The organism is Saccharibacillus brassicae (assembly GCF_006542275.1).
GTDB lineage: Bacteria > Bacillota > Bacilli > Paenibacillales > Paenibacillaceae > Saccharibacillus > Saccharibacillus brassicae.
In genome coordinates this window covers 3,470,172-3,700,857 of sequence record NZ_CP041217.1, presented here as the reverse complement: position 1 = coordinate 3,700,857, position 230,686 = coordinate 3,470,172, and the positions used below count along the sequence as shown (strand labels likewise).

Here is a 230,686-nt window from a genome sequence, read left to right as displayed (position 1 = left end):
CCTCGAACTCGTGGCCCTGCCACGTGAAATCGTGGATGACCGACGCGCCGAGAAACGGCGTAAACGGATAATACCGGCGCGTCTCCTGCACGAACCACTGCCGGTATTTGCTTTCGTCCGCGGCCAGCTTCGCCCGGTAGGCCGGGTGCTCGTGCAGCGCGATCGCGCCGAACACGACGTAGCGCCCGATCGCCACGATCGGCCGCACGATGTTGATCAGTTCGATCGCCGCCATCCGGGCGTCCAGTTCGCGGTCCTGCAGATCGCGGTGGAACGCCATCGCATACGCGGCCGTATCTTCCGGCACTTTGAACTCGCCGGCGCGCAGGTCGAGGATATAACCTTCCAGCCAGTCTTCGATCCGTCTGCGCGCCCGGCGCCCCGCCGCATGCCGCGGACCGACCGCGCCGAACGCTTCGACCATATCGCCCATGTCGTCGGCACGCTGCCGGGCGGTCTCTTCTTCGACCGGCACGCCGGCCCAGCGGCACGCCGCGCGGTAGAGCAGCTCCTGCGACTCGCCGAACAGCTCCAGCTCTTCAAGGCGTTCCCATCTGCCGGCCGCCGCTTCCCATTCTTCCGCCAGCAGCTGCATGAACACGTCGAGCCGCTCGCGCGACATGAGCGACATGAACAGCATCTTGCGGTGGCGATGCGCGTCGCCGTCCAGCGTCTGGATCGCGTCTACGCCGAACAGCGATTTCTGGATGCGTTTCGGGATCGCGCCGGACCGTTTGAACTTCGTCGTATCGTAGAACAGCTCGGCCGCTTCCTTGCCCCCGATGCAGATCGCTTTTTGCCCGAGCAGCCGGGTCTGGAAAATATCCGTATCCATTTCCCGGCGCCGTTTGAAAATAAAATCGTACCCGTCTTTGAGCAGGGCCAGACTGTTGTCCAGCGTGTGCTCCTGCGGCGTTTGTTCGTTTTGCGTCATGGCGGTCTCTGCCTCCTTCGGCGTGAAGCTCGATTTTCAAGTCTTTTCCTGTATGTCATTACCTCGTTCGCCGCAAAAGAAAACGCGAAAAAAGTCTCGCGTTTTGCACAGAAGCAGTGAACCAAACCGCCGCCGCGGACGATAACATAGTTAGCTGACAGTTCGGCGCCTTCGTATTTTCACGTATTCAATCTCAACCAGAAAGAAGGGAAACCCGCTATATGCCGACCAAGTTCGAAAGACATTCTTCCACCCTCATCTTCTATACGCTGGAATCGCTGTTGATTTCGCTGTATCCGATTTTTGCGATTTTGTGGCTGACCGGACTCGTATCCCTCGCAAGCACGCTGACCGTGCTCGGCATCAATGTCCTGCTGATCGGCGGCTACTACGCCCTCTATCGGGGAACCGCCGGCAGGGAATGGGGCAAATACGCGCTCGTTCTGGGCTGTTTCGTAGTCGGCAACATCCTGTTCCTGTTCATTCCGAGCGGCGTGATCTGGGTCGCGATGTTCATCTACGTGACGCTGTCGCTCGTGTATCTGTCGAAGCCCGTCGTCGTGCTGGCGGCAATTGCCGGCGTACTCTCCCTGACGATCCAACTGCTGCTCAATCCTTACGTGCCGGCCTATTCCGCGTTCGATTATGCCGTGATATACATCGTCATGATCATGGTCGGCGCCTGCAGCTACGCGGTGTGCGTCATCGGGCGCAATATGCTGGACGAATCGGTTCGGCAAAAAAACGTCATCGAAGAACTGCTCGGCAAAGTGGAAAGTTCTTCGATCGAGCTTAAAACGTTCGGCGAAGCGGTCGCTTCCGGCGCGGGCGAGACGAGCCGGCTCGCGGAAGAAGCCGCCGGCAGCTTCTCGGAGATTTCCAAAGGCATCGAGATCCAGGCCGAGAACATTCAGGAAATCAACGAAGCGATGATCCAGTCGGGCGACAATATCGAGCGTATCCGACGCGAAACGGGCGAGATGAACGCATTGTCGCTTAGCACGACACGTCTGACCGAAGCGGGCAGCCTCAAAGCGGCCGAGCTGCGCGGCGACATGTCGCATATGCGCGGCAGCATGAGCGAGACGGCGGCGCAGGTCGGCCTGCTGAACCGGTATGCCGAAGAAGCGCAGGCGATCCTGACCGCCATTACCGAAATCGCCAACCAGACGAACCTGCTGTCGCTGAACGCAAGCATCGAAGCGGCCCGGGCGGGCGAACAGGGCCGCGGCTTCGCGGTCGTCGCCGGCGAGATCCGCAGTCTGTCCGGCAACGTGCAGACGTCCGCTGCGGACATCGCGGGGCTGCTGGAGCAGATCCGCAGCCAGACGGGCGTCGTGGCCGACTCGGTGCGCCTGAACGAATCGACGATCGAAGGGCTGGAGAGCCGGACATTCGAGACCGGCGAACTGTTCGGGCGCATTACGCAGGATGCCGCGAACGTGCTGGCCAAATCGGCCGAGATCAGCGAGAATATCGACAGCCTGCGGCAGTTCAACGGCGGCATCGCCGGCCAGGTGTCCGACTTCTCGGCGATCAGCCAGCAGACGTCCGCTTCGGTCGAACTGGCCGCGAGCGGCGTCTACCGCCAGCGCGATTCCGTGCGGCAGATAGCCGACAGCGTCACGCAGCTCGACGGCATGATCGAAGCGCTGCGCGGATTGACCCTGCTGCAGGGCGACGAACCGGACAGCGAGAAAATCTCCTAAAAAGTTCTTTTTTATAAAAATATTTTCTCCCTGCACAACTTTTATCCGGGTTGCCTCGTCCGAACAGGAAGAGGTGATGACATGCGCAGTATTTACGAACTTGTCCGCTCCAAAAAGAATCGAACCGAAGCTTCCAAATCCGAAGCATTCGAATCCAACACAGGCAAAGCCGGCGCAGACAGCTCCGCAGCCGGCCAACCGCAAAGAGTCAAGCCGCGAGTCTTCGCCTGGCTGCTTCCGCTTGCGCTGCTGGCCGGCTGCTCGATCGAAGCGAAGCCCGAGCCTCCGCAGCCCACTTCGGCAAACCCCGCTTCCGGACAGGACGCGGTGCCCCGGGAGCTGACCATTTCCAAAAATACCGTCAACAGCAGCCGGGATGAATGCAAAGGGACCCTCGACTACCTGGGCGCCTTGATGTTGAACGATAGCTACTACTTCCAGAACCGAACGACCGAACAAATTCCGCCCGGGCTAATCGGCGAGAAAATAACGGAAGTCGGTTACACCTTATCCGACGATGCCTGCCAGGATTACGTGATGCGAAACGGCGACGCTACTCTTGTTCCGACGGGAACTCCGATTTATAAGATGCACGGGTACCGTTCTTCGTTCCGCGTCATAGCCGGCGGGCAAATCTTTGAAGTCAACGACAACCCACAGGCCAGGACGATCGGCGACCTGTACGATATCGAAGGCAAAGTGCTGCGAATCAGCCGGGAGAGCGGGAATGACGGCAGCCATATGTGGGATTTCAGCGCAGCGGATACCGAAGCGTTCATCGCCGACATGCTGTCCCTGAACTACGTGGGCTTCGACGAGATCTACAAGAACAACCCGCCCGAGAATAATATCTTCCTGCGTATCCATCTGCGGGACGGCACTTCCATGAGGATCACGTACGGCCTCAACGCCAATACGCTGACGAGCGGGGCTTACGGGACCGAACGGATGCGCGAAATCGTGTTAAAACGTCCGTGATCCGCTGCCGGTGTCTCCCAGTTCCTGTGCCGGTGCCGTCGGAAGCTTCGGTTCGGACTCCGGACCGTACAGAACTTCCCTTACTGATAAAAAACAAAAAAAGCGGCAAGGACGCTTTCGCGTTCCTGCCGCTTTTTTGCCGTCCAATCTGCTACGACTTCTTGCCCACCTGCGCCAGATCGTCCAGCCGGATATGCCCGATCTCGTCGACGATCAGGTCCGCCTGCGTCAAGTCCTGGTTGCCGGAGTTCGGATTGACGTATCCGATACAGGCCATGCCGGCCGCTTTGGCGGCGGCGATGCCGTGCCGGGCGTCTTCGAGCACGACGCAGCGCGCCGGATCGGCGCCGAGCAGCTCGGCCGCGCGCAGGTACACGTCCGGCGACGGCTTGCCGCGCGGCACTTCTTCGCTGCTGACGACGAAATCGAATTCGCCCTGCAGCCCGAACTTGTCCAGCACCGCTTCGATGAAGACGCGGGGCGACGACGACGCGATCGCGCGCGGAATGCCGCCTCGCCGAAGTTCCGCGAGCAGCTCCCGAATACCGGGAATCGGCTCCATTTGCGCGGCGTGCAGCACGCCGAGCTTGATGCCGAGCTGATATTCGATAATCTCTTCCACCGTCTGGCTCATGCCGTATTCACCGCGCAGGATGCTCCAGAACTCCGGATTGGTCATGCCGACGTATCCTTCGAGCTGCTCCTGCGTAATCGAATGGCCGTAATATTCCAGCACCTGCCGGTCCACGTCGAAGTGCAGCGGCTCGCTGTCGATAATGACGCCGTCCATGTCGAAAATAAAAGCTTCGATCATCGTTTTTCTCCTCCTCGTATCGCGTATTCCTTTTCACCTTAACCGGAGCCGCTTTTTTTCGCAAATTCTTCATCGTTTCGACGATTGCCCCGGACCGCATAAGTACGTATAATATTTCACATAGGGTCATTCCTTTGAAAATACGTTATTCAAATTTGAAATCCGATCCGAAAGGACTTGAACACTCATGAGATTCTCTATCGGAATGCGGAATATCAAAACGGCCGTCGCCGTACTGCTCAGTATTCTGATCTCTTTCGCGCTCGATCTGGAATATCCGTTCTACGCGGCTATCGCTACCGTCATCGCCATGGAAAGTTCGATCGCAAGTTCCTACACCGCCGGCAAAAACCGCACGATGGGCACGCTCGTCGGCGCCGCTTTCGGCGGTTTGTTCGCTTTTATCGAGCCGCATAACGCTTATCTGTCCGCATTCGGCATCGTCTGCGTCATCGCGGTCTGCAATCTGCTGAAATGGAACAAATCCGTCTCGATCGCCTGCATCGTGTTTCTCGCGATCATGCTCAATCTGCGCGTCGGGGAACCGCCGTTTCTGTACGCGCTGCATCGGGTGCTCGATACGCTGCTCGGGATCGGCGTCGCCGTTCTCGTCAATTATTTCCTGATTCCGCCCAAGCACGACCGCAATCTGGAACGGTCGAGGCTGGCGGTGCGCCGGCATCTGACCTCGCTCGCCCACCAGCTGCTGCGGCAGGGCGGAGGCGTGCATATCAGTCCGCTCAAAAAAGATCTGGCGGCCCTGCAAAAAGCATGCGACACGTACAAGGAAGAATTCGATCCGGTCCGCAGCAAAAGCCAGGATCTCGTCTCGCGCATCGAGCAGGAACTCGACGTCTACCGCAACACGTATTCGCATATGCGCATGATCCGCCTGCTGACCGACCACGATCCCGAAGGCATCGCGAGCATCGGCAGCAGCCTGCTGCAGGACTCGAATCAACAAGCCGACGGCGCTTTGCCTGCCGATTCCCAGGCGGTCATCTACCGCTATCACGTCGCCTGCATCCTCGGCGAACTTCAGACGCTGGGCCTCCTCGTGCCGACGCATATCGCGTACCCGTTCGAAGCCGTCCCGGCCGGCGCAAGCTCCGGCGCAGCCCCGGGCCCCGCGCGGCGCGGCGGCGCTCCGGCCGCTCCCGCGCAGCCGGGCGGCGCTCCGGCTCGGCTGCCCGGACCCGCCTCCGGGCCCAAGCCGCATTCCGTGCCGGGCCGCTTCTGAACCAAAAAGCGTTCCGGGTACCCGGAACGCTTTTTGTGTGTCGCAAGGCCGAAACCGGCCCCGGCGCGGCGGATCGCGCCTGCGGATCGGGCCGGCTCTGTCCGCCAAGACCAGGCGCGCATTCCCCGGTGCCCGGTCGCCCCGCTTACCGGTACTGCCGCATGAACCGTTCCATCAGGTACGTGAACGGTTCGTTGTAGTAGCTCGGGAAGTACATATCGCTGCCGTGGGTGCCGAACGGCATCTCGACGAGCGCGACGGCGTCGTTCCCCGCTTCGCGGTAAGCCTGGACGAAATCGCGGGCGACCTGCACGCCCACGACGCCGTCGTTGACGCCCTGGTAGATCAGGGCGGGCGGACTGTCGGCGGTGACGAGCAGCGACGGATCGGACAAGCCGTCCGCTCCGCCGATGCCGAGGTCTTTCGCCAATCCGTTGGCCGGATAGAACGGAATGATCCCTTTGACCGTCATGCCGGGATCGAACAGCCCTTTGAATTCCGGGTTGGCCGGCGCAAGTCCCGCCGCGGCCGCGAGCTGTCCGCCCGCCGAACCGCCGGAGAAGAAGACGGACTGCGTATTCGCGCCGTACTCGTCCGCGTGTTCGACCATGTACGTCGTGAACAGCCCGATATGCCGCACCATGTCGCCGATATCGAAATCGCCGACGACCTGCTCCGGCACGACGGCCGATTTCACGAATTTCTCCTTGTTGCTCAGGCCGTACTGCACGTCGAACACGACGTAGCCCTGAGCGGCGAAATATTTGTTCATCTGGGCGTAGTTGCCCGCGCCCTTGTCCCCGATCGTCCAGCCGCCGCCGTGCACGCGGATGAGCACGGAGTTCTGCCCCGGCAGGTTCTGCGCGCCGGCCGGCGGCATGTACACGTCGAACGCCAGCTTCTTGCCGGCGTCTTTGCCTTCGGTTCCTTCATAGTAGACGATATCGGTCTTCACCCGGTAATCGCCCGTCTTGGCGCCGTAGAAGTAATCCGGCAGCAGAAAAGCGCTGCGCATCAACGCGGGATCTGCCACGCTCATCGGATCTTCGCCGAACGCTTTCGTATACGCGTCCTGCGCTTCGTTCACGATCTTCGGCGCGGAAGCGAGCGGCAGCGCGCAGCCGATCAGGATCAGCAGGCCGACCAGCCGCACGGCACCGCGGAACGTCGAGCGCCAGAATCCTTTTTTGAGGCCGTACATCTTGACCAGCAGCGCGGCCGCCCCGAGAAAGATCAGGCCGAAGAATAGCGCGTATTCCGGCACGATGACTTCCAGCAGGCCCGGATCGATGCCCGCCACCAGGACGGCGCATAGGTACAAGCCCACCGCCAGATTAAGCAGAAGCCAGACCGTCAGCAGCCCTTTGCCGATACGGCCGAGAACGCTGCCGCCTTTTTGGCCGTATGCCGAGTAGCCGCCGCTTCCGCGCGCGTCTTCCTTGTCCTCCGTGCCGGACTGCATACGCAGCCAGGCGATGACCGCGCCGAACGCAAGCAGCGCAAGCAGGATGATCGCCGTCGCCAGATTGCGCGAATCGTGATCCGACAGCGAAGACGACGCCATCGTATTGAGGATCGGCACCGCCGTCAGGCCCAGCCCGTGCAGCACCAGATACCCGTATTCCCAGCGGCGATTGACTCCCCGGCCCATCGCCAGATGCAGATTGCCGAGCAGCGTCAGCAGCAGCAGCACCCCGTACAGATTCCACCAGCCCGCCGGCTGGTCGGTCAGGACGTACCAAATGCCGAGCAGCAGCGACACGAGATTCGCCGCCAGCAGCATCAGCGTACCGAATGTGCGGACCCTGCCGCCGCGCCCTCCTCTTCCTCTAGAATCGTATCCTCCCATTGCGTACAAATCGTTCTCTCCTTTCGACTCTTCCGGTTCTTTTCGACTTCCTTCTATGTATCCTACTCTCCCCGGGCCTCTTTTGTCGAACGTACGCGGCCTGCTTTCTTGCGCCGACGTCGTTTCGAAGCCGCGGCGTTCCCTATTTCGTAAACCCGGCGTCAAAATTATTTTCCCATCGTAAATATTGCCTGTTCCTCTCTGCGATCGGCATCCGATAATGGTATGATCCGCTTAGACTTTCGACCATTTACGGAAAAGGGGATTGCCATGTCTCAGCTCGCCGCTTCCAAGCCGCCCCGCCGCAAACGCGGGAACGCCGGGTTGTTCCTGTCGCTTCCGGTTCTGTCCTGGGCGCTGTACGATTTCGCGAACACCATCTTCTCTTCGAACATCGTCACGATCTTTTTCCCGCTGTATTTGCAGCAGGTGCTCGGCGGGGACGCGCGCATGGACCAGATCGCCAGCACGTTTATCAGCTATGCCAACGCGGCCGCCGGGCTGCTGCTCGTCATCTTCACCCCGCTGCTTGGCGTCTGGATGGACCGGACCGGCCGCAAAAAAGCGCTGCTCGTCCCGTTCGCGCTCGCCGCGATCGCCTGCACGTTCCTGATGGGCTTCGCCGCATACACCGACAGCCCGTCGTCGCTGCTCGGCCTGCCGCTGTCGATCGTGGCGGTGCTGCTCTTTTTTACCGCGGCCAAGTTTTTCTACAATTCCAGCCAGCTGTTCTACGACAATATGCTGCCCGATCTCGCGACCGGTTCGCAGGTGCCGCTTATCTCCGGCTTCGGCGTAGCGGTCGGCTATGTCGGCACGCTGATGGGCCTCGTCGTCTACCTGATCGTGGGCAGCGGCGATTACCCGCTCGCGTTCGTCCTGACCGCCGCGCTGTTCCTGCTGTTCTCGCTGCCGATCATGACGCTGTACAAGGAAAAAGCGCCCGCTCCCGCGTTGAACGCGGCGAATGCGGCAAATGCGGCGAACAAGTCTTTTTTCAGCGGATACCGGGACATCTACGAGACGTTCAAGGAAGCGAGGCAGCACCGGGCCGTGTTCACGTTTATGATCGCCTATTTCTTTTTCAATGACGCCGTCGCCACCGCAATCGCCATGATGAGCATCTACGCTACGGCCGTCATGGGCTTCAGCGCCGGGCAGTTCATCCTGCTCTACCTCGTGGCGACCGTCTGGGCGATCATCGGCTCGTTCGCTTTCGGCCATATTACGCGCCGGCTGGGCGGCAAAACGGCGTCGGGCCTCGTAGCGCTCGTGCTGATCGCCGCGCTGATCCTGGCCGCCGCCGCGTTCTCCGACGCCGTCTTCTGGGCCGCGGCCTGCCTGTACGGCGTCGCGATGGGCTCGCTCTGGGTGACGTCGCGCACGATGATCGTCGAACTGTCTCCCCCGGACAAAAGAGGGCAGTTTTTCGGACTGTTCGCTTTTTCCGGCAAGCTGTCTTCCGTGCTCGGTCCGCTTGTGTACGGTTCCGTGACGTGGGCGCTGTCCGGGTACGGGACGCTTGCGAGCCGGGCGGCGCTGCTGTCGCTCGTCGTCATGGCCGTGATCGGACTGTTCGTGCTGCTGCGCGTACCGTACCGCAAACCGGCGGAAGAAGTCGGCCCCTGACTATCGGCTGCGCCGATTCCGCCCTGCCGAGACCTGCTCCGACCGGCGGACGGTTTCGGCTTTTTTGCGTCTCTTTTGCCGAAATTCGGGTTAGAGGCGTACGCAAAGGGTATTTTATAGATGGAGCCGCACGCGGGAACATCACGCATCGTGCGAGGCACAAAACGTTTCTTGATTTTACGCAACCTTTTCACACAACCATTTTACGCAACCGGATGGCTTATGCCGCTGCATGCGGCGCAGGTCCGATCCGTCGACGACGAGGAGGAGTTTGGAATGACGACGAGTTTAACCGCGAAAGTAAAGCTGAACAACGGCGTGGAAATGCCCTGGTTCGGTCTGGGCGTATGGCAGGTTGAAGACGGCGACGAAGCCAAAAATTCCGTCAAAGCGGCGATTAAAGCCGGTTATATCGGGATCGATACGGCAGCGGCATACAAGAACGAGAAAAGCGTAGGCGAAGCGATCCGGGAATCCGGCGCCAACCGCGACGATCTGTTCATCACGTCCAAAGTGTGGAACGGCGATCAGGGCTACGACGAGACGCTGGCCGCTTTCGACGCCACGATGGAGAAGCTCGGGCTCGACGTGCTCGACTTGTACCTGATCCACTGGCCGGTCAAAGGCAAATACAAAGACACCTGGCGCGCGATGGAAAAGCTGTACAAAGACGGACGCATCCGTTCGATCGGCGTCAGCAACTTCCAGCCGCATCATCTCGACGATCTGCTCGCGGACGCGGAAGTCGTGCCTGCGGTTAATCAGGTGGAATTCCACCCGCTGCTGACCCAGAACGAACTGCTGAACTACTGCGCGCAAAAAGGCATTCAGGTCGAAGCCTGGTCCCCGCTCGCGCGCGGCCTGCTGTTCGATAACGAAGTCGTTAAGGGCCTCGGCGACAAATACGGCAAATCCCCGGCGCAGATTCTGCTCCGCTGGGTGCTCGACAAAGGCGTGGTCGTGCTGACCCGCTCCGTCAAGGAAAGCCGCATCGTCGAAAATGCCGACCTGTTCGATTTCACGCTGACGCCGGAAGACGTAACCGCGCTCGAAGCGCTAAACAAAAACGAACGCACTGGCCCGGACCCGGACAACTTCAACTTCTGATCCGGTCCGAACCGATCGGAAGCCGGGCATACACAGAAAGTTGAACCGCCGTCTTCCTTCGGGAAGGCGGTTTTTTTGAAGCGGCGCCGGGCGCCCAAATCAACGATTTCCGGGGAGGTTCACATGTCCACATTGACCAAAGCCATTTCGATCGCCGCCCGCTGCCACGAAGGCCAGAGGGACAAAGGCGGCAGCCCTTACGTCTTCCATCCGCTGCGGCTGATGCTCAAAGCGCTCACCGAACAAGAACAGATCGTCGCCGTGCTGCACGACACGATCGAAGACAGCGACCTGACGCTTGACGATCTGCGCGGCGAAGGCTTCGCCGAAGAGATCGTCGAAGCCGTCGATCGCCTGTCGCGCCGGGAAGACGAGACCTATCACGAGTTCATTCTGCGCATCAAGGAGAACCGGCTGGCCTCGCGGGTGAAGATTCTCGACCTGCAGGACAATATGGACCTAACCCGCATCAAAAAGCCGTCCGAGAAAGACCGCAAGCGCCTGGAAAAATACAGCCGGGCGCTGGATACGCTGCTGTCGCACGACGGGTAAGGCGGGTAAGGGTCGGTAAGGCTGAAGGCTGACAAGGCCGGTAAGGCTGAAAAGGCCAACGCGGATACGGCTGGTAAGGCGGATCAGGCGGATCAGGCGGACTGCAAGCGCAGCAGAGGAGCGGACGAGGCAAAAGCAGATAAGGCGGACAAGGCCAAGGCAGATGAGGTCGATAAGGCTGAAGGCGGATACGGCCAAGGCCGATAAGGCTGAAAAGGCCAACGCGGATACGGCTGGTAAGGCCGATAAGGCGGATCAGGCGGACTGCAAGCGCAGCAGAGGAGCGGACGAGCGGACGAGCGGATGAAATTAAGGTCGCGTGCCCAACAAGAATCATCCCATACACAGGCGAATAGGGTTGGATGCTCCGGAATGAAGAACGAATCGACATGATGAAGGATACAAAAAAAGCCCCGTGAACTTGGCGATTACGCCAAAATTTACGGGGTTTTGGTTTTGGTTTTGGTTTTGGTTTTGGTTTTGGTTTTGGTTTTGGTGGGTAGAGGCTGTTTTGAAATCATTTAGACTGTGCCGTTCAAGCTGAACGGTCTCCCTGTTTTACTTCTGCCCACCCGTCGCTCGCCGAGACTCCGTCACGCAGGCGGCCAACAAGCAAAATCCGAAGCTCAAATCCCAGGCCGTCATCGTATAGACGGAGAGACGTTCGAACACGGCGGGGTGGCCGAATACCCGGGTGACCATCAGCGCCAACGCGGCCAGCCCCAAGCTGCCGAGCGCAATACCGAGCACGCTCAGCCGGGGAGCGAACCGCAGCAGGCGGCCCTCTGCGGCTCGGCCCCGTCCGTCGGTCTCGGCCGCACTTCGGCGCCGAAGCGACAAGCCGGCCAAGATCAGCGCCAGATTGCCGACGACGATCGCCAGGCCGGCTCCGACGACGTGCGGGCTCACGCCGTCATACGATTCGCCCGGAAAATAACCGACCATAAAGTTGCCAATGCCGTGGACGACGGCCGCCGCGCAGGCGAATCTGCCCCATTTGCCCCGGAGCAGCCGCAGCGCGAGCACATACCCGAGCACGAACAACAGGCCGTGCGCCTGAAACCCGAAGTTCATAACGGCCGCAAGCGGCGACAGAATCTCGCGGCCGTCGACGGTCAGCGACCGGGCAACGCCTAGATCGCTGATGTAATTGTAGGCGTAGTCGTACGGCGGATTGTGCCAGGCGGCAGCCGATACCGCTTCCGTCCCCACATAGATCAGGGCGGCCAGCATGAACGCGACGCCGCCCGCCGCAATCCGGCCCAAATGCCGATGATCCGTTTGTTTCCCCTGCTGCATCATAGGTTTGACTCCTCCGCTTCGGTCGAATAGGTACGAAGAAAGCTCGGCAGCGGCAGAAGCCGAGCCAAACGCCGCTGCCCCTGCCCGCTTGCTTCCCCGGCTTATTACCCGTATATGCGCCGAATGACCTCTTCGAATTCCGGCTCCCTCATCTCTACATCGTCGATCTCTCCCCAGCTTCCCAGCTCGCGCAGCACATCCATGGTCCGCGTCTCCTGCCGGTTCACCTCGACCGTCAGCGTGCGCTCGCCGCGCGCTACGATGCGCAGCGGCAGCAGCGTCCCGCCGACGGTCCCGAGAGCCGCGGATTGCGCCGCTCCCTGCCGCTCTCCGGGAACGGTGCAGCCGTCCCGATACGTCACTTTGATCTCTGTCGGCAGTCCGATCTCCCGCCGCAGGCCTTCCACCGTTCCGTCATAGGTCAGGCGTCCTCCCCCGATCACCATCACCCGGCGGCACAGCTGCTCGATATCGTCCATATCGTGCGTGGTGAGCAGGATCGTTTTGCCGAATTCTTCATTCAGCGTTTTCAAAAATCCCCGGATATTCCGCTTCGCGTTCACATCCAGCCCGATCGTCGGTTCGTCCAGAAACAGCAGCTCCGGATCATGCAGCATTGCCGCCGCGATATCTGCCCGCATTCGCTGTCCGAGCGACAGCTTGCGCACCGGCGTATCCCAGAACTCGTTCAAATCCAGCAGCTTCGCAAACTGATCCAGCCGCCTGTCCTTATCCGCGTCGCTCACTCCGTACATCCGGGCGAGAATATCGTACGAATCCTTGACCGGCAGATCCCACCACAACTGGCTTCGCTGACCGAATACGACGCCGATTCCCGATGCGCAGCGCGCCCGTTCGGCATGGGGATCGATACCCGCCAGTTTGACTTGTCCCGCAGACGGATGCAGAATACCGGCCAGCATCTTGATGGTCGTCGACTTGCCGGCCCCGTTGGGGCCGATATAACCGACGAATTCTCCTTTTTCCACCGTAAAGCCGATATCTTTCACCGCTTCTTTGATCCGGTACTCCCTGGCAAAAAGCGAGCGTACGCCGGCAAAGCGCCCCTGCGCCACGACCGGCGTTTTGAAACTTTTGCATAGTCCGAACGCTTCGATCGCCGCATCCGAATGACTGGATGAATTTTGCATACTCCGTCCCGCTCCTTTTACGAATCGTTTCGATGACCACACCGCTTTTTTTCAGCTTCCCGTACTCTGATACCTACTGATCCCGAACATCCAGAATCTCAGGGCAATCAGCAGCACCAGACAAGCGGCAGCGGCCAGCAGCAGAAATACCCAGATTCCGAGCTCGCCCCGCAGAATGTACAGCGCCGGCAGATAATTGACGAGCCCGACCGGAATCGCCGTCAGCAGCAGGCCGCCCATCCAGTCCGGATACAGCGTGAGCGGATAACGGGCCGCCGTCTGCGCCGCGTCTTCGGTCATATTTTGCAGCATCGAGATCCGCGTCGTCCAGAACCCGAATGTCGCCGTGGCCAGGCCGATCGCGAACAGCACCACCGCTCCGGTCAACACGGCAAAAACCGTCTGCGGAATCGCCCACCACGTCACCTGGCCGCTGCCCAGCATCGTGCCCAGCGCCCAGATCATAATCGCTCCGCCCTGGATCACTTCCCCGAACATCACCCGGAAACTGCGGGGCATCAGCGTCAGCAGCACGGGCAGGGGCTTGGTCAGCAGCTGATCCAACTCGCCTTCGACCAGATAGCGCTCCAGATGATGCACCTCGTCCCCGAAAGTGCGATAAATCGTTTTGGAAAAAGTCATCACGGCAAACAAATACCCGACTTCGTGTACGCTCCAGCCCTGGACCGAACCGAACTTCGCCAGCACGATCGCCACCATGAGGAATTCGGACAGCTGGATCAGCGCCGCCAGGATCGTTTCCAGCGCAAAATTGAACCGGTACTGCATCCGGCTACGGATACTGGTACGGATCAGCAGCCGATACAGCTTTATGTAACTTCGGACCGCGCGTAGTCGACTTGTCCGATCGTTCGCAATCTTCGTCATCCTCCCTGCACCTCCACCTTATGCCGCAGCAGACGCGTAGCGAGCAGACACAGCAAAGTCAGCACCGCGCACCAGGCCAGCGTGCCGAGCAACAGGACCGGTTCCCCTTTGCCCAGGTACAGCTGTGTCGGAGCATAGAGCATAAACGGATACGGAGACGCCCACGCGATATGCTGCAGCCAGAGCGGCAGCCATTGCAGCGGAATAAAAAAACCGGCCAGCAGATTCATCATCGCCTGATTGCCCCAGTAGAGCCAGGAGGATTCCGTCGTCCACAGCGAGCTGATCCCGATCAGATAATTCAGACAAAGCGACACATACGCCGCTCCCGCAAGCGCAAGCAGCGCGACCGGCAGCGTCCTCCCGTTCTCCGCCGGAGTCAGGCCAAGCGCCAGCAGCATGATGAGGTAGACAGGGATCGATTTGTACAGAAACTGATACGCGATCTGCCCCGCTTCCTTGGCGGCGAGATGCGTGAACAGATGGACCGGACGCATCAGGTCGAGCGCGATCTGCCCCGTGCGCACCGACTGCGGAATGCCGAGGCCGTTCGTCGTGAAGCTCGAGACCCACAGCGAAGCCTGGGTAAACGTGATGTAGTGCATCATGCCAAGCATGCCGTATTCGCCGAGCGAATGGTCGCGGCCGAGCCCGATCCAGATGCAGGCGTACAGATAGCCGAAGATCGCGCTCGCGAAATTATGCAGCAGATGCGAGCCCCGGTACTGGATATTGCGGGCGTAGGCTTTGGCGGCCAGCACCCGGTAAAGCCGGATATTGCCTGTAAACGAACTTGCCCTGAAAGAAATCATCTTACACCTCCGATAAGCTTTGGGTTGACGGTGAACGTCCACTTCAGACAAGGTGAAAAAAAGAGAAGGTCACTAATATAGCAGAGATTGGGAAAGGGATGCAAGCGTTTTTTTGGGGAAAAGAGGAAACAATCGGCGCGGCGGAGAGCTTGGAACAGAAGATTTGGCGCGGATAGCGGGCATTGGGTACGAATTACATGCACACGGACAATTATTTATCCCGCGCTCAGACGAGACTTCCAAATAAATGCGTGAGGGCAGCTATTTTGCCGAAAATCCTGCTTTTTACATTGAAATCGGGCAAATAAGTGTCCAGGCGCACTTATTCCTCCGAAAAGAGCTCAAAACAGGCTGTTAACTGCTCTTCTGCATCTAATTCCACAGAACCCGCAGGAACGTACGGTTTGCGGTTTTCGCCCTAAAAAAAGCCGCATCGCCCCCTGTTCGGCGCTGTGCGGCTCTCCCGAGTTCGGCTTGGTTCTTCGCAAATCGTTCCCGGGATTGGACGATTAGGCTTCACTCAGATTTCGTCGACGACGACATTCCCGTTTGCATCCAGCAGTGGAGTCAGGCCTCCGCTTGAGTTGGGCACGCTCCAGGTGTAGACGTAATTGACACCGGTCTCGCGGTCGACGAGAATGGTGATTTTGGTCACTCCGAGATCGGGCAGATAATCCGTCGACTTTTCGTAGAAGCGGTTTTCTTTGGGCGGGCGGATCAGCATGATGAATTCCTCCTTGGGTCTTTTGCGGGCTTTGGCTATCTTCCGGGTGCTTGCGATTCCCTTTGCGTACAAGAGCCTTCCCGCGCTGGGCACGGGAGCCTCCTGTCCTGTCAATCCCTGCTTATTCTCCGCCGATACTCCCGTTGGCATACGCGGCGGACACGCGGCTACACCTGCCCCGCCGAAGCTTCCAGGATCCGGCGGATTGTCCGCACCCGCTCGGGATCGATCGGCGCCGACGGATCGCCGCCGAAGCGGGCCGCGGACCCGATATGGATCCGGTCCGCGCCCGTCGCGTCCAGGAACGGACGCAGATTGTCCGCCGTCAGGCCCGCGCCGGCGAGAATGCGCGGCGGCCGCCCCGCGGAGCGGCGCAGCAGCTCCGCCAGCACCGCGGCCCCCTCGGGCGCGCCCGGCGCTCCGCCCGAGGTCAGCACGTCCGTCACCTGCGGGTAGACGGACAGCGTGTCCAGCGCGCGGCGGAGATCGACGGCCTCGTCGAACGCGCGGTGAAACGTGAACGCGAGGCCCGGCCCCGCGTTCAGCAGTCCCGCCAGCGCGGACTCGTCGACCGTCCCCTGCGGCGTCAATACGCCGGTCACGACGTCAAGTCCGCCTGCGGCGAGGATGCGGCGAATATCCCGCCGCATCTGCTCCCGTTCGTCTTCCGAGTAGACGAACCCGCCTCCCCGCGGCCGGACCATGACGCGGATCGGCACTTTCACGGCGCGGCGCATCTCCGCTGCGCGCGAAAGGTCCGGCGTCACGCCGCCGACCCCCGGATCGGCGATCCATTCGATCCGGTCCGCGCCGCCCGCTTCGGCGGCCGCGGCTTCCTCCGGCGTACAGGCAATAATTTCAAGCAGCATCTTCGCGTCCTCCTTCCGAATGGATGAATCCATGATAACGCAGGCTTCGCCGGCAAGTCACGCGCGGCCCCGTTCCGGTCTCGCCGGATCACGCCGCCTTGATCCCGGCCTCAGCCGCGGACGTCTTCGAGCGAACCGCTTAGATCACTCAGCTTGTTTGGCCTGCCTTATCGGGTAGGCACCATAGCGGCTGACGCTTGCGACCCAGGCATGGTTCGGCGCTGTTCGATGGTTTAGCTGGATTGGCATCGCTCCCGACGCTTACTCCGCGCTAAAGGATCGACATGAAGCTTAGCGCCCGGAATCGACAGTTTCCGCTTTTAACGGATCGAGGCGACGCTTAGACGCGAAAAAAGCGATTATTCGAGCTTCCCAGCCCCGTTTGGGCCGCCTAACGGACATACGATCCGTTAAGCCCCAGATCACGCCCAAAAAAGTTCTCTACCGCACATGCAACCCGTTAAAAAACCAACCCAAAACAAAAAAGAGAGGCGGCTCGCCTCTCCTTTTGGCTGCCTTACGGCTGCTCCGATCTTCGCTTGTCCACACAGTCTACGCTCACTCCACGCGGACTGCTTGCGGCCACCCGGCCCTCCACTCACTCCGAGCGGCCCACTTGCACTCGCCCTGCCCTCCGCTCACTCCGAGCGGCCCCACTTGCACTCGCCCTGCCCTCCGCTCACTCCGAGCGGCCCAACTTACACCCGCCCGATCATCCGCTTACTCCACGCGCAGCCTGCTCACAGCAGCCGGCCTTCTCCGCCTAGCGGAACTCCGGCGGCGTGCGGCGTGCCACGCCGGTGCGCAGCGCGGCTTTGACGACGGCGTCGCGGATACGGTCGACGACTTTGTCGTTGAACACGCTCGGGATGATATACTGCTCGTTCAGCTCGTCGTCTTCGACGACCGATGCGATCGCCTGCGCGGCGGCGACTTTCATCTCTTCGTTGATGACGCTCGCGCGGCAGTCCAGCGCGCCGCGGAACATGCCGGGGAAGCAGAGCACGTTGTTGATCTGGTTCGGGAAGTCGCTGCGGCCCGTCGCCATGACGCGTACATGTTCTTCCGCAAGTTCCGGATCGATCTCCGGATCGGGATTCGCCATGGCGAATACGATCGGATCGGGCGCCATCGACTTGATATGGTCCAGCGTCAGCAGGTTGGGACGCGATACGCCGATAAATACGTCCGCGCCGGCGATGACGTGTTCCAGCTGCCCGGTCTCTCCGTTCGGATTGCAGTTGTCCGCGATCCAGTCCCACGTCTCGTTGTCGTATTTTTCCGCTTTGTGCAGCGCGCCGCAGCGGTCGACGGCGATCAGATTGCGCGCGCCCGCCGACAGCAGCATTTTGACGCACGCCGAACCGGCGGCTCCGATGCCGAGCACGACGATCTTGGCGTCTTCGAGCTTTTTGCCGACGATGCTCAGCGCATTCAGCAGGCCGGCCAATACGACGACCGCCGTTCCGTGCTGATCGTCATGAAAGACCGGAATGTCCAATTCTTCGGTCAGGCGGCGCTCGATTTCGAAGCAGCGCGGCGAACCGATGTCTTCAAGATTGATGCCTCCAAAAGCCGGAGCGATCAGCTTGACGGTCCGGATGATCTCTTCGGTGTCTTTGGTATCGAGGCAGATCGGGAAAGCATCCACGCCGGCGAACTGCTTGAACAGCATCGCTTTGCCTTCCATGACGGGCATGGCCGCCCGGGGTCCGATATCGCCCAGGCCGAGCACCGCCGTGCCGTCCGATACGACCGCGATCGTGTTGCGCTTGATCGTCAGCGTGAACGCTTTTTGCGGATCTTCGTGGATCGCCATGCAGACTTTTGCGACGCCGGGGGTGTAGACGTGAGACAGGTCTTCGCGGTTTTTGACCGGCGATTTGGCCATGATCTCGATCTTGCCGCCTAGATGCGCGAGGAATGTCCGGTCCGATACGTTGACGACTTTGACGCCCGGCAGCGCTTCGACCGCCTGAAGCACGGCGTCGCGCATTTTTTCCGGCAGGTTGACCGTGAGATCCCGGATCGTATGCTCGGGACTGGCATGGATGACGTCGATCGCGACCACGTCTCCGCCTCCGTCGCCGATCGCGCCCGCCACTTCGCCGAACGTCACCTGTTTTTTGTCCATTTGCAGCCGTATGATCATGCTCGTTCCAAGGGCCATCGTCTACCTCCTGAGAATACGTTTTGGCGGCAGGCGCACAAGCTCGCCTGCTGACTGATAACGCTTACAATTCAAATTCGGACTTATTATAGCATAGTTCGCAAACAAAAGATTCCCCCGCGCTCCTCATGGTATAATAGGGAAGACAGAGATCCGGCACGGATCAACCCGCAAGCCGGTTAGACAGAGACCAGAAACCGTAATTAATCGCGCAGCGCCGCGGAATGTGCGCGGCCGACGCAAACGGAGGGAAACGCATCATGGAGAGAAGCATCATCTTTTTCGACCTGGACGGAACGCTGCTGAACGACGACAAACAGATCAACGACTCGACCCGCGAAGCGATCACCGCGCTCAAAGAGCAGGGGCACATCGTCGCGATCGCCACGGGACGCGCGCCTTTCTTTTTCGATCATATCCGGGAAGAACTGAATATCGACACCTATGTCAGCTATAACGGCTCTTATGTCGTGCTGGAAGGCCAGGTCCTGTTCACCAACCCGCTGAACGAGCCATCCCTGCAGACGCTGACCGACCTCGCTCTGAAGAACGAGCACGCCATCGTCTACATGGATCACGAAGACATGCGCGCCAACGTACCCGACAGCGAACGCGTGCTGGAGAGTATGGGCACGCTCAACGTGGGCATGATGCCGACGCACGATCCGCTGTATTACAAAGGCCGCTTTATCTACCAATCGCTGCTGTTCTGCGCCGAAGGCGAGGAAAAAGCGTACGAGGAGCAGCTCGAAGCGTTCGATTTCGTTCGCTGGCATCCGTTCTCGGTGGACGTTCTTCCGGCCGGCGGCAGCAAGTTCAAAGGCATCGGCAAAATCACCGACAAGCTCGGCATACCGCTGGAGCGCCAATACGCTTTCGGCGACGCGCTCAACGACCTGCAGATGCTCCGGGGCATTCCGAACAGCGTCGCGATGGGCAGCGGCCTGCAGGAAGCCAAAGACGCCGCCAAATGGGTCACGACTTCGAACAACGAAGACGGCATCGCCCACGGCCTCAAGCTGGCGGGTCTGCTGTAACGGAACGCCCGAAGCGCTATCCATCCCCACAAGAATCGGAGGTACACCATGGAACCAAGCATTATCTTTTTCGATATTGACGGCACGCTCGTGGACGAACGCAAGCAAGTTCCCCCGTCCGCCAAGGAAGCGGTGCTCGAACTGAAACGCCGGGGCCATATCGTCGCGATCGCGACCGGACGCCCGCAATTCATGTTCAAGGAAATCCGCGAAGAACTCGGCATCGACACCTACGTCAGCTACAGCGGGCAGTACGTCGTGCTGAACGGCCAGGTGCTGTACACGAACCCGATCGACACGCGCGCCGTAGAGCAGATGACGGAGATCGCCCTGAAGCACAACCATCCGGTCATCCTGATCGACGACGAACAGATGACGGCGACCGTGCCGGACGACGAATTCGTCGCGCAGGGCTTCGGCATGATGCTCAACTACATTTCGCTGTCGACGCCGGACCCGCACTTTTACAAGGAGCGGTTCGTCTATCAGGCTTCGCTGTTTTGCAGCGAGGCGGACGAAGCGCTGTACGACGCGATCTTCCCTTCCCTGTCTTTTATCCGCTGGAATCCGCTGTCGGCCGACGTGCTGCCCGCGGGCGGTAGCAAGCTCGAAGGCATTCGCAAAATCACGGACAAACTCGGCATCCCGCCCGAGCGCCAGTATGCGTTCGGTGACGCGCTGAACGACCTGGAGATGCTCGGCGGCATTCCGAACAGCGTCGCGATGGGCAACGGCCTGCCGGAAGTGAAAGCGGTCGCCAAGTGGATCACGAAGACGAACGAAGACGACGGCATCGCACACGGATTGAAAATGGTCGGCCTGCTGTAAAACAGGTCGGCTCCGCGGGCGGTGTCGGCTGCTGAGATCGAATCGCGGCGGCGGTGGCGTTATGCGGACAAACAGGACTCTGTTCACGTTAGGTGAACGGGGTTCTTTTTGGTGCATCCGCTCGCGCGGGGCGACGGGGCCTGCGCAGCAGGGCGAAGGGGCATGCGAAACAGAGCGACGGGGCAGGCGCAGCAGGGCGAAGGGGCAGGCGCAGCAGGGCGAAGGGGCCTGCGCAACAGAGCGACGGGGCAGGCGCGAGCGGATGCGCTTTTGCTGCGCGTTTTGGCGCCTTTGCTGCCGCTGTGACGCTACGCCGCCGTGCGATCGCTTGTCCGCCGAATGCCGCCGCTCCGCCCTTCCGCCCGACGAGATCTCTGCTCGGAGACGAGAGCTCAGCTCAGAGCGGAGAAATAACTGCCTGAGCACAACTAATTTCCCGTTTGACCGCTTCTTTTTCGAAATAAGTGCGATACGATCGTTATTTTGCCTAAAAAGAAGGTCAAGTCTCAAGAAGAGCCGAAATAAGTGTCGTGAGGACGTTATTTGTAAGGCGGGCTCGTCTGCGGGAAAATAAGTGTCGTCAGGACGTTATTTCGGAAAAAGAGCGCGGGGCAGGCTTTACCCCGGTGCAATTTTGATGCGGCCTGATGGGATGCGATGCAATAGGATTCAATGTGATGAGATGTGATCCTTTTTGATACGCCCTGATATGATGCCATTCTTTTTGATCCGATATGATTTTTTTAGATGCGTTCTGATGTGTTCTGGCATACTCTGACGCGTTCCGATTCTCCCGCCATCCATCCCGATCGGATCTCTTCGCGGTCCGCTTCGAATCGCCTCCGATTGCGTGTGCTATAATGAGAAACAGACTAATTCAATTTCCTGGAGGTTCAACCCGCATATGCTTACTTTTGAACAAAAAATCGCGATTCTGGATTCGTTTCCGGAACTGGAACGCAAAGACGTATCGCTCGGCCGGGTCAATTACCATTTTGAAGGCAGCGCGCACGAGAAAAAAACGGTCGGCTACCGCTTCCATCCGAACGGCAACGGCTACGTGTTCGCCGGGCTGATCGGCGGTTACGAGCCGGACGACAAAGGCTTCGTCAACGTCCGCGACTTCACGGAAGAACAGCTGCGCGAGATCATCGAAGCGTCGATCCGCTCGCTGGCTCCGGGCGCGGATTCCGCTGCCCGCAGCCCGAAGCCGGCCCAGGCGGCTGCGCTTCCGGCCGCTCCGGACGACGAGATCTGGACAGACGGCAGCGGACAGGAACTGATCCTGAAGCTGGAAGACGAGACCTATTTCATCTACTCGGGGGCCAGCCTGGAAATGGCGTTCGAGACGCTCGACGAAGCCAACGAGTATCTCGCCGAAGAAGGATTCTCGCGCAAGTAAGTACGCGCTCCGCCCGATCCACGGTGCTGCCTGGCGCAGCCGCCGCACCCAAAAACCGCCGCAGGCGCGTTCCGAGGAACGCCGCCTGCGGCGGTTTTCATATAGCCGTGTCTTGCCGGGATTCTACCGCCGTCCGGCTCTTTCCCGATCTCCCCGCTTCTTCCCGGGGAGTCCGTGCCTTCCGCGACCTTTCCCAGTCTTCCCGGACCTCCGCTTTCCGACCCTTCTCCCCTGACGCTCCTCCGCGTCCCGCTACGAAAATATCCTGCCGATCGCCGTCACCGCCGTCGTCCACGGCGAACGTTCGCGCAGAGCCGAGATGCCGTGAATGACGGCGACCCATTCGTATTCGCTGACGCCGCCGTTTTGGGTATCGTCTGTCTGGAGCCAGTATTCGTCGCTTTGGAGCCGGCGCCGCTTGAGATCGACAAAGGCGGCTTGGCCTGTGCCTTCGATCCGGTAGCCGCCGATGTCTTCCTCGATCAGATACGTGCCGCGTCCGCCGGCGTCGTATTCGAACCGCGTGTCGGAAAAAGCCGATTCCCGGCTCAGCGTGCCGGCGACTTCTTCTTTGGCGTTCCGGACCGTCCAGCGTTCGGACAATCGTTCCCGGTAGGTACGGTACAGCACGTAGTCGTCGCCGTCGAGTACGCAGAGGCCGTCCGCTCCTTTGAAGCGGTAATCGACCGATCCTTTGCGGCTGCCGCCGATCTGCCGGATGGTGCTTTTGCCGAACCTTTTTTTACCGCCAAAATACAGTTCCATGCCTGCCTCCCTTTCGATTCCCCGCCGCTGCGCCGCTTACGGCCCGCCTATGTCCAATCCGTGCCGATGCCCTGCGCGTCGTCCGGGTCCATGCCTTCGCCCTGCGCGTCGACCAGATCGGCCTGCATGTCTTCCGCGACCGACTGGATATCTTCGGGCGTGATCTGGATCAGCACATACCCTTCCTCGTCCCGCTTGCGGATCGCGTCTTCCCGGAAATAGCGCGGACTGCCCGGAGCGCCTTCGTCGTCGTACACGAGCAGCATGCCGTCGCTTTTGCGCAGCAGCAGCCCGTCCCGCGCCTTGAACTGCCACGGTCCGCTGTACGGCTCTTTGCTGACCAATCCGTAATAATCGACCTGCTTTTGCAGGTTCTGCCAGTATTCTTTTTTCTCGTCGCTCCACTTCTCGTCCATCCCCGCAAAAGCCGCCAGAATCGACAGCTTGAGCTGCGGGTAGTCTTGTTTCAATTCGATCACCGCTTCGCACGCCCACAGATCGACGCCGTATTGACCGGGAGTGAGAACCCATTCCAGCCCTTCCTCGATCAACGGAATCAGGCGCCGCTTGATCGCTTCGCGAATGAACGGAATGCCCGGATGCTTCTGGTTGAAAATGCCGAGTTCGTTCGCGCGGTAGCCGGTAACGAGCAAATTTTTCACGCTGGTACAGCCTCCCCGTAACCTTTTGCCTTCTATTTTACCATAAGCGCAAGGTCGTTTTCCCGTCTGCCCGCCAGCTGCGCCCGATCTGCCGCAATTCTAGGAGGACGAAGACTGCTGACGTTTGCGAATCGCGTTGACGCCCATGACGACCGCGACCAGTTCGTAATCGTCCAGCCGGGAACGGTTGCTCAGCACGTAGGCGTCGGTTCGCATCCAGCCGTTCGTTTTGGCAAAATTCGCGACTTCCGCGCCGTCTTGCGTAATCGAATAGTCTTTGGAAAAGTTCGGCGATTCGATCTCGTACACTCCACGCTCGCCGGCGTCGTATTCGAACTTTTTGCTGAGCAGCGTGAAGCGCGGACGCAGTTCGCCCTGCTCGTACTCTTGGGCGTCCAGCACGTTCCACCGGTTGAGCATCATACGAAATTTGCCGGTGTACCGCAGTTCGTTCTGCGGGCCGTAGATGTCCACAGCCGAGCCGAACGAGCTGCGAAGATCGAGCTGTCCGACCGCTTCGCCGGCTTCGTTCATGATGTCCACAGTTCCTGCGCTAAAAAATTTATCCGAAAAATACAAGTTCATCTCTGCGCCTCCTCGGTCTGTCCGGTTATATCTGCCCAAGCCTATTTACCCGTAAAAAGCCCCTGTCTCCCGCTTGGGTGCCAAACGACTCATTTGCTTGGCATCTTGTTTGAATACGGGAGTAACCCGGTTAATGGGTTCCAACCGACTTTACACCATGCGATACATCCTCCAGCTTTTTGTCGGTAAAAAAAGAACCGGAAGGATGAATAAAACGTTATGAAGAAAAAAGTTACGGCCGCTGTACTGACACTTGGATTGACGCTGAGCGCTTCCGCCGGCGTGTATGCAGGTTCGAACCTGCAGGAGATTCGCGCTTCGCTAAATAGCGGTCTCAGTCTGATCGTGAACGGAACAGCCTTTACCCCGACCGACGGAAATGGCAAAGCGCTTGCCCCTATCACCTATAAAGGCACGACGTATCTGCCGGTACGTTCGATCGGCGACGCGCTGGATACGTCCGTCACCTACGATGCGAAGAACAGCCGCGTCGTGATCGGCAGCACAGCGGCAACGCCGCCGACTACGACACCGGCACCTACGACGCCTCCACCTAAGACTCCGTCGACTACGACGCCTGCACCTACAACACCGTCGACTACGACGCCTGCACCTACGACACCGTCGACTACGACGCCTGCACCTACGACACCGTCGACTACGACACCTGCACCTACGACACCGTCGACTACGACGCCTGCACCGTCGACTACGTCCCAGCGTCCGCAGCATATCCCGGCCGATTTCCCTCTGCCGGCCGATGCCAAAATCTTCGACCTCGTCGAAGGCGTAGCCGGCGGCACGGGTACGCCTTCCGCGACGTTCCGCTACACGACGAAGCAGGATCTGCTGTCGCTCGGCAACCAATACAAGCAGTATTTCGTCCAAAAAGGCGCGACCAGCAAGTCCGAGCAGGTGAGCGCTTCGGCCTTCACTATCGTAAACGCGGGCAGCTCGTTCTCCGTTACGCTCGACGGCAAGCCTGGCACGGGCAACAACCAGGGCTTTAACGTGATCGACGTGGTCTGGAGCGGCAAATAAAGCGATTTTCGCTTGATTCGCGCCAAATTCCGATCGTCATTTGGTTAGCTGCTTAGCCTCAAAAAAAGCTTCGCTGCCCCGCAAAGGGGTGGCGAAGCTTTTTGGTGCGCGGTCGACTGCGGGCTATGCAGACGGCGCAGGCGCCTGCCTCCTCTCGCTTCCTTTTCCCGAATCATGCTATTCTAACCTAAAAGCCGCACAACGGGCAGCTGAAAGGAGCGAAAGCCGATGGAGCAGGAGCAGCCGCGCAAAAAGTACCGGGTCGGCGTCGAAGTGACGCTGGACGTGATCGGCGGAAAATGGAAAAGTCTTATTCTCTACCATCTGGTATCCGGCAAGAAAAGATTCAATGAACTCAGGCGCCTCATACCGGAGATCAGCCACAAGATGCTGGCCCAGCAGCTGCGGGAGCTTGAGCGGGACGGCGTGCTGCTGCGCTGCGATTACGAAGAAGTTCCGCCCAAAGTCGAATACGAATTAAGCGAATACGGAAGCGAATTCATCGGCGTGCTGGACTTTTTCTGCCACTGGGGCGAGGCCCATCTGGACCGGGTCTACGGGGACCGGCGCCTGATGCTCGAAGATCCGTTCGAACCGGAAGCCGACCTGCCGGACACCGCGGATTGACGGCCTTTGGGCGACCCGGGCGATTCGGCTGATTGGAGCGTTCGATGAGTGGAGCGTTCGCCGAGTGGAGCGGTTACCGAAAAGTGCGTACTTACGCAGATCTTCTCCGGCTTCTACAATGGGATCAAGAGGGATGCGAATCCACCCGTTCCGCCGGGATTCGCTCCCGCCCATTCGAACATCAGGAGGTCTGACCGATATGAAGAACACCTTGATCATTGCCGCCCATCCGACGTTGGCGTCTTCCCGCGTCAACCGCAAATGGCTGGAAGAAGCCGCGAAGCACCCCGAACAAGTTACGATCAGCTCCCTGCATGAAAAATACCCCGACGGCGTCATCGATATCGCTGCCGAGCAGGCACTGGTTGAAGCGCACGACCGGATCGTGCTGCAATTTCCGTTCTACTGGTTCAACTGCCCGCCGATGATCAAGCAGTGGCTGGACGAAGTGCTGCTGGAAGGCTGGGCTTACGGCAACGGCGTCGATCTGTTTCGCAGCAAAAGCATCGGTCTCGCCATTACCGCCGGAGGACGGGAAACCGATTACCGGCCGGGAGAAGCGTTCCGGTACGAGATCTCCGCGCTGCTGACTCCGTTCGAAGTGACGGCAGCCTATATCGAGGCGGCATACGAGACGCCTTTTGTATACTACGGCGTCAACTCGCGCACGAACGACGAAGAGATTCGGCGAAGCGCGGAACTGTACATGGACTATTTGCTGCAGCCGCGGGCCGTTTCCGTTCCGGCGGAGTAAAACGCTTTATGGCGTATCACTGCCCGTCGGTCAACAGCGCGCTGATTCCCATGACGACCGCGACCCACTCGTAAAGGTCGATTCGCGGGGAAGGCGCCCGCAGCACATACGCATGGGGACTAAACCACTTGTTCGTGTTGGCGAAAGAGGCGATCTCCTCGTCGTTTGCCGTGATCGAAAACTTTTCGAGCGAAAAAGGGGCCTGTATGCCGTATAACCCTCGCCGGCCCGCGTCGTATTCGAAAACCCGGCCGGCGAAGCTGAATTTCGATCGCAGTTCGCCCGCTTCTGCCCCGTTCGCGTCGTACACCATCCAGCGGCGGCGAAGATCGAACGTCTCCAGCTTGCCTGCGTAGAACAATTCGCCGGACCTGCCGTACACGTCGACCGAAGGGCTGAATACGCTTTTGAGATCCAGCCTGCCGATTTCCGTTCCGCTGTCGTCCATGATTTCCGTTACGCCGGTGCTTAGAAAATTGTCTTTAAAATACAGTTCCATGACGGCCTGGCCTCCTTTTGGGGTTCGCGGATCATATTGGCTCTCCTATTTTTACCCAAAAGCAAAAGACGGACTCCAAGGAGTCCGTCTTTGCGCGTATTTCACTGCACTTTCGTCTTCACCGACTGCGTCGTCACCCATTTGCCCTGCTTGTCGTAAGCCGCGACGTCGACAGTAATCGATTTGCCCCTGTATTTGGAAAAATCGAGCTCGGCCGTCCACGGAGGATTCGCAGCTGCGCCGACCTGCTTGCCGCCGATCTTGTAGACGACCCGGCCGAGCGTCGGCGACCACGTCTTGACGTAGCCGGACACGCTCAACTTGCGGGCCGGAACGGTCGCCGCGATCGGATTGTACGACAACGTCGTGTTCGCGCCGATCCCGCTGAGATAGAACGGATTCGCGATCGCTTTCCGGTACGCCGCCAGCATCTTGTCGTTGTTGGACAACCCGTAATATTTGACCCGGTCGGTCGTGCCCTGCGTGTCGACGTCGAACCAGAACGCCGCTTTGACTTTCGGGTATTTCATCGGCAGCGTCGCGTAGAGCTGCTGCGTCTGATAGACGGACCACTCGGTCACGTCGCGCATTTTCTCCGGGTACATGTACGAGACCGAACCTTCCGCGATCATGATCGGCTTCCGGTCGGCGTACCAGCCGTAGACCGCGTCCAGCTTGGCGATATGGCTGCTGCGGTCGATGCCCTGCTTCAGCGGGTCCGCGGACGGATTGTAGATCGAATAGAGGCTGACGCCGACCCAGTCGACGTACTTGTCGCCCGGATAATAACTGCGGAGATTGTCGATCGGATTGGCGCCGGGCGCCCATACCATCGCGACGCTGCCTGGCGCTTCTTCGTGGAAAACGTCCGCGACGAGCCGGAATTTCTCGATATACGTTTTGGGCGTGCTTTTCCACGGTGTCCAGTTGCCGTTCATCTCGTTCGCGAAACGCAGGAAGATCGGCACGCCGGAAGCCGCGGCGTCCCGGGCCAGCTGCCGCAAATACGCGTCATCCCGTACCTGTCCCATGCCCTGCAGCGGCTGTACGCCGAGTTCGATCGCCGTGCCGCTGCGCTTGGCCGCGTCGAGATGCGACCGGATCGTGGACAGCGGCGTGCCGTACGTGAAGTAGATCAAGTACCCCGCGTGCTTTTTGCCGGTAAATTTCGGATATTCGTTCGTATAGAATTTGCCGTTCGTCGCATGCACTTTCGGGTTCTGTTCCGCGTACGCGCCGAGCAGGATGCCGTTGGCCGGTTCGAGCGGAGCCAGACCGCGCTCGCGGCCCGCAAGCGCCGCTTCGGACAGCCCCGTTCCGTAATAGAGCTGCACCGAACTGCGCAGCGCATCCGCTTTGCGTTGGACGGCGATACTGTCCTGCACCAGATTCACCTTGGCATAATACGCCGATTCCAGATCCCAGCTGACGACGGCCCGGTCGTAGCGCTTGAGCTTCACGTAAGCTTCTCCCGCATTGCGGTACATCCGCCCGGCGTTGCCGTAATCGCGGCTGGCCGCCATCTCCCGGCCGGCCTGTTCGTATTTGGCGATCGCCTCGGCATACCGGCCCTGCTTGTCCAGCCGCATTGCTTCATTATAGACGTTCCAGACGCTGTAAGCGTGCGCCGTTTCGGGCCGCGCCGAAGCCGCCGTCCCCGTGATCAGCGCGGCCGCCAGCAGCAGGGCGCCCCCTTTTCCGAACCATTTGCCGGTCCCCCGAATCTCCAACCTGTTCATCCCCTTTATCTCTATGCGATCTCTCTGCGGCCTGCCGTTTCATGCTTTGTGCAGACCATCTTTTCCTATATCGGCCAAAAGACCCCTTCCTTGAAGGAAGAGGTCTTCTGCAAACTCGGTTTATAGCGTGAAGCGCGCAGCGAGCCGCTGAAGTTCATCGGCCATTTCCGACAGCGACGCCGCGCCTGCGGACATCTCCTGCATGGAAGCTGCCTGCTGCTCGGACACGGCCGAGACGTTCTGGATCTCTTCGGCGGTGTGCTCCATCCGGCTTCCGCCTTCCATGATGGAAGACGCGACCTTTTCGACGACCTGCACCATCTCGCCGGAAGCCTGCGCGGCCTGTTCGCTCTGGCGGCCTACCTGCTCGACCGTGCGGCGAATATCGCCGAACAGGTCGCCGGTCGCCCGAATCGCATCGCGTCCGGCAGAGACCTGCCCGGACGTTTGCGCGATGATCCGGCTGAGCTGCTGCGCGTCTTCGCGGACATTGTCGATCATGTCGATAATCTGCGAAGCCGACGCCGACGACTGCTCGGCCAATTTGCCGACTTCGCTTGCGACGACGGCAAAGCCTTTGCCGTGTTCGCCCGCGCGCGCCGCCTCGATCGAGGCGTTCAGCGCCAGCAGGTTGGTCTGCTTGGCGATATTCGTAATCAGCTTGACGATTTCGCCGATCTCCAGCGAACGCCGGTTAAGCGTGTCCACCGCCTCGGTCATGCCGTCCATGCCGACGACGGTCGCTTCCATCTGGCGCACGGCTTCGTGCACCACTTCGCCCCCCCGTTCGGAACTGCCGCTGGCCGTATGCGCCGATTCGGAAGTCTCCGACACGCGGTCACGGATGACGACGATCTTGTTCAGCATCTGCTGCATGAGTTCGCCGCCCGAACGCGAAGCGTTCAACTGCGACTCGCTCGTCTCGGCCATGCGCTGCATCGAATTCGCCGAATGTTCCGCGCCGTCCGCGCTTTCCTGCGCGACCGATTTGAACTCTTCGGCGGACGCGGAAAGCGCTCCGGCCGTCCGGCCCACTTCGAGCAGAATATCGCGCTGATTGCGGCCCATTTGCTGCAGCGAAGACGCCAACTGGCCGAGTTCGCCCTTCAGCCCGGTCGGCAGGTCGTCGATCTTGTCGAGTTCGCCGGCCGCCATATAATCGACCTGCCGGATCATCGAACCGAGCGGACGGGTAATGCTGCGCGAGATGAGCAGCGTCAGCAGCACGGCGAGCAGCACGGCGATGACGAGCGCCGAAACGGAAATGATCAGAATGCGGCCCGTGGCTTCGGTCTGCGCTTCGGCCGAAAGGTTCATCGCCGCCACTTTTTGGTCCAGCGTCCCGTGCAGCGCTTCCGTCATCTTCGTGACGAGCTCCTGCGTCTGACTTTGCAAAGCCGCGGCTTCGTCGTCGCGGTTCACTTCCGACAGATCCAAAATTTTCGTGACCGATTGTCCGTAACCGGCAGCGGCCTGCTGGAACTGCAAAGCGCCTTCGCGTTCTTCGTCCGAAGTCTGCTGCGCGGCGTACGCTTCGATTTGCTCGTTCATTTCGCGCATGGCCAGATCGATTCGTTCGCGGCTTCCGCCCATATCGGCATCGCTTGTCTCCAAAATGTTGCGCATCGTCAGCTGATCGATCGTCTTGAGGCGGTCATTGATCTCTTCAAGCATGACGACACTCGGAATATCGTGCGTTTTCAACTGCTCTGCCTGTTTCTGCAGCGTCTGTGTCCCCATATTGGTCAGACTGTTCAAGATAATGATCAATACAATCATCGTACCGAATCCACCGAATAACTTCTGCTTAATCGTAAGTTTCAACTGTCCGTCCTCTTCTCTGGTGTCTGTATAATTTACCTAAATTGAATTGCTCTCCATAGTATTTCGGCAGGCGGCTTGCTTTTGTTAAGGAAAATCCCATTTTTCGACAAAAAAAGACCAATCGGCGGCAGCCGATCGGTCCGACAGGTGTTGCGCTTGCCCGGCAGCGAGTCTTAGAACGCCGGATACGTGTCCGTGTACTCTTCTTCCAGAAACTTCACGACTTCCGGTCCGCGCATGCGCTCGGCGAGCTTCAGCAGCGCCGGATCGTTTTTGTTGTCTTCGCGCGCCATCAGCGTGATCGCGAACGCCTCCATGTCTTTTTCGACGATCAGGGCGTCTTTCTTCGCCGACAATCCGAGCGGTTTGGCGTAAGCCGGATACATCGTAACGAGGTCGGCGTCGTCCATCATGCGGTTGAGCGTGAGCAGGTCGACTTCTTTGAACTCCAGGTTTTTCGGATTCGAAGTGATATCCTGCAGGCCCGCCTTGATGCCCGCGCCTTCCTTGAGTTCGATCAGGTCGTTCTGTTCGAGCAGCAGCAGCGAGTGCGCGATGTTCGGCGGATCGTTCGGGATGACGACGATCGCGCCGTCCGGCAGTTCTTCGATCGATTTGTGCTTGCTGGAATAGCCCGCGTACAGCGCGTTATACACCGGCTGGATCGGCACGATCTTGCTGCCCCGGGCTTCGTTGTAAGCTTCGGCATAAGGAACGTGCTGGAAAAAGTTCGCGTCGACTTCCTTGTTCGCCAGCGCGTCGTTCGGTTGGATATTGTCGGACATCTCCACGATCTCCAGGTTGATGCCGTCTTCGACGAGCAGCGGCTTGACGAGCAGCAGGATCGCGTCCATCGGAGCCGGCAGCGAAGCGACTTTGATCGTCGTCATCTCCGTGCTCTTCTTCTCTTCCGGTGCGGCGGCGCCCGAAGCGTCCGAAGCGCTGCCGGACGTGTTGGACGAAGTCGAAGCGCTTTGGCCGCAGCCGGCCAGAACGAGCAGCAGCGCGGTCAGAATCAAAATCAGGGACTTTTTCATGGTAAGGGTATACCTCCGTTTATTTGGATAAAATAAGATGGTTCCAAGAGTGCCCGACCGTCCTTGTCCTTACCTTTTGTCGATCTTGCGCGACAGCGTGCTGCCGGCCACCTGAACGATCTGGACGAGCAGGACCATCAGCACGATCATGCAGATCGTCACGTCCATCTCGAAGCGCTGGTACCCGTAGCGGATCGCGAAATCGCCTACGCCCCCGCCGCCGACGATGCCGACGACCGTCGAATACGAGATGAAGCTGACGATGGACGTCGTCAGGCCGAGCACGAGGCCCGAACGCGCTTCCACGTACAGAAACTTCCAGACGATCTCCAGCCGGGAAGCGCCCATCGAACGGGCCGCTTCCACGACACCGCGCGGCACTTCCACAAGCGCCTGCTCGACGAGGCGCGAATACCCGGCGATCGCCACGATCGCAAGCGGAATCGTCGCCGCCGTCGTCCCGATCGTCGTCCCGACGATCGCCCGCGTGATCGGAAACATGAACACGACCAGCAGCAGAAACGGGAAAGAGCGAATAACGTTCACGAGCGTATTCACGAACACGGACACGCTCCGGTTGGCCAGCATCTCGCCCGGCCGGGTCAAATAGATAAGCGTTCCAAGCGGAATGCCCAGAATTATAGCCGCGACGGTGGACATGCCGACCATGTAGAACGTCTGTCCGATCGCTTCCCAGATCTGCTCGTGATACTGCGCCCAGATCTCCATGATTCGATCGAGGCTCATGGCGTCTCCTCCTCGCGCACCGTGCCGAGAATTTGCTCCCGATACGTCAGCTTCGGACGAATGCCTTCGTCCGCGCGCTTGGGCAGCGCGAACGTATCGACGACTTCGCCCATCTCCATGACGGAGACGCTCGTGCAAATCTGCCTGACCACTTCCATCTCATGCGTCACGACGACGATCGTCACGCCGAGCGTCCGGTTGATATGCAGCAGGACGTTCAGCAGGTCTTCCGTCGTCTGCGGATCGAGCGCCGAAGTCGGCTCGTCGCACAGCAGCAGCCTGGGGCTGCTGGCCAGCGCCCGCGCAATACCGACGCGCTGTTTCTGGCCGCCGCTGAGCCGCGCCGGATACTGCCCGGCCTTGTCTTGCAGTCCGACGAATTCCAGCACTTCGCCGATCCGGCGCTCGCGGTCGCGCTTGGGCGTTCGCGCAAGTTCCAGCGCCGAAGCGACATTGCCGTGCACGGTGCGGTTATGCACCAGATTGAACTGCTGGAAAATCATCCCGATCGAGCGCCGCGCTTCCCGCAGCTCCCGTTCGCCCATAGCCGTCAGGTCGCGTCCTTCGAACAGCACCTTGCCCGTATCGGGCCGCTCCAGCAGGTTCATCAATCGCAGCAGCGTCGATTTGCCCGCGCCGCTCGTGCCGATGATCCCGTGGATGCCGCCCGTCTCGATCTCCATGCTGACCGGAAGGACGGCCCGAAACGTTTGTCCCTGTGCCGTGTACGTCTTGCTGACTTCCTGCAGGGATAGAATGGCCGATCCCTCCTTGTACCACTACTTTTTTGTTCTGTTATATTCTTTAATCGACTAAATTATAAGGTAATCGAAGCTCTGTGTCACCATTTTTAAAAAGAATTTTAATATTCTCTTTACAATCGGCGCAGCGGCGGGCATGCTTGTTTGCGCAAGAAAGGGATCCCCGCTGCCGCAAAAACGTTTCGATCGTTTCTTTACCCGAAAACCGATTTTTTGCGACGCTACATACGCCGCCTCGGACGCTGCGCGAGCAGGACCGCCCGAAGCAGCAGGCCCGACGCGGCGCCGTACAGCAGATGCGCCGCCAGCCACCAGGCCCACGCCGGCAGGCTGTCGATCGGCGGCGTGCCTCCGGCAGACAGCAGCGTCGTCGGATAGAGCAGCAGCCCGACGACGCCGCCGATCAGCGCCGTAACGCCGATCATCGACGCCGTGGACGGCATGCGGCGATCCGCTCTTTTTTGCCAAATCCACCCCAAAATCAGGCACAGCGCGGCGGAAATGAACAGATGTATGACGAATTCCGTTACCTCGGTCAACCGAAATTGTTTGAGTACCGGCACATAGTCCGCGTTCAGCAGCAGGCGGTAGACACGGTGTCCGCTCAAGTCCTGCGCCGCTTTGAGCGTCAAGCCGAGCAGCGTGCCGGAAGCCAGGCCGGCTGCCGCAAAAGCAAGCAGAAACGCGGCCGATCGTTTGGGGTTCAAGCCGTTCATGCGTATCCTCCATCCTCTCCGTGGGCCGCTTGTGGCGGTCAGCCGCCGCGGTCTCTATTCTTTATAACCCGGGAAGCGGACATCGGATCACAAAAAGGGACGGCCGTTTCCGGCCGTCCCTTCACATGCGCTTCCGTCCTGCCGCTGCCGGCCACCCGAGAGTCTGCTTACAAGCCCAGATACTCGGTAATGCCGCGGGCGATCGCTTCCGCCACGCGGTCCTGCCAGACCGGATCGGTAATCTTGTCGACGTCGCCTCCGACATACAGGAAGCCGGTCTCGACCAGCGCCGTCGGCATGCTCGATTCGCGGTCCACATGCAGATTCTGGTACTTCGCCTTGCGGTCCGGCAGGCCGGTCGCGACGATCACGTATTTGTGAATCGTCTCGGCCAGCTTTTTGCTCTCCGGCTTCGTGTACAGCGTCTCGGTGCCGCTCGTCGGCTTCGTCCCTTTGGGCATGCTGTTCGCATGGATCGAGACCATGACGTCGGCGTCGACGCTTTCCGCGATATCGACCCGACCCTGCAGCGAGACGTCGGTATCGTCGCTGCGCGTCATGATGACGTCGAGGCCGTCCACCCGCTTGAGCAGCGCTTCGACTTTGAGCGCCATGCCCATATTGACTTCTTTTTCCGTGAGCGTCGGTCCTCCGCTGTAGATCGCGCCCGTCGCTTTGCCGCCGTGTCCGGCATCGATCACGACGACTTTCTTCCCGTCGTCGCCGATGCCCGGCGTCGAAGGCCCGCTCGGCTTGTTCAGATCGATAAAGATCAGGCTGCCTTCGCGGTACACTTCGTAGCCTTTGGCTTTGTTGAGATCAATGACGATCCGGACCCGCATCGGCGAATCGTCGTTGAGCGCGAAGCGGATTCCGGTCACGTCCGGCGAGCCGGATGCCGCGATCTGCCCCTGCTGGCCGATCAGCAGACCTTGTCCTTCCGCGAACAGCGGACTGAACGAAGTGTTCGGCAGATCGACGACGATCCGGTTCGGCGAAGCGATTGCGGACACTTTCGGTTCCGCGCTTCCGCTCACGCCGATCATAACCCGGTTCTCGCTGAAGCTGATCTGCTCGACCGACGACGAAGCCTGCGGGGTGCCTCCCGGAAGAGGCTTCGGCGGATCGACGTCGTCGTTCGGCCCCGATTGGTTCGGCGCTTCGAGCGGAGGCGGCGATTGCAAAAAGACCGTCTGCGCGCGGTTATCCCATTTGACCGTCAGTCCCATCTTCGTACCGACCAGGCGCAGCGGCACGTACGTCGTATTGCCCTGCGAAAAAGGAGCCTGTTCGAGCATGATCGTGCCTTCCGGCGCGATCGCCGCCGTGCTGCCGAGCGTAAGCGTGAGCTTGTCGCCCGGACTGCCTACGGTCACCTGCCGGCTGGCCGAATTCCAACCGACCGGATACCCGAGTTCTTCCGAGATGACCCGGATCGGAACCATTGTCGTGCCTTTCACGGTCAGTACGTCTCGGGCCCCGGTCACTTCCCTGTCATTCAGGACGATCTTCGTGCTTGAAGCCGCTTGAACGACCTGAATCGACAGGAAAAACACCGCCGCCAAAGCAAGCACCGTCGCGATCCACCTTTTTGCGTATCCCGTACGCCGAACTTTTGCCATCATCCTTTTTCCACCCCGTACCCTCTCCTTGTCGTTGAAATATTGAAAGCGCCAATCGGCTCATCACAGGTATAGACGCCTGCGCGGCGCGCAAAGTTTCCGTTTCGAGCTTTTTTTGTCAAAAACAAAAAAGAGTCCGGCGTTTCCCGAAGGAAACGCGGACTCCCGTGCAGATCCGGCCGGGAAACGGACCCCGGTTCAGCTCTCCTGCTTCTCCATCTCTTCGCCCAACCGGAGCAGGTAATCCGGCGCGTCCATGCCGTCGGATACCATCATCTCGATCAGGCACAGCTTGTCGCCGCGCTGCATTTCCGCTTCGCGGAACGCCCGCGCCAGCTCGCCGATCGTCCGGACGCGCTGCGCGTAAGCCCCGCCGCCGAACGCTTCGACCAGCTTGACGTAATCCCAGCCCGGAATCTCGTTGTACGTCTGTTCTTCGACCGGCACCCGGAAATTCAGCACCTTCTCGATCGTGTAGCCGCCGTTGTTGAGCACGAACACGATCGGCTTGCAGCCGTGATCCATCATCGTGCTCAGTTCCTGTACGGTCAGCTGCAGCGAACCGTCGCCGGTAAACAGCAGCACCCGGCGTTTGGGCGCCGCCACGCACGCGCCGAGCGCGGCCGGCGTCGCGTAGCCGATACTCTGCCAGCCGCCCTGCCCGATATAGGTCGCGCCCTGCGGCAGCTTGGTCTGCGACAAGCCGTAGGCAAACGTGCCGGTCTCGGCCACGATGACGTCTCCCGGCTGGAGCAGCCGCTGAATGAGCGGATAATAGTCGTCGGCCCGAAGCGGCTTGCTGCCGTCAAGCTGCGTGCCGCTGTTGTACGGATGTTCGGCCGCGGGAACCGGCAGCGCCGCCGTCAGTCCGAGCGCCGCAAGCTCGCGCAGCATGTCCGCGCCGAGCACGTCGGCATATTCCTGTCCGCCGATCACGACGGATTCCGGCTGGATCACGATCATCTTCTTCGGATTCAGCTCCGCCGTTCCGCCGCCCGTATTCGTATCCGAAGGCACGTAACCGGCCACGATCAGGCAGTCCGCGTTCTCCACGACTTCGCGTACTTTCTCGCTTCCGAGCGTTCCGCCGTACATGCCGATATGGTTCGGATGGCTTTCGTCGAAGCCGCCTTTGCCCATGATCGTCGACGCGGCCGGAATCTGCATAACCTCCGCGAGTTCCCGCACGAGCGGTTCCCATTTCCAGCTTTTCACTTTGGCGTCGCTCAGCAGCACGACCCGCTCCGAAGACTTGAGCAGTTTGCGCGCCTGCCGCGAAGCCGACTTCAAGGAAGACTCGCTTGTCTTCGGCTGTTCGATCTTCGCCGCCTTGGTCGCGAGCGGCTGGTCCACGAGGTCGATCGCGACGGACAGATAGACCGGCTTCTTGGTCCGCTTCGCGATCTCGATCGCTTTCGGGATCTCGGCCATCGCGTTGGCCGGCGTCAGCACGGCCGTGTACGCGGAGATCGGCTCGTACATGCGGCGGAACGCGTCATAATCGCCGTCCATCAGCGTATGGTGCATCAGCTTGTGCTGCTTTTGCTTCTCCGATTTCGGCGAACCGACGATATGGATCACCGGCACGTTCTCGCTGTAAGCGCCGGCCAGCGCGTTGGTCGCGCTCAGCTCGCCGACGCCGAACGTCGTAATGAGCGCCGCGAGCCCTTTGATCCGGGCATAGCCGTCGGCCGCGTACCCTCCGTTCAATTCGTTGCGGGTCGGCACCGCCGTGATGCCTTCGCGGCTCTCCAGCGTGTCGAACAACGTGAAGTTGTAGTCGCCGGGCACGCCGAACACTTCGGTCACGCCTTCTTTTTTCAGACAGTCGAACAGATAGGTCCCGAGCGTCGCCCGACCTTCTCCCTGCGTGTTCGAGCGAATTTTTCCCATAATCGATTTAGCCATAACACACACACCCTTTCCGTGATCGCGCGGCCGCCCCGGTAGGTCTTGGACCGGCCGGTCGGCCTCTATCCTATGATTACCCCGTAAAAGACCCTACAGGTCAGTAATTTTAAAAATCGCCGAATCCGCCAGTTGACGCCGGGCGGATCGCGGGTGTTCGCCGGCCTATTTCATACGGCGTTTCATGCGGCGTGTGACGCGGCGTTCGGTGCGGCATCCATCCGCCGGGATCAGCCCTTGATCTGCTCCAAAATCTGCGGGTCTTTGATCTGCCCGTCTTCCGCCAGCAGCACGATCTTCGACAAAATCTCCGCCGTGCGCGGATCTTCGTCGAGGAACGGCAGGAAGAAGCGGCCGCGCTGCCCGGCATGGACCGGGATGATATTGAGGGCGCCCGTCGCCTGCTTGTAGGCGATGCCGCTGCCCAGATGCACGGCGTATTCGCCGAGCGTCCCGTCGATTCGGGCGTAGCTGCCGTCGATCCGTACGTTATTCTTGCCGAGCAGAAGCAGCGATTCGCGTACGATCGCGGTGCGCAGCTCGATCGTCGTCAGGCTCGCTTCCGGATCGACGCCGCCGACATGGGCGACGCTGACGACGAGGTCGGCATCGCGCATAATTTCGGAGAACAGCACCGGCGGCACGTCGGCGAGCGGAATCGGCCGGTGCGTGCGGCGGTCGCTGAACCGGATCGTTTCCAGCGCCGGCGCTTCGGTATCCGCCGGCGAGAACCAGTCGGCCATCGCGTACAGCGTCGCGATCATATTGCGGCTGTAATCGACGCGCTGCAGCCCTTCTTCGTAGCTGACCGTCCAGCCGCGGCCGCGCAGCAGCGCGACCGTCTTGCCCGGCTGCACCTGATGTCCCGCATAGCGGGACGAGAACGCGCCCGAAGCCCGCTCGTCCGCGTTCGGCAGATACAATTCGCGGAAGATCTGCTTGAACGGCTGGCGCTGCGCCTGCGCGCGGCCTGCCGGCCCGTTCTGGCCGCCCTTGCCGTCCTGCCCATCGCGCAGACCCCGCTCGATCAAGTCCCGCTGGAACAGCGGCCACTGCCCGCTGGCGTGCAGATCGACCGGATGCGCGAGCACCAGCGCCGCTTCGCCGTCAAGCGGCAGGTTCCCGCCGCCGGCAATATCGAGCAGCGACGAATCGTCGGCCCGGAAATAGCCGACCCGGGGAAGTTCCGGCGATGTCTCCTCCAGACGGAACACAAGCGTGTCCAGCAGCGGCGACACGACCGGATTGCCGTGCAGCTTGAGCAGCTCGGACACGGAGAACGCGGCCGCCGTCTCCATGGAACGTTCCAGCTCGCGCACGAAGCGGCGATGCTGCTCGGTCAGGTCGGCCTTGATCTCTTTGAGCCGAACGACCCCCTCGTCCTTGTTCAGCCGGGACGGGATCGACTTGAGCGCTTTGCCGCCCTTCTCCACTTCGATCTCCGGCAGGCCCCGTTCGTCGATGACCAGCTTCATGCGCACGTCGCCGACTTCGGTCGGCTGCATATGGACGCGCAGATCGTCCATCTTGCCCGCTTCCATGTCCCACTGGAGGCGGATCGCATCCGCGTAACCCGCGCTGCGGGCCAGGTTGCCGAGCGCGATCTGGCCCGCAGCGCTTTCGCTGGCCCGCCGCTGGGCGCCGAACTGCCGGCTCTCTAGCAGGAACTTCCGGATATAGTCGTAGCGTTCGCGCAGATCTTTCTCCTTGCTGCGCGCAAGCGGGATCAGGCTGTAGGCGAGCAGTTGGTCTTTGCCGCGCTTGGCCGCGACCTGCGCGCGGACTTCGCCGAGCTTCAGCCTGCCGAGCACCGCGTCCGCGAACAGCTGCGAGCGGCGATGGTTGGAACCGCCCGAGATGTATTTGGCGCAGTCGTACAGCAGCTTGAAGCGTTCGGCGCCGAGCGCTTTGTACGCTTCTTCGAACCATTTGACGTCGAACGCGCCGTCGTTGAACTCCTGCGGCGTAATCGGCGAATAATGCGCGACGATCGTTTCTTTTTCCGCGGAGAAGCTCTCGTTGATATGGGCGTGGAAATACCACGCGGCGCTGCGCAGTCCCGGCCAGTCCAGATGCTCCGCCACGATCTCGATCCACTGCGGCGCGTACATGGACGCTTCGAGCAGCCGCCGCTCCGACAGACCGGTGCCCTGAAGTTTGACGGCAAGCGCGGCCGCGTCGTCGCCTTCCGCCGGATAGCAGTTTTTCAGCAGGGCGCTGAGCGATTCTTTTTTGGTCAGATTGTCGCCGTATCCGTAGATGTAGCCGCGCACGAACGTCTCGCCGCCGAGACTGACGAGAATGCGCAGCAGGACGTCCACGCCTTCGATCCGCTGCAGGGCGGACGTATAGGAAGTCGCTTCGGTCGCCAGATCGCCGCGCGCAAGCTCGATGTCGAGCAGCCGGTCGACGATTGTGCGCAGGATGCCCTGCAGCGCTTCGCTTCGCGTAAGCTCCTCCGGCGGATTCGACGTCAAAGTGCGCAGCAGATACGGGGCCTCTTCGCCGAGCAGCTGCTTGTAGATCTCGTTGTCGCCGAGCACGCCGAGCGTGTGCGCCTTGAACAGCAGGCGGATATCGAGCGACGACCCGCGCTGGCCGTTGAACGATCGGCGCGCCTTGTCATAGCGGTAGCCCAGCGAGATGCAGCGCTTGAACGAAGCGTCGTCGTACGCGCGCCGGCGCAGCAGGGCGTTCCAGTCCTGAGCCAGCACGAGCCAGATCGGACGGTCTTCTTCCGGCGCGTCTCCCGGGAATTGTGCAAACAGCCGTTCCAGCGCCGAAGCCGCCGCATCGAAAGAGATTTCGGGTGCGCTGTCTTCGAAAAAGGCACCCAGCAGCATGGCGACCGCCGCGGCGTAGCGGCAGTCTTCGAGCACCTGCCATCCCGCTCTCAACGACTCCAGCGGATACAATCCCTGCACGTATTCTTCGCGCCAATCCGCGAGCAGCGGCATGCGCTGCATTTTCTGATAATCGTAGTAAGGCGCGAATTCGCCGTAATGATCGCCGACCTTGCCGGACAGCCGCTTCGTGCTGGCTATCAGGTACAGCCCGAACAGCTCTTCGGGCCCGAAGCCGCTCTCTTGTACGTACTTCCGCCATTCGTCGGCCAGCGGATACCGGTCAAGCGCGGATTCCCGCTTGTAATCCGGTTCCAGCGCCGCGTTGTAAGAGCCGATCGCCCCGTAGGAAAACGGACGGAATTCCGCGCCGAGCAGCAGCTTTTCGGTGGCGCCCGCGTAATGCTCCACTTCGTATTCCGTATCGCGCAGCGTATGGATCAATTCGTCCAGGCCGCGGATAAACGCGCCGGCCCGTTCGGGATCGAGCGAGAAGAGGCGGTCGAAGTCGGCCTGCGGGCCGGACGCCTCCAGCAGCCACGGCTCGATCGCTTCGGGATCGCAGAGCCCGAAGCCTTTGGCGGCGGCCTGCTCGCTTCGCTGCGGCGCGTCCAGCTTTTGCAGCAGCTGCGACTCTTTGGGCGTCGGCTCCGCGACTTGCTGCGCGAGCGGCAGCAGCGCTTCGTAATCGCCGGCCCGCTCCGGGTCGGCCGACAGTTCGGTCAGCAGCTCCAGGCCCGCCAGGCGCTGCAGCTCCGCTTTGGCGCCGAGCAGCCGGTTCAGCGCGCTGGCCAGCGCTTCGCGCGGCTGGCCCAGCAGCAGGGCGATCGCGCTCTGGCGCAGCGAGCCGGTCTTGAGCTTCAGCATGCTCTCGACGCGCCGCAGCTCGTCGTCGCTCAGCTGGAGCATGACGGCCCGCTTGAGCGCCGTCTCGCGGTTGCGGATGTTTTTGTCCGCCAGCGTATCGAAGATGAACGCGCGCTGCTCCGCCGAATCCGGCCGCGTCAGGAAAAACTTCAACAAATCGTGGCGGCTGTCCGCGCTCATGGAACCGGACAGCCCGATCAGGCGTCCCACCCATTCGGGGTCCATGTCGTAGGCGGCCAGATACATCATTTTGCGCAGCACGTCGGCCGGCTCGTACGTATACGACAAAAATTCGAGCGCGCCGGAAATGCCGGTCACCGGCTTGGCAGGCCCGTCCCCGAGCAGCGAAGCGAACGCTTCGAACTGCCTGCGGCGCTCTGCCTTGTCGCTCAATTCCGGCGCTTCCCGCAGGTCCAGCTTGCTCGGCCCGCCTTCCAGCCACGGCATCGGCGGCCCGTCTTCGTCGGGCATCCCCCATTGTACGGCATATTCGTATGTATAATTGACGAGCATCCAGTGCAGCAGCTCCGGGTCGCGTTCGCCGCCGTGCAGAAGTTCGACCGCGGAAGCGTGCTTGAGCTCCGAGCGCTGGCTCATGGACAGGACGTATTGAGCCGCCACTTTGCGGTAATGCACGCTTCCGGCCATAATCCCGCGCACCTGCTCCGGCAGCTCCGCTTCCTCGATCCACGCCTGCGCGAACAGCGAAGCGTAGACTTCCTGCGCGTTGTCCGATTCGAGCCAGCCGGCTCGCGTCTTCGGATCGGACAGCGCCGCATGGAGCCGTTCCAGCATCTTCGCGGCGACCCGCGAATCGGACGCTTCGAACGGCAGCCCGGTCCAGACGCCCGCGGCGCGGACGACGGACGCGTAACGGACGAAGCCCTGGTCCAGAATCAGCTTCAGCAAATAGGAAAAAGCTTCCGGCGTCCCGAAGTCCATACTCTCCACGATCGACTGCCGCAGCCCTTCCTGCAGCCTCGCCGCGACGAGCAGGTCGCCGACCAACCCGTGCATGTCCGGCCGATGGCTCATCAGCATGCCGGCCAGCATCTCGCGGCTCAGCAGAGCCGTCTGGTTCTCGCCGAGCACGATGTCGCGCAGCGCCGATTCGACGCCGGCCTCGCGTTCGTCGAGCTTCTGCGCGATCAGGTCGGGCAGCGACTGGCTAATCCGGTAAAAAGACCGCGTGCGCCCGTTCGAGTTCGAATAGTCGCGCTGCGTCAGATAAAGATCCAGCGAAAAGTCCGACGCCTCCATCCACAGATGCCCGACGAGGTTCGTCAGGACGCGCGTCAGATGGGCCGACAGGTCCGCCGTACGGAACGGCCGCCGCATATAGCCGCTTGAATACGGATAATCGGCCGCCTGCTGCGCCATCCGCCGGACCCGCTGCGCGGCGGGTTCTCCCGCCAGCGCGGACATGACCTCTTCCAGCGGCCGCAGCAGGCTTCCCTTGTCGCCCTGCGCCCGCTCCAGAAGCAGCCGGCGCATATTCCGCACGCTCTCCTGATGTTCGCTCACGTAACCTTCTTCGACGATTTCGCACAGGCAGGCCGCGAGCTCGGCGTCCGGCCCGGCGAGCCGTCCCGCCGTTTTTTTGAACGTTTCAAAATACTGTTCTTCCTGCCGAAACTGCTCTTCTTCGTTCATGATTGGTGCCTCCTCGATCGGGTTGATGAGATCAGCGGTTCCAGAACCCGCCCGCCAGCATCGTAAAACGCATGAATATCACTTCGTCGCCGTCCGCGAGCGTCAGCGGAACGTCGAGCCCCGTTACTTCTTCCTGCCGCACGAATACCCGGTACAGCCCGTCTTCGAATCCCAGCACAGCCGCGGACACGGCTTGTTCGGCGTCCGGCGATTTCCCCCCGTAGACGGCGCCGAAGCCGACTTTGCCCCGTTGGGCGCCTTCTTCGACCTGCTGCTCCGTCAAATACGGCAGCAGATGGTCACCGGCCAATTTCTCTTCGAACTGCGCGACCATCAGCCGCACGGTCTGGTCGATCAGTTCGCGCAGCGTGCGCGGCATGCCCGGCAGATCGAATTCGCGGCCCGCCACGCCGCGTTTGCGCCCCGCGCTTTTTACGATTGCGGTCAGCTTCATGTGACTTCCTCCTCCATGGACAGACCGATCGAACGGCCTGAAAAAGCGAATGAACGTTCGTATATGTACAGATTCATTTTACCAGAATGCACGATAGAAAAAAACCAGCCGCAAGCACGAACGGGTCCTCTTCGTCTATCGGACAGATGCCGGACGCGGGCTTCGTGCGGACTTCTCCGCCGAAAAGCCCGGACCGGACGCCGATCATTCTTCCAGCGCGGTGCGCGCCAGCGTCTGAAGCACGGCGTCTTCCATCGGCGGATTGTGCAGGCCGGCCCGCACGTCGCGGTAATACCGCTCCAGCGGCAGGCTGCGCGACAAGCTTGCGCCGCCGACGATCTTCATCGCCTTGTCGACGACCTGCGCGGCGAGATGGGTCGCATTGTACTTGACCCAGCCGAATTCCGGCCGCATGGAAGACCGCTCCTCCGGCCGGGTATCCCAGCGGTCGGCAATGTCATACAGCGCCGTACGCGCCAGACGCAGCTCGCTGTCGATCTGCCCGATCCACTGCCGGATATGCGGCAGCGTCGCGATCGGTTCCTTGAGGCTGTTCGGCGTGTAATTTTTGGCGAAGTTCAGCGCGTAATCCCGCGCCGCGTACGCGATGCCGAGATAGCAGGCCGGAATATGCAGCATCCAGCCGTCTCCGTCGTCGATCCCGCCTTTGGGCTGCCCGGGCGCGTAGATGCCCATCACCTGTTCGTCGGGCACGAACACACGATCCAGCACGATGTCGTGACTGCCGGTGGCGCGCATGCCGAGCGTGTCCCATGTCTCCTCCAGCGTGACGCCCGCGGCTGCCCGCAGGTCGGCCGCGCGGCGCTCGGACGCTTCGGCGCGCCGCGCGATCTCGGCGAGATCGGGCAGCGCGGCGCCTCCGTCAGCAAACGGCGAAGACGCCGGTGCGTGCCGTTCGGGCTGAGATTCCGGCGCGACGGCTGCAGTGGCGGAGGCTGCGGCGTCAGAGGATGTGGCGGCTGTGGTGGCTGCGTCAGAGGCTGTGGTGGCTGTGGCGGCTGCGGCGTCGGCGGAGGAAGAGGAGGCGCTGCCGCTGCCGTTGTTTCGGCCCGGCGCGCCGAGCCGGATGATGAAATCGCCGACTTCCGGCGAATTCTCGATCCCGGCGCTGACGATATAGTCCGTCAGCAGCGGACTGAGCGTGCTGTACGTCTTGCGTCCGGTCAGCGTCCAGCCGCCTTCGACGCGCACCGCCGTCGTCTGCGGGCGTCCTCCGCGCGTCGGGCTGCCGGTCGCGCGCTCGCTCGCAAACTTGTTGATCATCGCGCCCGAAGACGCCACATCCCGGCAAAAGTCCGCATAGCTCGGCTCCGGCCAAATGTCCGTCTCGCGGTAATGCAGCATCATGCCTCCGTGCCAGCCCGCGCTGAGCGCGGTCGAACCGTCCCCGCGTGCGAGACGCTCCTGCACGAGCAGCCATTCGTACAACGACACGCCGTCGCCGCCCTGCTCTTCCGACAGCGTCAGCTTGGCATACCCGCCCGCTCTCAATTCCTCGAAGTTTTCGAACGGAAACGACCCTTCCCGATCATGCTTCGCGGCACGCTTCGCAAAACGTCCCGCCAATTCGTCCGCCCAGACCGCAAGCTTCTCTTCCCGTTCGTTTCTGACAAAGGCGTCGATCGCTTTTTTTCTCAATGCCGCTCATCCTTTCTGTCTGCCTGTTCCTGATTTCCTTCTATTATAAAGAAACCGAGAACGCGAAAGCAAAGCACCGGACTCGGAATTTCGGTAGACGGTCTGTTGGAAGGAAGGCGCGATGCCGGGGATGGGGGATATGTGCGGGCGCGGTGCAGGATGCGGAGTGCTGGGGGATACGCGGGGGCCGTGCGGGGTGCGGGGGGCAAGGTGCAGAATGCGAGGTGCTGCGGAATGTTTGGAGAGACCGGATGTGCGGTGCGTAGCGCTCGGGGATACGGGAAGCTTGACGTTCTCGATTCCTGAAGCCGCCAGATGCTTGGAGCATCAGTAGGCTTGTAGCTGCGGGAGGATTAAAGCGGCGGGAGGCTTGTAGCTGCGGGATTCCTCGAAATTCGGGATTTCGAAGAATCGTCAGCCTGACATTGGCGCTTGGACTCGTTTCTTCGCTTCTGCGCCGACCGTAACGAATCGTAGGCACGCTATTTTGGCTTTTAACGCGCTTTTTTCCAAACTAACGAATCGTGATAACGTTATTGGGCCTGAATCGCTTGAAATCGGCCTTTTTCGGGCCAATAAGGATACAGCGATTCGTTAGATTTAGAAAAAGGCCGAATATCGGCAAATAGCGATAGGAGGATTCGTTACGTACCGCGTGGGGCGTGATGGGGATGCGGATTGGATGTTGGCGAACGCACGACTGGATACAGGGAGGTACGCAGGTTGGATATTGGTGGGCGTACAGTTGGATGCGGCGGTCATTCAAGTTGGGTGTTGGCAGACGCACGATTGGGCACAGCGGGTACGCAGGTTGGATATTGGTGGGCGTACGGTTGGATGCGGTGGTCATTCAAATTGGATGTTGGCGAACGTACGGCTGGATACAGCAGGTACGCAGGTTGAATATTGGTGGGCCTACGGTTCGATGCGGCGGTCATTCGGACCGGGTATCGCCGGGCGCACGATTGGGCACAGTCGGCAAGCGGTTAGGCTAAAAAGAGTAGGCCGAACCCCCGGATTCGAATTCAGATTCGGCTAACCTCCGGAATCCAGACTCCGGAAGCCGCTATCGCACACATCCCGAATACGCCAAAAAACCCGAGTTTCCGTAGGGAAAGTCGGGTTTTCGGACACACTGAAATTGCCTTTACAGTCTTTTGGCCATTTTGTAATCGGTCACCTCGCAGCCGGCTTTGCGGTATACGTGCAGCGCGGTGGCATTATGTCCGAATACATGCAGCCCGATCGAGAACGCTCCGAGCGAGCGCGCCGTATCGTCGGGCGACCGCATGGCGGCCTGCCCGTACCCTTGATTGCGGCAGGGCTCGTCGATGAAAAATTCGTACACGAAAGCCTGCTTCCCTGCCGGCGCATCCGACAGGCCGATCGCTCTGCGAGACGTCTCCCCGCTTTCGCACCGCTTTCGCCCTGCCTTCCAATCCGCCGTCAAGCCCCGAATCTTTTGCGATATCCGCACTTGCGGCACAGCTCCTCCACCGCTTCGCGGCGGGAAAAACCGTAGACGAGATCGTTGGCGCGCTTGCTCTCGACGATCTCGGAAAATTCCTGCTCCAGCACGTTGCCGAGATTGATCACGCCTTCGCCGTCCAGGCAGCAGGGCACGACCGTGCCGTCGACCAGAATAGCCGCATGGCTGCGCAGCGCGTGGCAGAAGCCTTTGCCGTCGTCTTCGGGCGCGCTCAGGCTCGGCCATTGGAACTCGTGGTCCTGGTTCAGGTAGACGTTGCCCGATACTTTGAGCCCTTTGCCGCGCTCGAACCGCTCCTCGATCCGGTAATCCAGTGCGTATTCGCGCTCGATCAGCTCCAGCGTCTCGCGGTTGCGGCTGCGCGCGGCGTTGGTCATATTGTCTTCGGTCAGGTTCCACAGGCGGAACGAGAAGATCAGCTTGCCGGACACCTCATGCTGCGAAGCGTCGCGTACGAACGACAGGATATCGGCCAGATAGCCGTTGCGGTCGGTCGAACCGGCATGGCCGTCGAAGCTGTGCAGCGAAAAGTTCATCTGGCGCAGCGCCGGCTTGCCGAGCAGCTTGTCGCGGTTTTTGGCGATCAGCGTGCCGTTCGTCGTGATGTTGACGTTGAAGCCGCGCTCGTGCGCCAAATCGAGCAGGACGTCGATTTTGGGATGCAGCAGCGGTTCGCCTTTGACATGCAGGTAGATATGGTTGGTATGCGGATCGATTTTGTCCAAAATCTGCGCGAACGTCTCCGGCTTGATAAACTTCGCCTGACGCGCCGTCGGTGGACAGAAGTGGCAGGACAGATTGCAGACGCTCGTAATTTCGATATATACTTTTTTGAATGTTTTCAAAAGTTGACGCTCCATTTCCGGTGTAGGTTCTGTGTCTATTATGTGTTCCGGGGAGCAAAAGCTCAACCCCCGAAACGAACCATTCTCCCGAATCCGGCAGCAAAAGCCCGCCCCGCACGGGCAGGCGGTCAAATGAGCGCTTTGCGCATCCGCTGCAGCGACAGGCCGGGCAGCTCGTCGGTTACCCGGTAGCCGAGGCGCTCGTACAGCCGCCGGGCGTCCGGGTTGCCGAGGCTGACCGTCAGCGAGCAGGCGGTGAAGCGCTGGCGCAGTGCCTCTTCTTCGGCAAAAGCGATCAACTTCGAGCCGATTCCCAGTCCGCGTCCGTGCGGCATGGTCGCCAGCGCCGCGATATGGAATTCGTCGCTGAGCCCTTCCTTGAGACCGGTCAATGCCAGCAGTTGGCGCGGGTGAAGCAGATGGTAAGCAATCAGCGGAAGCTTGCGGTAAGCCAGCAGCCGGGTGAAAGTCGGCCAGGCCAACTGCTCCAACCGGGAAGCGGGGCAGCAGGTAACGACGCCCATCGTCTCGTCTGCGTGCTTGGCTTCGTACGCGTATTCGTAGCTGAAGCGGTTGCGATCCGCGCGCCACAGCTTGCGCATGACGCGTTCCACCGTCCGGACGTCGCGGCTGCCGATCAGCGCATGAGCCGTTTGACCCATGGCCATCATGAGCAGCTTGGCGCCGACCGTCGAACGGGGATCGGCTTTTACGATGTTCGGCATGTACGTACACTCTCCTTATGTCTGTCTAAAAAAGGTCAAATTCCTGGCTGCCTGTCCAAATGTCCTTCGCCGCGGTCGATCCGAAGCCCGATCAGATTCTCGACGACGATCGTCACCGTGCCGACCGCAAGTCCGGTTAGCGTCTCGATGCCCGTGCCGACATTGTACTTGAGCTGCCGGCACACTTCGGGAATGCGTGCGCCGAAGCGCACGTCGATCCGAAGCTCGACGTCGAGAAAGCGGTCGCGAAGATGCAGCGCGATACGGCCGCTTTTGGCGGCTGCGCGCAGCCGGTCCGAAGAGGCGGTTGAACCGTCTTGCTTCGGACTCTTTTTTTCAAGCGCGATCCCTTCGATCACGATCCCTTCCGTCTGCGCCAGCGCGCCGGCTACGATCTTGCGCAGCGCTTTCTCCGCTACCCGAATATGCCCGTAACCCGTCTCGATCTTCATGCTTCGTCCTCCTTGAGGGCCGCAGGCCCGAATAGGTTATCGACGTCTATCGGGCCCGAGTCCCCTGCACAGCGTATCCGCCACGAGGCTGACCGCCGCGCGGGGCGCGAGCACACCCGCCCGGATCTGTTCCCACGCCAGAAACAGCAGCGAATACGCCGTGCCCCACATCCATTCCGGCTGCAGTTCCGCCCGGAAGACGCCCCGCTCGCGCAGCCGCTCGAACGCTTCCATGACCGGCTGCCGCAGCTTCTCGTACGCTTGCTCGATCTCCGGATTTTCGTTGACCGAAGCGTCGTGCACGAGAAAATGTACTTTGTCGCCAAGCGGCACGAGCGCTTCGATCAAGTCGGTCACGTAACGTTCCGCCTGCTCCTCGTCGAACGCCACGCCCGCGATCGCGGTCCGAACGACTTCGATCGCCCGGAAGCCCAGCCGGACCATCAGCTGCTCTCGGCTCTCCACGTAACGGTGCAGCGTCGCGATGCCGATACCGGCCTGCTGCGCGATCTCGTTCAGCGAAGCGTTCGGCTTCTCGATCAGCAGTCCGGTCGCCGTGTCCAGAATATGATTCATGCGGATCTGATTCGGTTGAGCCGGCCGGGCCGGCACCGATGTTTTTCTCATGACGCCTCCTCCTTCTCGCATTCCACCGGGAGATACGACAAGCTATCTTTTGATAGTATAAACTATCACCTCTTCCCTCATTGTAACCGCTCCGTTCACCGAAATCAACTTCGCGTACGAGTCCTGTACCCTTAATGGTAGGCGCAAAAAAGCGGGCACTCTGCTGGAGAGTACCCGCTTCGAATAAAGAACAAGCCGAGGATGCGCATGCCACGCTGCCTTACGGAATCAATGCGACGCGGCCGTTCGGCCCGGAGCGCCTGCCTGCCCGGCAGCGGCCGGTGCCGGATTGTCCGGCTGCAGCCGGACGCGCAGCAGCGTAATCGCCCAGGTGACGAGCGCGATCAGCAGCAGATGCAGCATGAATGTGCCGGCTCCGTCCCCGTTGTAGATCAGGCGCATAAAGCCCTGAATACCGTTCGGCGCCGGCAGGAAGCTGCCCAGATGACGATAGAACGGCGCCAGCATATCGGCCGGGATGATATTGCCCGCCGTCATAAGCTGGATCGGCACGAGCGCGACATTGAACAGCGGAGCCGCGTTGCCCAGCAGCGCAAAGCTCATCTGCGTCAGGCAGGCGCTCGCCAGGAAGACGAGGCTCAGCAGCAACCACAGGCTCCACAGCGAAGAGGCCGGTTCGGCGAACAGCCGCGCCACAAGCACGATCACGAGCGGAGCGGCGACGCAGATCAGCAGAAGCAGCAGCTGACGGCTCCAGAAAATCGCCCATTTGCCGGTGCGGTGCTTCATGATCTGCGCGGTAATGTTGAACTGGATATTCATCGTCATCATCGCGATATACGGAATGAAGCCGAGGATCATCGGCAGCATCGTGACGGCAAAATTGCTCTGTTCGTGCGTTTTGACGATTTCGGCCCGGATCGGCGCAGCGGCCGCCCCGCCCGATACCGCCGCGTTCATGCCGTCGGTGATCTTCGTCGCGGCGCCTTCCATCATCGCGGCCGCCACTTGGGACGTGCCCTGGTTGATGTAGTAGGTCAATTCGGCCGAACCGCTGCGCAGGTCGGATGCGATACTCGCCGGGATGCGAATGACCATCGCGTAATCTCCGGCGTCCATCGCCGAGTTGGCCTGGTCGAGATCCGCGACGACGGTCGTGCCGAACGGAGCGGAATCGGCGAGGCTCTGCGAGATCGTCTCGCCGGCTGCGCCCGCTTCGTTGACGACGGCGGCCTGCAGACGGTCGATCCGCTGCGTCGCGCCGTCGTAGCCGGTCATCCAGAGCAGGACGAACAGCAGCGGTACGAACAGCGCGAAGACGATCCCGACCCGGGTCGTCGTAATGCTCATCATGGTCTTGAAAGCTTGTTTCATGAAAAAAATTCTCTCCTCTTGTAAGTCGTTCCTGCTTCGATTCATGCTTCGATTCATGCTTCACAGTGACTCAAATTTAAATGGTTGAATGTGCATCTATTTAGACAAAAAAAGTCACCCGGATACATTCCCGAAAATTCGGTTCAGTACCCGAATGAACAAATTCAACTCTTCTTCCGTCAATCCTTCGATCGCTTCCGCGTTGCTCGCTTCCATCAGCGGGGTCAGCAGCCGTTCGACGTCCCGACCTTTGTCTGTCAAATGCACGAGCACGCTGCGCCGGTCGGTCGGATTGCCGCGCCGCACGATCATCTCTTTGTGTTCGAGCTTGTCCAGCACTTTGCTGATCGACGTCTGATCGCGCGAGTGGATCGCGGCCAGCTTTTTCTGCGAAACGCCGTCGGCCAGCGTCAGCCTGTGCAGCACCCCGTACTGTTCGGGCGTCATGTCTGCCCCGGCGGTGATCTTGCCGGCCGCTTTGGCATACGCCAGATAAGTTCGCGACAGCAGGAAGCCAAGCGTATCGGCTTGATGGTCCATGCGCATTCTCCTCAGGCGTTCGAACGTTTCCGTCGTACGATCCGCCAATATAGTTGCATGTGCATTTATTGCACACGCTATTATATCGGGCAAATCGCCGGAAAGTCAACTTAAATTTCGGCCGGCCGGCGCAGGACAAGCCCGATCAGCTCCGTGCGGAGCGTCTGCATCGCGTCGCTCCGCTCCATCTGCATACCCCGGCTCAGTTCCGCAATATCCGGTTCGAGCAGCTCGACCACACGCATCAGCGCGCTGCGGTCTCCCGCTCTCGACCGCTCCAGCAGCTTCAGGAATTCAACGTTCGGCGCAGATGCTCCAGCGATTTGCGTTTCCATTTGCTCACCCCCTGCTGGCTGATCCGAAGGCTCTGCGCCGTCTCGGCTTCCGTTCTTCCTTCCAGAAACAGCGCTCGGATGACGTCCCTGCCTTTGTCAAAAGGAATCAGTCCGACGTATTCACGCGCCGAGCGTTCCGCTTCGAGGACACACGGTTCCGCCGCCCGGTTCCGTTCGCCCTCTTCGAGCCCGGATCTTTCGTTTCGTCCGCGAATCCTCTGCCTATAGCGGAAGCGCCAAGCGGCGCGCCGCAGTTCCATCCGGTAATGTTCGATCGTGTCTTCGGTCAAGGCGATCCCTCCTTTTGAATCAAATCAGAACAAACGTTCGCTCTTATCATAATATAAACTTTGCCATTTGGATAGAATCATTTTCCAAAAAGGCACAACGTTTGATCGGAAAAAACGTACATACCGATAGAGGGGTTTTTTTCGAGCCAAAAAAATTTTTTTTTCGCAGCCGGTTGTAAAAAGCGCCGAATTTCCTCCTTTCTTTGTGAAGGCGGAATTTTCCGTCGTACGGCGCAGAAGCCGAATCGAACCTAAAAGGAGATTTTACGATGAAAAAAGTAGTATACGTACCGCTGGACGACCGTCCGGCCAATCTCGACGACGTTATTTTGCAGGGCAAAGCGGCCGGCCTCGAAGTGCTGACACCGGAAGCGTCGGTCATCCGCAACCGGATGGACGACACGGGACAGATCGAAGGCACTGAAGTCGTCGGCACGAGCGGCGCGTCTTACGGCGATCCCGCCGGCGTGCAGCAGTTTCTGCGGCAGCATGCGGCGGCGGCCGACGGCTTTATCATCTCGACCGACATGCTCGTGTACGGCGGACTGATCGGCAGCCGGCGGCTGCGAGACGATGCCGGGGGCGAGTACCCGAATTACGATCCGGCCGTCGATTCGCTGCTGGACACGGTCGCCGGGCTGAAGCGCGATTACCCGAACAAGCCGGTCTTCCTGCTCGATACCGTCATGCGCCTCGCCACGACGACGATGGCGGAAGGGCTGAGCATCGAAGTGTATAACGAATCGCGGGCGCTGACGATGAAGCCGCGGCTTGCCCAGACTGACTTCGACGCCATTCTGGACGGGTACGACCTGAAGCCGGACGGTACGCCGTACGAAGACACGATCTACCTGAACAAAGAGCGGTATTACAACGCGCGCCGCCACAAGTTCAAAACGAACCGCCGCGTGCTGGAGACGCTCGTACGCGACGCGGGCATCGACTTCGCCGCGATCGGCGTGGACGACGCTTCCACGCAGGGCGTGCAGGCGAACGAGATCGACTGGATCGAAGCGCGTATCGACGAATGGCTCGGCGGCAGCGAAGGCCAGAACCCGGATCGCGCCGTGATTCTGCCGGACGCCGACGGACTGGGCCACGTGCTCATGGCACGAATGGCCGCCCACCTGCACGCAGCGCCCGCGAAGCCGGTCGTCGCCGTGCGTTACTTCGGCCGGGACGGAGCCGAGATCGTCAATCCGTACGAATATATGGACGTGCACCGCAATATTCTGCGGCATATCGATATCGCGGGCGGCACGTACGTCGGTGACGGACGTTCGCCGATCGCGCCGCCGGCCGGAGCGGCGGATACGCCGTTCGAGCTGGAACTGGTCGCGCTGACAGGCGAAGACGTGATCGGCGAAGCGGTCGCGCATCTCGAAGCGAACCGCGCGGCGCAGATTCCGACGCTTGTCGTCGACTTCACGCGCGGCGGCTCGGCCGGCCTCGTCGTGACGCCGGTGCTGCTGAATTCGCCGGCGACCGGCATCCTGCTCGGCTACAGCGCGTGGAACACGGCCGGCAACAAGATCGGCATGTCGCTCGGCATGGCGCTGTCCCGTTTCTTTTTCCTCAAAAAAGAAACCCAGGAACGCCCGCTCGGCCTCGCGCTCGACGCGCACGGCTCGCTGCTGTTCAAGCGTTTCCTCAAAGACTATTCGTACAAGTCGCTTGAGATCGGCGTGATCCGCACCGAATCGCGCGCCCGCACGCCGTACACGAACGTGACGGCCGACCAGAACATGCGCATCTTCAACACGCCGGAAGATTACGACTTCCTGACGCAGCTGCTGCGCACCGACATGCAGACGCGTACGCACGAACTGGCCGCCATGCCGGCTTTTGGCATCGGCACGAGCGCTCCCGCCTGCGCCATTCGCCGCTTCGGCGTTCCCGAAGGCGAAGCGGGCCCGAACTCCCGCGACTGGCGCTACGCGCAGTACGCCGCCGCGCTGCTGCCGGAGAACAACCCGAACTTCATCTGGTGGCGCGCGTTCGAGATCACGCTCGCCCCGGAGATCGACCTGGAGCGCACTTCGCAGGGCGCCTGCCAGTAAAGGCTGTACGCGGAAGCGGACGGGATTGCGCGAGCAGGCGGGAAACGCGATCAGGCGGGCTGGGCGATAACGCCGGGAGCGGGCTGGGCGATCGGGCCGGGAGCTGGCTTCGCGTTCGCGATCAGGCGGGCTGGGCGATCGGGCAAACTTCTCGCCCGGAAGCAGGCTGCGACAGCCGACAAGCTGCGCGGCGCGACAACTTTGGAACCGGACAAATCAAAACCTCGAATCCCGCTGTGGGATTCGAGGTTTTTTTGTTTCGCCTTTTTTTGCTGGAGAAGAAGATGGAGAATGAACGACGGAGAACGCAGATCGAAGGCCGGACTGGTATGAGAGAAGGAACAAGGAGCGGCGCGCGAGCCGTCATTTTGTTCGACCCGTCCGCGCCGGGGCGAAATAATTGCGAGAGAACAGCTATTCCCCTCCATCTGCCCTCTCTGCGTGAAATAATTGCGAGAGAACAGCTATTCCCCTCCATCTGTCCTTTCTGCGCAAAATAATTGCGAGAGAACAGTTATTTCCGCATTCAGCCGCCGAAAACGCCCGTTTTCCGCAAAATAAGTGTATTCTCGCAATTAGTGGTCTTCCCGTCGACTCTTCATGCAAAATAAGTGTATTCCCGCAACTAAGAGTCACTCCTACAACTTTTCATACCAAACAAGTGCATTCTCGCAGTGATTTGCCAGCCCGGCGGCTTTTCATGCAAAATAAGTGTCCGCCTGCCGTTCATTCGCCCAACGTTAATCTGGATTCCACAGCTGTATAGCCCTGAATCTCTACAGCCGCGGATCGATCTCTTTCTCCCCCGCCACTTCGAACAGCAGGTCCGAAGCGGCTTCGCGGTATTCCGCGTGCTCGGGCGAGATGTCGTCGATCGGGACGGACAGCATGCGCAGGCCGAGGCGGTGCTCCTCGATCGAGGTGCGCAGCTTGCGCTGGATGCTTTTCTGCTTGATCAGCTTGGCGTATTTGTGCGGAAAGCGGTAATCGTAGCCGTACACGATGCTCAGGTAATCGGCGTTGCGCACTTTCATGTTCGGCGCGACGCCGCCTTGCGGAAGCTCCGGCTTGATGACGACGCCTTCCATGCCGCGCTCGGACGTCAGCTCGCCGAAGAACGACGCGGCCCGTTCGTAAGCGTCGTCCGCCGCCAGATCGAGCGTCAGCAGGCTGTCGCCGGACAGGAACGCGTACAGGTCGGACTGCTTGCGCGTCAAGCCCGGCAGTTCTTCGCGGCCGTCGGCGTACACGATCTTGAGCAGGCCGAACGGCTTGTAAGCCGCTTCGCCCGCCTGCGCGTACAGCCCGAGCTGGCGCTCGTAGACGGCGCGCGCTTCTTCATGGACGTCCAGCGGCATGCGCGCCTGGAGGATGTCATGCACGTATTTGTACGTCTGGTACGTACCGCTGCCGTATTTCTCGCTTAGCTTCGCTTTGGACGAATGGATACGGTCGACGCCGAATCCGCTCTCTTCGTAGTCCGAAGTCAGGCGGTCCAGCGCCTGCTCGAAGCCCTGCTCGCGCAGGAAAGACAGTTCGCTCTTGAGCGCTTCGCCGATCGGGCGGAACTGCCGCTCGATCAGTCCTTCGCCGAGCGCGTGCCACGGCATCAATTCGCCGTCGAGGATCAGCAGCCTGATCCCGTGCTCCTCCATATAGGAGCCGAAGCGTTCGATCAGCGCCGCGTGGATCTGCGTCAGATCCACGCTCTTGATCTTGTAGCCGTTGCGGCTGACGGCGAAGCTCTCTTCCGGCGAGCGATGCAGATACAGATTGCAGCGCGAGCCCATGTATTTGGGCTGGAGCACCACTTCGCGGACGCCGTGGCCGCGGAAATAATCCAGCCCGCGCCGCAGCGATTCCAGTTCGCCGGCGCCCAGGTCTTTGTCGGACGGCGACATCGTGCCGGAGACGAAGTTGATCTTGTGGCGCGAGATATAGCGCAGGCGGCGCAGGTCTTCATCGCTCAGCTCGCGAGGCTGAATGCGGCGTTGATACGCGAACAGCGTGTGCAGTTCTTCGGAAATCGCGGCGTTCGCGGCTTTGTGCGATTTGAAGAACGGCTTGTAGCCCATGCTGACCGAAGTCAGCAGATTGCCGTGCACCGCGCCGGTATCGAGGTGCAGCTTGTTCTTGAGCCGGAACGCCTGCTTCGCGGCGACGTGGCCGAACAGATGATACGGGTGGTTGCCGACGGCGTCCCGCTGGAGAAAGGCCAGCTGTTCTTCCTTCGGCAGGTCGGGACGCAGCCGGAACGTGCGCTGATGGCGCTGCGCATAGGCGTCGAGCTTGCCGATGTATTTGTTCTCGCACGGCGCGTGCGTGACGTAGAAGGACGGCTGCCCTTCGCCGACGCCGATCCGGCGATAGAACGGCCGCGAAGCTTCGACCAGCTCGTCGAACTTGGCGCGCAGCGCTTCGTCTTCTTGCAGAACCGGGATCGAATCGAAGTAGCTGTCGAGCAGTTCGCCGTCCACGCCGGAAATTTCGCCGCGCAGATATTTGTACACGAAGTTCTCGTGGTTGCCTTTGACCAGCAGAAAATGCTTGCGGTTCGCATGCAGGAACTCGATCGTCTCGCGTGTCCGTTTGCCTTTGTCGATCCAGTCGCCGGCCAGAATAAAGTCCGTATGCGCCAGCTTCTCCGGCAGGATCAGCTGTCCGTCTTCGAACGTGCAGCCGTAATCGAGCAGCAGTCCCCGAAGCGCGTCCACGCTCTCGTGCACGTCGCCGATTACGATGGAACCGCGGCCCTGCGGCAGGATGCAGCCGACATAGGACTCCTCATTCTCGACGACAACGGTATACCCGGTCGACTCTTCCGAAGAGGCGGATACTCCCGAAGAAGCCGAACCGGCTTCTTCTCCTGCGCTCCCCGAAATTTCTGCTGCCCTTGTCGCCTCTGCCGCCGCTGCCGCTATCGGATCTGCCGGATCTGCCGGATCTGCCGTCTCCACCGTCCCCGTTCCTGCCGGTTCGGCAGCGCCGAAGTCTTTCGCTTTGACCCGGTGCACCGCGTCGTAGCCTTCTCTCGCCAGCGCCGGCAGCACGTCTTTTTTGAGCCGGTTGATATGGGTCGAGATCAGCCGCTTCGAGCGCTCCGACGCGTAATAATCGCTGCGTTTGCGGTAATCGAACACGACCGCTTCGACGTTGTAATGGTTCTCCTGCGCGATCGCCCGCACCTGCTGCCGAAAATCTTCGGACAGGCCGGTCGTATCGACAATCACGAATTCCGCGTTGATCGGAAACGTCGTCGCAAGTTTCAGCCGCTCGAACAGCAGCGCAAACGTCTGCTCGCTCGCTTCCAGCATGACCGAGTCGTATTTGTCGTACTCATAGCCGAGCATCTCCTGCCGAATCCGGTCGGAAGACAGCAGCTGCACGTTGCCGTGCAGGCCGCGCTCGGGGCTGTCCAGCTTGAGCTTCGGCAGCAGCACGCGTTCGGCGAACGTCGTCTTGCCGCATTCGGTCGGTCCGATCAGCATGAGGATGGTATGCACTTTCGTGCGGATTTCCAGCGTTTTAGGCATGAATTCATTCATCTGCCGCCCCTCCTTTTTCCGTCGCTTTTTCCATTGATTTTTCCGTTAATATATCGATTTCGGACTGCCGCCTGAACAGCACGCCCTGCGTCGTCGCGATTCCGTTGACCCGGTCGCCGATCTCCAGCCATTCCGCGTGCACCGCGTGCTTGGCCGCAAGTTCGCCGATCCAGGCCCGGAACTCCGTCTGCGGCATTTCCCAATCGTGGTCGTCGTGCCGCATGCCTTCAAGTTCGTAGAAGACGTTAAAGTCGGCGTTCGGCGTCGTGATCACGAAACGGTCGAAATTCACTTTTTTCAAAATAAGACGTACGAGCGCCGCCGCTTCCTCCGTGCCCATATGCTCGACCACTTCCGTGAGGATCACGTCGACCTGCTCGCCGTTGTACGAGTCCAGAAACTGCGCGAGCGAAGCGAACGGGATCAGATTATCCAGCTCTTTTTTCTCCGCTTTGCGCACCGTTTCTTCCAATACTTCGGCGTTCACGTCGATCGCGTAGTAACTGTAGTCGTCCTTGATCCGCGCGGCATAAGGAATCGCATAGAACCCTTCGCCGCAGCCGATATCCAGAATCGATTTGTCGAACGCCAGCCGCTGCGTGATCGCGCTGCGCCGCTGGAATGCCGTGCCGCCGAAGTCGAACCGAATATCATAGCGATCGGTGCGCTCCAGCTCGGCGGCGTATTTGCGGAACATCGCGCGCGAGCCGAGGAAATTGCGCACGAACAGGCTGCGGATATAGAACGGCGCGTCGATGATGTTCAGGCTGCGGATGTATTTTTCCACCACCGATTCGTTCAGATCGATAAACTCTTTGCCGAACATCGACAAGAACAGGAACAGGACGCTCGCGGCATGCAGCAGGACGTAGAGATTGCGGTTGGTCGTCATTTTGAGGCTGTAACTTTTGTGGGCCAGAAGCGTCGCTTCGAACGTAATATCCGGAAAATGCTTGGCAAAAAAGTCCAGGTACCGGTCGCGCTCGATATGCACCATATTGACGAACAACGCATGCGTATGCCCTTCCGTGTCGCGGTCGTCGGGCTTGAGCGGATGCGAGAAAAACTCGTTGATCGCGTTCAGCGGAAACAGCGGCGTGTTGTAGCGCGATACGTTGAGGTATTCGAATTCTTCGTGCTCGCTGCGTTTGTACGAAACTTCGTTGTCCGCGTCCTTGAAATACACGTTGAATGTCTGCGGATCGCCGTACCAGCCGTAGGCCAGCCCTTTGCGAATCGGACGGATCAGCATGCCGGTAGACGGGTTTTTGCGAATGAGAAAAGAGAAATCGGGATGCGTCGAGCTCAGTTGGACGATGGCCATGGGTGCTGCTCCTTCCAGGCGCCGCGCAGCACGGACACAAACAGCGGATCGAGCCGGTCGTCGACCGATTCGCCGGAGTCCGGCAGGTGCGGGGCTTGCTGCTCATAGTAGTGGATCTGTGTTTCCAGATATTGATTAATAACCTCAATCCGGGGTTCTTCCTTCAGTTCGATACCGGTTTTTTTGCGTTCCAGCAGCTGCTCGACCGCCGTCTTCAGTTCGCCGGGAGCAAGCAGCGTATCCTTGAGCGTGTCGAACGTCATCGGAGGCAGCTCGTTGTACCGTTCGATCCAGGCGCAGGCGAGCAGCGGACGCAGCACGTAGAAATATTTTTTGCTGCGGACGGTCTCGCCCTGCAGGTAATCCCGGTAATTGCCGCGGGCCATATGCAGGTAGTGGAACATGCAGGCTTTGGGCGAAAAAGACGGCCCGGCCAAGTCGCGAATCTGCGCCGCCGCTTCCGGCAGCTCGCGGTACACGATCGGCGATTGCAGCCATTCCAGCAGCGGCGGATTGCTTTTGCGGAACAGCCGCAGCGCTTTGCGCAGATCCCAACCGTTCACGTCAAGCCGATCGCTGATCGGACGCTCGATCACGTCGCGGCGCTCGAAAATCGACAAATACCAGTCCGGCTCGCGCACGTACAGAAAGCGCACGTCGTAATCGCTATCCTGCGAAGGGAACCCCCATGCGCGGCTGCCCGACTCGCAGGCGTACAGGATGCGGACCTTCTCTTCCCGTTCGATACGGGAGAGTTCGACCTGGATTTCGCGGCGGATGCCGGGATGAACATCGGAGCGGGGATCGGTGCAAGGATCGGGACGGATGTTGGAGGCCGCATTAGAGCGGGTGTCGGGAGCGGCATCAGAGCGGATGTCGGGATGAACATCGGGGCGGGTATCAGCTTGGTCCCGGGCCGGGCCGGAGCGCTCGGCAAAAGGGCGTCGTGTCATGGTCTTCTCCTCCTTCGGATTCGGCGGCTTCCGCAGCGGCGAATTCGCTCGCGCGGCGGAACGGACGGCGTCGGACTGTTCGTTTCGTTAAAGCTTATTGTCCCGGAAAAGGGGACCGGTAGGAAGGGCGTAAGTATGGCGATTAGAGAATCGCCTATATACTTCGCGCCTTGGCGTAAGTATGGCTCGCAGCAGGAGCGCGATTAGAGAATCGCCTATATACTTCGTGCCTTGGCGGAAGCATGGCTCGCAGCAGGAGCGCGATTAGAGAATCGCCTAGATACTTCGCGCCTTGGCGGAAGCATGGCTCGCGGCAGGAGCGCGATTAGAAAACCGCCTGAATACTTCGCGCCTTGGCAGAAGCATGGCTCGCGGAAGAGCCGCGATCGAGGCGAGTGCATCGGCGGCAAAAAGTCCCGAACCGTTAACGGTTCGGGACTTGAAGTGTCGAAAGCCTTTTATACCGGCTGAGTCGCATGACTCAGACCACCATGCGCAACCCTCAACCCTCATCCCTCAATCCTCAATCCTCAATCCTCAATCCTCATGGTCCCAAGCGCCGCTCAGCTGTCCAACGAATCGTCATATCGCTATTTGCTCTAAATTTCGCCTTTTTAATTATTTAACGAATCGTCATATCCTTATTTAGCGTTATGGAGCCGATTTTAGCGAGTTTCGGTCAAATAGCGTTATAGGGATTCGTTAAAACCGATAAAGGGGCTTTAGAAGGCAAATAGCGTGATAAGGATTCGTTAGCAGGTTGCAGCGGGAAGGATTCGTTAGCAGGTTGCAGCGGGAAAGATTCGCTAACAAGACCCCGTAGAAGGGTTCGTAGGTACACCCGGAGGCAGGGATTGCTTAGCCGCTCCAGTGGAAAGATTCATTAGCAGGACCCTATGGCAAGATTCGTTGGCACGTCGGAGCAAGGGGTAAATTAGCGGCTTCCGTAGGAAGATTTGTTAGCAGACCTCGTAATAGGATTCGTTGGCACGTCCGGAGGCAGGGATGGATTAGAGGCTCCGCACAATACCGATACCAAGGTACCGGAACGCTAAAATCCCGAACCGTAAACGGTTCGGGAGCACGAGCGCCGGGCGGTTCCGGCTGCATTTTGCAAAGATTATTCGGCTTTGACAGCCGTTTCGCCGGTGACTTTCGCGCCGTCTTCCATTTTGAAGGCGTCAAGTTGGGCCTGTGTGGAGAAATACAGATTGCCGTCCACGGTCGCGTCCACGACCTGGAAGCCGTCGGCGGTCACGTAGACGTCGCCTTTGAACGTGCCGCCTTGGATGCGCGCGTTTTCGCTGTTTACGGTCAGCTTCGGAGCGGTCAGCGTGTAGCGGGCCGTGACGTTGCGATCGGCATCCTGCGCGTACAGGGCGATTTTGCGGGCCGGTTCGCCTTTATTTTCGAATTGTCCGTCCAGAACGAGATCCTGATCGATGTTCAGGTCGTTCAGCGCGGCGATGATCCATGTGCCTTTGGCGCTGATCGCGTTCAGGAATCCGTCGTTGTCGTTTACGATCGAAGCGGTTGTCTGCGCATCGGTAGCCGCAGGCGTTTCCGTAGCGGCCGGCGTCTCGGTTGCAGCCGGTGTTTCGGTCTTGGCTGGTGTCTCGGTCGCCGTGGCCGGATTCTGCGTGCCTTCCGTCGTGGCCGTTGTCGCTTCATTGTTGCCGCAGCCTGCCAGCAGCGCGATTCCCAGTACCAGACCCAAGCTTACTACTTTTTTCATGTTAAATTCTCCCCTTGTGAATGATTTCTCTTTACTTTGTTCAATATATCACAAGGATACTCAAGATAAAGTAACATTTTTCACAAAGTTTTATCTATTTTTTAAACAACCTAAATTCACCAAATCAAGGCGATTATCCGGCACGGATATCGGTACGTCGGGTGCTCGCACGGGAACACCCACTCGAAGACAAAGTGCAGTATAAAGACAAAAAATGATCGGTACGTCGGGTGCTCGCGCAGGGACATCCGGCATTGGCATCCTTGTCTTCGTCAGCGTAGGGGATGCGGCGAATACGATTATAAGACTTCGAGCCCACATACGAAAAAAATCTGCCGGCACCCGCATGTCGTCGTGTTTCGGCGACAAGCCACCCCTTACTGCACCATGCGGAAAAAGAAACGCTCAACCCCCGCGCCTCCTATTCCCACGCCAACCTCCCCGATCCCCACGCCAAGCCGTTCTCTTCTCCTCCACGCGCCGCCACCCGCCGCCACGCACAAAACCCAAAAAGCGTATAAACGCCGGACACCGGCGTCTATACGCTCCCTTCTTCTCGTTCGCCGCACGAAAGCGGCGGCAAGTCCCGCTCCGCCGCCGTCAGCCAGCCGCTACCGGCCGGCCGCGCTACTCCCCGTGCAGCGCGCCGAGCAGGCCGCGCAGCTCCGCTGCGGCGAGCTGCCCCGGGGCGGACGCGTTTTTCGCCGCGCCGAAGGTCAGCGCGGAACCGAAGGTGCCGCCGGCGACGCGGCTGACCGCTCCGAGCAGGCCCATCGACATGGTGATGATCGGCCCCTCCTTGTCGGAGCTGACGGCGTACGTCGCTTGGAGCAGCGCCAGCACGTCGCCGGGATCGCGCGGCATGACCGCGATCTTGGGCACGTCGCCGCCAAGCTCCCGCATGCGGCGCAGCCGGGCCGCGAGTTCCTCCGCGGGGGGCGTCTTGTCGAAATCGTGATTCGACACGATCGAGACGGCGCCGAAGCGGCGCGCTTCGGCGGTGAGGCGGCGCACCGCCTCGTCTCCCGCGAACAGCTCGACGTCGATCGCGTCGGCGTCGCCCGAAGCGGCGGCGGCCGCGTTCAGGCCGATGTAGTCGTCGGCCGCAAGTTCGCGCTGTCCGCCTTCGCGCGCGCTGCGGAACGTGAAGATCAGCGGGACGGGGCCCAGCAGCAGGCGCAGCTCGGCCAGCATCTCCAGCACCTTTTCGGGCGAATCGACGCCTTCGAAAAAGTCGACCCGCCATTCCGCGAGATCCAGATCGATCGTGCGCAGCAGCGCCGCTTCCCCGCGCAGTTCTTCGCGCGTGCGGCCGGTCATCGACACGCAAATTTTCGGAGCGCCTTCGCCCAGGCGCACCTTCCTGATTTCCACTATCGCCTTCATTGCGCTTCGGCTCCCTTCGTTCGGTCTTTCCTTCTGCGATGACGCAGGCTTTCTTTTACGGTAACGCATATCCGCGTTAATTACCAGCGGGAGTTGCGACGCCCCGCCTCCCTTTCCGGCAGCACACAAAAAAAGCCGCCCGTTCCCCGAAGGAACAGGCGGCGGCTTCGCAGTCCGGCCATCGGCCGAACCAACGAACGCTTGAAGCGGATCGTAACGTCCCGCTTACTTGGGCGCGATCAACGATACGACGTTTTCGGTGCCGTACCATTTGACCGTGTAGCCCGACAGTTTGGAGACGTCGCGCAGCGGGATGTACAGTTTGTTGCCGACGAAACGGGAAGCCGTCATGTTGACCGCTTTGCCGTTCACTTTCGCCGTTTTGGCTTTGGCTTTGTGGACGATCGACTTGCCGCCGACTTTGGCCGTAACGGTCATCGTCTTGGCGTTCCAGTTAACCGTACCGCCCAGCATTTCGAAGCCTTCGCGCAGCGGCATGTACAGACGGGAATCGATCGTCATGATATCGTCGTCCATCGTGTTGAGCTTGCCGTTGACGAATACGCTGCCGGTGAACGTTCCGTTGCCGTTCAGCGAGTAGCCGTTGTTGGCGGCGATCTGCTCGAAGCTCAGGCTCGACGAAGTGATGACCGCGTACGTGCCTTTGTTGACCTGATCGAACAACCAGTGGATGTCGTCGGTGTGCATGCGAATGCAGCCGGCGCTCACGTATTTGCCGATCGAGTTCTCGTTGTTGTTGCCGTGGATCGCGTAAGTCGTGCCGTACGTGCTGCCGACTTCAAGCCCGATCCAGCGGTCGCCCAGCGGGTTCTTCGGATCGCCGCCCGGAATATTGTCTTTGTAGTAAGGACGGTTCTTGATCTTGTTGACGATCTTGAATTTGCCTTCCGGCGTCAGATCCTGCGTTTTGCCGGTCGCGACCGGGAACGTGGAATTCAGCTTGCCATTATCGAAAAAGGCCAATTGGTTCGTCTTTTTGTTGATGATGATCAGCTGTTCTCCGCTTCCTGCCGCCTGCGCAGACCCCGCAAAGGAAAAGCTTCCGATGAACAAAGCCACGAGCATGAGCGCGGCCGTCCATTTTTTCAAATTTTTCATGTTGGTTCCCCCTTCTTGATGCATCGTGCCTCCCGGCACTCTGTAGATGCTTCTTTTCATTAGACGTCAGCTATGCGGCATAAGTTGCACTTTTGGCCTCTTTTTGCTCCCAACGCCTGTCCGCCGAAAAGCGCTGCTGCTCTATTTTACCCTAAACTAAGCCGCCTGCTATAGATTTGCACAAAAGCGTCAAAACTGTATCTTTTTATACGTTTTTTTCATCGAAACCAACTCCTGAACCAGACTCCGAGCGGCTTCAGCACTTCGCGTCGGAGCCAGTCCAGCGGAGGATGCAGCAGCGTGCGCCACAGCCAACGCAGCGGACGAACGACGAGCGTCTGCCAGACGGCGGAGAGGACGGTCCCGATCCACAGCGCCGCGATACGGCAGGCGTTCAGCACAGGCCGCAAAATATGGACGTAGAAGCCCCGCAGCCCGTAGATCCACAGGAAGCGCAGCGGCATGTACACGACGTAATGCAGCAGCGGATAGAGCATATACAACCATATGAAGCGAAAAAGAGGGCGCAGCAGTGTCTTCCACAACCAGCGGGCGGGAAGCTCGAACACGTAACGCCACAGCGGTTCCAGCAGCGTGCGCCACACCCATGCGGCAAGCGGCAGGGCGACGCGCAGCATCAGCCACGAAAACGCCGGGTCCAGCACCCGGTTCCACAGCCAGCCGAACCCCATTTGCAGCACATAGATTGGAAAATAAAATACGAAGACAAAGCCTTTGAGCAGATTTTTCATCAGTTGTCCGGCGGTCATAAGCAGTCTCTCCTCTTGGGCAGTCGTTACTTTCCAGTATACGCGCTTTGTGCCCCGCCGTTGCAAGCTTCGCCCGCTTCCCTTGAAGACGGCACGCCGCACGCCGGCAGATCCCGGTTCGGCCACGTGAAAAAGCCCGAACGGCCTGTGACGGCCGTTCGGACTTGGCATGGCGGCGAAGCGATAAATCCCGATCAGAACCAGACCAGGTAGATGACAGCCGCGAGCACGATCCGGTAGATCGCGAACGGGATCAGCTTGATCCGGTTGATCAGCTTCAGGAAGAAGCGGATCGAGATGATGGCGAATACGAAAGCGCTGAGGAAGCCGACCACGAAGTAAGGCAGGGCGTCCAGCGTAAAGTATTCCCAGTTTTTGGCGAGCGACAGCAGACTGGCGCCGGCCATGATCGGAACGGCCATAATAAACGTGAAATCGGCTGCGGCCCGGTGGCTCATGCCGATCAGGACGCCGCCCGAGATGGTCGCGCCGGAACGCGAGAAGCCCGGCCAGAGCGAGACGCACTGGAACAGTCCCATGTAGAGCGCTTTTCCGTATGTAATCTCATCGACGCTTTCGATCGTTTTGCGCTTCGAATTGCGCATGACGAGGTCGGCCACGATCATCAGGATCGCCCCGATAACGAGCGCGCCGAGCACGGTCTCCAGCGAGAACAGATGCTCGTCGATGTAATCGTCGAACAGCAGGCCCAGTACGCCGGCCGGCAGCAGGCCGATAAAGACGTGCAGCAGGTTCAGCTTCGGCGTTCCCGCCGGAGCGCCCGAATGACGGCCTTTCAAGCCGAGCAGTTCGTAGAACTTTTTGCGGAACAGGATGACGACGGCCAGAATCGATCCCAACTGGATTACGATCTTGAACGTATTCGCCACATACTTCGAACCGAAGAACTCTTCCGACTTCAACCACAGGTCGTCGACGATGATCATATGGCCGGTAGAAGACACCGGCGCAAACTCGGTCATCCCTTCGACGAAGCCCAGAATCAGCGATTTAAACAATGAAAATAAATCCCAATCCACTCTCTCCCGCCTTTCCACTTATCCGTTATTCGATCCAAAGCATTTTCCATCTTATCATGGCGACGGCCGGGCAATCCAGCAAGGCCCGCGGCGATTAGTCCCGGGCGCTTCGCGGCACGCGGCGAAGAAGCTCCGGACGGTCAGAGCCCGTACCGGAGCAGCGCTTCGGCCGCGCGCACGCGCAGCTCGGGATCGTCGCCGCGCAGCGCTTCGCGCAGGGCGGCGACCGCTTCGCGCAGCGTCCCTTCGTCGACCAGTCGCGAAGGAGAAGCAGCGCCGGACGGCATCCCTTCGTCGACCAGTCGCGAAGGAGAAGCCGCGCCAGACGGCGTGCCTTCGTCGACCAGTCGCGAAGGGGCAGCCGCCTCGGCCGCCGCTGCACCAAGCCCGGGCAGCTGCCCGCCCGGCGCCTGCGCGGCGAAAGCTTCGAGCCCGGCCTGCTCCGCGGGCAGCGGATACCGCTCCGCGGCGCGGGCGGACTCGCCGCCTCCGGCCGGCAGCTCCCGCGCAAATTCGCGCAGCGCCGGGTTCAGCGCGGCGGCCGGCAGCACGCCGAGCCAGGTCACGCCCCGGCGGTGGCAGGTGTCCGCCTCCGGACGGTCGTAATCTTCGCGATAATAATAATCGCCCAGATCGCCCAGCCAGACGCGGCCGCTGTCCGCGACGAGCACGTAATCGCCGTCGTCCATGACGCGAACGAACGTATGCAGGTCTTCAAGCTTGCGTTCAAGCTCGTTCCCTTCATATCCATACACCCGATTGAGCCGCTTAGAAACCTCGGCCCGGTCGGCGTCTTCGAGATCCCCCAGGCCGGGATACCCGATACTGACGAAGCAGTCCCGCAAAAAGTCGTCCATGCGGCTTCGACCCCGCACAGCCGCGGACAGCCGGAACAGATTCATGCGCAGCCACCTCCGCTTCGGTTATTAGACGTTCGAGCCGGTCTTTTCCCTGCGCGATTCCTCGATTTTCCGGCCGACTTTTACGAGAATCTCGTCCAGCGAAGCCGGATCGTTCACGTCGTATTCATCGATGTTCAGGCGCAGCACCGGGCAGGCGTCGAATCCGTCGATCCACTGGGCGTAACGTCCGTGCATTTTTTCCCAATAGGTCACTTCGGTCTGGATCTCCATCTCGCGGCCGCGTTCGTTAATGCGTCCCAGAATGGACGGCAGGCTGCCTTCCAGATACACCAGCACGTCGGGATGCGGGAAAAACGGCGTCAGCACCATCGCGTCGAACAGGCTGGAGTACGTCTCGTAGTCGACAGCGGACATCGTGCCCTGGTCGGCGTGCATTTTGGCGAAAATGCCGGTGTCTTCGTAGATCGAACGATCCTGCACAAAGCCGCCGCCCGCTTCGAAGATCGCTTTCTGCTCTTTGAAGCGCTCGGCGAGGAAGTAGATTTGCAGATGGAAACTCCAGCGTTCGAAATCGTGGTAGAACTTTTCGAGATACGGGTTATGGTCGACTTTCTCAAGCGACGTCTTGAAGCCGAGACGCTGGGCAAGAGCGGCGGTCAGCGTCGATTTGCCGACGCCTACCGTGCCGGCTACCGTAATGAGGGCATCGGCGGGAATGGAAGACAGATGGGTTGGGTTCATGGTTGGGTCAAACTCCTTCTATTTAAATGGATAGGGAATGCGGTGTACGCGGCAGGTGGACATCCGCGCACGTCGAAGCGTTTAGCGAAGCGGATGTCCGGCGATCCGGGCTTTGACCCGGTCGGCGATCTCGGCGAACTGTTCGGGATTCGCCACGAAATCGGCCGCGTCTCCGTCGACCGTAATAATCGTCGTCTCCGGCTCGGTTACGGCCAGCGAAGCCATCGCGGCTTCGTAGTCTTCGATCAGCTGCTGGAGATAGGCGCGGTCCATGTCCTGCTCGAACGAACGGCCGCGCTTGTCGATCCGGGCCAGCAGCGTCTCCAGACTCGCTTTGATATAGACGATGGTGCTCGGCTTGGCCAGATCGTCCGTCAGCACGTGGTAGATCTGCCGGTATTTCTCCCGCTCGCGCCCTTTGAGGGTACGTTCGGAAAAAATCAGGTTTTTGTAAATATGGTAATCCGAGATAACGGGCGTGCCCTGGCGAATCAGCTGCGATTCCGTGTCGCCGAGCTGCTTGTACCGATTGCACAGGAAAAACATTTCGAGCTGGAAACTCCACTCGTCGATGTTTTGATAAAACTTGCCCAAAAACGGATTTTCCTCGACGATTTCTTTGAGCACGGGCATATTCAATTCCGCGGCCAGCATCGTCGCGAGCGTCGTCTTGCCGGCGCCGATCGGTCCTTCGACCGCGATATAGGGAACTTGGTTCACTGCGAATCCTCCTGCCTGCCTGTGCCGATTGTCCGGCGCAGGTCCAAAATAAACGGGCACGTCCGCAAACGCACCGTATGCCATTGTATCATAGCGGCCGATAAAACCGGACAGAAATCGCATGAAATTCCGTGAAAATCGTGCGACAAAAACAGCGCAGCAAAAAAAGACCCCGAAGGGTCTTTGCGCCTACGCTCCGTATTCCGCCGCCAGAATCTCTTTGATGCGCAGGGCGGCTTCTTCGGCCGTATCGGCTTCGATCAACGTGGTGTTCTCCGCTTTGAGCCGATCGGAGGAATAATCGTATTTGGGATCGTAATACGATTCCAGCAGCATCCGCACCGCGCCGGCATATTCGCCGAGCGTCATCAGCCGATGGATCTCGGCCGCGATCGGCTGATGGATATGCTCTTTGATACGGAGAAAAGACGCCATGCACGCTTCCGCGTTCTCTTCCGGGCGGTAATCCTCCAGAATGTGGCGGACCCGTTCTTCGATCGGCAGCGAGATTCGAAGCTGCAATCCCCGCTCTTTGGCGTCCATCAGAAAAGCGGGCACCTCGACGCGGCCGATCCGCTTGCTCTCGGCTTCGATCAGCAGGTAAGGCCCGCTGCCGACCTGCAGCAGCCTCTCCAGCAGCAGCGAATCGAAGCTTTTCTGGTTGCGGACTTCCACGCCGATACCGCCGAACACCGAACCGCGGTGGCCGGCCATGCCTTCCAGATCCACGACCGGATAGCCTTCTTGCAGCAGCCGGTGCAGGATGGCCGTCTTGCCGTTGCCGGTATTGCCGCCGAGCACGATCGCCCGGGCCTTCAGGTCGAAATGTTCCAACTGCTCGACGACCCACCTGCGGTAAGCCCGAAAGCCTCCGCTCAGCCGGTACGCGCGGATGCCCATCAGGTCCAGCACCGTCGCCGTGGTCCGGCTGCGCATTCCGCCGCGCCAGCAGAACACCGCTTTTTGCCCTTCGATTTCTTTGAACTGCCGAATGAATTCGGGCAGTTTGGCCGAAGCGATCTGCAAGCCGCGTTCTTTGGCTTCTTCGACGCCGACCTGCGTGTACAGCGTGCCGACTTCCGCCCGCTGCGCGTCGTCGAACAGCGGAATGTTCAGGCTGCCGGGAATAGACGCGCTGCGGTATTCCGACGGCGACCGGACGTCGATCGTCGCGATCTCTCCGCTGGCCCGTTTGGCCAGCAGTTCTTCTATCGTAATGTCCTGAAACAAATGTGTTCTCTCCTTAACATATCGGCTCAAAAGATTTTATCGGTTTCGCCCAGGCGGATCAGAGGACCGTGATGCGGCCGGCATTTTCTTCGGTCACTTCGCCGATCGCCGCAGCTTCGACTCCGGCCGCTTGCAGACGCTCAAGCAGCTCGTCCGCCTGCTGGGCGTCGATCGCGATCAGCAGACCGCCCGAAGTGACGGCGTCGCACAGAATGAAGCGGCCCGTCTGGTCCATCTCTTCCGGGAAATCCACGTCCGCTTCGATATGGTCGTAGTTGTTGCGCGTGCCGCCCGGCACCGAGCCGCCTTCGGCCAGTTCGCGTACCCGCGGCAGCAGAGGCACGTCGGCGGAGCGGACGATGATGCCCATCCCGCTGCCTTTGGCCATCTCGGTCGCGTGGCCCAGCAGGCCGAATCCCGTCACGTCCGTGCAGGCATGCACATCGTACGGCTCCATCGTCTCGGCGGCCGTCTTGTTCAGCGTCGCCATGACGTGCGTGACGCGCTTGATCTCTTCCGCGCTCAACAGATCTTTTTTGATCGAAGTGCTCAGAATGCCTACGCCGATCGGCTTGGTCAGAATCAGCTTGTCGCCCGGCTTCGCGCCGGCGTTCGTGCGCACCCGGTCCGGATGCACCGTGCCCGTGACGGCGAGGCCGAACTTCGGCTCTTTGTCGTCGATCGAGTGACCGCCGACCAGCGTCACACCGGCTTCGGCCATTTTGTCGCCCGCGCCGCGCAGAATATCGGTCAGGACCGATTTGTCCAGCGTATGGATCGGGAACGCGACGATATTGAGCGCCGTCAGAGGCCGGCCGCCCATCGCGTAAATATCGCTGATCGCGTTGGCCGCGGCCACCTGGCCGAAATCGTACGGATCGTCGACGATCGGCGTGAAGAAGTCGAGCGTCTGGACGAGCGCCAGGTCGTCGGACAGCCGGTAGACGCCGGCATCGTCGCTCGTGTCGAGCCCGACGAGCAGATTGGGATTGGCGGCCTGCGGAGGCAGGTTGCGCAGCACCTGCGCCAGGTCGGCGGGGCCGATTTTGCAGCCGCAGCCGCCTTTGGAGGAGAGCGAAGTCAGTTTGATCTTTTCGGGTGTGGACATGAACTCATCTTCCTTTCCGGATAGGCGTTTACTTGGATCGTCTGTTCATTCTACCACTTTTGCGGAGTCGACCGCGATCCCTGTTCAGCGGGAAGGCTGGCTGTTCGCGGCGTGCGCATTCGATGCCTTCTTCGACCGTTACGCATTCGAGCAGCTTGAGCTGCGGGAGCTTTTTCCTGAACAGATGACGCACGACAAGCATATTGCAAGAATCGTCCTCGATATACAACACTTCTTTTTTGCCAATATCCACCGTAATCCCTCCAAAAAAGCCGAAGAAGAGGCATGCGGATGCACGCCCTTCTTCGGCTCGAATGGTCAGCTCATCCCCACGGATGTCTGAATCGCTACCGTCTTATTCAACTGTTTATCGGACTGTCGGAACAGGCGCAGCCTATCCGTCGAACCGGCAGACGATGACGCTGTCGTCCCGATCGAAGTTCCAATCGATGTACAGATCCGTCATCGGTTTGCGTACCGTTTTTCCGATATGCGCTTCTTTCCACATTAACTCTTTTTCGAGCGAGCGTTTGGCCGTTTTAAGAACGTCCGTATAGCCGAGCGCGTTCAGCTCTTTTTCGAGAAGTATGGCGATACCCTTTCGAAAAACGAGCAGCGTCTTGGCATCCACCCACCACGAATCGATGTAATAAGGTTCGGCCTGCGTCTTCGTCAAAATATCGACAATCTGTGTATGAACCGATTCCCGACCTTCGTAATTTTGGTTCGCATCGGCTTCCGAATCGAGCAGCACCGTGATCATTCCCGAAGAATTGCCCGGATTCCAATCGTAATACAGGCTCATGAACCGCAGATGCAGATCTTCCCGCACGAACGTCTCCAATGCCGGCACAAGAGCTTTCATCATCAATTCCCGCGTATAACGGAACGTCTTCTCATCCTTCTTCGCGAGCAGCGCGTCTTCGATCGGAGTCATGAAATTTTTCAGATGAAGCACGATGCTCCGGTCATCCAGGGAAACGTTCAGGACTTCGGGCCCCTTGCCAAAATGGTTCCTGAGCAGCTTCCCTACATGACCCGCAATCCGGTCTACCGTTTCTTGTTTGTTCAAGTCCAAGTTCCCCGTTTTCACTTCCAGAAGGTATACTCCGCGTCCAGAGACTGGTTGTAGACGGCATAGCCAAGACCAAGATGCGGGTATTCCCTGCCAGTATACGCCGATCTTGTGCGAAAATCGACATTAAGGCAAAGAACCACTCCAACATTATGCCACACTTACTTTTCCCGGCTTTCGAGCTTGAGACTCTCCCGGATCAACCGAACGAGAGTGCCCATGCCGAGCGGCTTCTTCAAATACTGCTGAAAGCCCGCTTCGATCCCCCGCTGCACGTCGTCGTCAAGCGCGCTTGCGCTGACGGCCCATACCGGAATCAAGGATGTTTGGGGATCGGCATTCAGACGGGTTACGCCTTCGTAACCGTCCATGCCGGGCAGCTGAATATCCATCAGGATCAGGATCGGTCGGTGAATCCGGGCAAGTCTCATGCCTTCTTCCACGCTGCCGGCTTCCAGAAGCGTGAATTCGGGCAGTTTTTTGCGAAAGATATGCCGGATGAGCAGCATGCTGGAACGGTCGTCCTCGATGTAAAGCACATAGGCGGAATCTCTCTGCAATTCGACCATCCTTTCCCAATAAAATAGGCCGAAGAAGAGGTGGCATCACCTCTTCTTCGGCCCGATTGAACAGCGCGTCCCGAAGGCGTCTGAATCGTTACCGATCTCTATTCGTCCTATTCCTTGAATATGTAAATGACAATGCTGCGATCGCGGTCGAAATCCCAATCCGCGTACAGGTCCGTTAACGTTTTGTTCAAAATAGCGCCGGCATTGGCGTCCTGTTCCAGCATGCGCTTTTCCAGGCGGCGTTTGGCGGCCTTCAGAACTTCGGTGTAACCCAGTTCCACCATTTCTTTTTCCAGCAGTACGGTTATACCCTGTCTAAAGACGGCGAGCATCTTGGGAGTGACCCACCAGGAGTCGATGTGTTCGGGAACTTTCTGAATGGCGGCCGTCACGTTGATCACTTTCTCGTGCACGTCTTCCTTGCCCGGGTAAGCTTCCGTTTGGTCCAGGGAAGAACCGAAGACGCCGACGATCGCGCCCGAAGCGTTGTGTACGCCCCAATCATAGTAGAACTCGGTCACGCTCAAACCCGTATTTTCTTCCAAAAAAGCTTTGAGTTCCGGCAGCAGCGATTCCATCAGAAGTTCGCGCGTATACCGAAAAGCTTTTTCTTCTTCCTGCGTCAGCAGGAACTTCTCCACCGGTCCCATAAAATTGCGCAAATGGAACACGATGCATTGGTCGCACAAAAAAACGTTTACTGATTCGGGGCCCTTGCCAAACCGTGTTCTCAGCAACTTACCGACGTAACTCGTCACCAGGCTGATTGTTTCTTTTTCATTCATACTAACACCGGCCCAGTTATCAGGATATGCCCAGAATTCGGACACATCGGCTCTACGACCTAATCAGGCAGCCGAATATGAGCATTCCCAATTAGTATACTGTAACTTGTTTCAATATGCGATAGCAAAATGTGGAAAAATTAAAAAACGAAATTTTATTTCGGATTTTGGACAATCGGATATGTTATTATTTACGTTCACCTACACTTTCCGACAACAGGAGGCTCCACATGTCCGTATCCGCTTCACCCCATTCGGGTCTTCGTTCCAAACGCGGCAAAACGATAGCGCTTGCCGTCATCTTCATTCTTATCGCGATCGTCGGTCTGTCGTACGTCAAATGGTGGCCGTATTACCATAAAGCGATCAAAGCTGCGGCCGATCATTCGATCGGCGCTTCCATTCTGGGCGAAAGCGGCCCGCAAAGCGCTTCCTGGGCGACCGCCTGGGGATACGCCGTCGTCTATTTCAAAGCGGTCTGGAAAGCGGCGCTGCTCGGCATACTGCTCGGCTCGCTCGTGCAGGTGCTGCTTCCGGCCAAGTGGCTGCTGAGAACGCTCGGCAAAACGTCGTTCGGCAGCACGCTTGCCGGCGGGGCGGCCGGTCTGCCGGGCATGATGTGCTCGTGCTGCGCCGCGCCGATCGCTGTCGGCCTGCGCAAAAAGCAAGTGTCCGTCGGCGCCGCGCTCGCTTTTTGGTTGGGCAATCCGACGCTGAATCCGGCCACGCTCATCTTCATGGGCTTCGTGCTGTCGTGGAAGTTTGTGGCGCTGCGAATCGTATTCGGCGTCGTGCTCGTGTTCGGCGTCAGCTATTGGGCGAACCGCTTCGCCGCGGACGCCAAGCTTCCCGAAGGACTAAGCCCGGAGCCGGAAGGCACGCTGACGACCGCTTCGGCCGCGCCGGAACAGCCGCTGCTTCTGCGCTGGATCAAAAGCGTCGGCAGCATGACGCTGACGCTCGTACCGGCCTACTTCGCCGCCGTCCTGCTGCTGGGCGCGGCGCAGACGTGGCTGTTCCCGAGTTCGGGACTCGCAAGCGGCAACCACCTGCTTGCCATTGCCGGCTTCGCGATTGCCGGTATGCTGTTCGTGATTCCGACGGCGGCCGAAATTCCGATCGCGCAGTCGTTTATGGCGCTTGGCCTTGGCGCAGGACCGGCCGCGGCGCTGCTGTTCACGCTGCCGGCCGTCAGCCTGCCTTCCCTGCTGATGCTCTCGCGCTCTTTTCCCAAAAAAGTGCTGCTGTTCGTAGCCGCCGCCGTCGTCGTACTCGGCATTTTGTGCGGACTCGCAGGCCTGTGGCTGCTGTAACCGTTCCGCGCCGTACCGCCTGATTTACGTGCCCTGTCATCCATACCGAAGCCCAAAAACGGATTTGCGGTCCGTTCTTGGGCTTTTTGGCGTGAAATTTGAAATAAATGTCGATTCCGCGCCGTTTCGGGCAAAGAAAGTGTGGATTCGAATCGCCGACAGAATTAAAGTAGAAGGTATGAGAACCTTGATGCGTCACCCTTTCAAAAAAACGTTTCGACTTTCGCCGCAAGTTTCGATTTTTCTGCTGTTGATTCTTCTGCTGATCATTCTGTCGGGACTGCGGCTGGTGCTGACGAATCCGTACTCGCTCGCCCATCCGCCCCGTGCGCAGCAGGGCGTGCTCGATCTGCGCGGCACGCCGCTCGACAACTGGCATACGCTGCCGCTCGACGGCGAATGGGAATTTTACCCGGGGCGGCTGATCTTGTCCGAACCTTCGGGCGCAGTCCCTCCGGCTTATATCCAGGTGCCGGGCAGCTGGCAGGACGCGCTGGAGACGAAGCGGGATTCGGCCGACGGCTACGGCAGCTACCGGCTGCACGTGCTGATCGATCCGGCGCAGGAACATGCCTACAAATTGATGGTCAAAGACATCCAGACCGCGTACCGGCTGTACGCCAACGGACGGCTCGAATCGCAGCTCGGCCATCCGGCGTCGAACGCGGCCGACCATACGGCCGAAGTGAACACCGATACGTTCGGGCTGCCCGACGCGGCCGAGATCGAGCTGGTCGTCGAAGTGTCGAACTTCGAGAACGCCCGCAGAGGCGGCATCGCCCGCTCGATCAAGTTCGGTCCGACCAACGCGATCAATTCCGAACGCACGTACAACGTCGGCATGCAGCTGATTACGCTCGCGCTTCTGCTGCTGCACGCCCTGTATATCGGCATGATTTACCTGTTCAGCCGCAAAGACAAAATTTTCCTGCTGTTCACCCTGCTGCTGATCGCGGCCGTGTTCAGCATCTCGCTGGACGAAGACAAAGTGCTGCTCGCGATCTGGCCGTTCGATTACGCGATCGCCAAGAAGATCTCGCTGTTCGCGTACGCGGCGATGATGACGCTCATGCTCGCCCTGGCCGTCTCGTTCTGCCTCGAACCGATCCGCCGGCGCAAATACCGGTTCTACTTCGCGGCGGCGGCGCTGTACGGCGCCTTTATCGCGATCGCTCCGATCGAAGCGGTGCTCTACTCGACCAAGATCGGCGTGTTTACCGTCGCGACGCTGTTTCCGTCCCTCTGGGTGCCGGTTCTGTTGATCCGCTACATTCTTCAAAAAGACCGGAACGCCGTTTTCCTGCTCGTGGCCGCGGCCGGCATGACGTCCACCCTGATCTGGGGCGGATTCAAAAACGCGGGTTGGGTCGAACCGGGCTTCTACCCGTTCGATATTCTGCTCGCCTTTCTCGGCACGGTCGCTTACGCCGTCGGCCGCTATTTCCGCAATAACGCGGATCTCGCGGACCTGGCGCGGCGGCTCCAGCAGGCGGACCGGACCAAAGACGATTTCCTTGCCAATACGTCGCACGAGCTGCGCACGCCGCTGCACGGCATGATCCATATGGCCGACGGCGTGCTTGCCGCGGAAGGCGAAGTGCTGAGTGAACGGTCCCGGCGGGATTTGCAGCTGGTCAGCCAGGTCGGACGCCGCATGGGCCTGCTGCTCGGCGACCTGCTCGACGTCTCGCAGATTCGCGAGAATCGGCTGGCGATCCACCCGGAAGCGGTCAAAGTCCAATCGACGGCCGCCGGCGTGCTCGACATGCTGCGCTACATGACGGCGGGCAAAGCGCTGGAGCTGGAACTCGACATCCCCGACGATTTCCCTGCGGTCTACGCGGACGAGAAACGGCTGACACAGATCTTGTTCAACCTGATCCATAACGCGATCAAGTTTACCGATTCCGGCAAAGTGGTCGTTCGCGCGCGGCTGCTCGATGCTCGCGCCAAGCCGTCTGCGCCGGCCGGCTCGGCCGGAACGCCGCGGGCGGTCCTCTCGGTGTCCGATACCGGCACCGGCATCGGCGCGGCCGATCTGGCGCGGATCTTCGCGCCGTACGAGCAGGGCGACCCGCTGCATAACGCCGCGGGTATCGGCCTCGGCCTCGGGATCAGCCGCAGCCTGGCCGAACTGCACGGCGGAGAGCTGCAAGCGGAATCCGAGCCGGGCGTCGGCTCGGTTTTCTCGTTCTCGCTTCCGCTGGCCGAAGTGTCGGCCTGGGAAATCGGCCGTCCGGCTTCGCCTGCCGAAGACGGCGACCGGCGAAGCGCGGCCGAAGAGCCCGGCGCGGCCGGCCGGCTCTCCGAAGCCGCCGCGCAAGCCGCGGCGCAGCGCGGCCAGGCGCCGCTTCCGCCTTATGCGGCGGAAGAACGCCTGGCCGACGGCTCCGGCGAGAACGGAGCCAGGCCGCCGGGCAGCTTCGGCGGAGGCGATCCCCGGCCGCGGATTCTGGCCGTGGACGACGACCCGGTCAATCTGCGCGTTCTGCGCAGCCTCCTGCCGGAAGCGCGCTACCGGGTCACGTCCGCGCTCAGCGGCGCGGAAGCGCTGGAGCTGCTCGACGAGCAGAGCTGGGACCTCGTCGTCGCGGACGTCATGATGCCCAAGATGTCGGGCTACGAACTCTCCGCCCGGATACGCGAGCGCCATTCGCGCGCGGAACTGCCGATTCTGCTGCTGACGGCGCGCAGCCGTCCGGAAGACATCTATGCCGGCTTCGCGGCCGGCGCGAGCGACTACCTGGCCAAGCCGGCCGACGCGCTGGAGCTGAATTACCGCGTCAAGGCGCTGACCGATCTCAAGCGCGCGGTCAGCGAGCGCCTCGGTCTGGAAGCCGCCTACCTGCAGGCGCAGATTCAGCCGCACTTCCTGTTCAATGCGCTGAATTCGATTACGGCGCTGAGCGGGATCGATATCGACAAAATGAACGAAACGATCGAGGCTTTCGGTTCTTACCTGAAGATCAGCTTCGATTACTGGAGCGCCCGTCCGCTCGTGCCGCTGGAGCGCGAGCTGGAACTTGTGCGTTCCTATCTGTATATCGAGACGATGCGCTTCGAAGACCGGCTGCGCGTCGAAGTGAACATTCCCGAAGAGATCGACCCGGAGCTGATGCTTCCGCCGCTCTGCATCCAGCCGCTGGTGGAAAATGCGGTCCGGCACGGCGTGCTCAGCCGCTCCAAAGGCGGCTGCGTCTCGCTGGACGCGCAGCTTGTCGACGGAGACGTCGTCTTCACGGTAACCGACGACGGCGTCGGCATGGACGCCGACACGCTGGGCGGACTGCTCGTTCCCGTCAGCAGCGGCAGGCAGGGCATTGGCACGCTCAATACCGATCGCCGCCTCAAGCGCCTGTACGGCTCGGGCCTGTCGATTCGCAGCCGTCCCGGCGAAGGCACGACCGTGTCGTTCCGCGTTCCGTTAAACGGCGGCCGCCCTTCGCCGGGCGGACTCGCTTCGGATTGAGTCCGCCCGCTTTCGTTGTGGACATCCAGAAGAATATCGCTAAAGAGGTGAATCGAACATGATGAAGGCTCTGCTGATCGACGATGAGAAGCTGGCCGTGATGCATATGGAAAAGCTGCTGCGCGAACTGCCGGAATTCGACAGTATCGAGTCGTATACCGACCCGGCCGCAGCCGTGGAAGCGGCCCGTCTGAGCCAGCCCGACGTCATCTTTCTCGATATCGTCATGCCGGAGATCAACGGCATGCAGGCCGCCGAGATGATGCAGCAGGCAAGTCCCGGGTCCGACATCGTATTCGTGACCGGATACGACCGGTACGCGATCGAAGCGTTCGAGCTGAACGCGCTCGATTACGTGCTGAAGCCCGTGCAGCGGACGCGCCTGGCGAAGACGCTCACGCGCCTGAGCGGCCGGCGCCAGGAAGCCGAGGCTCCCGAAGTGCCGGCCGAAGAGACGATGGTCGGCTGCTTCAAAACGCTTCGTCCCTATGCCGTCCCGGGCAGCTCCGAAGTTCCGGCGTTCCGCTGGCGCACGACGCGCGCGCAGGAGCTGTTCGCGTACCTGCTTCATCACCGCGAACGTTTCGTCGCCAAAGAACGCCTGATCCAGCAGTTCTGGCCCGAGTCCCCGTTCAAGCGGGCTTCGACTTATCTGTATACGGCGATCTACCAGATCCGCCAATGCCTCAAGCAGAGCGGCATCCACGCGGAGATCGTCAATACGAGCGGCGGCGAAGGCTACACGCTGCACTTGGGCGGCGTCGTGCTGGACGTCGACCGGTTCGAGACCGGCATCCGTTCGCTCGGAGCGGTCACGGCCGCCACCTGCGCCCGGCATCTGCGCCTTTCGGAACTGTATATCGGCGACTATCTCGCCGATTACGATTACGAATGGGCGGAAGGCGAACGTCAACGGCTGCGCGCCCTGCAGCTGCATCACGCTTCCGGCCTCGCCTTGTTTTTGCTGGACAGCGGCCAGACGGCCGAAGCGGCCGCGCAGTACAAAAAGCTGACGCTGCTGCATCCGTATTCCGAATATGCGCATCTGGGCCTGCTGCAAGCTTACGCCATGCTGGGCGACCGGCTCGCGGTCGACGAATGCTACCGAACGGCGGAGACGCTGTTCGAACAGGAGCTTGACGTCGAGCTGCCCCTGATCTTGTCGCAGTGGTACACGAGCTGGAACGCCGGAGAGTTCGCCGGCGGCGGGAACGTCCCGATCGCCCTGCGCTCGGGCCCGAATTGAGACTGACCGGCGCATAGCGTGCCGGAACAGAGAAAAGCCGCTTCCGAAGTGTGAGTACACTTCGCGAAGCGGCTTTTTTTGTACGTTTAACGGATCAGGATCAATCCCGGTTCTCCAGTCCTTTTTTGCGCACGAGCAGGAATCCGAGCAGACCGAGCAGGATCAGGCCGAAGCCCAAAGCGCGGGTCGGAACCGTATCGAATTCGCCGGTCTGCGGCAGGACGCCGCCTTGAACTTCGACCGTTCCGCCCGGCGTCGGGCCGTCCGGCGACTCGATCGGAGCCGGTACGGGCTGAGGCTGCCCCGGTACCGGGTTCGCGTTCGGATTCGGGTCCGGATCGACGTCGAGTCCGCCCTGCGGCGTCTCGTCGACAATATCGATGCTGTCGTCCGGCTGAGGCACGGTCGGCGTCGGAGCGGCCGGTTCCGCGGGAACGGTCGGGGTCGGCGTCGGCGTCGGCGTCGGTTCCGGCGTCGCCGGATCGGGATCGACGTCCAGTCCACCCGCAGGCGGTCCGTCTTCCGGCACGACGATAAGCGGTGTCGGAAGCGGGAATTCCGGGAAGTACAGCCCCGGCGGTCTAGGCGTCGGTTCTTCCGTCGCCGGAATGACCGGCGGCGGGGTTACGGGCGCAGGCGTCTCCGGCGTCGGGATGACCGGCGGAGGTGTCTGCGGTACCGGAGGTTCCGGTGTCGGCGTGACCGGCGGGTTCACCGGAGGGCCCGGCGGCGTCACCGGGGGATCGACCGGAGGCGTCACAGGCGGATCGACCGGCGGGGTGACGGGCGGCGTCACCGGCGGGTCTACCGGAGGTGTCACAGGCGGTGTCACCGGTTCCGTCGGTTTTTGACTGTTCTTGACCGTAACGACGTTCGTGCCCGAAGCCTCGATCGTCACAGCCTGCCCGGCAGCGCCGAGGTTCAGTTCATAGCCTTCGGGAGCCTGCGTCTCCTGCAGGATATAGCTGCCGGAGAGCAGCTTCTCGAAGACCGCTTTGCCGTCGGCTCCGGTCGTTTGCGTGCCGATTCGAACGACGGTTCCGTTCGCCAGTTTGCGGTCAAGCGTGAAAGTCGCGCCTGCAAGCATTTTCGCGGCATCCTGCGCATCGACTTTGACGACGGTCAGTTGACCGCGAACTCCGCTGCCGGAGCCCGAACCGGACGATACGCCCACGGTCACTTCTTCGCTTGTCTGTTTGCTTACCGTCTCCACGTTTTTTCCCTGGAAAGCGACGGTATTGCCTACTTTTTCGCCGTTATTGGCGTTGATCAGCGACTGGTACTGCAAGATGTAAGCCGAAGAGATGTCCGAGTTGAAAGTCAGGGTAAAGAACTCTTTGCCCTGCGCGTCGCGTTCGATTTTGAGTAGGTACGCTTCGCCTTCCTTCAGTGGGTCTCCCGATTTCGTCAGCGTGCCGTTCGCGGCCGCTTCGGCTTTGTACAGCTTGAACGTGCTCGGCACAAGCGATTGATTCGCGCTTGGCGTATCGGTGATGGAGGCTTCGCTTACGTAAGATTGTCCGGCATTAATCACGATCTGCCAATCGATCATCTCGCCGCTTTGCGCGCCTTTTTTCGATACGTATTCGCCGCCGTTCGGAATCGATACCGATCCGGTCAGCGAAGCGGATACGGTCGGGCCGTTTTTCACGATTGCCGTGTTCTTGGCCGTGTTGTCGATCAATTTGCCTTCGAGGCTCGTGCGGAAAGTCAGGACGTAAGCGGAATCGATTTCTTCGTTAAAAGAAACGACGAGCTTGCGGCTGGCGGAATCATACTCCGCTTTGTAATCGGCCTGCGGCACCGCGCTGCCGATCGTCGGCGTTCCGTTCGAAGCGATCGTCATCTCGTGCAGGGCGACCGAACCGTCGACCAGCTTCTGATTGGCTTCCAGCGCGTCTTCGATCGAAGCGGTCGCAAGCTTGTCCCGGTTGTAGTTCAAGCCTACGTTCCACGTGATTTCTTTGGTCTTGGCATTGTACGTTCCGTTTTTGTACCCGTTGTTTTTGGTATAGCCGTTCGGGTCCAGCGTATCGGTGACGGTCAACGTGCGGTCCGTCGTCGTGATCGTGTCGATCCAGGCGATCACGGCTCTGTTCGGCATCGTCTTGCCGGTGCCTGTCAGGTCGTCCGTATCGAACGACGTTTGGTACGTGACCGTATATTTGTCGGACACCGTTCCGTTGAACTCCAGCGTGAAGCCGTTTTTGTAACTGCCCGGCGTGCCGTACGGTGCCAGCGTATAGTCCGCCGGAGCGACCGTGCCACCGGCCGAGTTCTTGACGCTCAGCGTACCCGGCACGAGCGTCAATCCGCCGTTCGTGAACGTATCGGTAAGTGTGAGCTTGTCCATCGGCGCTTTGTTCTCATTCAGCGTAATCGTCCACGTCGCGCGCTGCGTCGTGTAGTTCGTGCCGCTCAGCTTCTTCTCGCCGAACGCCTGCAGCACATTGCGGGTCGCTTCCTTCGTGATGCCGCCCGTCGTGACGCGGTTGACGACTTTGCCGTCCGTGTACACTTCGCCGGACGTCTCCGTTTGATACTCGATCAGGTAAGCGGAATCGATCGCCTGATCGAACGTCAACGTAAAGCCGGTTTTGCCGCCGGCCGCCGGTGTCGGCGTCACTTCATAGTCCAACGCGTCGACCAGGGCCCCTTTGACCGGAGTGCCTGTCGCAAGCGACACTTCGTACACTTTCACGTCGCCTTTGAGCCTGTGCGAGTCGTCGAAAGAGTCGGTCAGAACGGCGCTTGCGATGTTCTGTTCGCCGTAATTGTACTTGATCGCCCAATCGATCGTCTGGGTTTGTTTGTTATAGCCGGTCGTTTGCTTGTCCAGCAGCTGCCCGGACTTCACCGTGACCGTCGCGGACGCGTCGGCCCCGTCGATTCCGTCTCCGCCGAAGGTCGCTTTGTTTTCGAATCGGGCTTCGTCGTTGACGAATGCCGCATCCGCGGTCAGATCCGTCGCAAACTTGATTTGGTACGCGCTGCTGATCGGATTTTTAAAAGAAAGCGTAAAAGCTTCTCCGTTCGCCGTCTGGCCGATCGTATAATCGTTGGCGTCCAGAGCCGTTCCCTGAGCCGAAGCCGTGCCGTCCAGATTGAACGTCATCGGGTAGACCGCTACCGAACCGGCCTGCAGTGCCAACCCTTTCGGAAGCGGATCGGTCACGACCGCATTTTGCACGGTCTGTCCGGTACGGTTCACTTCGAGTGTCCAGTTGATACTTTTGGCATTCAGATTGCCATTTGGAGCGCCCGTTTTGCTCATCGCCGGCTTGATGTCCGCTTTGAACACCAGATCGACGACCTGTTCGCTGCCATTAATCGGGAATTTGATCTGCTGCTGGGTGGAACCCGTAATCTTCTGTTTGTCGAACTGGGTCTCCAGGCTGATCTTGCCCTGAACCGCGTCGTACTGCGCGATAAATTCGTTGAAGGTCATGACGACCTGACGCGTCTGGCGATTGACGGCGAACGTACCGACGCTCTCTCCGTCTTCCATGATCAGGTCGCCCGAGATGTCATTGAAAATGACGAACTTGTTCTCCGGAAGCAGGTCGAACGTGAACGTATCGCCCTGCACGTAATCGTGTCCGTCGGCGAGCGCCCAGTTGAAGTCGAGCTTCACTTTGGAGCCCTGCTCGTACACGGCATCCGTTACCGTGCTGCCTGCCGCATCGAACACGGTCAGGTTGACGGACGTAATCAGGTTCTCCGTCATCGCTTTCGGAGCCCGCGGCTCCTGCGCCAAAGCGGAAAGTTCCGTTTCGTCCGCCGTTTCCTTATCTTGCGGTTCCTCCGTTTGCGGTTCTTCCGCTTGCGGTTTCTCCGTTTGCGATTCTTCCGTTTGCGGTTCGTTCGTTTGTGATTCGTCGTCGACGATAACGTCTGCGCTTGGCTGCGCCGACGCTCCGTCGGTCGCCTCCGAGGCATACGTCGCCTCCGTCACGGTCTGCTGCGCGCTTGCGTTCGTCGCGAATCCGAATCCTTGCAGGATTTGCACGACGAGCAGCAGGCCGATGACCAGCAGGCTCATTCTCTTTCTCATCTGTTGTTGTCCTCCCTTTGCTGATATCAAAATGCTCGCTTGGCACTTGCCTGAGAAGAAGCATAAGGGAGGCACATATACAAAAAATGAACATGAGGCGGCGGACCCAAAAAAAGACCGACCAAAGCCCGCCTGACGCGGAGCTTGGTCGATCTTTTTGGGTGCTGCACGGAGACGCGCCGCATTATACTTCGCGCGGCCTAGAGCGCCTGCAAGTCCAGTTCGGCCTGCGCCAGCGCCCGGGCCGTCCCGCCCGCTTCGCGCAGCGCAGCTTCCTGCTTCGCGCGAATGCCCGAGCTGATCCGCATCAGCTCGGCCGGGCCGGCCGACAGCCGCCGTTCCAGTTCGCGCGTCCGGGCTTCGACCGCCCGTTCCACGGCGAGCACTTCCGCCTGCGGCACCCGGCCGAGCACCGGGTCGAACGCGAAGCGCCGTTCCAGGCGGTCGCGCCACGCCAGCAGCATGCGCGTATTGGCCGGACCGAAGCCGGGCACCCGCGCCAGACGCTGCGTCTCGACTTCCAGCGCCGTCTCGATGCCGAACAGCGCAAGCGTCGCCCGGCGGCCCGGGCCGATCCCGTCGAGCTGGGCCTGCTCGATCCGCTGCCGGCGCAGATACGCCTGAAGCTGCAGCGTGCGCTGCTTGTTCTCCAGGCGGCGCAGCTCTCCCGCCCGGAAGCTCTCCAGATCGAGGTACTCGCGCCTCGCCTGCTCCAGCTCCCGCAGCTTCCCGGCAAAAGCGCCGGAGCGCCCGGCGTCGCGGTACCGGCGCGACAGCTCTTCCCAGCGGCCTCTAAGCTGCTCGCGTTCATCCGACCGTGTCTCGCGCAGTCTGCGCCGCCCTCTGCCTGCCGCCAGCAGCAGCAGATTGAACCCGGCCCATCCGCCGACCGTCAATATCCAGAAGCCCGGCAGGAAGATCCAGATGCCCGCCGCCGCGGCCAGCGACAGCAGCGACAGGCCGCCCCGCCATTTGCGCCGCCGCAAATACGCGGCCACGGGCCCCGACAGCTGCGAAGACTGCGACGCCGGTTCCGGCAGCGTGCCGGCCTGCGGCGGCTGCGGCACGCGCTGGATCTGCATCCAGACGACCGGCAGCTGGAAGTTGGCCGCGGCGCCGGCAGAACCGCCCGCCTGCGCGGAGGCGCGGTCTCCCGCCGAGCCGTGCGGCGCGGCATGCGACGGGCGAAACAGCAGTCCGCCCGTCGCGGACTCCATCGCGCACCACGGACAGGAACCGACCTGCGACGGATACTGGTGCCCGGGGTTGCGCGCGCAGGAAGAGAGATGCCCGCCCATCTCCTGCAGCGCTTCGATCCACTCCTGCGCCTCGGGCCGGCGCGTCATCGATTCCTGCGCGAAAGCGCGCACGAACAGTGCCTGCACGGCCGGAGGAAGCACCTGCAGCGGCAGCGAGCCCGGAGGCGGCTGCATCTGCCGGGCCGCCGAAGCGGGACCGTACGCGAACCGGAATTCGCGGATTGCCCGCTCGATCGGCATGTCGCCCGTGCCGGAATATTTGCCCGCGAACGGATGGCGGCCCATAAACAGCAGCATGAAGATGAAGGCGGCCAAGCCGAAGTTGTCGTGGTTGCGCGTGCGCACGACGCCGCGAAAAGAAGTGACGCCCTGAAGTTCCGGCGGCATATACATCGGAATGCCGACGTCGCAGCCGAAGCGCGTGCCGCCGGACTGCACCTGGAAGCTGTCGCAGTCCAGCATCAGGATCGTCGCCTGGTCGGTGACGTAGAAATTGCTGTGGTTGATGTCTCCGACGACATGGCCGGCTTCATGCACGGCCGCGAAAGCGCGCGCCAGATTGGCCGCGGTATGTACGAGGAACGAATAGCCGGCCTGCGGAAATTCCGTCAGCCGGGTCTTGGGGCCGTATAGTTTGTGGATTTCTTTGCCGCTCAGGCACGGCATGAGGAAGCCGATGATCCGCCGGCCGGCGTCGCGCAGCACGTCGACGGGCCACACCGTAAACCGCAGCAGCCGTTCCGTCTTCAACCGGACCATCGCTTCGATCTTCTCCTGCTTGTCTTTGGGCAGCGGCTTGTGATACACCTTCGCCACCAGATCGGACTGCCCGACTAACTCGAACACCGATCCTTCCCCGCCGCGGCCGAGCTCCCGGCCGAAGACCACTTCCGCCCCGCTGCCGTTCACGATCCGATCGGCCCGTTTCATGGCGTGCCTTCCGGCGGCGCCAGCCGGCTCGCGAGAACGAGCGTCTTGTCGTCGTCCGTCCGCTCGTTTACCCGGCCCGAATCGAGAAAAGCGTGCAGCGAATCACCGTAGCGGCTCTGATCCGCCGCTTCCAGCCGTCTCAGCACGGAGAAAAAAGGACGGAAAAACGGCGCATGGGCGCTGCGGGTCTGGTAATGCAGCGCCAGACGCTGCAGGCCGTCGGTAAATACGGCGATCTCGCCGTACTGCCGGCCCGCGTGCAGGCTGTGCTGCAGCACTTTCTTGGCGCTGCTCTGCGTCGCGAAGTAAGTCATATTCTCGTATTCGCCCTGCTGCGGCCAAAATGCCCACATGTAGTCGTCCTCCTTCTCCGAAAATACGATCGCGCCGTCGCCGATCTGAATAAATACCGCCGTGTCCCCGCTCACGACCGCCGCCAGAAACGTACAGGCGAATTCGCGCGAGCGGCAGCCCGCTTTGGCCGCGCGGGCGCGTACGGCCCGCTGGAACCGGGACAGCCACGCTTCGCAAAATTCGCGCGTCAGCTGTTCGATCCGCCCGCCCCGGCCGAAATGCCGCTCAAGCGCGTCGGCGAACATCGTGCAGGCCAGCTCCGAGCCTTCTTCGGAACGCGAAGCGCTGCCCGCCCCGTCGGAAGCGGCCGCAAGCAGCACCTCTTGCGCGCCCGAAGCCGCAAACGTCCGGCACAGCGAAAAGTCCTGACAAGGCTTGTCCGTCTTGGCGTGCGACGTGCCGCGCACGGAAGCGTTCGCGTACTTCCACATCAGATCAGCGCCCATCCTTCCGGCGTAGCCGGATTTTCCAGCCGGATCTGGTCGCCCGGCGCCGAATGCGACACCGAATTCAGCGAATTCGACAGCCAGGAGAACAGGTCCGCGAAGCGCAGTCCTTTGAGCTTGAGCGGCGCCCTTGTTGCGATCTGGTTCAGCACGTTCATGTCGGCGTTCTCCACGCCGACCGCGAAGAACATGAACGACTTGGCGGCTTCGCCTGCGCGCACGAGCGAAGCGGCACGCTGCCAGTCGTCGGTCGGGGCTCCGTCCGTAATAAGGAAAATCCACGGCCGGTAATAGGAGACGCCGTTTTGCTTATACACGTTTTTGCGGTCTTCAAGCATCGCGACCGCTTTCTCGATTGCCGCGCCCATCGGCGTATTGCCGCTGGCCGTCAGCATCGGCGGGTAGAAGTCGTCCGGCGTGCCGAAATCGGACGTCGCCTGCACCGGGCCGAAGCTGACCACGGCCAGCTCCACCCGCTTGACCGACATGCTGTCGGTCATCAATTCTTCCTTGAACGAAGACAGTCCGCGGTTCAGCTCTTCGATCGGCTGTCCGCTCATCGAATACGAAGTATCCAACAGCAAAATGCAGGGACATCTAGGCTCCGGGTTTTCCGCGAATTCCGCGGCAAACGGTATCTGGTCGAATTCAAACATCTCAAGCAGCCCCTTCATCTGTAATCGCGGCGAAGATCCGCCGCTCCTTCTATTCTTGCAGCGCCTTGTTCTTGCAGCGCCCTAGTCCTGCAGCGCCGCCAGCAGCTCGCCGAGTTCCTGCGCGCCGAGCTCCCGCCGCTGCCCTGTCTCCAGGCCATCCAGCCGCACGTTCATGATCCGCTCGCGCCGCAGCTCCAGCACCCGAAAGCCGAGTTCTTTGCACATGCGGCGAATCTGCCGGTTCAATCCCTGCGTCAGCACGATGCCGAACGTCGATTCCCCGATCCGGTAAGTCCGGCAGGGCAGCGTCACCGTGTCCATGATCGGCACGCCGCCGGCCATCCGAAGCAAAAATTCGTCGGTCACCGGCTTGTCCACCGTCACGACGTATTCTTTTTCATGACCGTGTTCCGCGCGCATCATTCGATTCACGATGCCTCCGTCGTTGGTCAGCAGGATCAGGCCTTCGGAATCTTTGTCGAGCCGGCCTATCGGAAAGATCCGTACCGGGTAGTCCATATAATCGGCGATGTTCCCGGCCACGCCCGGAGCATGGGTGCATACGATGCCCCGCGGCTTGTTGAGAGCGAGGTACACCGGCTCCGCCTTGGGCGGAATAGGCAGCCCGTCGATCGTCACCGTATCGCCGGGAAGCACGTCGGCGCCGGCGGCGCACGCTTCCCCGTTGATCGCGATACGCCCGGCGGCGATCAACCGGTCCGTCTCCCGCCGCGAGCAGTAACCGCTCTCGCTCACGTATTTGTTGATGCGCATGCTCGTCCAACTTTCGTCTTCTCTATTGTAATAACCGGAAGCCGGCTGTTTGACTTCATTATAGATCCAAACAAAAACGTCTCCCGACCCGAAAGCGAAACCCAATGCCGTCGGAGGAGACGTTCGTCGATCAGGACGTCAAGGCTTCGGCAAGCGAAACCTGCGTCCTATGGATATACGCGTCGGAACGCTTCTTCGACCTGGGGCAGGATATCGTCCCAGCTTGCGTCCGGCAGTTTGCTGACCGTCACGAAGTCGCGCATGCCGAAAATGTTGTCCACGCCGTCGATTTCGACGAGCGCCGCAGCCAGCGGATGCTCGCTCGGCTCTCCCGCTTTGACCGACGTGCTTTTGGGACCTTCGAACAGAACGGAATCCGCTCCGACCCGAACCGAATTGGGATTAGGCGTTTGTTGAACATGAATTTGAACCGTGATAGTCCTCACCTCTTTCGTAAATTTGTCCGCCGGAAAGCGGACGAATTGGCTCTATTGTAACATATGGCCGCCCTGCGGCGCCGACTCTTTCGAAGCGGCCGGGCCTCAAGCGCGGTTTTGCAGTTCTTTCCACACTTTTTTGTTGCTGTATTCGCGCTTGGAACTGATATCCTCGCCGAACCAATCGGGTGGGGAGAACGCCTGCGCGTCTTCGAGCGACCCGAATTCGACTTCGGCCACCGTCAGGTCGAGCTGTTCGTACCGGTCCAGTTCGACCGTGAATCCGTTCCATTCCCCGGTCGTCCGGGTCTTCGTCAGCGGCACCGCTCCCGAAGCCCGGAACAGCTGGTCGTAGATGCTCTCGGTAATGGAGTATTCGATCTCTTCGCGGCTCATGCCGTTGCCCTGCTTGAACGTGTGCGTATATTCAACCTCGCCCGTATCGGCGTCGACCAGTCTGCGCACGCGCACCTCCTGCTGCTCGTCCAGCGCCAGGTAAGTCTGCTCGATCGTCTGCTGCGAGCGGCGCTGGAACGATCCGGCGGCGATCAGTTCTTCCGGCGTGCGATCCAACAAAAATTTGCGTTCGATTTCCGTTGCCATGCGGCTTCCTCCTCGTATGCCCGTATTTTCTTCTATAAGTATACCCCGAAAGATCGGGCCCCCGAAAGCCAAGAAGGCGATTTAACGGCAAACGCAAAAAAGCGCGTAGGCTACGCGCTTGAATAGAACAGTAAGCAGGCAAGCGTTCTCATAAAAAAACTTCACATGAACCGTCATGCGTTTTTGTAGCGTTCGTATTCGTTCAACCATTCGTCCAGCTTCTGCGACTGCACCAGCACCCGCTGATCGAGGAAACCGTATTCGTCGGCCAACTGATGGAGAATTCGACGCTGCCTTTCCATCTCATCTTGAATATCTTTGTTGTTCATCTCCAGGCCCTCCCGCTCGAGTCCTCTATACCATAAATCGGTAAAACAGCACCAATCCAAGAGATAAAATCCCAACATTTTAAATAATTTTTTTTGCGCACAGCTATTGCCGAATACGACGAAACTGCCGAAAAAGAAATATCAAACGCTGTTCGTTCGGGCTTTGCGAAACCTTCCGTACCGCCAATTGTAACAAATACGTGCGTTTTTCCCAGCAATAATTACAAATTTGTCACTTGTGTTTCGTTTTCAGCCTGTTATAATCATGCGATGTCGATAAGTTTTTTATGTTTTAAAGGAGCGTTTGACAAACCGATAGTCAGTAAGGTAGAGTATCAATAGTTACAAAATATTAATAAATGCCGAATTTCTTAACGCAAGAAAACGGGGGAACCATTTCGGGTGAATTATTCTTGTTTCAGAGGGAGTATAGGGAAATTCCTACCACCGAGCCCTTAGCTAACTCCGTAGGCATCAGGGGGAAAAATTTTTGAAGAAGCTTGTCATTTCCGTATTGGGAGCAGCCATTTTGTTTACGTCGGGGGCCACAAGTACATATGCCGCCAGCTCCGCACCACTTAACGCCGCAGTAAGTCAAGTCTCGGGCACGCCTTACAAATACGGCGGCACGACGACCTCAGGTTTCGATTGTTCCGGATTCACCCGATATATTTTCAAAAAGTTCGGCGTTTCGCTGGCCCGTACGGCTGCAAGCCAGGCTCAGCAGGGCACGACCGTATCCAAGTCCAATCTCCGCGTAGGGGATCTCGTCTTCTTCAACACGACGGGACGCGGAATTTCGCACGTCGGCTTCTACGTAGGCAACGGCAAGTTTGCCAATTCTTCGAGCAGCAAAGGCGTCAGCATCGCAAGCCTGTCCAATTCGTATTGGGGCAAACGCTACGTGACCGCCAAGCGCGTGACAAGCGACTGGTCTTACGGTCAAATGGTCCAGAGCTGATTTTCTCCGCACGTCTTCGTCTTCATCAACTCTCTCACATTCATCACACCCATATTCGCTTCAATCAACATCTTCCATTAACCCGTTCCTTCCGGCGCACGAGCCGGGGAACGGGTTTTATCGTCTCCGGGGACCGTTCCTTTTAATCAGATACTACATAGACGGACAGTCCGCCGGTTTGGTTGCATTTTCCGCGAACTTTTTTTGAACTTTTTTTCGATTTTGCCCTAACGGGCTTTTTTTGCTATAGTGAACCCATCTTTCCAAATGGGGTGACGAGGAGAATGTTCTGCCGCATCGTTCGAAGTAGCTAAGGATCGGGCCGGATCAAAACGCGTACCGGCTATCAAGGGGGCTCTCTGCCTTCTGATCGCATCCCTTGGTTTTACCACGATGATGCTGGACGGAACCTTCTCTTTTTGCTGCGTCCGCAGCGACTCATTCCCTTTTTGGAAGGCGGTTTTTGGTGTGTTAAAAAATAGCGTGTCCCTGTTCAAAAAACAAATCGTGCTGTACGTGCTGCTCGGCTTCGCCCTGCAGTTCGCTTCGGCTTACGGCATTCATACGTTTCAACGGCTGATCGACCGGATCTCGCTCTCCTCCGGCCTCGGCCAGTTAGGCAGCCTGCTGCTGCTCTACGGCGTGCTGCTCGGCGCGTGCGCCCTGCTGAACTACGCGGCGGAGTACCCGCAGACCCAGCTGCCGCGCGGCCTCACCGAGAAACTCAAGCTGCTGGCGCTCACCCGCCTCTCGAACATGGATTACCGCGCCTATCGCGATCTGGGCACGGGCGAGCTGATCCAGAGCATCGAGAACGGAGCGCAGGCCGGAGCGGGCATCGTGTACGGCTTTTACCTGCGCATCCTGCACGAACTGCTGCCGACGCTGCTGTTCAGCCTCCTGTTCATCGGCTTCTACAGCCCCGGCATCATGCTCGTCATCGCGGCCGGTTACGCGGTCGTGTTCTTGTTGACCCGCCTGCTGCTGCGCTTCCTGTATTCCATCAAGGCTTCGCTGCTGGCGAGCCAGGAGAACCTGTCCCGGTATTCGGTGCGCGGCTTCATGGAACTGGTCGTATTTCGCCTGAACCGCCGCTATCCGGACGAGATCCGCAAGCTGAACGGCATTACCGACGACATCGTGCGCAAAAACGTGCAGATCCGCATGGTCCACGAATCTTTTTTCGCCTTGTTCGAGCTTCTGATCATCGGCGTCAAAATCGTCGTGCTGGCGCTCGGCATCCGGCAGATCGCCGCCGGCGAGTCGACGATCGGAACGGTGCTGGCGCTGCTGCTGCTGATCGACAAAGTGTATTCGCCGATCGCCATTTTCAACGTGATCTACGTCAATTACCGGCTCGACCGATTGGCTTACGACCGCTTCGAACGGTCGCTTGATGCGCCGGAAGACCGCAATCTGAACCGCGGGCGGCAGGTGGAGACGCTGCGGGGAAGCATTCGATTCGAACACGTATCGTTTCGCTACGACGCGGACCGTCCCGCCCTGCTGCGCGGCGTCTCGTTCTCCCTGCCCGCCGGCTCGTCGACCGCGATCGTCGGGCTCAGCGGCAGCGGCAAATCGACTCTGGTCAAGCTGCTGCTCGGCCTGCTCAAAAAAGAATCGGGACGGCTGACGATCGACGGCTTCGACATCGACGAACTGTGCCTGGACAGCCTGTACGCGCGCACCTCGTATATTTCGCAGGATGCCCCGATCTTCGACGATACGCTGCGCGGCAATCTGGCGTTCGACGCACCGGCCGACGAAGCCGAGCTGCTGCGCGCGCTCGACGACGTCAGGCTCGGCGACAAGCTGCGCAGCCTGCCGGAAGGTCTCGACACGCCTGTCGGCGAGCGCGGCATGAAGCTGTCCGGCGGCGAGAAGCAGCGCCTCGCGTTCGCCCGCGTGCTGTTCCAGCGGCGGGACCTCGTCGTGTTCGACGAGCCGGTCTCGGCGCTCGACAACATCACGGAGCGCCGCATCATGGAGACGGTGCTGGACCGCTTCCGCGGCCGCACTTTGATCATCGTCGCCCATCGTCTGCACGCGATCCGCAGCGTCGACCGCATCTTGCTTATGCGCGGCGGCGAACTGGTCGATCAGGGCCGCTTCGAGGATCTGCTTGCGCGCAGCGCCTATTTCCGGGAGCTGTGGAGCAAGGACGGAGACGTCCAGGCGCACGGTTGAGCGGTCGGGAGACGGCTTTGTAAGGCGTAGGGTTTATGGATTACGGCTTATGCAAAAAAAAGCGGTTCCTGCTCGTTGGATACGAGCGGGGACCGCTTTTTGGTGCGGGGTTGGCGGGTTTTTGAGGTTACGCCGGTTAGTCGCCGACTTCGAACAAATCGCCGAATTCGATATTTCGTTTGGGGTTGTCCCGAATGATCCATCGTTTAAAAGACGTGAACGGAGAAGTTTTCTGCAACCCGTATCCGATCTTCCGTCTCAAGCTTCGCATCTCTTCTTCGTCTCCGTGCTTTTTGGCTTCCAGGTATCTGCGCAGCTGCTGCTGGAATTGATAAATCTCGGCATCGAGTTTTGACGTTAGATTCTCCGCTTCTTTCGTCTTCATCGGAGTCGTCCCGTTGTACACCGCATCGAGCAGTTCCGCAGTCTGCTTGGTTCTGTCGTCCATTCTGTTGGCCACGACCTCGACTTCGGACATCGGAAAAGAATCCAGCTTAAGCTTGATGCTGTCTTCCACCTCGTCGGTTTTGCACGTACAATCCAGAATGTCGCCGTATTTCGCCAATTTGATATTGTTGCAATGCGGGCAAGCCAGAAACAGATTGTTCCAATCGAACTTGAGATCCGCGTCTCCGCGATGCGGAATCCGGTGCTCGATATTGATCGACGCCAGTTCGTCCTGCTCGCAGAGATAACATTTGTTTTTGAAATCGTCCACCAATCGATCCAGTACGTCCTGTTGATTATAGCTCCCGGAAACTTTTCGTTTTTCGGAAGCAAGCGAAGCCGGAGCCGGCTGTGATTTTTCGAAAAAGATCAAAGCTGCTCACTCTCCCGCTCCAGTTCCAACCGATCGAACTTGATTTTGACTTCCGGAGCCATATTGTAAGGGATGCTGTCCAGATACATTCGAAGCTGATCCAACGCGACTTCCTCCTGAACGTTCAGATTGCTTTTTTCCGACAAGGCGATATACTCGTTCATTTTCTCTTTGATTTCCTCGGAATACTGTTCCGCCCCGAAATATTTTTCCACGATGCTCTCATACGAATACGCGGAAAAGTCCTGCATCACCGTCCGGTTCTCCAGATCGCAAATGACAGTATCGCCGATTGAATTCAGAACGAACGGCGAGTGCGTCGTCACGATAAATTGAAGCTTGGGGAAAAGCGTCGTCAAAAACGGCAGTATCTTTTTTTGCAGGCTGACGTGCAGATGGGTCTCGATCTCGTCGATCAGAACGACGCCTTGCAGATCGTAGGAGCTGACCTCGTTTTTCTCCATGCGCATAATAAGTTCGGACACGATCTCCAAGTACGCGGTATGACCGGCGGAAAGCGCCGTGAAATCGAAAGGTTCTCGCTTGCCTTCAAGCCTCAGCACGAAATTGAGATTGCGGGAATTGAATTCCAACTTCAGCTTTGGGTCTTCGAACAGCTCGCGCAGCTGCTCCTGCAGCCTGTCGAACCAGCCTTGGATTCGATCGGCCTCTGCCTGATCTCCGCCCGTCATCGAAAAGGCCTGCTGCGTTTTCAGATATACCAGATATTGAAGAAAAGTATCGGCTACTCTTTCGCTGGGCGCATAGGCGTCTTTGAAGTGAATTTTGGCAATCGCATCGGGCACTTTCATGGACAGTTGGCGGTTCGCTCCGAAAAAGGCGAGAATAAAGCGGCCGGATTGCGCTTCGGCGACAAGGTGCTGAATTGAAGAAAAGCGAAGCTCCAGCTTGGCGTATTTCTCAAGACTATCCTTGGTGTATTGGATGCTTTCTTCGAACAAATTTATTTGACGTTCATTTTCTATTCCGTCAAAATGCGGACTCCTCAAAAGGGATTTTCGCTTAACTTGTTCAAGTTCTTGCTCAAGCTTTTCTTTCGTAGACTGCCATCTCATCAAGTTTAGAAATTCCCCCGAGTGAATCCCTTCCAGCTGCCACTTGATCCCTTCGAGCACCGAAGTTTTCCCGCTGCCGTTCTTGCCTGTAATCAGCAGATGTGTCCGCTTCTCTTTGGGCAAAGCAATAAGCAGGTTCTCGATATGCCGCACTTTTTTGATCTTGATCTCGGTAACAAAATACTCCATCGTCGCACCCCGTCAAAAAATTATAGTCTTCCCGCCTGCCCATTCAGCCCAACCAACGCTTCTTCCGCCCGCTTCAGGCTGTCGCGGGTCCATTCCGGCACGTCGGGGCGGCGCAGCGCTTCTTCCGTCGTCAGCCATACAAGCTCCGCCACCTCGTCCGGGCTGGCTGCAAAAGCCTCCCCGCTTTCCCAGAAGCAGGCAAAGACCACGTTCACTACCGGCGCGCCGCGATCCGTCACAAAAGACGTGCTGTGCGCATATCTCATGTCCCGTGCGACCGAGACGCCGACTTCCTCCGCAATTTCGCGCCGCAGCGTCAATTCGAGAATCGACGACTCCGCTCCTTGCGTCTCCACTTTGCCGCCCACGAGCGCAAGCGTGCCTGCCGCATGTTCTTCCGCCGCTCCCCGTCGGATCAGCAGCCAGCGCCCGTCTTTGCGAATTGCGCCTTCCACGTTCACGATGAACATATTCGCCGTCCTCCTTTTGTGCATCCGGCTTTGCCGTAATATCCTGCTCTCATTATAAAGGAACAAGGGACCCATAAAAAAGCTTTCGGTCTGCGCGAAAAAAACCTCCGGCGTCCTAAGCGGAAGGCGAGGGTTGCCGGGCAAAGCAGCGCGGCAGCGCAAAGCGGCGTGACAGCGCCGGGCTTGTCTCTGTATAACGCTGTAACGAATCGTAGTCACGCTATTTGCCCTCAAGACCGCTTTTATCGAAACTTAACGAATCGTAATCACGCTATTTGCCGCAAATCGCTTTAAAATGACCGTTTAGCGCTTAATAGGGATGTGACGATTCGTTAGATTGCAAAAGCAGCGAAAAATCGGCACATAGCGATCTGAGGATTCGTTAGCGCTCAATTCATGCGTTTAACTCATGCGTTTAACTCATGCATTCCATTCATGCATTCAGCTGGCCCCCTGCAGTCCCTTAGCCCCGCTGTCCCACTATTTCATCATCTCGCTAGCTCACTCTTCCGCTGTTTCTTCCCCTCGCAAAACAACCCGCACACGCCAAACAAACCCGGCTCTCCATCTGGAGAACCGGGTTTGTTGGAATGGCTAACCTGTCGCCGTCATGCGCCGACAGGTCCGAGCCCGATCAGATCTTGAACTTCTCCACGATGCCGGACAGCGAATCGGCCATTTCCTTGAGCTGGAACGAAGTGCTCTCCATCTCGTTCATCGACGCCGATTGCTGTTCGCTCATGGCGGAGACTTCCTCGGTCAGCGCGGCCATCTCTTCGGTCACGCGTGTGATCTCGTGGATCGAGCGGTCCACGCTCTGCGAACCGGCCGACATCTCTTCGACGGTGCCGGCGACTTCCACGATCTGGCCGCTGAGCGAATTGACGCGCTCGACGATCGCTTCGAAGGCGCTGCCCGCGTCGCTGAGCGACGCGACGCCGTGCTCGACGCTGCCGGAACTGGCTTCGACCAGTTCGACGATCGTGCGAATGCCGCTCGTCATCGCCGTGATGATGCGGCTGATCTCCTGCGTCGAGCGGGACGACTGATCCGCGAGCTTGCGGATCTCGGACGCGACGACGCTGAAGCCGAGCCCGTGCTCGCCGGCGCGCGCCGCTTCGATCGCGGCGTTAAGCGCGAGCAGGTTGGTCTGGCTGGATGTCTCGGAGATGTAGCCCGTGATCGACAGCACTTCGCTCGACCGTTCCGCCAGCTCCGAGACGCTGCCGCGGATGCTCATGAACGCGTCGGCCACGCCTTGTACCTGCACGACGCTTGCCTGGATGCGGCGTTCGCCTTCGGCGGCTACGCCTCGCGTCTCTTTGGCGAGCTCCGCCACGTCGGAAGCGGCTCCCGCCACCTGCTCAAGGCCGGAAGTCGTCTGCTTCATCACCGCGGAAATGTCTTCCGTCTGCGACACCTGCCGCTCCGAACCTTCCGCCACGCGCTGGATCGACGTCGTCACTTCCTTCACGGAACGGGAATTCTCCTGCGCGCCCTGCTGTAAAGCGGAAGAAGCGTTCAGCAGTTCGACCGTGTTGCCCTTGAGGTCGCGAATCATGTCCTGCAGGCTGACCAGCAGCAGGTTCGTCGCTTCGCCGAGATCTTTGATCTCGTCGTTGCTCCGCACTTCGATGCGCTTCGTCAGGTCTCCGCCGGAAGAAGCGATATCGCGGATCGTTCCGGTGACCGCTTTGAGGCTGCGGGACACGCCCGAAGAGATGAACCACGCCAGCAGCACCGACACGATCAGGATGACTCCAAGCAGCACGAACAGCATATTTTTAAGGACCTTGTTGCTCTGATGCATACTGCTTACCCGTTTGTCCGTCAATTCCATCTCCGTGCTGATAAAAGTGCTCACCAGTTGATTGAATTCCGTCATGTCCTTCTTGCCGGGATCTTCCGAGAAGAACCGGTCCAGTCCCGCCTGGTTCCCGGTGCGCTTCATCGCGATCGTCGCTTCGCCGGCGATCTGGGTCCAGTTCTCGATCTTGCCTTTGATCTCGTTCAGTTTTTCCTGCTGGGCGGGATTGTCCGAGAGCAGGGCGTAGAGTGCTTCGTAATTTTCGGCCCAACCCGTTCTGCCCGTCTCGTAGGGTTCCAAATATTTCTCGTCGCCGGTGATGATGAATCCCCGCTGGCTGTTCTCCATGTCGCCGACATATCTTCCGATCAGGTTGATGCGTTCCTGCACCTCTATATCGTGACCCGCGATAAAATTCATTTCGCTTTCCAGTTTGTCGATCTGACTGCGCACGACCAGGATCGCGGCCGCCAAGAGCACGATGACGAGCAGGTACCCGATTGCTATTTTGGCTCCAATATTGAATCTGAATCGTTTCATCCCGTTTGCACGCTCCTTATTTTGAGAAAAACCCTTCGTATATTTGTTTATCGGAAAAAAACCCTCAAAAATAAGCCCCATCTTTATTTCAATATTCGAACGTTTTTCTCGAAGAAACGATTTTATTTTCTAAAAAGTCCCTTTTCGATAACGTTTTATGTTCACGGGTCTTTTAGTCGGGTAAAAGATAAAGCGGTTACAAGAAATTGGGCCGCGCATCCATTTCTACATACCAAGGAGGCCTACATGTTCAAAAGACGCTTTAAGCCCGCTTTTTCCATGCTGCTCGCCGCCCTTCTTCTGCTGACGCTGCTGCCTGCAGCCGCCGGCACCGCTTCCGCGGCCGAAAATCCGCCGAAGAGCCCGATGCAAACGTACGTCGATCGCATGCAGCCCGGCTGGAACCTCGGCAACACGCTGGATTCCGTCGGAGCCGACGAAACAGCCTGGGGCAATCCGCGCGTCACGCGCGAGCTGATCAAGCAAATCTCCCGCCAGGGCTTCAACAGCATCCGGATTCCGGTGACCTGGGATAACCATGTCGGACCGGCGCCGGAGTACAAAATCGATCCCGCCTACCTCGACCGCGTCGCGGAAGTCGTCGGTTGGGCCCGCTCCGAGAACCTGTACGTGCTGATCAACGTCCACCACGATTCGTGGGTCTGGATCAGCAAGATGGAGAGCAATCACGACGAGACGCTCGCCCGCTACAACGCCATCTGGAAGCAGATCGCGGACCGCTTCAAGAACGAATCCGACAAGCTTTCGTTCGAGAGCGTCAACGAACCGCGCTTCACGGACGGCGGCACGACGGACGAAGCGAAAGCCCAGTCCATGCTCGACGAGCTGAACCTGTCGTTCCACAAGATCGTGCGGGATTCGGGCGGCAAAAACGCGACCCGGCCGCTCGTCCTGTCGACGCTTGAAGCTTCGCCGTCGCAGGAACGGATGGATGCACTGTACAAAACGTTCGAACAGCTCAAAGCCGACAAAAACCTGATCGCCACCGTGCATTACTACGGATACTGGCCGTTCAGCGTAAACGTTGCCGGCAAAACGACGTTCGACGCGGAGACGCAAGACAATATCGTGAACACGTTCGACGACGTGTACGAGACGTTTACCGCCCGCGGCATTCCGGTCATTCTGGGCGAGTACGGCCTGCTCGGTTTTGACCAGGGCCTCGACGTGATCGAACAAGGCGAGAAGCTGAAATTTTTCGAATTCCTCACTTATTATTTGAAGGAAAAGCATATCGCCGGCATGTGGTGGGATAACGGACAGCATTTCAGCCGGACCCAGTACAAATGGTCCGATCCCGAACTGTACGAGATTATCCGTTCCGGCCAGAACCAGCGCTCCGCCGTGGCCGAATCGGACCTGATCCAACTGCGTCAGGGCGAGAAGATCGCGGACGCCGTCGTCCAGCTCCAGCTGAACGGCAACAAGCTGACTTCGCTCAAAGCCGACGGCAAGCGCCTGACGCGCAACAAAGAGTATACGCTGAACGGCGAGACGCTGACGATTCCGGCAGCGACGCTTGAGCGTCTGACTTCCGGCGGCAAGCTCGGCGTGAATGCCGTGCTGACAGCCGGCTTCACCAAAGGCCCGGACTGGAACTTCTACCTGACCGTGCACCAAACGCCGGTATTGAGCGCGGCAAGCGGCACGACGACCGATTTCGCGATTCCGACCGTCTTCAACGGCGACAAGCTCGCCACGATGGAAGCGGTCTACGTATCGGGCGGCAGCGCCGGTCCGAACGACTGGACTTCGTTCAAGGAATTCGGACGCACTTTCGATCCGGATTATACGGCGAACGAGATCGTTCTGACGCAGACGCTGCTCGACACGCTGCGCGATAACGATCCGGTCAAACTCACGTTCCATTTCTGGAGCGGAGACAAAGTAACGTATACCGTGACCAAGACCGGCACAAGCGTAAGCGGACAGCCGACTCCTTAATCTTTTTCAGGCAAAGCGAACGATCCCCCGTCCGCTTTCAAGCCGCCCCAGGCCGGATATCCGGTACGGGGCGGCTTTTCTTTTGGCACAAGACAACGCGCCGATTTTGCTTTATGATACAAGCAGAATTCGTTACGGGAGGACCCTACAGATGACAGACCCCAGATTACAGCGGCTTGCCCGCACGGTCGTACACTATTCCGCCAGCGTGCAGCCCGGCGAGAACGTATTGATTCGCGCGCTCGACGTGCACGATGCCGATATACTCGCGCCTTTTATCGACGAGATCCACGCGGCGGGCGGACACGCTTTTGTCGACGTCAGCGATTATGCGGTGAACCGGCGCATGATGCTCGGCGGAACCGAAGCGCAGTTCCGGCTCGACGCGGCGTTCAAATTGGAACAGATGCAGCGCATGGACGCGGTAGTACTCGTGCTCGGCGAGAACAACGTGTTCGAATACGCCGACGTGCCGGCTGCCAAGCGCGACGCGTACCGCAAATGGTACAAACCGGTGACCGACGAACAAACGAAGAAAAAGTGGATTTTGTTCAATTATCCGACGAAAGCGTACGCGCAGCTCGCGGAGATGAGCACGGAATCGTATGCGCAGTTTCTGTACGATACGTGCACGATGGATTACAGCCGGATGTCCGCCGCGATGGACCCGCTGGTCGAGCTGATGAACGCAACCGACCGCGTCCGCATCGTCGCGCCGGATACGGATTTGTCTTTTTCCATCGCCGGCATGAATGCGGTCAAATGCGACGGCAAGGTCAACCTGCCCGACGGCGAAGTGTACACGGCTCCCGTCCTCGATTCGGTCGAAGGCACGATCACGTTCAATACCGGAGCTTCCTACCTCGGGCAGAACTTCGGCAGGGTGTCGTTTACGTTCGAACAAGGGAAGATCGTGTCGAGCCGCAGCGACAACGACGACAAGTTGAACGAGCTGCTCGATGCCGACGAGGGCGCGCGCCGGATCGGCGAATTCGCGCTCGGCGTCAATCCTTACGTCAACCGGATCATGAACGATATCGGCTTCGACGAGAAGATCAACGGCAGCCTCCATTTCGCGCTCGGACAAGCGTATGCGAATGCGGACAACGGCAACCGGTCGGATATCCACTGGGACATCGTGCTGCTGCTCAAAGAACCGTTCGGCGGCGGCGAGATTTATTTTGACGACATGCTGATTAGCCGGAACGGACGGTTTGTCGCGGAAGCGCTGCTCGGATTGAATCCGGAGAACCTGACATAATCGAACCGCGCGGCCGCAAACATCCTGCATTTTGCTTCCCAGAACGGCCCCCTGCGGGCCGTTTTTGTCAATCTCCGATTTTCGCATGAATTCATGACGGATTATAGGGGTGTTTCCAAATTTTTGAATATGTTATTTTAGTATCAAGCAAACGCTTACATCTATATTCGGCGTTTGAAATCCCTTATCGAAAAGGAGTTCATTCATGCGAAAAAGAACGATCAAGCCGCTGGCCGCTTTGGCGCTCGCCGCTGCTTTGCTGCTCTCCCTGCTGCCTGTCTCCGCTCCGGCATCCGCCGCCGCTCCGCAAAGCGCGATGCAATCCTATGTGGAAGCGATGCAGCCCGGCTGGAACCTGGGCAACTCGCTCGACGCCGTCGGCCAAGACGAGACCGCCTGGGGCAACCCCCGCATCACCAAGGAACTGATCCAGAATATCGCCGCTCAAGGCTATAAAAGCATCCGGATTCCCGTCACCTGGGATGCCCATATCGGCGGCGCGCCGAATTATACGATCGACGCCGCCTACATGAACCGGGTCAAGGAAGTGACGCAGTGGGCGCTCGACGCCAATCTGTACGTCATGGTCAACGTGCATCACGATTCCTGGGTCTGGCTGAGCAAGATGGAGAACAACCGCGATCAGACGCTGGCCCGATACAACGCCGTCTGGACGCAAATTGCAAACGCCTTCAAAGGCAGCTCAAACAAGCTGATGTTCGAAAGCGTCAACGAACCGCGCTTCACCGACGGCGGCACGACCGACGAAGGCAAGCAGCAGGCGCTGCTCAATACGCTGAACGATTCGTTCCACAAAATCGTGCGTGACTCCGGCGGCGGCAATACGGCCCGTCCGCTCGTCATCTCGACGCTGGAAGCGTCCCCGTCGCAGGAACGCATGACGGCGACGTACAACGCGATCTCCAAATGGAACGACAAAAACATTATCGCGACCGTCCACTACTACGGCTTCTGGCCGTTCAGCGTGAACATCGCCGGTTACACGACGTTCAACGCGGAAGTGCAAAACGATATTACGACCACGTTCGACAACGTCTACAACACCTTCGTGGCCAAAGGCATTCCGGTCATCGTCGGCGAATACGGCCTGCTCGGCTTCGACAAAAACACCGGCGTTATCGAGCAGGGCGAGAAACTGAAATTTTTCGAGTATATCGGCCATTACCTGAAGCAGAAGCAGATCGCTACCATGCTGTGGGATAACGGTCAGCACTTCAGCCGCACGACCTACAAATGGTCCGATGCCGACCTGTTCAACGTCATCAAAGCTTCCTGGAGCGGCCGTTCGGCCACCGCTTCGAGCGATTTGATCCACGTGAAAAAAGGAGCCGCCGCGCAGGACAAAAGCGTGACGCTCAACCTGAACGGCCGCACGCTCTCCTCGCTTAGCGTTAACGGCACGACGCTGCAATCCGGCACCGATTACACGCTCAGCGGCAGCGCCCTGACGTTCAAAGCGTCGCGCCTGTCCCAGCTGACGTCTTCCGGCACGCTCGGCAAAAGCGCCGTGATCACCGCCAAGTTCAACGGCGGCGCGGACTGGAAATTCAACGTCGTGCTGTACCAGACGCCGAAGCTGTCGAACACAAGCGGCACAACGTCCGCGTTCTCTATTCCGACCGCGTTTGGCGGCGACCAGCTCGCGACGATGGAAGCCGTCTATGCCGGCGGCGGCAATGCCGGCCCGCAAAACTGGACGTCTTACAAAGAGTTCGAGACGGCGTTCACGCCGACGAGCGGCGCGATCAAGCTGCAGCCGGCCTTCTTCGCCGAGACGAACGACGGCAGCGTGAAATTGACGTTCCATTTCTGGAGCGGGGAAAAAGTGACGTACACGATCACGAAAAACGGTTCGAACGTCACCGGAACCGCTTCTTAAATCCACTTCATCCGCAAGCGTGTCCGCCAATCAATGGCGGATGCGCTTTTTTTCGCGTTCGGCCTGCGCCGAAATGCGCGGAATCGGCGTACGCGGGAGCCGGCCCGGGTAATACTTCTTATTCGCAGCGTCTGAATACCGACTCCCTTTTCCCGACTATCCGACCGACAAGGAGCTGAATGCGATGAACGACCGCAATCCCCCGACTACCGTCCCGCGCACGATCGGACGGATTCTGTTCGCGCTGCTGTTCGTGGCCGCGGGCATCTATCATTTTCAGGAAACGATCGGCTTTGCCGCCATGCTGCCCGACTTCGTGCCGCTGCGCAAAGAGTTGATCTGGGTTACCGGCGTGGTGGAATGGATCTTGGCGATCCTGCTGTTCGTGCCGCGGATCCGCAAGCTGATGGGCATCGTCATCTCGATCTACCTGGTCCTCATCTTCCCGGCCAATATCTATTCGGCGATTATGAACATTCCGATGCCGGGCCAACATTACACGCCGCCGATCTATCTGTGGCTCCGCCTGCTCGTGCAGCCGCTGTTCATCTGGTGGATTCTGTGGGCAACCTGGCCGCCGAAAAACAAGCGTTAAGCTTGCGGCGAACCGGTAGGCGACGCATGTTTTCGTGGCCGTCCGCACAGAAAAAAAAGAAGCGTCCGGGGGAAGTGGCCCGGGCGCTTCTTTTTTTGATTTTTTACCGAGCCGCTTCTTCGCTTTTATTCAAGAAAAGCTCTCCTCTTCACGCCGCTTCATCGCTCACTTCAACGTCTCCCACCGCGCCCACAGCTCCGGCGGGTTCAGTTCGTAGATGCCGTCCGCGCGGAACATGTACTGGTGCATCACGAATTCCCGCCGCAGCGTGGCAAAATCTTCGTGGAACGAGCGGATGAAGTCGTTGATCTCCCGCTCTTCGTATGGGCGTCCCGGCTCCAGGCGCTTGACCAGCTCTTCGAGCACGATCAGTTTCTTTTTGAGCTGGGCGGGGATGCTTTTGAGGCGGCCGTCCGGCGTCAAAAAAATTTTCAGCACGGAAGCGCGCAGTTTGGCCTGCCGTTCAAGTTCCGAAGGCTCGGCTTCGGCGGCTTCGCCGTCCGCGCCGCGCCGGTAGATCAGCTCCGCCGTGGCCGAACCGCTGCTGCGGATAAAATAGTCGTCGAGCGAAAAATAAATCGTGTTCTTGTCCCGGCGTTCCCGGATCAGGCTCGCCGCCCGCAGCTTCGCCGCATGATGCGTAATGGTCGCCGGCGTCACGCTCAACCGCCGGGCCAGCGCCTGGCCGTTCAGTTCGCCTTCGCGGAGCAGGATCAGCATCCGAATCCGCGTCGGATCGGCCAGCGCCTTGTGGTAAGCGACCAGTTTCTCCAATTGCATGCCAACCGCACTCCTCTCGGGTCATTGTTGTCTGTCCCAATTGAAGCACGAATTCGGCGGCGGAAGCAAGCCGGGGGACGGCTTTAGCTTTTTGGGGGAGCCGCCCCGAGCGCCTGCGCGTTCAGCCGCCGGCGCAGCGGCAGCAGCCGCAGGGCCGGAATACAGGACAACACGATCAGCACGCCCGCGCCCAGACCGATCGTGCGCGCCGGCAGCCAATCGAGCAGAATGCCTGCGGCCAGCATCGAGACGCCCATCGTGACGTTGGACAACGTCTCGTTCAGCGCGAACGCCCGGCCGTGCACCCGCTCCGGGATCGCGCTCATCATCAGCGTGGCCAGCGCCGCATTCGCGATCCCTCCGCCGAGCGTCGCCAGCAGAATGAATGCCGCGCCGACTATGAGGTTCGGCGCGGCGCTGACGCCGATATGCGCCAGTCCTTCCGCGGCGGCGCCGGCGATCACGGCCTGCACCGGCCAGCGTTTGAACGACGGCGCCAGCAGACCGCCAAGAATAAAGCCGATGCCGAGCGAGCCGTACAAAATGCCGACTCCCCGGTCGCCCGCCGCGAATACCTGATACCCGTATACGCTGATCAGCACGTTGATCGCGCCGCCGCCGATCGGCCAGGCGATCGACTGGATCGCCACGACCTTCATCAGCGCCGAGCGGCGGAACGTTCGCCAGAACGCCGCATTCTCGCGCTCGCTTGGCGCCGGCTCGCCGGCCTTGATCGCGCCTGACCCGGCATCCCGGGCCGCCGATACGCCCGCTCCAACCGACGCCGCCGGCGCCGCGCCCGCAACGTCGCCCTCCCCGGCTTCGAAAGCCAGGCGCGTGCCTTCGACAGAACCTGCCGCGTGAGGCTCCGGCATCTTCCAGATCAGCAGCCCCGACAGCAGGAACGTCAACGCGTTCAGGATGAACGACCCCTGCGGGCCGAACGCCGCGCTGGCCGCTCCGCCGAGCATGGCGCCGAGCGTCATGTTCATGCCGCCCAGCGTCTGGTCGAACGCGTTGGCCGCCGGCAGATTACCCGGGCTGACGATCCGGGGAATCAGCGACTGCCGGGCCGGCAGCGACAGCGCCGAGAAGACGACGAGGCCGACCGTCGCGGCGTAGGCGATCCAGATCCGCTCCGGCGTGTCGACCCACAGCAGCGACAGCGCCAGGCCGATCCGGGCAAAATCCGAGACCAGCAGGATCTTTTTCTTGCTGCGCTTGTCGGCCAGCAGGCCGCCGATCGGGCCCATGACGAGAAACGGCAGCGTTCTCGCCGCAAGCGTAATGCCGACGGCCATGCCGGAGCCGGTCAGCTGGAGCAGCAGGCTCAAGATCGCCACGCTGCTGAACCAGTCGCCGATGCCGCTGACGAAATTGGCCGCCGCAAGTTTGCGGTACGCCGGCTCTTTTTTCCATAATTCCAGCAGTTCGCCCATCTCTTCGCCGCCTCAGGACAGGTCTTCCCAGCGCCGGGCCGCCGACAAGGGATTGCGCTTGTAGACTTCGTCGCTGCGCGACATGAAGCCCTGTACGATAAATTCCCGCCGGATCGTCGCGTAATCGTCATGCACGAGGCGGATAAAAGCATTGATCTCCGATTCCGGGTAGGTTCGTTCCATTTCCAGCTGTTCCACCAGATATTCCAGCACGATCAGTTTTTTCTTGAGCTGCGCCGGGATGTTTTTGAGCCGTCCTTCCCGATCGAAAAAACGGCGGATGACCGAGTCGCGCAATCGGGTGTCGGGGTCCTGCTCGAAGTTTCGGTTGGCGTCCTGCTGGAAGTCTGTTTTGGGCTGCGTCATGGGGCTGCCTCCTCGTTTTTAATTTAACATATATCTAATTAGTTAAATGCTAAATTAGATATTACCGGGGCAGCGCCCGCTTGTCAACGCAAAAAAAGCGCGACCGCATCGCGGCCGCGCCTTAAACTTGATTTTAAGATTCTTTTTAAAGCCTCTTTTCAAACGTTTTGTCCGTCAAACTCAAGCTTCCGGCAGCAGCATCCGCCAGAACTGCCAAGCGGCGATATACTCGTCCAGCTCGGCCGATCCTTCCGCGGCGCGGACGCCCATCGTGCAGTAGACGCGCAGCAGCGCTTCCTGCACCAACCGCTCCTGATCCACCGTCTGGCTCGTCAGCTGCGCGTACGCTTCGAACAGCACTTCCAGCGACAAATCGTCCGGCGTCGAGCAGAAAGCCTGCACCAGATCGTACAGCACCGGACCGGCCGTCGGCCGCGGTTCGATAACGCCGACCAGTTCCTTGCTGCGGAACACCAGATTGCGCGCGTCGGTATGGCCGTGCAGCAGGTATTTGCCGCCCGCTTCCGCCAGCGGCTCCAGCAGCAGCGCCACGCGTTCGCAATCTTCCGCCGGCTGCAGCCCGCCCAGATTCTCCCGCGCTTTGGACAGTTCGCGTTCGTTGAACTCGCTCCAGGACGAACACGGCTCCGTCAAGCGGCCCCATTTGCCTCCGGCTTCGTCCGTCTCGTACCGGTTCAGCAGCTCGGTCACGAGCAGCGGCAGCCAGGCTTTTTTGGACCCGCGCGCTTCCCGGCTCTCGCCTGCCGTGCCGTCCACGTAAGGCTGGACCATATATCCTTTGACCGGATCGGCATACAGCAATTTCGGCAGCAGCGGGCTGTCCGGGTAGGCTTTGTACAGCTGCTCGGACATGGCGACGTTCTCCGGCGTATCCATACGCAGCGCGTATTTCGGTTTGCCGTCCGCGGTCAGCAGATACGTGCGTTTGCCGTCTTCTTCGCTCTCCGGTTTGTCGCGAAGTTCAACCGTTTCTATAATGCCTTTCATAAACAAATGCTGGATCGTGGCGTAAATGCGTGGTGCGAGCGTCATTTCTGTTTTTCCCCCTATATTGCGTAAATGCTTGGCCGCCTGTAAAAGTCAACTGATGTAGTGTACCACGCGGCGGGGGCGTTACAAAAGGGCTTTGTAGGACAGCGCCGAGCCGATCACGCAAAATACTCGGGATAAAACTTCGGGCACAGGCAGTGCCGGTCGTTCAACGGAGGATCGATCGCCCGCTCCGCCAAAAAGCCAAGCCGGGCTTCGATCGCTTCGACGGACTTGACCGTGCGCGGCGTGACGTCGAACGGTTTGTCCGCATCCGAGATCGTGATGACCAGCCGGCCGGGCCGGACCCAGACGTGGGCGGGCAGGTTGAACAGCTTCAGGTGGCCGGGCTGCTTGAGGTTCGGATGATCCTGAATACGGAACCGGTCCGCCGCGGCGCTCGCGGCGTCTGTCTCGGGCAGCGTCTCAAGCGCGATGCCGAGATGGGCGCACGTCTCTTCGAGCGCTTCGAGCGAAGGCACGCGGAACGCGGCCATCAGCCGGTCCCGGTCGCCGGTCTGGTCGGCATTCGCGCGGCAGAACCGGAACGTGTGCAGCCGGCGCGCCCACTCTTTCAGTTCAAGCCGGGGATGCGTCTCGTAAAAATAGCGAAACCAAATTTCGTCCTGCTCTTCTTTGGTCGGCACATGGCGTTTGGGCTGCTTCTTCTCCGGTTTGATAAACAATCTCCACATGGACGGTCCCTCCCGCTGCTTTGGATGGAAACGGTCCGGGCAGGCGCTCCCGCCTCCGATCCGTCTTCTTACCGTTATTGTACCCGCTGGGCAGGCGAAAGGTAGAGCTTTTCGGGCTTTTTTTGCGAAAAAAGAAAGCTCTCCCCTCTCTCCGGCATTGACCGTCGCACCGGGTCGGCGTATTCTGGTCGTGGACTTGTGCAGCGAAGAACCGAATACGCTTTCTGTTCGATCCTTACGCAGCCGTGCCTATGACGAGGAGGATATCCATGAACATTTTGTTGAACCTTTTTCCGGGCGGACGCCACAAAGCGCTCACTTTCAGTTACGACGACGGCATGACGCAGGACCGGCGGCTCGTCGACCTGTTCAACCGGCACGGCCTCAAAGCGACGTTCCATCTCAACTCCGGCAAGTTCGACGAACCGGGCTACGTCAAATACGAGGAAGTCGCCGGTCTGTATGCCGGACACGAGGTATCGGCGCATACGGTGACGCATCCTTTTCTGGAGCGCGTTCCGCGCGAACGGCTCGTCATGGAAGTGATGGACGACCGCGGCGCGCTGGAAGAACTGACCGGCTATCCGGTGCGCGGCATGTCGTATCCGTTCGGTACGTACAACGACGAAGTGACGGACACGTTAGCCTCGCTCGGCATCCGCTACTGCCGCACCGTGCAGGCGACCGGGGAATTCGCGCTGCCGCAGCGTCCGCTCACCTGGCATCCGACCTGCCACCACAAGCAGATGGCCGAGATCGGAGAAGTCTTCCTCGCGCTCGACCCGCCGCCGCCTTACGCAAATCTGGCACTGCTCTACGTGTGGGGACACAGCTACGAATTCGACAACGACGGCAACTGGGACGAGATGGAGCAGTTCTGCGCCCGGATGGCCGGACGAAGCGACGTCTGGACAGCGACGAATATCGAAATCATCGATTATATGGACGCGCTGCGCCGACTGGAGTTTGCCGTAGGCGGCACGCTCGTACGCAATCCGTCGGCGCTGTCCGTCTGGGTGACGGTCGACGGAGCGCCGGTCGAGATCCCCGGCGGGGAAACGAAGCGGCTGGACGCGTAAGCGTAACCGGTCCATGAAGCGCCCGGGCCTTTTCGGTTAAGGCCGACGCTCCAACGCCAATTTCAAGCCGAATCCGACCAACACGAATCCGGTAACGCCCTGCATCGCCCGCTGTACGTTCGGTCTCTTCATCCAGGCGCCGATTCGGTCGAGCAGGCAGACGTACAGCACCATCCAGACGACCGTCATGACCGTGTACGTCAGCCCCATCAGCAGAAACGGTACGACCGGATTCGCTCCCGCAATCAGGAACTGGGGCAGGAACGTCAGGAAGAAGACCGCCACTTTCGGATTCAGCATGTTCGTCAGCAGCCCTTGAAGCAGCGGCGACCGGCCGTCATGACGCGCTGCCTGCGGCAGCGCGTTCTTCGGTCTGCGCAAAGCCATCAGCGAGGTGACCCCGAGGTAGATCAAATACAAAGCGCCCGCATATTTGAAAATCGAAAACAACAGCGCCGACTTGACGATCAGCGCGGACAATCCGAGCACGGCGGCCAGCGTATGGAGCATGGTGCCGCCCGCGCTGCCGAGCGCCGTTTGAATGCCGCCTTTGCGTCCGTATACGATCGTGTTTTGCGTCGCCAGCCCCGTATCGGGACCGGGCAGCAAAATGAGCAAAAACGACATCAGCACAAACAGCGAAAAGTGTTCCATAGCGACCTCCCGGTAATCAAATTTCATTCAGTCTATCATAAAAGACCGGACAGGAAGCGATCCGCAAGGAACCCAAAATGCCGCCTGCAAGCAGTCCGCGCTCCATATCCGCACACAAAAAAGAGCCGGATCGCGATCCGGCTCTGTCTGGATTTGCTTATTCACTTGTCGCTGCGCTCGAATGTCCACGTCCGGCCGTCGATCGTAACCGACCAGCTGCGGCCCGTGCCGTCGCTCAAGCGCTCCGTTTGCCAACGCAATCCGTCCAGCTCGCCCGCTTCGCCGCGAATCGGATCGGACCAGGTGGCGCCGCCGTCGGACGTAACGTAGAACAGCAGCGGGTTCGTTTCCGGGCTGCCGGCCGCGCCGTCGGTCTGGGCGATAAACAGGCCGAGCGGTGTGCCTTCGAACCGGATCGGCGTCTTGGGTTCGAACCGGGCGTCGGCAAAATCGGCGGGTACTTGCAGCGGCGTCCTGCTCCACGAGACTCCGCCGTCCGTCGTTCCGTAGAGACCGGGATCGCCTGTCTGCGCGGCATTGACGGCGACCCAGCCCTGCACGTCATCGGTAAAGCGCACGGCGCCTACCGCTCCCGCAGGGAAAGAACCGGTTCTCGAATCGTCGATCTTGACCCACTGCGCGCCGCCGTTCTCGGTTCGGTACAATCGGTTGTGCACGCCGGAAGTTCTGTCGGTTCGAGCTTCTATTTTCCAGCCGATACGGCCGTCATTCAAATAATATTCCCGGATCGGAGCCGGATCGGCCTGCACAGCCGAAGCGGATTGCGATTCGTCAAGCGCGGCGGGCGGTTCGTAGACCACGGCGGAAGGCGTGACTTGCAAAGGCGAAGCAGCGTCGGAGTATCCGCTCTGCGCGGAGCAGCCCGCAAGCAGGCTTCCGGCCAACATCAGCGCGGCCAGCCAGCCGGCATTTATCGAAAGTGCGTAGCGTTTGTACATGTTGTTCAACCTCCTCGTTCGCCGCAAGTATAGCAAACTATGGAAGTTGGAAAGTAACAACACGCTCTTGCGTTGTCATTTGCCGGTTAAAATTCGGTAACTACTCTCGGCCGGCCCCGGACGGCGTAGTGCTTGCGTTCTTTTACATCACCATAAAATTGCCGTACCGGTTCAGGTAAGCTTCCCGCTCTTTGTAATCCGGCAGGATGCTGCCGAGCTTGCGCCAGAACGAGCGGTCGTGGTTCATGTGATGGATATGGCACAGCTCGTGCACGATAACGTAGTCGATCGCGTAAGGCGGAGCCATCGCCAGCAAATAGTTGAAATTCAGCCTTTTTCTCGAATCGCAGCTGCCCCATTTGTTCGCGGATTCGATGATTTCGATGACTTTCGGTTCGGCTTTGAGCTGTTTGGCGTACGGGCCGATCCGTTCGTTTACGATTTTTTTGCAGCTGGAAAAATAGAACTTTTTGAGGTCGCCGCGCAGCTGTTCTTCCGTGCGCCCTTCCGTCGGAATCAGCTCGTCCAACCGGCAGCGGCGTCCCAGGTACAGAAACTCGCCCTCGCCGTCTTTTTTGTATTCTTTGGGCTTCGGCGCTTCGCGCGCTTTGTCCTGTTTGGAGCGGGTCTCGATGATCCAGTCGGCCTGCTGCGCGACGGCGGCCTGGATCTCGGCTTCGGGCATTCCGTTCGGCGCTTTGACGGTCACCAGCCCATTCGGTTCGATCTGGACGTAGATTTTTTTGCGTTTCGCATATTCGACGTGGAATTCGATGGTGTGGTCGTTATGTTGAATGTTCATGGCCTTATTATAGGGCAAAAAGACGTTCAAATGAACCGGTCTCGAACGTAAGGCAGAACTGCCGCGCGAAAAAAGCAAATCCCGGCGGGAAGCTTAACCGGAATGCCGCGCATACCCGGCCCGATTCGTGTTTCCGGAGGGATCGGGGCGCTGCGGCGGATGAGATTCCTCTAACGAACCGTGAGCGCGCTATTTGTCCTCTAACGCGCTTTCCCCGGCGCTAACGAATCGTCATCACGCTATAGGCTCGAAATCGCGCTAAAATGACCGTTTGGCGGTCCATAAGGCTATGACGATTCGTTAGTTTGCGAAAAAGACGCAAAATCGGCAAATAGCGGTATGAGGATTCGTTAGCTTCCGGCGAATCGCAGTCCTGCAAGACCCGAAGACCTGCGAGGCCCGCAAGGGCACATAAGAGCTGGTAAGCCCATGCAAGGTCGAGTCCAGTAAGACCCCGAAGACCGGCGAGGCCCGCAAGCCTTCGCCAAACCCCGCAAGCCTCCGCAGCCCGCGGCCTTTGCAAGCCCCCGCAAACCAAAAACCCCCGACTCTCCTTCCGGAGAGTCGGGGGTTTCGATGCGGCGGGCAGGTCCCGAGCGGGACTTCCCGCGCTTGGGCTTCGCGTTACTTCATCATGGCCAGGATCATGCTGACCGCTTCGGCGCGCGTCGCTTCCTTGTTCGGAGCGAAACGCTCTCCGCCTACGCCGCCGGCCAGGCCGGCTTTGTTGGCGGCCGCAATGTACGGCACGGCCCATTTCGGGATGTCCGCGGCGTCTGCGAACGACAGCTTCGCCGACGGGTCCAGCGGCAGCTTCGCCGCCCGCACGATCGTCGCGGTCAGCTCGGCACGCGTCATGGCGCTGCCCGGACGGAACGTGCCGTCGCTGTATCCGCTGATCAGGCCCGCTTCGACCGCCGCGGCGATCTGCGGTGCGGCCCATGCGCCTACGCGGCTGTTGTCCGTGAACGACGGCGTGGCCGTCGAAGCCGGAAGATCGAGCGCGCGAACGATCATCGTCACGAACTCGGCCCGGGTGACGGGGCTGTTCGGACGGAAATCGCCGTTTGCGTAGCCGTTGACGAAGCCGGCGGATACCGCGCGGCGCACAGCCGATTCCGCCCAGTGGCCAGCGATGTCGCCAAGTGCCGGCTGCGCCGATCCTGCGTTATCGGCCGGGCCTGGCGTCGGTACCGCAGGGACCGGAGTCGTCGGAGTCGGTGCCGTTGGTGTCGGTGCCGTTGGAGCCGGCGCAGCCGGGACCGGAGTCACCGGCGCCGCAGGAGACGGCGTCGAAGGAACCGGGAACGTCGGAGCCGGCGTATTCGGGTCCTGCGGGACGGACGGCGTGCCTCCGCCCGGCGCTGCCGTTTGTTTGACGATGCCGAAGCGATCGATTACAAAAGGAATAGCGGCGCCGTTATCTTTTTGCTGATCGATTTCGTACGTCGTCGCTGTCAGGCGGCCGCCGTCGATCGTGATCGCGACGAAGTTCTGCACCTGTCCGCGAACCGGACGGGTAGCGTTGGTCGGGTCCGGACCATACTTCGCGGCATGGTTTTCTTCGGCGCGGTTGAACAGAGCGTAGTAAGCGTCGCCGAGCGCCGGCTTTTGGTTTTTGTAATACACTTTGGCACCGGCGGTGGCCGGGATCAGGTAGATGCTGCCGTCCGGGTTGACCGTGTATTCCACGCTCTCTCCGCCGACGCTTTCTTTGATGACGGCGGCCTGGCCGGCCGTTCCGTCGCTTGTGATCGGCTTCGTGCGGGCATAGATATGGTCATGTCCCTGCACGACGAAGTCGATGCCGAGCTGCGCCATGAGCGGCGCAATCTTGCTGCGGACGCCGTTCGGTCCGATGATGTCTTTGTCGGTCGCGTGGTTCGACGTCGTATAAGGGCCTTTGTGGATATTGACGACGATCCACTGCGCGCCTTTCGCTTTTGCGGCGTTCACGTCGTCTTGAAGCCACTGCACCTGAGCCGCCGAGAAGTTGGCGTACTCCGCCGAATCTTCGTTCGAGTTCAGCACGACGAAGTGCGCATTGCCGTAATCGTACGAATAATACGCGCCCGTCTCGGTGGCCGAACCTGCCGGCGTATCGAGATTGAAGTGATCGATAAAGGCGTAGTTCTCGTCTTCGTGGTTGCCGGCCGACGGCGCGATCGTCGTCTTGAGCAGGCTGTCTTGCGAATGGCCCAGCAGCCAGTTCCACTGTTCTTCGTTCGTTCCGGTGTCGACGATATCGCCGTTATGCACGACGAATTCGGCATTCGGCACGGTCGCGAGCGCTTTTCTCAGCGTCTCTGCGGACAGGGAAGCTTCGTCTTCTTCTTTGGCCTGGGTATCGGCCAGATCGATGAAGGTGAACGAAGTATTGCCGTCGTCGGTACGGAACGTACCGGTCTGGCTCCACATATTGATCGAAGCGTCGCCTACGCGGTAGGCGTAAGTCGTGCCGGCCGCCAGACCGGAAGCTGTCGCTTTATGCACTTTTTCCGTCGGGGAATTGGTCGCCGTGTAGCTGCTGCCCTTGAACGACAGCGCGTTCGAGAAATCGGCTGCGCCGCTGACGCTGCTCGCTGCGATCTGCACATCCGTGCCCATGACGGACTGCGGCGTGTACCACGCAAAGCCTCTCGACGTGCGGCTGTCGCCGTGGAACGTCGCCGTAACTTTGCTGACTTTCGGCGTTTCGACGATCGGATCGGTCTTGCGAATGCCGTATTGGTCGTACAGATCCGAGGTGCCGTCCGGATTGACCGTGTACGTCTCGTAGCTCAGCGTGTCGCCGGTTACGCGGAAGCCCGTAAACATCGGCAGGTTCGGCTGACCGTACTTGGCCGCGTAATCGAACGTGCGGTTCGGTTTGGGCTGATACATTTTTTTGCCGGCCGCGTTCGTGATCAGGTACAGCGTTCCTTCGGGATTTTGTACGAATCCGTCCTGGCCCGCCTTGATGTCGGTGAGCGGCTTGTTCTCATACATCTGGTAGCTGCGCGTATACGTATGGTCGTGACCGCTCAGCACCAGATCGATATCCAGTTCGTCGAACACTTTCGTCAGGTTTTCGCGGAAATATTTGACGTCCGTATCGTCCACGTGGCTGGCTACCGAATAAGGCGCCTTGTGCTGGACGACGACTTTCCATTTTTGGTCGGTGTTTTTCGCTTCGTTACGCAGCCACTGTACCTGCTTCTCGTACACTTCGCGCGTCTCCTGCGTCTGGCTGCTGCCGGAGTATTCCGTGTTCAGCACCATGAAATGGACCGGGCCGTAATCGAACGCATAGACGGAACCGTCCGGCTTCGCTCCCGTTCCCGCCAGGTTCGGCAGATTGAAATGCGTCGCGAAATTGCCGTAGTTTTTGCTCTCGTGATTGCCTACGGCCGGCATCAGCGGCAGCGTGGTCAAAATCTTGCGGGCTTCGCCGAAAAACCATTTCCACTGTTCTTCGCGATCGCCGTGATCGACTTCATCGCCGGAAATAACGATGAATTCCGATTTCGGGAATTTGCCTATTCCGGCTTCGAGCACCGTGTTCCAGATCTCGAAATCGTTTTGGGTCGTGCCCTGGGAATCGGTCGTGAACAGGAAGTCGAAGTCCGCGCGGCCTGTCCGCTCCGTCGTGAACGTGGACACTTCGCTCCAGTTGTTCTCCGTGCCGTCTCCGGCGCGGTAAGCGTAAGCGGTCGCCGGCTTCAGGTTGCTTGCCACCACTTTGTGGCTGCTATAGTTCGTTCTTTGATTCGCATTTTTGTCGTTCAGGTTCTCGTAGACAGCCGTGACGACAGAGGTGCCTTCATACGAGACCGCGCTGTCGGCCGGGAAAGCTCCGCCGGTCCATTTGGAAGCTTCGACCACTTCCAGCTTGGTGCCCGTGACTTGCTCCGGCGCGTACCAGGCAAAGCCCAGGCTCGTGGACGGATCGCCGTTGAAACTCAGCGTGATCGATTCCGGACGGCCGGAGGCCCCGGTTCCATCGTAAACGTTTTCGACTACTGTCTGACTAATCGTTCCGTCGTTCAAGGCTTGTTCTTCGTTCGCTGCCGCCTGTGCCCGGCCCGTTCCCAAGCCCGGACTCAAAACGCCCAGCAGCAAAATAACGGCCAGAACTACGGATATTGCGCGTGACCAAGTCTTAAGCATGATTCTCTCCCCGATGTATATGTATTACCGAACCCGTGTCCAGTGGCTTCAGCATAACAATGCAATGTTAACGCTGCGTTTTTTCAGATAAAGACCTATGTAAAAAAGGTCATTGTCACCATTTACCGATATATTCACGTACGCAAAAAGAAAACTTATCCGTTAGAGATGCCGCTAACCGGGTAATAACAAGGCAGAGACTTTTAATCGAAGGGAGATTTTAATCATGGAAAAATCGTTTATTACTACAGCCGCTATCGGTGCCGCCGCAGGCGCGCTCATCGGTGCCGGAGCCGCCCTGATCGTCGCTACGCAAAAAGGCGAAGAGATTCGCCACACCGTGCTCGACGCGGTCGAAGCGCTGCGCGAAGCCGGCCCGCAAATGAACGAAAAAGGTCACGCCCTCGCCGAGAAAAGCCAGGAAGTGACCGGAGTCGTCAAGGAAACGCTGGGCGCGGTCAAAGAACTCAAGGAAGATACCGTATCCGCGGCGCGCGAAGTCAAGTCGAACGTGCAGGATTCCGTCCGCACGTCGGGCACGAACGGCAAGCCGACCGACGGAAGCGCAGGCAGCATCTAAGTTCGCTTTCCTTATGCGATGCTTAAGCCAGCCCTTTGCCTCGATTCGAGGCGGAGGGCTTTTTCTTTTGCCGCCACATCGCATTTCCGACAAACCCGTGAAGGAACTGGCCTTCCAAGCCTGGGACCTTTACAATAAAAGAGAGGGCTTTTTCCAAACGGACCGTTCCGTTCCTATGGCCCGATCAAACGAAGGAGGGATCGCATGAGAGTACGCAGGAGCGTTGAGCTTACCCTTGTCGTGGCTATAGCCGCCCTGCTGGTCGCCTATTTTTTCTTTTTCAACCTGTCTTCCAATCTGCGCACGTACGGCTTCGAGGCCGGGGACGCGATCGTGGACGAAGGCTATTCGACCGACGCCGAGCATCCGACCAAATTGATGCTGCTCGCCAACGAAGAACGGATGGGCATCGTCGTGCTCGACGGCAAAGGTCTGGGCGTGTGGGAACACGACCCGATCGTCTCTATTCTTGAAAACCCGCAGGGCGGCGAGTTCGCGTCCGTCTATCTGCCGATTCTGAAGGATTGGGGCGAGCAAAGCTACACGGAGAAACACGTCTTCGCGAGCGCCTACGTCGAGATCGACGAGCGGCCGTTCGTGCCGAACGGACCCGACTTTTACGTGCATGCCGATTACTTCGACGTCAACGGGCGCACGCTGTTGTATGCCCATGCGATGTCGGACGAAGACGTGTTCGGCGAAGAGCAGGTCATCGCCCATCTGCGCGAGCAGTTGGGGCTTGCGGAGAACTGAGACTTCGGGACGTTTCCTTTTTAAAAGAGAGCGCGCCGAATCCCGGTTCGACCGCAGCGCCAAAAAGCACGGACGCCGATCGAGGATCGGGTTCCGTGCTCTTTTTTTGCGATGCCGCGCTCTATTCACGTATTGCCGCGCCTAGTCCTGCGAAGTCAAAATGCGCGGACCGTCCGCGGTGATCGCAAGCGTGTGCTCGTACTGCGCCGAATTGCGGCCGTCCGCGGTGCGCGCCGTCCAGCCGTTGGCGTCGCGCGACGTCTGCCAGACGCCGGCGTTGACCATCGGCTCGATGGTGATGACCATGCCTTCCTTGAGGCGCTGGCCTTTGCCCGGCTCGCCGTAATGCAGCACCTGCGGTTTCTCGTGGATAGTCGGCCCGATGCCGTGTCCGGTAAACTCGCGCACGACGGAGAAGCCTTCGCCTTCCACGTAGCTCTGGATCGCGTAGCCGATATCGCCCAGGCGATTGCCCGCGACCGCCGCTTCGATGCCCAGTTCCAGCGCGCGCAGCGTCACTTCCATCAGGCGCTTGTCTTCCGCCGACACGTCGCCGACCGCGTACGTCCAGGCCGAATCGGCCAGTCCGCCGTTCAGGTTGACGACCATGTCGATCGTGACAAGATCGCCGTTCTTGAGCGGCTGGCGGCGCGGGAAGCCGTGGCACACTTCGTCGTTGATCGACGCGCACGTCGCGTATTCGTATCCGTTATATCCTTTTTGCTCCGGCGTCGCGCCGTGCTGCTTGAGAAACTTCTCGACGAACCGGTCGATCTCCATCGTGGTGACGCCCGGTTTGATCATTTTGGCAATTTCTTTGTGGCAGGCCGCAAGCAGGTCTCCCGCCGCGTCCATCATCCCGATTTCGCGTTCGCTTTTGAGTGTAATCATGATTTATCGCTCGATTCCTTATGGATTTAAGAAAATACCGTACTTCTATAAGGATAACGCCGTTTGAAAAATGGTGCAATCCGTCGGCAGATGAAGCACCTATTCGGGTGCAGCGGATTACAACAAATGCATCGCCGCTTCCGCTTCGTCCCACGGCACGGAATAACCGGCCCCTTTGGCGCAGAAGATCGACGACGACGTGTACAGCGGATCGGCGTTTTTGTCGTAGCCGCGCCGCGCGATGACTTCGTCCGTGTTGTGGCAGGGGCGGTAGCCGCCGTAGGTCAGGCTCAGCATGCCTTTGCCCCGGGTAAAGGACGCCAGTTCGACGGCATAATTCATAAACGAGGCGGCCGGCACGAGGCCGGTCAGGCTCAGGTGCGTCTCGCTCAGCTCCGGCGGATCGAAGGTCCCGTACGCCTGCTGGACGTCGTGCATGATCCGGCCGAGATGCTCGGCTTCCGCGCGGATGCGGAAGCGGTAGCACGGCTCCAGCAGGACGTTGTCCGCCTGCTCCAGCCCCTGCCGCAGCGCGCGCAGCGTCGCTTCGCGAAAATCGCCGCCGTGCGTATGCTTGTTGTGCGCCCGGCCGGTGAGCAGCGTGACCTTCACGTCGGTCAGCGGAGAGCCGGTCAGCAGCCCGTGATGCTCGCGCTCCGTCACGTACTGCCCGACCAGGTTGCGGTAGCCGACAGACAGGTCGTCCGCGTGGCAATCGTCCGCGAACGTTACGCCGCTGCCCCGCTCGCCGGGCTCGATGCGCAGATGCACCTCGGCGTAATGCCTCAGCGGCTCGAAATGCCCGTAGCCCGTCACCGGCGCCGCGATCGTCTCGCGGTACAGAATCTCCGGCGCGCCGAACGCCGCGTCCAGACCGAACCGCTCGCGCAGCACGGCGGTCAGCACTTCAAGCTGAATAGCGCCCATAACGCGGATCTGGAGCTGCTGCAGCTCTTCTTCCCAGAGGACGCCGAGCGCGGGGTCTTCCGCTTCCAGCATCCGGAATACGCGCAGCGCGTCCTTGACCGGAAGCTCGCGCGGCAGCGAGACGCTCGCCGTCAGCGTCGGCGCCATTTCGAACGGGACCGGCTCGTGCGGCAGGTCGCCGATTCCGTCTCCGGCCTGCGCTTCCGTCAGTCCGGTCACGGCGAACAGCTCGCCGGCGTACGCGCGATCGACCTGCGTATGCCGGTCGCCGCTGTAGACGCGGATGCCGGTAATTTTCTCTTCGCGCACGCCGGGTCGTTCCGCACTTTCGCTGCGATCCGCGTACGCGGCGAATTCCCGCACGCCGAGCGAACCTTGCAGACTTTTGATATACGTCAGCCGGGTTCCGTTCTCGTCGTGCCCGATCTTGTAGACGCGGCCGGCGAACGGCTTGCGCGCGTCTTCGTCTTCATCCGCCGCGGCGTAATCCGTGACGGTGAGCCGGTCGAACAGGCGCAGAAAATCGGTCACGCCGATATCCAGCAGCGCCGACCCGTGCAGGCACGGGTACACGCGGCATTCCGAGATCAGCCGGATCAACGCTTCGGTCCACTCGGTCCCCGTCAGCCGGTCGTCCAGATACCCTTCCAGCAGGTCTTCGTCGCGCTCGGCCAGAAACGTTTTGAGCGATTCGGAGAGGTTGACCGGCGGCAGCTGTTGGGTATTTTCCTCCCCGTCATCCGTCTGTTCGATTTCCGCCGCCTCCGTCAGATCGAACGCATCTTGCGTCAGCAGACTGCGAATCTCGTCCGTCACCCGCTGCACGTCCGCGCCTGCCCGATCTGTTTTGTTGATAAAAAAGAACGTCGGAACCCCGTAACGCCGCAGCAGCTGCCACACCGTCTCCGTATGCCCCTGCACCCCTTCCACCGCGCTCAGCAGCAGCACCGCGTAATCCATCGTGCGCAGCGCGCGTTCCATCTCGGCCGAGAAATCGGCGTGTCCCGGCGTGTCGAGCAGATAGTAGGTCGAACCGTTGTAGCGCATGACCGCCTGCCCCGCGAACACCGTGATGCCGCGCGCCCGCTCGATGTCGTGGCTGTCCATAAAAGCATCCCGGTGATCGACCCGTCCCCGGGCCCGGATGCTGTCCGTGTGATAGAGGAGCTGTTCGGCGAACGTCGTTTTGCCCGCGTCCACGTGCGCCAGCATGCCGATTGTTTTGTTCATGCGCACGGAAGGCGGCCGGTCGCTCAACGCTTCCCCTCCTGCTCTTCGATCGAACGCGTCAGCGGCGATTCCGTACCGCCGGTATGCAGGGTCGTGACCGTCTCGATCAACACCAATCCGCATTCCTGTTCGGCTACCGGATTATGCATCACTCCGCGCGGCACCACGCAGAATTCGCCGGGACCGAGCTTGACGTCGCCTCGGTCTTCCATTTGGATCAGCAGCTGTCCGTACACGATCAGAAACATCTCGTCTTCGTCATCGTGTTTGTGCCAGACGAGTTCGCCCTGCACTTTCGCCACTTTGATATACGGGTCGTTTACTTTGCCGATCACCCGGGGCGACCAGTGTTCCTCGAGTTTGTCCAGTTCTTGCCTGATGTTGACCGGATCCCATATATTCATTATTCCCGCACTTCCTTTCAAAATTTCATTCGACGCTTTTGGCCGTTTCGTTTCTGTCGAGGATAACCAAAACGATTCCTAAAACGATTATATCAAAAAGAGCCGACTCCACGAGCGTAAGCGGCCCGTCGTTTTCGGTATGCGCATTTTCCGATCGGGCGGGGCATGACCGGAATTCCCGACTGTGCAGATACGCACTTCATTTTTCGGCCGAAACCGGATTTGGATCTGGACAGTATGCTGTCCTTGTTACCCGTCTAAGATAAGGGTATACGCGATCCGTAAAACGGATCCCCAAGGAGGACTCCATGAAATACGCTTATATGTACGTGCTGGATACGATGGCGGATTGGGAACTGGCTCTGGTCACCGCGCAGCTGAATTCGGGTCAATATTTCAAAAATGCCGGTACCCGCCTGCCCGTCCGAACGGTCGGAGCTTCCAAAGACCGCATCACCACCCTCGGCGGCCTGACGATTCTGCCCGATCTGACGGTAGACGAGATCGCAGCGGAAGAGTCGGCGATCCTGCTCCTGCCGGGAGCTAACGCCTGGCAGGACCCCAAGCATAAGCCGGTGATCGAAAAAGCCGAACACCTGCTGAATGCGGGCGGCCGCGTGGCGGCCATGTGCGGAGCGACAGCTGCGCTGGCCGAATTCGGCCTGCTCGATCATCGGCCGCATACGAGCAACGCGCCGGAATATTTGAGCATGTTCTGCCCGGCCTACAAAGGCTCCGCCCACTACAAGGACGAGCTTGTCGTCTCGGACGGCCAGCTGATTACCGCCGGGGCGACCGGCGGAATCCCGCTCGCCCGCGAGGTGATCTCGCTGCTGGGCGTATTCCGCGAAGACACGCTGGACGCGTGGTACAACTATTTCAGCACCGGCGAGACGCGCCATTTCTACGCCCTGATGGAAACGATGCAGCCGCAGGCTTAAACGTGCCGCCGGGCTGCAAGGCCGTTGGCGGCGCGGCCGTTGTGAAGCGGCAGCTGGTGCAGCGGCGGTTGGCGCAGCAGAGGCTGGTGCAGCCGCATAAATGAAGCACCTTCGGCCAAACGGCCGAGCGCGCCAAAAAGCGAAAGTTCCACTCAAGTGGAGCCTTTCGCTTTTTTGTTTTCCCGTATCGCGGATGGTCGCTGTTCCGACTCTTCGCCGCTTGACCTCTTCGCTGCTGGCTATTTTCGCCGCTGCCTATCAAACCAAATATGCAAACGCCACGCCTGCGCCGCACGCTAACGAATCGTCGTCACGCTATTTCAGGCTTTTGGGCCTTTTTCCGAATCTAACGAATCGTTATCACGCTAATGGTCTCCAAACGGCCCGATTCGGCCCAAAAGAAGCGAATAACGTTACGAGGATTCGTTACATTTCCGAAATGGCCGAAAAAGCGGGATTAGCGATATGAGGATTCGTTAGACGTCCTGCGGCGACTGCACTTTCTCCCGGTCTTTGCCTTTGTCGGACTCGCCGGCGTTTTTGTTCGCCGCTTCGCGGTCCTGCTGCATCTCCTCGACCGTTTTCACTTTGAGGCGTGCCGCGCCTTCGCTGTCTGCGCGCGTCGGAATCAGGTCGCCGGAAACGAGGCGCGCCTTGGCCGCCGCGATCGCGCCGCCGTACTGCGGCAGCCACGGCTCTCCGGCTACGAGCATCTCGTCGACCATCTGCCAGATCTCTTTCGGGTTGCAGACCGCGCCGACGAGCGGGTCCAGCATAAACGCCTGGCGCAGCAGTTTGTCGTCGCCGCTTACGGCCGCTTCAACCGCCAGACGCTGCACGGAGATGCTCACATTGCATACCGCGGCCGCGCCGAGCGGCAGATCGCCGACGACCGGCATCGAGATGCCGCTGCGATCGACGTAGCCCGGCGCTTCGATAATCGCGTCGGCCGGCAGGTTCGGAATAATGCCGCCGTTGACCGTATTGAAGTGTCCGCGGTAGACGCGCCCCGTCTCCAGGCCTTCCACGATGTAGGAACCGTGTTCTTCGCCGCGATGCTCCGACCCGTAGACGAACGCCGGGTCCCGGAGCCAGTTCGGAAAATCGGTCTCGAACCAGCTCCGCCCTTCCGTGCATACCCGCAAATAGCCGCCCGTCTCTCCGTTGATCCAACTGCTGAGATCGATCCAGTCCTTGATCTCGTCGCTGCGCTTGCGGTACCACGGCACGTATTCGCTCAGATGCCCGTTCGATTCGGTGCTGTAATAACCGAAGCGGCGCAGCATGTCGATCCGGACTTTCTCGGTGCGGCTGTATTCCGGATGCCGCTCGAACGCTTCCAGCAGCCCTTCCGTCAGGTCGCGGCCTTTATGCTTGGCGGACACGTACCACGTCTGGTGATTGATGCCGGCGCAGATAATGTCCACGTCTTTTTTGTCCAGTCCGTACACTTCCGCGATCTGATGGTGTCCGTGCTGGACGCCGTGGCACAGCCCGATCGTGCGAACGCCGCCGTATTTGATGCAGGCCCACGTGAGCATCGCCATCGGATTGGAATAGTTGAGCAGCAGCACGTCCGGCGCGGCCTGCTCCCGAATATCGCGGCAGATCTCCAGCATCTCGGCGATGCCCCGCTGCCCGTACATGATGCCGCCCGCGCACAGCGTATCGCCGACGCACTGGTCCACGCCGTACTTGAGCGGAATATCCACGTCGGTGGCGAACGCTTCGAGCCCGCCGACCCGAATGGTACAAAATACGTACTTGGCACCTTCCAGCGCTTCGCGCCGGTCCGTCGTCGGACGGATACGGATCGAGAGCCCGTTCTCGTCGATGTCGCGCTGGCACAGCTCCGTCACCATGTCCAGATTCCGGCGGTCGATATCCATGAACGAGACTTCGATATTCGCGAATTCCGGCACGCTGAGCAGATCGCGCAGCAGCCCCCGCGTGAATCCGATACTGCCCGCTCCGATAAAAGTCACTTTGAAAGACATCCCTTTTGCCCCTTTCGCCGCTTCGGTCAATGATCCGGCTGATCCGGCGGCTTGAGATTAACCTGCATGCCCATCTTAGCAGGAGGGGGTTGGAAAGCGTTATCAATATTGTGACCACTTGCGGCGATATGTGTTAAAAATTCTCACTTTCGTGCGCCGAAGCCGAGCAGCGGTCAGCCGCCTTCGGCTTCTTCCGCGCCGCTCCGTCCTTTTTTCCAGGAGTCGGGCTCGGCGCCTTCCCGGTATTCCGTCGGCGTGCAGCCGCTGTACTTGCGAAACAGGAGATGGAAATACGGCCGGCTGGCGATGCCGACGTAGTCCGCGATTTCGGCGACCGGAACGGCGCTGCCGGTCAGCAGCATCTTGGCTTTGTCCATGCGCAGCGCGTTCAGGTAATCCGTCAGCGTGCGCCCGGTATGCTGCTTGAACAGGCGGTGCAGATAGCCGGGATGCAGATTGACGGCGGCCGCGATTTCCGGGACGCGGATGCCGCGGTCGTAGTTCTGGTGCAGGTATTCGATCGCGGCGCGCACGTAATGCGAAGCCTGCTGGGGACCGGTGTGCAGCCGTTCCACCCGCAGCCGGGCGAGCCGCAGCAGCAGTTCGGCGAACAGCAGCCGCACCATCACGTTTTGCCGGCCCTGCCGGCGATCCAGCTCCAGCACGAGCGATTTGAGCGTATGCGGCACTTCTTCGGGATCATGCAGGACGAGACTCGCCGCCGGGCTGTCCAGCAGTTCCGCAAGCGGCGGCTCTTCGCGGGCCAGCATGCCGATACTGAGCGCGCTCTCGTCGCCGGGCGCCAGAGGAGCGACGGAAAATTCCACGTTCAGCATCCGGCAGGGCGTGCCTTCCTCGACGATCAGCCGATGCGGGACGTTTGCGTCCAGCAGGATGAGCTCGCCTTTTTTTAACCTATGGCGCTCTTCGCGCCCTTCTTCGGCCATGACGTCCACGATGCAGCTGCCGGTCATCAGGTACATGATCTCCATGCAGTCGTGGCGATGGTAATCCATCCGGTAAGCTTTCCACTGTTTGTAGTAATAGGCGTGGAACCTCGGGCCGTACCCGCTCTCCAGCAGCTCGCCCCCGAACAGGCTTCCGCTTGCTTCGCTCACTTCGTTCCCCTCCCGTCGGCGCTTTTTGTTCTACCTTATAACGCGCCCCGCAGAGGGTCAACTCCGCCGGATGTCCCGCTTTTTTATACATGTAAGCTATTCTGTCTTGAAAAAGAGAAATCGAACGCAATCCGGGCAAAACCCGTTCTCGCGTAAGCTTTCATCCTTGCGGGGCGAAACGTTTCGGGGTAAGATTTACGCATAGACGATGAATTATAGAGGAGCGAACTTCATGCATATCAGAATCGACGACCTTCAAGGACCCGAAATCGCCGCGCTGCTGGAAGACCATCTGCACAGCATGACGCTGCATTCGCCGCCCGAGAGCATTCACGCGCTGGATCTGGACAAGCTGCGCAGACCCGGGATTACGTTCTGGACCGCCTGGGAAGACGGGGAACTGCTCGGCTGCGGCGCGATCAAGGAACTGGACGCCGGCCATGTGGAACTCAAATCGATGAAGACCGATACCCGGCATCTGCGCAAAGGCGTGGCGGAGAAGCTGCTGATCCACGCGATCGGGGAAGCACGCAAACGCGGCTGCGAACGGATCAGTCTGGAGACGGGCTCGATGGACGCGTTCCTGCCGGCACGGAAGCTGTACGAGAAGCACGGATTCGCGGAATGCGGGCCGTTTGGCGATTATGAGCTGGACCCGTATAGTTTGTTTATGAGCAAAAAGCTGTCGAACATATAACGAAGGCAGAGACTTTATTCTAAAGTCTCTGCCTTCGCTATATGAAGCGCCTTAATTTCTTTTTTGTTCCAAGAGAACTTCCAGAAAATCTATAGAATCGATCTGCTTTTGCGTCTGCTGCGTCAGCCAGTTCAATACAACCAAAAAGTGAAAAGCTCTTTTGAGATTTCCATTCCCAGCATTTCTTAAGATGCTTGCGGTGATCTGATCAAAGAGATATAAATTTTCTTGAATTTTTACCGATTCTTCGCTTTTTATTGTGCGGAGCAGACTCAATTTATAGCGATTGGACGGCTTATCGTGCAAGCTTTTGACGTACTCATACATCACTTTTAAAAGAGCCGCTCGATAAATATGGACTTCCGAAATCTGAGAAAGCATCATATTAGATCCTCTCCAGCACTTTAGACATAAGTTCCATATCTTCATGATTCATCAGCAAAATTTCTTCTTGCACTTTTCTTAGTAATTCCGTATGATCGCCCTGTATTTTGCTTTGATTTAAAATTTCCTCCAAAATGTTTTGTTGGTGTTCGCCAACTTCCTCCATTATAGAACGCAAATCTTTCCTTTGTGATTTCATAACGTTCTCCAAGGAATTCTGAGTATCTTCTAAAGTATCCTGAACTGTTGTTTTAATTTCAGACCAATGCTGTCGAGAATTACGTTGTTCTTCTTGATATAGCCCTTCAAGCTTAGAGGCCAATCCACTAAATATAATTTTGTTCTCTTCGAAATGTTCGTCATGCCTTTTCTGACTACGGTAATTCTCCGCTCTCATTTCTTCCAAAGTATGATTGATTCCAGTTTTGATTACTTTCAAATCGGCAAATTCTTCTTTTAATCGCTCCTCAAACAAAGCTGTTAATCGAGAGGTGAACTCGCTCAATTTTTTCGAGATTTTCTTGGTTTGTTCTTGTTGTTCCAATGTCAATTGGTTTATCGTTGTACTGAATTCGGATAATTCTTGAATCGATTTGTTCTGGAACTCTTTCATTCCTTCTATGGTCTGTAAAATATTTTGTTGCATATTTCTGGAAAAATCTTGAAACTGATCATATTGGACGTCCCTTTTCGCCTGCCCTTCTTGAAGCGAAACAACAAGCTGCTGATGCCTCGCAAGGCGGGCAGCCTGATTTTTTTGCAGTCCTTCAATCATGGTATAACTCAAAAAACCGATAATTAGTGAACTGATAGCGATACTTACATAACCTATACCTTCATAAGCCTTATAAGAAGGAAATAGTAAAGAAAAAGTGAAAATAAAACAGCCCAGACTCGTTATCCATTTAGCATTCATATGCATCTTTCTTTGTCCCCCTTTTCCATAAATCGTAATGATTTTGAATAGAATCTTGTATGACGTTGTACATAGAAACTTTAATGATTTCATTAAGCTGCTCTATATAACGAATTTTCAATGACTTAATAGCAGGCATGAAATCGAATTGAGACAGTGAAGGAGACAAGTTTATTTTCCCAAGCCTACTTGAAATCAATAAAAAACCTGCCTTCCATACTTCGTCTATATAAGGCTGAAAATAAGATTTAAGAGAATATATCTCAGTCCCATCTATCTTAAACGCTATGAATTCCATAATCTTTTCGTTCAATTCATGGACTATCAGACGGGACGTTCTTTGATTCCAATATTCTACAAGATCGGTTGGAGCCGTTTGTCTCCAACTCTCATACTCGAAAATAAGAGCGATGGTATCAGGCTGCATTTCACCTAAAACTATCGAATAATCTTCTCGAACATACTTTTCGAAAAATCGACGTTTTTGATTGATTTCTTCGTAAACTTCTTCTTCAATTTTTAGAAGCCGATCAGGGCGTAGATATAAAAAAGAGGCAAAAAAACGATGGTCGAATTCTTCAGAACCGATTATAATCTGCTCGTCGCAAACGACTTGCCTTTTCCACTCCGCAGCCGATCGTTCTTCGAGCGAGACTTTCATTTCCAGATCTGAATAGGCATAACGACGCGAAGATTGTAATATTCCGATCGTTTTTCGAATAGGACGCATCTGCCTGCTCAGATCTTCAAAAATCTTCAACGAACTCGCTTGAACAAAAGGAAAACTATCCATCCAAAGTAAATGTGATCCTTCCGTTCTCCAATCCTTACTACGAAATAATCGTGATTCCGAAAGGTCAACATACGAACTTTTCCTGAATGAAGGAAGCATAATGAACACAAAACCGTCAGGAAGCACACGGTCTGATACCGAGAAATATTTAGCCTGAATAGATGCTTGATCTTGAAGCGGCTCCGTCCATGGTAACCAGGTTTCTTCGATTGTTTCAATCCAGCAAGACGGCTGCTTATCTGAAAAGAAAATCAGAGGAATATCTCCTTCATCTTTTTCAATTTCTTGAATCATCGACACATTTCCGAATCCAACTCGAATCAGGTTTCTGAACCAGTCATAGCGTTCTGACGCATCCAACATACCGCCAATTATAACTGGAGTGTACGTCTGTAATATTCGCTTCAACTGAATCACGCTTTGACCTCAAGATTACGTATCCAGTTCAAGTAGTCATTGCACTGTGCAAGACTTTGCTCTATTTGTTCGTGAGCTTTGTTTTTATCAACCAAAGTTTGACTGAGCATTTTCTTGAGATCGTCAATTCGTTTCTGAACTCCGGCCATAGCCTCCAATACGATCATATTGGCACGATCTTTGTAAAATTTTTCGATTTGGGGAAGCAATGTCTGGTTAAGACGCTGAATTTCCTGCTCAAACAATATCTTCAACTGCAGGCTGTAATTCATCCGTCCGTCTTTCTTGGCCTGTTCACTGGCAGCTTCAAGTTGTCTGGCTAGAGCTTTTTGCGTTTTCGTATTAATTTCTTGTCGTCTTTTCAATTTCGATTCTTGATTATGGATTAAACTATTAGATTGCAATGCGATCATTTGCTGATGTATCGCCTCATGCTGACGATCTTCCAACCGTTTTTTTTGCTTCGAATACGACTCATGCGCTTCTCGATCAATCTCATAATAAGAAGGGGTGTCAAAAAGATTCCCTGTTTTCTCAAACCAGTATTCCAAAGAAATACTTTTGATTATATCAAGGGCAGTTCCTTTATTAACAAATGAAAGTCCCGGACTTTTCGGATGCACTTGGCTTCCTTTTTGGTTTTTTTTATGTTGCATCATTTCTTCTACAATTTCAAAGCCTTGGTTTAGGGTCTGAGCGGTTTTGGCAACCTCTGAAGCTTTCGCTGCTATTTGCATCGTTTTTGTTATTTTGCCGGCTTGACCGGCTAATTTAATAGGGGCTGTAGTAGGAATGAACACAGTGAGCATATCTAATACGCTGCCGAGTTTTTTCATAGTTTCAGATGCTTTTTTGTCTCCTTCTATCCATTTCATCGGAGCATCAAAAGAACCTAACTTTTCAAGTTCCCCCTTCACCTCTACAACGGCTTGCTTAGATTTGTTTAAAGTCGAACGCAATTTTTCTTTATTCTGATTTAATTCGCTTAATTCCAACTCATCGTAATGTAAGGCTTCATTCAAAGATTCCAGCGCCTCGGTTAGCTCCTCTACTTTACGCTGACCGGAACGATCCAACTGCTCGGGACTGGGCAGCTCCAATTCCGGACAAAATTCAAGATTCAAACTATCGTTGATCTCTTCTGAAATTTCATGAAGTTCTACTCCAGCTTTTCGGTATCCTTCTTCGATCATTTTATGCGAGTATGCTTGGCACATGGATTTCACCTCGCTCAAGTAAATCCCGATTTCCTTGGTAGCAAGAGTTTGAGCTTGTTGTTGCATCGCATGCAGATCAGGCAGCCTCATCATTTTATTCTCAAAACTTTCAGAAGCTTCGTTTTTCAAATACGTAATCTTACTAATTACTTGTGATGAGAAAGTAACTAAATGATTATGAATATCTCGCGAATTTTCCAGCATCGTTCTCTCTTGCTTTAAGGCTTGCTCTTCTAGGTAATTAATCTGTTTTTGAATCTGTTGTTCTTCCAAACGAGTTGCGGCCTGAGCAGTCGCTTTCTTTTCTTCGAGTTGCTTTACCCATTCAGAAGTCAGAGACGTAAGTTGATGTTGAATATATCTTTCTTTAATCTGTCCCATTTTTGCGGCCACATCATATTTTAGGTAATTACCGATTTCGTTCAGACGTCGGCTCCAAGATGGTTGCTGCAACCATTCAGGATAAGTACTTATCCCGAACCAACAAAGAGAAGCCCCTAATTCTTGCTGGACTTTCTTTTTTTCTTGCAGAATAAGCTCTTCAAGATTCTCTTCCGAGCTTTTAACTTCGTCTAACTTGGTTCTGATAAGGATCAAGTCGATCCCGTTCTCCTCTACCTGACGAAAAAGTTTGAGATCGTAATCTGTGAGCGATTTACCCATTACGTAAATCAAGAAATTCGCTTGAGCAATGACGTTCAATGTTGTCTCTTCATGGTGTTGCGCGAGAGTATTAAGTCCTGGAGTATCTACAAAAATCGCGCCTGTTTTCAATATTGGATCTTTAATTTTTAAATGTAAGGCTTTGATATTCACCAATTCGGGGTTGCTTTCTCCATGTCGATAAAGAGACAATTCTTCTATTGTAATTTCTTTCATATTTCCATCTCTGTATTCGACTAAGGCATGATCATGTTCTCCGTATGCAATAAAAGTGGCAAAAGAAGTCGTTTCCGTTCCTCGTGTAGGCAAATAATCAACTTTGAATAAAGCATTCAAAAAACTGGTTTTACCTGCTGAGTATTGACCGATTACCGGAATATAAAATGTTTCACTTTCTATTTGCTTGATCAATTGGTTCAAAAAATGAATATCGCTCGTAATATCCAAATAAGAAGCGACTTCTTTGTGTTTTTCTAATATTCCCTTCAACTGCTTCATCTCCTTTTAATATGGATGTTACCGATTTACCGAAAAAATCTTATCAATATCGATGAGTGACAACTCCGCAAGCACGCTCGCCGAGTCGATAAGCAGTTCTTCTACCGTAGCGATTTCGATATTCCAACCCGTTATTAAAATTTCTTTTTCATTAACCGAAGAGTCAAGCTGCCGCTTGCGAAGCATAAGTTGGTCTTTTTTATTACGAATCAACTGCTGAATGTTGCTTTGAATGATATCAACCGCAACATCAGACAACAGATTACGTTGACTCCGCAGCTCCTTTTTCAGCAAATTGATAACTTCTTTTTCCATATGGTCGATCATGTCGTCGACCTGGTTTTTCACCTTACGTAAAGCCGACCCATTTTTACGCTGAAATTCTTTTTGAAATTCGCGTTCCAACTTTTCTTGTTCTTTTTGCTTTTTATCGTACATGCGCTGCAAGCGAGCTACAGCCTCCCGGACTTGGGCCTCGCTTTGACCGGGTTTTTGAACTTCGTTAAGTTGTGTTCTTAATTCTTTTTCTTCTTCGGCATATTTGTTCATCATATCTCCGACCCGCTTGTCGTAGTTCTTCTGTTCAAAGTCGTCCGTTACTAACTTATGCCGAGTCACTTCTTGCTTGCCTTTGAAGGTATCTGCGATTTTCCCGAATAGACCTCCGCGATTTTTAAATTCTGTATACTCTACTTGTGTTTGCGAAACACCAGGTCTTAAACCTAAATTCAATCTATAGGTCTCTTCGCGATCTTTTACACTATCTAGTTTAGCCTGAAGTTCCTGTCTAGCTTCATTTATCTCCATGATGGTCATTCGATTTTCTTCTGATGCAACCATTTGTTTTTCTAATTCTTCCAGCTGCTCTTCATAATTTTCTTTTTTCGTTCGGTATTCTTCAATACCGAAATTAAAATCGAAAGCATCAGTGTCTAATCGCGTTTCCAACTGAAAAATTCCGCTCCGGTCCGGAAGCACATTCAATCTTTCTTCAATTTCGTGCCGGTAATCTTTATACTGAACATGCAGTAGTTCAATGAATTCGTCTACGAACTCGTCGTGAACTTTTTGAGCCGTAAGCATATATTGTTTAATGATCTTATTATTGAATTGTTGCACGTCATCTTGAACTTCGTTTAAGTCGGTCCATGTCTGAATTTCCTTGGATTGGCGCTGTTTCATCTCAAGGGTTCGGCTTTCCAAGCGAATAGAAGTCTCTCTGATAATCCGGCTAATTTCATCAAAGAAACTTTGTTTTTTATCGGCAATCGATTGTTCCAAGTCGGCAACCTCTTTTTCCAATGCAATGATCTCCAACGAAACTTCGTCTGAGTCGGCTGAATTTTCGAGCCCAGCTTTTAGTTCCTGAACTTCTTTTAATCTTAAAGTCAATAGCTTATTCACACGATCAGCCGGGGCTTTGAGCTGTTGAGCGGTTTTTTCCCCTTGCACAAGGAAACGCCATAACCGCTCTTCGAAAGCTTCAATACGCGACGAATCGAGATACCGGACTTTTTCCGTTTCCGAATGATGTTCCCGTCCGAGATAACTCAATTCTTTAGCACTTCTTCCTACCAGAGCCGGGTAAGCTGCGATAGGCCAAATTTCGGGAATCGTATGCTCCGGAAAAAATTGATGATAGTTTTGTCGTAAACTGTCCATGACTTCTTCAATGGATTGTTCGTTTGCTTTTATAACGTCAATTTTGTTAATGACTAATATAATGGTATCTACCTTGCTTTTAAGCTGCGCTAAAAATTCGAAATCCGTTTTTCTTCCCGGTTGTTCGGCAGAAAACATGAAGATGCAAGCATGAGATTGTTCAATCTGATGCTCCGTAATTTCTTTATGTCCTTCCGCTACGCCGTTCAACCCCGGGCTATCGATCAATACGACTCCATCTCCTAGAAATTTAGAATCCAAAAACAATTCTACCCGCTCAATTTCATTGACTACATTAAGATCGCTTTTGGTACTTACGAATCTCTCAATGGTTTCGATATCCGATTGGGAATAAAGCGTTTTTTTGTTTGGATCTTTATAATAAATCGCTGAACCGCTACCTTGAGGAGCCGAGTTGGGAAGTTCGCTAATGTGACGAAGGAAATTAACGGTGGCCGTTGTCTCGCTAGTGAAAGAAGGTAAGTATTTTTCGCCCATCAGCGCATTCAAAAAGGTTGATTTTCCTGCACTAAATTCTCCCACAACCACGATTGAAAATCGCTCATTCTCTAACTGATTACGTAAAGATGCCAAGGATTGCGCCTCATGGTGTTTGGCAACATTCAAAAAGTATGCTTCGCCTTTGTTCAGAATTGAGAGGACGCTGTTTTTTCGTTCTTCATGCTGTTCTTTGATCCATTCTACGTTCATGTTCTGATCCTCCTAGTTGTCCATCCTTAATGCTTCAAGGTTATTTTTCAGCCCTATTACTTGCTCAATTAAATGATCGTATACATGGATATTTTGGGCGACCTCTTCGTTATTCGTTTCCAATGCCAAAACCAAAGCACGTTCCGTTTCACTTTGATTCCGCTCATAAAAATCCAGTACGTTTTTCTGGATTTCTTTAGCGTTATATTCGATGTTTTTATTGATGGTCTCTTGAAGATTAGGTTCAATTTCGGTGTATAAGAAATTCTCAATTTGCCAGTTTATTCGCTTTTGTTCAGAACGCAAAAATTCCGATTTAGCTTTTTTCATAATATTCTCGTACTCATTTAGCTCTCTAGACAAGGCTTCTTTGGCTTGAGTGATCCTATGCTGAAAAAAAAGGATGGAATCTTGGTTTGCACCTGCTCGATTCGCAATCTGTTTTTGACGGTACTCCAGTTCATGCAATTCTTGGGTCAGCTCATTTCGTTGCGTCGGATATTTTTCTTCCAAGTGGTCTTTTTTCTTTTGCCATTCGTTATAGGCGAAGCGATCTTCGACTTGGGTGTCATAACTCACCTCATATGTAGAACTTCCCAGCCAACGCTTGGGGTTCCACTTGCTCCGTTCTACGATTCGTGTTGTCGTTACGGTACGAGAGGTTATTGGAGGCTGGACTCCAAGTTCTAACTTAGCTTTTTGATATTGTTGTTCAGCGAGTACCAGCGTTTTCTTACGAAAATCCATGTTTACTTTTACTTTTTGCGATTCTTTAATAATAGATTCTGTCTCGTTTTCAACTTTTAGTTTTTGATCTTCCCAATTTGAAATTTTGCTTTCTGTCTTTTTTAACTTTTGTTCAAATTCGTAGTTGACATGTTCGAATTTCAAAGTTTCTATAATTAACTTATTTTGATCGTTAATTTCTACAGATGGAATATACGCTTTGGATTTCATGATTGCTGATTGATAGACTTCTTCGAAAACTTCAATTAACCAATCGTGATATTTATCAAATAAATCATCTATCTTTTCTTTTAAACGTATACTTTGTGTATTTGTTTCTAAAAGCCTCTCCAGTTCTTCAAAAGTAATCGACATCGTTTCCATTTTAATTGCACTCAAAAGATTTTCGATATCTTCTTTTATTTCTATTTTCGTTATCTTTAAAATTTGCGCATGTCGTGAATTTACGTAATCCTTTAGTCTATCTTTATTTTGCGAAGCCGCTTCTCTTATTCGGCCCAATCGCATTTCAATTTGTTGACTGGAATCGATGTCCGGCTGGAATCTATTTAAATTTTTAATTTTATTTAACTCTTGCAACATTTCTTCCAAGACCTTTTTGAAAGCAGTAGCCAGAGAAGCATAAAAAATGTTATTTTTTTCTTTTAAAATAATCTCATTCCATAAATAATTTTCAAAATTAAAAAACCCGGATTCCTTAAAAAGATTTTCTCTCTCGTTTGAATTCAGATCTCTTTGATCATTGTGATAAAGACGAGGGATTGAATGGTCTCTGGCAACAAGAGCCTTCAAAGAAGAAACTCCAAACACTTTCGCATCAAGATCATTCTGTTTTCTTTCTCCTATGCCGTGAGAAAGTAGCTGATTTCGGAAAGAAGTGATTTTATCTTGAATGTAATCTCCTTCAGATACTCTTAGTTCATCAATGAAGTTAATAACATACAAAAATGAGTTTTGAGCACTTTGAAGGTTTTTTAACAACTCCATATTGCTATGGGCTAAACTTCTTAAGTGGAAAAGACATATACTGGCATGGGCGTGCTGGATTTCATGCATGGTTAGATCGTGGTGACCTTCTTCTGTGCCGTTTAAACCGGGGGTATCGATAAAGACAACTTTTTCTTGGGTGTATCTGAATTCGACATATACTTCCACATGTGAGACTTTCTTAGTCACCTCAATATCCGATTGTACAGTTCCGTACTTTTTCAGAGCATCGTTGTCCTCTTCCAAATTCAAGATAATCTGAGGTGATGTATCTTTAAAATGAACAACGACTCGGTTATGTAATTCATGATCTTTCGTTACGTTCCTAATGTATGTAATTGCAGCGGTCGTCTCTGTACGGGCATGCGGCAAGATATCTTTTCCTATCAACGCATTTAGAAAAGTCGATTTTCCTGCGCTAAACTCTCCTACTACCGTTACTCTAAATTCTTTTTCTTCTAAACTCCTTAAAATTTCCAAGCTTCTTTTTCGGTAATAGCTCTGAAACACCGGATCTTCCCAAGCTAAAATTTCAAATTGTTGGATAATTTTTTTAAAATCATTTTCTGTTGAATTGGTCATTTGGTCTTGCATATATTCCCTCCATGAGAACCCATTAAAAGTATCTAATAGGTATAAAAGTCCTTTTCTAAATCACTATATCATAAGATCTAACTAACTAGAATATTATTTTATTAAACCTATTTTTTATGCTCTATACAATTTATATACATACTATAAAAATATAAAGCGAGAGTGTAATTACTCCCGCTTTATTGATTGCTAACTTTTAAATAAACCTGATTTATTATTGAATAAATTTTTCATTTTTGTACACATACTCTTCATACAGCCCTTGAGACCCATACGGCAATACAATCCGATCGCCTTCAAGTTGCACGTCCGACTGCCCTTCTCCATACCAAACCAGCTCTAGCGGAGAAACATCGTACTCGCTGAAGGTATAATTGTAGTTGTACACCCATACGTAGCTCTCCAACATTCCGTCGCTGGCTACAAGCACAACTTCCGGAACGCCGTCGCTTGCGAAGTCGTATTCTTTTACGTATAAACTAAAGCCTTCGATCAGATCTCCGTAGTCGTTAAAAGGACCGATGCTGCCGTCTGCAAGCTCCGTCGGAAGCTGCCAGCCTTGCTCCATCGAAGAGCTGAAGACCTGCATCTTGATTCCGTTTGGGGTGTTTCTTCCGACCACGAACTCGATTTCTTCCCCGTCCAACATCAGTGGAAAGGAACGGTCGTTCTCGCCCGGCGTCCATTTATAAAAATTTTCTAACCCAATGCCCTCTGCCTTCGCAGCCTGAATTTGCGAAGAATCAGCTGTCACCGGTTCGCCGCCGGCTTGCGCCTGATCCGCCGTAGAAACCGCATGTTCCTCGTCGTAGCTCTCGTACACCTTATCCATCAGCAGGCTCAGCACCAGCGCAGTCTGATCGATGTCGTTATACGATCCGACGCCCATCTCGAACGTATCATCCTCATGCAAAATAAACTGGATACGTGCTTTTGCCGACTTTTCGTTATAGAGAAAATAACCCGTAAACTCAACCACATCGAAAGTATCGCCCGTCTCGTCATTCGTACCCGAAAAATACTGCCAGGTCGGTCCGTCAAAAAAAGCGTCCATCACTTCACCAAGCGTCACATCGTCACGGTTGTTCATTGTGCCATTTTTGACGAATCCTATATGCTCGTCGGCCAGATTCGCCAGATTGTTGAGTTGATCCGACGTCGTCTGTACGGCTTTGTCCGCCTCGTGTCGGACGTCTGCATCAGTTGATACAGACGAACATCCGGTCGCGACGACAACCGAAAACGCCAAACACCCGGCTATGATCCTGAGTCTCATCTTCTGTTATCCTCCTTTTCTATTTAAGATGTCGACGCCGCCGAAGGTGCTTCTTTAGCTTTCTTTTTTGAGAAGATTCCCATAAATCCCGCTACCGCAAGTAACACACCAGATAAAATATAAAACATGGAGATGCTGATCACGCCAGCGATTCCGCTGATTAACATAAGCCAACCCGCCAATTTAGGTTTGCTTTTAGAAAAGGCTGATCCTACGATGCCTAAAATACTGAATAGTAACGCCGAGATCGCCAGCCCGCTGATCTCCGATGTTCCTGTTTCTGAAAATGCAGCATCCAATCCTCCGATCATCATCGCGACGATCGCCGCAATGATTCCGAAAATCCCTCCGACCAATCCCATAGCAAACATCTTCATTTCCCCTCTCTTATTTATGAGTCGACTATTGTTAATCCAGGTAAAGCTCGTTCAGGTTCCAACAGATCGTATCCGCGGAATTGTCGCTGTAACTGTAATTGGCATACCCGGCCACAAGCTTGCGCCCGTCTGGGCTAAAAGTCAGGGAAATCGGTTGATCCACAGTGTTCCCCATTTTCTGTGCTTGTTTGGTGGCTTTTGTCGCATAAGAGCGGACCGGTTCCAAGGTCTCGATGTCGTAAACGTCTACATTGCCGTTCTCGTTTGTCACCGCTAACCATCCGCCAACGCCTACCGCGAAGTCTTCGAATTCACCTGGCAGCTCTCGTACGGTCGCAAAGCTTTGCGTGTCCAGAAAAGCGATTCCTGATCCGTTGTTAACGACTAAATACTTGGAATCGGGCGTAAATTCCGCTGCCCCCTGCTGGGTGGTGCTGCTCACCATCTGCCCGCTGCGCAGGTCATAGATTCGCGAATGGTCCGAGTACCCGTAGCCTCCCAGAACCGCCAACAATTGACCGTTCGGACTGAGCGCTATCGTCATGTCCCAGGCTGTATCCACATCCGGAGCGACTTGACCCCATACTTCGCCGCTTTGAACATCCAAGTCGAAAATCCCTCTGTCACCGTATTGGAAATAAAAATGCTGCCCGTCCGGACTCAGGACATAACGGGACTCCGTGTAAAATTTTCGGGATTCTTCGGGCATTTCGAACTTACGCTGTACGCGGAACGCCGAATCGTAGATCAACATCGTTTCGTGATCTTGATCCTCGTTATTCCAGCTATATAAGGTGTTTCCCGCAAAGGCAAGATCGTTGTTCATCTTCTTGATCGTCCGGCCGTCTTGAGCGTTTAGAAGCGCACCGTTGAGCGCCAGATACTTGCTGTCCGCACTCCAAGCCGGACGTTCGAATCGGGATTGATCAGTCGTCGTCGCCCATTCGATGTCCGTCACTTCGATACTGACCTTCGCTGTCTTCTCCTCTACTCGAATTTTTATTTCCGCTTTGCCTTCTTTGAGCGCCGTAACGTTACCCGAAGCGTCCACGAACAAGACAGAAGGGTCGGATACTTGATAGCTTACGGGCGGCACGGGCAAAATGGAGCTGTCCATCACGATCCGGGTGCTGAGTTTCGTTTGCTCGCCAACCGTAATCTTGGGTTTGGCCGCACTTAGGTTCGCTTCTTTGACCTTGGACTTAACCGTAACCAACAATTGAACCGACTTGTCTCCGGCTGTGACCTCGATATTCGTTCTCCCCGCTCCTACCGCGGTAATCACGCCGGCCGAGTTGACAGATGCAACTTCCACATTGCCGGACTTATACCGGACTTTGACGCTGCCGGTCTTCGAAGAAGAGTTGACTTTCGGCTTGAGTTGGAATGTATTTTTTACATAAAAAGGCATCGGGGGGCCGGCTGCTTGAATCCCGTACACTTTCACAGCTGCGGCACTTGCCGATCCGAACCCCATACTTCCCAAAATGATCATTAAAACCAAAGCGCTCATTATTGTTTTGTTCCATGCCGTTCTCATTTTCATCCTCCATCGTGTACAAAATGATTGACACTTTAATCCTTCAGCTCCGATAACTCGCGCAGCGTCCGAAAAATCCGTTCGTAGAGCCTCTGTTCTTTCGGAGTCATTCGGCCTAACTCCCTTGCAATTCGTTCCGGGATTCCGATCTCTTCATCGGCATGCGTCTCATATGAGGCATCTTCTTCGCGATCGGCCAGCAGCTCGCCTTCGCCGATCCCCAATGCTCTAGAGATTTTCCCGACGATTGCAATACTCGGCGACTGTCGGACTCCTCGCTCGATCTGTCCCAGATACGAAGTGTCGATCTCCGCCTTTTCGGCTAGTTGCTCTTGAGTCATGTTCAAGTTCTTTCTGAGTTTGCGGATTTTCGCTCCCAATCGTATGTCTTTCGAACCCCTAATCCCCCTCACCGCCCACTTTACTTTGTGTCTTTCCTCATCATAGAATAAGAAGGAAATTTTACCCACGGACGAAATCCTCTGCTCACCGTGACGATCGTCACTATTCACGCTCCTTTCTGGCTTAAGTCAAGTTTAGCATCGGGGTTTTGGGGTTCTTGAGAAATAGACAGGTATTTGGCAAGAAGGCTATTTCGCATAAAAAAAGTGAATTGATGCGCAAAAAATTCATTCACTGCGCTTTACGGACACAAAAAAGACACATTTACAGGAAGAGAAACTTGCATTGGCGTTACAGTTGACACATTTTGTTCATATTAGCATTCCTATCATTTACGCAAAGGGGCCTTACTGCAATGGGAAGAAGCCGTGCTTTACATAAGTTCATGGTAGATACTTGCGATTTTCAATTTGATTTTATGGAAATTTATAAAGAATGGAGCCTGAAGGCGATTCTGAAGGCGGTCGATACCGGGCAGCCCCTGCGGGATGCTTGCTTCTATCTGGGATTGGATACGGAGTTGATCGAGCAGGAAGTCAAGATTCATGCGCTGCGTCAGCTTTACGAAGAACAGTCTCATTTCACCGTACGCGAGATCGACCTGATGACCCAATACGCCGACCATACCTTATTCGGGTACGAGATTGGCGACCTGCTCGAAGAGATGATGTTTATGGACCCTCGAGCCTGGTTGGGATCATTCGAAAATTCCATTTTGTATCTAAACGACCAAGGGATCGGGGCCGGCGCGTTTCCTTCTTCTTCTGAGCTGAGCGATCGACAAAAAGAAGACGCGGTCAATCGCCTCTGTGCGGAATCGCTGCCGTTAGAATTTGATGCAGGACTGTCAACGCCGGAACGGGATGCCAAACTGCGTTGGAAATGGAGCGAGATCGGCCGACGTCACGGCTCCGGTTACCGCTTCTTCGAACGTTTCGTTCGTCAAGACTTGCTGCTGCGTCCTCATCCTAACGATATCGCCAAAGAAAATCGCCGGGAGCGGCTGCGCGAGCAGCACGCCTATTTCCGAAGCGTGCTCCACGATCTTGCGAACGGCCAGAAGACCGCGCGCGACCTGGAGCTGTACGAGAGCAAATGGAGTACCTACTATCTGGAGTTCGCCGCGGCGTATATCTCGCATGCCGCCACCCGCTCCGACGATCACGAAGACGACGAAGATTTCGATCCGGCCTTGGACAAGCGCAAATGGGCCGCCATCGTGAAGATCGCCTCCTTATTTACCCTTGTCAAAAGCCATAACCTGCGGCGGTTGCTGCTACGTAATCTTGTGCAGGACGTACCGTTTAACTTTGACGAAGCGGCGGAACTGATCGGCGTCGAATACAGCGATTATAAGATGAATTTTCTCGAACCGGAGACGGTCAAGGAAGATCGGCCCGCGCTGTATATGATCATTCTTTTGACCGCGGAATTCGCTCTGCGCCCTTACCTCCGGGATCGGTTACATGAGGCCGGCCTGTATTTCGGAGACAAAGCGCTCGACGTGACTCAGGAAATCGAAGACGGTGACGAAGAAGAGTTGACCGTATTGAAACGCCGTCTCATTCCGCTCATGCTGCTGCGAGACCTGTATTCGGAAGAGATTCAAGACGTATGGAATCCGGAGTCGATTACAGCGATGTTCGACGATCCTTTGCCTGATTCCGAAGAAATTTTCCTGAATTTATACAAATGGACTCACAAACTGAACAAAGCCAATGACGAAGGCAAGCTGTTCGGCGCGGCCACCCGCGAGTTTCTCTCCTACGGCTCGCACCGGATTATGAATACGGCAGTCGGCTTGATCAACGGAGTCGAACCATTCGAACAAGCCTTCAAGAAATTTGTTGGGATCAAGCCGAGGGACTTGGATGTCGCGGACCTTGAGAAGATGATGGATTGGTTATAAAAAAAGGATCGTTTCCTGTTCATGAGGAAGCGACCCTTTTTATTCATCAACCTTGTTCTGCCTAACGCGTCGATCATTATCCCCGTCAGTTCATAAACACATCCCACCGTCGATCCATGATCGAGATGAATTCAGCCCGTTCCTCGACATTCAAGCGCGCGGATAGAATGTATAGTTGCTCGGCTTCTTCCGCGCTCCCGGTCGGCATATCCTTTTTCGGATCGACCCGCAATTTCTTTGCCGCGGAATCGTAATAATAATCCAGAAAATTCGGGCTACCGGTCTGCATATAGCGGTCGCCGTACAGCGCGATCAGCTCTTCTCGGGACATCCCGAATTGCGCGCCGTCCTATAGACGCCGAGCGAATCTTCCAGCAGGTCAATAGCCGCGACCTGATCTTCCCGGTAAAATACTCGAATCCCGCCTTCATAAGTAACGCCGCCAAGGCTGTCCTCTCCAGCAGCCGATCCGATCGCCCGCTCGGCATCCTCGCGGGACACCTTGTAGCAGATCCGCGGCTCAGATTCTTCCGACTTCACGACGCACATGTCCTGTTCGGTGAATGCACGGGTTTCGAATTCGGGTTCTGCACGGCCGCACCCGACGGACACTGAAATCCAAACACCGGCTGCGATGCCGAGCCACGCTTTTCTTTTGTCCATTATTTAGGATCCTCCGGATGCATTGTATACCTGCTCCATAATTACCTCATACGATTTCAAAATAAACGTGTAAACGACATTCCGGGCGAACGCAAAAAGGCTCCCCGCAATGGGAAGCCTTTTCTATACGTGTTTCGTCGAAAGAATTGATGCTTACGGAGAAACCATGCCGCCGTTTGCGTTCAGCGTCTCGCCCGTCACATAGCTGGATTCCTGGCTGGCCAGGAACACATAAGCGGGAGCCATTTCGACCGGCTGTCCCGGGCGTCCGAGCGGAGTCTGGGAACCGAATTCCGGCAGTGCGTCCGGCGGTTGTCCGCCTGCGACCTGCAGCGGCGTCCAGACCGGACCCGGCGCCACCACGTTGACGCGGATGCCTTTTTCGCCGACCTGCTGCGCCAGCGCTTTGCTGAACGTGTTGATCGCGGCTTTGGTCGTCGCGTAATCCAGCAGGATCTCGGACGGGCTGTACGCCTGAATCGACGACGTGTTGATGATCGAGCTGCCCGGCTTCATATGCTTGATCGCCGCTTTGCACAGCCAGAACATCGCGTAGACGTTCGTCTTGAACGTCTCGTCGAACTGCTCCGTCGTGATCTCGTCGATGCTCTCGCGGAACTGCTGCTTGCCCGCCACGATCGCCAGAATGTCGATGCCGCCGAGTTCTTTGACGGCCGTCTCGATCAGGTTCACGCAGTAGCTCTCGTCTTTCACGTCGCCCGGCATCGCCACCGCTTTGCGGCCTTCGGCTTCGATCAGCTTGACGACTTCCTTGGCGTCCGCTTCTTCTTCCGGCAGATACGACAGCACGACGTCGGCGCCTTCTCTCGCATAGGCGATCGCCGCGGCGCGGCCGATGCCGCTGTCCGCTCCGGTCACGACCGCTTTGCGGCCGACCAGGCGTTCTTTGCCGACGTACGTCGTTTCGCCCGAATCGGGAATCGGATTCATTTCTTTCTGAAGGCCCGGGCCTTCCTGCTGCTGTTCATATTCCGGTCCGGCTTTCGGATACTGCGTCGTAGGGTCCTGCATCTTGTAGAAATCGCTCATGATTGAATGCCTCCTAGAGTATGCGAAATGGGGTTGGGGATTGAACGAACGGCCGATGCAGCGAAAATTTCTCGCCCGGCACCGCCGTACTCGTCTCTTATGTAACCGCCATAATTCCGATTTAAACGAGGCATGTTCGGGTAACGCGTAAATTCCGGAAAATTCCGTTCCGAAAACGAAAATTCGTCGTTCGATTCCGTTTTCGCAGCCGATCGGCGTTTAGCCGCGAAGCGGGACGTTTAAGGGATAGCAAGATGCCCGGAAAGCCAACGGGAAAGGAGCGATATTCATGTCCAAGTTACACACAAACGCCGCGACTTCCGATCCGAAAGCGATCGAAACCGTGCGCGACCTTATTCAAGATATCGAAACGGCGATGCTCACCACGGTGTCCGACACCGGCCTGGTCTCCCGTCCGATGAAGACGCAGCATATCGAATTCGACGGGGACCTGTGGTTCCTGACGAAAAAGGATACGTCCAAATATGACGAGATTCTTAAAGACCCCCGCGTCAATCTGGCTTATGCCGGCAAGTCGTACGTCTCGATCAGCGGAACGGCGGAATTCGTCGAAGACGACGCGCGCAAAAAAGTCCTGTGGAACAAAATGTACGAGAAGATTCTCGGCACGCCTTATGACGATCCCAACCTCGTCTTGATCCGCGTCACGACGGATACGGCGGAATATTGGGAAAGCGGCAGCGCGGTCAAGATGATCACCCATCTGCTCAAAAAAGCGGTCGGCAAAGGCTCGGAGCCCAAGTCCGAACCGGGGCTCAACGAGACGGTCGATCTGGAGTCGGCACCGAAAACGCCTACGGACTGAGCGCTTGTAGCCGTGCGCAAAAAGCCGTACGCAAAAAAAAGGATTCCCGCGCTATGCGGGAATCCTCAACGTGTCGAGAAAGTCTGATTCTGAACAAAGTAAGGAGGCGGAGGGAGAAATTCAGTGTAGGAGCGCCAGCGTTCGCCTTTGAAATCAGGAAAATCCCATTCAAATTTGATCCTTTTTCCTGATTTCAACACGCGACCGGAACGAATTTCTCCCGCAGTCGACAAGCTTCTCATACGTATAGGACTTTCTCGACAGCCTGAGGATTCCCGCGCTATGCGGGAATCCTTTTTGGCGTGGTCTTGCAAAGCGGCTGCCGCCGGCTTATTCGCCGCAGCACGCCTGCAGCAGCCGGCCCGCGTTCGGCCGCAGCCGATCCAGCGGCTGCGGCCGCGAGAAATAATAGCCCTGCAGCTTCAGGCAGCCGAGCGACATCAGCAGCTCCCGCTGCTCGGCCGTCTCCACGCCTTCCGCGATGACGGACAGGCCCAATTCGTCGGCCATGGCGACGACGCCGCGAATCATGGCGCGGCTGACGCGGTTGAACGACGCGTTCTGGATCAGCGCGCGGTCGATCTTGAGCGTCTGGACCGGCAGTTCCTGCAGCAGGCCGATGCCCGAAGAAGAACCGCTGCCGAGGTCGTCGAGCGAGAACGTCACGCCCCATTCGCGCAGCATGACCAGTTGGGGCAAAATATGCGAAGCGTCGAGACGCTGGGTCGTTTCGTTGAGTTCGATCTCGATCTTGTCGGGCGGGCACCCGGTCTGCGCGAACACTTCGGCCGCCAGTTCGACGAAGTACGGATCGCGCAGCGATTTGACCGTGATATTGACGTGAATGCGTTCCTGCGGCATCAGAATCGACTGGGCGAAGCAGGCTTCGCGCAGCACCCACAGATCGACCTGCTCGATCAATCCGGCTTCTTCCGCCGCCTGGATCGCTTCGACCGGAGACACGAGGCCGCGTTCCGGATGGTTCCAGCGAAGCAGCGCTTCGTAGGAGCTAACGGCTCCGCTCTTCGCTTCGACGATCGGCTGGAAATACAGCTGGAGCTCGCCGCCCTGAAGCGCCTGACGCATATCCAGCTCCGCCTGCTGATCTTCGATCCGAAAAATGCTCATGCCGGCTTTGCCGCCTTTTTTGATCCGGTACATCGCCGTATCCGCCCGATCGATATATTCGCGCAGCGAGTCGGCTTCGAGACAGGCGCCGATCGACAGCGTCAGCGGTTCCTCGTGGTTCGACAGCGGCATGTCTTCGTCCCGGAACGCCGAGACGAGGCGCTTGACCGCCCGCTGGACCTCTTCCGCGTCGTTCGTCGGAATGACGATCACGAATTCGTCGCCGCCGTAGCGGCAGAGCAGCCAGTTCTCGTCCGCCGCTTTGCGGATAGCGCCCGCCAGCGATTGCAGCACCCGATCTCCGATCGTATGCCCGTAATCGTCGTTCACTTCCTTGAAGTTGTCCAGATCCATGAAGATGACCGCCTTCGGCGAATCTTCGAGTTCGCGTTCATAGATCGATTCCAGCGCGTTATAGCGCAGAAATCCGGTCAGGTCGTCGAAATACGTCGTCTCTTCCAGCCGGATTAATCCGGAGATGACCGAGGCGACGTGGGTCAGGCGCTCGACATCCTGCGCGTTGAAGACGTGGTGACGGTCCAGCGCGCAGATCGTCCCGTACAGATCGCCGTTCGCCAGCCGGATCGGAACGCCGAGAAAGCTGGCTTTGCCGAGATCCGACGTGATCGGCATTTCGCGCGTGAGCGCGCAGGACGTTGTATCTTCGATCATGACCGGCCCGGCTTCCAGGCCGACCAGACTGCAGTAGGACAAGGAATAGGGAACGACGCTGCCTTCCTGGATCATCTCTTCCCCGGTGTTCCAGGCGCTGACGATCGTATTGTGCCTGCCGTTATTGTAGGCCATAAAAAATGTATTCGCGTCGATGACAGAGTGTAACAGCGAGAACAGCGTTTTGGACGTGATACGGATCAGATCCTCGCGCTGTTCTTTCATCGGTTTCATCATAGGCCTCCATAGGTCTTGGGTTGCGCATGTATTGGGTATATGAGCCCATTATAAACGATAAGCTAGCAGGCGTCACGTTTCATATAGTCAAATATTTCTACTTTTTTCGCTATTTTTCCTGTATTTTCGACATCACCCATTTGAATGCTTCCAAATTCAATTTTTATCGGCTTAATTGTGTAGATCAGGCTGGAAAATAGAGCTGCCGACAGACTTTTTTCGCGCGCGCCAAAAAACCGCTTGCAGCCCGTTGGCGTAAACGGGCCGCAAGCGGCTTGAACTTGGCGAGCGGAAAGCGGGCCAGACAGCCCGGCGCTTCCCCTCTTTTCCAATATTAAGACTTGATCGACGCCTGATAGATTTTCTCGATCGAATCCGACAGCGTATCGTCGAACTCCTGCTCGGTCTGCCCGAAGCTGACGCCTTCCGCGAGCGCGCGGGAGAAGCTTGCGATCAGTCCCGGATTGCGGGCGAGCCGCTCGTTGGCTTCTTCGCGCGTATAGCCGCCCGACAGCGCCACGACGCGCACGACGTGCGGATCGTCCATCAGTTCGCTGTAGAAGCCGTCCACGGCCGGAATCGACAGTTTGAGCATAACGAGCACGCCGTCTTCCAGCTGGCCAAGCTGACGGATCAGTTCCGCTTTGAGCAGGCGTTCCGATTCTTCCCGGTCTTCGCTGTGGATATCGACTTCCGGTTCGATGATCGGCACAAGGCCGGCAGCGAAAATGCGGCGTCCGAATTCGAACTGCTGCTCTACCGCCTGCTTGATGCCTTCGGCATTCGCGCGATGAATGACCGAACGCATCTTGGTGCCGAAAATGTTCCGGTCCGCCGCCCGTTTCAGCAGCGCGTCGAGATCCGGCATCGGCTTCATCAGCTGGATGCCGTCTTTTTCAACGTCCAGCCCTTTATCGACTTTGAGGAACGGCACGATGCCTTTTTCTTCCCACAAATAGTCCGCCGTCGGTTTGCCGTCGATCTCGCGGTCCATCGTGTTCTCGAACAAGATGGCGCCCAGTATCCGCTCCGAATTGAATGCCGGGCTTTTGATGATCCGCGTACGCATCGTATGCACGGCGCCGTACATGCCTTCTTCGTCCGAGTACGCGTCTTCCGCGACTCCGTACAGCAGCAGCGCGTTCGGCGTGCTGCCTCCGCTCTGGTCAAGCGCCGCCACGAACCCCTGGCCGCTCCGCATCCGTTCCAGCTGTTTCTCGTTCATCTCCATCTTCCTTTCTTTTTCAGAAGTGATCAGTCATCCTTGTGTCCCTGTATTCATTACCCGAAACGGAGCGGCTCTCCCACCCTGTCTTTTTCCCGCGCGGGAATATGGTACACTTTGGACAGGAGAACATCTCCGAAAATCCCCTAAACCTGCGAGGTGCAGCCATGAATCCGACGGACCTGAATCGTCTTCAACTCCTAGTGTCGAACACGCACTCGATCAAGAAGGAATTCCCTTGGCAGCACGCAAGCCTCATGCGCCTGGCCGCCCTGCTGTATGCGGTCGAAGACAGGGAAGCCGATCTCTCTTCGATCCGGACCTGTCACGAGTCGATCAAGCAGAGTACCGGCGCGCTGTCGATGTTCCGGGGCAGCCTGTCATTCGGCCTCTCGGCGATGCTGTCGCTGAACGGCGATCCGCCTGGAGCGCTGAGCGACACGCTCGGCGCCTACGAAGAGATGAAAGCCTATTCGTTCAAGCCGTCCGACTATCTGGTCGTCGCCGCGTACGAACTCGCCGGCGGCGCGCAGCCCGGACGGCGGACGGAGATCGTCCGGCGCGCCCTGTTTTTCTACGACGGCATGAAAAAGAACCATCCCTACCTCACTTCGCACGACGATTACATTTTCGCCGTCATGCTCGGCTTGTCGGAGCTTGAGCCCGAGCCTGCGCTTGTACGCATGGAGCAGATCTATGCCCAGCTGAAGCCGGATTATCACGCCACCAACAGCCTCCAGGCGCTGAGCCAGGTGCTCGTGCTCGGCGATGCCGATGCCGCGGCGCTGGACCGCCTGGCCGAGCTGCGGAGCACGCTTCGGGAGCGCAAGCTGCGCATGGACAAGACGTACACGCTGCCTTCGCTCGGTCTGCTGGCGCTGCTGCCGACGGAAGTGCGCCTGATTGCCGACGCGATCGAGCAGGCCGATGCCTATCTGCGCGAACAGAAAGGCTTCGGCGGCTGGCATGTGCAGGAACAGGAGCGGCTGCTGCTGTCTTCCGCCGTCGTCATCTCGCGCAGCGTGAACGAAGCGGCGCGGCAGCTGTCGTCGCCGACGCTTGCCGCCGTGCTGACGAACCTGATCGCGGCCCAGCAGGCCACGATGCTGGCCAGCCTGACCGCGATCACCGTCGTCAATTCTTCTTCGAATTGAACAATCGCCAGCTGCCCGCCAAAGAGAGCGTGTCCCGGAAGCCGAGCGCCGACAAGACGAGCAGCAGCGGGTAGACCGGATACAGATACCGGGATTTGATCTCCCACAGCAGATAGAAAGCGATAAATCCGAGCAGCACGAGTACGGGCAGCACTTCTCCGAAGCGCCGGGCGCGAATGCCGGTCGCGAGCCGCACGGCGGACAGCAGGTACATCAGGATCGTCGAAGCGTGGACGAGCGCAAGCAGGCCGGAACGCGCCGGCGAATCGCCCTGGAACAGCCGGGTCAGCCATGTGTCGTACGCATAGCTTCCGGCGATGGAAGACGCGCCGGGGCGCGGCGACGACGATTCATTGCCGATGCCGTAGCGGTCGATCTGGTACGTGCCTTCGGTCCAGACCCAGATCAGCTTTTTGGCATACATGCGCAGCAGTTCGCCCGGCGACGCCTGCGACAGCTTGTCGGCGATCGAAGCTTTGTACAGCGCGACGCTGGCCTGCCCGTCGAAGTCCGCGTCATGCTCATAGATGAGATAGCTTTTACCGTTGTCCCAAAAGCCGAAGCGCTCCGCATCGATGCCCATGTTCAGCCACATATAGACCGGGGCGGCCTGCTTGAGCGACGCCGCATCCGTTACGCCGCCTGCTTGCAGCGCGGCGTTTTGCGTCCAGCCCGGCACCGGGAACAGCCCCGCGAGCACGATCAGCGCAAGCAGGCCGCGGCGCACGCCGAGGCGGCGCAGATGCAGCAGCACGTACAAGGTCGCGGCGATCAGCACGATCGCGCCGATGCTGCGAAAAGCGTTGCCGAGCGCAAGCAGGGCCGACGCCGCGGCGATATACCCAAAATGCCGGGTACGCACGAAGCGAAGCACGGTGTAGATCGCCGACGTCAGCAGCGCCGTTCCGATCACGTCGTTGTAGATCAGGTTCGGCATGAGCAGCGCCGGCACGTAGCAGGCCGCCGACAGCAGCGCCGTATAATCATTTTCCCGCGGCCGGCCGGACAGCTCCCGATAGATCAGGTGGACCATCAGCGTCGTCAGCAGCGAGAACAGAATATTGAACAGCTTGATCGTCACATAGCTGTCCGGCAGCAGCGCCAGCAGCGTCTTGAGATACCAGACGATCGGGAAGTTGAACGGAAACATGTGCAAATAACCGCCCGGCTCGAACGTCGAATAATCGCCGCGGTCCAGCATGCCAAGCGCAAGCGAGAGCACCGTTCGGGAATCGTCTGTCGGCAGCCGCGGCAGCAGCAGGATCAAGCCCAGCTGCACGATGAACGACCCAGCCAGCACCGCCGGGACAACCGCCCGCGGCCGCAGCCGGTTGAGGCCCCGGAACGCCCGGTGCAGCAGCACGGCCAGCGCGGCCAACGCAAGCAGCAGCCCGAGCAGCCCAAGCGGCTGCTGCGGCTGCAGGACCGGATTGTCGCCGTAAGCGGCGAAGTTGTAGACGGCCCGCACGAAGAACGAAGCGCCGAAGAACAAGGCGAAGAATGCAATCAGGATCACGTAGAAGATTTTCTCGTAGAACGTTTTATTGAACAGATGCGGCATGGCTCGGCTCCTTCGGGACAAAATCTTTTCGCTTGCGAAAAGGTCTGCCCCATTATAAACAAGCCGGCTGAAAAATGGCTGAACGCCCGGGCGCAGCAAAAAGCGGCCCGCCGTTCCGAGCCGCGCCGCCTGTTTCATTCAGGTTTATTTCAAGTCTTTTTATTTCAAGTCTATTCATTTCAAGTTTCTTTCGGCTCCAGCCGGATCGTCTCGGTTCGCCCGCCCTCGTCCCAGATCAGCAGCAGCTCTACCGTGCCGGCTTCGTCGGGCGAATATTCCGTCGTGGTCAGATCGCGAAGCAAGTAGAGCGCTTCCGCCGGTGACTGCTTGACGTCCATCGTGCCGCTGCCCGATTCGATATCCGTTCCATAGTACGAATATTTCAGTTCGCCCGTCGGCGCCGAACCCGGCTCCTCGTAATGCACAGTCAGGCGCCCCCGCATCTTGCCTCCGCCTTCGGGGATATACATCGCGTACCGGGCTGTCCACGCTTCCCCGCTTCCCGTGTACTCGCGCACGCTCGAAGCGGCCTGCCCGTTCGGGACCGCCGCTTCGGAAGCCGGCGCAGCCGAACGCTCCGGCGTCTCCGTCTCCGCGCAGCCGCCGAGCAGCGCCGCGATCAGCATCGATATCCCTACCACTCCTGCCCTTTTTCCGTACATCCCCGTGCCCCCTTTCACGCCGGCCGCCTGCCGAACGTCTTTGCTCTTATCGTATTTGTAACCGTTTTTGCCTATAAAAAAACGAACCGGAAGACGCTTTCCGGTTCGCGCATGATCTAGAAATCTATTCGTTCCGGCAGCCGCCGGCCGGGGCCTGCGTCAGCCCAGCAGTTCGGCGGACGCAAATCGCTCGTCGGCGCCGCATTCGACGCGGATCGTGTGGCCCGCGAACAGCTCGCCGTCGTCGTACCACAGCGTCAGGCGTCCGTCCCCGCCGATCGTCAGCGAGCCAAGCGTCAGCCGGGCGGCGAATCCGGCTTCGTCCAGCGGCCGCACCTCCCCGCCGTCCTCTTCTTCGCCGGTCCAGACGTCGTTTTTGAGGTCCAGCAGCTGCCTCGCGGCGTACCTTCGCGCGGCGGCATCCAGCTCTTTCAGGCGGTCTGCCGCCGCTTCGAGCATCGGCCGCATATGCCGCGCCTCTTCGGGATCGGCCGTGTCCAGCTCCACGCCGACGACGTCGTTCCCGCGGCGCAGTTCGCCCGCGAACGCCTGCCGCTCCGCGTCGAAGGCAAGCGGGCTCCGCCCTCCGCTCCACGGGATCGGCGGATGGTCGGCTGCCTCGCGCCTGGCCGGCGGAAGCGCGATCTCCTCCATCGCGTAAAAAGCGTCTTCGATCTCGGCTTCCGTGACGCCGTCCATCACAAGGTCCAGTCCGGCGAAAGCCCGGCCCATCTGAATTATCGACGCCTCGACGCTGCGCCCGTCCGTCGAACGCAGCCCAAAACGGCCGCTCGACGCATATTCCGCCTGCTTCGCATCCGCCGCTCCGGCCGAGCCTGCCGGTCCTGCGTACCGAACCTCAGCCGGCTCGAAATCCGCCGGCAGCGGAATATGCGTCCACGACGAACCGCCGTCTTCGAAGCAGCGATACAGATCGGCACATATCCGGGACTCCGCGCCCGGTTCGGGCCGCTTGTTCAAGATGCGCACCCGTCCGTCCGCCTGACGGATCGCGTGCTTGGACTGAAGCAGCAGCAACGCCGAACCGTCCGGGGCAGACGCGTGCAGCGCTTCGAGCGCGGCGAGTTCCTCCGCGGCCTGCCGGTCGCCTGCGTAAGCCCGCTTCATCCGCTCCTGCAGAAACGAAGAATCGATATACATGTATAAACGCCTCCTTGGCAGCCGGGCCGCTCTGCCGGATTGCGGCCTGAGCTGAGCGCCGCTTCCGCCGCATTTTTCGGGTTTTGGTCCTGCTTCGGAACCGGTCGGAACAAGCCTTTTTGCGGCTTTCCGCGATCGTTTTCAGCCGGCTTTGACCCCTTTTGCCGATCACGTTCCGATTTTCGCCGTTCGCCTCTTGACCTCGCCTCTTTTACCTGCGAAAATGAACCGCCGACCCTTGGAGCCGCAACATTTGCGTCCAAAAAGCCGATAACTAACAATAGCCTCATCATATAAGGAGAACCGTCTATGAATGCACTCAAAACCGCCGGCCTGCTGCTGATTCTGCTGACGGCCGGCTGCGGCCGAATCGCTTCTCCCGGCGATCTTCTGCACGCTCCGAACCTTGCCGGCGAAGAACAGTCGCTGTACCGCGCCGTGCAGCCTTTTCTGCCGGCCGGCTATCAGCTGACTACCCCGGACCAGTCGGATCAGGGCAGCGCGATCCGGCTGGCCGATCTCGACGGGGACGGCGAGAAAGAACTGATCGTTTCCTATAAAAGACCCGAGACGGATTACGAAGTCAACGTCCTCATTCTAAGCCAGACCAACGGCGCCTGGCAAAAGTCCGCCCTCATTACCCGCAGCGGCATCAATCTGGACTATCTCGCGATCAAGCCGCTGTTGAACCGCTCTTCCGCGCAGCTGCTGCTCGGCTACGACGGCGGCGGAACCGGCCTGCCCAAAGAGCTGTACGTCTACTCGCTGAACGGAGCCAAAACCGAACCGATCCTGCACCGTTCATACGAACAGATCTCCACAGGCGAACTGCTCGGCAACGGACTGAGCCAGATCGCGATCGTGCCGCCTTCCGAGAACGCCGAGAACACGCGGTCGCGTATCGAGATCCTCGGCGAGAAAAACGGCGCAGTGACCGAAATCGCGGAACGCCGCACCGAAGGCACCATTCTGAGTATGCAGATCGACCAGGCTTCCGCGACGCGGATCGGCTTGTTCGCGCAGGTGCTGGGCACGACCCGTTCGGGATACAGCATGCTGCTGGCCTGGGAAGACGGCCGCCTGGCCAATATCCTCTCGCTGCCCAAAGCTTCGTACGATTCCCGTGCGTCGAGGCAGGATCTCCGGCTCGGACCGCCCGACTTCAATCCCAATCTGGCCGCAACCGGGCAGAAATGGTGGATCGATTATCCGGCGAACAACCGGGACGTCGACGACGACGGCATTCTGGAGATCGCGATGCCCAATCCGATGCCGGGTTCCGACGATGCGTCGGGCACCCCGCAGCTGTGGAGCGATTCGTATTACCGCTGGGACGGCGAGAGCCGCATGCGGTTCGTCGAAGACCGCTTCTGGCAGTGGGGCTACGATCTGCGCATCCCCGATCGCTGGCAGGGTAAATACCGGATCGAGCTGCCCGATGGCAATCCGGAATCCATCAGCGAAGTCCGGTTTATGTATGCGCCGCAGGCCGATCCCGACGCCGAAGCGAACGCGGGCGACGATTCCGCGGGCAGCGCTTCCGCCGACAACGCCGATCCCGAAGCGGTACTGCTGACGCTGCGTCAGCTGTCGAGCGAAGAATGGAACCGGCTGCAGCCGATGCTGGACAGCCGCCAAGCCCAATACGTCGTACTTGGCGACAAAAATTCGATGGTAGCCGGCCGTTCTTCGCAGATTACGATCGCGCTGCTGCCGAATGCGGCCACCCGTCTGTCCGGCGAAGACTCCGCTGCGTACGAAGCGCTGCGCCTGACAGCGTCGGAAGTGAAGCGGCTGGCCGGACTGGATGACGACAGCCGCGAGGAAGAGGAGGCGTTCAGCCATGTTGAAAAGCATTAGGGGACGACTCCTGCTTCAGATTGGCGTGCTGCTTCTAACGATCATCCTGCTGCTGGAGATGATCTTCGCCGCGGCGGTGTCGACCTATTATTTTGACAGCGCGCGGCAGATCGTGCAGTCCCGCGCCGTTACCGCGGCCACACTGTCCAATCAGTTTATGGAAGGGTACACGCTGCAGGAACGGGCCCGTTACATTTTGGAAAACCTCGTGCCGGGCGAAAGCAGCCGCGTCGAAGTGCTCGATCCGGAAGGCCGGACGGTCGTCGATTCGTACGGCTTCTCCTCGAATCAGCGCATTCGCACGGCGGACGTGCGAATCGCCCAGCAGGGCGGCGTCGGCAGCTATTCCGGCTACTCGCAGGCGTTCCGCCAGCGGATCATGGCCATCTCAAGCCCGCTCGTCAGCTACGGCGAAGTGATCGGCACGCTGCGCTTCTCCGTCTCGGCCGAACCGCTGTACCGCGAAGTGGTGAAGCTGATCGGCTGGTCGATCGGGATCGGAGCCGGCGTGCTTGCGCTCGGCGTGGCGCTCAGCCTTATTATCGCCCGCCGCATCGTCGGTCCGGTCAAAGAACTGACGACCATCTCCCGGCAGATGGCGACCGGCGACTTTTCCGCCAAAGCCGTCCGCAAATACAACGACGAAGTAGGCACGCTCGCCGATTCGCTCAACCATATGAACGAAGAACTGTCCAAAAGCGAGAAGATGAAAAACGACTTCATCTCCACCGTGTCCCACGAACTGCGCACGCCTTTGACTTCGATCAAAGGCTGGGGCGAGACGCTGGTCATCGGCGGGCTCGACGACGAAGACACGACACGGCTCGGGCTCGGCGTCATCACCAGCGAGACCGATCGGCTGATCGGCCTCGTCGAAGACCTGCTCGATTTTTCCAAATACCAGGCCGGCGAGATCCGTATGCGCTCCGTTCCCGTCGACCTGAACAGCCTGCTGCGGCAGCTGGATTTGCAGTACACCCATTCCGGCAACAAACGCGGCGTGACGCTGCATACGCTGCTGCCGGAAGGGCCGATGCCCATGCACGCCGACCTCAACCGGCTCAAGCAGGTGTTCGTCAACCTGATCGACAACGCGATCAAATTCTCCGACCTGAACGGCGAAGTACGGCTGACCGCCGCCTGCGCCGATCTGCAGGTCCGCGTCTCCGTACAGGACGACGGCGAAGGCATCCCGGCCGAAGACCTGGAGAAAATCGGCCGCCGTTTCTACAAAGGCAGCTCCAAAATGTCCGGCAGCGGCCTCGGCCTCGCCATCAGCAAAGAAATCGTGCGCCTGCACGGCGGCCTGATCAAGATCGAGAGCGAATACGGCGTCGGCACGACGGTCACCGTCACGCTGCCGCTCGTCGTGGACGAGCCGTCGAACGACGGGAAGCCGGACAAGCCGGATTGGCTGCTGTAAGGCTTTTGCGGCGGAGGCCGGACCTCTGTCCGGGCCAACTTCTTTTGTCGAGTTTGACGACTCGAACGGCCTTGATGACGCGACCGGCCTTGCCGATCATGCCGATCTTACCTATCTTACTTTATCGACCCGATCCGCTATCCCTGTTCCGCCAAAGGAGAATCCCATGACGATCACACCGACCGTGTCCGAAGCTATCGAAGCTTCCGTTCTTTTTCTGGAGACGACTACGCATTTCGAGCCGTCGCACGACGAAGACAGCCGCCACAAATGGAACGGCGCCTGGTGGCATATGGCCGCCCTGCACGAACTGGGCGAAGTTCGCCGCATTCCCGCATCCGCGATCGCGCAGGCAAAGCGGCTGCTTGGGACCCGCGTATGGCCGACGTTCGTTATCGCGGACAGCGACGGGCCGTCCCGCACGCAGGACTTGGACAAGTGGGACTGCTGCCACTGCGAACTGGCTGTCTTTTACGGAGTCCTGCAGGCGTACGGCTGCGATCTCGATGCCGAGATGCCGTGGATTCGCGACTGGCTGCTTAACCATCAGCTGCCCGACGGCGGACTGAACTGCGATCCCGACGCCTACGTCCATTCCCGCAAAAGTTCGATCGTCTCGACGCTTCCGCCGCTCGAAGCCATTCTCCGCCATACCGACCGCCCCTTTACCGAGCGGGAAAAAGCGTTTCTCGACGCAGGCGCGCGCTACCTGATCGAGCATCGGTTAGTCTGTTTCAGGTCGAGCGGCGAAGTAATCAACGCGGATTGGCTGAAGCCGTGCTTTCCGCGCTTTTTCGAATACGATATTTTGCGCGGCTTGTCGTTCCTGACGGAATGGGCCGAGAAACGCGGCAAGCTTCTTCCGGCCAAGTTCGCGGAACAGGCGCTGGAGCGGGTGCAGCCTGCTCTCGCCGGAGACAGCGTGCGGATCGGCCGGCAGGTGTGGGACGCTGACGGCGAATGGGGCGGCGAGACGTTCGCGCTGCTGGATGCGCTTGCCGGCGTCGGCAAAGTGTCGGAACCGCTGAGCCGGCAGCTGAACGCGATGCGATAGGCGAGCCGGAACGCTGGAGCGCTGGAGAGCGGAGCATTTTCTCCGCTCTTTAAGCGGTCGGGCCGCTTTCCCGGCGCGGTCGCGATTCCAACGAATCGTGATCGCGCTATTTGTCGTTCAAGCGGCTTTTCCGGATTCTAATGAATCGTAATCACGCTACGGCGCCCGAATTCTGCCAAAACCTTCGAATGGCGGCAAATAAGAAGCTGACGATTCGTTAATCGCTCAAAAGAGCCGAAAAACCGCAAATAGCGATACCTGGGTTCGTTGCAGAACCACAGTAAAAAGAACCTTCGAAATCGAAGGTTCTTCGTCGCTTTTACCTGTCGGGGTCGTTTGCCTTCCGATTGCGACCGCCTGTCGGTCGAACCCGGCCTTCAGGCGATCAGGCTCCGGCGCGCCGCACGAAAAGGTCCGCCGAACCGCTCAGCACCGCACGTGCTTGCGCTTGAATACGATTCTTCCCCGGTCCGCGGCTTTGCGTATATTTTCCGAAGTCTGGAGCACTTTGCTTTTGGGTGTTCCCTGACCCACTTCGACGGGAGCCATCGCTTCGGCCGTTGCCAGCGCCCGTTCGTGCAGCGGTCCGTAAGAAACGGCTGTCGTATAGACGAAGTTGGCCATCGAATACTGGGCTCGTTCGGGCGCGGCGTGAATCGTCTTGAGCACGAGATCGAGCAGGCCGTCCAGCTTCTTCGCTTCGAACTCTTCGTCTTTGCGCGTGCCGAGCAGCCAGCAGTAGCAGCTCCAGCCTGCCGACTGCTTCAGTTCGTCCCCGCTTGCGATCCATTTGTCCGCCACCGTCTGCGCGATGTCCGATTCCGACAGCGTCACCGCCACGACGAAATCGGAGATCATATAGAAGTAGGCGGCGTCGATCCAGCGTTCAAAATCGGCTTCGGTCATCCGTGCGGGATCGGCAATGACCCCGGCAAAGTACATTGCGTCATAATTGCCCGTGGCGTACAGCTGCTCGGCCAGTTCCTGATCCTTCCGGATCTTTTTCGACATCGGCTTCATCGCTCCGGTCGCTACGCCGAATACCGGTTCGCACGCTCCGTTGGACATATACATTTTTTTCGAACGTTCTTTGCCGAGTTCTTCGAGTTCCCGCATAACCTCTTCCAGATTCATCGTACAGCCCCCCATGTTCATGATGTCGGATTTCTGGCCGTTTATAGGCACATTCGTTCGGATTTGCCCCTCGAATATACGCCTTATTTTAATAAATGTAAATAAATTCAATACTTAGTCTAACCGATAGCTGTTAAAAAAAAGGACGGAGTTCATCTCCGCCCTTCCATCTCTCCATGTTACGTTCTTGCTTTTTGCACTTTGAGCTGTTTGCCTTTGATCGTCGTCTCCTGCATCGCTTTCAGCACCAGATTGCCTTTGCCGTTAAGGATATCGACGTACGTCACGGTCTCCTGGATGCTGATGATGCCGATATCGTCCGCGGTCACGCCTTCGATACGGGCAATCGTGCCCACGAAGTCGACGTTGCGCAGTTTTTTCTTTTTGCCGCCGTTAAAATAGAGCTTCATGATGTTCGCGTTCAGCTCTTCGCCCCGGCTCTTCTTCGCCGCGGGGCGATCCCGCAGTTTACGGTCGAACGCCGCCTGCGCCTCCGCGACCATGTGCGCGGAAGGCTCTTCGAAGCGCGGCAGCTCGAAGCCGATATACCGTTCGATCGACGCGAGAAACTTGTCTTCGAACGGCGTCACGAACGTGATCGCCGTGCCGCTCTGGCCCGCGCGTCCCGTACGGCCCGTGCGGTGCACGTAGCTTTCTTTTTCCATCGGCAGATCGTAGTTGATCACGTGCGTGATCCGGTCGATGTCGATGCCGCGCGCCGCTACGTCGGTCGCGACAAGGTAGCGGAACTGCCCGGCGCGGAACTCGTTCATCACGCGGTTGCGGTCGTCCTGCTCCATGCCGCCGTGAATCTTGCTCGACGGATAGCCGAGACGATCCAGTTGGGCCGAGACCGCGTCCACGTTGGCCTGCGTCCGGCAGAAGATGATGCAGCTGTCCGGATTTTCAGTCACGGTCACTTTGTGCAGCAGCGCCGCTTTGGCTTTTTCGCCCACCGTGTACAACTTGTGCTGAATCTGCGTCTGGCGCTTGTCCGAAGCCGAACCGATCTCGATATCGACCGGGCTGCGCATGTAGCGATGGCACAGACTCTCGACGTCTTTGGGCAGCGTAGCGGAGAACAGCATCGTCACCCGCTCCTTCGGCAGCTGCTTGATGATCTTCTCCAGCTGTTCGATGAAGCCCATGCTCAGCATCTCGTCCGCTTCGTCGATGATCAGGTATTGGATGCGTTCCAGATCGATCGTGTCTTTCTCGATATGGTCCATCACCCGTCCCGGCGTGCCGACGACCACGTGATTGCGCTGCATCAGTTCGCGCTTCTGGCGGTCGAACGGCTGCTTGCCATAGATCGCCGCCGCTTTGATCCGCTTGAAGCGACCGATGTTCATCATGTCTTCCTTAACCTGGTCGGCCAGCTCGCGCGTCGGCGTCAGGATCAGCGCCTGCGGACGGCTCTCTTCCCATTGCAGCAGCTCGCACAGCGGAATGCCGTAAGCCGCCGTCTTGCCGCTGCCGGTCTGGGATTTGACCGTTACGTCTTTGCCGGCCAGCGCCTGCGGAATGACCTGCTGCTGGACCGGCGTCGGATTTTTGTAGCCGAGCGTATCGAGCGAACGGAGAATTTCTTCGCTGAGCCCGTAGTGTGCAAAATCGGACGTGCCCGCTTCGGCGGATTCCGCGGAACCCGCACCTGCTTGGCCCTGATCCGGCCCGTTCGGCTGTTCCTGCGCGTCAGACGCGACAGGCACGGCGTTCGGGTCGGAAGTCTGGCCGTGTTGTTCTTGATTTTCTATATCGTTGTTCGGTTGGCTTTCGCTCATTGGGGTTGAACTCCTTCGATTCTGGTATCCGCTAAGCGTAACACAGATCCGGCTCGTTGGGGACCGGCGTTTTGAAGATTGCCCGCCGGGCACCGGGAGAACGTATCCTTCGAGGAAGCCAACCGCCTTGCGGCGGGCCGATCGCTTCTTATTCGCCTTCGTTCGCAGGTTCGACTGCGGCTGGCTCGGCTGCGGCCGGTTCGACGGCGACCGGTTCGACGGCGGCCGGTTTGGCGGCGGCCGGTTCAGCTGCGGCAGGTTCAACCGCGGCTGGCTCGGCAGCAGCCGGTTCGACCGCGGCTGGTTCGGCCGCCGGAGATGCAGCGGCCGAAGGAGCGGCGGCCCGGCTCACCCGGATCGTGTACGTCCGGTAATCGGTTCCGTCCGCGGAAGCGGTCGCCACGAGGATCGGTGCCGTCGTAGCCGACAGGTTGATAACCGCCGAATCGGACCCGCTGCTCAGTGCGGTGCCGTTCACGCGCACTTCGGTCAGCGGAGCTCCGGCTGTCGGCCGGATTGTAAGGCCGTTCAGATTCGCCGGCACTTTCAATTCGTACTCCTGCGTATTGTAGGCAAACTCCGGCGACAGCAGCAGCGCTTTGCCGTCCGTTCCGACGACTTCCAGCTTTTGCAGCGTGGAATCAAGCGCGGCGGCCGTGCGGACGACGGTCACCTGAACGGTGCGTACCGTCGTTCCGTCTCCGGCTGTCACCGCGACCGGAACGGTGTTCTCGCCTTCGGCAGCGGCGACTTCCGACGGTTCTCCGCTGACGGCCGGTTCCCCGTTAATCGTCAGCGCCGCTCCTTCCGGACTGTTCAGCGTCGCGGTCAGATTGACCGTGTCTTTGAAATGCGGCAGTTCCAGCCGGTACGCTTCATCCGATTCTTTGGACAGCGTTCCGAAATCCGTCGTCAGGTCCGCAAGTCCCGCATCGCTGCGTTCGGCCGGAATCCCCTGGTACAGACGCACGTTATCGACATGGACCGTTCCGTAATTCAGGCTGTTGGCCGAAAAAGAGAAGCTGCCGATATCTTCGATCGCGTTGCGGAAAGGCACCTGCTCCGCCACCGCCGCGCCGTTCACGTAGAGATCGTACTTGTCCGACGCCGTGTTCATGACGAGGCGGAGAGTGTACCATTTGCCCGGTTCGTAAGCCATCAGCTTCGTCGACTCGCTGCCTTTGTAGGCAATGATCTGACCTTTGGAGAAAGCGAGCGATACGCCGGTATTCGCGCTTGCCGTTCCGCCGCTGCTGTAGACGTACGGCAGGTTGAACCAGTCGGTGCTGCCTGCGCCGTCCAGCTTCATGACGTCCGCGGTCAGCGTTACGATGCCTTTGACCGTTCCCTTCGGGAACGATTGGGACAGCGAAGTTACGCCGCTGTTGCTCGAACGCGTCAGCTTCATGCTCTTGCCTGCGCGATCCGGCAATTCGACGGCTCCAACCGTGCCTCCGTTGGCTCTGATCTGCCACGGCGCGGCCGGGGCAGCGCCAGGCTGCAGATCGTCAAAATCGCTTCCATGAATAAGACGGGCTTCCGTACCGGCCAGATACAGGTCCGGAGCCTGGCTCCGTTCGCCGGAACCGACCCGGATACCGGAAGCGTTGGCCGGGCGGAAGCCGGCTTTCTCGGCCGACAGCGTATAGCCTTCGCCCGCTGCCACGGCCGGGAACGTGTAACTTCCGTCCGCGCCGCTGACCGTTTCCGCGACTTTTTGATCGCCAAGCGACAGCACGACGGTCACGTCTGCGGCGGCGGCTTGATTGTCGTCGTACACTTTGCCGGAGAGCGAACCTCCCGCGGCGTTGGAGACGAGCGCGAGATCGGTAGTCACGACGTTGCCCGCACGAACGGTAAACGTCGCGCTTTCCGCCTGCGCGTACCCGCTTTTGGCGGCCCGAAGTTTGAGGGTCCGTCCGACCGGCACGCTGCGAATGACGTAACGGCCGAGGTCGTTGGTGATGGCAGGCGTTCCGCCTGCCGCATCGGCTACGGCGGCGCCGGCGACCGCTTTGCCGGCTGCGTCGGTCACGCGGCCGACCAATGTGGCCGTCGTGGTCGAATCGTCGTAGAATTCGAACGCGCCCGGATCGGCTTGGCCGTTATACAGCAGGCGTCCCGCGAAGTCCCGCGCCGGCGTTGCTTGACTGCCGACAATCGTCAGGCCGCGTTCGATCAGCGGGGATTCCGCTTTGAGTTGGTAGCCGCCCAGCGTATTCAGGGCGGGGCCCTGCGCCTGCGAGCCCGTGCCGCCCGTTCCCGGGTTGGTCAGCATCGGATCGCCGAGCCGCGGATTCGCGTCGCTGGCCGGAGCGCCGAACGCGCCGTCCGGCGAATAATAACTGTTCGTATCGTAGGTAATCGTCGGGCTTTCTGTCAGTGCCCGAACCGGCCGCGTCGTATACAGGATATTGTTGCGCAGCCGGTAGGTCGATTTGAGCGAGCTGCCGTATCCGTAGACCATGTAGCCGCTCACTTCGTTGTAGATCGTATTGTTGTACACGTCCGCGACCGCTTTGGCGTCGGAGTGCAGATAGATCGGATATCGCTTGTTGTTCTCCAGCACATTGTAACGAATCACGGTGTCCCCAAACACGAATTGGCAGATCAGGATGCCGTCTCCGTTACCGTGCATGTAGTTGTACTGGATCAAAATGTTTGTCGTGCCTTTGTCGGGATCGATGCCGTTGGAATCGGCTCCGCCCGCTTTTTGCTCGGTGTTCATGACTTCGTTGTACTGGATCGTAATGTCGTCGGCGTAATACGCTTCGATGCCCGAAGTACCCGCTTTGTCGACCACATTGCGTTCCACCAGACCCCCCCGGATTCCGGTCAGATACATGCCGTTGCAGCCGTACGGAGTACCCTGCTGCGTAATGAAGTTGTTGCGAATAACGATGCCGCTGTGCGGTGTGAAGTTCGGATCCTGCGCGTCCTTGCGGGTTCCCCAACCCGTCGGGACGATCTGGCTTCCGTCGCTTCCGTTACCGGCATACTGCTTGAAAATAATGCCGCCGAACGACGTGTTCTTCACCGTCGAATCTTCGATGACGACGTCCTGGAACACGGTAGCGCGTACCGGAGCCTGAAGATTCGCCACGCTCGTATCGAAGACGATGCCGCCCGTCTTCTTGGAGCCGTCCCAGCCGGTCTTGAACCGGATGCCCGGCTTCGGATTGGTCGGGATGCTGCCGCCGATCCAGGCGATCTCGCCGGACACGTCGTGCACGTCGACCGCTTTGATGCGGAAATATTGCAGTGTGCCCGCATCCTGTCCCGTAATATGGATGCCGCGGTAATCGCCCAGCGACGCGCCGGGAACAGTCGACGGCGGCGTCTGGTTGGACACGTCCAGGTTGCGGATCTCCCAATGCTGCTGATTGCTCAGCAGGACCGCGTCCGCATGTTTGCCGTTGGCGCGAATCTTCGGCTTGTCGCCGCTGCCGTACCGGTCGATAACGATCGGGCGTCCGGCCGTGCCGGAACCTTTGGGCGCGAGCGTCTGGTTGTCCCACGCCGCTCCCGATTTCAGCAGGATCCGGTCGCCCGGTTTGAATGTCTGGGCGTTCGCTTTGGCCAGAGACTTCCACGGCTTCTGCTGCTGCACGCCCGCGTTCTGGTCGCTGCCCGTCTGGCTGTCGATGTAATAATCCGTTCCCGTCCCTACGGCCGCCGCTCCCTGTACCGGCTGCGTGCCGGTTCCGGTCTGGGCTTGTCCCGCTGCCGGAAAAGCGCCAAGCAGCATAATTGCAGCAAGCACACCGGATAACCAGGATTTTCCTTTGCGAACTTGAATAGAGCTCATAACTAACCTCCCGTCGTTTTTTGTGAAAGCGCCAGGCCTCTATCGCCCGGCGCCTTCGGTATTCTTTTTCAAAAAAAGGATTGACCCGTATGTTGGCCAATCCTTTTCGTTTTATTTGCCGGCTTCCGCCGCGTACTGACCTGCGACTTTCAACAATTCTTCATAAGCCTGCTCCGGCGTCGACTGCTTGAACTGGACTTTCTCCACGACCGTTTTGTAGTCGTTTTTGAAGCTGCCCCAGCCTTTTGGATCGTTGATGAACGGCTGCGCGTCCGGCGTCACCGTCTCCAGGAACGCAAGCGACACTTTGTCCGCTTCGCTGAACTTCGGCGTGAGCGATTCGACGACCTTTTTGTTGACCGGCGTTCCGCGGGTCAGACCGAGCGTCTCGCCGGCCTGCGGATCGTTCAGCAGCCAATCGATGACTTTGAGCGATTCTTCCTGATGTTTGGACTGCGCATTCGCGCTCCAGAACATGCTCGGCTTCAGCCAGCCGCCGGATTCGGTTCCCTTCGGCATCGAAGCGAATTCGAACGCGCCCGGCTTCAGGGCGTCGATCGGGCCGACCTGATTGGAGAACAGGTGGCGCGCTACGGCAGTCCCGTTCACGACGCTGTCGAGTTGGGGATCAAGCTCTTTGTCCGTCGCGCTGATATCCGCCGGAGTCAGGATGCCTTTGTCCCGAAGTTCGCTCATTTTGGTCATGTATCCGACCCATGTGTCTTTGTCGATGGACAGTTCGTTCTGGTCGTTGAAAATGTACCCTTTGCCCATGCTGTACTGGTAGGACGTGTAATCGACCAGATCGGCGCTTTGGTCCACGAACACGTACTTGTCGCTGCCGAGCTTCGCTTTGGCTTCTTCGCCGAACTTGAAATAGTCGTCCCATGTCCATCCGAAAGACGGCGGGGTCAATCCCAGCTTGTCGACGACGCTTTTGTCGTAGACCATGCCCAGCGCGGCGACGCCGCTCGGAATGGCGTACTGCACGTCTTTGATCTTGCCGCTGTCCACCGTACCGGCTTCCATATCGGAGACGTTGATGCTCTTCAGGTCGCCGAGCAGATCCCGGCCCGCGTAGTCGTTGACGTAAGCCGCATCCATCTGAATGATGTCCGGCGCGTTATTGGCGGAGAACTGGACCGCAAGCTTATCGAAATAGCCGTCCCAGCCGGAAAACTGGCTCTGGAACTTCACGTTCGGATGCAGCGCCGTGTACTGCTCCAGAGCTTTGATCGTGGCATCGTGCCGGCTCTGCGAACCCCACCAGGCTACGGTCAACGTGATCGCGTCCGCGTCCCCTTTTTTGGCTTGCGTACTGCCCGAAGTTTGCGCTTCCCCTCCGCCGCTGCTGCAGGCGGATACCAAAAGCATCGACATTAAAGCGGTTACAAAAACGGATTTCTTCTTGATCTTTTTCATGTTGAGACCCCCTTATTCTTGAAGCCAGTAATTAGGACTTGGCTTCATAGTAGCACCCGGCCCGCCTGCCGAGTAGAAGGGTAATGAACAACAATCTTTCATTATCTAATGATTATCTAATCATTAGATAACGAAAGATTAACGCTTGATCATATCGCTCGGACTGACACCGCAATACTTTTTGAAAAGAGTGCTAAAATAGGGAACATTCTGGTAGCCAACCATCTCCGACACCTCGTAAATCAAATGGTTCCCGTCTTTGAGCAGCGTTTTCGCTTTTTCGATACGAACGCGAATAACGTAATTGGTCAGCGTTTCGCCGGTCACTTTTTTGAATAGTTGATTCAGATAATTTTTGGAAATATATAACTGAGAAGCCATCTTGTCCAGCGTGATGTCTTCCGCGTAATGCTCGTGGATATATTCGATCATGAACTGGACCGCTTTGCGGTGCTTTTCCTGAATAAGCGGCTTGTCCGCCTTTTTCAGCGCCTTGATCTGGGCCAGCAGCCACGCTTCGATACGCGAACGGTCGGCGACCCCGTCCAGTTCACGCAGGGCGAGCACTTCTTCCCCACTTTTGTCCGACGACGCTCCGGTAATCACCATGGAGTTGTGCAGCAGCGTCCACAGTTCGGCCGCGGCTGACTGGTCTCCGGCGAGATCGCTCGGTCCTTCCGGCTGCCGGCGATCCAGGAACAAGCGGATCAACTTCGACGCTTCGTCGTCATCGCCCGCTTCGAGCGCCCGCTTCATCGCCTGCGAATAATCGCTGAGCGAAAATTCGTCCCCGCTTGCCGGCCCCACGTCGGCCGAGACGGCGCCGGAAGCTTCTTCGCGCACGAAAAACTCCTGACTCTCCAGCAGTTTCTGCATCGCTTCGTCCGCGGAAGCTTTAATCCCTTCGCGGCTGCTTACCGCTTCGCCGCAGGCATACCGGATTTGGATTCGGAGAAATTCGTTCAACCGGTTGGCGATCAGGACGCCCAACTCTTCCGCTTGGGCGGACAGCCCGGACCGGCCCTGGCTGTCGCCCGCCGGAAGCAGCAGCGCCGAGCGGTTGCCGAACACCCAAGAGAAGCTCGCTTCCGGCCATTCTTCCGCCAGCACTTCCCCCACGATGTTCGATACCGCGAACTTGAACAGATTCCAGTCCGCCAGCGAAATCCGGCTGATACGCCCGCTCCAGAGCACTTCGATCACCATGACGGCATACCCGCCCTGCTCGCCCGGGAAAGGCAGGCTTTCGCGGCTTTGATCCGGCTCCCAGCCGTTCAATACGGAAGCCAGCCACTGCGTTTTTTTGGCGTTTTCGCTCGGATTCGCCGACGCGTCACGGGTGCTTTGGAACCGTTTGAGATACGTTTCTTCCAGCTTCTCGATCGTCGAGGACAAGACGTCGCGAATTTGATCGACCGTAATCGGCTTGCTCAAATAATCGTCGACGCCGAGCCGAATAGCCGTTCGCGCGTATTCGAAATCGTTGTAGCCGCTCAGCACGATAAAACGGCCGGCGAAGTTCCGGCGCTTGAGCTCTTCGATCATCTGCATGCCGTTCATGAACGGCATGTAGATGTCGGTCAGAACGATGTCCGGGTTGACTTCTTCGATCAGCCTCAGGCCGGCTTCCCCGTCGATCGCTTCCCCGGCGAATTCGGCGTCCAATTCTTCCCACGGGATCACTTTGCGCAGTCCTCTTACCACCTGAAAATCATCATCGACGATTACTATTTTCCACATCTTCGCTGCCTCCCTTGTCTGTTTGATCGAAGGTGTTCGTCGGCAGCAGCGGCAGCGTCAGAAGGGCTTCCGTACCGCCTTCCGGGGAAGCGTTCAGCGTGAACCCGAACGCTTCCCCGAACAGCGCTTCGATGCGCTCGCGCACATTGCGCAGCCCGTAACCGCCTTTGGCGCTGCGCTGCTGCTGCCAACCTGCCGCAAGGCCGCTTCCGTCGTCTTTTATCGTGATCTTCAGCCGATTTTCCCGAATCTCGGCGCGAATCACGAGCAGGGCTTCTTGCCGTCCGTGAAACCCGTGGATAAACGCGTTCTCGATAAACGGCTGCAAAAGGATCTTGGGCACGTACAGTCCGGTCGCGGCTTCCTCGATCTCGAATCGGTACCGCAGCCGTTCTTCCCAGCGGATCTGCTGAAACGCCAAATAGCTTTCGATATGCGCCAGTTCTTCCGAGAGCGTGACCAGGCTGTCGCTGTTGGACAGGGCAAGCCGGAAAAACTGGGCCAGATGCGACAGCATCCGGCTGATCCGCGGCTGATCCGCTTCGATCGCCATCCAGTTGACCTGATCGAGCGAATTGTACAAAAAATGCGGGTTGATCATCATTTGTAGCGTTTTCATCTCTGAAGCCCTGCGTTTTTTGTGCTGTTCGTCCAGTCGGCCATACAGCTGCTCGATCCTCAGCGTCAGGTCTTCGTATCCCTGGAACAGTTCGCCGAACTCGTTGCGGTAATCCTGGGGCAGCGCCGTTTTGTGGGTCAGGGAAAAAGCGCTCATGGCCCTAAGCAGCAGGCTCACCGGTTTGATGAACTGGCGCGACAGGAAGACGGTCAGCAGCAGCAGCAGCACGATCGTAATAAGGCCCATCGTCAGAATGACCTGGGTCTGCTTCAGGTTGGCGGCCGTAATCTGCTTCCAGGACGTAATCTCGACAAGCGACCACTTCGAGTCGGGCGAAGAAGACCAGACGACAAACTCGTCCCCGGCCCGCTTCGCCCCGGCTTCCTGCGACATCAACTGATTCTTGATCTCCTGTTCGCTGCGGATAAAAAAGTCGTCGCTGCCGGAATGGGTAATCAGCCGGCCGGTCTCGTCGAACAACGCCAGGCTGGACCGCTGGTCTTCGGTCGTGATCAGAGATTGGAACACCGGCGCGCTGACGTTGAATACGATAACGGCGGAAGCGCGGTTGAATTGGTTGTAGACACGTCGCGCGAAACCGATCACGGGCTGCTCGCCGTCGTTGGTCCGGATCGAACGCTCGCCCAACCATACGTCATCGGATTGGCGAAGTTCGTCGTACCACTCTTCCTGTTCGAGCTGCTCAAGCGAGAGAAACTGCACGTAATCCTGGATGTTGTAAGACGGCTTGAGGTCGGAGTAGACATGGATGGATTGAAGCGCGGACATGCTGAACACGTAATTGTTCAACTGCTGGCGGATTTCGGTCTGGCTGCGCAGCCGTTCGTACGGACTGCCGGTCAGCAGGTCGTCGCGGTCGTCGCTGAAATTCAGCGCGGCCGTATTGGAGCTCTGCTCGATGTCCTGAAGATAGGTATTCAGCTTCTTGTGCAGTTCGACCAACAGTTTCTGCTGATAGTAAGACGTGTTGCTCGCGATCTCCCTTGAACCGTTGACATAGCTGAACAAAACGATGAGACCCACAAAGCCGACCACGATCACGGCAAAACCGAAAAAGAAAACGACGTCTATACGAAACGTCTTGAACGGGTTGACCCGCATGTCCATCCCTCCGTCGTAACGCACAAAGCCGCGATCGCTCGCAGCTCGTTTGTTACGATAAATTGATTTATCCTTTTAGTGCGCCGGCGGATATCCCTTCCACGAAATGCTTCTGCGCCAAAAAGAAAATCAACACGGAAGGCGTAATGGAAAGCAGCGACATAGCCAACATTTGTCCCCATGGAACGGAACCTTGAGAGTCGATAAACAACTTCAGCGCCAGATTGATCGTGTAATTTTCGATGTTATTAATATAGATCATCTGTCCGAAGAAGTCATCCCAATTCCAGAGGAACGCGTAGATCGCTACCGTGACCAGAGCGGGCTTGACGAGCGGGATCATGATGCGCCAGTAGATGCCGAACCACGAACATCCGTCTATTTTGGCCGCTTCATCCAGCTCTCTCGGTACCGATCGCATAAACTGCACCAGCAGGTAGATGAAGAACGGACCGCCGATCCCTCCGGCGAGCAGATGGGGGATGTAGAACGGCAGGTACGTATCGACCCAACCCCATTTGCTGAACATGACGTACTGCGGGACGATCGTCACCTGGGTAGGCAGCATCAGCGTCACGAGCATGATCGAGAACCACAGCTTTCTTAACGGAAAATCGAGTCTCGCGAACGCGAAGGCGACGAGGCTGCAGGAGATGACGCTGGTGAACAGGACGCCGAGCACCAGCTCAAACGTGTTGATATAAAAGTGGGTAAAGCTGAAGTTCGGAACGGACACCCAGCCTTCCGTGAAGTTTTCCCAATGCGGAATTTTGGGGAACAGGTTGGCGGAGCTCATCTCTTCGTTCGTCTTGAGCGACGCGCCTACCCACCAGAAAATCGGGTACATCATGACGAGGCTGGTTACGAGCAGCAGCAGGTGGCTGAGCCCGAGCTTGATTCTTTTGTAGGACGCCATCTTTACTTCCCTCCCTGCGATTCGTAGAAGACCCAATATTTCGAAGTACCGAACAGCACGCCCGCGAATACGCCGATCAGCACGAGCAGAATCCAGGCCAACGCGGACGCATAACCCATATGGAACTTCGTGAACGCTTCTTCATACAAATACATGACGTAGACGAATGTCGATTTGACGGGGCCGCCTCCGGTAATAACGAACGACTGCGTGAACATCTGGAACGTGTTGATCATCGTCTGGATCGCGTTGAACAAAATGATCGGCGACAGCATCGGCAGCGTGATCGAGAAAAACTGCCGGACTTTGCTTGCGCCGTCCACGGACGAAGCTTCGTACAAGTCCGTCGGGACCTGCTTCAACCCGGCGAGGAAGATGATCATCGAAGAACCGAACTGCCAGACCATCAGCAGGACCAGCGTACCCAGCGCATAGTTCGGGTCCGCGATCCACGACGGTCCCTTGATGCCGAAAATGCCGAGAAAATCGTTGATGAAGCCGTTGCGGCTGAAAATGTTTTTCCACAGGATCGAGACCGCGATGCTCGTGCCGATCAGGGAAGGCAGATAGACCATCGTGCGGTAAAAGGAAATGCCCTTGATCTTGCGGTTCAGCAGCATCGCGACTGCCAGGGCGAACATCAGCCGCAGCGGCACGGTCACGAGTACGAACAGGACCGTGATCCGAAGCGAAGAAGCAAATACTTCGTCGTTCGTGAAAATGTTTTTGTAGTTCTCCACGCCGACCCAATTCGGCTTGGTGAGCAGCGAGTAATCCGTAAACGAGTAGTACAAAGACATGAACATCGGACCCAGCGTCAGCATGAAAAAGCCGATCAGCCAGGGCGACAGAAACAGATAACCGGCAAGCGGAGACTCCCAACGTCCTCTAAGCGCTTTCACTTTCGCCTTTTTTGCGGTAGGCCGTTCGGAGCCCGGCCTCGAAGCTGTATTGTGCATCGTTTTGCTCCCCCTCTTCGTCAAGATCCTGAACTTTTCTTTCATTGTAAGCGGCTTCCGGAACAGATTGAAGGAGAGTAACGAATGCTTTTCTTTCACTATCGATCAATTCTATTGAACCGATTTCGGGAATGCCGACTGCATTCCGCATGCCAAAAAGCCGACCCGGATTCGGGTCGGCTTTCTCGGAAACGATTCGGTACAAAAGCGGATTCAAGCGTTCGTTTGCATGTAGCGGTCAAGCGCTGCCCGTACCGCGCCGGGACCTTCGAGCAGCTCGTAGAACATGCCTTCGATCTTGTGCCCCACTCCCAATTCGTACAGATCGACGCCGAAGATCTGCGTGTCTTCCAGAATGGCGCGCACATTCGAAGTCGTATCGCCGAGCTTGGTGCACGCCAGCCGCTTCTGCAGCGTACCCAGCATCGGGTCCGGGCTCGGCACGAACGTGCGGCCGTTGTCGTCGACGCCGAGCAGGTACCGGCACCAGAGCGCGAGCGCGAGCGGAATCGCCGTGAGCGACGCCGGATCAAGATCGTCCCTGCGGCCGTACGCTTTGAGCGTCTCGCCGAAACGGATACCGACTTTTTGCGACGTGTCGGTCGCGATACGCTGCGGCGTGTCCGGGATGAACGGATTGGTGAACCGTTCGTCCAGCACTTCCCGCACGAATAGCTGCGGGTCGAGAATGCCGGGATCGACGACGACGGGCAGTCCTTCCGCGACCCCGATCGTTTCCGCAAGTTTGCGCAGCGAGGCGTCGCGCATCTCTTCGGCGATCGACGTATAGCCGAGCAGGCAGCCGGACACGGCAAGCGCCGTATGCAGCGGGTTCAGGCAGGTCGTCACTTTCATCGTCTCCACTTTGTTCACCGTGGCGCGATCGGTAAAGATTACGCCCGCTTCTTCAAGCGGAGGACGGCCGTTCGGGAAGCGGTCTTCGATCACGAGATATTCGCTGATCTCCGCATTCACGAACGGAGCCCGATGCGAGTTGTTGGAGACGGCGATCTCCATGCCTTCGATGCCCCGCTTCTCCAGTGCCGCCCGGACTTTCTCCGACGGGCTCGGAGTGATCTTGTCGATCATCGACAGCGGAAAAGCCGTCTTGGCATCATCGCGCAGATAAGCGACGAACCCTTTGTCCGTGAAGCCGCGCCGCTCCCATTCTTCGGCGATCGTGACCAGCGCGTTCTTCAACAGATCGCCGTTGCGGGAACAGTTGTCCATGCTGACAAAAGCGATCGGGTACCGCCCTTTCAAATAGCGGCGGTAAGCAAGCGAAGCCGCCAGGCTCATCGTATGCCGCGGCTGTTCGGGACCGTTCTCCATATCGGCACGGACCAGATCCACGAAGTCCCCGCCCGGACCGGTCAGCGCATAGCCTTTTTCCGTAATCGTGAAGCTGGCCATCCGCAGGCTCGGATTTTCGAACATGGCGATCAGGCGCAGACGCTCGTTCGCGCGGCCTTTGCCGATCACGATCGTATCGACGAGGCTCGCGACCACGTTCATCTTGAAGTCGCCCTGGGCGTTCATGAGCACCGCGAGCGTCAGATTGTCGTCGGGCCCGTACGTCGGGCCGGACGATCCGGCATCGGACGATTTCACGGCCACGATGCCCGTGTCGGCCCGGCCGCTGTCCAGCAGCCGCTGATGCGCGTTCGCCACGAAGCCGCGGAAGATGTTGCCCGCTCCGAAATGGACCCACTCCGGGCGCTTCGCCGTATTCGCCGCGACCTGCCGAAGATCGAACTTGGGCAGGTCCACTCCCGCGGCCTGCCACTGCGCCCGCTCGGCCAGGCCGTCCACTGTTAACCGAACCATTCAAGCTCCCCCCTTCGCGTTGTCGAGACTGTCCCACACTCCGAGCAGGTACATGATGCCCAGTGCCCGGTCGTACAGGCCATAACCGGGACGGCAGTCTTTCTCTTCGCCCCACAGATGCCGTCCGTGATCGGGACGCACGTAGCCCTGGAAGTTCGTCTCGTGGTAAGCCCTGACTACTTCGGCCACGTCGACGCTGCCGTCTTGTCCCCGATGCGACACTTCGATGAAGTCGCCGTTGTCGAACACTTTGACGTTGCGGATATGCGCGAAATGGATCCGGTCATGGAACTCGCGGATCATGGCCGGCAGGTCGTTGCGGAGATCGGTGCCGAGCGAGCCGGTACAAAAAGTCAGGCCGTTATACGGGCTGTCGACGAAGTCCAGCAGCCGGCGGATACTCTCCCGATTGCGCACGATACGCGGCAGGCCGAAGATCGGCCAGGCCGGATCGTCGGGATGAATCGCCATTTTGACGTCCACTTCTTCGCAGACCGGGATGACCCGTTCCAGAAAATACCGCAAATTGTCGCCCAGTTTCTCGTCCGTCACGTCGGCGTAAGCCGCGAACAATTCGTCGAGCCTGGCCAGGCGCTCCGGTTCCCAGCCCGGCATCGTAAACTCCCCCGCGCCTGCCAAAATGCGATCTACCATGTCCCGCGGATTGTCGGTAATGGCCGCTTTCTCGTAAAAGAGCGCGTTCGAGCCGTCCGGCAGTTCCCGGTACAATTCCGTGCGCGTCCAGTCGAACACAGGCATAAAATTGTAGCAGATGACTTTGACGCCTACCGTGGACAATTTGCGGATCGTGTCGATGTATTTGTCGATGTACTTGTCGCGCGTAGGCAGGCCGATCTTGATATCGTCGTGAATGTTAACGCTTTCGACGACGGCCGGACTGAATCCTTTGGCCGTGATCCGGTCGGCTTCTTCCCGAATCCGTTCCATTTCCCATTCTTCGCCGGCCACCTTGTCGTGCAGCGACCAGACGATGCCCATGACGCCCGGAATTTGCCGAACGTGATCGAGCGTGACGTTGTCGTTCCCTTCTCCGTACCATCTCCAAGTCATTTTCATTGGCGAAGCCTCCCTTTGCGTGGACCGCTCTGTCGATCTTTCTTCGTTGACGACGGTTTTTCCTGCTTTTATCGTAACTTTGCGCCGAACGTTCGTATAGACGGGAATCGAACACGTTTCTTTTAAAATGGCACACGAAAACAAGGCGGCGAAAAATCGGCCGCCCTGTTTGTTCCCGCCTCATTCTAAGCTTCCGCCTGCGGACCGTTCGAAGATCCGCCGGGCCGCGCCCGGGACGGAAATTCGCCCAACTCGACCGTGAACGCGATCGTCGTCCCGCCGTTCGGCGAAGGTTCGATCCCGATCTGCCCGTTCATCCGCTCCACCAGCTTTTTCGAAATCGCCAGACCCAATCCCGTGCCTTCCGCGCCGCGGCTGAGTCCCCCGTCGACCTGATAGAACGGTTGGAACACTTTGCGCCAATGCGCCCGGGGAATGCCGGCCCCGGAATCCGCGATCCGGAATCGGAGCCGGCTGCGGCCTTCTTCGCTGCCCGGCAGCAGGGACACCTCGATCGAGATGCTGCCCCGCTGCGTAAATTTGATCGCGTTGCCGAGCAGGTTGAACAGAATCTGCCGGATCGGATGCGGATCGCCCAGCAGCGTCTCGGGCACGTCGTCTTCGATGTTCACGTCGAGCGCGAGATCTTTGCCGAGCCGCGCCGCCTGCAGCAGGTCGGCCACTTCGGCGACGCAGTCCCGAATGTGCACCGGTTCTTCCGGGGACGATTCCCGGACCGACCCGATTTTGGAAAAGTCCAAAATGTCGTTGACGATTTGCAGCAGGGACGAGCCGCTTTTGCGAATGATTTCCACGTAGGCGGCCTGATCCCCGTCGAGTGTCGTCTCCGCGAGCAAGTCGGCCATGCCGAGCACGCCGTTCATCGGCGTACGAATCTCATGGTTCATCGTGGCGATGAACTCGTCTTTGGCCCGGTTGGCGCGTTCGGCGGCTTCTTTGTCGATCAGCAGCTGCTTGTGCTCCAGCAGCAGCTTTTCCTGCAGCGCCATCGAAGGATGGATGACCCGCTCGGAATTCGGGTTCCGGTACAGCCCCGAGACGATAAATTCCCGATCCGTCATCAAATATTCGTGCGAGCGCATCAGCGACGTTTGCAGGGAAGCGGAAATGGCTTTGGCGTCGTACGCGCAGACCGAGATCAGGTTCTGCTCCTTGACGCTGCAATCGGCCATCACTTCGAATTCTTCCAGCTTCGCTTCGATATGCGGCTGCGGCTTCCACTGGATATGCGCCCAGGTCCGAATCGAGATCTCCTCTTCCAAAAACGGCCGCATGATCGATTCGAAATGCTTGCGCGTCAAGCACCCTTGAAACTCGCCGTGCTTTTGGTAAAAATCGAAGTTGTCGACGAAATGGACATGTTCGAGCCGTTCGTCGATCCACGATTCCGCCAGCTTGCGCTCGATCGCTTTTTTGCAATAATCGTTTTCTATGATCAATATTCGATGCCCTTGATTCAAGCAGGTCAGCGCATAAGCGGCCGCACTGTCGATATAATGGCGCAAATCTTCGTACAAATACAAAACGTGGCTGCCGCTGATCGTGCGCGTCAAAGAACGTAACGGATTATCGAACTCAATCACTTGAATACGCCCCCCCATGCCGGTTCCCGACGTTCGCCGGCTGTTTGGGGCAAGTATACCATGTAAATCCGTAAGCATAGATGAAATTATGGTAATATTTAATGTTTTGATAAAAATTAAGGAAAACACCTACCGACGCTCGAACGCCGCCAATCCCGCCCGCACTTCGTCCGTCGATTTGGCTTCCATCAGCTTGGCGCGCAGCTCGTTCGCTCCGCGGAATCCGCGCACGTAAATTTTGAAAAAGCGCGGCAGCGCCTTGAACGGACGCGGCTCAAGCGTTGCCGAATAATGGTCGTGCAGGTCCAGATGCAGCCGCAGCAGGTCAAGCAGTTCCGGGCTGCCGTGCTCCGCCGCTTCACGTTCGAACGCGAACGGATTGTGGAAAATGCCGCGCCCGATCATGATGCCGTCCACGCCGTACCGCTCCGCGAGCTCCAGCCCTTTTTGCCGGTCCGGAATATCGCCGTTGATCGTCAGCAGCGTCTGCGGCGCGATCTCGTCGCGCAGCTGCTTGATCTCGGGAATGAGCTCCCAGTGCGCGTCGACTTTGCTCATCTCGTCGCGGGTGCGCAGATGGATCGACAGATTCGCGATGTCCTGCCGCAAAATATGCGTCAGCCAGCCGCGCCATTCATCCAGCGAACTGAAGCCGAGGCGCGTCTTCACGCTGACCGGCAGACCGCCGGCTTTGGATGCCTGCACGATCTCCGCCGCAAGTTCCGGACGGCAGATCAGGCCGCTGCCTTTGCCGTTCTCCGCCACGTTCGGTACGGGGCAGCCCATGTTGAGGTCGATGCCCCTGAAGCCGTCTTCCGCCATGCCGAGACTCATCTGCCGGAAATATTCCGGCTTGTCTCCCCAAATATGGGCGACGATCGGCTGCTCGTCCGCCGTGAACGCCAAGCGGCCGCGTACGCTGTGGCGCCCGGCCGGATGGCAGTAACTTTCCGTATTCGCAAACTCCGTGAAGAACACGTCCGGCTTGGCCGCCGCGCTCACCACATGGCGGAACACGACGTCCGTGACGTCTTCCATCGGAGCCAATATGAAAAAGGGTCTGGGCAGATCCTGCCAGAAATTCATCGTCATTTGAAAAACCTCTCTGTCGTATGATCGTTAACTCTACTATCCTAAACGCATTGCCGTTCAAATGCCAAGTCCCAAAGCGCGATTCGGCACAAAAAACAAAAAACGGCCTCCAAATCAAACCGCTGCTTGATGAATACGGTTCGTTATACAGCCGGGGCTTGCCGCAGCGTCAAAAAGCAAAAAAGATGCCGGATTCTGCCGATCGCGGCGTATTAAAACCGTATCTGCCAGGATGCAAAAGCAGCCCGGCTCTCCCTTGGGAGAGCCGGGCTGCTTGGCACGTTCGAACCTGCCCTCCGGAGAGCGGGTCCACCGTTAAATCCGGCGGCTCGCGCCGATGCGCGGATTATTTCGCCGTCTCTTTTTGCACCAGAACCGTCACCGCTTCGACCTGGCTCGTCTGCGGGAACATGTCCACGGGCTGAACGGATTGGATCTCGTAGCCGCCGTCGAGCAGCACTTTGCAGTCTTTGGCGAGCGTGGACGGGTTGCACGAGACGTAGACGAATTTCTTCGGCTTCGCGCGCAGGATCGTCTCCAGGAACTTGCGGTCGAGGCCCGTGCGCGGCGGATCGGCGACGATCACGTCGGGTCTCAGGCCGTCCTTCGCCCAGCGCGGCAGCAGCTCTTCGGCTTCGCCTTCGAAGAAGGTCGCGTTATCGCGGCCGTTCTGCTCGGCGTTGCGCGTCGCGTCGGCGACCGCTTCCGGGATGATCTCAATGCCGCGCACTTCGGCGGCGTAAGGCGCCAGCCACAGGCCGATCGTGCCGGTGCCGCAGTAGGCGTCGACGACGGTCTCTTTGCCGGTGAGCGCGGCCGCGGCGCGGACGGTCTCGTACAGCTTGATCGTCTGCTCTGGGTTCAGCTGGAAGAACGCGCGCGGCGACAGCGTGAAGTTCAGGTCGCCGAGCGAATCGCTCATCGCTTCGCTGCCCCACAGGCTGATCGTGCGCTCGCCGAAGATCAGCGGAGTCTTGAGCGGGTTCACGTTGATCGACAACCCGCTCATTTCCGGCAGTTCGAGGCGCAGACGCTCGATCAGCTCTTCCTGACGCGGCAGATCGGCCGTCTCGGTGACGAGCGTGACCTGGATCTCGCCGGACTGGAAGCCGCTGCGCACGACGATGGTACGGACGCCTTTGCGCGTGCCGCTGTCTTTGATGTCGCTGCGCCCGCCGCGGCTGTCGCCTTTGGACAGCGGGATGTTCAGCTCGCCGAGCACGGCCTTGACGCGGTCGATCGCGCGGTTGACCTGCGGATGCTGGATCGGGCAGCCGCTGATATCGACGATCTCGTGGCTGCCGATCTCGTACAGGCCGGCCACGATCTCGCTCTTGGAGCCTTTGACGTCGCGGCGCTCGACCTGAAGCTGCGCTTTGTTCCGGTAATCCCACGGATGGTCCATACCGAGCGTCGGCTTGATCTTGAGATCGCTCAGGTTCGCGTAGCGGCTGAACGCTTCGCGCACGATCTCAAGCTTGGCGCGGAGCTGGCCTTCGTACGAGATATGCTGGATCTGGCAGCCGCCGCAGATGCCGAATACGGGACAAGGCGGTTCCACGCGGTCGGGCGATCTTTTCTCCACTTCGACCAGCTTCGCCTTGAGGAACTTCTCGTGCGTCTCCAGCACTTCCGCCTTGACGACTTCGTTTGTGATCGCGCCGTCGATAAAGACCGCTTTGCGGCGGAAATAGCCGACGCCTTCGCCGTTGATGCCGATCCGCTTGATCGTCACGACGATCACGTCGCCGAGCTTGACCTGCTCGGCATCGGCCGGGGACGCCGCCGGTCTGGCCGCCGCGCCGCCTGCGCCCGCGTAAGGCTTCTTGCCCGGCGCCGCGGCCGCGCTGTGCGGACGCGCCGGCTTGGGCAGCCCTTGCGCGCCCGTGTCGGCCGAAGCCTGCACCTGGCTGCGCGCGGCCGCCGTGCGGGCCGCTTTGACCTTGCCGCCGGCATACGGCTGGCCCGACGTCGGGCCTCTGCCCTTGTCGCCCGCGTACGGCTTGCCGGACGTGCTGCCCGTCACCGGCGCGCCGGCGACGCGCTCGCTCTGGCGCTTCTCGTAGCGCTCGGCGGGCGTGAGGCGCTCACCCGCGTCCGCGGGCTTCGCCGAACGAGGTCCTGCCGGGCGGCTGCCGCCCGCGGAAGGACCGCGTGCGCCGCGAGCTCCGCCTGCCGCAGCGGACAACCGCCGCTGCGCGCCGGACGCGGCCGGGCGATCGCCCGGCGCCTGCGCCGGACGGCTGCCCGCGGAAGCGGAATCGCTTGCGCCGCCTGCCGGTTTGGCGCTGCGTTTGGGTGCGGCCGGCTTTTTGCCGGAGCCCCTGTTTTTTTTCTTTTCTTCTTTGGCCGTCAGCAGCTTGCGCTCTTTGCGGCTCGGTGTCGTCGACTTGTCTTTGTGTTCGCTCATTATATTTAACTCTCCATTATATTAAAATTGGATACCGCTCGTCTCGCCTGTCCAACGTCCGTCCGCATTGTTTCCGTGTTCACTATACCATTTTACAGCAGAAAAAGAACCTGTTTCCGCCGTCCGCGCGCCGCTGCCCTTATTCGTATCGGCCCGCCGCGAACAGCAGAAACGCCAGCCGTTCCCATTCGACGTCCGCCCGGCGCGGGACCGAGGCTCCCGGCATCCGGCCGTTTTGCTCGTCCCGCTCATGCACGCCGTCTTCCACCCAGGAAGCGATGCCGAGCAAATAATCTTTTAGCGTGACGTTGGCCCATTCCTCGCCGTTCTCTTCCAGATCTTTCGTCAGGCGATGTACGAATTCGATAAAACCGTCCCGCCCGTCCACTTCTGCCAATTCTTCGTAAATGTTCATTTCCGATCCTCCCTGTCCATTCCACTTTCCCTACTGTACCTTATCGGCCGTCGTCGGGGTATAGGGCGGATCAAAAAAGGTTTTGACAAAAATAAGACAGACCCGGAAAAAGACGGAACGCGCCAAAAAGCCCCTCCGCCATCGGGCGGGGGGCCTGTAGAGCATGCCGCAAAGCGCCAACATTTCGCACCTTCAGCGGAGCGATCGTTACGGAGCTTCGTCGACGTCCGGCCGATACTCCAGCAGGTCGCCGGGCTGGCAGTCGAGCGCGCTGCAGATCGCTTCGAGCGTCGACAGCCGGACCGCTTTGGCTTTGCCGTTTTTGAGAATCGACAGATTGGCCATCGTGATGCCGATCCGTTCGGACAGCTCGGTCACGCTCATCTTGCGCTTGGCCAGCATGACATCGATATTGATGATAATCGCCATAGGTTTCACCTCAGACCGTCCATTCATTTTCTAGCTGGATAGCGATCGCTTCCTGCAGCAGCTGCTGCAGCACCGCCGCGAACACCGCGATCACGAGCGACGCGAAGACGATCACCATGCCGATGACGATGATGCCCGGCGCGTCGTCGCGCTCGGCCATCAGGTAGAACAGCGGCATGCCGAGCGCGAACAGCCCGCCGACGCCCATACCGCTGTACTTGATCCGTTTGAGCGCCTGCACGGCCAGGTCCGAGAACGCGCGCTTATGCTCGATATGGCCGAGCAGCCGGAACGACTCGACCAGCGCCCAATAGAACGGAATCGCCGTCGCGTACAGGTCGATCCAGACCCAGATCCGGATCGAAGGACTCTCCGGGTACAACTCCGCCGCAAAATGCCCGATCCCCGGCACCACGAATACGTAAATAGCCAGAATCGGCAGGCCGATCAGGATGACGGCCGCCTTCAGAAAAAGAGTGATTCCTCGCTGCATAACCTTTCCCTCGCTTATCTGTTGGATTGGATTTGCTTTGAGTTTAGCGTATTATTTATCGTTTTGCAATAAATAATTATCGAATTATACTCTTATCTGCATCTCGTATACGGATTCTTCCGTCAGGTCCGTCAGCGAAATATCGATCTGGATCAGGCAGCAGACGCCGCTCCGGATCTCCAGTCCGTGCTCCCGCACATAAGCGAGCAGACGCCGCAGTCCGTCCATGTACCCGTCAAAAGGATCGCCCGAATAACGGGTGCAGGCATAGCGACCGGCGGCAAACTCGGGCAGCTCGCCTCTTCCGCGGCCGTGTTCGACCAGGGTGAACAGCACGTTCTCCCGCGCCGCGACGTCCCGGTCCGGCGGATCGGAGACGTACTGCCGCTCCAGAAACACACCGCTCCGGTTGCTCGCCAGAAAAGGCAGGCTCTCGTTCAGCTGCTTCTCCATCCGGATGAATCCGTGCAGCACGTCTTCGGGGTCGAGCAGGTTCACCCGGCCGGGCAGCACCATGTATCGGCGCCGCGGCAGCTCGCGCACGATCACGTCGGCGTCCGCATAGTCGGTCCGGAACGCCTGCAGCTGCGACAACCGGCCGTTCAGCGTCCGCGAGATGCGGCGCAGCTCGGCGGCCCGGGCGTCGATCCGGCTCACCGCCCGCTGGAGCAGCTCCACCGACTTCTCCACGTTGCGCCCTTCCATGAACTGCCGGATTTCTTCGATGGAGAAGCCGACGTGGCGCAGTTCCACGACCGTCCCGATCACTTCGCTCTGCATGACGGAATAGTAGCGATAACCGTTATCGGGATCGATCCGGGCGGGACGGAACAAGCCGATCTTGTCGTAATAACGCAGCGTATCGGCCGAAATCCCGCACAGCTTGGCCATTTCGCTGACGGTCAGTTTGCCTGCGTCGATCACGCTCACCTCCTTGGGGACTGCGGATGCAAAAGGATCGGGCCGGCCGAAATTCCGGCTTGACCTTGGAGTCGCTCCAACCTTTATCCTTTTGATATACCTTACAAACGCCATGAAAATCAAGGAGGATTTCCCCCATGTTCACCCAAGCCAAACGCTGGATCGTGCTCGCGATCGTCTCCAGCGCCCTGTTTCTGATCGTGATCGACATGACGGTGCTGTACACGGCACTGCCGACGCTGACCCGCGAGCTGTCCGCCGACGCTTCCGGCAAGCTGTGGATCGTGAACGCCTACCCGCTCGTCATGGCCGGCCTGCTGCCTTCCATGGGCGTGCTCGGCGACCGCCTCGGCCACAAGCGGCTGTTCAACTTCGGTCTGGTCGTGTTCGGACTGGCGTCGCTGATGGCGGCGTTCTCGCCGAGCGTGGCGATGCTGATCGCGGCCCGCGTGCTGCTGGCCGTCGGCGCCGCGATGATGATGCCCGCCACCTTGTCCATTATCCGCCTGACGTTCACCGACGCCAAAGAGCGCTCGCTCGCGATCGGCATCTGGGCGTCCGTCTCGTCGGGCGGCGCGGGTCTCGGCCCGCTCGTCGGCGGCTTCCTGCTGGAGCATTTCTATTGGGGATCGGTCTTTCTGATCAACGTCCCGATCGTGGCGCTGGCACTGGCCGCTTCGATCCGGATTGTGCCCCGCGGCGCCTCGTCGGCCGGCAAACCGTGGGACTTCGCGTCGTCGCTGCTCGTCATGGCCGGCTTGGTCGGCGCCTTGTACGGAGTCAAGGAATTCGCCCGGCCGGACGGTTCGGCGACGATCGCCGCAATCGCCGCGATCGTCGGCGCCTTGTCCCTGATCGGATTCGTCCGCCGGCAGCGGCGCAGCCGCGATCCGCTGATCGACTTCGCGCTGTTTCGCAATATCCGCTTTACCGCCGGGGCGGTGACCGCCCTGATGGCCTCGTTCTCGCTGATCGGCCTCGAATACCTGCTGACGCAGCGCCTGCAGCTCGTGCTCGGCCTGTCGCCGCTGCAGGCGGGACTGTTCATCCTGCCGCTGCCGATCGCCGCCTTTTTCGCCGGCACGCTGCTCGGCGGCGTGCTGCACCGGCTGAACATCGTCAAAGTTCTGCTGCTCTCGCTGCTGACGGCGGGCCTCGGCACCGGCGCTTTCCTGTTCGGCTACGAAGCGTCGCCGGCCGTGCAGATCGCGTGTATGATCGTGATCGGAGCGGGCCTCGGCGCGGCCATGTCGTCGGCGTCCAGCGCGATCATGAACCAGGCGCCGGCGGAACAGGCCGGCATGGCCGCTTCCGTGGAGGAAGTCTCGTTCGAGCTGGGCGGAGCGGTCGGTATCGCGGTGCTGGGCAGCCTGGCGTCCAGCGTGTATACCGGCACGCTTGCGCTGCCGGACAGTCTGCGCGGCCTGGCCGGCGCTTCCGACAGCCTCGACGGAGCGCTGGCCGCCGCGGAGAAGCTGCCGGCCGAAGCTTCGGCGCTGCTGAGAACGCTGGCGATGCAGGCGTTCGATCAGTCGTTCTCGGCCGTACTGGCTGTCGGCGCGGGCCTGCTGCTGCTGACTTCGCTGATTCTGGCTGCGATGCGGCATCGGGCGAGCAAAGCGGCATGACCGCTATGAAGGGCCTGCCTGGCCCGAACCGTGCGGCATGAACGGCCGGCAATAGACCATGCCGAAAAACCTCTTCGAATCGGCGGCGAAGCCTGTGCGGGCTCCGCTGCCGGTCGAAGAGGTTTTCTTTTTCGCGCCGCGGCGTTCGAGCGTGCTGCCGGGGCTCAGTAAGCCGTCCAGCCCGCGTCCGCCGTCAATGTAACGCCGTTGACGAAGCTCGAATCGTCGGAGCCGAGGAACAGCGCCACTTTGGCGATTTCGTCCGCTTCGCCGATCCGCGGATTGAGGCCCATGCCGATCATGGCGCGTTCCATGCCGAATTCGTTCGGCTGGCCCATCGTGGCCGAGATGTTCGTCGCCACGCCGCCCTGGGCGATCGCGTTGCAGCGGATGCCTTTGACCGCGTATTGGAAGCCGACGTTTTTGGTCAGGCCGACGACTGCGTGCTTGGACGCCGTGTAGGCCGCGCCCGCGCGCGAACCGTTCAACCCGCCCGCCGAAGCGACGTTGACGATGACGCCCTGCCCTTTTTCCAGGAAGATCGGCAGTGCTTTGCGGATCGCCCGCATCGGCCCCGTCGTATTGATCGCGAAGACGCGTTCCCACAGCTCGTCGGTCAAATCGCCCGCCGGCGTGAAGCCGTCCATGATGCCCGCGTTGTTGACGAGAATGTCGAGCGTGCCGTATTTTTCCACCGTAAGGTCGACCAGCTGGCCGATATCGTCTTCGGAAGTGACGTTCGTCCGGATCGCAAACGCTTCGCCGCCCGCATCCTTAATCTCCTGCGCGACCGTCTCCGCCGCTTCGAGATTGATGTCCGAGACCGCCACTTTGGCGCCTTCCGCCGCATACAGAATTGCGATGCTGCGTCCCATACCCGATGCCGCGCCCGTTACGATTGCCGTTTTGCCCTGAAGTTTCATCGTGTCGCCTCCTGTTTTGCCGTTCGAGTGTCATTTGAGTATCATTCGAGTGTCGTTCGTCAACAAATGTTCATTAACTGTCTTCGACTTTAGTATAATCAATCATAGACAGCGCCCACAATCGGTAAAAGAAAGCGCTTTTGTGCATTAGTGGACACTCCGGCAAGCAAATGTTCATTAGGCATGTTGGCGAAGATCGACGGCGCAGCCAAGGAGGAACGACGATGATAAACCGTTTCACGGATTCCGCGGGCCGCGAGCCTGTTTCGCAGACCGACCGCCGCGTCCGCAAGTCCAAGCAGGCGCTCAAAGAGACGCTGATCGCCTTGATGCGCGAACGCGAATTCAAAGAGATCTCGATCACCGACCTGGTGCGCGGCGCCGACCTCAACCGGGGTACTTTTTACAAACATTACCGCGATACAGAACAGCTCCTCGCCGAAACGGTCGAAGACGCCATGATCGACCTGATCGCTTCGTTCCGGGAACCGTATCTGCGAGCCGATCCTTTCGTGCTCAAAGAACTGACCGCGCCGGGCATCAAAATTTTCGAACACGTGCATCGGCATGCCGCCTTCTATACGCTGATCGTCGAGTCGCAGGCGCTGCCCGGCTTGGCGGACCGCATCTGCGGCGTCATCAAGGAACTCAGCCTGCACGATCTGGAAGCGAGCGACGACAACCCCCGGATCGACCGCGAGCTGTACGCCGGCTATCAGGCCTACGCGATCTGGGGCATGATTCTCGCATGGATCAAAGGCGGCTACGCCCATTCGCCGGACTATATGGCCGGGCAGCTGCTGGAGTATATCCGCAGCCGGCCGGCCGAAGTCGTATACCGAACCGGCGGCTTCAAAAGCGGCGGGGAGGAAGGGTAGGGCTTGTTTGCGGGGTTTGTTTGCGGGGTTTGTTTGCGGAGCTGGCTTGCGGGGCGAATCGAGCGAATGGAACGGGAGTGAATCGAGCGAATCAAATGCGATGCAAACGGAGCGAATACGGCAAAAAAAACCCCGCGGACGTTCCGGCAGGCCGGAAGGGCGGGGTTTTGGCGCACGGCCGGAAAAGGCGTTTGGACGCGGTCGAGACGGGACTTCCCAAGCTTCCCTGTCAAGGACGACCGTTAACCGCTTTTAGCTGCTTTTTTGCCGGCGCCGGCTCTTCATTCTCGTCTCGGACGGCACGTACGGCGATGCGGTCTCGTCCATGCGCGTCATCCAGACGTATACGAGCAGGCCCAGAATCGGGATCAGCCCGAGCAGCGCCATCGCCTGCGGCAGCGAACGGCGGCGAGAACCGGTGTAGATCGCATAGACGGACAGCAGCGTGAGCAGGCCGAAATCGAGCGTCATCACGTTCACGAAATGCGATGTGCGGAACGCTTCCGCATAGACGCCGAAGTCGCCCGCGAGCAGGCCCCACACCATGACGCCAAGCGTAAGCACGAACAAGATGGCGTGCGTAGTCTGCGATTCCGCGGTGCGGCGCAGCTTTTCGGACAAGCGCAGATCGTGCGAACCGGCGTGCGTCGCCGAAGTGAGGATGTAATACGGCAGCAGCGCGAACACGCCGAGCGCAAACGACACCAGCACGAACGGCCAGGCCGGCACTTTGCGATCGTCATGACGCAGCAGCATGCAGGCGAACGTCAACGGGTACAGGCCGAGCAGCGTAAACATGGCCAGCAGCGAAGGCTCGTCGGGCCGCAGCGTGAGCAGCGTACGCAGCCACGGGTCTTCCCCGCCGCCCGCTCCGGGCGCGAAGAACAGCGCGTACGTGATGAAGGCCAGCCAGACGACGAGCAGCAGCACTCGGGACACGGTGGTCATGGCGGTCACACCTTTCTATAGGAAATGGGCGCACGGTCATTCGTTCGGGAGAGCACGGTCGTTTATTCGGGAAAACAGGGTCATTTATTCGGGAAAAAGGTTCTTTTTGCGAAAAAAAGTTCTTTTGGGCGGCGGTTCTACCCATCATTACCCGTATCCGCTCACCTTGGCAAGCAAGAATGTGTAAAAAGATGGCAGCCCGCAGAAAAATCCGGCAGGCGGCATCAGAAAAGCACCCGCGCAGAGGAGGGAGGCGCGGGTGCTTCTCGTCATGCACGAAACCGTGAATCGGGGGGGAGGTTTCGATGAGGGAACAGCGACGCCGCTCAAATAGACGCCGCGAGGTTGCAACACGATCACTATAACACCACGATCTGAACATTTTCTGTACAAGCCCCCACTTTTGGGTGCATCACAGCTGTGCGGATCAAAAGTGGCGGCCGCGCCAAGCGAATCTTTTATCTATTTAATTCGCGACTTCGTCCGCGGCCCTAGTTCTCTCAAATGCACCGCAATCTTTGAATCTCCCACACTCCGCGACCCCAAACCGTTCAAAAGCACGGCGATCTTGAATCTCCCAAACTCCGTGCCTTTAAATCGTTCAAAAGCACGGCCCAGCCCGTGCCCCCCAACGCCCCGCGCCCAGCGACCCTTCATCTTTTATTTTTTAAGATTCTAATCTCCTTATCTCCATCTCTATTTATATCTCTATTTCTATCTCTATTTCTATCTCTCCATATCTATCTCCATCTCCATATCTCCATCTCCTTATCTCCATCTCCATCTCTCTATCTATCTCCATCTCTCTATCTCCCAATCCCGCCCCAACTAACTGCCCCTAAGCAGCTATTCCCCCGCCTCACCCGCACCCATTCCAATTAACTGCCCAAACGCACTTATTTCGACCGAAAACAGCAAATCAATCCTCTTTCCCACGAATTAAATGCTTTCCTGCACTTATTCCCGAAAAACCAGTCTTTTCGCCCGAATTAACTGTATTTTCGCATCTATTTCCGCCAAGCCCCACTTTATATGCTCTAAATGCACTCCACTTCGGCCCTGATTCCTGATTCCACTCCAAATCCGCTCTAATTCGACTCATCGTCTGCTCTACAACGACCCTACGACCCTACGACCCTAACTAAGTCCGCTATAAATCCGCTTTACTTCGATTTCATATACCCTCTACGCCGGCTCTACATCTGCTCCGCGCAGTCCCCCCCCGCCCTGCCTCCTCTCGCCTCACCGCAAAACCGGCAAACGAACAAAAAAAGAGACCGGGCCGCAGCCCGATCTCTTAAACCCTTTCTCTTTCGGCGTTTTCCACGCTTCTCACGCTTCTCACGCTTCTCAACGCATTTACCGCCTTCTACTGCTTTCTAACGCTTTTCTACCGCTTCATCGAAGCCGCGAGGATCGCGTCATGCGCCCAGTGGGCGCTTGCCACGTCGGTCCACTCGCCGGCGCCCGGCTGCGTCGTCGACGCGTCCAGAGCGATCAGGCGGTTGATCATCATCACCGCTTCGGCGCGGGTGATGGCCTGCTCCGGCTTGAAGCTGCCGTCCGCATAGCCCGTAATCACGCCTGCCGCTTGCAGCTGCGCGGCCGCTTCGGTCGCCCAGTGGCCGGCCGCCAGATCGCGGAAGCCCGCCGCCGCAGCCGACGTGTTCAGCCCGCTTTGCGGCAGCAGCTTCGCCAGTGCCGCAGCCAGTTCGGCGCGGGTGATCGACGCGTTCGGCTTGAACGTGCCGTCGCTGTAGCCCGTCATGATGCCCGAAGCCGCGGCAGGTCCCGCAACGGTCGACGCCCAGCTTCCGTTCTTCACGTCGCTGAACGCGGCTGTGCCGGTCGTCATGCCCGTGATACGGCCGACGATCGCGGCCAGTTCAGCGCGGGTAATGTCCTGCTCCGGCTTGAAGCTGCCGTCTTGGTAACCCAGGATGTACGGCGCCGCGTTCAGCGTGCCGCCCCAGCTGCTGACGTTCACGATCGTGAACGTACTGAAGTGGTTCACCGTCAGTTCAAGGCCCGGCTTGCCGTCTTCGCCTGTTACGACTTTGCCCGGCACCAACTGCTTCGTGCCGTCGCTGTGCTCGATGTAGACGCCCAGCTTTCTTTGCTGCGCCGCGGTGAACGTGCTGCCTGCCGGAAGCGGCAGCGTCAGCGTTACCGGACGGCTTTGCAGATTGGTCTCGATCGTCATCGGACGACCCAGCACCGTAATATTACCGCCGTTCGCTGTCGCGACGATTTCCGGAGTCGCCAGCGCGCGCGCTTGAATCTCGGCGCTCGTCGACGTGCTTTTCACCGGAATGAGGCGGAAGTACAGATCGTCGGTCAGGTTCGTCAGCGACGAAGCCGGCACGGTGATACGTACGTTCGGGTTGAGAATGACCAGCTCGACGCCTTCGGCTGTCAACACTTTGGAAGCCGCGTTCGGCACCGTCAGATCCCACTGCGATACTTCGTCATTCGTGTCCGGCAGCACGATCGCCGCCGTTTTGGAGCCGGACGTTTTGAGCAGGTTGATGATCTCGGCCGCTTTGGCCGGCGTCAACTGCAGCGCGTCCTTGGTCGTGCCGTCGGTGCCCTTAGTGCGGGTGATTGCAAGCGTCGACACGACGGACCCGTTGGTCGTCTTGTCGTTCTGCACGTTGACGTTGATCGTCGTCGTGTTCGACGGCGTCGGTGCCGTCACGATCGGCGTCGACGGTTCGCCGCTGCCTGTCGACGGGGTCGACGGAATCGTCGGTACGGTCGGCGTAGTCGGTTCCGTGACCGGCGGAGTGGTCGGTTCTTCTTTGACCGTTCCCAGGATCGGATACCCGCTAACCGGGTCCATCATCCAAATCTTTTCAAAATCCCAGTCGATGAAGTTAGCCCGTTCTTTCATTTGCGTATCTTCCAAAGGCTTGGCCTGAATCAAATCGTTGGCTTTGCCCGTGTTGGACTTGGTGTTCCAGTAGTTCGACACGGAGGGAACCCCTTCGTTCGAACCGCCGAAAGCGAAAGTTTCCATCCAGCTCGTATCGCCGATCGTTCCGTCCAGTTCGACGGACGTATAGTTGTTTTCGAAAATAGCGGACGCGTTCGTGCTTCCTTCGAATCCGAAAGCTGCTACCGTACCGACAAAACCGCCGAACCGATCTCTATCGGTGTTGGACGTCGTGAACGTATTCGTGTTCATTCGCGTGTAGATCAGCGGGGACACTTTTCCCCAGACGTAGTTGTTTTGAATTTTCGAAGCTCCGTACTCCGAATCGAATGCCGCTCTGCCGATCAGGCCGCCGACTTTGCCGCTGCCGCTGACCGAGCCGTCGAAGAAACTTTGACGGATTGTCGTGTTTTGCAAGTCTCCGACCAGTCCGCCGACCGAGCCGCTGCCCTGAATCTTGCCTGCGGCCGATACTTTGGAAATGTTCGAATAGTAGGCTGTTCCGGACAAACCGCCCGTATTTTCGTAGTTTACGATATCCAATGCAGTCAGGCGCAAGTTCTCGACCTTCGCTTTATACAGGTAGGAGAACAGGCCGCCCGCTTCTTCGCGGACCGTCAAGCCTTCGATCGAGTGGCCGCCGCCGTCGAACTGCCCGGTGAAGCCTTCCTTGCCGCCGATCGGTCTCCAATAGACGCTTTCTTTTGTTTCGGTCAGGTAAGCGTCCAGAGCGGCTTTGGAAATATCCGTCGTCAGCTTGTAATTGAGCGTCTTGTCGTCGCGCATGTGATCAAGATCGGCCGCGCTTTTGACCAGATTCCAGACGACTCCGTCGATTTGCTGCTGCTCGTACGTATATTTCGTTTCTCCGACCGGAGTCACGATCTCGGATACGGCAAACGCGGAAGTGCTTCGGATGCCTTTGGCTTTTACCGCGAACACGTACGGTTGATCGTTGTTCAGGCCTGTCGCCGTAAAGCTCGCGGCACCCGGCTGACCGCTGAACGAAGTTTGGCCGGCAAATTCCCATTGGCTCGGATCGGAAGGCGCGTTCGGTCCCGCATACCGATAAACTTCATAGTACAGCGTGTCGGGTACCTCGCTCCAGGACAAGTTGACCGCTCCGTTCGCGGCTTGTCCGGTTACGAGCGTAGGAGCTGCCTGCGGAGTCGCGATTTGCAGCACACGATGGTTGCCGGTATCGGAAATATATACCGTTCCATCGGTAGCGACCGCTACCCCTTCGGGAGCGTTAAGAGCCGTCTCCAACGGATAGCCGCCTTCCGCTCCCATGCCCGCTTCGCCGCTGGCCAAGCCGGCTACGCGATCCATATGGTACGATTCGTCCGCGTCCAGGCGAACCACCCGATTGTTGCCGGTGTCGGCTACGTAGATATCTCCGTTCTGCGCCACGCTGAGCGCCGTCGGATCTTTCAGGCTGTTTACGGGCAGCGTCTCCACTTCGCCGTCGGTGCTGTCTACAGCGTAGATTTTCCCAATGCCGTCGAGGATATAATAGTCTTTGTTCCACATGGCGATGTCTTCGATCGGAAGATCGACAGACAGACCTTTTGCGCTCAAATAAGTCGCTTCGGTAACCGTCGGAGGCGTATTGCCCGTGCTCGAAGGCGTGATCCGATAGCCGGAAGCCATATTGTCCCATTCGTCCAATGCGTAGACGTTGCCGATGGCGTCCGTTGCCAGCCCTGCCGGATTGCGCACTTGATCGGAACTCAATGCCTGCGTGATCTGGTATTCGACCGTTCCCGAAGCATCGGGCGAAGACGGCTGGTCATTTGCAAGTGCAAATACGGTAGGGTAAGGGTCACCGGTGGAAGAACCCGTAAAATAAATCAGGTTGTTGCCGAGGCTGCTGCTGCTGTTCGATCCTTTGGACACGGCAACGTTTTGAAGACTCACGTTCTGATCGCCGTTCTTGAGCCGGATCGGCGTATAGTCCTTGCCGCTCATACTCGGATAGATCGCAAGACCGTTACCGATCGCCATCCAGGCTTCCTGATCTCCCGTATTGTTGAACAACAGCATATGAAGTCCCGACGCGCCCTGCATCTCGATCAGATCGATGTCCTTGGGAGCGTTCAACTGCGACAAAGCGGCTTTACTCGCTCTCGTATGACCCGGCGTACCGGTTCCCGCCACGACCTGAATGACTTTTTCCGCGCCCGCATGCGCCTTTTGAACGCCCAAAGCCGGAAGAGCCCCTCCGCCGACCAATACGCCTGCCAATGTCGCAAGCACGCTTTTTTTCAGCCAAGCGTTCCCCCTGCTGGCTGTCACCTTTTTTCTGCTCATTGTCTGTTTCGTCCCCTCTATAGGCAAATGCAGAGCCGAAGCTCATGGACACACTTAACGCTCACTATAACAACCGATTCTGAACATTTTCTGAACAAGAACCATTTTTTGGATCATTTCATCTCTACGTGTAAAAAAAGTTCATGCTCGGCAGCGGTTAAGCTTGGCCTCCAGACCTGTACCCGCTTGAGTCTCCGCTGCGGATCGCCAATAGAAAAAGGCAGAGCACCTTCGCCCCCTCGGGGCGACAAAGGTGTCTGCCTTGCGGGAAGAACGGCGATAAACCGTTTTTCCCGTACTCTTCGTATAGGAGTATGCTTGGCGGTCTGCATATGATGCAGTCCGCACGCTTGAGCGATCCCGCTGACGTCCGACTCCGCGATTACCGCTTCATCGAAGCCGCGAGGATCGCGTCGTGCGCCCAGTGGGCGCTTGCCACGTCGGTCCACTCGCCGGCGCCCGGCTGCGTCGTCGACGCGTCCAGACCGATCAGGCGGTTGATCATCGTTACCGCTTCGGCGCGCGTGATGGCCTGCTCCGGCTTGAAGCTGCCGTCCGCATAGCCCGTAATCACGCCTGCCGCTTGCAGCTGCGCGGCCGCTTCGGTCGCCCAGTGGCCGGCCGCCAGATCGCGGAAGCCCGCCGCCGCAGCCGACGTGTTCAGTCCGCTTTGCGGCAGCAGCTTCGCCAGTGCCGCAGCCAGTTCGGCGCGGGTGATCGACGCGTTCGGCTTGAACGTGCCGTCGCTGTAGCCCGTCATGATGCCCGAAGCCGCGGCAGGTCCCGCGACGGTCGACGCCCAGCTTCCGTTCTTCACGTCGCTGAACGCGGCCGTGCCGGTCGTTACGCCGGTGATGCGGCCGACGATCGCGGCCAGTTCGGCGCGGGTAATGTCCTGCTCCGGCTTGAAGCTGCCGTCTTGGTAACCCAGGATGTACGGCGCCGCGTTCAGCGTGCCGCCCCAGCTACTGACGTTCACGATCGTGAACGTACTGAAGTGGTTCACCGTCAGTTCCAGACCCGGCTTGCCGTCTTCGCCCGTTACAACTTTGCCCGGCACCAACTGCTTCGTGCCGTCGCTGTGCTCGATGTAGACGCCCAGCTTTCTTTGCTGCGCCGCGGTGAACGTGCTGCCCGCCGGAAGCGGCAGCGTCAGTGTTACCGGACGGCTTTGCAGATTGGTCTCGATCGTCATCGGACGACCCAGGACCGTAATATTACCGCCGTTCGCTGTCGCGACGATTTCCGGAGTCGCCAGCGCGCGCGCTTGAATCTCGGCGCTCGTCGACGTGCTTTTCACCGGAATGAGGCGGAAGTACAGATCGTCGGTCAGGTTCGTCAGCGACGAAGCCGGCACGGTGATACGTACGTTCGGATTGAGAATGACCAGTTCGACGCCTTCCGCTGTCAACACTTTGGAAGCCGCGTTCGGGACCGTCAGATCCCACTGCGACACTTCGTCATTCGTGTCCGGCAGCACGATCGCCGCCGTTTTGGAGCCGGACGTTTTGAGCAGGTTGATGATCTCGCCCGCTTTGGCCGGCGTCAGCTGCAGCGCGTCCTTGGTCGTGCCGTCCGTGCCTTTGGTGCGAGTGATCGCGAGCGTCGACACGACGGACCCGTTGGTCGTCTTGTCGTTCTGCACGTTGACGTTGATCGTCGTCGTGTTCGACGGCGTCGGCGTCGGTGCCGTCACGATCGGCGTCGACGGTTCGAACGACGGGGTCGACGGAATCGTCGGCACGGTCGGTTCCGTTACTGGCGGAGTCGGCTCCGTGACCGGCGGCGTTGTCGTTTCTTTGAGGAACACTTTCAGGATCGGATAATGCTGGCGACTCGGGTCCATCGACCAGACGTTCGCAAAATCCCATTCCGCAAAGTTGGCTTGAACTTTCATTTCTTCTGCCGTAAACGCGGAAGCCAATTTCGAAGTTCCCGTTGCTCCGTATGCGCCGCTATCCCAATAGTTGGAAGCGTGCGGTACTTCGATTTCCGAGAACACCCAGCCTTCGAACGGTCCGATTTTACTTTCAACAACCGTCTCGTTCGCTTGAAGGCTTCTGTCTTCGATGATCGCGGACATAATGGAAGCGGAACTGTAGTTGTGCCGGAAAGCTCCCGTTCCTTCTTCCGGCGACGCTTCATAGGAAACGGTGCCCACGAATCCGCCGGCCGCGCCCGTATCCAGATTGCGCTGCAGATACTCTGGCGTAAGCATCATCTGTGCCCACGCATAGCTGTTGGAGACGATGTTGTAGCCGTCCATCGAAGCGTAGCCGAGCAATCCGCCGATCGATCCCGTACCGCTTACTTTGCCGTCAAAGTAAGCCTGGTCGATCGTCGTTCCTCTCGATTCCCCGATCAGACCGCCGACGTAGCGGTTACCGGATACGGTACCTTCAACCGCGACTTTTCTGATGTTCGAGCTGTAGTCGAGGGCGGTCAGGCCGCCGCTTTGTCTGTACGCGTTCATTTTGACGTTCGTAAGGCGCAGATTTTGGATGGTCGCTTTGTAAGTGGCCCCGAAGAGACCTCCGTATCTGTTTTCGTCGTCCAAATTTTTGACTTCCAGGCCGTCGATCACGTGGCCGGCTCCGTCAAACGTACCGCTGAACCCGATTTCCCCGCCGCCGATCGGCACCCAGGTGTTCGGTCTATCCTGGGACGCGTAATATTCTTCGAGCTGCGATTTGGAGATGTCGGTCGCCAACCGATAATTTTTTCTGTTTTGTATACGTTCCATATCATCGCGAACATGATCCAGTCCGGCGACGTTTTCGATCAGGTTCCATACTCTTCCTTCTTCTTGAACCTGTTTGTAGAAAAATTGGTTCTCAAGCTTCTGGATACGTCCGAGATCCGCGATATACAGCGCTCCGGTCGTTTTGTCCACCGCTACGCTCGTCGGTTCGGTCAGAGACGACTGAACAGCCGGAACGCCTTCGTAACTTTGGGAAGCTTCGCCGGTACCCGCTACCACTTCGACTTGGTTGGTTGCGGTATTCAGCTTTTTGACCTGATGGTTTTCGGTGTCCGCAATGTACAGGTTATGCTCGTTGTCGAGCGCGATCGACTGCGGCTCGTTGAGGCCGGCGTCGACGACTGTCGTCTTGCCCGCCTGATCGAGGTCGATTCTGACGATTTGGTTCAACCCGGCATCCGATACGTACAGGTCGCCGTTGTCGTAAGCGACGTCGGTCAGGTTCGAATGGACATCATCGAAATCCGCCACGACCGTCGCCATGTAAGGCGTAGCCAGTGCGCCCTGCGTCGTTACGTCCGAATTCGGAGCGCTCAACGGAGCGAAGGTGCGGGAACCGGATTCGGTGCCTTCGATTTCTGTCGTTCCTTCGGTTGGGTTGACTTCTTTGACTTCGTTCCCTTCGTTGGGAGCAATCCCGGGAACCGTTTGTTCGCCGTCGTTGTCAACCGTTTCTACAGGATCGCCATCGTTGTCGACGGTCTCTACAGGATTGCCGCCACTGAGGCCGCCTTCGATGTGGTCCGTCGTGTCGACGACATAGGCCGGATTCGGAGTCAGCTTCCACACTTTGCCGTCTTTGCCGCCGGCCACGTACAACGTTTCGCTGCCCGGCTCCTGGTCGATCCCTTTCGGATCGGCCAGCACTTCAGGTCCGAGCAGAGGCGAAGCGGTCACCTCGCTTTTCTCCATTTTGAGATCGTAAACGTTCGACGTGCCCGATACGTTGTCTCGCCCCGTGCCGTACAGGTTGGGAAGCGATTCCGGCGACTTGAACGATCCCATGGACAGGTCCTTCACCGTTACCGGATGCTGATCCGTCGTCAGGGAAGGAAGAGAGTTGAACATCTGGCTCATATTGCTCTGAACGGCTCCCAGCACGACCTGATTTTTATCTGTATCGCTGAAAACAAAAACGTTCGCCGTTTCGCCTGACGGTCCGACCGGAGCCGTCTGAGCGATCAGCCCGCGCGTTCTATCGGAATTCGTATAATTTCCGTTGGCATCGCGAATCGCAATCTCGATTTTTTTCAAACCCGGCTGCCATCCGCCCTGCGTAACAAGCGGTGCGGTTACTTTTTCGGGTGCGGCTTGGGAAATTCCGATCGTCGCGGGCAGTGTCCCCAACACCGTAGCCCCGATCAACGTACCGAGTGCCGTTTTTTTCAACAGGCCCGCCGCGTTAAAGCGCCCCGGCTGCGAAGATTTCAAACGTTTTCTCATGATTCACATTCTTCCCCTCTGTTTGTGAAATCCTTCATTGCTAGCTGACTTTGAACCACGCTGCCCACTATACCAACCGATTCTGAACATTTTCTGAACAAGCCCCCACTTTTTGGTGCATCACAGCTGTGCGGATAAAAAGTGGCGGCCGCGCCAAGCGAATCTTTTATTTATTCAATTCGCGACTTCATCCGCGGCCCTAGATCTCTCAAATGCACCGCGATCTTGAATCTCTCACACTCCATGGCCCCAAACCGTTCAAAAACACGGCTCCGCCCGTGCCCCCAACGCCCCGCGCCTAGCGACCCTTCATCTTTTATTTTTTAAGATTTTAATCTCTTTATCTCTTTATCTTTATCTCTTTATACCTATCTCCCTCTCCCGCCCCCCAATTAACTGCCAAAACCCATCTATTCGCCCGCCTCCCCCGCGCCCATCCCAATTAACTGCCCAAATGCACCTATTTCGCCCGAAAACAGCAAATCAATCCCCTTTCCCACGAATTAAATGTATTCCTGCATCTATTCCCGAAAAACGAGCCTTTTCACCCGAATTAACTGCTTTCTCGCATCTATTTCCACACGTCTCGTATGACTTCCACAAGTCTCGCCCCTATTTCTGCAAGTCTCGCCTTTATCTCCACAAGTCTCGTCTTATCTCCACAAGTCTCACATTTTTCCCGCAAAACTCCCCCTTTTCCCGCATCCCTATCCCTATCCCTATCCCTATCCGATTCCAACGCAAAAAACCTTCACCCGAATTCCATCCGGACAAAGGCTCTCTTTTCACACCCGTATTCCTCGTCACTTATGTACCCGCCGCTTATGTCCCCCGCCTCGTCTCACCCGCAACTTCCGCTTTCCGCTTCACTCACTCATTCACTCACTCACTCGTGCTCTTCCTGCCGTTCCCGCGCCGGGCCAACAGATGGGCGGCGAGCAGGGCGGCGATCTGCACAGCCAGAAGCCCACCGGCATAGATCCACAGCGCCTGGTTCGGCTGAAACGGCTCGAAGAATCTCTCCCAGCGCGAACCGGGAATGCTTTGCACCAACCGATAAGAGAACGTGGTCGATAACACATTGCCGACGCCGACCAGATACATCGAATGCACGCGCCATCAGGGCGAGCAGCACCGTCACGCATCCGACCATCAGACACATCCAGCCGAACCGGGACGGATCTTGATAATCTTGCAGCATCATCAAATAGGCATACGGCCCCATGTACGCGAGCAGAACGATTGCGATTCCTTTTTTCTTGGGCAGGTTCGGTTCATGTTGATTCATTCTCCCGCTTCGCTCCTCTCCGCGTCCTCCGTCAACGCTTCCCATACGGAAACGTCCGTCCCGCACGCCGGGCAGACGACCCGGCCGCCCAGCGACGCGGCGGCGTCTGCCGTCGCATAAACGCCGAACCGGGCGGCTTCGCGCGCCAGCGCCCGCAATTCGGGCTGCCCTGCCGCTTCATCGACCGGCCGAATCCGCGACGAACCCCCGACCTGCGCGGGGACGAACACCGGATCTTCCGCATGGACGATCCACGAACTTCGCTTTTCTTTTCGCGCCGGCGCTCCCGACTCTTCGCCTTCCTCCGGATCTTCCGGCCAGATGTACCACGGCACCTGGCAGGACGGGCAGGCGCCGGCGTATTCTTCGCCTTCCGGGAAACGGAACAGCAGACGCGCATTCTTCGTCCGTCCGGCATACGCTTCATGCGCCGCGAGCCGGTACACGGCGTCGGAATCACCCTCCGAGTCTCGCTCGGCTTCCGCGGCCCCGGCCCTTTCCTCACCGCCATCCATGGCTTCCGTCTGCCTTGCACCGCCATCCTCGGCCTCCGCCCAACACGCATTACCGGCCCTTTCCACGCCTCGCTCAGCTTCCGCGGCCCTGGCCCGCTCCGCACCGCCGTCCCCATTCCCGTCCGGCCCCGCACCGCCATGCGCGGCCCCGGCCCGCTCCTCACCGCCATCCGCGGCCTCCACCCTACCCGCACCGCCGCCCGCCTGCCCCAACCGTCCCAGCCGCTCCAATCCCTCGCGGTATCCCCGCGCAATCCGCTCGACGATTTCGGCCTCAAGCTTCGGCTGCCGCTTCCTGCGGAACTCGCCGGAAGACGCGATATCGCGCGGATTTGCTCCCGCTTCCCGGCTCGCTTCCATCCAGCCGCACAGGATGTACAGATCGGCCCGCACCTGCGGGTCCGCCGCGTTCGCGGCCATGCGCGCCAGATGCGGCACGGCCGCAAGCGTCGCCGTATAGATCGTGCCTTGATGCAGCAGCAGCTCCATCAAAGCCTCGCGCCGTTCGCCGTCGGACGCGTCCGGTTCCAGCTCCCGCAGCAGGTCCGCCGCCTCTTGCCCGCCTCCGTAAGCCGTAATAAGCCGCTGCCAGGCGGAATCGTCCAATGCCAACATGCCCAGCCCTCCTCTCGCTTCTTGCGCCGCTTGGCACGCTTCAATCCGTTCAACCGAACATCTCGTCCGTCAGCACCGTGCCGCGTTCCGGGTCGTCCCGGACAAAGCCCGCCATCTGCCGCAGCTTCGCGTCGACGGGTCTGTGCGATCCGACCAGAATCCGGTTCATCGGATCGCGCGGATCTTCTTGCGGCAGCGCAAAGCCTTTGACATGGGGAAAAACGTCGCCAAGCGTCGCCCAGACCGCTTCCGTATGCACGTCGCGCCGGCCCCGGCCGAACATGTTGATAAGGATCGCGCCGCGTTCGTCGAGTTTGTCCGCCGCCGTTTGGAAGCATTCCTGCGTAAACAGATGCCACGGCACGCCTTTTTCGGTAAAAGCATCCAGCACGATATAATCCAGCGAACCGTCCGCTTCCAGCGCCAGCAGTTCCCGCCCGTCGCCGACTTCCGCCTGTCCGTCGTATCCGAAATACAGCCGGCTCAACTCGATCATTTTCGCGCTGATCTCCGCCGTCCGGATCGTCCGGTCCGCAAAATGCCGCGAGATCGTGCCAATGCCGTGCCCAATTACAAAAGCGCGCTCGAACGCCGGATCGTTCTGCTCCATCAGATGCACGATCGCCCGCGGATATTCCAGCACGATCCGCTCCGGGTCGTCCAGATCGAGCGCGCCCTGCGCGTCTCCGTTGGCGAATTCCAGCACGCGAAAGCGGCCTTTTTCCCCGTATAATTCCTGCGTCTCAAAGACGCTGATCACGCTTCCCCCGTCTCGTTCGCGGTGCAGCAGCTTCATGGATGTCGTCTCCCTCTGCCCGATTCGCTTTTGGCCAAGCCTTGATCGGGTGCTCATTGTTCCCATTATAGAAAAAAAGCGCCGGTTCGGCAAAAGACTATGCGGCTGCGCCATTGCCAAATTCGTGGCAAATATGATACGATACTGAACGAAAGTTCAGTAAACGGAGGTTAGCCATTTTGAATAAAAAACAGCTTCAGAGCGAGCAGACGCGCAAACGCATCGCCGAAGCGGCCCGGCATCTTTTCGTGCAAAAAGGCTACAAAGCGACTTCGATCGAGGATATTACCGCCGCGACAGGGAGCAGCAAAGGCAATATTTATTACCATTTCAAAAGCAAAGAAGGTCTGTTCCTGTACCTGCTCGACGAGTGGGACCGGGATTGGTTCGATAAATGGCTGGACAAGCAGCATCTGTACGGCAGCGCCGCCGAGAAAATGCACGGCTTCGCCGAGCTGCTCGTGATCGAAGATCTCAACCACCCTTTGACCCAGGCGGCGGACGAGTTTTTCGGCGGAGAGATCGAGAGCGATATTATGGAAAAATTGTCCGCCATGACGGCCGATCATCTGCGGTTCAACCAGAACCTGATCCAGTCCGGCATGGACAGCGGCGAATTCAGGGCGGGCGACGCCCAACAGCTCGCGCTCGTGCTCGAAGGACTCGTCATCGGACTGAGCCGACTCTCGCGGCGCTACAACTCGAACATCGACGAAGCGCTGGCCACGTACCGCCTCGCGATCGACGTCCTGCTGAACGGCCTCGCCAAATCGCCGCACGCTTAGTGCGGCAAGGCTCGAATGGGTAAAGGCCGCGCGGTGAGCGGGTGCGGAACGAGCCAGGGCAGCTTGAGTCGGTGCGCAGCATGCCCCGCTCCTTCCGCAGCCGCCCGTCTTTTTACAGACCGAACGTTCAGTCTTTCAAATTTTCACAAGTATCGCCACTTTTCACCCATATGATGAATACGGAGGAACCTTTCCCATGTCTTTGATGCTTCGCAACCGGGCGGCCCTGCTGCTGCTCATGTTCAACATTTTCCTCGTCTTTACCGGAATCGGGCTGGTCGTGCCGATCATGCCGACCTACATGAACACGCTGCATATCGGCGGCAGCGTCGTCGGCCTGCTCGTCGCCACGTTCTCCGTCTCGCAGCTGATCTGCTCGCCCGTCGCCGGCCGCCTGTCCGACAAGCTCGGCCGCAAAAAAGTCATCATCGCCGGCATGCTGATCTTCGCCGTGTCGGAATTCCTGTTCGGCATGGCGAACGCGCCGTGGCTGCTGTTCGTCTCGCGTATCCTCGGCGGCGTCGGCGCCGCGCTGATCATGCCCGCAGTCATGGCGTATACCGCCGACATCACGTCCGACGAAGAACGCGCCAAAGGCATGGGTTTCATCAACGCCGCCATCACGACCGGCTTCATTATCGGTCCCGGCATCGGCGGATTCCTCGTCGAGTTCGGCATTCGCGTGCCTTTCTTCGCCGCCGGTATCGCCGCCCTGATCTCCGGCATCGTGACGCTGCTCGTCCTGCCCGAATCGCTCAGCGTGGAGCGCCGGGCCGAGATCGCCGCAGCGTCGGTCGGCAAACGCGACAGTATGCTCAAGCAGCTGCTCACGTCGTACCGGACGCCGTATTTCCTCAGTCTGATCATCGTGTTTGTCAGCGCGTTCGGACTGGCCAACTACGAGACCGTGTTCGGCTTGTTCGTCGACCACAAGTTCGGCTTCACCGCGCGCGACATCGCGATCATCATCACGTTCGGTTCGATCGCGGGAGCCGTCGTCCAGGCGACGATCTTCGGCTGGCTGCTCAACCGGTTCGGCGAACAGTTGGTCATCTCCGTCTGCCTCGCCGCGGCCGCGCTGTTCGTACTGCTGACGCTGTTCGTGCACCAATACTGGCTGATCGTGACCGTGACGTTCGTCGTGTTCCTCGCGATCGACATCCTGCGTCCGGCGATCGGCACCCAGATTTCCCGCCGCGCCGGCGATCAGCAGGGCTTTGCCGCCGGTCTGAACTCCGCCTACAGCAGTCTCGGCAATATCGCGGGACCGATCGTGGCCGGCAGCCTGTTCGACGTCAACATCAATTATCCGTACGTATCCGCCGCGATCGTGCTGTTCCTCTGCTTCCTGCTCGTTCTGTACGTCGGACGCAGCGACCGCAGACGCGCCGCACGGTTGGCCGGCCCGCAGTCGGTCGAGAATACGTGAGCAGATATGCGCATCGATTCGGACGGGTCCGAGAACGTCGAGACCACGCATTTTAAATAAAAAAAAGGATTTCGGCTCTCCCCGCGCGGAGAGAATCGAAATCCTTTTTTTATATGGACAAACATCCAGTCGATCCCGGCGATGCGGTTGACACCGTCGATGTAGGCGATCACAACGATCACGACGATCACGGCGATCACGACGATCACGACGATCACGGCGACCACGGCGACCACGGCGACCACGGCGACCACGACGATCACGACGATCACGACGATCACGACGACCACGACGACCACGACGATCACGACGATCACGGCGATCACGACGATCACGACGACCACGACGATCACGACGATCACGACGATCACGACGATCACGACGATCACGACGATCACGACGATCACGACGATCACGACGATCACGACGATCACGACGATTATGTCAAAATAACTGCGAGACAACACTTAATTCATACTTTTCAGCCGGATTTATCGAAATAACTGCGACACGACACTTATCTTCGCAAAATAAAGCCGTTTGACGGAAAAAGGGTCGATTTAGTTGTCGTCACGCAGTTATTTGCCCAGAAGAAGACTTCAGGCTCAAATAACTGCTTTCCCGACGTTATTTCGCCTTGCGTCCCGCCGACGCCTGTTCGCCCCTTAGACTGTTCGGTTGTTCGCCTCTTCCACTGTTCGGCTGTTCACCTCTTCCGCTGTTCACCTGTTCGCCTGTTCGCCCCTTAGACTGTTCGGTTGTTCGCCTCTTCCACTGTTCGGCTGTTCACCTCTTCCGCTGTTCACCTGTTCGCCTGTTCGCCCCTTAGACTATTCGCCTCCTCCACTGTTCGGCTGTTCCGCCGTATCCATGTTCAATTCTTGGGTTCCACGTGCACGCTGACGAAATGGATCTGGTGCTTGTCTTTCATCACCGCTTCGATCCGGTCGGCGATGTCATGTCCTTCCACCAGGCTCAGGTCGCGCGGCACTTCGACCACGACGTCCAGCACGGTCTGGCTGCCGTTGACGCGCGCTTTGACTTCCCGCACTTCTTCGACGCCGCTGATGCCTTCGATCGTGCCGCGGATCTCCGCCAGTTCCTGTTCGTCGAAGCCGTCCGTCAGCCGATGCAGCGAATCGCGCAAAATCTCCCACGCCGTTTTGCAGATGATCAGGCCGACGACGAATGCCGTCACGACGTCCAGCCACGGCAGGCCGAGCTGCGAACCGAGAATGCCGATCGCCGCGCCGAGGCTGACAAGCGCATCGGACAGATTGTCTTTGGACGCCGCCATCAGCGCCTGGCTGCCCGTCTTGATCGACAGGTCGCGATTGTAGCGGTACACGCCGTACATCGCGATCGCGCACGCCAGAGCTACCGCGGCCACCCACGCCTGCGGCGCTTCGCCGCTGCCGGTTGTCAGCGTTCGCGCCGCGCCGACCAGCACCTCGAACCCGACCAGCGCCATAATGACGGACGCGATCAGAGCCGCGACCGTCTCCGCGCGAAAATGGCCGTACGCATGGTCCGCGTCCGGCGGTTTGCGCGAAATTTTGAGCCCGATCAGCACCGCGACCGAAGCCACGATGTCTGTCAGGTTATTCAATCCGTCCGCCTGAAGCGCGCTGGACAGAAACAGATATCCGATCGAAAGTTTGAGCGCGGACAAGATCAGATAAGCAAAAATGCTGACCCAGGCTCCCCGCTCGCCCTCTTTGATTTTCTCGTATACATCGACCATGGTCCTGCCTCCACACCCGTATTTCCGGAACGCTGTCCATCATAACAAGCCAGTCGGCAGTGGGTCTAGAGAAACATTATAGCCGCAGGGGAACGTTGTAAGCCCCGCGAAATAGTCTGTTGGCGGCTAAACTTTGTTGGCCGGAGGCAAGACGGCGGGCCAGCGGCCGGCCGGCGGCGACCGATCGCGGTGTGCGGCGGCAGGACCGGCGGCCGAAGCAAAAAAAGCCCCGCCCGGAAGGCGGAGCGGGAAGCGGCGGAGACGGATGTTGGCGGCGAACCGCAAAATGCCGTTTGCGGCTTACAGCGAAGCCGCCTGCCCGATCGGCGGCAGTTCCGCCAAGCCGGCCGGGAACCGCTTCAGCGGCAGGTAGTGCATGCTGCGGATATAGCGCACCGTGCGGCTGCTGGCCCGCATGATGACGGAATGCGTCTCGGCGCGGTCCTTGCCGATCAGGCGGACGCCGTCGAGGAACTCGCCGCTCGTGACGCCGGTAGCGGCGAACAGCACGTCGCCCGTGCCGGCCATGTCGGTCAGCGTCAGCACGCGCGAAGGGTCTGCGATGCCCATCGAGACGCAGCGCTGCCACTCGATCGGGCCGCCCGGCAGCAGGCGGCCCTGCATGTCGCCGCCGAGGCAGCGCATCGCCGCCGCGGCGAGGACGCCTTCCGGCGCACCGCCGGAACCGAGGTACAGGTCCACGCCGCTATCGGGCAGCGCGGCCGCGATCGCGCCGGCCACGTCGCCGTGGCCAAGCAGCTTGATGCGGACGCCGGCGCCGCGCAGGCGGGCGATCAGATCGGCGTGGCGCTCGCGGTCGAGCACCATGACGGTCAGGTCCGACAGCGCACGGCCCGTATACTGCGCCGCTTTTTGCAGCGTCAGCTCGACCGGGTCGTTCAGGCTCAGCTTGCCGGCAAGTTCCGGGCCGCAGGCCAGCTTTTCCATATAGATGTCGGGCGCATGCAGCAGGCTTCCCTTCTCCGCGATAGCGATAACGGCCTGCGCGTTGGGCAGACCCGCCGCCACGACTTCCGTGCCTTCGAGCGGATCGACCGCCACGTCGACTTCGGGACCGTCTTTGCTGCCGACTTTCTCGCCGATGTACAGCATCGGGGCGTCGTCCATCTCGCCTTCGCCGATCACGACCGTTCCGTCGATGGAGACGGAATCGAACATCGAACGAATCGCGGTCGTCGCCGCACCGTCCGCCGCGTTTTTGTCCCCTCTGCCGATCCACTTCGCCGCCGCCAGCGCACCGAGTTCCGTCACACGCACAATCTCCAGGGTCAATTCACGTTCCATTTCCATTCCCTCCATTCATAAGGTTCAATCCTTTGATCCAGTCATTTGATCCATTTATTCGATCCATTGATTCGATCCATTGATTCGGTCAAAAATTGCCGAGAATCAGGCTGGCCGTTTCTTCGATCGCTTTGTCGGTAATGTCGACGACCCGGCAGCCAAGCCGCGCGTACAGCGCTTCGGCGTACTCCAGTTCTTCGCGAATCCGCTCCAGGCTGTCATACTGCGAGCCGACCGGCAGTCCAAGCGATTTGAGGCGTTCGGAGCGGATGCGCAGCATCGTTTCCGGCGCGATCGTCAAGCCGACCAGCCGGTCTTTGGGCAGGCCGAGCAGCTGCTGCGGCGGCGCGATCTCCGGTACGACGGGGTAATTGACGACCTTTTTGCCCCGATGGGCGAGAAAAATGCCGAGCGGCGTCTTCGACGTCCGCGAGATGCCCATCAGCACGATGTCGGCTTCCAGCATCGCGCCGAGATCGCGTCCGTCGTCGCTTGCGACCGTGAATTCGATCGCCTCCATCCGGCGGAAGTAATTCTCGTCCATTTTGCGCAGCACGCCCGGACGCCGGGTCGGCGGCGCTCCGCTGAACGTGTCGATGAACGCCTGCATCATGGGACCCATAATATCGACGATGCGCACGTCCAGCCGTACCGCTTCCTCGCGGATCGTCTCGCGCAGCTCCGGCTGGACGAGCGTATAGGCGACAAAGCCTTTGTGCTGAGCCGCTTCTTCCATCAGCGCGCGCAGCTCGTCTTCATGCCGCACGTTGCCGTAGCGCTTGATCGAAACTTCCCGATGCTCGAACTGGTGAATAACGGCCTGCACGACCGCTTCCGCCGTATCGCCGACCGAGTCCGAACAAATCGTAATGCATGACATTTCCTGTCCCATCGTCTGCGTGTCCTCCCGTTACCTTGTCGTTTCAATGTCGAGGAGAAGCTGAACGATAGCCGTCTTCGTCAGTCGTCCCACGATCGCCGCTTTGCCGCCCGTTTCTTCCGAAGCGGCCTCGATCACCGGCAAACTGTCCACCTCGTGCATAATCATTTTGTGCGCCGCTTCCAGCACCGGCTCGTCCGGCGACGTCGTCACGACTTTGGGAATCCGCGTCATGACCATGCTCACCGGCATCGAAGCCGAGCCCGGATTGCCGAGCGTCACTTTGAGAAAATCTTTGCGCGAAGCGACGCCCGTCAAGCGGCCTTCCGCGTCGCAGATAATGAGCGTGCCCACGTCCTGCAGGAAAAGCGTCACGACCGCGTCCTGAATGGTCGTCGTCTCCCGGATCAGGATCGGGACGGTCTGGATGTCCCGGACTTTCGCTTCCCGCATCCGGTCGCTGCCGCCGCTTGCGCCCGCCGATTTGCGGCCGGGGAAATACCCGACTTTAGGCTTGGCGTCCACGTACTCCAGCATGACCAGCAGCGACAGATCCGAACGGATCGTCGGCCGGGACAGCCCCAGGTTCTCGGCAATCTGCTCGCCGGTGATCGGGGCCTGCTTGAGCACGATGTCCACGATCTTAAGTTGTCTTGCCGTCAATTCGATCACGGCTACCCTCCGATTTCCCGCATTCGCCTTCTTTCGCTTCAAGGAATGACGTTCCGCACGGCCGCCGCTGCCGGCGCCGGGAAACAATCATCCTCTGCGTATCCATATAATACGACATTAATGCGATAAATGAAACATATATGACGCATTATATGCCTATAATCTTTGCTTATGCGACTCTAAATTAATATTTATAAGTTAATTCGGGTAGAATGTGACGTCAATATCGCATTATGACGTTCTTTATAACCCGTACTCTTTTCCAAAAAAAGCTCATAAAGACGGTTTTCCGGGGACTTTCGTTCAAAAAGCCACCCGTTTTGCCAACTGCTTGCGGCGCAATACGACAAACGCGGCGGCGATCAGCAGCATGCCCATTACCGCCGGCGCGGCATGGCCGAGCAGGACGTACGCTTGTCCGCCCGCAATCGGTCCGATCATTCTCGCCAACGCCTGAACGGATTGGCTGCCGCCTTGAATTCTGCCTTGTTCGCTTGCGTCCGCGGCTTTGGAGAGCATGCCGTTGAACGCAGGGCCGAAGATCGAATCGCCGAAGCCGAAAGCGAGCATGCCGCAGATCAGCAGCGGATACATGGAGAACCAGGCCGAAGCCGCGATCAGGCCGTAACCGACGATCTCCGCTCCCATGCCCAGCCTGGCGATCTGGCGATCCCCGAGTTTCTTGAGCAGCTGCGGCATGATCAGCCCCTGCGACAGAATGTCCTGAATGCCCATGATCGAGAACAGCAGCCCGATGCGGACAGGGTCCCAATGGAACGCGTCGATCGTGAACTGCGAGAAGATGGCCTGCAGCGAACCGTTAGGCACCCAGAGCAGGAAAGCCGCGATCAGAAGCCTTTTCAATTTCGGCGCGGAGAGCAGAGCCGCAAGCTGGCGCAGCGGATTCAGTTCGGCGACCGCGATCCGCTCCGACCTGCGGTTTTTGTCCAGGCTTTCTTTCATGAAAAAAAATCCGAACGCCGCATTGCACAACGTCACGACCGCTGCCGCATACATAGGAACCGCATATCCGAAGTTCGCCAGCAGCCCGCCGAGGGAAGGACCGATCAGAGTGCCGGCTCCGACCATCGCGCCCATCCAGCCGAAATACCGGGTACGCTGGTCGCCGGGAATCGTATCCGCAAAATAAGCGAACAACGTACCGATGACTCCGCCCGCCAATCCTTCGAGGATCCGCCCGGCGAACAGCACCCATAACGCCCCGCCCATACCGAAAAGGGCATAGCCGATCGCGGACACCGCCAGGCAGATCAGCAGCAGCGGACGACGCCCGTATCGGTCGCTCAAAGCTCCGATTCCGGGCGCCGCCGCGAAGACGCACAGCGCGTATACGGAAGTCAGCAGCGTGACCATGATCGCCTGATTGCCCGGATCGGTGTAAGGCAGGACGAGAAACGGGATCACGGGCATCATGATGCTGAAGCCCATCCCGCACAGAAAGACCGACGCCAACCCGAACAGCAGCGCTTTGCGATCCACGGACACATTGGCGGTCTTGTCGGCGGCGCGTGGTTGCACGGATGCGGAACGGGACTCGCCGCGACTCCGGTTTTTGGATTTGAACATGTACAGATCCCCTTATCGTTTTCATTTTGTTTCCTAGGAAGTAAAATGAATGTATCATGATTTTCCTTCCTGGGCAACAAAAATAAAAAAACAACCTTTCTCCGTAGAGTCGGTTGTCCCTGATTGCTTATTCGATTCACGCGGCCGGCTGACTTATTCCGCTTTGGTCCCGAGTCCCTGCTTGCGAATTTCTTCGTCCAGATGCCGGCCGTAGCTTTCCATGAAACGAAGCATGCCGTCGAACTGTTCCGCGGTCACCTGCTCGAATACGACTCTGTCGCGTTCCCGGAATTCCTCGTGCAGCTCCTCGTGGATCCGATACACGTCCGCTCCCCGCTTCGTCAGCCGAAAATAGATTTCTTTTTTGTTATCCGGTTTCTTGTAACTTTCGACCAGCCCTTTGCGGATCAGCTTCTTCATGATTTTGCTGATCGCGCCGCTGGTCATGTAGAGTGCCGACGCCAGTCGAGTCACGTTGGGGTCCGTATGCTTGCCGATATATTCGATGCAATGCACTTCGGACGATTGGTGCTCGTTCAGGCTCGCTTCCAGTTTGGACTTGTTCAACCAGACCCATTTGCTGAACAACTCCGTAAATTCCGCCATGACGCGTTCTTCTTGATTCACGTTCGTTCCTCCCGCCTGTCGATCCATGTTCTTGTAATCAGTATAAAACAAAAAAAGAAGAAACGCTTTCCGGCGTCCTTCTTTTTCCCCACCTCTTAACTCTGCGACTACACTCCGCGTCTACAGCTTGAACTTCTCTACCGAACGGGCCAGCGTCTCGATGCCCGCTTTGGAAGTGCGCACGCCGCTCAGTACGTCGGAAGCGCTGCCGGCGGCCGCGCTCGCTTTTTCCGCGATCGTTCCCGTGCCGCTTGCTCCTTCGCTCGCCGACTGGGCAATCTCGTCCGTCGCTTTGACCAGGCTCTCCATCGAAGCGAGCAGCTCCTCGGTCGTCGCGCTGAGGTCGGTCGAACGCGCCTCCGTATCGCCGGCGCCGACCGCGTATTCTTCCGTCGCCCGCAGCATCAGGGCATAATCGGTCTGCACGCTGTCGGCAAAAAACGTCAGCAGGTTCTCCGAGTTCGATTTGAGGCTGCCGACCGAATGGAGGACCGCTCCGGTCACTTCCTGGATCTCGTCGGCCGCCCGCTTCGAATCTTCCGCGAGCTTGCGGATTTCCGCGGCCACGACGGCGAAGCCCCGGCCCGACTCGCCCGCTCTCGCGGCTTCGATCGACGCGTTGAGCGACAGCAGGTTGGTCTGCGCCGTAATCTGGAGAATCGACTCGGCCAGCAGCGTGATCCGTTCGACCGCGCGGGAGTCTTCCATCGCCTGTTCCAGGTTGGCTTTGACCTTTTCGTAGGAAGCAGTCCCGTCGTCGTACGATTTCTGGAACGTCGATTTCAGCTCCGAAGCCCGGCTGCTCAGCCGTTCGGACGACTGGGCGCCTTCCTGCGCCTTGACCGCGATCGACTCCAGCGCCCGGCCGATCTCGGACGACGTGCCGCTGATGCTGCGCGTGGAGAACGACGTCTGCTCCATGCCGGCGGACAGCTGCTGCGTCGTAGCCGAGATGTCCTGCACGCTGTCGTCCAGCTGCGCCATGCGTCCGGAGACGGCGTCCATCACCCGCTCGATGCCGAGGCTTTCGCGCTGCACGTCTTCGATGATGCTGCGGAACTGCTTCCGCGCTTCCGCTTCCGCCCGGATCAGCACCGCAAACTCGTCGCCTTCGTCCAGAAAGCGCTCGTAGCTCGTATCGTATTTGAGATCCAGCTCGGCCGTTTTGCGAATCAGGCTGACGGCGATCGCCGTACGCTGCTTCACGTTGCGGATCACCAGCAGGCCGACGACGGCCGAGACGGCCAGCGCCGCGGCCAGCACGATCCAGATAGTTCGCTGAACCTGCTGCTGGTACGCCGTGCTCTCGGCAATGATGTCCGTGCTGTACAGCTCCAGAATCTCTTCGATCTGGTTGATGTCTTCGCGGGCGGCGTCGAAACTTTCCATCGAAACTTCCGTTCCGCTCGCTTTCCAGGCCGCAAACTGCGTCTTGAAATCGTCGAACAGCGCGAACGCCGTCTGCCCCGACTCCGGATGGACATAGCCGTCGAAGCGTTCCGGATTTGTTTTGAGGATCGCTTCCGCTTTGAGCACGCGTTCTTCCGTCTGGGCCGCGTTCTCGTCGAAATCGGCCCGCAGGTCGGTCAACGCCTGTCCGGTGGCGCCGTCCAGATTCTGCTGGTCGGTCAGCGCTTGATAAAAGTCGCGGTCCGCGTTCAGCAGCCAGTTGATGCTCTGATGGGCTTCGTTATACAAACGCTCGATCAGCCGGTCGGAGAGCTGGGACACGAGACTGACGGACAAGGCGGCCAGCAGGATCAATCCCAGCAGCGGCGGAGCGAGCGGCAGGAACATTTTGAAGCTGAGCGGCAGGTTGTTGAAACGAAGTCGTTGGCGCATACGGGTTCACCCTTCCAATATAAAAAGATCTTATTCTCCATATCGGCAAATTCCGACACGGATGAATAAGATCTTTTTCCTGTTTTGCACAATTTTCGCACAATTCACGTTCGAGCGACCGGCGGTTATTTGGGCTGACGATGCGCGTGCGCCGATTTTTTGCCGATACCGAGTACGTAATACGCCGCCCACATGATCAGGATGAACCCTCCGCCTACCGCAAGCGGAATACGCGTATCCGTGTTGATCACCATTCCGACAAGCACGAGCAGCAGGAACACGATGACGAAATAGTTCGCCGCCGGGAAAAAGAGCGACTTGAACGGATGGTCGGCCATCTCGCCCGCGTGTTCGCGCCGGAAGCGGAACTGTCCGATCGCCATCGCGAACCACGGGATCATGCCCGGCAGGATGCTCGCGCTGTAGATGTACAGGAACAGCTTGGAGTCCGGCATAAGATAGTTCAGCAGCACGCCGATCAGCAGCAGCGCGATCGTCGTCATGATGCTGTTGCGCGGAACGCCGCTTTTGGATATTTTTCCGAAAAATCTTGGCGCCTGCCCGTTCTCCGCCAGCGTAAACAGCATCCGTCCCGCGCTGTAGATGCCGCTGTTGCAGCCGGACATGGCCGCTGTCAGCACGACGAAGTTGATGATGCCCGCCGCGGCCAGAATGCCGACTTTGGAAAATGTCAGGACGAACGGGCTTCCGGTCACGCCGACTTCGTTCCACGGGTAGATGGTCACGATCACGAAGATCGCGCCGACGTAGAAGACGAGAATGCGCCAGACGATATTTTTGATCGCGCGCTTCAGCGTGACTTTGGGATTCTCCGCTTCGCCGGCCGTGATGCCGATCATCTCGATGCCCTGATACGCCGCGGTGACGATGCAGAGCGCGAACAGGAACCCTTTGAGCCCGCCCGCGAAAAATCCGCCGTGCACGTACAGGTTCTCGAACCCGATCGGAATGCCGCCGTTGCCCCAGCCGAAGAAGATCAGTCCCGTGCCGAGAACAAGCATGGCGACGATCGCGACCACCTTGATCATCGCGAACCAGAATTCGAATTCGCCGTAGAACTTGACCGCCGCCAGATTCGCCGCCGCGATAATGCCGACACCGACGAGCGCCGGAATCCACTGCGGAATGTCCGGGTACCAGTAGCCGAAGTAGATACCGATCGCCGTCACTTCGGACATGCCGACCGTTACCCACAGGAACCAGTAGCTCCAGGCCGTCAAATAACCCGCGACCGGGTGAATGTATTTGTGCGCGAAAGTCGCGAACGAGCCCGTAACCGGCTCGGCGATCAGCATCTCGCCCATGATCCGCATCACGAGGAACATGACCAGGCCCGCCAGCATATAGGCGAGCAGAACCGACGGTCCCGCCCACTGGATCGTACTCGACGAACCCATGAACAGCCCGACGCCGATCGTACCGCCCAGCGCGATCAATTCGATATGCCGGGCTTTTAGCCCCCGGCTTAATTGTTTTTCTTCCATTTCCTTACGCCTCCATGTCATCTCGCTGTCTTCGCTGCTTCCGATTCGGCGGCGCTTCCGCCCGATGCCTCGCGCGCTAAAGCGTCGCCGAATCGCACCAGCAAATTCTATGACAAGAGATTGGGAAACACAACCGAAAATATCACGCTTCAGATGCGTTTATTTCGTATAGAGAGGACGATTGTCTATCCAGCGAAGACAAACCTTCAACTTTTTTCCCGCCGGATCAGACCTTGGCCAAAAACGTTCACGGCGAATGTCCCGCAAAAAAACACAAAAACATTTGCGTATTGCAGGAGCGCCGCATACAAAAAGACCCCCGCAGGCAAAGCCCGCGAGGGTCCAACAGAATTATACGGAATGTTTTTCGGCTCGGGTGAGTCCGAAAAACGCGACCGCTCCGAGCAGCGCCGTCACGAACAGGATCGCGCCCATCGGGACGGGCGTCGTCTCGTTCAGTCCGACCAGCGGCGAGACGAGCGAGCCGATCAGCAGCGGGAACAGGCCGAGTACGGCGCTTGCGCTGCCGGCCCGGTGGCCCTGGCGCGCGATGGCGAGCGTGAACGTGCTCGTCGCCGTGATGCCGATCGTGATCATGTAGATGAAGAGCGGCACGACGATCGTGAACAGCGGACCCTGAACGATCGTCGCGATCAGCAGCAGCAGCGTGGCGCTTGAGGCCGTGATGACGCCGAGCCGCAGCAGGCTGCGTTCGGAGACGACGCTGCTGAAGCGTCCGATGATGAAGCTGCCCGCGATGATCGCGATGCCGTTGATGCCGAACAGGATACTGAACGTTTGCGGCGAGACGCCGTAAATGTCCTGGTACACGAAAGGCGTACCCGACACGTAGGCGAAGCTGCCTCCGTGAATAAAGCCGAGCGTCAGGGCGTAGCCCATGAACGAACGGTCTTTCATCAGGCTGCCCATCGTGCGAAGCGAATGGCTGATCGTACTCGGCACCCTTTTGTCCGGCGGCAGCGTCTCTTTGAGCTTGAAGCCGACGGTGAGCAGGATCAGAAAACCGAGCAGGCCGAGGAAGTAGAAAATGGTGTGCCAGCTTGAGCCCGGCAGCAGCAGCACGACCCCGCCGGCAATCGGCGCAAGCAGCGGCGCAACGGCATTGATGACCATCAGCAGCGAGAAGAACTGCGTCAGTTCGCGGCCGCTGAACACGTCGCGCACGATCGCGCGGGACAGGACGATGCCGCCCGAAGCGGTCAAGCCCTGCAGGAAGCGCGCCGCGATCAGCATCTCGATGCTGGTCGACAGCGCGCACATGACGGACGAAGCGGCGAACAGCAGCAGCGAGATCAGCAGCGGTCCGCGCCGCCCCCGCGCGTCGCTGATCGGACCGACGATGATCTGGCCGATTGCAAGGCCGATCAGGCAGGCGGTCAGGCTAAGCTGGACGAGCGACGCCTGCGCGCCGAGATCCAGGGCGATGCCGGGAAAACTCGGCAGGTACATATCGATGTTGAGCGGACCGAGAATGCCGAGCGTGGACAGCAGCAGGGCAAGACCGAGACGTTCGCGGCCCGTTGGGTTTTGCAGCATGGTTGACTCCTTCTCCTTTGCCGTACAAACTATGAATAATCATAGAAGGAATTGTATAAGGCCTGGAAGGGAGTGTCAACGACACATGTCCTTATTCGTCGAACGAACGTCGAATGAACGTCGAATGAATCGATCCTGCTTGAATGCTTACCGATTAACGCTTACTGCTTATTACTGCTTATGACTTTTCTTTACGCACGGAACGCCGGCGCAACGCTCGGCTGCTTCAGCCATTCCAGCACCGGCATCAAGTGCAGGCCGGATACTTCAGACCGTTGGGCCTGGCTCAGCGTGTCGATGTTGGCGCCGATCCAGCGGTAGAAATCGGCCACGCCCGCAGCCTGCGTTTCGCCCAGTACCGGCGTCAGCGCTCCCTGGAAATCGTCGAACGCCAGCGAGTGGAAGTTGACGGTCTCGCCCATCAATTCGCTGAACCGCTCGGCCACCTGGTTGCCTGTCAGCCCTTCGGCTCCGGCCGCGATCAGCGTCTGGCCCGCAAGTTCCGGATGGTTCAGCGCATGGGCATGATACTGCGCCGCGTCTTCCGAGCTGACCCACGCGATCGGCTTGTCGGCCGGAACCGGGTAAGCGAACACGCCGTTCGAGACCAGGCCCGGAATAAGCAGGTTTTCCAGGTACAGGGTCGGCTTCACGATGATGCACGGAATGCCGCTGGCCTGGGCCGATTCGATCATCCGGCGCTTGAGATCCAGATTTTCCGCGCTGACCGGTTCCGTCGGCAGGAAGCCGTTCGTGTTAATCACGATCAGTTTCGCGCCGCCTGCCTTGGCCGCTTCGATCGAATTCATGAAGTAGGCCGTCAGCTTGGCGGAATCGAACTCGATCGGCATGTTGATGAACACTTTATCCACGCCCGTATTAACCGAAGCGAGGAATTCCGCGTCGCCCAGATCGCCGATCGAAGCTTCGATGCCCTGTTCCCGCAGTTCCGCCGCGGTTTTGTCCTTCCGCGTGATCGTGCGGACCGTTTTCCCCTGCTTCACGAGCAATCGTGCCACCGCTCCGCCCTGTACGCCCGAAGCTCCATAGACTAAAATGGTTTCCGTCATTTCATAACCCCTTTTCCAAATATCGTTTAGGCCGATTTCGAATCTGCCGTTGTACTTATCATAAGAAACAAGTAAACTTTATGTAAGTACGCACTTTGTAGATATTACGTATCCCGCGGGATACCATGGAGGTGATGGGATGGAACTTCGAACTCTCGATTCGTGCAGCAGCTGCCCGGTCGAATTCACGGTCAACCTGATCGGCGGCAAATGGAAACTGCTGGTCTTGTATCAGCTGATGACGCGCGAGACGGTCCGCTTCAACGAACTGCAGCGCCTGCTCGGTTCGGTCACGCATCGCACGCTGACCCGGCAGCTGCGCGAACTCGAACAGGACGGATTGATCAACCGCGCCGTTTATCCGGAAGTCCCGCCCAAAGTCGAATACTCGTTGACGTCAAAAGGAAAAAGCCTGACCTCGATTCTGCTGCACCTGCAGGACTGGGGACTTGAGCACATGGACGAACCCGCGGCCGAATAAGCGAATTCCTTCAATCCAGGCGAATTCCTTCAATCTCAATCACGGCCGTATCGAAAAGGAGATCTGCACAAGCATGGGAATCATTCTGGACATGATCAAAGACAAAGTCGAATGCCTGCAAACCTACGACTTCCGCGAGCTCGAACGCGCGATCGACGAACGCGTCGAGATCAACAAGGGACTGCTGCTGCGCGTGAAGCACGTCCAGCACCAAGTCACGTTCGACCCGATCCGCAATAAGATGCTGTACAGCGCGGTCGTGCATTTCGCGGCGAATTAAGCGGAGCAATCCGGGCCTGAATGTTGCCGTATCCGTCACCCGGCATCCAAGCTCCAATAGCCGGTATCGAAAAAAGCCAATATCGAAAAAGCCCGAACCGCGCGAGTCTCGCGCCGTTCGGGCTTTTTTGTTGGCCGCTGCCTGTTGTCTTCGCGGCGCCGCCGGTTCCAAGCGATCCGGGATCGGGCCGATCGGCTCATTCCCGGTTCAGACCGTCCGGCGCCGCAGCTCGTAGAAATATTGCACGATCGGATGCTTTAGCTTGACCGTCTCCGACATGTTCACGATACGCTTTTTGCCGACCCGCTTGTCGACCACGGCGAGCACGTTGAGCAGGATATCGCGGCTCTCCAGACTTTCTTCGATGGAAGACGCCAAGAACTTGTTCGCCGTCGCGACGAAGTTCGATTTGGTCAGCGCCGCCTGCGCGGCCAGCAGCTCTTTGGCATGCTCCGTCGCTTTGCGGCTTGCGGCCATCACTTTCAGGCGGTCTTCCGGGATCGGGCCTTTGGCGCTTGCGCGCACCGCTTCGATCTCCGCTTCGGTGACCGGAATCTCAAGATTCGGATCGTTTTTGATCTCGATCTCGCTCTGGTACCAGTCGATAAAATTGGACTTGTCGCCCATGTTGAGAATATTCTTCTTGTCCACCGTGATATGGCAGGTGCCGGCTTTGTCGGGGACATACCGGTAGCTGGTCGAACGGTATTCGACCGTGCCTTTTAAGGCGGGCGCGAGAAAACTCTCCAACTGCTGCTGCAATTTGCTCCAGGACATAAAGGTCCTCCTATGCTTGTTTCGACTATGAGAATAAGGAACGGAAAATTCGGATAACGCTTCGATATGAAAAAGAGGATCGGATACGCACGCCCGGCCGAGTTCGGTCCGCGTGTATCCGATCCTTTATTTTAACATGAGTCGGGCGATTATAGCATCGTTTTGGCCCACGCAGGCGCGATGAAATCCGGCGCGAACTTCAACGCTTTGCTTCAACGGTGAGCGAATCTTCTCGCTTAGAACCGGATAATAACTTTGCCCCGGGGATGGCCGTTCGCGACGAGGCTCAACGCTTCGTTGATCTGTTCGATCCGGAATTCGGCAGGTTCGACGGCCGGCACGATGCCGCTCTCTTCGAGGATGCGCGAGACTTCGCGCAGCTGCTGCCCGTCGCTGCGGACGAAGATGAAGCGGTACTGCACGTTCTTCTTGCCCGCCCGGCGGTCGTATTTGGCGCCGGCGAGGCCGAACAGCTGTTTTTTCCAGAAAGGCAGACCCAGATCTTGCGCAAAGCGCTTGTTGGGGCCCGTGCGCAGAGACAGCAGGCGGCCGCCCGGCTTGAGTACCGCCAGCTCGCGTTCAAATTCGTCCGGTCCCAGCGTATCGATCACGTGGTCCACGCTTTCGAGCGTTTCCCAATAAGATTCGGTCTTGTAGTCGATATAGCGATCCGCGCCCGCGGCGAGCGTCCGTTCCCGGGCACTCGGGCTGCCGCTGACGATGACGTGCAGCCCCATGCTTTTGGCAATCGGAACCGCCATTTGACCGAACGAGCCGGAACCGCCGGGAATGAACACACTCTCGCCGGGCCGGGCTTCCAGCTGCTCGCGCAGCCCCTGGTAAGCCGTCAAGCCGGTCAGCGCCGCCGCCGCTCCGGTGACGAAGTCCAGATGGGCCGGCAGCGGCGCGACCGCTTCGGCGTCGATCGCGGCGTATTCCGCAAAAGCGCCTATGCGGGTCAGCGGCAGACGGGAGTAGACGGCGTCGCCTACCCGGAAGCCCCGTACGTTTTTGCCGACTTTTTCGATCACGCCCGTCAGTTCGTTGCCGAGCGTCAGCGGAAATTTGTAATCCTGGATCAGCTTGACGCTGCCTGTCGCGATCAGCAGTTCCAGATGGTTGACCGCCGCCGCTTTCACTTTGACCAGCACTTCGCGATCGTTTATGTCAGGTACCGGAATTTCGTTCACGGCCACCGTAATTTTTTTGGCATATTGGGTAATCTGTGCGGCTTTCATACTGAACAACCTCCTGAATGAATAAATATCTAAGTAACATTTATTTGATTTTGTAACTTTATCGCAAGCATAATCTTTTAGGTTACAAAAGTCAACATTTGTTACTTTATTTTTGTATGTTAAAATAAGACTGCCGCCGACCGAGTGTCAGGCAGGCAATCGACCCGAAAAGGAAGCGTTGAGCATGGCCAAAATTACGCAGGAACTTATTCTCGCGACCGCCGAGACGCTGATGGAACGCACCGAGAAGTCCGAAGTGACCCTGTCGCAAATCGCGGACGAACTGGACATCACGCACGCGGCTCTCTATAAACATTTCAAAAACAAGCAGCAGCTCTGGACCGCCGTAGCCAAAAGCTGGTTCGAGCGCATGATCTCGGAGCAGATCAGGCTCGACCCGATCGATCCCGTTAATCCGGCCGATCCCAAAGAGCGGCTGCACGATTGGCTGCGGGCTTTTGCCCATGCCAAAAAGCGCGCCTATCACGAAAATCCGAAGATGTTCGCGCTAAACACGCAGTATGTGGACAACCATCCGCTCGTACTGCGCGAGGTTCTCCAGCAAGCCTACCGCATCGTCGACGAAATGATGGGCTACGGCGATCCCCATTTCGAACGCGCCGAAGCGATCCTGTCCGCGTTCGCGGTATTCAGTCTTCCGTCCTTCAAAGACACCTGGAATCTGCCGGACTACGAAGAACGGTTCGAGCGGATCTGGGCTTTGATAGAAAATGGAGTCTGATCCAAAAGGAAGTCTGACGCACGCCGGATCTAGGCGAACACTTCCCGGGCCGTATCCATAAAAGACGTCAGGATCGGCGACAGCCACTTGTCTTTGTGCCACAGCATCTGCGTCTGCACGCGCAGATCCGGCATGGACCACGGCAGAGCAATCAGTTCGCCCCGCTCCAGCTCGGCCCTGACCACGATCTCGGGCAGAAAGGCTGCGCCGATTCCCGACAGGGCGCACTGCTTGATCGCTTCCGCGCTCTGAAATTCCAGATGCGTCAGTCCGTCGATGCCCGCCTGCTCGAACGAACGATCGAACATCGTGCGGTACGGGCAGCCTTTCTCATTCGTCAGCAGCACTTCCCCGTTAAAATCTGCCGGACGCAGCACTTCCTGCCGGGCGAGCGGATAATCCGGAGCGGCGAACAGGCGAAAATGTTCGTCCGCCAGCGGCTCCGCGCAGAAGACGCCGGAGCGAACCGGTTCGTCCAGCACGTAGACGAGATCCGCCGTTCCTTCCAGCAGCGCCGGCTTCAGCCCCTGATTCGGCACCGAGCGAAAGATCAGACGCACGCCCGGATACCGGGAGCGGAACTTCCGGAATACCGCCGGCAGCCGATACGCGCAGACGACTTCGTTCGCGCCGATCGTCAGCGTCCCGCTGAGCTGTCCGTCGTCATGCAGGTCGCTGCGGGCTTCGGCAAGCTTGTCCAGCACGTCCCGGGCATGGATCAAAAAGCGTTTGCCGGCTGTCGTGAGCACGAGCTGCTTGCCCAATCGGTCGAACAGGGGCACGCCCAGCTCCTGTTCCAGCGCTTTGATCTGCATCGTGACGTTGGACGGCACGTAATTCAGCGCTTCCGCCGCCCGGGTAAAATTCAGGGTCGACGCGACCGTGCGAAAAGTGTTCAGCTGCCGCAGTTCCATGTTTCTCTCTCCTTCGGACTTTCAATATTTTTGAAGACTATGATGAATTTCCTTCACTTTTATTGAGCGTAGCACGGTCCTATACTGAGCACAAGAACCGGCGCCAACACGCGCGGTTCTATGCCGAAGGGAGAGAGATTTCAACATGGATTACGAAATTTTTGATTTGGGCGACGTCCTGCTGCAATCGGGAACGACGCTGCCGGACGCTTTTCTGGCTTATCGGACGTACGGCACCCTGAACGAACGCCGGGACAATGTGATCGTCTATCCGACCGCGTTCGGCGACACGCATACGCAGAACGAATGGCTGATCGGACCGGGCCAGGCGCTCGACCCGGAGCGCTATTTCATCGTCGTGCCGAACCTGCTCGGCAACGGACTGTCTTCGTCGCCGAGCAACACACCACCTCCGTTTGACCGGGCCCGTTTTCCGCAGGTGACCGTCTACGACAACGTCGTGTTCCAACGTCGGCTGCTGCACGAGCGGTTCGGCATTCGCCGGATCGCGCTCGTCGTCGGCTGGTCGCTCGGAGGCATTCAGGCGTTCCAATGGGGCACAAGTTACCCGGAGATGGTCGAACGGATCGCGCCTGTGGCCGGTATCGCCAAGCCCTGGCCCCACACGTTCGTCGTGCTGGACAGTCTCCGGGCCGCGCTGCTGTCCGCCGTGCGCTTCGACGAGGCTTCGCTGGATCGGCTGACGTCCGCGGATATGCGGGCCGTCGGGCGGGTATATGCGGGCTGGGGCTTGTCGCAAGCGTTCTACCGGGCCGAACTTTACCGGGAGATGGGCTTCGATTCGCTGGAAGAGTTCACGGCCGGCGTCTGGGAAAACAGCTTCATGCAGATGGACCCGCACAATGTGCTGTCCATGCTCCGCACCGGGCAGCATGCCGACATCAGCGACAATCCGGCGTACGGCGGCGATTTCGACCGGGCGCTTGCGAGCATTACCGCCCGGGCCTGCGTCATGCCGGGCAGCACGGACCTGTTCTGCTCGGCGGACGACAATGCGTACGAAGTGCGGCGCATTCCGAATGCCGTATTACAGCCGATCCTGTCGGTCTGGGGACATTTTGCGGGGCGGGGAATTCATGAACCGGATAACCGGTTTATCGACGAACGGTTGAAGGAACTGCTCGCGTACGGGGCGGACAAATAGAGCTCTACCCCTTCGTCCAGTTGGCCGGACAGCGACAGTACGCGTAAAAGATAGCGGTACATCACGTCGCCCACGTTGCGGTCGCCGAGCACGAACAGTTCGCCGCCTTCGATCCGAATCAGGTCTACCGTCTCGCCGCCTCCGACACGGTCGGTGCCTGCTCGGTATTCACCGTGCCGGCCGCGCCCGGTCTTCCCCCGGCGTGCCCAGCTTTTTTATCGGCATATCCGATTTGTCTCATCTTTCCAATCCCCACATGACAGTTATTCTCACTGACTTATCATAAGGAGCGGAAGGACTTCATTCAATGGACCTTTGCGCAAAAAAAGAAGGTTGGCGGGAATGGGACGTAAAAGTACATTTTTGCAGACCGTTTGTGAGGCTAGGGTTAGGGTCAATCAGCCGAAAAAAAGGATAGGAATGCAGTTGCACTCCTATCCTTTCGGTATGCGCCAGTACAAACGGCTTAAAACTCTTCAATAATGCTTTCTTTTGGAACTTTCGTTCAAATGCCTTCCCAAACATACAGCAGCTACTATCAACAAAAGAAAAACAGGCAGTGCCGACATGTTTCCTTTGAGAAGCGGTATAGTCTGAGAGATCAAGGCCAAGAACATAAGCCCGAGATAAAGCCATTTTCTTTGATGCGGACTCTTGAGCCTCGTAGCCATGAACTTTACCGCCGTAAAGAGCAAAAGAAATGCCACGATTGAAATTAGGATAGTCACAACGATGTGAATCTCCTCCTTCACATTTGAACGAACTGTACGGCTTCCTTATCTATTGGTTGTAGACTCAAAGTACGGAGCAGGCAGCCAATGTATATTAAGTGTAACACCTTTCCCCATATTGTGTGCAGACATTGAATTGGCTATCATAAATGCGCCTGCCGAGACTAGCGCCGCTGCAATTGTAGCCGCATGAGCTCCGCTTACTCCTGCTACTGTCGCAACAAGTCCCCAAATCACTCCGGTTTGTGTCAGCGTATAAATCTGATTTTTGGTTTCTTGGTCGTTAAACGTTATAGCCACACCCCACCAATACGCATTGCTAAAGGCATTTGTCGTGAATTCGCCAGGGCCAGGAGCTTCAATCATAGGTGCTGTTCTACCGAGAGTTGCAGTATTCCCATTTACAATAAGTGCCCCTGATTGAATTTCAGCATTAATTGTATTTACTCCCCGTTCAATTACGCGATAGACTTCGCTGCTTACTTTGGTTTTACCTTCTTCCGCAATATGTAAAAATCCGTCGGAGCCTATTGCAATGTACTCGTTGATGGCAACGGCTCCTGCAAGTAATTTCTGATCTTGATCCGTCTCACCAAAAGAAATCATTGGACGGTTCTGGATGGAACTAATATTGGAATTCTCTTGCGCTAACGTTCTAGCAGAAACCGGAGCAGCAGAAGCGCTTAAAACCAAAAGACCGGCACTAATTGCAATCAAGCTTTTTTTCATCTCCAAAAGTCTCCTTCTTAAAAAGAATTTTGACAATCCCAAAATCAATTTGAACTTATTTACTTCTTAAACTTAACACGAAAAATCCTAAAATATAACTTTTTGTATATAATAGGTTCTAAAGTATGAGCTTAAATGGAGATGGAGATTTAAACAGGTACTTAAGTCTATTAATTACTATTTAAATAAAAATATAGAATGATCTCATAATAGGTTTTAACAGATTTCAATCCAAACGAAAAAAAGAGCCGCTCGAAAGCGCCTCTTTTTTTTCGTTTACGTTCTATATGAGGTTCGGCTTGTTTTACGGTTGCTTTTCAAAAAAGCTGTTCAGAAAGTATAAGAATCTCCGTCGTCCGGCACGAGAATGTGGTCAGAGATCCCTTTTTGAGCCGCAAAATCCCTCAGTTCCGTCCGCGACAGATTCCAGTGGTTGACGGCTTCCATATGGACCGAGAGGATGCGGGCGTTCGGCGCGGCTTCATGCACGTGGTGGATATCTTCCGCGTTCATGACGAGCGAACCGCCCTTCAGGAACTGGTTATCTCCGCCGTTAACGACGATCACTTCCGGCTGATGCGTCTCGATCGTCTGCCGCACCGCTTCGTACCAGACCGTATCGCCGGCGACGTACAGCGTCTGTTCGCTGTCATGCTTGAATACGACGCCGCACACGTGACCCGCCATTTGCAGAATGTCTCCGCGTCCGTGCTCGCCCTGCGTTTTGATCAATCGAATGCCTTCAAAAACCGTGTTCTCGCCCAGCACTTCCACCTGTTCAAAGCCGGCACTGCGGATAGCTTCGGCATCTTCTTCGTTTTGCGAGAAAATCTTGACGCCTTTTGGCAAAGCGGCCTTGGCTGCATCGTCCCAATGGTCCATATGCAGATGCGTGACGATGACGGCATCCAGGTCGCTGACGATGTCTTCGATCGAAATTGGCAGGCCCACGAGCGGATTGTTCTGATCGGTTCTTGCGGCATTGGGAAAAGCAGGCAGCGTGCCCTGTTCGGACAAAAACGGATCGATCAGGAATTTCTTGCCCGCATACCGGACGATCAGCGTAGCGTTGCGAATCAGTTGAATGTTCATCGGTTCCCTCTCCTTCTGCGATGCGTGCGATTTGTCGGATATCTCCATGATAGACGATGCTTCGATGGGGATCGATGGTTTGACGAAACGCTTTTGGTTCGAATGTTTTCGCGGTGAAAAAGAGGGCCTGCTTCATAGCCTGCTCAGCCTCTACTGCCGAAGTGTGTAATCTGCTCTTCACCCAATGCTGCCGGATCAACTTCCCAACAGCAAAACGTTCACGTTTCTCCGGTAGTTTTTGGCGCTTACTTTTGCGAACGAAGAACTTGAGAGCCTATTATTAGACTGTATTTAAAAATATATATTTTTACAAATTTAATATAAATTTTTCTTAAAATCAAACGTTGTACATATAGAAAAGCTTAAGCTTTTCTCAAAAAAATCTGGGAGGAATCAATTTGAAACTTTTAAAGCCAGCTGTTACTTCAGTTCTTGCAGCTACGTTAATGTTACCAGCCGTAGCTTCTGCTGAGATTTTACCGCAAGAAGTCTCCGTCCAACCAATGTCTACAGATACTGCTATGAATGCACAAACTGACGCTCAGGGTTCTTACTTGATCAACCCCTGGACTAAGGAGCACGTTTATTACCAAGATGCAGTCGAAGATTCTTCTTTCACTACGTCTTCAATAGTTACACCCGAAGCTGCTCTGGACAATCACGTTTTTTATGACGAAGCAGCTTTGAAAGACTTGGAGAAATTAAAACAAGAGAGCACCAGTGCTTCGTTACAAAGTCAGCAAGACTCTACAGATCTTCAATATCAACAAATGACTGAATCCAAAAACACCTTGTCTGCTCAAACGAATGATCAATTTGCAGCCAAGGCTCTCACTAAAGCACAATACAGAGGGCAATTCAAAGAGCTATCTTTAACATTTGGTGCTTTCTCCTGCCCAACAGCAGGAAACTTCCTACTTCATTCGTTGCAAGATAGTCCTTCCAATCGTAGTTATGCTGCGGGAACCACGTTATCAAACGGTTTTTCAAGAACCCCTTCGTATACCGAAATTTCTATTCCAATTGCCAATGCTGTAAAGACAGCTAATGCTCAAGGAAAGAAAGCAGTCTCAGGAAGTGGTAGCCACTATACAAGCGCAGGTAACGCTGGGCTAGACTGGTATCTAACTTTAGGCAAGTATAAACACAATTGGGCTGCCGAAAAGATGACCAATGGGACATGGACTATTTATATCAATGTTAATGATCGGTACGACTACACTCATATCAGTCCGATTCCTTCAAGCCTCCCTGCCAAGGCGATTGCATTGGTTTCTAACCACGCAGCCGATGCTCAAAATGCAGGGGCTATTGTTCCATATATTTCGAATTTCTATATGCAGCAGCCAAATTACAGACCTTAAACAACTCAAAAAGAAGCAGGCTCTCCAAAAGAGCCTGCTTCTTTTTAAATAATGAAGTATATGGGTTACTAATATCTCAAGCGTTTAATTATGTTCACTTACATGGATAAGGGTTTTCTTCTTAATCATTTCTCTTTCGCTTTCATCTGCTTCTGCAAGAGCCTTTATTTCTATTAGACCCTTTTTTTCATCAATTATAGCCATGCTGTTTTCGTTAAATACATAACTTTTATCTTTTTGCTTAGTGTAGCCATTAACTGCATTAAGCATTTTATCCGCTTCCGTATTGTATAAGTCATATTGTTCTTCATTTGCCGAAACTAGAATCATGTAATGTCCTTTATTGAATTGGATCGTAGATTCTTTCTCAGAAAATATCCACAAATGAGAGAAAAATAAGATCCCTAAAATACATGTAAGAGTAAACACAAACGCTATCATAATAGATACTGCTATAGAAAACTGCTTTAATGGATCCCAAGCTTTACTTCTCATCGAAATCACCCCATTTTGAATGTATCTATAGAACGTTTTCTTAGTCATCTTAGTTGCATAAAATAGTTGAAGGTTTTTTTATTTGATCTCTTCAATAGACAACACCTGGTTGCAATCAAAGGCATTGGTGCAGGAAAGTCCGTCAAATGACTGTCATTCTGAAATTATATTGCTCTAAAAATATCGGCGCGCACAAAAAAGACGCGAGCAAGCTCGCGCCTTAGATCACCTATTTGTTTGCTCTTAGTCCTGCCGTACCAGCAAAGCAACGGCCTCCACATGCACCGTCTGCGGGAACATGTCTACCGGCTGTACTTTCGTCGTCTTGAAGCCGCCGTCTTCCAGTACGCGCAGGTCGCGTGCGAGCGTAGCCGGGTTGCAGGAGACGTAGACGACGCGCTGCGGCTTCATCTCGATGATGGTCTCCAGCAGGCGGATGTCGCAGCCTTTGCGCGGGGGATCGACGACGATGACGTCGGGCGTGATGCCCTGCTCGCGCCAGCGGGGGATGACGTCTTCGGACGCGCCGACTTCGAATTCGGCGTTGGTGATGCCGTTGATCTCGGCGTTTTTGCGGGCGTCTTCGATCGCTTCCTTGACGATCTCGACGCCGTAGACGCGCTTCGCTTTCTGCGCGAGGAACAAGGAGATGGTGCCGATGCCGCAGTAGGCGTCGATCACGGTCTCTTCGCCGGTCAGGCCGGCGTACTCCAGCGTTTTGCCGTACAGCACTTCGGTCTGGGCCGGATTCACCTGATAGAAGGAGCGGGCAGAGATCGCGAACTTGATGTCGCCGATGTAATCGTGAATGACTTCCTGGCCCCACAGGACGGTCGTCGTCTCTCCGAAAATGACGTTCGTCTGGCGCATGTTGGCGTTATGGCAGATGCTCTGCACGCCGGGGACGCGCTCGCGGATCGCGGCGATCCACTGCTCGGACTTGGGCAGCCGCTCGCTGTTCGTAACGAGTACGACCATTTTCTCGCCGGTTGAAAAAGCGACTTTGACGACGACATGCCGCAGCAGGCCGCGGCCGGTCTCTTCGTCATACGCGGTAATGCCCAGCTCGCGGCCGATCGCTTTGACGGTCTCGACCATCTCGTCGTTGGCTTCATGCTGGATGATGCACGTCTCCATATCGACGATGCGGTGGGTGCCGCGCGCGTAGAAGCCGCCGATCAGGCGGCCTTTTTCTTCGCCCATCGGCACCTGCGCTTTGTTGCGGTAGCGCCACGGGTCGCTCATGCCGAGCGTCGGCGGCACAAGCACGCCGAGCGCTTCTTCGCCGGCTGCGTCAGCGCCGGAGACCGGCGCCGCCGCCTCTTGCGCGGCCGCGTCGGCGCTTTGCGCGCCGCCCGCGCCTGCAAGCGCGCCCGGCGCTCCGGCTTCCGCAGCTTCTCCGCCGGCCGGCGCCGGCCCGTTCTCGCGGCCTTCGCCGCCGCCGAATGCCGCTGCCTCAAGTGCCGGCAGAGGCTGGCCCGAAGAAGCTTCGGGCGCGTAGCCGGCAGCGAGGCTGCCGCTGCTTGCGCTCTCCGCGGCGGCCGGCGACACTTCGTAAGCCGCATCGCCCGGCCGGCCCGCTTCGCCGGGTCCGGCCGCATGGGCGCCGGCTTCCGCCGTATCGGCGGACACGCGCGTGTCGCCTTCAAGCGGCTCGCCCGCTTCCGCCCCATGCGAAGCTTCGCCCGCGGACGGAGCGCCGAACGCGCGCACGTTCAGCTTGCCGATCCGCTGCAGGCTGTCCGCGACCTGCTGCCGCTTCCATTCGAGCTGCGCCGGATAATCCATATGCTGGATCTGGCAGCCGCCGCAGCGGTCGAAGATTTCGCACGGCGCTTCGACGCGCGAAGGGCTGGCCTGCAGCAGCAGGTTCATTTTGGCATAGCCGTACTGCTTTTTGGTGTTGATCACTTTGGCCGAGATTTTCTCGCCCGGCAGTGCGCCCGGCACGAACAGCGTGTAGCCGTCCGCGCGGCCGACGCCTTCGCCGTTATGGTTCATGCCGATGATGTCGAGATTGACTTCGTCGTTCTTGGCGACCGGCAGTCCTTCGATTTCTTCTTCCGGGCGCGCTCCGCCGCGTCCGCGGCCGGCGTTCGTCCGGCCTGCGCCGCCGCGGCGGCTGCCGCCTGCGGACGATCCGACCGGCGGTTTGCTTTTGCCTCCGCGCCCCTGCCCGCCGCTTTTGCCCGCGCTGCCGCGGCTGCTGTTGTTTTTGTTCATTCTATTCACTTCTTTCGCTTATATTCATGAAGGAGTCGTTCGTAAAAGGGGTAGGGTCGAAGTTACATTGCTTTGCGGGACACGTAACCCCGATTTTAGCCTTATAGGCCAAGCCATATTGCCGAAAAAGCAACCTGCAACGTCTTTTCCAACGGTTATGGCCTCGTTTCGCGTTCTACATGTCCCAAAAAGCAGCGTAGCTTCCAGCGTGCACACTTTTGGAGTTCTACGTTGCTTTCGAGGCAGCGTAAGTGATACAACGTGAGTCTTACACTAGCCACACACTAGTCCAGGCCGGGCATTCGCCCCTATGCGCTCTGCACATCCTGCACACCCTGCTTTTCAAGCGCACGCGCCTCTTTTTCCGGACACGCCAAAAAGGAGGATGCCCTCCGACCGGCGTGCTGCTCTGCCACCGGACGCGGTTCTTCCTCCCGTATTGTAACACGTTATGCGCGGCCGGCGGGACCCGATTTTCGTCCGCGCGTAGCCGGGCCGCTTCCGGGCTGTCGCCCTTTATACAACCTTACGCGAACACCCGCAGATGCTGCGGCAGCACTTCGAACACGCCGGGCAGCTTGCCGCCGAGTTCGCCGTCCAGATTGAGCAGGACGTTGTTCGGCGACGTCACTTCAAGCCGCTGCGTGCGGAAATAGATCACGTTCGGATCGTTGAAATGATCGCCGCGCTGCGCCATCGAGACGACGCGGATCAGCTCGGCCAGATTGCACTTTTTGAGCAGGATCACGTCGAGCAGGCCGTCGTCGATCCGCGCGTCGGGCATCAGTTTTTCGAACCCGCCGACCGAATTCGTATTGCCTATCAGGAAGATCATGAATTCGCCTTCGATCTCGCCCTGGCCTTCCGCCTCGATCTTGAGCTGCATCGGCGTCAGATTGACCATCTTCTCGATGCCTTTGAAGTAGTAGGCGAGCTGGCCGATCATCGTCTTGAGGCGGCTCGGCACTTCGTACGTCAGTTCCGTGAGCGAGCCGCCGCCCGCGATATTGATGAAATAGCGATCGTTTGCCCGTCCCAGGTCGATCGGCCGCGATTCGCCGCGCAGCACCAGATCGCAGTAATCTTCCCACTGCCTCGAAATGCCGAGCGCCCGCGACAGATCGTTTGTCGTACCGAGCGGAAACACGCCGAGACCCGGCCGGTGCTCCTGATCGGCGAGGCCGTTGACGACCTCGTAGATCGTGCCGTCGCCGCCCGCGGCAATAACAATGTCATAGCCCCGCTGCGCCGCGTCGATCGCCGCGAGCGTCGCGTCGCCTTCTCCCGTCGTTGCATGCACCGTCGTCTCGATTCCGCCTTCATCGAGGCGCTGCAAAATATCCGGCAGCCGGCGCCGCATCTCTTCCCGTCCGGAAGTCGGATTGTAGATCAGCCTCGCTCTTCTCATCTATCGAACTCCACCTGTTCCTTATAGGTTCTTGCCGCCGGGCGCCCGAAGGCGCGGCGGCCTTGTGTACAACTCGAAGCGAAGGCCGCCGCTCTCGCGGAACCTTCGCTTCAGGTAAGACTTGCTCTCGATTGTGCGTATGTGCGTAAAATTCGCGTGACCACAGCCCCGCCCGATCCGAAGACCGCCGGATGTTCCGCCGCGCCGAAGTTACGCTTCGGCATCGACGCGGGCAAGCAGTTCTTCGACCTGCCGCTCGATCCAGACCGGCAGCAGCGGATGCGGCAGCAGAGCCTCGCCCGTGTAGCCGTAATCCAGTCCTTCGAGCTTGCGCGGAATGACCGTCTGCAGGAAATACCCCGTGCTGAGGAACAGCGGAGCGATCAGCACGCGCCGGCCTTTTCCGATCCATTCCTCCGCTTTGGCGCGCACGTTGTCGGGATTGAGCAGCGCGTAATCGCACAGCAGCCCGCTCGTTGCGCCGACCCGCTTCGTCAGCGCCGAAGCGCCGGCTTCCCAGCGCTGCCGGAATCCGTCGTGGATACTGCCGTGTCCGACCAGCAGAATCACTTCGCGCTCCGGATTGACCGAAGCCGGCGAGACTTTGTCCCACACCATGCGCGCCACGTCCGGGTCGTCGCCCATCGGGCGTCCGACGTGCATACGCGCCCGGATCGCGAACGGTTCAAGATCCGTCTCGCGGTCCGGCGCGTCCTTCATGCCGAGCGCGTATTCGATCTCGTCGATATGCGTGCTGCCTTCCGACACGAACAGCATGACGGCCAAAATGTCCGTAACGCCTTCCGACTCCAGCGCGTCGATACCGTGCTGGATCGATGCGCCTTCCACATTGCCCAGAAACGACACCGCGACCGGCATATGTTCCTTGATTCTCACTTCGCCGGCCGCTGCATTGACCGCCTCCACCCATTCGGGCTGAGGCGAACCGTGACTGATGATCAGCGCGCCCGTTTTGTTCATGCGCTTAACGTCCCAGGCGTTCGAGCGTCAGCTTGTATCCGTCGTTGCCGTAGTTGAGGCAGCGCTTCACGCGCGAGATCGTCGCGGTGCTTGCGCCCGTCTCCGCTTCGATCTGGTTGTACGTGCTGCCTTTGCCGAGCATGCGTGCCACTTCGAGGCGCTGCGACAGCGATTGGATCTCGTTGACCGTGCACAAATCGTCGAAAAAGACGTAGCATTCTTCCAGGTCCTTGAGCGTCAGAATGGCCTCGAACAATTGATCGACCGTTTTATCGTTTAGTTTTTTCAGCTGCACTGAAAGATCATCCCCTACCGTTTACTGGTGTGTACCGTTTATGTTGGCTTATGCCCGAAGGCCGAATATGTGTGCTTCCTTTATATTGTAGCGGGCCAAGTTATGTTTTTCAAGCGTTAACGGTTTCACGCGATGCAGACCGAACGGACAGACGCGTCCGCCCCATCGCGCTTTGTCGAATTTCCCCGGTAAGAGTGTCCGCCGTCCGCGTACTTTTTTTGCCGCATGCCTTCTTTTCCGCTTAAATGCTCTTTACTTGAACCATCCCCGGCGCCAGAACCATCCGACCATCGTAAGCGCAAGCGTCGCCATGCCTCCGAGCACGAAGAAATAGCCGTAGGTCCAGCGCAGTTCCGGCATATGCTCGAAATTCATCCCGTAGATGCCGGCGATCAGCGTCAGCGGCATGAACACGGTCGTGATAACGGTCAGCGTCTTCATGATCCCGTTCATGCGGTTGGAATTGAGCGAGATATAGCTGTCGCGCAGGTCGGCCGTCATCTCGCGGTTGGAGTCGATCATCTCGGACAGCTTCAACAGGTGGTCGTAAATGTCGGTAAAATACACCCGGTACTCCTTCGAATCGTCGACGTGCTGCGAGTTGATGATCCGGTACAGCAGGTCGCGCATCGGCACGATCGTATGATGCAGCTTGAGCAGCCGGGAACGCAGGTCGAACACCTGGGCGAGCAGTTGGTCGACCGATTCGCGGCGTCCCTTCTCTTCCAGGTCGGCCAATTCGTCTTCGACGCCGAACACGCACGGGAAATATTCGTCCACCAGCGCGTCGAGCACCAGATAGGCGGCGGCGACGGGATTCGTTTTTTTGGACGGATCGACGGCCCGGGCACGGATACGTTCCCACGCTTCGTCGATCTCCCGCATCCGGTCAAAATGAAACGTGACGAAAAAAGTCGAGCCGAGAAACATGTCGACTTCGCCCGTTTCCTTGCCGCCCCGGCCAAGCGCGTGGGTGATCAGAAACACGTATTTCTCGTGCGGGTCCATCTTGGGACGCTGCACGTCGTTCAGGCAGTCTTCGATCTCCAGCGGGTGAAAATGGAAATAGCTGCCGAGCAGCTCGGTCTCCCGCGTGGTCGGTTTTTGAAAATCGGCCCAAAACCATTTGAACTGCGCCGGGTCGAGCTCGGTCAGCGGAATGTCGAGATGAACCTGGTGGTCGTGCGTTACCGCAAGCGTCCGGATCAAAGCGGCCGCCCTCCTTCTGTTTTCGCTTGGTATGCCGCAAAGGCTTCTCTATCGTAATCCCTCGTCCGAATGCTTGCAATGTTCGCTTGATGCCTTCGCAGCAGCGGGAACGAGGCCGGCGAAGCTAACTTTTTTGTAGATGGACGTTTAAAAAGCGTTTTTGTTATACTCTTGTTATCTAACGATAGGGGCGGGGGAAACGGTTCATGGCCAAAAAAGTAACGATGCAGCAAATTGCCGACCAGCTCGGCGTCTCCAAATTCGTCGTCTCCAAAGCGCTTTCGGGCAAAGGAGGCGTCAGCGAAGCTACCCGGGAACGGGTGATCCAGGCCGCTTCGCAGCTCGGTTACTTCACGCAGCCGCGCGGCTACGGACAATCGCGCAAAGCGCCCGAGCCGCAGCCGGCCGCGTCCGGCCGCCAATCCGTCCTCGTGCTGATGCCGAACGTCCGCTTCCAGACGCCGGAATCGCTGTACTGGGGACGCATCCTGAACGGCGTCACCGAGACGCTCGAACGCAGCGGGCTGGGCGTCGTCATCTTGTCCGACCAGCGGCTGGACGCCGTGACGAGCATCCTGAACCCCGACGGCTTTCTCGGCTTGATCGGTATCGGGCAGATCTCGACGCCGCTGCTGCTGGAAGTGCACCGCATCGGGCTGCCGACCGTGCTCGTCGATCACGAAGATCCGCTTATTCCGGCGGATACGGTGTTTGCGGGCAACGTCGATGCCAGCATGCGGCTGACGAGCCATCTGATCGGCTGCGGCCACCGCAATTTGCATTTTATCGGCAGCACCGGCTTCTCCAGCAGTTTCCGCGACCGGTGGAACGGCTTCCGCAATGCGCTGGAAGAACAGGGGCTGCCCGTGCAGGACGCGGGCGATCCGATGAACGCGCTGCGCGGCATCGACGGCGCGGACTACGAACCGGAGCTGCGCCAATGGCTGGCCAAGCGGCGCAAGCAGCGCACGCTGCCGACGGCGCTCGTCTGCGCCAACGACGACGTGGCGCTGGTCGCCCTGCGCAATCTGGAACCACTCGGCATTCGCGTGCCGGAAGATCTCTCGCTCGTCGGCTTCGACCATATCCACGAAGCCGGTTCGCCGTCTTCGCCGGCGCTGACGACCGTGCACGTGCCCAAGGAAGCGATGGGCCGCCGGGCCGCCCTGCGCCTGATCGAGCGGGCCCGCGATCCCAAAGCGCCGCTGGAGAAAATCCTGATCGCGTCGGAACTCGTGCTGCGCGGTTCGGTCAAGGAGCTGCGCAGCGAGCCGGAACCGGTAGGCGGGGAATCGGCGCCGATCGGCTGACGTCGTAAGACGTGGAGCACGCTCTCTTGAAGCGCTCGCGAAAAAATAAGGCTCGCGCAAAGATCGCGAAGAAGACCACACGCGAAGAAGAAAATCACGCACGTAAAAGCGGACAGTCTACCCCGAGGGGCAGACTGTCCGCTTTTTGGTGTTCGAGACTGCGTGGCGGCGGCGATCCGAAGCGGCTTACCCGCTTAGATACCGACATTCCCGGTTGAGCCTCGGCCTTGCTGTCGCACCCGCTGCGCTCTCCCTTACCCGCCGTATAACCGCTTCCCCGCCGCTTAGTGCTGCTGCGACCGGCGTTCCAGCCGAACCAGCATTTCAAGACAGGCCCGGCTGTTATGGTACGGACATTTCCAGGCGCCGAGCTTCGGTTCCTTGGTGTTCGGCACGCGGTCGTTCGACACGCTCCAATACCATTCGCCGCGCTCGCGGTCCACGAGATGTTCGCGGATAAAGTCCCACGAACGTCCGGCCGCTTCGCGGTAAGCTTCGTCGCCCGACAGCTGGTACGCATTATAGAAGCCGACCATCGCTTCGGCCTGCGGCCACCAGTCTTTGCCGTCGTCGACCAGCGTGCCGTCTTCGGCTTCGTTCCAGAGCCCGCCGTCCGTATCGACGCCGCGCGCCAGTACGGCCTGCGCCATATGCAGCGCGACGCCGCGCACGCGTTCGATCCGCTCTTCGCCGCCGAGCACTTCGGCCGCTTCGAACAGCAGCCAGCTGCCTTCGATGTCGTGGCCGTACGAGACATGGCGCGATTTGCTGTCCCACGCTTCGTCGAAGAACAGCAGGAAATGGCCGGTCTGCGCATCGACGATATGCGTCAGCGTGACTTCCAGCAGCTCCGCAAGCGAGCGGCGCAGCGTCTCCGAAGGCCAGATCCGGTACAGGTTCGTATAGCCTTCCAGCACGTGCAGATGCGTATTCATCGACTTCTTCTCGTTCAGGTCTTTGCCGCTCAGGCTCAGGTCGTCCGTCTCCGACCAGTCGCGCGCATGCGCTTCGATATACCCGCCGTGCTGCGGATCGAGGCTGTGCCGCTCCAGCAGCGCGAAGATCCGCCGGCATTCTTCTTCCAGCTCGGCGCGCAGACCATTCTGCTGCCCGGCCGCGGCGTCTTTGGCCAGCTCATGCTCGCGCAGCGCGTCCAGCGCCAGCGCGTATTCGCTCAGCGCGTAGATGACGAACGCTTGTCCGTACACCTGCTTTTTGTCTTCGGACACCGCGCCCTGCGCGGACAGCATCCAATAATAACCGCCGTGCTCGGCATCGGCAAAGTTCGACCGCAAATACCGGTACGCCCGCTCCGCCATGTCCAGATAGGCAATGTCGGCATAGTGCCGATACGCGGCCGCGAACGTCCACAGGATGCGCGCGTTGAGCACGAGGCTCCGATCCGCTTCGGCATGCACGCCGAGATCCGCTCCGATCTCGCCCACGAATCCTTCGTCCGTCGGCGAAGGCGCGTGCTTCAACCAAAACGCTAAAATATTATGTTTCAACTCCGCGTCCAACTGCCCGATCCATTCCCGATCCGTACGCGTTTCCAACATGAAGCGTCCCCCGTTCAGCTATTTGTTATATTTTTGTTAGATAAAAAAGATAAACATCTCCGTTCATTTATACTCTTTTTTAGCTGACGATTCAAGTACGGACGAGCAGGTCTCCGGGAAGATTGCGTGAACGGACAGAAAGTCCTCACCGATTTGTTAGCACGCGAACACAAAAAGCCCGGTCTTCGTCGGCGGACGAAAACGCGGGCTTTGCGGGTCTGGCGGATTTTTCCGAACGGACGCTTGCGTATCTTCTTCCCGCCGCCGCCGCGGCAGCGGAATTACAGACCCAGAATCGTGGACAGCGATGTCGTCGCTTCCATATAGAACGGCGAACCGTCTTCGTTCTCCGGCATGACGAGGCGGAAAATGTACCCGCTGCCGTCTTCCGCTTCCCAGAGAATATAGTCGCGCGTTTCGTCCGCGCCGCTGCCTTGCAGGAACAGCGAAGCGTTCACCATCGGACTCTCGACCAGCGTATCGCTGTCGAATTCTTTGACCGTGCCGCCGGCTTTTTCAAGCTCGGCCGTTCCCTGCAGACGCAGATGGTCGACGTTGTAGTCGGCCGGAAGCTTCTCGATCTCCGCGTAATAAGCGGGATCTTCGGTCAGCGACAGCCGGTTCGCGGACGCGTCGAGCGTATAGCCGTCCAGCACGTAGAGCGAATAGCCGTCGCCGTCCTGCAGTTCGCCGGTCAGCGTCTTCGATTCGCCGTCGCCGACTACGAAGCTCTCGGTCGCCGGGCGGTCCGTCGACGCGGCTGCGCCGGACGTGCCCTGCCCGGAAGACGTCGAATCGCCTCCTGCGTGCAGCGATCGAATCTCAAGCTGCGGCACGTCGCTACCTTCGACCTTCTGTTCCACGTAGTCGAACGAGATCGTGTCGCCTTCGTTCAGCCCGTCCAACTGCGCTTCGACGCCTTCGGCCAACTGGAACGAAGTCGGCGTACCGTCCACATTCACTTCGATCGTGTGCGGATCGGCTTGCCCGCCGTATTCGCCGGTCGCCGACAGCACTTCTTCCCCGTCGGGATCGGCCGGGTCGGCGGGTTCCGCCGGATCGGTCTCTTCCGCCTCGGCGGGGTCGGCCGGCGGTTCTTGGGTACTGTTCGGCGGCACATTGATCGGTTCGGGCGCCGGGGCATTCGCTTGGCCGCACGCGGTCAAAGCGAACGTCAGCAGCAGCGCGGAAGCCAGACTTGCCATTTTCGCAGATTTGTTCATGGTGTACACCTCCTCTCTTTTAGACGGGGTTCGGCCGGAAATTGTTACGCTTTCGTGCAATTCACGCGCAAAAAAGCCTCCCGGAATATCCGGAAGGCTTTCTTTTCAACAACAAGGCTTGGCGGCTTCCCGCTTACCAGAACATCAATTTGTAGATCAGTCCCGCCATGATGGCCACGATCGGGATCGTGATGAACCAGGCGACGATGATCCGGCCGGCCATGCCCCACTTGACCTCGCGGAAGCGCTTGGCCGCGCCGACGCCGAGAATCGAAGAAGTGGCGGCATGCGTCGTGCTGATCGGCAGATGCAGCAGCGTCGCGGTGAAAATAACGGAAGCGGACGACACGTCGGCCGCGAACCCGTTGATCGGCTCGATTTTGAAAATCTTCGTACCGAGCGTCTTGATGATCTTCCAGCCGCCGACGGACGTGCCGAGCGCGATTGCGGTCGCCGCGGACAGCTTGACCCACAGCGGAGGCTCCAGCGAATCCCAACGTCCGGCCGAGATCAGTGCGAACGTCATGATGCCCATCGCTTTCTGCGCGTCGTTGGTGCCGTGCGCGAACGATTGCAGCGCGGCGGTCAGCACCTGCATCGAGCGGAATCCTTTGTTGACCGTGTGCGGGCTGCGCCGTCCTACCGTATATTTGAGAATAATCATGATGATATACCCGACGGCAAACGCGATCAGCGGCGAGAACACGAGCGCTTCGACGATTTCGAGGAACCCTTTCCAGTTGACGCTGTTCGCACCCGCGCCGACGAACACCGCGCCTGCAAGCGCACCGATCATGGCGTGGGACGACGAAGACGGAATGCCGAACCACCACGTCGCGAGGTTCCAGATGATCGCCGCGATCAGTGTCGCGATGACGATCTCGATCCCGTTATTGAGCGTGGTCGGATCGGCGATACTGCCCCCGATCGTCTTGGCCACGCCGGTAAACGTGATGGCGCCGAGGAAGTTCATGCCCGCCGCAAGCAGGATCGCGGTGCGGGGCTTCAGCGCCCGGGTCGATACGGACATCGCGATCGCGTTGGCGGTATCGTGAAATCCGTTGATGAAGTCGAAGGCGAGCGCCAGAAAAACGACAATCGCAAGAACAAATAGAGATGTTTCCATAATGTGTGAACCGCATGAAGAAAGACGGCTACGCCGCATTTGCAGCCTTGCAAATGCCGTGCCGCTGTCCTTTTACGAAACAGGCGCCGAATACCGGGACATGCCCGCACGCGAAAGCCGAATTCCGGAAAAAGCGGTCTTGACCTCCTTTGGACCTAAAATGGCAGGCTCCGCTTAGGAGTTGCT

General features: G+C 58.2%; 190 protein-coding genes and 1 riboswitch (2 of these 191 only partly in view). Of the genes, 44 read left to right on the top strand and 146 right to left on the bottom strand.

Annotated elements, in window-relative coordinates:
- Positions 1-934: the 5' portion of a CYP152 family fatty-acid peroxygenase CypC gene (gene cypC, locus FFV09_RS15355; protein WP_141448644.1), read on the bottom strand. 350 nt of this gene lie to the left of the window's left edge; only the first 934 of its 1,284 coding nucleotides appear in the window; the start codon lies at positions 932-934; the stop codon falls past the left edge of the window.
- Positions 935-1,155: 221 nt separating this feature from the next.
- Here cypC and FFV09_RS15350 point away from each other — a divergent pair, with 221 nt between their 5' ends.
- Positions 1,156-2,643 (top strand): methyl-accepting chemotaxis protein, encoded by a 1,488-nt coding sequence (locus FFV09_RS15350; RefSeq protein WP_141448643.1) that lies wholly within the window; start codon positions 1,156-1,158, stop codon positions 2,641-2,643.
- 81 nt (positions 2,644-2,724) lie between these two features.
- Positions 2,725-3,621 carry a hypothetical protein gene (locus tag FFV09_RS15345; protein WP_141448642.1) on the top strand — a complete coding sequence of 299 codons (897 nt, stop codon included), beginning with the start codon at positions 2,725-2,727 and terminating at the stop codon, positions 3,619-3,621.
- A 151-nt stretch (positions 3,622-3,772) separates the two neighbouring features.
- Here the strand turns inward: FFV09_RS15345 and FFV09_RS15340 are convergent, their stop codons facing one another.
- Positions 3,773-4,435 carry an HAD family hydrolase gene (locus tag FFV09_RS15340; RefSeq protein ID WP_141448641.1) on the bottom strand — a complete coding sequence of 221 codons (663 nt, stop codon included), beginning with the start codon at positions 4,433-4,435 and terminating at the stop codon, positions 3,773-3,775.
- A gap of 205 nt (positions 4,436-4,640) precedes the next feature.
- Between FFV09_RS15340 and FFV09_RS15335 the strand changes: the two genes are divergently transcribed.
- Complete coding sequence (locus FFV09_RS15335; protein WP_246098353.1) at positions 4,641-5,675, top strand: FUSC family protein; 1,035 nt, start codon at positions 4,641-4,643, stop codon at positions 5,673-5,675.
- Between the two features lie 145 nt (positions 5,676-5,820).
- On the opposite strand, the gene FFV09_RS15330 is transcribed toward FFV09_RS15335, so the two are convergent.
- Positions 5,821-7,524: an alpha/beta hydrolase gene (locus tag FFV09_RS15330; protein WP_246098576.1), complete on the bottom strand. Its 1,704-nt coding sequence runs from the start codon at positions 7,522-7,524 to the stop codon at positions 5,821-5,823.
- A 270-nt stretch (positions 7,525-7,794) separates the two neighbouring features.
- Here FFV09_RS15330 and FFV09_RS15325 point away from each other — a divergent pair, with 270 nt between their 5' ends.
- The 3 genes from FFV09_RS15325 (at position 7,795) to FFV09_RS15315 (ending at position 10,812) form a co-directional block, all read left to right on the top strand.
- The gene (locus FFV09_RS15325; protein WP_141448638.1) at positions 7,795-9,153 is read left to right on the top strand and encodes an MFS transporter; all 1,359 of its coding nucleotides are present in this window, start codon (positions 7,795-7,797) and stop codon (positions 9,151-9,153) included.
- 276 nt (positions 9,154-9,429) lie between these two features.
- Positions 9,430-10,260, top strand: coding sequence for an aldo/keto reductase (locus FFV09_RS15320; RefSeq protein WP_141448637.1), 831 nt, complete (start codon positions 9,430-9,432; stop codon positions 10,258-10,260).
- Positions 10,261-10,383: 123 nt separating this feature from the next.
- Positions 10,384-10,812: a bifunctional (p)ppGpp synthetase/guanosine-3',5'-bis(diphosphate) 3'-pyrophosphohydrolase gene (locus FFV09_RS15315; RefSeq protein WP_141448636.1), complete on the top strand. Its 429-nt coding sequence runs from the start codon at positions 10,384-10,386 to the stop codon at positions 10,810-10,812.
- 558 nt (positions 10,813-11,370) lie between these two features.
- On the opposite strand, the gene FFV09_RS15310 is transcribed toward FFV09_RS15315, so the two are convergent.
- The 7 genes from FFV09_RS15310 to FFV09_RS15280 all read right to left on the bottom strand — a co-directional run bounded on the left by FFV09_RS15310 (position 11,371) and on the right by FFV09_RS15280 (position 18,728).
- The gene (locus tag FFV09_RS15310) at positions 11,371-12,114 is read right to left on the bottom strand and encodes a DUF998 domain-containing protein (RefSeq protein WP_141448635.1); all 744 of its coding nucleotides are present in this window, start codon (positions 12,112-12,114) and stop codon (positions 11,371-11,373) included.
- 104 nt (positions 12,115-12,218) lie between these two features.
- Positions 12,219-13,265 carry an ABC transporter ATP-binding protein gene (locus FFV09_RS15305; RefSeq protein WP_141448634.1) on the bottom strand — a complete coding sequence of 349 codons (1,047 nt, stop codon included), beginning with the start codon at positions 13,263-13,265 and terminating at the stop codon, positions 12,219-12,221.
- A gap of 51 nt (positions 13,266-13,316) precedes the next feature.
- Entirely contained in the window at positions 13,317-14,153 is an 837-nt protein-coding gene (locus FFV09_RS15300) for an ABC transporter permease (RefSeq protein ID WP_141448633.1), read from the bottom strand.
- A complete protein-coding gene (locus tag FFV09_RS15295) occupies positions 14,150-14,965 on the bottom strand; it encodes an ABC transporter permease (RefSeq protein ID WP_141448632.1) in 816 nt (271 codons plus the stop codon). The genes FFV09_RS15300 and FFV09_RS15295 overlap by 4 nt, the downstream gene beginning before the upstream one ends.
- Positions 14,966-15,485: 520 nt before the next feature.
- On the bottom strand, positions 15,486-15,689 hold the full coding sequence (locus FFV09_RS15290) for a DUF6440 family protein (protein ID WP_141448631.1): 204 nt from the start codon (positions 15,687-15,689) through the stop codon (positions 15,486-15,488).
- Between the two features lie 167 nt (positions 15,690-15,856).
- Positions 15,857-16,558 carry a copper homeostasis protein CutC gene (locus tag FFV09_RS15285; protein WP_141448630.1) on the bottom strand — a complete coding sequence of 234 codons (702 nt, stop codon included), beginning with the start codon at positions 16,556-16,558 and terminating at the stop codon, positions 15,857-15,859.
- Between the two features lie 763 nt (positions 16,559-17,321).
- Complete coding sequence (locus FFV09_RS15280) at positions 17,322-18,728, bottom strand: NAD-dependent malic enzyme (protein ID WP_141448629.1); 1,407 nt, start codon at positions 18,726-18,728, stop codon at positions 17,322-17,324.
- A gap of 257 nt (positions 18,729-18,985) precedes the next feature.
- Here FFV09_RS15280 and FFV09_RS15275 point away from each other — a divergent pair, with 257 nt between their 5' ends.
- The 3 genes from FFV09_RS15275 (at position 18,986) to FFV09_RS15265 (ending at position 21,995) form a co-directional block, all read left to right on the top strand.
- Positions 18,986-19,765 carry a Cof-type HAD-IIB family hydrolase gene (locus FFV09_RS15275; protein ID WP_141450488.1) on the top strand — a complete coding sequence of 260 codons (780 nt, stop codon included), beginning with the start codon at positions 18,986-18,988 and terminating at the stop codon, positions 19,763-19,765.
- A gap of 48 nt (positions 19,766-19,813) precedes the next feature.
- Positions 19,814-20,593 (top strand): Cof-type HAD-IIB family hydrolase, encoded by a 780-nt coding sequence (locus FFV09_RS15270; RefSeq protein WP_141448628.1) that lies wholly within the window; start codon positions 19,814-19,816, stop codon positions 20,591-20,593.
- 904 nt (positions 20,594-21,497) lie between these two features.
- Positions 21,498-21,995 carry a hypothetical protein gene (locus FFV09_RS15265; protein ID WP_141448627.1) on the top strand — a complete coding sequence of 166 codons (498 nt, stop codon included), beginning with the start codon at positions 21,498-21,500 and terminating at the stop codon, positions 21,993-21,995.
- 252 nt (positions 21,996-22,247) lie between these two features.
- On the opposite strand, the gene FFV09_RS15260 is transcribed toward FFV09_RS15265, so the two are convergent.
- The 3 genes from FFV09_RS15260 to FFV09_RS15250 all read right to left on the bottom strand — a co-directional run bounded on the left by FFV09_RS15260 (position 22,248) and on the right by FFV09_RS15250 (position 24,007).
- The gene (locus FFV09_RS15260; RefSeq protein ID WP_141448626.1) at positions 22,248-22,760 is read right to left on the bottom strand and encodes a hypothetical protein; all 513 of its coding nucleotides are present in this window, start codon (positions 22,758-22,760) and stop codon (positions 22,248-22,250) included.
- 47 nt (positions 22,761-22,807) lie between these two features.
- Entirely contained in the window at positions 22,808-23,422 is a 615-nt protein-coding gene (locus FFV09_RS15255) for an SLOG family protein (RefSeq protein ID WP_141448625.1), read from the bottom strand.
- 99 nt (positions 23,423-23,521) lie between these two features.
- Positions 23,522-24,007, bottom strand: coding sequence for an LURP-one-related family protein (locus tag FFV09_RS15250; protein ID WP_141448624.1), 486 nt, complete (start codon positions 24,005-24,007; stop codon positions 23,522-23,524).
- A 219-nt stretch (positions 24,008-24,226) separates the two neighbouring features.
- Here FFV09_RS15250 and FFV09_RS23990 point away from each other — a divergent pair, with 219 nt between their 5' ends.
- From FFV09_RS23990 to FFV09_RS15235, 3 genes are all read left to right on the top strand, one after another.
- Complete coding sequence (locus FFV09_RS23990; protein WP_212635442.1) at positions 24,227-25,048, top strand: stalk domain-containing protein; 822 nt, start codon at positions 24,227-24,229, stop codon at positions 25,046-25,048.
- A gap of 228 nt (positions 25,049-25,276) precedes the next feature.
- Positions 25,277-25,675, top strand: a complete 399-nt coding sequence (locus FFV09_RS15240; protein WP_141448623.1) for a winged helix-turn-helix transcriptional regulator — start codon at positions 25,277-25,279, stop codon at positions 25,673-25,675.
- Between the two features lie 199 nt (positions 25,676-25,874).
- Positions 25,875-26,429, top strand: coding sequence for an NAD(P)H-dependent oxidoreductase (locus FFV09_RS15235; RefSeq protein WP_141448622.1), 555 nt, complete (start codon positions 25,875-25,877; stop codon positions 26,427-26,429).
- A gap of 16 nt (positions 26,430-26,445) precedes the next feature.
- Here FFV09_RS15235 and FFV09_RS15230 read toward each other — a convergent pair whose 3' ends face one another.
- The 21 genes from FFV09_RS15230 to FFV09_RS15130 all read right to left on the bottom strand — a co-directional run bounded on the left by FFV09_RS15230 (position 26,446) and on the right by FFV09_RS15130 (position 51,396).
- Positions 26,446-26,928, bottom strand: a complete 483-nt coding sequence (locus tag FFV09_RS15230; RefSeq protein WP_141448621.1) for a hypothetical protein — start codon at positions 26,926-26,928, stop codon at positions 26,446-26,448.
- Between the two features lie 101 nt (positions 26,929-27,029).
- Positions 27,030-28,667: a glycosyl hydrolase gene (locus FFV09_RS15225; protein ID WP_141448620.1), complete on the bottom strand. Its 1,638-nt coding sequence runs from the start codon at positions 28,665-28,667 to the stop codon at positions 27,030-27,032.
- Between the two features lie 120 nt (positions 28,668-28,787).
- The gene (locus FFV09_RS15220) at positions 28,788-30,491 is read right to left on the bottom strand and encodes a methyl-accepting chemotaxis protein (protein WP_141448619.1); all 1,704 of its coding nucleotides are present in this window, start codon (positions 30,489-30,491) and stop codon (positions 28,788-28,790) included.
- 173 nt (positions 30,492-30,664) lie between these two features.
- Positions 30,665-31,528 carry a MetQ/NlpA family ABC transporter substrate-binding protein gene (locus FFV09_RS15215; protein ID WP_141448618.1) on the bottom strand — a complete coding sequence of 288 codons (864 nt, stop codon included), beginning with the start codon at positions 31,526-31,528 and terminating at the stop codon, positions 30,665-30,667.
- Positions 31,529-31,597: 69 nt separating this feature from the next.
- The gene (locus FFV09_RS15210; protein ID WP_170315046.1) at positions 31,598-32,275 is read right to left on the bottom strand and encodes a methionine ABC transporter permease; all 678 of its coding nucleotides are present in this window, start codon (positions 32,273-32,275) and stop codon (positions 31,598-31,600) included.
- Positions 32,272-33,033, bottom strand: coding sequence for a methionine ABC transporter ATP-binding protein (locus tag FFV09_RS15205; RefSeq protein WP_141448617.1), 762 nt, complete (start codon positions 33,031-33,033; stop codon positions 32,272-32,274). The genes FFV09_RS15210 and FFV09_RS15205 overlap by 4 nt, the downstream gene beginning before the upstream one ends.
- A gap of 224 nt (positions 33,034-33,257) precedes the next feature.
- The gene (locus tag FFV09_RS15200; RefSeq protein ID WP_141448616.1) at positions 33,258-33,752 is read right to left on the bottom strand and encodes a hypothetical protein; all 495 of its coding nucleotides are present in this window, start codon (positions 33,750-33,752) and stop codon (positions 33,258-33,260) included.
- A gap of 167 nt (positions 33,753-33,919) precedes the next feature.
- Positions 33,920-35,377, bottom strand: a complete 1,458-nt coding sequence (locus FFV09_RS15195; RefSeq protein WP_141448615.1) for an N-acetylmuramoyl-L-alanine amidase family protein — start codon at positions 35,375-35,377, stop codon at positions 33,920-33,922.
- Between the two features lie 195 nt (positions 35,378-35,572).
- Positions 35,573-37,282 (bottom strand): alpha-keto acid decarboxylase family protein, encoded by a 1,710-nt coding sequence (locus FFV09_RS15190; protein WP_141448614.1) that lies wholly within the window; start codon positions 37,280-37,282, stop codon positions 35,573-35,575.
- 230 nt (positions 37,283-37,512) lie between these two features.
- Positions 37,513-42,645 carry a DUF4132 domain-containing protein gene (locus FFV09_RS15185; RefSeq protein ID WP_141448613.1) on the bottom strand — a complete coding sequence of 1,711 codons (5,133 nt, stop codon included), beginning with the start codon at positions 42,643-42,645 and terminating at the stop codon, positions 37,513-37,515.
- A 31-nt stretch (positions 42,646-42,676) separates the two neighbouring features.
- Positions 42,677-43,099 carry a hypothetical protein gene (locus FFV09_RS15180; protein WP_141448612.1) on the bottom strand — a complete coding sequence of 141 codons (423 nt, stop codon included), beginning with the start codon at positions 43,097-43,099 and terminating at the stop codon, positions 42,677-42,679.
- Positions 43,100-43,303: 204 nt separating this feature from the next.
- Positions 43,304-44,758, bottom strand: a complete 1,455-nt coding sequence (locus FFV09_RS15175; RefSeq protein WP_141448611.1) for an acyl-CoA dehydrogenase family protein — start codon at positions 44,756-44,758, stop codon at positions 43,304-43,306.
- Between the two features lie 1,147 nt (positions 44,759-45,905).
- The gene (locus tag FFV09_RS23820; RefSeq protein WP_170315045.1) at positions 45,906-46,235 is read right to left on the bottom strand and encodes a GNAT family N-acetyltransferase; all 330 of its coding nucleotides are present in this window, start codon (positions 46,233-46,235) and stop codon (positions 45,906-45,908) included.
- Positions 46,205-47,092: a radical SAM/SPASM domain-containing protein gene (locus tag FFV09_RS15165; protein WP_141448609.1), complete on the bottom strand. Its 888-nt coding sequence runs from the start codon at positions 47,090-47,092 to the stop codon at positions 46,205-46,207. Before FFV09_RS15165 ends, FFV09_RS23820 begins: the two co-directional genes overlap by 31 nt.
- A 128-nt stretch (positions 47,093-47,220) precedes the next feature.
- Positions 47,221-47,817 carry a GNAT family N-acetyltransferase gene (locus FFV09_RS15160; RefSeq protein WP_141448608.1) on the bottom strand — a complete coding sequence of 199 codons (597 nt, stop codon included), beginning with the start codon at positions 47,815-47,817 and terminating at the stop codon, positions 47,221-47,223.
- A gap of 35 nt (positions 47,818-47,852) precedes the next feature.
- Positions 47,853-48,269: an Asp23/Gls24 family envelope stress response protein gene (locus tag FFV09_RS15155; protein ID WP_141448607.1), complete on the bottom strand. Its 417-nt coding sequence runs from the start codon at positions 48,267-48,269 to the stop codon at positions 47,853-47,855.
- Positions 48,270-48,305: 36 nt separating this feature from the next.
- On the bottom strand, positions 48,306-48,896 hold the full coding sequence (locus FFV09_RS15150; protein ID WP_141448606.1) for a TetR/AcrR family transcriptional regulator: 591 nt from the start codon (positions 48,894-48,896) through the stop codon (positions 48,306-48,308).
- A gap of 228 nt (positions 48,897-49,124) precedes the next feature.
- Entirely contained in the window at positions 49,125-50,231 is a 1,107-nt protein-coding gene (locus FFV09_RS15145; protein ID WP_246098352.1) for a YhgE/Pip domain-containing protein, read from the bottom strand.
- 114 nt (positions 50,232-50,345) lie between these two features.
- A complete protein-coding gene (locus FFV09_RS15140) occupies positions 50,346-50,771 on the bottom strand; it encodes a MarR family winged helix-turn-helix transcriptional regulator (RefSeq protein ID WP_170315044.1) in 426 nt (141 codons plus the stop codon).
- 110 nt (positions 50,772-50,881) lie between these two features.
- Positions 50,882-51,106 (bottom strand): hypothetical protein, encoded by a 225-nt coding sequence (locus FFV09_RS15135; protein WP_141448604.1) that lies wholly within the window; start codon positions 51,104-51,106, stop codon positions 50,882-50,884.
- A complete protein-coding gene (locus FFV09_RS15130; RefSeq protein ID WP_141448603.1) occupies positions 51,058-51,396 on the bottom strand; it encodes a sigma factor-like helix-turn-helix DNA-binding protein in 339 nt (112 codons plus the stop codon). The genes FFV09_RS15135 and FFV09_RS15130 overlap by 49 nt, the downstream gene beginning before the upstream one ends.
- Before the next feature lie 269 nt (positions 51,397-51,665).
- On the opposite strand from FFV09_RS15130, the gene FFV09_RS15125 reads away from it, so the two are divergent.
- A complete protein-coding gene (locus tag FFV09_RS15125; RefSeq protein WP_141448602.1) occupies positions 51,666-53,456 on the top strand; it encodes a DUF4127 family protein in 1,791 nt (596 codons plus the stop codon).
- Positions 53,457-53,506: 50 nt separating this feature from the next.
- Here FFV09_RS15125 and FFV09_RS15120 read toward each other — a convergent pair whose 3' ends face one another.
- From FFV09_RS15120 to selD, 14 genes are all read right to left on the bottom strand, one after another.
- Entirely contained in the window at positions 53,507-53,884 is a 378-nt protein-coding gene (locus FFV09_RS15120; RefSeq protein ID WP_141448601.1) for a hypothetical protein, read from the bottom strand.
- 348 nt (positions 53,885-54,232) lie between these two features.
- A complete protein-coding gene (locus FFV09_RS15115; protein WP_246098575.1) occupies positions 54,233-56,977 on the bottom strand; it encodes an AAA family ATPase in 2,745 nt (914 codons plus the stop codon).
- A 16-nt stretch (positions 56,978-56,993) separates the two neighbouring features.
- A complete protein-coding gene (locus FFV09_RS15110; RefSeq protein ID WP_141448600.1) occupies positions 56,994-58,325 on the bottom strand; it encodes a class I SAM-dependent methyltransferase in 1,332 nt (443 codons plus the stop codon).
- Positions 58,307-59,278: a nucleotidyltransferase domain-containing protein gene (locus tag FFV09_RS15105; RefSeq protein WP_141448599.1), complete on the bottom strand. Its 972-nt coding sequence runs from the start codon at positions 59,276-59,278 to the stop codon at positions 58,307-58,309. Before FFV09_RS15105 ends, FFV09_RS15110 begins: the two co-directional genes overlap by 19 nt.
- A gap of 1,120 nt (positions 59,279-60,398) precedes the next feature.
- Positions 60,399-61,013 carry a hypothetical protein gene (locus FFV09_RS15100; RefSeq protein WP_141448598.1) on the bottom strand — a complete coding sequence of 205 codons (615 nt, stop codon included), beginning with the start codon at positions 61,011-61,013 and terminating at the stop codon, positions 60,399-60,401.
- Positions 61,014-61,640: 627 nt separating this feature from the next.
- A complete protein-coding gene (aroD, locus tag FFV09_RS15095; RefSeq protein WP_141448597.1) occupies positions 61,641-62,399 on the bottom strand; it encodes a type I 3-dehydroquinate dehydratase in 759 nt (252 codons plus the stop codon).
- A gap of 225 nt (positions 62,400-62,624) precedes the next feature.
- Complete coding sequence (locus FFV09_RS15090) at positions 62,625-63,518, bottom strand: L,D-transpeptidase family protein (RefSeq protein ID WP_425472178.1); 894 nt, start codon at positions 63,516-63,518, stop codon at positions 62,625-62,627.
- A gap of 218 nt (positions 63,519-63,736) precedes the next feature.
- The gene (locus tag FFV09_RS15085) at positions 63,737-64,288 is read right to left on the bottom strand and encodes a hypothetical protein (RefSeq protein ID WP_141448595.1); all 552 of its coding nucleotides are present in this window, start codon (positions 64,286-64,288) and stop codon (positions 63,737-63,739) included.
- Positions 64,289-64,482: 194 nt separating this feature from the next.
- Positions 64,483-65,307: an undecaprenyl-diphosphate phosphatase gene (locus tag FFV09_RS15080; RefSeq protein ID WP_202111890.1), complete on the bottom strand. Its 825-nt coding sequence runs from the start codon at positions 65,305-65,307 to the stop codon at positions 64,483-64,485.
- A 161-nt stretch (positions 65,308-65,468) separates the two neighbouring features.
- Positions 65,469-66,230, bottom strand: a complete 762-nt coding sequence (locus FFV09_RS15075; protein ID WP_141448593.1) for a hypothetical protein — start codon at positions 66,228-66,230, stop codon at positions 65,469-65,471.
- Between the two features lie 24 nt (positions 66,231-66,254).
- Positions 66,255-66,932 (bottom strand): deoxynucleoside kinase, encoded by a 678-nt coding sequence (locus FFV09_RS15070; RefSeq protein WP_141448592.1) that lies wholly within the window; start codon positions 66,930-66,932, stop codon positions 66,255-66,257.
- 81 nt (positions 66,933-67,013) lie between these two features.
- Complete coding sequence (locus FFV09_RS15065) at positions 67,014-67,652, bottom strand: deoxynucleoside kinase (RefSeq protein WP_141448591.1); 639 nt, start codon at positions 67,650-67,652, stop codon at positions 67,014-67,016.
- 189 nt (positions 67,653-67,841) lie between these two features.
- Entirely contained in the window at positions 67,842-68,882 is a 1,041-nt protein-coding gene (mnmH, locus tag FFV09_RS15060) for a tRNA 2-selenouridine(34) synthase MnmH (protein WP_141448590.1), read from the bottom strand.
- A 58-nt stretch (positions 68,883-68,940) separates the two neighbouring features.
- Positions 68,941-69,990 (bottom strand): selenide, water dikinase SelD, encoded by a 1,050-nt coding sequence (gene selD, locus FFV09_RS15055; protein ID WP_141448589.1) that lies wholly within the window; start codon positions 69,988-69,990, stop codon positions 68,941-68,943.
- On the opposite strand from selD, the gene FFV09_RS15050 reads away from it, so the two are divergent.
- Positions 69,968-70,333, top strand: a complete 366-nt coding sequence (locus FFV09_RS15050) for a hypothetical protein (RefSeq protein ID WP_141448588.1) — start codon at positions 69,968-69,970, stop codon at positions 70,331-70,333. The two genes, selD and FFV09_RS15050, sit on opposite strands and share 23 nt — an antisense overlap.
- A 51-nt stretch (positions 70,334-70,384) precedes the next feature.
- On the opposite strand, the gene FFV09_RS15045 is transcribed toward FFV09_RS15050, so the two are convergent.
- From FFV09_RS15045 to FFV09_RS15035, 3 genes are all read right to left on the bottom strand, one after another.
- The gene (locus FFV09_RS15045) at positions 70,385-71,062 is read right to left on the bottom strand and encodes a Na-translocating system protein MpsC family protein (protein WP_141448587.1); all 678 of its coding nucleotides are present in this window, start codon (positions 71,060-71,062) and stop codon (positions 70,385-70,387) included.
- Positions 71,063-71,226: 164 nt separating this feature from the next.
- Positions 71,227-71,625 (bottom strand): response regulator, encoded by a 399-nt coding sequence (locus FFV09_RS15040; protein WP_170315043.1) that lies wholly within the window; start codon positions 71,623-71,625, stop codon positions 71,227-71,229.
- 116 nt (positions 71,626-71,741) lie between these two features.
- Positions 71,742-72,419 carry a Na-translocating system protein MpsC family protein gene (locus FFV09_RS15035; RefSeq protein ID WP_141450484.1) on the bottom strand — a complete coding sequence of 226 codons (678 nt, stop codon included), beginning with the start codon at positions 72,417-72,419 and terminating at the stop codon, positions 71,742-71,744.
- A 230-nt stretch (positions 72,420-72,649) separates the two neighbouring features.
- On the opposite strand from FFV09_RS15035, the gene FFV09_RS15030 reads away from it, so the two are divergent.
- The 3 genes from FFV09_RS15030 to FFV09_RS15020 all read left to right on the top strand — a co-directional run bounded on the left by FFV09_RS15030 (position 72,650) and on the right by FFV09_RS15020 (position 78,447).
- Positions 72,650-73,732 (top strand): permease, encoded by a 1,083-nt coding sequence (locus tag FFV09_RS15030; protein ID WP_141448585.1) that lies wholly within the window; start codon positions 72,650-72,652, stop codon positions 73,730-73,732.
- Positions 73,733-73,922: 190 nt separating this feature from the next.
- The gene (locus FFV09_RS15025; RefSeq protein WP_246098573.1) at positions 73,923-77,201 is read left to right on the top strand and encodes a hybrid sensor histidine kinase/response regulator; all 3,279 of its coding nucleotides are present in this window, start codon (positions 73,923-73,925) and stop codon (positions 77,199-77,201) included.
- A 58-nt stretch (positions 77,202-77,259) separates the two neighbouring features.
- Positions 77,260-78,447 carry a response regulator gene (locus FFV09_RS15020; RefSeq protein WP_141448583.1) on the top strand — a complete coding sequence of 396 codons (1,188 nt, stop codon included), beginning with the start codon at positions 77,260-77,262 and terminating at the stop codon, positions 78,445-78,447.
- Between the two features lie 100 nt (positions 78,448-78,547).
- Here the strand turns inward: FFV09_RS15020 and FFV09_RS15015 are convergent, their stop codons facing one another.
- The 8 genes from FFV09_RS15015 to FFV09_RS14980 form a co-directional block, all read right to left on the bottom strand.
- Entirely contained in the window at positions 78,548-82,501 is a 3,954-nt protein-coding gene (locus tag FFV09_RS15015) for a collagen binding domain-containing protein (protein WP_141448582.1), read from the bottom strand.
- A 200-nt stretch (positions 82,502-82,701) separates the two neighbouring features.
- Positions 82,702-84,690, bottom strand: a complete 1,989-nt coding sequence (locus tag FFV09_RS15010) for a helix-hairpin-helix domain-containing protein (RefSeq protein WP_141448581.1) — start codon at positions 84,688-84,690, stop codon at positions 82,702-82,704.
- Positions 84,687-85,475, bottom strand: a complete 789-nt coding sequence (locus FFV09_RS15005) for a PP2C family serine/threonine-protein phosphatase (RefSeq protein WP_170315041.1) — start codon at positions 85,473-85,475, stop codon at positions 84,687-84,689. Before FFV09_RS15005 ends, FFV09_RS15010 begins: the two co-directional genes overlap by 4 nt.
- Positions 85,475-86,146, bottom strand: a complete 672-nt coding sequence (locus FFV09_RS15000; RefSeq protein WP_141448579.1) for a vWA domain-containing protein — start codon at positions 86,144-86,146, stop codon at positions 85,475-85,477. Before FFV09_RS15000 ends, FFV09_RS15005 begins: the two co-directional genes overlap by 1 nt.
- Positions 86,147-86,227: 81 nt before the next feature.
- The gene (locus tag FFV09_RS14995; RefSeq protein WP_141448578.1) at positions 86,228-86,920 is read right to left on the bottom strand and encodes a pseudouridine synthase; all 693 of its coding nucleotides are present in this window, start codon (positions 86,918-86,920) and stop codon (positions 86,228-86,230) included.
- Positions 86,921-87,087: 167 nt separating this feature from the next.
- Entirely contained in the window at positions 87,088-87,366 is a 279-nt protein-coding gene (locus FFV09_RS14990; protein WP_337190062.1) for a NifU N-terminal domain-containing protein, read from the bottom strand.
- 96 nt (positions 87,367-87,462) lie between these two features.
- Positions 87,463-87,960: a CYTH domain-containing protein gene (locus FFV09_RS14985; protein ID WP_141448577.1), complete on the bottom strand. Its 498-nt coding sequence runs from the start codon at positions 87,958-87,960 to the stop codon at positions 87,463-87,465.
- A 173-nt stretch (positions 87,961-88,133) separates the two neighbouring features.
- The gene (locus tag FFV09_RS14980; protein WP_141448576.1) at positions 88,134-88,289 is read right to left on the bottom strand and encodes an aspartyl-phosphate phosphatase Spo0E family protein; all 156 of its coding nucleotides are present in this window, start codon (positions 88,287-88,289) and stop codon (positions 88,134-88,136) included.
- A gap of 350 nt (positions 88,290-88,639) precedes the next feature.
- A riboswitch (cyclic di-AMP (ydaO/yuaA leader) is annotated at positions 88,640-88,778 on the top strand.
- Position 88,779: 1 nt separating this feature from the next.
- Between FFV09_RS14980 and FFV09_RS14975 the strand changes: the two genes are divergently transcribed.
- Together FFV09_RS14975 and FFV09_RS14970 are read left to right on the top strand one after the other, a co-directional pair.
- Entirely contained in the window at positions 88,780-89,250 is a 471-nt protein-coding gene (locus FFV09_RS14975; RefSeq protein WP_141448575.1) for a C40 family peptidase, read from the top strand.
- Positions 89,251-89,718: 468 nt separating this feature from the next.
- Complete coding sequence (locus tag FFV09_RS14970) at positions 89,719-91,437, top strand: ABC transporter ATP-binding protein (protein ID WP_141448574.1); 1,719 nt, start codon at positions 89,719-89,721, stop codon at positions 91,435-91,437.
- Positions 91,438-91,573: 136 nt separating this feature from the next.
- On the opposite strand, the gene FFV09_RS14965 is transcribed toward FFV09_RS14970, so the two are convergent.
- The 4 genes from FFV09_RS14965 to FFV09_RS14950 all read right to left on the bottom strand — a co-directional run bounded on the left by FFV09_RS14965 (position 91,574) and on the right by FFV09_RS14950 (position 96,339).
- A complete protein-coding gene (locus FFV09_RS14965; protein WP_170315040.1) occupies positions 91,574-92,155 on the bottom strand; it encodes an HNH endonuclease in 582 nt (193 codons plus the stop codon).
- Positions 92,156-92,253: 98 nt separating this feature from the next.
- Entirely contained in the window at positions 92,254-93,522 is a 1,269-nt protein-coding gene (locus FFV09_RS14960) for an AAA family ATPase (RefSeq protein WP_141448572.1), read from the bottom strand.
- 20 nt (positions 93,523-93,542) lie between these two features.
- Positions 93,543-93,992 (bottom strand): NUDIX domain-containing protein, encoded by a 450-nt coding sequence (locus FFV09_RS14955; protein WP_141448571.1) that lies wholly within the window; start codon positions 93,990-93,992, stop codon positions 93,543-93,545.
- A 634-nt stretch (positions 93,993-94,626) separates the two neighbouring features.
- Positions 94,627-96,339 carry a methyl-accepting chemotaxis protein gene (locus FFV09_RS14950; RefSeq protein ID WP_170315039.1) on the bottom strand — a complete coding sequence of 571 codons (1,713 nt, stop codon included), beginning with the start codon at positions 96,337-96,339 and terminating at the stop codon, positions 94,627-94,629.
- Positions 96,340-96,585: 246 nt separating this feature from the next.
- On the opposite strand from FFV09_RS14950, the gene FFV09_RS14945 reads away from it, so the two are divergent.
- From FFV09_RS14945 to FFV09_RS14930, 4 genes are all read left to right on the top strand, one after another.
- Entirely contained in the window at positions 96,586-98,304 is a 1,719-nt protein-coding gene (locus tag FFV09_RS14945) for a cellulase family glycosylhydrolase (protein ID WP_141448569.1), read from the top strand.
- 151 nt (positions 98,305-98,455) lie between these two features.
- Entirely contained in the window at positions 98,456-99,565 is a 1,110-nt protein-coding gene (locus FFV09_RS14940) for an aminopeptidase (protein ID WP_141448568.1), read from the top strand.
- A 205-nt stretch (positions 99,566-99,770) separates the two neighbouring features.
- Positions 99,771-101,465, top strand: a complete 1,695-nt coding sequence (locus FFV09_RS14935) for a cellulase family glycosylhydrolase (protein WP_141448567.1) — start codon at positions 99,771-99,773, stop codon at positions 101,463-101,465.
- A 184-nt stretch (positions 101,466-101,649) separates the two neighbouring features.
- Complete coding sequence (locus FFV09_RS14930; protein WP_141448566.1) at positions 101,650-102,060, top strand: DoxX family protein; 411 nt, start codon at positions 101,650-101,652, stop codon at positions 102,058-102,060.
- A gap of 165 nt (positions 102,061-102,225) precedes the next feature.
- On the opposite strand, the gene FFV09_RS14925 is transcribed toward FFV09_RS14930, so the two are convergent.
- The 5 genes from FFV09_RS14925 to FFV09_RS14905 form a co-directional block, all read right to left on the bottom strand.
- Positions 102,226-102,840 carry a DUF2087 domain-containing protein gene (locus FFV09_RS14925; RefSeq protein ID WP_141448565.1) on the bottom strand — a complete coding sequence of 205 codons (615 nt, stop codon included), beginning with the start codon at positions 102,838-102,840 and terminating at the stop codon, positions 102,226-102,228.
- A gap of 83 nt (positions 102,841-102,923) precedes the next feature.
- Positions 102,924-104,279 carry an MFS transporter gene (locus tag FFV09_RS14920; protein ID WP_141448564.1) on the bottom strand — a complete coding sequence of 452 codons (1,356 nt, stop codon included), beginning with the start codon at positions 104,277-104,279 and terminating at the stop codon, positions 102,924-102,926.
- A 12-nt stretch (positions 104,280-104,291) separates the two neighbouring features.
- Complete coding sequence (locus FFV09_RS14915) at positions 104,292-104,645, bottom strand: DUF2087 domain-containing protein (protein ID WP_141448563.1); 354 nt, start codon at positions 104,643-104,645, stop codon at positions 104,292-104,294.
- 180 nt (positions 104,646-104,825) lie between these two features.
- Positions 104,826-105,698: a hypothetical protein gene (locus tag FFV09_RS14910; protein ID WP_141448562.1), complete on the bottom strand. Its 873-nt coding sequence runs from the start codon at positions 105,696-105,698 to the stop codon at positions 104,826-104,828.
- A 116-nt stretch (positions 105,699-105,814) separates the two neighbouring features.
- Positions 105,815-106,390, bottom strand: coding sequence for a hypothetical protein (locus FFV09_RS14905; protein WP_141448561.1), 576 nt, complete (start codon positions 106,388-106,390; stop codon positions 105,815-105,817).
- 269 nt (positions 106,391-106,659) lie between these two features.
- Between FFV09_RS14905 and FFV09_RS14900 the strand changes: the two genes are divergently transcribed.
- Positions 106,660-107,469, top strand: coding sequence for a polysaccharide deacetylase family protein (locus FFV09_RS14900; protein ID WP_141448560.1), 810 nt, complete (start codon positions 106,660-106,662; stop codon positions 107,467-107,469).
- A gap of 36 nt (positions 107,470-107,505) precedes the next feature.
- On the opposite strand, the gene FFV09_RS14895 is transcribed toward FFV09_RS14900, so the two are convergent.
- The 4 genes from FFV09_RS14895 to FFV09_RS14880 all read right to left on the bottom strand — a co-directional run bounded on the left by FFV09_RS14895 (position 107,506) and on the right by FFV09_RS14880 (position 114,033).
- Complete coding sequence (locus FFV09_RS14895) at positions 107,506-108,123, bottom strand: LysE family translocator (protein WP_141448559.1); 618 nt, start codon at positions 108,121-108,123, stop codon at positions 107,506-107,508.
- 161 nt (positions 108,124-108,284) lie between these two features.
- Positions 108,285-109,082: a WD40/YVTN/BNR-like repeat-containing protein gene (locus FFV09_RS14890; protein ID WP_141448558.1), complete on the bottom strand. Its 798-nt coding sequence runs from the start codon at positions 109,080-109,082 to the stop codon at positions 108,285-108,287.
- Positions 109,083-109,224: 142 nt separating this feature from the next.
- A complete protein-coding gene (locus tag FFV09_RS14885; RefSeq protein WP_141448557.1) occupies positions 109,225-109,884 on the bottom strand; it encodes a M48 family metallopeptidase in 660 nt (219 codons plus the stop codon).
- A gap of 624 nt (positions 109,885-110,508) precedes the next feature.
- Positions 110,509-114,033: an S-layer homology domain-containing protein gene (locus tag FFV09_RS14880; RefSeq protein WP_141448556.1), complete on the bottom strand. Its 3,525-nt coding sequence runs from the start codon at positions 114,031-114,033 to the stop codon at positions 110,509-110,511.
- 226 nt (positions 114,034-114,259) lie between these two features.
- Here FFV09_RS14880 and FFV09_RS14875 point away from each other — a divergent pair, with 226 nt between their 5' ends.
- Together FFV09_RS14875 and FFV09_RS14870 are read left to right on the top strand one after the other, a co-directional pair.
- Positions 114,260-114,613, top strand: a complete 354-nt coding sequence (locus tag FFV09_RS14875; protein ID WP_141448555.1) for a YtxH domain-containing protein — start codon at positions 114,260-114,262, stop codon at positions 114,611-114,613.
- Positions 114,614-114,817: 204 nt separating this feature from the next.
- Complete coding sequence (locus FFV09_RS14870; protein ID WP_141448554.1) at positions 114,818-115,366, top strand: hypothetical protein; 549 nt, start codon at positions 114,818-114,820, stop codon at positions 115,364-115,366.
- Positions 115,367-115,507: 141 nt separating this feature from the next.
- Here FFV09_RS14870 and map read toward each other — a convergent pair whose 3' ends face one another.
- The 3 genes from map to FFV09_RS14855 all read right to left on the bottom strand — a co-directional run bounded on the left by map (position 115,508) and on the right by FFV09_RS14855 (position 118,818).
- Positions 115,508-116,257 carry a type I methionyl aminopeptidase gene (gene map, locus FFV09_RS14865; RefSeq protein WP_141448553.1) on the bottom strand — a complete coding sequence of 250 codons (750 nt, stop codon included), beginning with the start codon at positions 116,255-116,257 and terminating at the stop codon, positions 115,508-115,510.
- A 117-nt stretch (positions 116,258-116,374) separates the two neighbouring features.
- Positions 116,375-118,414, bottom strand: a complete 2,040-nt coding sequence (locus tag FFV09_RS14860; RefSeq protein WP_141450482.1) for a GTP-binding protein — start codon at positions 118,412-118,414, stop codon at positions 116,375-116,377.
- A gap of 23 nt (positions 118,415-118,437) precedes the next feature.
- A complete protein-coding gene (locus FFV09_RS14855; RefSeq protein WP_141448552.1) occupies positions 118,438-118,818 on the bottom strand; it encodes a cupin domain-containing protein in 381 nt (126 codons plus the stop codon).
- 308 nt (positions 118,819-119,126) lie between these two features.
- Between FFV09_RS14855 and FFV09_RS14850 the strand changes: the two genes are divergently transcribed.
- Positions 119,127-119,759, top strand: a complete 633-nt coding sequence (locus FFV09_RS14850; protein WP_141448551.1) for a DJ-1/PfpI family protein — start codon at positions 119,127-119,129, stop codon at positions 119,757-119,759.
- A gap of 476 nt (positions 119,760-120,235) precedes the next feature.
- On the opposite strand, the gene melA is transcribed toward FFV09_RS14850, so the two are convergent.
- On the bottom strand, positions 120,236-121,756 hold the full coding sequence (gene melA / locus FFV09_RS14845) for an alpha-glucosidase/alpha-galactosidase (protein WP_141448550.1): 1,521 nt from the start codon (positions 121,754-121,756) through the stop codon (positions 120,236-120,238).
- Positions 121,757-121,929: 173 nt separating this feature from the next.
- Positions 121,930-122,874: an AraC family transcriptional regulator gene (locus FFV09_RS14840; RefSeq protein WP_246098351.1), complete on the bottom strand. Its 945-nt coding sequence runs from the start codon at positions 122,872-122,874 to the stop codon at positions 121,930-121,932.
- Between the two features lie 232 nt (positions 122,875-123,106).
- Between FFV09_RS14840 and FFV09_RS14835 the strand changes: the two genes are divergently transcribed.
- Positions 123,107-123,571: a GNAT family N-acetyltransferase gene (locus tag FFV09_RS14835; RefSeq protein WP_141448549.1), complete on the top strand. Its 465-nt coding sequence runs from the start codon at positions 123,107-123,109 to the stop codon at positions 123,569-123,571.
- Between the two features lie 51 nt (positions 123,572-123,622).
- Here the strand turns inward: FFV09_RS14835 and FFV09_RS14830 are convergent, their stop codons facing one another.
- The 10 genes from FFV09_RS14830 to FFV09_RS14785 all read right to left on the bottom strand — a co-directional run bounded on the left by FFV09_RS14830 (position 123,623) and on the right by FFV09_RS14785 (position 136,766).
- Positions 123,623-123,955: a hypothetical protein gene (locus tag FFV09_RS14830; protein WP_141448548.1), complete on the bottom strand. Its 333-nt coding sequence runs from the start codon at positions 123,953-123,955 to the stop codon at positions 123,623-123,625.
- 1 nt (position 123,956) lies between these two features.
- On the bottom strand, positions 123,957-124,877 hold the full coding sequence (locus tag FFV09_RS14825) for a hypothetical protein (protein ID WP_141448547.1): 921 nt from the start codon (positions 124,875-124,877) through the stop codon (positions 123,957-123,959).
- Positions 124,861-125,958 carry a hypothetical protein gene (locus FFV09_RS14820; RefSeq protein ID WP_212635441.1) on the bottom strand — a complete coding sequence of 366 codons (1,098 nt, stop codon included), beginning with the start codon at positions 125,956-125,958 and terminating at the stop codon, positions 124,861-124,863. Before FFV09_RS14820 ends, FFV09_RS14825 begins: the two co-directional genes overlap by 17 nt.
- 119 nt (positions 125,959-126,077) lie before the next feature.
- Positions 126,078-128,450 (bottom strand): dynamin family protein, encoded by a 2,373-nt coding sequence (locus FFV09_RS14815; protein WP_170315038.1) that lies wholly within the window; start codon positions 128,448-128,450, stop codon positions 126,078-126,080.
- A 27-nt stretch (positions 128,451-128,477) separates the two neighbouring features.
- Complete coding sequence (locus tag FFV09_RS14810; RefSeq protein WP_141448544.1) at positions 128,478-130,832, bottom strand: dynamin family protein; 2,355 nt, start codon at positions 130,830-130,832, stop codon at positions 128,478-128,480.
- Positions 130,833-130,844: 12 nt separating this feature from the next.
- Complete coding sequence (locus tag FFV09_RS14805) at positions 130,845-133,160, bottom strand: dynamin family protein (RefSeq protein ID WP_141448543.1); 2,316 nt, start codon at positions 133,158-133,160, stop codon at positions 130,845-130,847.
- A 214-nt stretch (positions 133,161-133,374) separates the two neighbouring features.
- Positions 133,375-134,436 (bottom strand): hypothetical protein, encoded by a 1,062-nt coding sequence (locus FFV09_RS14800; RefSeq protein ID WP_141448542.1) that lies wholly within the window; start codon positions 134,434-134,436, stop codon positions 133,375-133,377.
- A 23-nt stretch (positions 134,437-134,459) separates the two neighbouring features.
- The gene (locus FFV09_RS14795) at positions 134,460-134,807 is read right to left on the bottom strand and encodes a DUF4064 domain-containing protein (protein WP_425472321.1); all 348 of its coding nucleotides are present in this window, start codon (positions 134,805-134,807) and stop codon (positions 134,460-134,462) included.
- Positions 134,808-134,844: 37 nt separating this feature from the next.
- Positions 134,845-136,353, bottom strand: coding sequence for an Ig-like domain-containing protein (locus tag FFV09_RS14790; RefSeq protein WP_170315037.1), 1,509 nt, complete (start codon positions 136,351-136,353; stop codon positions 134,845-134,847).
- A gap of 35 nt (positions 136,354-136,388) precedes the next feature.
- Positions 136,389-136,766 (bottom strand): helix-turn-helix domain-containing protein, encoded by a 378-nt coding sequence (locus FFV09_RS14785; RefSeq protein WP_281288501.1) that lies wholly within the window; start codon positions 136,764-136,766, stop codon positions 136,389-136,391.
- Between the two features lie 344 nt (positions 136,767-137,110).
- On the opposite strand from FFV09_RS14785, the gene FFV09_RS14780 reads away from it, so the two are divergent.
- Positions 137,111-138,664: a hypothetical protein gene (locus FFV09_RS14780; protein ID WP_141448538.1), complete on the top strand. Its 1,554-nt coding sequence runs from the start codon at positions 137,111-137,113 to the stop codon at positions 138,662-138,664.
- Between the two features lie 85 nt (positions 138,665-138,749).
- On the opposite strand, the gene FFV09_RS14775 is transcribed toward FFV09_RS14780, so the two are convergent.
- The 3 genes from FFV09_RS14775 to FFV09_RS14765 all read right to left on the bottom strand — a co-directional run bounded on the left by FFV09_RS14775 (position 138,750) and on the right by FFV09_RS14765 (position 140,377).
- Positions 138,750-138,995 (bottom strand): hypothetical protein, encoded by a 246-nt coding sequence (locus FFV09_RS14775; protein ID WP_141448537.1) that lies wholly within the window; start codon positions 138,993-138,995, stop codon positions 138,750-138,752.
- Entirely contained in the window at positions 138,977-139,327 is a 351-nt protein-coding gene (locus FFV09_RS14770) for a hypothetical protein (RefSeq protein WP_141448536.1), read from the bottom strand. The genes FFV09_RS14775 and FFV09_RS14770 overlap by 19 nt, the downstream gene beginning before the upstream one ends.
- Positions 139,328-139,480: 153 nt before the next feature.
- Complete coding sequence (locus FFV09_RS14765) at positions 139,481-140,377, bottom strand: SDR family oxidoreductase (protein ID WP_141448535.1); 897 nt, start codon at positions 140,375-140,377, stop codon at positions 139,481-139,483.
- 289 nt (positions 140,378-140,666) lie between these two features.
- On the opposite strand from FFV09_RS14765, the gene FFV09_RS14760 reads away from it, so the two are divergent.
- Positions 140,667-141,203 (top strand): pyridoxamine 5'-phosphate oxidase family protein, encoded by a 537-nt coding sequence (locus FFV09_RS14760; RefSeq protein WP_141448534.1) that lies wholly within the window; start codon positions 140,667-140,669, stop codon positions 141,201-141,203.
- A gap of 330 nt (positions 141,204-141,533) precedes the next feature.
- On the opposite strand, the gene FFV09_RS14755 is transcribed toward FFV09_RS14760, so the two are convergent.
- From FFV09_RS14755 to FFV09_RS14745, 3 genes are all read right to left on the bottom strand, one after another.
- Entirely contained in the window at positions 141,534-143,237 is a 1,704-nt protein-coding gene (locus FFV09_RS14755) for a sensor domain-containing phosphodiesterase (RefSeq protein ID WP_170315036.1), read from the bottom strand.
- Between the two features lie 65 nt (positions 143,238-143,302).
- Positions 143,303-143,572, bottom strand: coding sequence for a hypothetical protein (locus FFV09_RS14750; RefSeq protein WP_141448532.1), 270 nt, complete (start codon positions 143,570-143,572; stop codon positions 143,303-143,305).
- A 2-nt stretch (positions 143,573-143,574) separates the two neighbouring features.
- Positions 143,575-144,465 (bottom strand): fructose bisphosphate aldolase, encoded by an 891-nt coding sequence (locus FFV09_RS14745; protein ID WP_141448531.1) that lies wholly within the window; start codon positions 144,463-144,465, stop codon positions 143,575-143,577.
- Between the two features lie 167 nt (positions 144,466-144,632).
- Between FFV09_RS14745 and FFV09_RS14740 the strand changes: the two genes are divergently transcribed.
- On the top strand, positions 144,633-145,619 hold the full coding sequence (locus FFV09_RS14740) for a DUF4003 family protein (protein ID WP_170315035.1): 987 nt from the start codon (positions 144,633-144,635) through the stop codon (positions 145,617-145,619).
- Here FFV09_RS14740 and FFV09_RS14735 read toward each other — a convergent pair.
- The 3 genes from FFV09_RS14735 to FFV09_RS14725 all read right to left on the bottom strand — a co-directional run bounded on the left by FFV09_RS14735 (position 145,600) and on the right by FFV09_RS14725 (position 149,003).
- Positions 145,600-147,180, bottom strand: coding sequence for a glycosyltransferase family 39 protein (locus FFV09_RS14735; RefSeq protein WP_141448529.1), 1,581 nt, complete (start codon positions 147,178-147,180; stop codon positions 145,600-145,602). The genes FFV09_RS14740 and FFV09_RS14735 overlap by 20 nt on opposite strands.
- A gap of 179 nt (positions 147,181-147,359) precedes the next feature.
- The gene (locus tag FFV09_RS14730; RefSeq protein WP_141448528.1) at positions 147,360-147,842 is read right to left on the bottom strand and encodes a hypothetical protein; all 483 of its coding nucleotides are present in this window, start codon (positions 147,840-147,842) and stop codon (positions 147,360-147,362) included.
- A gap of 159 nt (positions 147,843-148,001) precedes the next feature.
- Entirely contained in the window at positions 148,002-149,003 is a 1,002-nt protein-coding gene (locus FFV09_RS14725; protein ID WP_141448527.1) for a DUF2262 domain-containing protein, read from the bottom strand.
- A 309-nt stretch (positions 149,004-149,312) separates the two neighbouring features.
- On the opposite strand from FFV09_RS14725, the gene FFV09_RS14720 reads away from it, so the two are divergent.
- The 3 genes from FFV09_RS14720 to FFV09_RS14710 all read left to right on the top strand — a co-directional run bounded on the left by FFV09_RS14720 (position 149,313) and on the right by FFV09_RS14710 (position 153,340).
- Complete coding sequence (locus tag FFV09_RS14720; protein ID WP_141448526.1) at positions 149,313-150,863, top strand: hypothetical protein; 1,551 nt, start codon at positions 149,313-149,315, stop codon at positions 150,861-150,863.
- Positions 150,847-152,286, top strand: a complete 1,440-nt coding sequence (locus tag FFV09_RS14715; RefSeq protein WP_141448525.1) for a sensor histidine kinase — start codon at positions 150,847-150,849, stop codon at positions 152,284-152,286. The genes FFV09_RS14720 and FFV09_RS14715 overlap by 17 nt, the downstream gene beginning before the upstream one ends.
- A 166-nt stretch (positions 152,287-152,452) precedes the next feature.
- On the top strand, positions 152,453-153,340 hold the full coding sequence (locus tag FFV09_RS14710) for a prenyltransferase/squalene oxidase repeat-containing protein (protein WP_141448524.1): 888 nt from the start codon (positions 152,453-152,455) through the stop codon (positions 153,338-153,340).
- 426 nt (positions 153,341-153,766) lie between these two features.
- On the opposite strand, the gene FFV09_RS14705 is transcribed toward FFV09_RS14710, so the two are convergent.
- The 18 genes from FFV09_RS14705 to FFV09_RS14625 form a co-directional block, all read right to left on the bottom strand.
- Complete coding sequence (locus FFV09_RS14705) at positions 153,767-154,474, bottom strand: DNA alkylation repair protein (RefSeq protein ID WP_141448523.1); 708 nt, start codon at positions 154,472-154,474, stop codon at positions 153,767-153,769.
- Positions 154,475-154,653: 179 nt separating this feature from the next.
- The gene (locus FFV09_RS14700) at positions 154,654-156,258 is read right to left on the bottom strand and encodes a DEAD/DEAH box helicase (protein ID WP_141448522.1); all 1,605 of its coding nucleotides are present in this window, start codon (positions 156,256-156,258) and stop codon (positions 154,654-154,656) included.
- A 148-nt stretch (positions 156,259-156,406) separates the two neighbouring features.
- Positions 156,407-160,066 (bottom strand): carboxypeptidase regulatory-like domain-containing protein, encoded by a 3,660-nt coding sequence (locus FFV09_RS23985; protein WP_141448521.1) that lies wholly within the window; start codon positions 160,064-160,066, stop codon positions 156,407-156,409.
- Positions 160,067-160,177: 111 nt separating this feature from the next.
- Entirely contained in the window at positions 160,178-161,488 is a 1,311-nt protein-coding gene (locus FFV09_RS14690; protein ID WP_141448520.1) for an ABC transporter substrate-binding protein, read from the bottom strand.
- Between the two features lie 138 nt (positions 161,489-161,626).
- A complete protein-coding gene (locus FFV09_RS14685) occupies positions 161,627-163,228 on the bottom strand; it encodes a response regulator transcription factor (protein WP_141448519.1) in 1,602 nt (533 codons plus the stop codon).
- Entirely contained in the window at positions 163,203-164,969 is a 1,767-nt protein-coding gene (locus tag FFV09_RS14680) for a cache domain-containing sensor histidine kinase (RefSeq protein ID WP_141448518.1), read from the bottom strand. The genes FFV09_RS14685 and FFV09_RS14680 overlap by 26 nt, the downstream gene beginning before the upstream one ends.
- Positions 164,970-165,036: 67 nt before the next feature.
- Positions 165,037-165,885 (bottom strand): carbohydrate ABC transporter permease, encoded by an 849-nt coding sequence (locus FFV09_RS14675; protein WP_141448517.1) that lies wholly within the window; start codon positions 165,883-165,885, stop codon positions 165,037-165,039.
- A 2-nt stretch (positions 165,886-165,887) separates the two neighbouring features.
- Positions 165,888-166,844 (bottom strand): carbohydrate ABC transporter permease, encoded by a 957-nt coding sequence (locus FFV09_RS14670; protein WP_141448516.1) that lies wholly within the window; start codon positions 166,842-166,844, stop codon positions 165,888-165,890.
- A complete protein-coding gene (locus tag FFV09_RS23795) occupies positions 166,774-167,061 on the bottom strand; it encodes a hypothetical protein (RefSeq protein ID WP_170314879.1) in 288 nt (95 codons plus the stop codon). Before FFV09_RS23795 ends, FFV09_RS14670 begins: the two co-directional genes overlap by 71 nt.
- Positions 167,058-168,671 carry a mannitol dehydrogenase family protein gene (locus FFV09_RS14665; protein WP_141448515.1) on the bottom strand — a complete coding sequence of 538 codons (1,614 nt, stop codon included), beginning with the start codon at positions 168,669-168,671 and terminating at the stop codon, positions 167,058-167,060. Before FFV09_RS14665 ends, FFV09_RS23795 begins: the two co-directional genes overlap by 4 nt.
- Positions 168,672-169,748 (bottom strand): mannonate dehydratase, encoded by a 1,077-nt coding sequence (uxuA, locus tag FFV09_RS14660; protein ID WP_141448514.1) that lies wholly within the window; start codon positions 169,746-169,748, stop codon positions 168,672-168,674.
- A 185-nt stretch (positions 169,749-169,933) separates the two neighbouring features.
- Positions 169,934-171,352: an ATP-binding protein gene (locus FFV09_RS14655; protein ID WP_170315034.1), complete on the bottom strand. Its 1,419-nt coding sequence runs from the start codon at positions 171,350-171,352 to the stop codon at positions 169,934-169,936.
- Between the two features lie 129 nt (positions 171,353-171,481).
- Entirely contained in the window at positions 171,482-172,444 is a 963-nt protein-coding gene (locus FFV09_RS14650; protein WP_141448512.1) for a tRNA dihydrouridine synthase, read from the bottom strand.
- A 346-nt stretch (positions 172,445-172,790) separates the two neighbouring features.
- The gene (gene rlmD, locus FFV09_RS14645; RefSeq protein WP_141448511.1) at positions 172,791-174,854 is read right to left on the bottom strand and encodes a 23S rRNA (uracil(1939)-C(5))-methyltransferase RlmD; all 2,064 of its coding nucleotides are present in this window, start codon (positions 174,852-174,854) and stop codon (positions 172,791-172,793) included.
- Positions 174,855-174,993: 139 nt separating this feature from the next.
- Positions 174,994-175,269 (bottom strand): DUF7660 family protein, encoded by a 276-nt coding sequence (locus FFV09_RS14640; protein ID WP_141448510.1) that lies wholly within the window; start codon positions 175,267-175,269, stop codon positions 174,994-174,996.
- A 207-nt stretch (positions 175,270-175,476) separates the two neighbouring features.
- The gene (locus FFV09_RS14635) at positions 175,477-175,698 is read right to left on the bottom strand and encodes a helix-turn-helix domain-containing protein (protein WP_141448509.1); all 222 of its coding nucleotides are present in this window, start codon (positions 175,696-175,698) and stop codon (positions 175,477-175,479) included.
- A 10-nt stretch (positions 175,699-175,708) separates the two neighbouring features.
- Positions 175,709-176,191 carry a DUF2975 domain-containing protein gene (locus FFV09_RS14630; RefSeq protein ID WP_141448508.1) on the bottom strand — a complete coding sequence of 161 codons (483 nt, stop codon included), beginning with the start codon at positions 176,189-176,191 and terminating at the stop codon, positions 175,709-175,711.
- An 84-nt stretch (positions 176,192-176,275) separates the two neighbouring features.
- Positions 176,276-177,115, bottom strand: a complete 840-nt coding sequence (locus FFV09_RS14625) for a MerR family transcriptional regulator (protein ID WP_170315033.1) — start codon at positions 177,113-177,115, stop codon at positions 176,276-176,278.
- Between the two features lie 134 nt (positions 177,116-177,249).
- Between FFV09_RS14625 and FFV09_RS14620 the strand changes: the two genes are divergently transcribed.
- On the top strand, positions 177,250-178,740 hold the full coding sequence (locus FFV09_RS14620) for an MFS transporter (RefSeq protein WP_141448506.1): 1,491 nt from the start codon (positions 177,250-177,252) through the stop codon (positions 178,738-178,740).
- Positions 178,741-178,904: 164 nt separating this feature from the next.
- Here the strand turns inward: FFV09_RS14620 and FFV09_RS14615 are convergent, their stop codons facing one another.
- Positions 178,905-179,663 carry an SDR family oxidoreductase gene (locus FFV09_RS14615; RefSeq protein WP_141448505.1) on the bottom strand — a complete coding sequence of 253 codons (759 nt, stop codon included), beginning with the start codon at positions 179,661-179,663 and terminating at the stop codon, positions 178,905-178,907.
- A gap of 224 nt (positions 179,664-179,887) precedes the next feature.
- On the opposite strand from FFV09_RS14615, the gene FFV09_RS14610 reads away from it, so the two are divergent.
- Positions 179,888-180,541 carry a TetR/AcrR family transcriptional regulator gene (locus FFV09_RS14610; RefSeq protein ID WP_141448504.1) on the top strand — a complete coding sequence of 218 codons (654 nt, stop codon included), beginning with the start codon at positions 179,888-179,890 and terminating at the stop codon, positions 180,539-180,541.
- Between the two features lie 252 nt (positions 180,542-180,793).
- Here the strand turns inward: FFV09_RS14610 and FFV09_RS14605 are convergent, their stop codons facing one another.
- From FFV09_RS14605 to FFV09_RS14580, 6 genes are all read right to left on the bottom strand, one after another.
- A complete protein-coding gene (locus FFV09_RS14605; RefSeq protein WP_141448503.1) occupies positions 180,794-181,489 on the bottom strand; it encodes a hypothetical protein in 696 nt (231 codons plus the stop codon).
- Between the two features lie 1,390 nt (positions 181,490-182,879).
- The gene (locus FFV09_RS14600) at positions 182,880-186,737 is read right to left on the bottom strand and encodes an S-layer homology domain-containing protein (RefSeq protein WP_141448502.1); all 3,858 of its coding nucleotides are present in this window, start codon (positions 186,735-186,737) and stop codon (positions 182,880-182,882) included.
- Positions 186,738-187,119: 382 nt separating this feature from the next.
- Positions 187,120-190,941, bottom strand: a complete 3,822-nt coding sequence (locus FFV09_RS14595) for an S-layer homology domain-containing protein (RefSeq protein ID WP_141448501.1) — start codon at positions 190,939-190,941, stop codon at positions 187,120-187,122.
- Between the two features lie 886 nt (positions 190,942-191,827).
- Positions 191,828-192,229 carry a hypothetical protein gene (locus tag FFV09_RS14590; RefSeq protein WP_141448500.1) on the bottom strand — a complete coding sequence of 134 codons (402 nt, stop codon included), beginning with the start codon at positions 192,227-192,229 and terminating at the stop codon, positions 191,828-191,830.
- Complete coding sequence (locus FFV09_RS14585; protein WP_141448499.1) at positions 192,226-193,359, bottom strand: hypothetical protein; 1,134 nt, start codon at positions 193,357-193,359, stop codon at positions 192,226-192,228. Before FFV09_RS14585 ends, FFV09_RS14590 begins: the two co-directional genes overlap by 4 nt.
- A gap of 49 nt (positions 193,360-193,408) precedes the next feature.
- Positions 193,409-194,155 carry a spermidine synthase gene (locus FFV09_RS14580; RefSeq protein WP_141448498.1) on the bottom strand — a complete coding sequence of 249 codons (747 nt, stop codon included), beginning with the start codon at positions 194,153-194,155 and terminating at the stop codon, positions 193,409-193,411.
- A 179-nt stretch (positions 194,156-194,334) separates the two neighbouring features.
- Here FFV09_RS14580 and FFV09_RS14575 point away from each other — a divergent pair, with 179 nt between their 5' ends.
- On the top strand, positions 194,335-194,940 hold the full coding sequence (locus FFV09_RS14575; protein ID WP_141448497.1) for a TetR/AcrR family transcriptional regulator: 606 nt from the start codon (positions 194,335-194,337) through the stop codon (positions 194,938-194,940).
- A gap of 196 nt (positions 194,941-195,136) precedes the next feature.
- Entirely contained in the window at positions 195,137-196,369 is a 1,233-nt protein-coding gene (locus FFV09_RS14570; protein WP_141448496.1) for an MFS transporter, read from the top strand.
- Positions 196,370-197,243: 874 nt separating this feature from the next.
- On the opposite strand, the gene FFV09_RS14560 is transcribed toward FFV09_RS14570, so the two are convergent.
- The 10 genes from FFV09_RS14560 to FFV09_RS14515 all read right to left on the bottom strand — a co-directional run bounded on the left by FFV09_RS14560 (position 197,244) and on the right by FFV09_RS14515 (position 209,158).
- Positions 197,244-198,113: a cation diffusion facilitator family transporter gene (locus FFV09_RS14560; protein WP_141448495.1), complete on the bottom strand. Its 870-nt coding sequence runs from the start codon at positions 198,111-198,113 to the stop codon at positions 197,244-197,246.
- Between the two features lie 300 nt (positions 198,114-198,413).
- A complete protein-coding gene (glpX, locus tag FFV09_RS14555; RefSeq protein ID WP_141448494.1) occupies positions 198,414-199,418 on the bottom strand; it encodes a class II fructose-bisphosphatase in 1,005 nt (334 codons plus the stop codon).
- 88 nt (positions 199,419-199,506) lie between these two features.
- A complete protein-coding gene (locus FFV09_RS14550; protein WP_141448493.1) occupies positions 199,507-200,310 on the bottom strand; it encodes a pyruvate, water dikinase regulatory protein in 804 nt (267 codons plus the stop codon).
- A gap of 18 nt (positions 200,311-200,328) precedes the next feature.
- A complete protein-coding gene (locus tag FFV09_RS14545; protein ID WP_141448492.1) occupies positions 200,329-200,970 on the bottom strand; it encodes a helix-turn-helix transcriptional regulator in 642 nt (213 codons plus the stop codon).
- Between the two features lie 303 nt (positions 200,971-201,273).
- The gene (locus FFV09_RS14540; protein ID WP_141448491.1) at positions 201,274-202,557 is read right to left on the bottom strand and encodes an MFS transporter; all 1,284 of its coding nucleotides are present in this window, start codon (positions 202,555-202,557) and stop codon (positions 201,274-201,276) included.
- Positions 202,558-202,710: 153 nt separating this feature from the next.
- On the bottom strand, positions 202,711-203,184 hold the full coding sequence (locus FFV09_RS14535) for a MarR family transcriptional regulator (RefSeq protein WP_141448490.1): 474 nt from the start codon (positions 203,182-203,184) through the stop codon (positions 202,711-202,713).
- Between the two features lie 120 nt (positions 203,185-203,304).
- Entirely contained in the window at positions 203,305-205,026 is a 1,722-nt protein-coding gene (locus FFV09_RS14530; RefSeq protein WP_141448489.1) for a methyl-accepting chemotaxis protein, read from the bottom strand.
- Between the two features lie 125 nt (positions 205,027-205,151).
- A complete protein-coding gene (locus tag FFV09_RS14525; RefSeq protein ID WP_141448488.1) occupies positions 205,152-206,531 on the bottom strand; it encodes an amino acid permease in 1,380 nt (459 codons plus the stop codon).
- A gap of 351 nt (positions 206,532-206,882) precedes the next feature.
- The gene (locus FFV09_RS14520) at positions 206,883-208,088 is read right to left on the bottom strand and encodes a Bcr/CflA family efflux MFS transporter (protein ID WP_141448487.1); all 1,206 of its coding nucleotides are present in this window, start codon (positions 208,086-208,088) and stop codon (positions 206,883-206,885) included.
- Between the two features lie 191 nt (positions 208,089-208,279).
- A complete protein-coding gene (locus FFV09_RS14515; RefSeq protein WP_141448486.1) occupies positions 208,280-209,158 on the bottom strand; it encodes an SDR family oxidoreductase in 879 nt (292 codons plus the stop codon).
- A 139-nt stretch (positions 209,159-209,297) separates the two neighbouring features.
- On the opposite strand from FFV09_RS14515, the gene FFV09_RS14510 reads away from it, so the two are divergent.
- Both FFV09_RS14510 and FFV09_RS14505 read left to right on the top strand, forming a co-directional pair.
- The gene (locus FFV09_RS14510; RefSeq protein WP_141448485.1) at positions 209,298-209,639 is read left to right on the top strand and encodes a winged helix-turn-helix transcriptional regulator; all 342 of its coding nucleotides are present in this window, start codon (positions 209,298-209,300) and stop codon (positions 209,637-209,639) included.
- A gap of 73 nt (positions 209,640-209,712) precedes the next feature.
- Positions 209,713-209,919: a DUF2536 family protein gene (locus FFV09_RS14505; protein WP_141448484.1), complete on the top strand. Its 207-nt coding sequence runs from the start codon at positions 209,713-209,715 to the stop codon at positions 209,917-209,919.
- A gap of 207 nt (positions 209,920-210,126) precedes the next feature.
- Here the strand turns inward: FFV09_RS14505 and FFV09_RS14500 are convergent, their stop codons facing one another.
- Together FFV09_RS14500 and FFV09_RS14495 are read right to left on the bottom strand one after the other, a co-directional pair.
- A complete protein-coding gene (locus FFV09_RS14500) occupies positions 210,127-210,696 on the bottom strand; it encodes an SF0329 family protein (RefSeq protein ID WP_141448483.1) in 570 nt (189 codons plus the stop codon).
- A 236-nt stretch (positions 210,697-210,932) separates the two neighbouring features.
- Complete coding sequence (locus tag FFV09_RS14495; protein WP_141448482.1) at positions 210,933-211,934, bottom strand: NADP-dependent oxidoreductase; 1,002 nt, start codon at positions 211,932-211,934, stop codon at positions 210,933-210,935.
- Positions 211,935-212,118: 184 nt separating this feature from the next.
- Between FFV09_RS14495 and FFV09_RS14490 the strand changes: the two genes are divergently transcribed.
- Positions 212,119-212,676, top strand: coding sequence for a TetR/AcrR family transcriptional regulator (locus FFV09_RS14490; RefSeq protein ID WP_141448481.1), 558 nt, complete (start codon positions 212,119-212,121; stop codon positions 212,674-212,676).
- A gap of 29 nt (positions 212,677-212,705) precedes the next feature.
- Here FFV09_RS14490 and FFV09_RS14485 read toward each other — a convergent pair whose 3' ends face one another.
- The gene (locus tag FFV09_RS14485) at positions 212,706-213,590 is read right to left on the bottom strand and encodes a LysR family transcriptional regulator (protein ID WP_141448480.1); all 885 of its coding nucleotides are present in this window, start codon (positions 213,588-213,590) and stop codon (positions 212,706-212,708) included.
- Positions 213,591-213,735: 145 nt separating this feature from the next.
- On the opposite strand from FFV09_RS14485, the gene FFV09_RS14480 reads away from it, so the two are divergent.
- A complete protein-coding gene (locus tag FFV09_RS14480) occupies positions 213,736-214,755 on the top strand; it encodes an alpha/beta fold hydrolase (RefSeq protein WP_141448479.1) in 1,020 nt (339 codons plus the stop codon).
- A gap of 776 nt (positions 214,756-215,531) precedes the next feature.
- Here the strand turns inward: FFV09_RS14480 and FFV09_RS14475 are convergent.
- Together FFV09_RS14475 and FFV09_RS14470 are read right to left on the bottom strand one after the other, a co-directional pair.
- Entirely contained in the window at positions 215,532-216,215 is a 684-nt protein-coding gene (locus FFV09_RS14475; RefSeq protein WP_141448478.1) for a hypothetical protein, read from the bottom strand.
- 330 nt (positions 216,216-216,545) lie between these two features.
- On the bottom strand, positions 216,546-217,307 hold the full coding sequence (locus FFV09_RS14470; RefSeq protein WP_141448477.1) for an MBL fold metallo-hydrolase: 762 nt from the start codon (positions 217,305-217,307) through the stop codon (positions 216,546-216,548).
- Positions 217,308-217,705: 398 nt separating this feature from the next.
- Between FFV09_RS14470 and FFV09_RS14465 the strand changes: the two genes are divergently transcribed.
- Positions 217,706-218,671 carry a hypothetical protein gene (locus FFV09_RS14465; protein WP_141448476.1) on the top strand — a complete coding sequence of 322 codons (966 nt, stop codon included), beginning with the start codon at positions 217,706-217,708 and terminating at the stop codon, positions 218,669-218,671.
- A gap of 84 nt (positions 218,672-218,755) precedes the next feature.
- Here FFV09_RS14465 and FFV09_RS14460 read toward each other — a convergent pair whose 3' ends face one another.
- The 6 genes from FFV09_RS14460 to corA form a co-directional block, all read right to left on the bottom strand.
- Positions 218,756-219,166: a hypothetical protein gene (locus tag FFV09_RS14460; protein ID WP_141448475.1), complete on the bottom strand. Its 411-nt coding sequence runs from the start codon at positions 219,164-219,166 to the stop codon at positions 218,756-218,758.
- 243 nt (positions 219,167-219,409) lie between these two features.
- Positions 219,410-221,389, bottom strand: coding sequence for a 23S rRNA (uracil(1939)-C(5))-methyltransferase RlmD (rlmD, locus tag FFV09_RS14455; protein WP_141448474.1), 1,980 nt, complete (start codon positions 221,387-221,389; stop codon positions 219,410-219,412).
- Positions 221,390-221,915: 526 nt separating this feature from the next.
- Complete coding sequence (locus FFV09_RS14450; protein ID WP_141448473.1) at positions 221,916-222,797, bottom strand: diacylglycerol kinase; 882 nt, start codon at positions 222,795-222,797, stop codon at positions 221,916-221,918.
- Positions 222,798-223,007: 210 nt separating this feature from the next.
- Entirely contained in the window at positions 223,008-223,778 is a 771-nt protein-coding gene (locus FFV09_RS14445; protein ID WP_141448472.1) for a sirohydrochlorin chelatase, read from the bottom strand.
- Between the two features lie 4 nt (positions 223,779-223,782).
- Entirely contained in the window at positions 223,783-224,073 is a 291-nt protein-coding gene (locus tag FFV09_RS14440) for a YerC/YecD family TrpR-related protein (RefSeq protein ID WP_141448471.1), read from the bottom strand.
- Positions 224,074-224,325: 252 nt separating this feature from the next.
- Entirely contained in the window at positions 224,326-225,282 is a 957-nt protein-coding gene (gene corA / locus FFV09_RS14435; RefSeq protein WP_141448470.1) for a magnesium/cobalt transporter CorA, read from the bottom strand.
- 206 nt (positions 225,283-225,488) lie between these two features.
- On the opposite strand from corA, the gene FFV09_RS14430 reads away from it, so the two are divergent.
- Entirely contained in the window at positions 225,489-226,592 is a 1,104-nt protein-coding gene (locus tag FFV09_RS14430) for a LacI family DNA-binding transcriptional regulator (protein WP_141448469.1), read from the top strand.
- A 284-nt stretch (positions 226,593-226,876) separates the two neighbouring features.
- On the opposite strand, the gene FFV09_RS14425 is transcribed toward FFV09_RS14430, so the two are convergent.
- The 4 genes from FFV09_RS14425 to FFV09_RS14410 all read right to left on the bottom strand — a co-directional run.
- The gene (locus FFV09_RS14425) at positions 226,877-228,151 is read right to left on the bottom strand and encodes an AGE family epimerase/isomerase (protein ID WP_141448468.1); all 1,275 of its coding nucleotides are present in this window, start codon (positions 228,149-228,151) and stop codon (positions 226,877-226,879) included.
- Between the two features lie 281 nt (positions 228,152-228,432).
- Complete coding sequence (locus FFV09_RS14420) at positions 228,433-229,374, bottom strand: hypothetical protein (RefSeq protein ID WP_141448467.1); 942 nt, start codon at positions 229,372-229,374, stop codon at positions 228,433-228,435.
- Positions 229,375-229,507: 133 nt separating this feature from the next.
- Positions 229,508-230,500, bottom strand: a complete 993-nt coding sequence (locus FFV09_RS14415; protein ID WP_141448466.1) for an inorganic phosphate transporter — start codon at positions 230,498-230,500, stop codon at positions 229,508-229,510.
- Positions 230,501-230,674: 174 nt separating this feature from the next.
- A protein-coding gene (locus tag FFV09_RS14410; RefSeq protein WP_141448465.1) for a DUF47 domain-containing protein crosses the window boundary here: on the bottom strand, positions 230,675-230,686 show its final stretch. It continues 603 nt past the right edge of the window; 12 of the gene's 615 nt are visible here — the last part of the coding sequence; the start codon falls outside the window, past its right edge — the gene reads right to left on this strand; it ends in the stop codon at positions 230,675-230,677.

Coding starts and splice junctions, on each gene's coding strand:
- FFV09_RS15350 (WP_141448643.1), top strand. CDS start 1,156: ATGCCGACCAAGTTCGAAAGACATTCTTCCACCCTCATCTTCTATACG.
- FFV09_RS15345 (WP_141448642.1), top strand. CDS start 2,725: ATGCGCAGTATTTACGAACTTGTCCGCTCCAAAAAGAATCGAACCGAA.
- FFV09_RS15340 (WP_141448641.1), bottom strand. CDS start 4,435: ATGATCGAAGCTTTTATTTTCGACATGGACGGCGTCATTATCGACAGC.
- FFV09_RS15335 (WP_246098353.1), top strand. CDS start 4,641: ATGCGGAATATCAAAACGGCCGTCGCCGTACTGCTCAGTATTCTGATC.
- FFV09_RS15330 (WP_246098576.1), bottom strand. CDS start 7,524: ATGGGAGGATACGATTCTAGAGGAAGAGGAGGGCGCGGCGGCAGGGTC.
- FFV09_RS15325 (WP_141448638.1), top strand. CDS start 7,795: ATGTCTCAGCTCGCCGCTTCCAAGCCGCCCCGCCGCAAACGCGGGAAC.
- FFV09_RS15320 (WP_141448637.1), top strand. CDS start 9,430: ATGACGACGAGTTTAACCGCGAAAGTAAAGCTGAACAACGGCGTGGAA.
- FFV09_RS15315 (WP_141448636.1), top strand. CDS start 10,384: ATGTCCACATTGACCAAAGCCATTTCGATCGCCGCCCGCTGCCACGAA.
- FFV09_RS15310 (WP_141448635.1), bottom strand. CDS start 12,114: ATGATGCAGCAGGGGAAACAAACGGATCATCGGCATTTGGGCCGGATT.
- FFV09_RS15305 (WP_141448634.1), bottom strand. CDS start 13,265: ATGCAAAATTCATCCAGTCATTCGGATGCGGCGATCGAAGCGTTCGGA.
- FFV09_RS15300 (WP_141448633.1), bottom strand. CDS start 14,153: ATGACGAAGATTGCGAACGATCGGACAAGTCGACTACGCGCGGTCCGA.
- FFV09_RS15295 (WP_141448632.1), bottom strand. CDS start 14,965: ATGATTTCTTTCAGGGCAAGTTCGTTTACAGGCAATATCCGGCTTTAC.
- FFV09_RS15290 (WP_141448631.1), bottom strand. CDS start 15,689: ATGCTGATCCGCCCGCCCAAAGAAAACCGCTTCTACGAAAAGTCGACG.
- FFV09_RS15285 (WP_141448630.1), bottom strand. CDS start 16,558: ATGCTGCTTGAAATTATTGCCTGTACGCCGGAGGAAGCCGCGGCCGCC.
- FFV09_RS15280 (WP_141448629.1), bottom strand. CDS start 18,728: ATGGCCCTTGGAACGAGCATGATCATACGGCTGCAAATGGACAAAAAA.
- FFV09_RS15270 (WP_141448628.1), top strand. CDS start 19,814: ATGGAACCAAGCATTATCTTTTTCGATATTGACGGCACGCTCGTGGAC.
- FFV09_RS15265 (WP_141448627.1), top strand. CDS start 21,498: ATGCTTACTTTTGAACAAAAAATCGCGATTCTGGATTCGTTTCCGGAA.
- FFV09_RS15260 (WP_141448626.1), bottom strand. CDS start 22,760: ATGGAACTGTATTTTGGCGGTAAAAAAAGGTTCGGCAAAAGCACCATC.
- FFV09_RS15250 (WP_141448624.1), bottom strand. CDS start 24,007: ATGAACTTGTATTTTTCGGATAAATTTTTTAGCGCAGGAACTGTGGAC.
- FFV09_RS23990 (WP_212635442.1), top strand. CDS start 24,227: ATGAAGAAAAAAGTTACGGCCGCTGTACTGACACTTGGATTGACGCTG.
- FFV09_RS15240 (WP_141448623.1), top strand. CDS start 25,277: ATGGAGCAGGAGCAGCCGCGCAAAAAGTACCGGGTCGGCGTCGAAGTG.
- FFV09_RS15235 (WP_141448622.1), top strand. CDS start 25,875: ATGAAGAACACCTTGATCATTGCCGCCCATCCGACGTTGGCGTCTTCC.
- FFV09_RS15230 (WP_141448621.1), bottom strand. CDS start 26,928: ATGGAACTGTATTTTAAAGACAATTTTCTAAGCACCGGCGTAACGGAA.
- FFV09_RS15225 (WP_141448620.1), bottom strand. CDS start 28,667: ATGAACAGGTTGGAGATTCGGGGGACCGGCAAATGGTTCGGAAAAGGG.
- FFV09_RS15215 (WP_141448618.1), bottom strand. CDS start 31,528: ATGAAAAAGTCCCTGATTTTGATTCTGACCGCGCTGCTGCTCGTTCTG.
- FFV09_RS15210 (WP_170315046.1), bottom strand. CDS start 32,275: ATGAGCCTCGATCGAATCATGGAGATCTGGGCGCAGTATCACGAGCAG.
- FFV09_RS15200 (WP_141448616.1), bottom strand. CDS start 33,752: ATGAACGGCTTGAACCCCAAACGATCGGCCGCGTTTCTGCTTGCTTTT.
- FFV09_RS15195 (WP_141448615.1), bottom strand. CDS start 35,377: ATGATGGCAAAAGTTCGGCGTACGGGATACGCAAAAAGGTGGATCGCG.
- FFV09_RS15190 (WP_141448614.1), bottom strand. CDS start 37,282: ATGGCTAAATCGATTATGGGAAAAATTCGCTCGAACACGCAGGGAGAA.
- FFV09_RS15185 (WP_141448613.1), bottom strand. CDS start 42,645: ATGAACGAAGAAGAGCAGTTTCGGCAGGAAGAACAGTATTTTGAAACG.
- FFV09_RS15180 (WP_141448612.1), bottom strand. CDS start 43,099: ATGAAGCTGACCGCAATCGTAAAAAGCGCGGGGCGCAAACGCGGCGTG.
- FFV09_RS15160 (WP_141448608.1), bottom strand. CDS start 47,817: ATGCCGAACATCGTAAAAGCCGATCCCCGTTCGACGGTCGGCGCCAAG.
- FFV09_RS15155 (WP_141448607.1), bottom strand. CDS start 48,269: ATGAAGATCGAGACGGGTTACGGGCATATTCGGGTAGCGGAGAAAGCG.
- FFV09_RS15150 (WP_141448606.1), bottom strand. CDS start 48,896: ATGAGAAAAACATCGGTGCCGGCCCGGCCGGCTCAACCGAATCAGATC.
- FFV09_RS15145 (WP_246098352.1), bottom strand. CDS start 50,231: ATGAAACAAGCTTTCAAGACCATGATGAGCATTACGACGACCCGGGTC.
- FFV09_RS15140 (WP_170315044.1), bottom strand. CDS start 50,771: ATGGACCATCAAGCCGATACGCTTGGCTTCCTGCTGTCGCGAACTTAT.
- FFV09_RS15135 (WP_141448604.1), bottom strand. CDS start 51,106: ATGGAAACGCAAATCGCTGGAGCATCTGCGCCGAACGTTGAATTCCTG.
- FFV09_RS15125 (WP_141448602.1), top strand. CDS start 51,666: ATGAAAAAAGTAGTATACGTACCGCTGGACGACCGTCCGGCCAATCTC.
- FFV09_RS15120 (WP_141448601.1), bottom strand. CDS start 53,884: ATGGAGGGGAATAGCTGTTCTCTCGCAATTATTTCGCCCCGGCGCGGA.
- FFV09_RS15110 (WP_141448600.1), bottom strand. CDS start 58,325: ATGGCCATCGTCCAACTGAGCTCGACGCATCCCGATTTCTCTTTTCTC.
- FFV09_RS15105 (WP_141448599.1), bottom strand. CDS start 59,278: ATGACACGACGCCCTTTTGCCGAGCGCTCCGGCCCGGCCCGGGACCAA.
- FFV09_RS15100 (WP_141448598.1), bottom strand. CDS start 61,013: ATGAAAAAAGTAGTAAGCTTGGGTCTGGTACTGGGAATCGCGCTGCTG.
- aroD (WP_141448597.1), bottom strand. CDS start 62,399: ATGAAGGCGATAGTGGAAATCAGGAAGGTGCGCCTGGGCGAAGGCGCT.
- FFV09_RS15090 (WP_425472178.1), bottom strand. CDS start 63,518: ATGAAAAATTTGAAAAAATGGACGGCCGCGCTCATGCTCGTGGCTTTG.
- FFV09_RS15085 (WP_141448595.1), bottom strand. CDS start 64,288: ATGACCGCCGGACAACTGATGAAAAATCTGCTCAAAGGCTTTGTCTTC.
- FFV09_RS15075 (WP_141448593.1), bottom strand. CDS start 66,230: ATGAATCTGTTCCGGCTGTCCGCGGCTGTGCGGGGTCGAAGCCGCATG.
- FFV09_RS15070 (WP_141448592.1), bottom strand. CDS start 66,932: ATGAACCCAACCCATCTGTCTTCCATTCCCGCCGATGCCCTCATTACG.
- selD (WP_141448589.1), bottom strand. CDS start 69,990: ATGTCCACACCCGAAAAGATCAAACTGACTTCGCTCTCCTCCAAAGGC.
- FFV09_RS15035 (WP_141450484.1), bottom strand. CDS start 72,419: ATGAATGAAAAAGAAACAATCAGCCTGGTGACGAGTTACGTCGGTAAG.
- FFV09_RS15030 (WP_141448585.1), top strand. CDS start 72,650: ATGTCCGTATCCGCTTCACCCCATTCGGGTCTTCGTTCCAAACGCGGC.
- FFV09_RS15025 (WP_246098573.1), top strand. CDS start 73,923: ATGCGTCACCCTTTCAAAAAAACGTTTCGACTTTCGCCGCAAGTTTCG.
- FFV09_RS15020 (WP_141448583.1), top strand. CDS start 77,260: ATGATGAAGGCTCTGCTGATCGACGATGAGAAGCTGGCCGTGATGCAT.
- FFV09_RS15015 (WP_141448582.1), bottom strand. CDS start 82,501: ATGAGAAAGAGAATGAGCCTGCTGGTCATCGGCCTGCTGCTCGTCGTG.
- FFV09_RS15010 (WP_141448581.1), bottom strand. CDS start 84,690: ATGAAACGGGCCGATCGGATCGTGAACGGCAGCGGGGCGGAAGTGGTC.
- FFV09_RS15005 (WP_170315041.1), bottom strand. CDS start 85,475: ATGTGGAAGTACGCGAACGCTTCCGTGCGCGGCACGTCGCACGCCAAG.
- FFV09_RS15000 (WP_141448579.1), bottom strand. CDS start 86,146: ATGTTTGAATTCGACCAGATACCGTTTGCCGCGGAATTCGCGGAAAAC.
- FFV09_RS14995 (WP_141448578.1), bottom strand. CDS start 86,920: ATGCGCATCAACAAATACGTGAGCGAGAGCGGTTACTGCTCGCGGCGG.
- FFV09_RS14985 (WP_141448577.1), bottom strand. CDS start 87,960: ATGGCAACGGAAATCGAACGCAAATTTTTGTTGGATCGCACGCCGGAA.
- FFV09_RS14980 (WP_141448576.1), bottom strand. CDS start 88,289: ATGAACAACAAAGATATTCAAGATGAGATGGAAAGGCAGCGTCGAATT.
- FFV09_RS14960 (WP_141448572.1), bottom strand. CDS start 93,522: ATGGAGTATTTTGTTACCGAGATCAAGATCAAAAAAGTGCGGCATATC.
- FFV09_RS14955 (WP_141448571.1), bottom strand. CDS start 93,992: ATGTTCATCGTGAACGTGGAAGGCGCAATTCGCAAAGACGGGCGCTGG.
- FFV09_RS14950 (WP_170315039.1), bottom strand. CDS start 96,339: ATGAAACGATTCAGATTCAATATTGGAGCCAAAATAGCAATCGGGTAC.
- FFV09_RS14945 (WP_141448569.1), top strand. CDS start 96,586: ATGTTCAAAAGACGCTTTAAGCCCGCTTTTTCCATGCTGCTCGCCGCC.
- FFV09_RS14940 (WP_141448568.1), top strand. CDS start 98,456: ATGACAGACCCCAGATTACAGCGGCTTGCCCGCACGGTCGTACACTAT.
- FFV09_RS14935 (WP_141448567.1), top strand. CDS start 99,771: ATGCGAAAAAGAACGATCAAGCCGCTGGCCGCTTTGGCGCTCGCCGCT.
- FFV09_RS14930 (WP_141448566.1), top strand. CDS start 101,650: ATGAACGACCGCAATCCCCCGACTACCGTCCCGCGCACGATCGGACGG.
- FFV09_RS14925 (WP_141448565.1), bottom strand. CDS start 102,840: ATGCAATTGGAGAAACTGGTCGCTTACCACAAGGCGCTGGCCGATCCG.
- FFV09_RS14920 (WP_141448564.1), bottom strand. CDS start 104,279: ATGGGCGAACTGCTGGAATTATGGAAAAAAGAGCCGGCGTACCGCAAA.
- FFV09_RS14915 (WP_141448563.1), bottom strand. CDS start 104,645: ATGACGCAGCCCAAAACAGACTTCCAGCAGGACGCCAACCGAAACTTC.
- FFV09_RS14910 (WP_141448562.1), bottom strand. CDS start 105,698: ATGACGCTCGCACCACGCATTTACGCCACGATCCAGCATTTGTTTATG.
- FFV09_RS14905 (WP_141448561.1), bottom strand. CDS start 106,390: ATGTGGAGATTGTTTATCAAACCGGAGAAGAAGCAGCCCAAACGCCAT.
- FFV09_RS14900 (WP_141448560.1), top strand. CDS start 106,660: ATGAACATTTTGTTGAACCTTTTTCCGGGCGGACGCCACAAAGCGCTC.
- FFV09_RS14895 (WP_141448559.1), bottom strand. CDS start 108,123: ATGGAACACTTTTCGCTGTTTGTGCTGATGTCGTTTTTGCTCATTTTG.
- FFV09_RS14890 (WP_141448558.1), bottom strand. CDS start 109,082: ATGTACAAACGCTACGCACTTTCGATAAATGCCGGCTGGCTGGCCGCG.
- FFV09_RS14885 (WP_141448557.1), bottom strand. CDS start 109,884: ATGAACATTCAACATAACGACCACACCATCGAATTCCACGTCGAATAT.
- FFV09_RS14880 (WP_141448556.1), bottom strand. CDS start 114,033: ATGCTTAAGACTTGGTCACGCGCAATATCCGTAGTTCTGGCCGTTATT.
- FFV09_RS14875 (WP_141448555.1), top strand. CDS start 114,260: ATGGAAAAATCGTTTATTACTACAGCCGCTATCGGTGCCGCCGCAGGC.
- FFV09_RS14870 (WP_141448554.1), top strand. CDS start 114,818: ATGAGAGTACGCAGGAGCGTTGAGCTTACCCTTGTCGTGGCTATAGCC.
- map (WP_141448553.1), bottom strand. CDS start 116,257: ATGATTACACTCAAAAGCGAACGCGAAATCGGGATGATGGACGCGGCG.
- FFV09_RS14860 (WP_141450482.1), bottom strand. CDS start 118,414: ATGAACAAAACAATCGGCATGCTGGCGCACGTGGACGCGGGCAAAACG.
- FFV09_RS14855 (WP_141448552.1), bottom strand. CDS start 118,818: ATGAATATATGGGATCCGGTCAACATCAGGCAAGAACTGGACAAACTC.
- FFV09_RS14850 (WP_141448551.1), top strand. CDS start 119,127: ATGAAATACGCTTATATGTACGTGCTGGATACGATGGCGGATTGGGAA.
- melA (WP_141448550.1), bottom strand. CDS start 121,756: ATGTCTTTCAAAGTGACTTTTATCGGAGCGGGCAGTATCGGATTCACG.
- FFV09_RS14835 (WP_141448549.1), top strand. CDS start 123,107: ATGCATATCAGAATCGACGACCTTCAAGGACCCGAAATCGCCGCGCTG.
- FFV09_RS14830 (WP_141448548.1), bottom strand. CDS start 123,955: ATGATGCTTTCTCAGATTTCGGAAGTCCATATTTATCGAGCGGCTCTT.
- FFV09_RS14825 (WP_141448547.1), bottom strand. CDS start 124,877: ATGCATATGAATGCTAAATGGATAACGAGTCTGGGCTGTTTTATTTTC.
- FFV09_RS14820 (WP_212635441.1), bottom strand. CDS start 125,958: ATGATTCAAGAAATTGAAAAAGATGAAGGAGATATTCCTCTGATTTTC.
- FFV09_RS14810 (WP_141448544.1), bottom strand. CDS start 130,832: ATGAACGTAGAATGGATCAAAGAACAGCATGAAGAACGAAAAAACAGC.
- FFV09_RS14805 (WP_141448543.1), bottom strand. CDS start 133,160: ATGCAAGACCAAATGACCAATTCAACAGAAAATGATTTTAAAAAAATT.
- FFV09_RS14800 (WP_141448542.1), bottom strand. CDS start 134,436: ATGAGACTCAGGATCATAGCCGGGTGTTTGGCGTTTTCGGTTGTCGTC.
- FFV09_RS14795 (WP_425472321.1), bottom strand. CDS start 134,807: ATGTTTGCTATGGGATTGGTCGGAGGGATTTTCGGAATCATTGCGGCG.
- FFV09_RS14790 (WP_170315037.1), bottom strand. CDS start 136,353: ATGAGAACGGCATGGAACAAAACAATAATGAGCGCTTTGGTTTTAATG.
- FFV09_RS14780 (WP_141448538.1), top strand. CDS start 137,111: ATGGGAAGAAGCCGTGCTTTACATAAGTTCATGGTAGATACTTGCGAT.
- FFV09_RS14775 (WP_141448537.1), bottom strand. CDS start 138,995: ATGTCCCGAGAAGAGCTGATCGCGCTGTACGGCGACCGCTATATGCAG.
- FFV09_RS14770 (WP_141448536.1), bottom strand. CDS start 139,327: ATGGACAAAAGAAAAGCGTGGCTCGGCATCGCAGCCGGTGTTTGGATT.
- FFV09_RS14765 (WP_141448535.1), bottom strand. CDS start 140,377: ATGAGCGATTTCTACAAGATGCAGGACCCTACGACGCAGTATCCGAAA.
- FFV09_RS14760 (WP_141448534.1), top strand. CDS start 140,667: ATGTCCAAGTTACACACAAACGCCGCGACTTCCGATCCGAAAGCGATC.
- FFV09_RS14755 (WP_170315036.1), bottom strand. CDS start 143,237: ATGAAACCGATGAAAGAACAGCGCGAGGATCTGATCCGTATCACGTCC.
- FFV09_RS14745 (WP_141448531.1), bottom strand. CDS start 144,465: ATGAACGAGAAACAGCTGGAACGGATGCGGAGCGGCCAGGGGTTCGTG.
- FFV09_RS14740 (WP_170315035.1), top strand. CDS start 144,633: ATGAATCCGACGGACCTGAATCGTCTTCAACTCCTAGTGTCGAACACG.
- FFV09_RS14735 (WP_141448529.1), bottom strand. CDS start 147,180: ATGCCGCATCTGTTCAATAAAACGTTCTACGAGAAAATCTTCTACGTG.
- FFV09_RS14730 (WP_141448528.1), bottom strand. CDS start 147,842: ATGTACGGAAAAAGGGCAGGAGTGGTAGGGATATCGATGCTGATCGCG.
- FFV09_RS14725 (WP_141448527.1), bottom strand. CDS start 149,003: ATGTATATCGATTCTTCGTTTCTGCAGGAGCGGATGAAGCGGGCTTAC.
- FFV09_RS14720 (WP_141448526.1), top strand. CDS start 149,313: ATGAATGCACTCAAAACCGCCGGCCTGCTGCTGATTCTGCTGACGGCC.
- FFV09_RS14715 (WP_141448525.1), top strand. CDS start 150,847: ATGTTGAAAAGCATTAGGGGACGACTCCTGCTTCAGATTGGCGTGCTG.
- FFV09_RS14710 (WP_141448524.1), top strand. CDS start 152,453: ATGACGATCACACCGACCGTGTCCGAAGCTATCGAAGCTTCCGTTCTT.
- FFV09_RS14705 (WP_141448523.1), bottom strand. CDS start 154,474: ATGAATCTGGAAGAGGTTATGCGGGAACTCGAAGAACTCGGCAAAGAA.
- FFV09_RS14700 (WP_141448522.1), bottom strand. CDS start 156,258: ATGAGCGAAAGCCAACCGAACAACGATATAGAAAATCAAGAACAACAC.
- FFV09_RS23985 (WP_141448521.1), bottom strand. CDS start 160,066: ATGAGCTCTATTCAAGTTCGCAAAGGAAAATCCTGGTTATCCGGTGTG.
- FFV09_RS14690 (WP_141448520.1), bottom strand. CDS start 161,488: ATGAAAAAGATCAAGAAGAAATCCGTTTTTGTAACCGCTTTAATGTCG.
- FFV09_RS14685 (WP_141448519.1), bottom strand. CDS start 163,228: ATGTGGAAAATAGTAATCGTCGATGATGATTTTCAGGTGGTAAGAGGA.
- FFV09_RS14680 (WP_141448518.1), bottom strand. CDS start 164,969: ATGCGGGTCAACCCGTTCAAGACGTTTCGTATAGACGTCGTTTTCTTT.
- FFV09_RS14675 (WP_141448517.1), bottom strand. CDS start 165,885: ATGGCGTCCTACAAAAGAATCAAGCTCGGGCTCAGCCACCTGCTGCTG.
- FFV09_RS14670 (WP_141448516.1), bottom strand. CDS start 166,844: ATGCACAATACAGCTTCGAGGCCGGGCTCCGAACGGCCTACCGCAAAA.
- FFV09_RS14665 (WP_141448515.1), bottom strand. CDS start 168,671: ATGGTTCGGTTAACAGTGGACGGCCTGGCCGAGCGGGCGCAGTGGCAG.
- uxuA (WP_141448514.1), bottom strand. CDS start 169,748: ATGAAAATGACTTGGAGATGGTACGGAGAAGGGAACGACAACGTCACG.
- FFV09_RS14650 (WP_141448512.1), bottom strand. CDS start 172,444: ATGACGATGAATTTCTGGCAGGATCTGCCCAGACCCTTTTTCATATTG.
- rlmD (WP_141448511.1), bottom strand. CDS start 174,854: ATGAGCGAACACAAAGACAAGTCGACGACACCGAGCCGCAAAGAGCGC.
- FFV09_RS14640 (WP_141448510.1), bottom strand. CDS start 175,269: ATGAACATTTACGAAGAATTGGCAGAAGTGGACGGGCGGGACGGTTTT.
- FFV09_RS14635 (WP_141448509.1), bottom strand. CDS start 175,698: ATGGCGATTATCATCAATATCGATGTCATGCTGGCCAAGCGCAAGATG.
- FFV09_RS14630 (WP_141448508.1), bottom strand. CDS start 176,191: ATGCAGCGAGGAATCACTCTTTTTCTGAAGGCGGCCGTCATCCTGATC.
- FFV09_RS14620 (WP_141448506.1), top strand. CDS start 177,250: ATGTTCACCCAAGCCAAACGCTGGATCGTGCTCGCGATCGTCTCCAGC.
- FFV09_RS14615 (WP_141448505.1), bottom strand. CDS start 179,663: ATGAAACTTCAGGGCAAAACGGCAATCGTAACGGGCGCGGCATCGGGT.
- FFV09_RS14610 (WP_141448504.1), top strand. CDS start 179,888: ATGATAAACCGTTTCACGGATTCCGCGGGCCGCGAGCCTGTTTCGCAG.
- FFV09_RS14605 (WP_141448503.1), bottom strand. CDS start 181,489: ATGACCACCGTGTCCCGAGTGCTGCTGCTCGTCGTCTGGCTGGCCTTC.
- FFV09_RS14600 (WP_141448502.1), bottom strand. CDS start 186,737: ATGAGCAGAAAAAAGGTGACAGCCAGCAGGGGGAACGCTTGGCTGAAA.
- FFV09_RS14595 (WP_141448501.1), bottom strand. CDS start 190,941: ATGAGAAAACGTTTGAAATCTTCGCAGCCGGGGCGCTTTAACGCGGCG.
- FFV09_RS14590 (WP_141448500.1), bottom strand. CDS start 192,229: ATGAATCAACATGAACCGAACCTGCCCAAGAAAAAAGGAATCGCAATC.
- FFV09_RS14585 (WP_141448499.1), bottom strand. CDS start 193,359: ATGTTGGCATTGGACGATTCCGCCTGGCAGCGGCTTATTACGGCTTAC.
- FFV09_RS14580 (WP_141448498.1), bottom strand. CDS start 194,155: ATGAAGCTGCTGCACCGCGAACGAGACGGGGGAAGCGTGATCAGCGTC.
- FFV09_RS14570 (WP_141448496.1), top strand. CDS start 195,137: ATGTCTTTGATGCTTCGCAACCGGGCGGCCCTGCTGCTGCTCATGTTC.
- FFV09_RS14560 (WP_141448495.1), bottom strand. CDS start 198,113: ATGGTCGATGTATACGAGAAAATCAAAGAGGGCGAGCGGGGAGCCTGG.
- glpX (WP_141448494.1), bottom strand. CDS start 199,418: ATGGAACGTGAATTGACCCTGGAGATTGTGCGTGTGACGGAACTCGGT.
- FFV09_RS14550 (WP_141448493.1), bottom strand. CDS start 200,310: ATGGGACAGGAAATGTCATGCATTACGATTTGTTCGGACTCGGTCGGC.
- FFV09_RS14540 (WP_141448491.1), bottom strand. CDS start 202,557: ATGTTCAAATCCAAAAACCGGAGTCGCGGCGAGTCCCGTTCCGCATCC.
- FFV09_RS14530 (WP_141448489.1), bottom strand. CDS start 205,026: ATGCGCCAACGACTTCGTTTCAACAACCTGCCGCTCAGCTTCAAAATG.
- FFV09_RS14525 (WP_141448488.1), bottom strand. CDS start 206,531: ATGGAAGAAAAACAATTAAGCCGGGGGCTAAAAGCCCGGCATATCGAA.
- FFV09_RS14520 (WP_141448487.1), bottom strand. CDS start 208,088: ATGCTGCAAAACCCAACGGGCCGCGAACGTCTCGGTCTTGCCCTGCTG.
- FFV09_RS14515 (WP_141448486.1), bottom strand. CDS start 209,158: ATGACGGAAACCATTTTAGTCTATGGAGCTTCGGGCGTACAGGGCGGA.
- FFV09_RS14510 (WP_141448485.1), top strand. CDS start 209,298: ATGGAACTTCGAACTCTCGATTCGTGCAGCAGCTGCCCGGTCGAATTC.
- FFV09_RS14505 (WP_141448484.1), top strand. CDS start 209,713: ATGGGAATCATTCTGGACATGATCAAAGACAAAGTCGAATGCCTGCAA.
- FFV09_RS14500 (WP_141448483.1), bottom strand. CDS start 210,696: ATGTCCTGGAGCAAATTGCAGCAGCAGTTGGAGAGTTTTCTCGCGCCC.
- FFV09_RS14495 (WP_141448482.1), bottom strand. CDS start 211,934: ATGAAAGCCGCACAGATTACCCAATATGCCAAAAAAATTACGGTGGCC.
- FFV09_RS14490 (WP_141448481.1), top strand. CDS start 212,119: ATGGCCAAAATTACGCAGGAACTTATTCTCGCGACCGCCGAGACGCTG.
- FFV09_RS14485 (WP_141448480.1), bottom strand. CDS start 213,590: ATGGAACTGCGGCAGCTGAACACTTTTCGCACGGTCGCGTCGACCCTG.
- FFV09_RS14480 (WP_141448479.1), top strand. CDS start 213,736: ATGGATTACGAAATTTTTGATTTGGGCGACGTCCTGCTGCAATCGGGA.
- FFV09_RS14475 (WP_141448478.1), bottom strand. CDS start 216,215: ATGAAAAAAAGCTTGATTGCAATTAGTGCCGGTCTTTTGGTTTTAAGC.
- FFV09_RS14470 (WP_141448477.1), bottom strand. CDS start 217,307: ATGAACATTCAACTGATTCGCAACGCTACGCTGATCGTCCGGTATGCG.
- FFV09_RS14460 (WP_141448475.1), bottom strand. CDS start 219,166: ATGAGAAGTAAAGCTTGGGATCCATTAAAGCAGTTTTCTATAGCAGTA.
- rlmD (WP_141448474.1), bottom strand. CDS start 221,389: ATGAACAAAAACAACAGCAGCCGCGGCAGCGCGGGCAAAAGCGGCGGG.
- FFV09_RS14450 (WP_141448473.1), bottom strand. CDS start 222,797: ATGAGAAGAGCGAGGCTGATCTACAATCCGACTTCCGGACGGGAAGAG.
- FFV09_RS14445 (WP_141448472.1), bottom strand. CDS start 223,778: ATGAACAAAACGGGCGCGCTGATCATCAGTCACGGTTCGCCTCAGCCC.
- FFV09_RS14430 (WP_141448469.1), top strand. CDS start 225,489: ATGGCCAAAAAAGTAACGATGCAGCAAATTGCCGACCAGCTCGGCGTC.
- FFV09_RS14425 (WP_141448468.1), bottom strand. CDS start 228,151: ATGTTGGAAACGCGTACGGATCGGGAATGGATCGGGCAGTTGGACGCG.
- FFV09_RS14420 (WP_141448467.1), bottom strand. CDS start 229,374: ATGAACAAATCTGCGAAAATGGCAAGTCTGGCTTCCGCGCTGCTGCTG.
- FFV09_RS14415 (WP_141448466.1), bottom strand. CDS start 230,500: ATGGAAACATCTCTATTTGTTCTTGCGATTGTCGTTTTTCTGGCGCTC.